149 protein-coding genes, 1 tRNA gene and 1 other RNA gene (1 of these 151 only partly in view) are annotated in these 230,686 nt (G+C 50.9%); 90 read left to right on the plus strand and 61 right to left on the minus strand.

Features of this window, described 5'->3' with window-relative positions; genetic code table 11:
- The 5 genes from AC6I7T_RS20075 to AC6I7T_RS20095 form a co-directional block, all read left to right on the plus strand.
- Positions 1 to 303, plus strand: the end of a protein-coding gene (locus AC6I7T_RS20075; protein WP_497789317.1) for an NAD-dependent epimerase/dehydratase family protein. 687 nt of this gene lie to the left of the window's left edge; only the last 303 of its 990 coding nucleotides appear in the window; its start codon lies off the left edge, out of view; its stop codon occupies positions 301 to 303.
- Positions 281 to 1,036: a nucleotidyltransferase family protein gene (locus AC6I7T_RS20080; protein WP_497789319.1), complete on the plus strand. Its 756-nt coding sequence runs from the start codon at positions 281 to 283 to the stop codon at positions 1,034 to 1,036. Before AC6I7T_RS20075 ends, AC6I7T_RS20080 begins: the two co-directional genes overlap by 23 nt.
- Positions 1,037 to 1,052: 16 nt before the next feature.
- A complete protein-coding gene (locus AC6I7T_RS20085) occupies positions 1,053 to 2,033 on the plus strand; it encodes a GHMP family kinase ATP-binding protein (protein WP_497789320.1) in 981 nt (326 codons plus the stop codon).
- A gap of 218 nt (positions 2,034 to 2,251) precedes the next feature.
- Positions 2,252 to 4,600: a GumC family protein gene (locus AC6I7T_RS20090; RefSeq protein ID WP_497789322.1), complete on the plus strand. Its 2,349-nt coding sequence runs from the start codon at positions 2,252 to 2,254 to the stop codon at positions 4,598 to 4,600.
- Entirely contained in the window at positions 4,584 to 5,603 is a 1,020-nt protein-coding gene (locus tag AC6I7T_RS20095; RefSeq protein WP_497789323.1) for a polysaccharide biosynthesis/export family protein, read from the plus strand. Before AC6I7T_RS20090 ends, AC6I7T_RS20095 begins: the two co-directional genes overlap by 17 nt.
- 138 nt (positions 5,604 to 5,741) lie before the next feature.
- Here AC6I7T_RS20095 and AC6I7T_RS20100 read toward each other — a convergent pair whose 3' ends face one another.
- Positions 5,742 to 6,245: a hypothetical protein gene (locus AC6I7T_RS20100; RefSeq protein WP_497789324.1), complete on the minus strand. Its 504-nt coding sequence runs from the start codon at positions 6,243 to 6,245 to the stop codon at positions 5,742 to 5,744.
- Positions 6,246 to 6,467: 222 nt separating this feature from the next.
- Between AC6I7T_RS20100 and AC6I7T_RS20105 the strand changes: the two genes are divergently transcribed.
- The 8 genes from AC6I7T_RS20105 to AC6I7T_RS20140 all read left to right on the plus strand — a co-directional run bounded on the left by AC6I7T_RS20105 (position 6,468) and on the right by AC6I7T_RS20140 (position 14,650).
- Positions 6,468 to 7,730, plus strand: a complete 1,263-nt coding sequence (locus AC6I7T_RS20105) for an efflux RND transporter periplasmic adaptor subunit (RefSeq protein WP_497794629.1) — start codon at positions 6,468 to 6,470, stop codon at positions 7,728 to 7,730.
- 15 nt (positions 7,731 to 7,745) lie between these two features.
- A complete protein-coding gene (locus AC6I7T_RS20110; RefSeq protein ID WP_497789326.1) occupies positions 7,746 to 8,474 on the plus strand; it encodes an ABC transporter ATP-binding protein in 729 nt (242 codons plus the stop codon).
- 123 nt (positions 8,475 to 8,597) lie between these two features.
- Positions 8,598 to 8,834, plus strand: coding sequence for an ABC transporter permease (locus AC6I7T_RS20115; RefSeq protein ID WP_497789327.1), 237 nt, complete (start codon positions 8,598 to 8,600; stop codon positions 8,832 to 8,834).
- 9 nt (positions 8,835 to 8,843) lie between these two features.
- Entirely contained in the window at positions 8,844 to 9,128 is a 285-nt protein-coding gene (locus AC6I7T_RS20120; protein WP_497789328.1) for a hypothetical protein, read from the plus strand.
- A gap of 66 nt (positions 9,129 to 9,194) precedes the next feature.
- Positions 9,195 to 9,902: an ABC transporter ATP-binding protein gene (locus AC6I7T_RS20125; protein WP_497789330.1), complete on the plus strand. Its 708-nt coding sequence runs from the start codon at positions 9,195 to 9,197 to the stop codon at positions 9,900 to 9,902.
- Positions 9,902 to 11,830 carry a TolC family protein gene (locus tag AC6I7T_RS20130; protein ID WP_497789332.1) on the plus strand — a complete coding sequence of 643 codons (1,929 nt, stop codon included), beginning with the start codon at positions 9,902 to 9,904 and terminating at the stop codon, positions 11,828 to 11,830. Before AC6I7T_RS20125 ends, AC6I7T_RS20130 begins: the two co-directional genes overlap by 1 nt.
- 5 nt (positions 11,831 to 11,835) lie before the next feature.
- Entirely contained in the window at positions 11,836 to 13,242 is a 1,407-nt protein-coding gene (locus tag AC6I7T_RS20135; protein ID WP_497789333.1) for a sigma-54-dependent transcriptional regulator, read from the plus strand.
- Complete coding sequence (locus tag AC6I7T_RS20140) at positions 13,232 to 14,650, plus strand: sensor histidine kinase (RefSeq protein WP_497794630.1); 1,419 nt, start codon at positions 13,232 to 13,234, stop codon at positions 14,648 to 14,650. Before AC6I7T_RS20135 ends, AC6I7T_RS20140 begins: the two co-directional genes overlap by 11 nt.
- A 56-nt stretch (positions 14,651 to 14,706) precedes the next feature.
- Here the strand turns inward: AC6I7T_RS20140 and AC6I7T_RS20145 are convergent, their stop codons facing one another.
- Positions 14,707 to 15,297: a sigma-70 family RNA polymerase sigma factor gene (locus AC6I7T_RS20145; protein ID WP_497789335.1), complete on the minus strand. Its 591-nt coding sequence runs from the start codon at positions 15,295 to 15,297 to the stop codon at positions 14,707 to 14,709.
- Positions 15,298 to 15,353: 56 nt separating this feature from the next.
- Between AC6I7T_RS20145 and AC6I7T_RS20150 the strand changes: the two genes are divergently transcribed.
- From AC6I7T_RS20150 to AC6I7T_RS20165, 4 genes are all read left to right on the plus strand, one after another.
- Entirely contained in the window at positions 15,354 to 17,447 is a 2,094-nt protein-coding gene (locus tag AC6I7T_RS20150) for a serine/threonine protein kinase (RefSeq protein WP_497789336.1), read from the plus strand.
- Between the two features lie 73 nt (positions 17,448 to 17,520).
- Complete coding sequence (locus AC6I7T_RS20155; RefSeq protein WP_497789338.1) at positions 17,521 to 18,081, plus strand: hypothetical protein; 561 nt, start codon at positions 17,521 to 17,523, stop codon at positions 18,079 to 18,081.
- A gap of 80 nt (positions 18,082 to 18,161) precedes the next feature.
- On the plus strand, positions 18,162 to 19,841 hold the full coding sequence (locus AC6I7T_RS20160) for a VWA domain-containing protein (protein ID WP_497789340.1): 1,680 nt from the start codon (positions 18,162 to 18,164) through the stop codon (positions 19,839 to 19,841).
- A 262-nt stretch (positions 19,842 to 20,103) separates the two neighbouring features.
- A complete protein-coding gene (locus tag AC6I7T_RS20165; protein WP_497789341.1) occupies positions 20,104 to 21,930 on the plus strand; it encodes a VWA domain-containing protein in 1,827 nt (608 codons plus the stop codon).
- Positions 21,931 to 22,099: 169 nt separating this feature from the next.
- Here the strand turns inward: AC6I7T_RS20165 and AC6I7T_RS20170 are convergent, their stop codons facing one another.
- Together AC6I7T_RS20170 and AC6I7T_RS20175 are read right to left on the minus strand one after the other, a co-directional pair.
- Positions 22,100 to 23,620 (minus strand): tagaturonate reductase, encoded by a 1,521-nt coding sequence (locus AC6I7T_RS20170; RefSeq protein WP_497789343.1) that lies wholly within the window; start codon positions 23,618 to 23,620, stop codon positions 22,100 to 22,102.
- Positions 23,620 to 25,134 (minus strand): UxaA family hydrolase, encoded by a 1,515-nt coding sequence (locus tag AC6I7T_RS20175; protein WP_497789344.1) that lies wholly within the window; start codon positions 25,132 to 25,134, stop codon positions 23,620 to 23,622. The genes AC6I7T_RS20170 and AC6I7T_RS20175 overlap by 1 nt, the downstream gene beginning before the upstream one ends.
- A 566-nt stretch (positions 25,135 to 25,700) precedes the next feature.
- On the opposite strand from AC6I7T_RS20175, the gene AC6I7T_RS20180 reads away from it, so the two are divergent.
- From AC6I7T_RS20180 to AC6I7T_RS20215, 8 genes are all read left to right on the plus strand, one after another.
- The gene (locus AC6I7T_RS20180; protein ID WP_497789346.1) at positions 25,701 to 28,748 is read left to right on the plus strand and encodes a proton-conducting transporter transmembrane domain-containing protein; all 3,048 of its coding nucleotides are present in this window, start codon (positions 25,701 to 25,703) and stop codon (positions 28,746 to 28,748) included.
- Positions 28,745 to 29,215 (plus strand): NADH-quinone oxidoreductase subunit B family protein, encoded by a 471-nt coding sequence (locus tag AC6I7T_RS20185; protein WP_497789348.1) that lies wholly within the window; start codon positions 28,745 to 28,747, stop codon positions 29,213 to 29,215. Before AC6I7T_RS20180 ends, AC6I7T_RS20185 begins: the two co-directional genes overlap by 4 nt.
- Complete coding sequence (locus tag AC6I7T_RS20190) at positions 29,212 to 30,126, plus strand: respiratory chain complex I subunit 1 family protein (RefSeq protein WP_497789349.1); 915 nt, start codon at positions 29,212 to 29,214, stop codon at positions 30,124 to 30,126. The genes AC6I7T_RS20185 and AC6I7T_RS20190 overlap by 4 nt, the downstream gene beginning before the upstream one ends.
- Positions 30,123 to 30,518 carry a 4Fe-4S dicluster domain-containing protein gene (locus AC6I7T_RS20195; protein WP_497789351.1) on the plus strand — a complete coding sequence of 132 codons (396 nt, stop codon included), beginning with the start codon at positions 30,123 to 30,125 and terminating at the stop codon, positions 30,516 to 30,518. Before AC6I7T_RS20190 ends, AC6I7T_RS20195 begins: the two co-directional genes overlap by 4 nt.
- Positions 30,519 to 30,609: 91 nt before the next feature.
- Entirely contained in the window at positions 30,610 to 31,023 is a 414-nt protein-coding gene (locus tag AC6I7T_RS20200; protein ID WP_497794631.1) for an NADH-quinone oxidoreductase subunit C, read from the plus strand.
- The gene (locus tag AC6I7T_RS20205; RefSeq protein WP_497789352.1) at positions 31,020 to 32,108 is read left to right on the plus strand and encodes a hydrogenase large subunit; all 1,089 of its coding nucleotides are present in this window, start codon (positions 31,020 to 31,022) and stop codon (positions 32,106 to 32,108) included. Before AC6I7T_RS20200 ends, AC6I7T_RS20205 begins: the two co-directional genes overlap by 4 nt.
- A gap of 119 nt (positions 32,109 to 32,227) precedes the next feature.
- On the plus strand, positions 32,228 to 33,589 hold the full coding sequence (locus tag AC6I7T_RS20210) for a glycoside hydrolase family 27 protein (protein ID WP_497789353.1): 1,362 nt from the start codon (positions 32,228 to 32,230) through the stop codon (positions 33,587 to 33,589).
- A 434-nt stretch (positions 33,590 to 34,023) separates the two neighbouring features.
- Complete coding sequence (locus AC6I7T_RS20215; RefSeq protein WP_497789354.1) at positions 34,024 to 35,046, plus strand: ROK family protein; 1,023 nt, start codon at positions 34,024 to 34,026, stop codon at positions 35,044 to 35,046.
- Positions 35,047 to 35,150: 104 nt separating this feature from the next.
- Here the strand turns inward: AC6I7T_RS20215 and AC6I7T_RS20220 are convergent, their stop codons facing one another.
- From AC6I7T_RS20220 to mutS, 4 genes are all read right to left on the minus strand, one after another.
- Entirely contained in the window at positions 35,151 to 36,686 is a 1,536-nt protein-coding gene (locus AC6I7T_RS20220) for an ABC transporter substrate-binding protein (protein ID WP_497789355.1), read from the minus strand.
- Positions 36,679 to 37,860: an anhydro-N-acetylmuramic acid kinase gene (locus tag AC6I7T_RS20225; protein WP_497789356.1), complete on the minus strand. Its 1,182-nt coding sequence runs from the start codon at positions 37,858 to 37,860 to the stop codon at positions 36,679 to 36,681. The genes AC6I7T_RS20220 and AC6I7T_RS20225 overlap by 8 nt, the downstream gene beginning before the upstream one ends.
- Positions 37,857 to 38,960 carry a beta-N-acetylhexosaminidase gene (nagZ, locus tag AC6I7T_RS20230; RefSeq protein ID WP_497789358.1) on the minus strand — a complete coding sequence of 368 codons (1,104 nt, stop codon included), beginning with the start codon at positions 38,958 to 38,960 and terminating at the stop codon, positions 37,857 to 37,859. The genes AC6I7T_RS20225 and nagZ overlap by 4 nt, the downstream gene beginning before the upstream one ends.
- A gap of 167 nt (positions 38,961 to 39,127) precedes the next feature.
- On the minus strand, positions 39,128 to 41,698 hold the full coding sequence (gene mutS, locus AC6I7T_RS20235; protein ID WP_497794632.1) for a DNA mismatch repair protein MutS: 2,571 nt from the start codon (positions 41,696 to 41,698) through the stop codon (positions 39,128 to 39,130).
- A gap of 376 nt (positions 41,699 to 42,074) precedes the next feature.
- Between mutS and AC6I7T_RS20240 the strand changes: the two genes are divergently transcribed.
- From AC6I7T_RS20240 to AC6I7T_RS20255, 4 genes are read left to right on the plus strand one after another with little or no spacing between them, the layout of a single operon-like run.
- Entirely contained in the window at positions 42,075 to 42,890 is an 816-nt protein-coding gene (locus AC6I7T_RS20240) for a cytochrome C assembly family protein (protein ID WP_497789359.1), read from the plus strand.
- A complete protein-coding gene (hemA, locus tag AC6I7T_RS20245) occupies positions 42,887 to 44,269 on the plus strand; it encodes a glutamyl-tRNA reductase (protein ID WP_497789360.1) in 1,383 nt (460 codons plus the stop codon). The genes AC6I7T_RS20240 and hemA overlap by 4 nt, the downstream gene beginning before the upstream one ends.
- Positions 44,266 to 45,180, plus strand: a complete 915-nt coding sequence (gene hemC / locus AC6I7T_RS20250) for a hydroxymethylbilane synthase (RefSeq protein ID WP_497789361.1) — start codon at positions 44,266 to 44,268, stop codon at positions 45,178 to 45,180. Before hemA ends, hemC begins: the two co-directional genes overlap by 4 nt.
- The gene (locus AC6I7T_RS20255) at positions 45,177 to 45,959 is read left to right on the plus strand and encodes a uroporphyrinogen-III synthase (RefSeq protein ID WP_497789363.1); all 783 of its coding nucleotides are present in this window, start codon (positions 45,177 to 45,179) and stop codon (positions 45,957 to 45,959) included. The genes hemC and AC6I7T_RS20255 overlap by 4 nt, the downstream gene beginning before the upstream one ends.
- Before the next feature lie 76 nt (positions 45,960 to 46,035).
- Here AC6I7T_RS20255 and nth read toward each other — a convergent pair whose 3' ends face one another.
- Positions 46,036 to 46,779 carry an endonuclease III gene (gene nth / locus AC6I7T_RS20260; protein ID WP_497789364.1) on the minus strand — a complete coding sequence of 248 codons (744 nt, stop codon included), beginning with the start codon at positions 46,777 to 46,779 and terminating at the stop codon, positions 46,036 to 46,038.
- Between the two features lie 143 nt (positions 46,780 to 46,922).
- Entirely contained in the window at positions 46,923 to 48,251 is a 1,329-nt protein-coding gene (fucP, locus tag AC6I7T_RS20265) for an L-fucose:H+ symporter permease (RefSeq protein WP_497789365.1), read from the minus strand.
- 521 nt (positions 48,252 to 48,772) lie between these two features.
- Between fucP and AC6I7T_RS20270 the strand changes: the two genes are divergently transcribed.
- Together AC6I7T_RS20270 and AC6I7T_RS20275 are read left to right on the plus strand one after the other, a co-directional pair.
- On the plus strand, positions 48,773 to 50,314 hold the full coding sequence (locus AC6I7T_RS20270) for a rhamnulokinase (protein WP_497789366.1): 1,542 nt from the start codon (positions 48,773 to 48,775) through the stop codon (positions 50,312 to 50,314).
- Between the two features lie 202 nt (positions 50,315 to 50,516).
- Positions 50,517 to 50,861: an L-rhamnose mutarotase gene (locus AC6I7T_RS20275; RefSeq protein ID WP_497789368.1), complete on the plus strand. Its 345-nt coding sequence runs from the start codon at positions 50,517 to 50,519 to the stop codon at positions 50,859 to 50,861.
- A 316-nt stretch (positions 50,862 to 51,177) separates the two neighbouring features.
- Here AC6I7T_RS20275 and AC6I7T_RS20280 read toward each other — a convergent pair whose 3' ends face one another.
- Both AC6I7T_RS20280 and AC6I7T_RS20285 read right to left on the minus strand, forming a co-directional pair.
- Positions 51,178 to 52,356, minus strand: a complete 1,179-nt coding sequence (locus tag AC6I7T_RS20280) for an iron-containing alcohol dehydrogenase (protein WP_497789369.1) — start codon at positions 52,354 to 52,356, stop codon at positions 51,178 to 51,180.
- Between the two features lie 41 nt (positions 52,357 to 52,397).
- Complete coding sequence (locus AC6I7T_RS20285) at positions 52,398 to 53,348, minus strand: class II aldolase/adducin family protein (RefSeq protein ID WP_497789370.1); 951 nt, start codon at positions 53,346 to 53,348, stop codon at positions 52,398 to 52,400.
- An 89-nt stretch (positions 53,349 to 53,437) separates the two neighbouring features.
- Here AC6I7T_RS20285 and AC6I7T_RS20290 point away from each other — a divergent pair, with 89 nt between their 5' ends.
- From AC6I7T_RS20290 to AC6I7T_RS20300, 3 genes are all read left to right on the plus strand, one after another.
- Positions 53,438 to 54,193 carry a DeoR/GlpR family DNA-binding transcription regulator gene (locus AC6I7T_RS20290; protein ID WP_497789372.1) on the plus strand — a complete coding sequence of 252 codons (756 nt, stop codon included), beginning with the start codon at positions 53,438 to 53,440 and terminating at the stop codon, positions 54,191 to 54,193.
- Between the two features lie 534 nt (positions 54,194 to 54,727).
- On the plus strand, positions 54,728 to 55,282 hold the full coding sequence (locus AC6I7T_RS20295) for a ClbS/DfsB family four-helix bundle protein (protein WP_497789373.1): 555 nt from the start codon (positions 54,728 to 54,730) through the stop codon (positions 55,280 to 55,282).
- Positions 55,283 to 55,407: 125 nt separating this feature from the next.
- Complete coding sequence (locus tag AC6I7T_RS20300) at positions 55,408 to 56,613, plus strand: serpin family protein (RefSeq protein WP_497789375.1); 1,206 nt, start codon at positions 55,408 to 55,410, stop codon at positions 56,611 to 56,613.
- 125 nt (positions 56,614 to 56,738) lie between these two features.
- On the opposite strand, the gene AC6I7T_RS20305 is transcribed toward AC6I7T_RS20300, so the two are convergent.
- From AC6I7T_RS20305 to AC6I7T_RS20330, 6 genes are all read right to left on the minus strand, one after another.
- Positions 56,739 to 57,392, minus strand: coding sequence for a LutC/YkgG family protein (locus tag AC6I7T_RS20305; RefSeq protein ID WP_497789376.1), 654 nt, complete (start codon positions 57,390 to 57,392; stop codon positions 56,739 to 56,741).
- A complete protein-coding gene (locus tag AC6I7T_RS20310; protein ID WP_497789378.1) occupies positions 57,389 to 58,849 on the minus strand; it encodes a LutB/LldF family L-lactate oxidation iron-sulfur protein in 1,461 nt (486 codons plus the stop codon). The genes AC6I7T_RS20305 and AC6I7T_RS20310 overlap by 4 nt, the downstream gene beginning before the upstream one ends.
- A complete protein-coding gene (locus AC6I7T_RS20315) occupies positions 58,846 to 59,589 on the minus strand; it encodes a (Fe-S)-binding protein (RefSeq protein WP_497794633.1) in 744 nt (247 codons plus the stop codon). The genes AC6I7T_RS20310 and AC6I7T_RS20315 overlap by 4 nt, the downstream gene beginning before the upstream one ends.
- A 376-nt stretch (positions 59,590 to 59,965) precedes the next feature.
- Complete coding sequence (aldA, locus tag AC6I7T_RS20320) at positions 59,966 to 61,420, minus strand: aldehyde dehydrogenase (RefSeq protein ID WP_497789379.1); 1,455 nt, start codon at positions 61,418 to 61,420, stop codon at positions 59,966 to 59,968.
- Between the two features lie 446 nt (positions 61,421 to 61,866).
- Complete coding sequence (locus AC6I7T_RS20325; protein WP_497789380.1) at positions 61,867 to 62,874, minus strand: NAD(P)-dependent alcohol dehydrogenase; 1,008 nt, start codon at positions 62,872 to 62,874, stop codon at positions 61,867 to 61,869.
- 97 nt (positions 62,875 to 62,971) lie between these two features.
- Positions 62,972 to 64,753 (minus strand): SpoIVB peptidase S55 domain-containing protein, encoded by a 1,782-nt coding sequence (locus AC6I7T_RS20330; protein WP_497789381.1) that lies wholly within the window; start codon positions 64,751 to 64,753, stop codon positions 62,972 to 62,974.
- Positions 64,754 to 64,850: 97 nt separating this feature from the next.
- Between AC6I7T_RS20330 and AC6I7T_RS20335 the strand changes: the two genes are divergently transcribed.
- Positions 64,851 to 66,056, plus strand: coding sequence for a VWA domain-containing protein (locus tag AC6I7T_RS20335; RefSeq protein WP_497789382.1), 1,206 nt, complete (start codon positions 64,851 to 64,853; stop codon positions 66,054 to 66,056).
- Positions 66,057 to 66,275: 219 nt separating this feature from the next.
- Here the strand turns inward: AC6I7T_RS20335 and xylB are convergent, their stop codons facing one another.
- Positions 66,276 to 67,757 (minus strand): xylulokinase, encoded by a 1,482-nt coding sequence (gene xylB / locus AC6I7T_RS20340; RefSeq protein WP_497789383.1) that lies wholly within the window; start codon positions 67,755 to 67,757, stop codon positions 66,276 to 66,278.
- A gap of 382 nt (positions 67,758 to 68,139) precedes the next feature.
- Between xylB and AC6I7T_RS20345 the strand changes: the two genes are divergently transcribed.
- The 4 genes from AC6I7T_RS20345 to AC6I7T_RS20360 all read left to right on the plus strand — a co-directional run bounded on the left by AC6I7T_RS20345 (position 68,140) and on the right by AC6I7T_RS20360 (position 70,974).
- Complete coding sequence (locus tag AC6I7T_RS20345; protein ID WP_497789385.1) at positions 68,140 to 69,021, plus strand: universal stress protein; 882 nt, start codon at positions 68,140 to 68,142, stop codon at positions 69,019 to 69,021.
- 44 nt (positions 69,022 to 69,065) lie between these two features.
- The gene (locus tag AC6I7T_RS20350) at positions 69,066 to 69,611 is read left to right on the plus strand and encodes a hypothetical protein (RefSeq protein WP_497789386.1); all 546 of its coding nucleotides are present in this window, start codon (positions 69,066 to 69,068) and stop codon (positions 69,609 to 69,611) included.
- A 12-nt stretch (positions 69,612 to 69,623) separates the two neighbouring features.
- The gene (locus AC6I7T_RS20355; RefSeq protein ID WP_497789387.1) at positions 69,624 to 70,118 is read left to right on the plus strand and encodes a cyclic nucleotide-binding domain-containing protein; all 495 of its coding nucleotides are present in this window, start codon (positions 69,624 to 69,626) and stop codon (positions 70,116 to 70,118) included.
- A gap of 142 nt (positions 70,119 to 70,260) precedes the next feature.
- Complete coding sequence (locus tag AC6I7T_RS20360) at positions 70,261 to 70,974, plus strand: Crp/Fnr family transcriptional regulator (RefSeq protein WP_497789388.1); 714 nt, start codon at positions 70,261 to 70,263, stop codon at positions 70,972 to 70,974.
- A gap of 111 nt (positions 70,975 to 71,085) precedes the next feature.
- Here the strand turns inward: AC6I7T_RS20360 and AC6I7T_RS20365 are convergent, their stop codons facing one another.
- A complete protein-coding gene (locus AC6I7T_RS20365; RefSeq protein ID WP_497789390.1) occupies positions 71,086 to 72,033 on the minus strand; it encodes a universal stress protein in 948 nt (315 codons plus the stop codon).
- 1,023 nt (positions 72,034 to 73,056) lie between these two features.
- Between AC6I7T_RS20365 and AC6I7T_RS20370 the strand changes: the two genes are divergently transcribed.
- Positions 73,057 to 76,323: a TonB-dependent receptor gene (locus AC6I7T_RS20370; RefSeq protein ID WP_497789391.1), complete on the plus strand. Its 3,267-nt coding sequence runs from the start codon at positions 73,057 to 73,059 to the stop codon at positions 76,321 to 76,323.
- Positions 76,324 to 76,460: 137 nt separating this feature from the next.
- On the opposite strand, the gene AC6I7T_RS20375 is transcribed toward AC6I7T_RS20370, so the two are convergent.
- The gene (locus AC6I7T_RS20375; protein ID WP_497789392.1) at positions 76,461 to 77,675 is read right to left on the minus strand and encodes a pyridoxal phosphate-dependent aminotransferase; all 1,215 of its coding nucleotides are present in this window, start codon (positions 77,673 to 77,675) and stop codon (positions 76,461 to 76,463) included.
- Positions 77,676 to 78,772: 1,097 nt separating this feature from the next.
- Here AC6I7T_RS20375 and AC6I7T_RS20380 point away from each other — a divergent pair.
- The 4 genes from AC6I7T_RS20380 (at position 78,773) to AC6I7T_RS20395 (ending at position 83,724) form a co-directional block, all read left to right on the plus strand.
- The gene (locus tag AC6I7T_RS20380; RefSeq protein ID WP_497789394.1) at positions 78,773 to 80,548 is read left to right on the plus strand and encodes a sodium:solute symporter family protein; all 1,776 of its coding nucleotides are present in this window, start codon (positions 78,773 to 78,775) and stop codon (positions 80,546 to 80,548) included.
- 24 nt (positions 80,549 to 80,572) lie between these two features.
- Entirely contained in the window at positions 80,573 to 80,788 is a 216-nt protein-coding gene (locus AC6I7T_RS20385; protein WP_497789395.1) for a hypothetical protein, read from the plus strand.
- 210 nt (positions 80,789 to 80,998) lie between these two features.
- Positions 80,999 to 82,438, plus strand: a complete 1,440-nt coding sequence (locus tag AC6I7T_RS20390) for an L-fucose/L-arabinose isomerase family protein (protein ID WP_497789397.1) — start codon at positions 80,999 to 81,001, stop codon at positions 82,436 to 82,438.
- A gap of 131 nt (positions 82,439 to 82,569) precedes the next feature.
- Entirely contained in the window at positions 82,570 to 83,724 is a 1,155-nt protein-coding gene (locus AC6I7T_RS20395; RefSeq protein ID WP_497789398.1) for a M24 family metallopeptidase, read from the plus strand.
- A 112-nt stretch (positions 83,725 to 83,836) separates the two neighbouring features.
- Here AC6I7T_RS20395 and AC6I7T_RS20400 read toward each other — a convergent pair whose 3' ends face one another.
- Positions 83,837 to 84,307, minus strand: a complete 471-nt coding sequence (locus tag AC6I7T_RS20400; RefSeq protein WP_497789399.1) for a hypothetical protein — start codon at positions 84,305 to 84,307, stop codon at positions 83,837 to 83,839.
- 56 nt (positions 84,308 to 84,363) lie between these two features.
- Positions 84,364 to 85,935: a hypothetical protein gene (locus AC6I7T_RS20405; RefSeq protein ID WP_497789400.1), complete on the minus strand. Its 1,572-nt coding sequence runs from the start codon at positions 85,933 to 85,935 to the stop codon at positions 84,364 to 84,366.
- A 346-nt stretch (positions 85,936 to 86,281) separates the two neighbouring features.
- On the opposite strand from AC6I7T_RS20405, the gene AC6I7T_RS20410 reads away from it, so the two are divergent.
- Positions 86,282 to 89,257, plus strand: a complete 2,976-nt coding sequence (locus tag AC6I7T_RS20410; RefSeq protein ID WP_497789401.1) for an RNA polymerase sigma factor — start codon at positions 86,282 to 86,284, stop codon at positions 89,255 to 89,257.
- Between the two features lie 160 nt (positions 89,258 to 89,417).
- Here AC6I7T_RS20410 and AC6I7T_RS20415 read toward each other — a convergent pair whose 3' ends face one another.
- The 3 genes from AC6I7T_RS20415 to AC6I7T_RS20425 form a co-directional block, all read right to left on the minus strand.
- On the minus strand, positions 89,418 to 90,455 hold the full coding sequence (locus AC6I7T_RS20415) for an O-methyltransferase (RefSeq protein WP_497789402.1): 1,038 nt from the start codon (positions 90,453 to 90,455) through the stop codon (positions 89,418 to 89,420).
- Positions 90,456 to 91,014: 559 nt separating this feature from the next.
- On the minus strand, positions 91,015 to 91,977 hold the full coding sequence (locus AC6I7T_RS20420; RefSeq protein WP_497789404.1) for a COX15/CtaA family protein: 963 nt from the start codon (positions 91,975 to 91,977) through the stop codon (positions 91,015 to 91,017).
- A 155-nt stretch (positions 91,978 to 92,132) separates the two neighbouring features.
- Complete coding sequence (locus AC6I7T_RS20425; protein WP_497789405.1) at positions 92,133 to 95,957, minus strand: outer membrane beta-barrel protein; 3,825 nt, start codon at positions 95,955 to 95,957, stop codon at positions 92,133 to 92,135.
- A 795-nt stretch (positions 95,958 to 96,752) separates the two neighbouring features.
- On the opposite strand from AC6I7T_RS20425, the gene AC6I7T_RS20430 reads away from it, so the two are divergent.
- Positions 96,753 to 97,994, plus strand: coding sequence for a hypothetical protein (locus AC6I7T_RS20430; RefSeq protein ID WP_497789406.1), 1,242 nt, complete (start codon positions 96,753 to 96,755; stop codon positions 97,992 to 97,994).
- A 116-nt stretch (positions 97,995 to 98,110) separates the two neighbouring features.
- On the opposite strand, the gene AC6I7T_RS20435 is transcribed toward AC6I7T_RS20430, so the two are convergent.
- The 8 genes from AC6I7T_RS20435 to AC6I7T_RS20470 all read right to left on the minus strand — a co-directional run bounded on the left by AC6I7T_RS20435 (position 98,111) and on the right by AC6I7T_RS20470 (position 109,544).
- The gene (locus AC6I7T_RS20435; RefSeq protein WP_497789407.1) at positions 98,111 to 99,289 is read right to left on the minus strand and encodes an acetate/propionate family kinase; all 1,179 of its coding nucleotides are present in this window, start codon (positions 99,287 to 99,289) and stop codon (positions 98,111 to 98,113) included.
- Positions 99,290 to 99,376: 87 nt separating this feature from the next.
- Entirely contained in the window at positions 99,377 to 101,761 is a 2,385-nt protein-coding gene (locus AC6I7T_RS20440; RefSeq protein ID WP_497789409.1) for a phosphoketolase family protein, read from the minus strand.
- A 410-nt stretch (positions 101,762 to 102,171) separates the two neighbouring features.
- Positions 102,172 to 103,011 carry a pyrroline-5-carboxylate reductase gene (gene proC, locus AC6I7T_RS20445; RefSeq protein WP_497789410.1) on the minus strand — a complete coding sequence of 280 codons (840 nt, stop codon included), beginning with the start codon at positions 103,009 to 103,011 and terminating at the stop codon, positions 102,172 to 102,174.
- A 136-nt stretch (positions 103,012 to 103,147) separates the two neighbouring features.
- A complete protein-coding gene (locus tag AC6I7T_RS20450; RefSeq protein WP_497789411.1) occupies positions 103,148 to 104,914 on the minus strand; it encodes a DUF885 domain-containing protein in 1,767 nt (588 codons plus the stop codon).
- Between the two features lie 86 nt (positions 104,915 to 105,000).
- The gene (locus AC6I7T_RS20455) at positions 105,001 to 105,795 is read right to left on the minus strand and encodes an SDR family NAD(P)-dependent oxidoreductase (protein WP_497789412.1); all 795 of its coding nucleotides are present in this window, start codon (positions 105,793 to 105,795) and stop codon (positions 105,001 to 105,003) included.
- Positions 105,796 to 105,993: 198 nt separating this feature from the next.
- On the minus strand, positions 105,994 to 106,941 hold the full coding sequence (locus tag AC6I7T_RS20460) for a sigma-54-dependent transcriptional regulator (RefSeq protein ID WP_497789413.1): 948 nt from the start codon (positions 106,939 to 106,941) through the stop codon (positions 105,994 to 105,996).
- Positions 106,942 to 107,236: 295 nt separating this feature from the next.
- Positions 107,237 to 107,998 (minus strand): ABC transporter ATP-binding protein, encoded by a 762-nt coding sequence (locus AC6I7T_RS20465; RefSeq protein WP_497789415.1) that lies wholly within the window; start codon positions 107,996 to 107,998, stop codon positions 107,237 to 107,239.
- A 166-nt stretch (positions 107,999 to 108,164) separates the two neighbouring features.
- The gene (locus AC6I7T_RS20470) at positions 108,165 to 109,544 is read right to left on the minus strand and encodes an efflux RND transporter periplasmic adaptor subunit (RefSeq protein WP_497789417.1); all 1,380 of its coding nucleotides are present in this window, start codon (positions 109,542 to 109,544) and stop codon (positions 108,165 to 108,167) included.
- Positions 109,545 to 109,808: 264 nt separating this feature from the next.
- Here AC6I7T_RS20470 and AC6I7T_RS20475 point away from each other — a divergent pair, with 264 nt between their 5' ends.
- The 3 genes from AC6I7T_RS20475 (at position 109,809) to AC6I7T_RS20485 (ending at position 113,677) form a co-directional block, all read left to right on the plus strand.
- Positions 109,809 to 111,518 (plus strand): GWxTD domain-containing protein, encoded by a 1,710-nt coding sequence (locus AC6I7T_RS20475; protein ID WP_497789418.1) that lies wholly within the window; start codon positions 109,809 to 109,811, stop codon positions 111,516 to 111,518.
- Between the two features lie 100 nt (positions 111,519 to 111,618).
- Positions 111,619 to 113,313 carry a carboxypeptidase-like regulatory domain-containing protein gene (locus AC6I7T_RS20480; protein WP_497789420.1) on the plus strand — a complete coding sequence of 565 codons (1,695 nt, stop codon included), beginning with the start codon at positions 111,619 to 111,621 and terminating at the stop codon, positions 113,311 to 113,313.
- 288 nt (positions 113,314 to 113,601) lie between these two features.
- Positions 113,602 to 113,677, plus strand: a tRNA-Lys gene (locus AC6I7T_RS20485).
- Positions 113,678 to 113,886: 209 nt separating this feature from the next.
- Here the strand turns inward: AC6I7T_RS20485 and AC6I7T_RS20490 are convergent.
- The 3 genes from AC6I7T_RS20490 to AC6I7T_RS20500 all read right to left on the minus strand — a co-directional run bounded on the left by AC6I7T_RS20490 (position 113,887) and on the right by AC6I7T_RS20500 (position 118,404).
- Positions 113,887 to 116,172: a GH92 family glycosyl hydrolase gene (locus tag AC6I7T_RS20490; protein ID WP_497789421.1), complete on the minus strand. Its 2,286-nt coding sequence runs from the start codon at positions 116,170 to 116,172 to the stop codon at positions 113,887 to 113,889.
- Positions 116,173 to 116,338: 166 nt separating this feature from the next.
- Entirely contained in the window at positions 116,339 to 117,733 is a 1,395-nt protein-coding gene (locus AC6I7T_RS20495) for a sensor histidine kinase (protein ID WP_497789423.1), read from the minus strand.
- Positions 117,730 to 118,404 carry a response regulator transcription factor gene (locus AC6I7T_RS20500; protein WP_497789424.1) on the minus strand — a complete coding sequence of 225 codons (675 nt, stop codon included), beginning with the start codon at positions 118,402 to 118,404 and terminating at the stop codon, positions 117,730 to 117,732. The genes AC6I7T_RS20495 and AC6I7T_RS20500 overlap by 4 nt, the downstream gene beginning before the upstream one ends.
- Before the next feature lie 153 nt (positions 118,405 to 118,557).
- Here AC6I7T_RS20500 and AC6I7T_RS20505 point away from each other — a divergent pair, with 153 nt between their 5' ends.
- From AC6I7T_RS20505 to AC6I7T_RS20540, 8 genes are all read left to right on the plus strand, one after another.
- Positions 118,558 to 121,536, plus strand: a complete 2,979-nt coding sequence (locus AC6I7T_RS20505; RefSeq protein ID WP_497789425.1) for a TonB-dependent receptor — start codon at positions 118,558 to 118,560, stop codon at positions 121,534 to 121,536.
- Between the two features lie 52 nt (positions 121,537 to 121,588).
- Positions 121,589 to 122,902, plus strand: coding sequence for a histidine-type phosphatase (locus AC6I7T_RS20510; RefSeq protein WP_497789427.1), 1,314 nt, complete (start codon positions 121,589 to 121,591; stop codon positions 122,900 to 122,902).
- Positions 122,903 to 123,030: 128 nt separating this feature from the next.
- Positions 123,031 to 123,474 (plus strand): MarR family winged helix-turn-helix transcriptional regulator, encoded by a 444-nt coding sequence (locus AC6I7T_RS20515; protein WP_497789428.1) that lies wholly within the window; start codon positions 123,031 to 123,033, stop codon positions 123,472 to 123,474.
- Positions 123,475 to 123,736: 262 nt separating this feature from the next.
- Positions 123,737 to 127,210: a carboxypeptidase-like regulatory domain-containing protein gene (locus AC6I7T_RS20520; protein ID WP_497789429.1), complete on the plus strand. Its 3,474-nt coding sequence runs from the start codon at positions 123,737 to 123,739 to the stop codon at positions 127,208 to 127,210.
- 74 nt (positions 127,211 to 127,284) lie between these two features.
- Complete coding sequence (locus AC6I7T_RS20525) at positions 127,285 to 129,546, plus strand: beta-galactosidase (protein ID WP_497789430.1); 2,262 nt, start codon at positions 127,285 to 127,287, stop codon at positions 129,544 to 129,546.
- 25 nt (positions 129,547 to 129,571) lie between these two features.
- A complete protein-coding gene (locus AC6I7T_RS20530; protein ID WP_497789431.1) occupies positions 129,572 to 130,321 on the plus strand; it encodes a sugar isomerase domain-containing protein in 750 nt (249 codons plus the stop codon).
- A 3-nt stretch (positions 130,322 to 130,324) separates the two neighbouring features.
- Entirely contained in the window at positions 130,325 to 131,515 is a 1,191-nt protein-coding gene (locus tag AC6I7T_RS20535; RefSeq protein ID WP_497789432.1) for an MFS transporter, read from the plus strand.
- Positions 131,516 to 131,653: 138 nt separating this feature from the next.
- On the plus strand, positions 131,654 to 132,604 hold the full coding sequence (locus AC6I7T_RS20540; RefSeq protein WP_497789434.1) for an ROK family protein: 951 nt from the start codon (positions 131,654 to 131,656) through the stop codon (positions 132,602 to 132,604).
- A gap of 111 nt (positions 132,605 to 132,715) precedes the next feature.
- Here AC6I7T_RS20540 and AC6I7T_RS20545 read toward each other — a convergent pair whose 3' ends face one another.
- Both AC6I7T_RS20545 and AC6I7T_RS20550 read right to left on the minus strand, forming a co-directional pair.
- Positions 132,716 to 135,526, minus strand: coding sequence for a DUF5695 domain-containing protein (locus tag AC6I7T_RS20545; RefSeq protein ID WP_497789435.1), 2,811 nt, complete (start codon positions 135,524 to 135,526; stop codon positions 132,716 to 132,718).
- A 42-nt stretch (positions 135,527 to 135,568) separates the two neighbouring features.
- Positions 135,569 to 136,762 (minus strand): glycoside hydrolase family 27 protein, encoded by a 1,194-nt coding sequence (locus AC6I7T_RS20550; protein WP_497789437.1) that lies wholly within the window; start codon positions 136,760 to 136,762, stop codon positions 135,569 to 135,571.
- A 245-nt stretch (positions 136,763 to 137,007) separates the two neighbouring features.
- On the opposite strand from AC6I7T_RS20550, the gene AC6I7T_RS20555 reads away from it, so the two are divergent.
- Together AC6I7T_RS20555 and AC6I7T_RS20560 are read left to right on the plus strand one after the other, a co-directional pair.
- Complete coding sequence (locus AC6I7T_RS20555) at positions 137,008 to 139,305, plus strand: S9 family peptidase (RefSeq protein ID WP_497789438.1); 2,298 nt, start codon at positions 137,008 to 137,010, stop codon at positions 139,303 to 139,305.
- Between the two features lie 461 nt (positions 139,306 to 139,766).
- Entirely contained in the window at positions 139,767 to 143,666 is a 3,900-nt protein-coding gene (locus AC6I7T_RS20560) for a TonB-dependent receptor (protein ID WP_497789440.1), read from the plus strand.
- Positions 143,667 to 143,846: 180 nt separating this feature from the next.
- Here the strand turns inward: AC6I7T_RS20560 and AC6I7T_RS20565 are convergent, their stop codons facing one another.
- Positions 143,847 to 145,628: a DUF885 domain-containing protein gene (locus AC6I7T_RS20565; RefSeq protein ID WP_497789441.1), complete on the minus strand. Its 1,782-nt coding sequence runs from the start codon at positions 145,626 to 145,628 to the stop codon at positions 143,847 to 143,849.
- A 195-nt stretch (positions 145,629 to 145,823) separates the two neighbouring features.
- On the opposite strand from AC6I7T_RS20565, the gene AC6I7T_RS20570 reads away from it, so the two are divergent.
- The 3 genes from AC6I7T_RS20570 (at position 145,824) to AC6I7T_RS20580 (ending at position 153,678) form a co-directional block, all read left to right on the plus strand.
- Positions 145,824 to 147,389, plus strand: coding sequence for an alpha-N-arabinofuranosidase (locus AC6I7T_RS20570; protein WP_497789442.1), 1,566 nt, complete (start codon positions 145,824 to 145,826; stop codon positions 147,387 to 147,389).
- Between the two features lie 515 nt (positions 147,390 to 147,904).
- Positions 147,905 to 151,807 carry a TonB-dependent receptor gene (locus tag AC6I7T_RS20575; RefSeq protein WP_497789443.1) on the plus strand — a complete coding sequence of 1,301 codons (3,903 nt, stop codon included), beginning with the start codon at positions 147,905 to 147,907 and terminating at the stop codon, positions 151,805 to 151,807.
- A 284-nt stretch (positions 151,808 to 152,091) separates the two neighbouring features.
- Positions 152,092 to 153,678, plus strand: coding sequence for an APC family permease (locus AC6I7T_RS20580; RefSeq protein ID WP_497789444.1), 1,587 nt, complete (start codon positions 152,092 to 152,094; stop codon positions 153,676 to 153,678).
- A gap of 70 nt (positions 153,679 to 153,748) precedes the next feature.
- On the opposite strand, the gene AC6I7T_RS20585 is transcribed toward AC6I7T_RS20580, so the two are convergent.
- The 6 genes from AC6I7T_RS20585 to AC6I7T_RS20610 form a co-directional block, all read right to left on the minus strand.
- A complete protein-coding gene (locus tag AC6I7T_RS20585) occupies positions 153,749 to 155,383 on the minus strand; it encodes an aldehyde dehydrogenase (NADP(+)) (protein ID WP_497789445.1) in 1,635 nt (544 codons plus the stop codon).
- A gap of 89 nt (positions 155,384 to 155,472) precedes the next feature.
- Positions 155,473 to 156,390, minus strand: coding sequence for a dihydrodipicolinate synthase family protein (locus AC6I7T_RS20590; RefSeq protein ID WP_497789447.1), 918 nt, complete (start codon positions 156,388 to 156,390; stop codon positions 155,473 to 155,475).
- On the minus strand, positions 156,387 to 157,706 hold the full coding sequence (locus tag AC6I7T_RS20595; protein WP_497789449.1) for an FAD-dependent oxidoreductase: 1,320 nt from the start codon (positions 157,704 to 157,706) through the stop codon (positions 156,387 to 156,389). The genes AC6I7T_RS20590 and AC6I7T_RS20595 overlap by 4 nt, the downstream gene beginning before the upstream one ends.
- Positions 157,703 to 157,948, minus strand: a complete 246-nt coding sequence (locus tag AC6I7T_RS20600) for a (2Fe-2S)-binding protein (protein WP_497789450.1) — start codon at positions 157,946 to 157,948, stop codon at positions 157,703 to 157,705. The genes AC6I7T_RS20595 and AC6I7T_RS20600 overlap by 4 nt, the downstream gene beginning before the upstream one ends.
- Positions 157,941 to 159,068 (minus strand): NAD(P)/FAD-dependent oxidoreductase, encoded by a 1,128-nt coding sequence (locus AC6I7T_RS20605; RefSeq protein ID WP_497789452.1) that lies wholly within the window; start codon positions 159,066 to 159,068, stop codon positions 157,941 to 157,943. The genes AC6I7T_RS20600 and AC6I7T_RS20605 overlap by 8 nt, the downstream gene beginning before the upstream one ends.
- Positions 159,065 to 160,021: a proline racemase family protein gene (locus tag AC6I7T_RS20610; RefSeq protein WP_497794634.1), complete on the minus strand. Its 957-nt coding sequence runs from the start codon at positions 160,019 to 160,021 to the stop codon at positions 159,065 to 159,067. Before AC6I7T_RS20610 ends, AC6I7T_RS20605 begins: the two co-directional genes overlap by 4 nt.
- Before the next feature lie 125 nt (positions 160,022 to 160,146).
- Between AC6I7T_RS20610 and AC6I7T_RS20615 the strand changes: the two genes are divergently transcribed.
- Positions 160,147 to 160,914 (plus strand): GntR family transcriptional regulator, encoded by a 768-nt coding sequence (locus AC6I7T_RS20615; RefSeq protein ID WP_497789454.1) that lies wholly within the window; start codon positions 160,147 to 160,149, stop codon positions 160,912 to 160,914.
- 21 nt (positions 160,915 to 160,935) lie between these two features.
- Positions 160,936 to 162,054: a creatininase family protein gene (locus tag AC6I7T_RS20620; RefSeq protein WP_497789455.1), complete on the plus strand. Its 1,119-nt coding sequence runs from the start codon at positions 160,936 to 160,938 to the stop codon at positions 162,052 to 162,054.
- Between the two features lie 68 nt (positions 162,055 to 162,122).
- Here the strand turns inward: AC6I7T_RS20620 and AC6I7T_RS20625 are convergent, their stop codons facing one another.
- A complete protein-coding gene (locus tag AC6I7T_RS20625; RefSeq protein ID WP_497789457.1) occupies positions 162,123 to 163,379 on the minus strand; it encodes an MFS transporter in 1,257 nt (418 codons plus the stop codon).
- A gap of 483 nt (positions 163,380 to 163,862) precedes the next feature.
- On the opposite strand from AC6I7T_RS20625, the gene AC6I7T_RS20630 reads away from it, so the two are divergent.
- From AC6I7T_RS20630 to AC6I7T_RS20650, 5 genes are all read left to right on the plus strand, one after another.
- Positions 163,863 to 164,891, plus strand: coding sequence for a DUF1338 domain-containing protein (locus tag AC6I7T_RS20630; protein WP_497789458.1), 1,029 nt, complete (start codon positions 163,863 to 163,865; stop codon positions 164,889 to 164,891).
- 46 nt (positions 164,892 to 164,937) lie between these two features.
- Complete coding sequence (locus tag AC6I7T_RS20635) at positions 164,938 to 167,895, plus strand: FAD-binding and (Fe-S)-binding domain-containing protein (protein WP_497789460.1); 2,958 nt, start codon at positions 164,938 to 164,940, stop codon at positions 167,893 to 167,895.
- 317 nt (positions 167,896 to 168,212) lie between these two features.
- On the plus strand, positions 168,213 to 169,784 hold the full coding sequence (locus AC6I7T_RS20640) for a carboxylesterase/lipase family protein (RefSeq protein WP_497789461.1): 1,572 nt from the start codon (positions 168,213 to 168,215) through the stop codon (positions 169,782 to 169,784).
- A gap of 365 nt (positions 169,785 to 170,149) precedes the next feature.
- Positions 170,150 to 171,547, plus strand: coding sequence for an arylsulfatase (locus AC6I7T_RS20645; protein ID WP_497789463.1), 1,398 nt, complete (start codon positions 170,150 to 170,152; stop codon positions 171,545 to 171,547).
- Between the two features lie 119 nt (positions 171,548 to 171,666).
- Positions 171,667 to 173,193, plus strand: a complete 1,527-nt coding sequence (locus tag AC6I7T_RS20650; RefSeq protein WP_497789464.1) for a sulfatase — start codon at positions 171,667 to 171,669, stop codon at positions 173,191 to 173,193.
- Between the two features lie 478 nt (positions 173,194 to 173,671).
- On the opposite strand, the gene AC6I7T_RS20655 is transcribed toward AC6I7T_RS20650, so the two are convergent.
- Positions 173,672 to 174,787 carry a 4Fe-4S binding protein gene (locus tag AC6I7T_RS20655; protein WP_497789465.1) on the minus strand — a complete coding sequence of 372 codons (1,116 nt, stop codon included), beginning with the start codon at positions 174,785 to 174,787 and terminating at the stop codon, positions 173,672 to 173,674.
- Positions 174,788 to 175,123: 336 nt separating this feature from the next.
- Here AC6I7T_RS20655 and AC6I7T_RS20660 point away from each other — a divergent pair, with 336 nt between their 5' ends.
- The gene (locus AC6I7T_RS20660; protein ID WP_497789466.1) at positions 175,124 to 175,294 is read left to right on the plus strand and encodes a hypothetical protein; all 171 of its coding nucleotides are present in this window, start codon (positions 175,124 to 175,126) and stop codon (positions 175,292 to 175,294) included.
- Between the two features lie 96 nt (positions 175,295 to 175,390).
- Here AC6I7T_RS20660 and AC6I7T_RS20665 read toward each other — a convergent pair whose 3' ends face one another.
- Both AC6I7T_RS20665 and AC6I7T_RS20670 read right to left on the minus strand, forming a co-directional pair.
- Positions 175,391 to 175,945 carry an AAA family ATPase gene (locus tag AC6I7T_RS20665; RefSeq protein ID WP_497789467.1) on the minus strand — a complete coding sequence of 185 codons (555 nt, stop codon included), beginning with the start codon at positions 175,943 to 175,945 and terminating at the stop codon, positions 175,391 to 175,393.
- A 39-nt stretch (positions 175,946 to 175,984) separates the two neighbouring features.
- Positions 175,985 to 177,421, minus strand: a complete 1,437-nt coding sequence (locus AC6I7T_RS20670; RefSeq protein ID WP_497789468.1) for a C45 family autoproteolytic acyltransferase/hydrolase — start codon at positions 177,419 to 177,421, stop codon at positions 175,985 to 175,987.
- 437 nt (positions 177,422 to 177,858) lie between these two features.
- On the opposite strand from AC6I7T_RS20670, the gene AC6I7T_RS20675 reads away from it, so the two are divergent.
- The 3 genes from AC6I7T_RS20675 to AC6I7T_RS20685 all read left to right on the plus strand — a co-directional run bounded on the left by AC6I7T_RS20675 (position 177,859) and on the right by AC6I7T_RS20685 (position 182,133).
- A complete protein-coding gene (locus AC6I7T_RS20675) occupies positions 177,859 to 179,649 on the plus strand; it encodes a CocE/NonD family hydrolase (protein WP_497789470.1) in 1,791 nt (596 codons plus the stop codon).
- Between the two features lie 1,097 nt (positions 179,650 to 180,746).
- Positions 180,747 to 181,028 carry a hypothetical protein gene (locus AC6I7T_RS20680; RefSeq protein WP_497789471.1) on the plus strand — a complete coding sequence of 94 codons (282 nt, stop codon included), beginning with the start codon at positions 180,747 to 180,749 and terminating at the stop codon, positions 181,026 to 181,028.
- Positions 181,029 to 181,194: 166 nt separating this feature from the next.
- Positions 181,195 to 182,133, plus strand: coding sequence for an ATP-binding protein (locus AC6I7T_RS20685; protein ID WP_497789472.1), 939 nt, complete (start codon positions 181,195 to 181,197; stop codon positions 182,131 to 182,133).
- Positions 182,134 to 182,170: 37 nt separating this feature from the next.
- Here AC6I7T_RS20685 and AC6I7T_RS20690 read toward each other — a convergent pair whose 3' ends face one another.
- The 5 genes from AC6I7T_RS20690 to AC6I7T_RS20710 form a co-directional block, all read right to left on the minus strand.
- Positions 182,171 to 183,598, minus strand: coding sequence for a M48 family metallopeptidase (locus AC6I7T_RS20690; protein ID WP_497789474.1), 1,428 nt, complete (start codon positions 183,596 to 183,598; stop codon positions 182,171 to 182,173).
- A 690-nt stretch (positions 183,599 to 184,288) separates the two neighbouring features.
- Positions 184,289 to 185,077: a hypothetical protein gene (locus tag AC6I7T_RS20695; protein WP_497789475.1), complete on the minus strand. Its 789-nt coding sequence runs from the start codon at positions 185,075 to 185,077 to the stop codon at positions 184,289 to 184,291.
- Positions 185,078 to 185,191: 114 nt separating this feature from the next.
- Positions 185,192 to 188,080, minus strand: coding sequence for a protein kinase domain-containing protein (locus AC6I7T_RS20700; RefSeq protein ID WP_497789476.1), 2,889 nt, complete (start codon positions 188,078 to 188,080; stop codon positions 185,192 to 185,194).
- Positions 188,037 to 188,642, minus strand: coding sequence for a sigma-70 family RNA polymerase sigma factor (locus AC6I7T_RS20705; protein ID WP_497789477.1), 606 nt, complete (start codon positions 188,640 to 188,642; stop codon positions 188,037 to 188,039). Before AC6I7T_RS20705 ends, AC6I7T_RS20700 begins: the two co-directional genes overlap by 44 nt.
- Before the next feature lie 467 nt (positions 188,643 to 189,109).
- Complete coding sequence (locus AC6I7T_RS20710; protein ID WP_497789478.1) at positions 189,110 to 190,351, minus strand: ISL3 family transposase; 1,242 nt, start codon at positions 190,349 to 190,351, stop codon at positions 189,110 to 189,112.
- A gap of 699 nt (positions 190,352 to 191,050) precedes the next feature.
- On the opposite strand from AC6I7T_RS20710, the gene AC6I7T_RS20715 reads away from it, so the two are divergent.
- Positions 191,051 to 191,218 (plus strand): hypothetical protein, encoded by a 168-nt coding sequence (locus AC6I7T_RS20715; RefSeq protein ID WP_497789479.1) that lies wholly within the window; start codon positions 191,051 to 191,053, stop codon positions 191,216 to 191,218.
- 177 nt (positions 191,219 to 191,395) lie between these two features.
- On the opposite strand, the gene AC6I7T_RS20720 is transcribed toward AC6I7T_RS20715, so the two are convergent.
- Entirely contained in the window at positions 191,396 to 192,100 is a 705-nt protein-coding gene (locus tag AC6I7T_RS20720) for a hypothetical protein (protein ID WP_497789480.1), read from the minus strand.
- Between the two features lie 422 nt (positions 192,101 to 192,522).
- Here AC6I7T_RS20720 and cbiM point away from each other — a divergent pair, with 422 nt between their 5' ends.
- The 4 genes from cbiM (at position 192,523) to AC6I7T_RS20740 (ending at position 199,393) form a co-directional block, all read left to right on the plus strand.
- On the plus strand, positions 192,523 to 193,605 hold the full coding sequence (cbiM, locus tag AC6I7T_RS20725; RefSeq protein WP_497789481.1) for a cobalt transporter CbiM: 1,083 nt from the start codon (positions 192,523 to 192,525) through the stop codon (positions 193,603 to 193,605).
- 16 nt (positions 193,606 to 193,621) lie between these two features.
- Positions 193,622 to 194,446 carry a cobalt ECF transporter T component CbiQ gene (gene cbiQ / locus AC6I7T_RS20730; RefSeq protein ID WP_497789482.1) on the plus strand — a complete coding sequence of 275 codons (825 nt, stop codon included), beginning with the start codon at positions 193,622 to 193,624 and terminating at the stop codon, positions 194,444 to 194,446.
- Positions 194,443 to 195,270, plus strand: coding sequence for an energy-coupling factor ABC transporter ATP-binding protein (locus tag AC6I7T_RS20735; RefSeq protein ID WP_497789483.1), 828 nt, complete (start codon positions 194,443 to 194,445; stop codon positions 195,268 to 195,270). The genes cbiQ and AC6I7T_RS20735 overlap by 4 nt, the downstream gene beginning before the upstream one ends.
- Positions 195,271 to 195,778: 508 nt before the next feature.
- Positions 195,779 to 199,393, plus strand: a complete 3,615-nt coding sequence (locus AC6I7T_RS20740; protein ID WP_497789484.1) for a carboxypeptidase-like regulatory domain-containing protein — start codon at positions 195,779 to 195,781, stop codon at positions 199,391 to 199,393.
- Positions 199,394 to 199,535: 142 nt separating this feature from the next.
- Here AC6I7T_RS20740 and AC6I7T_RS20745 read toward each other — a convergent pair whose 3' ends face one another.
- Positions 199,536 to 200,900 (minus strand): MATE family efflux transporter, encoded by a 1,365-nt coding sequence (locus tag AC6I7T_RS20745; protein ID WP_497789485.1) that lies wholly within the window; start codon positions 200,898 to 200,900, stop codon positions 199,536 to 199,538.
- A gap of 240 nt (positions 200,901 to 201,140) precedes the next feature.
- Here AC6I7T_RS20745 and AC6I7T_RS20750 point away from each other — a divergent pair, with 240 nt between their 5' ends.
- The 5 genes from AC6I7T_RS20750 (at position 201,141) to AC6I7T_RS20770 (ending at position 214,682) form a co-directional block, all read left to right on the plus strand.
- Positions 201,141 to 204,962 carry a TonB-dependent receptor gene (locus AC6I7T_RS20750; RefSeq protein WP_497789487.1) on the plus strand — a complete coding sequence of 1,274 codons (3,822 nt, stop codon included), beginning with the start codon at positions 201,141 to 201,143 and terminating at the stop codon, positions 204,960 to 204,962.
- A gap of 245 nt (positions 204,963 to 205,207) precedes the next feature.
- Positions 205,208 to 208,288 carry a sensor histidine kinase gene (locus AC6I7T_RS20755; RefSeq protein ID WP_497789488.1) on the plus strand — a complete coding sequence of 1,027 codons (3,081 nt, stop codon included), beginning with the start codon at positions 205,208 to 205,210 and terminating at the stop codon, positions 208,286 to 208,288.
- Positions 208,281 to 208,907, plus strand: a complete 627-nt coding sequence (locus AC6I7T_RS20760) for a response regulator (RefSeq protein WP_497789490.1) — start codon at positions 208,281 to 208,283, stop codon at positions 208,905 to 208,907. Before AC6I7T_RS20755 ends, AC6I7T_RS20760 begins: the two co-directional genes overlap by 8 nt.
- 303 nt (positions 208,908 to 209,210) lie before the next feature.
- Entirely contained in the window at positions 209,211 to 213,005 is a 3,795-nt protein-coding gene (locus AC6I7T_RS20765) for a TonB-dependent receptor (protein WP_497789491.1), read from the plus strand.
- Positions 213,006 to 213,716: 711 nt separating this feature from the next.
- Positions 213,717 to 214,682, plus strand: coding sequence for a LysR family transcriptional regulator (locus AC6I7T_RS20770; RefSeq protein ID WP_497789493.1), 966 nt, complete (start codon positions 213,717 to 213,719; stop codon positions 214,680 to 214,682).
- A gap of 97 nt (positions 214,683 to 214,779) precedes the next feature.
- On the opposite strand, the gene AC6I7T_RS20775 is transcribed toward AC6I7T_RS20770, so the two are convergent.
- Positions 214,780 to 215,322 (minus strand): RNA polymerase sigma factor, encoded by a 543-nt coding sequence (locus tag AC6I7T_RS20775; RefSeq protein ID WP_497789494.1) that lies wholly within the window; start codon positions 215,320 to 215,322, stop codon positions 214,780 to 214,782.
- 483 nt (positions 215,323 to 215,805) lie between these two features.
- Between AC6I7T_RS20775 and AC6I7T_RS20780 the strand changes: the two genes are divergently transcribed.
- The 4 genes from AC6I7T_RS20780 to AC6I7T_RS20795 all read left to right on the plus strand — a co-directional run bounded on the left by AC6I7T_RS20780 (position 215,806) and on the right by AC6I7T_RS20795 (position 218,557).
- Positions 215,806 to 216,087 (plus strand): 4a-hydroxytetrahydrobiopterin dehydratase, encoded by a 282-nt coding sequence (locus AC6I7T_RS20780; RefSeq protein ID WP_497789495.1) that lies wholly within the window; start codon positions 215,806 to 215,808, stop codon positions 216,085 to 216,087.
- A 637-nt stretch (positions 216,088 to 216,724) separates the two neighbouring features.
- On the plus strand, positions 216,725 to 217,168 hold the full coding sequence (locus AC6I7T_RS20785) for a CYCXC family (seleno)protein (protein WP_497789497.1): 444 nt from the start codon (positions 216,725 to 216,727) through the stop codon (positions 217,166 to 217,168).
- A 38-nt stretch (positions 217,169 to 217,206) separates the two neighbouring features.
- Positions 217,207 to 217,558: a transfer-messenger RNA gene (gene ssrA / locus AC6I7T_RS20790) on the plus strand.
- 357 nt (positions 217,559 to 217,915) lie between these two features.
- A complete protein-coding gene (locus AC6I7T_RS20795) occupies positions 217,916 to 218,557 on the plus strand; it encodes a hypothetical protein (protein WP_497789499.1) in 642 nt (213 codons plus the stop codon).
- 451 nt (positions 218,558 to 219,008) lie between these two features.
- Here AC6I7T_RS20795 and AC6I7T_RS20800 read toward each other — a convergent pair whose 3' ends face one another.
- Together AC6I7T_RS20800 and AC6I7T_RS20805 are read right to left on the minus strand one after the other, a co-directional pair.
- Positions 219,009 to 219,935: a TIGR03435 family protein gene (locus tag AC6I7T_RS20800; RefSeq protein ID WP_497794635.1), complete on the minus strand. Its 927-nt coding sequence runs from the start codon at positions 219,933 to 219,935 to the stop codon at positions 219,009 to 219,011.
- Between the two features lie 16 nt (positions 219,936 to 219,951).
- Positions 219,952 to 221,385 carry an aminotransferase-like domain-containing protein gene (locus AC6I7T_RS20805; protein WP_497789500.1) on the minus strand — a complete coding sequence of 478 codons (1,434 nt, stop codon included), beginning with the start codon at positions 221,383 to 221,385 and terminating at the stop codon, positions 219,952 to 219,954.
- 165 nt (positions 221,386 to 221,550) lie between these two features.
- Here AC6I7T_RS20805 and AC6I7T_RS20810 point away from each other — a divergent pair, with 165 nt between their 5' ends.
- From AC6I7T_RS20810 to AC6I7T_RS20820, 3 genes are all read left to right on the plus strand, one after another.
- Positions 221,551 to 223,200, plus strand: a complete 1,650-nt coding sequence (locus tag AC6I7T_RS20810; protein WP_497789502.1) for an acetolactate synthase large subunit — start codon at positions 221,551 to 221,553, stop codon at positions 223,198 to 223,200.
- Positions 223,201 to 224,577, plus strand: a complete 1,377-nt coding sequence (locus tag AC6I7T_RS20815) for an aldehyde dehydrogenase family protein (protein ID WP_497789503.1) — start codon at positions 223,201 to 223,203, stop codon at positions 224,575 to 224,577. It abuts the gene before it with no gap.
- A gap of 943 nt (positions 224,578 to 225,520) precedes the next feature.
- A complete protein-coding gene (locus AC6I7T_RS20820; RefSeq protein ID WP_497789504.1) occupies positions 225,521 to 229,225 on the plus strand; it encodes a carboxypeptidase-like regulatory domain-containing protein in 3,705 nt (1,234 codons plus the stop codon).
- A gap of 72 nt (positions 229,226 to 229,297) precedes the next feature.
- On the opposite strand, the gene AC6I7T_RS20825 is transcribed toward AC6I7T_RS20820, so the two are convergent.
- Entirely contained in the window at positions 229,298 to 230,674 is a 1,377-nt protein-coding gene (locus AC6I7T_RS20825; RefSeq protein ID WP_497789506.1) for an alkaline phosphatase family protein, read from the minus strand.
- Positions 230,675 to 230,686 lie beyond the last annotated feature (12 nt).

Consider the following 230,686-nt stretch of genomic DNA (forward strand, 5'->3'; position numbering starts at 1 on the left):
TCAGCGGTCTTACATGCAAATGAGCATTGCAAAAAGCCGTTTGAGGTCTTCAATGTTGCCACCGGAGATTACATTACGGTCACGGAAATCGCCGAATTGGCAGTGGAATGCATGAGCCTCAAAGAGAAGCCGGTATTTGAATACACAGGTGGCGATCGCGGATGGAAGGGCGATGTACCGGTAGTGAGATTGAATACCGATCGGATCAAAAGCTTAGGGTGGACCTGCAAGCACAGCGCGAAGGAAGCCTTGAGAAATTCTATTCAACAACTGATGAGCGATGAACGCACAAGCCGCATCTAATTCCATACCGAGGATTGCATTGTTGGCGGGGGGGCTGGCTACGCGCCTCCGTCCGATAACCACAACCATACCGAAATCGATGGTGCCGGTTGCCGACAAGCCCTTTATTGCACATCAAGTCGAAAACCTTGTAGGCCAAGGCATCACTGAGATTGTTGTTTGTTCCGGCTATTTAGGAGAGCAGATTCAGGAGTTTCTCGGCGACGGAGGGCAGTTTGGAGCCCATGTTCAATATTCCTTCGACGGGGAGAAGCTTCTGGGGACAGGGGGTGCTTTACAGAAGGCACTTCCGCTCTTGGGTGAAGAATTCCTGGTGATGTATGGCGACAGCTACTTGTCGGCTCCCCTACTTCCCGTTTGGAATGAATTTCTTCGCTCCGGGAAGCCCGCTCTTATGACTGTGTTTTGGAACGGAAACCAGTGGGATAAGAGCAATATTGAATTCCGCGACGGCTCGATTGTGAATTACGACAAGGCAGCGCCAACTGCAGCAATGGAATACATCGATTACGGGCTGGGTTGCATTCGCGCCAAAGTATTTGAGTCCTGGCCCAAGGACACCGCCTTCGATCTGGCGTCGGTCTATCACGATCTCGTAAAAAAACAGCAACTTGCTGGTTTTGAAGTGAAAGAACGCTTCTACGAGATAGGATCACCCGCTGGGTTGGCGGAGACAGACGCATTGCTAAGACAGATTGCTGAACAGAAGCAACCCCCAATTCTTCAAAACTGACGCGAGGGATGCACTCATGATCATTACCAGGACACCGTTACGCATTTCCATTGGAGGAGGAGGCACCGATCTCCCCTCGTACTATCGAGAGTTCGGTGGTTTTGTTATTTCCGCTGCCATCAATAAGCATGTTTATATCAGTATCAATAGAAGTTTCTTTCCGGGGTATTTCCTTAAGTATTCCGAAACCGAACATGCAGAGACCCGTGAGGCCATTCGTCATCCCCTGATCCGGGAAGCGCTCACCATGCATGATGTGCAAGGCCCGATCGAGATTGTGAGTATCGCCGATGTCCCTGCAGGTACCGGCTTGGGCTCTTCCGGAACCTTCCTGGTTGGTTTGCTCCATGCGCTTCATGCTCTGAAGCGGCAACCTGTCGGAGCCGAGGTTCTCGCTCAGGAGGCGGTTGAAATCGAAATGAACCGCTTGCAAGAACCGGTAGGGAAACAAGATCAGTACATCGCCGCTTACGGTGGCCTGCTCTGTCAGGAGTATCACGAAGACGATACGGTGACTGTTTCTCCATTACGTATGACTGAGTCGTGCGTCCATGAATTACGCGATTCTCTGATGCTGTTTTTTGTGGGATATACCCGTAGCGCTTCGTCCATCCTGGAAGACCAGAAGAAGAAGTCCGAGCAGCGGGATCAGAAGATGTTGGACGGGCTGCATTTTGTAAAACAACTCGGTCAGGAGATCAAGTGCGTCCTGGAGTCCGGAGACATTCCTTCCTTCGGCAAATTGATGCATGAGCACTGGTTGAGAAAACGTGGCCGTTCCACTGGCATGTCCAGCAACAGAGTCGACGAGTTATACGACTTAGCCATGACAAAGGGCGGGGCTACTGGCGGAAAGTTGGTCGGAGCGGGAGGCGCAGGTTTTCTACTCTTCCACACGACTGACCGAGGTCGTTTACGCAACGAAATGGTAAGTGCCGGCATAACGGAGATGGACTTCACCTTTGACTTCAATGGTTCGGTTGTAATGGCTCGCTAGATCGGCGAGATGTTTCCTGCGCGTGATGGACGGGATGGAAGAAAGGAATTGCTCAAGGTTCCCTTGTTGATGAATCTTTTCTTCCTCCTTTGTCGAGTGATAGGAGTTGCAGTTTCACTCAGCAAGCCGAGAGACGAATGAAGTAGCAAATCAGGGCTAGTCTATGTGCCCTTTTGAATTCTCTATAAATACGGAATACGTGAGAGAGGTTTAACACTGTGAACACTTTGGTCCCATCGATTGGCCCTTCAGGTGGTCGCGAAGTTGTATCCGACATGTTTACTTTAGGTGACTGGGGAAGACTGCTGAAGAGAAGGCAGAAGATTATTTATGGTTGCCTATTGGTGTTTTTAGCTCTCGCGACGATCCGTAGTATTACGGCAAAGCGACTTTACCAGGCTACCGGCGAGATTCAGGTTCAGAAGGAGAATTCCGGCGACTTTGGATTAGGCAATGGTGTTATGTCGGATGGAGGTGCAGGTGTTGATTCTCTCGACTATAACCTTACGCTGCAGACTCAGGCACAGATTCTTCAATCCGACACTATAGCTTTGCAGGTAATCAAGGAGATGAACCTTGAGAACACCGACTTCTATGCAAAGACAAGTGGTGAGGGTGGATTCTCGTTAGTCCCTTCATGGTTATTCTTCTGGCGGAAGCCTGTTGAACCCTTGACCGTACCGATTGACAACGCGCCGAACCGGCGTGCGACGTCGCTCAAGGTTTTTGCTTCCAGATTGAAAATTACCCCGGTTTCTGGAACTCGTTTGATCGATGTTGCCTATCTTGCTCCTAGTCCTTCGATGGCGGCAGATGTGGTCAATCATGTGATTTCCTCATTTACCCGGTACACCTTCGATTCCAGATTTGCTGCTACTCAGCAAGGTTCCGCATGGCTGACCAGCCAGCTTTCTCAGTTGAAGAAAGACGCGGAAGATGCTCAGACTAAAGCTGTAACTCTCCAACGTGAAACGGGAATGTTCGGACAGGATGATCAGCACAACATCGTTTTGTCGCGGCTGCAGGCCCTTAATGACAATCTGACTTCGGCGACGACCAACAGAATTCTGAAGCAAGCCATTTATGAAGCTGCCAAAAATGGAGATCCCGAATTGATCTCTAACTTGGGCGGTAACTCTACGGCAATGGGCAATTCGCCGAACTCTTCTTTCAATTTGTTGCAGAACCTGCGGAATGAAGAGGCGCAGGTGAAGTCTCAAATTGCACAGGACAAGGTGAAGTATGGCGAGAACTTCCCGAAGTTGATGTCTGAGAAATCACAGCTACAGAATATCGAGAACGCAATTCAGTCAGAGGTTAACCGAATCGCCGGACGTGCACGGAGCGACTACGAAATTGCGGCCCGAACCGAGTCGCAGAATCGTAATGTCTTCGAAGGCCAGAAACAGGTAGCGAATGAGCTTAACGACAAGGCGATTGCTTATTCTCTTGCCAAGCAAGAGGCCGATGAGAGCCGGAACCTTTATGAGAATCTGCTCGGAAAGCTGAAGCAGGCAGGCGTTCTCGAGGGTCTGAAGTCGAGCAACATCAGTGTCGTACGGACGGCTGTATTACCTCCTCCCAATTCTCCCAAGAAGCCGAACATTCCTCTCTATTATGCTGCGGCAATTGCGGGAGGCTTGTTCTTTGGAGTGATAGCAGCGATTGCTATCGACCTGTCGGATAACACCTTCCACTCTCTGGCCGAGATAGAACAGTTCCTTGGTCTTCCTATGCTTGGCATTCTGCCGCATTTCGATCGTGGCGGAGGCATGAAGAAGGGGCTCGGTGTCGGATACCGTAAAAGGCGTAGCGGACTGACCTTGAAAGATCCTGCTGCTGTAAGCGGTGGCTTGGTGATCCAGGCAGCCAGCCAGCCGGATTCGGTGTTTGTTGAGTCGCTGCGTACGCTCAGAACCTCGCTTCTTCTTTCCCGTGGAGGCACCGCGCCTCAAGTGATTCTCGTGACCAGCTCGCTGCCCGGAGAAGGGAAGAGCACTTTGAGTTTGAACCTTGCGGGCGTCTTTGCTCAGCAGGGAGGCAGGGTATTACTCATCGATGCAGATTTACGCACCTCGACCTTGCAACGTCGTTTGGGTGTCAATGAGAAGCAGGGATTGAGCGCAGCTCTGTCGGGTGAAGGTAACGGGATTCATCCTCGTAAGTTGGAACAGATTCCCAACTTGTCTGTGATGTTCGGCGGAGCGCTACCTCCATTCCCCTCGGAGCTATTGGGCTCGAAAAGAATGCGGGAGCTCATTGCGAAGTGGCGTAATGAGTATGACTTCATCTTTATCGATAGCCCGCCAGTGCTTCCTGTAACGGATGCGGTCGTGCTATCGCAGATTGCTGACGCAACGCTTCTTGTTGTGCGTCATGCCGTTACCGAGAAACAGGCTGTGCAGAGAAGCTTCCGTTCACTCAGTCGTCAAATGCCTTCCGACGCGATTCTGGGTGTTGTTCTTAATGCGGTTTCAAAGGATTCTGCTGAGGACTACGGATATTACGGATATCAGAGCTACGAATATTCCTCAAAGAGGACGGGTACATATGGCGCGACTCAATAAGCAGAAAGCAAGGCTTGGCGTCTCCCTGGTAACAGTTCTGCTGGGATTGTTCTGTATGCCAGGAAGCAGTGCCCATGCCCAAAACAATGGAAGTTCGAATTTTTCTGCAACTTCCGGAACAACGGCGGTAAACACTGTTAATAGCAACACAAATCCTAAGGTCCCTTCTGAGGACCCTGTGGCAGTAAAGGAGAGTTTGTTAATCGGTCCCGGCGATCTGGTCCATGTTTCGGTTTTCGATGAACCCGAGATGGAACAAAAAGTTCGAGTGAGCGACGCCGGCGATATCTCCTTGAATTTGATTGGGAAGATCAAGGTCTCCGGAATGAGCCCTTCGCAGGCAGCCGGTCTTATTCGGGATAAGTTCCAAGCTGGTTCGTTCCTGAACAATCCGCAGGTCTCTGTCTTCATCGAAGAGTATGCAGCACAGAGCATATCTCTTCTCGGGCAATTCCAGCGTCCCGGACCTGTAAATGTGACCACTCCGCGAAGTCTGCTGGATGTTGTTTCGATGGGAGGCGGTTTGACGGATGTTGCCGACCGTCATCTGGTCATTCAGCGTAAGACCGGTGAAAAGATCAACGTCTTTGTGCCTAACAAAGCAGAAACTGCGCTTGAGCAATCTTCCGTCATGGTCTATCCAGGGGATATTGTGGTTGCCCCAAAGGCTGGCATTGTCTATGTCCTGGGGGATGTACAGCGGCCAGGTGGCTATGTTATGACCAATGATTCCCAGTTGACGGTTCTGCAAGCTCTTGCGATGGCTTCCGGCACCAGCAGAACGGCGAAAGAGAATAATGCACGTTTGGTTAGAAAGGAAAATGACAAGTTAACCGAACAAAAGCTTCATCTCACCGCAATGCAAAAGGGCAAAGTTCCCGATATGCAGCTTCAGCCAAACGACATCATCTGGGTTCCCGCCAGCTGGGTTAAGACTATTGCGCAAGGAGCCTCTGGTATAGCTGCTTCGGCAACCTCTGCCATCATCTATACGCACCCTTAATAAAGGCGTCGGATCTGTTAATCGGAAATGAGGCATGCTTTTGTGCATGCCTCATTTCATTTGTGCGCTCAGATTCCATATCTGGCGAGATTCTGCGAGGACTGAACTCGAAGAATCTCTCCAGACATGGATAAGGCATCAAGCCGCTTTACGATCGGTGCGCCGTTTCTTCCACTTTGCATTCAGTGCCATGATCGGATCGGTAAAGAGCAGGATCAATCCGGGAAGCCATATTCGGACGCCGATCATTCCTGGCCACATGAGTTCGAAATCGGAGATCCAATCGACAAGGATTAAGATCAATCCGCCGAAAAGCAGGATGGCACCTAGCCATCTGCGGACGCGGGGTGAAAAATCGTGCTCTCCCTTATACAAAGTGCCCCGGATATCCGTGATGGGAGGACCAATTCGTCCACGATGGTCATAGACTGAGCACCGTAGAGTGGGTCTTTCTACGACAGCAATTTGTGAGTAAGCCGTTGCTTCCTGCAAATTGTCAAAGACCAGGCAGTATGGTCCGGCTTCCGTGATCTCTTCGAAATGGGAGAAGTGAACCGCATATTCTCCCGGCTGCATCCGCTCACTCCACGTTCCCAGACTCAAGCGTTCATCAAAGAGCGGTAGTGTGCGGGGGGAGGCCATTGGGGAAATTTTACCAAGCCCCTATCTTCTCCATTCAATCGTTGGGCTCCGATTCCGGAAACAACGGCCTGAATCCGGAGTGTCCATTAGTGGACATCTTCTTCTGCTTTCGAACAATTCTTCCCCCGTCCTCAGTTCGTCGCAGGTTCACATGTTTCATAGAATCAATGATTTAGTCCTATGGGCGACATTGGAAGGTGGGATGCTTATTATCTCGTCGGAATGGATATCGCACGCCCAGATTTGAAGAAGAAGCGAATTCGCCGGATGGTCACCATCTCCGGCGTCGTTGTGGTTTTGGTTGTCTTTGCTGCAATTGCAGTAGCGAGGCTAAAACCGGCGGCTCCCTCTGTGGATAGAAGCACGGTATGGACTGACACGGTGAAAAGAGGACCACTTCTCCGCCAGGTGCGGGGTCTTGGAACTCTGGTACCCCGTGAAGACCGTATCCGACTCATCCCGGCGGAAACGGAGGTTACAGTTGTGCGTATCCGGGTTCTACCTGGGGCTAAGGTTCAGCCGGATACGATTCTGATGGAGCTGGCTGATCCCAAGTTGCAGCAGGAGTTGCTTGATGCTCAGCTTCAGCTGAAGGCGGCGCAGGTGGACTATCAGAATATCCACGCCAAGTTGCAGAGTGATCTGATGAATCAGAAGGCCTCTGCCGCGACCGTGAGTGCCGATTTTAAGCAGGCACAACTTCAGGCGCAGACAGATAAGGCTCTTTTTGACCTCGGAGTAATCAGCGGTCTTGCCTACAGCAGCTCTAAGGGCAAGGCGGATGAGCTGACCACCCGCCACAATCTGGAAGGGCAGCGTCTGACGGTCAATGAGCAGGCGATCAAGACCCAGCTCGATGTGCAGCAGACAAAGGTTGAACAAGCCAAGGCTTTGTTGGGTCTCAAACAGCGGCAGTTGGATGCGCTCAGCGTGCGCGCAGGAATCGATGGGGTGCTTGTCGATCTTCCGCACCAGGTGGGTGAGCATGTAGCTCCGGGTACCACTCTGGCCAAGGTTATCCAACCCGATCAATTGAAAGCCAGCCTAAAGATTCCGGAGACTCAGGCCCGCGATATTCAGCTCGGACAACCGGCTCAGATCGACACGCACAATGGTGTAATTGCCGGCAAGGTAATGCGTATCGATCCTGCAGTGCAGAATGGTACCGTTACGGTTGATGTTGAGCTTGTGGGTGAGATTCCGCAAGGTTCAGCGCGTCCTGATTTGAGCGTAGACGGAACCATCGATCTGGAGCGGCTTGGAAATGTGCTTTATGTGGGCAGACCCGCATTCGGCAATGAAAACAGCACGATTACTTTATTTAGGCTGGGCGCTGATGGAAAGACGGCAGTACGTGTTCCGGTGAAGGTAGGTCGCGCCTCTGTGAATGCCATTCAGGTCCTGGAAGGTCTGAATGAGGGAGACACGGTCATCTTGTCCGATATGTCTCGGTGGGATAACACGGATCGTATCCGTCTTGAATAGGAGGGTGGAAAACCGATGTCGATTGACGCGCAAACGCTGATTCAGATTGAAGATCTAACTAAGGTCTTCTATACAGACGAAGTTGAAACGCATGCCCTCGCGGGTGTGCACCTGACAATCTCTCGTGGCGAATATGTCGCCATGGCCGGGCCTTCGGGATGCGGCAAATCCACTTTGCTTTCGATTATCGGGTTGCTGGACACGCCGACGGGCGGACGGTATCTATTGAACGGCAAAGAGGTGGCAAACCTGAATTTTGCCGAACGGTCTCGCATTCGCAACCAGGAGATTGGTTTCATCTTCCAGAGTTTTAATCTGATCGGCGATCTCACGGTATACGAGAATGTCGAGCTGCCTCTCACCTATCGTTCCGGAATGCCTTCGAGCGAGCGGAAGCGGAGAGTTCAGGAATCTCTTGAGCGCGTCAACATGGCGCATCGTATGCGTCACTATCCTGCACAGCTTTCCGGTGGTCAACAGCAGCGTGTAGCCGTAGCGCGTGCTCTTGCTGGCTCCCCCTCTATTCTCCTGGCTGACGAGCCTACCGGAAACTTGGACTCCAAGAACGGTGAGGCTGTTATGAGCTTGTTGCAGGAACTGCATCGTGATGGAGCGACGATCTGCATGGTGACACACGATCCCCGGTTTGCTGCACATGCCGAGCGCCAAATACATCTCTTTGACGGTAAGGTTGTCGCCGAGGGTGAGTTGAAACAGCTTCTAGCAGAGGTTGGCGGGGAATGAAAGTTCTCGTGCAAGATCTGGGTTACGCCTTTCGCCATTGCGTAAGGCCCCAGGCTTTTCCCTGACAGCAATTCTGACGCTTGCCCTATCTATAGGTGTGGCAACGGCAGTTTACATGTTCTTTTGAGGATTCTTCGGAATGTATCGCTTTTGATGCTCGGGGGTGTGGTAGTAGGCTGGGGTGTCGCAATGGGCCTGCAGAAGGTGATTGCTTCGGTCGTAGCTATCCATCTTCGTCACGATCTACCGATATTACTCATCCTAACCGCTTCGCTAGTCGGCATTGGACTTATTGCGAGTCTTCTACCAGCGAAAAAGGCTGCTTCAGTTGAGCCCATGGAAGCTCTACGAACGGAATGAGAGAAGTATATGTACGCCCTGATGCAGGATATTCGTGTCGGCATAGGCCTGTTGTATAGGTCTGCCAAGTCTTCTGCAAGCGTGGCCTTGATTGTTGTTTTATCCCTGGTGATTGATGCGGGATCAATTGCCAGGCTTGGCAGGCAAGTTAAATGCTACTCTGCTTGTCACAAAAGCCATAAGCTGCTTAAAGGCGCTACCGAGATGTACAGGTTTTACTTCCAGGTGCTGACTGAGAGGATTGACATACTACCTTCTATAAAGTTGCCAGGTGTCGGTCAACCAAAAGCATAGTGCTTCTGTTAATCTTTACCGAATTTTCCGAACGGACACGTGTTTGCGTGTGGAGCTATCGAGATCATGATTGATTTAAAAAGCGTTGAGAGAAGTTACAAAAACGGACATGTCGAAACCTGGGTGCTGCGTCGAATTAACCTTTCCATCCGCGAAGGTGAATTCCTTACCATCATGGGGCCATCCGGGGCAGGGAAATCCTCTTTGTTAAATGTTCTTGCTTTTCTCGATGATCAATGGCGCGGGGAGTACTATTTCGAAGGTCAACCTGTTCATCTCCTGAATCGCAAACAGCGTGCCGATTTGGCGCGGCGCAGGACAGGTATGGTTTTTCAAAGCTACCACCTGCTGGACGATCTCACTGTTGCAGAGAACATCGATCTGCCGCTTTCGTATAAAGATATGCCTCGTAAAGAACGGCAATCTCTGGTGGCCGATACCCTGGATCGCTTCAATATCGTTGCGAAGAAGGACCTCTTTCCCAGTCAGCTATCAGGCGGACAACAGCAGCTGGTTGGAATTGCACGTGCTGTAGTCCACCGTCCGTCGCTTCTCTTAGCGGACGAACCAACGGGAAATCTGCATTCTGCGCAAGCGAAGGAGATTATGGAGCTCTTTCGCGAACTGAATGAACAAGGCACGACTATCGTCCAGGTAACTCACTCAGAGGCCAATGCGGCGTATGGGTCGCGCACGATTGAACTGCGGGACGGCTGGTTGTATAGCGACTCTGCAAATCCGCAAATAGCTCAAAGCCCCGAGGTGTCGGCCTAATGAAGTTTTGTACGTCATATGCTGTTCGTACAGTTACGTCCGGAGTATTAACAGCTCTGCTTCTGCCGGGACCGGAGCTTGTTTGTGCTCAGAATGCGTCGCAGATCTCTGCTCCTACTTCCCAAGCAGTTATTCAACCTTCTGTTCGGCTGGATATTCCGCACTCTCATAATTGGATTCGCACTTATCAGCCGGCAACGGTTCCTCCTCCAAATTTGACAAATTCTTCGCGTATCGATTCGATGATTCGTGATGGAAAGTTATACCTGTCACTACAAGATGCGATATCTCTTAGTTTGGAGAATAACCTCGACCTGGTGATTGCTCGTTATAACCTTCCCATCGCTCAAGCCGATGTTATGCGTACAAGGGCAGGTGCATCTTTCCGAGGTGTCAACACCGGTATTGTGTCGAATACACCTGGAGGTACCACTTCTGCGGGAGCGGGTTCGGGAGGTGGTGCTGGTGGTACGACGGGAGGAGCTGGAGGTGCCGGTGCAGGTGCTTCGGGATTAGTGTCCTCTACATTAGGAAGCGGAACCAGTGTTTCCTCGTATGATCCTTCGATAAATGCTTCGGTGAGTATTACTCACTCTGCAGATCCGCTTTCAAACATTCAGATTTATGGCGTACCGGTTCACCGGGACAATAATATCTCACAGTACTTTAGTATTGGCCAGGCATTTCCGACTGGAACAGGGATGACCTTTTCTTTCCAAAGTACTAGGGACACTGACAATAGTATCTATACCTTCCTGAATCCTTCTTTAACGGCCAATTATAAATTTTCTGTTCAGCAACAGTTGTTAGCAGGATTTGGGTTTGGCCCTAATCTGCGTTTTTTGCGGATTGCCAAGAATAACCAGAAGATCTCCGACGAGGCCTTTAAGCTGCAGGTTGTCTCCACAGTTACTCAGATCGAAAATATGTATTGGGATCTGGTGAATGCTTATGATGACGAGCAAGTAAAAAAGCGCTCTCTGGATTTTGCGCAGAAGACTTTGGGCGATGGACGGAAGCAATTGGCTCTTCAGGCCATTCCAGAGATGGATGTATTAAAGGACGAGGCTGAAGTAGCGAATCGCGAGCAGGACTTGACCATTGCCAGGACAACACTTCGTTTTCAGGAATTGTTGATCAAGAATGCATTGACAAAAAATCTCGACGATCCGATTTTAGAAGCAATGCCGGTAATTCCGACAACAGCCAGCGATCTTCAAGCGGATAACACGAAGGAAGAAACAGACGATCTGATTGGTCAAGCTTTAAATGATCGTATTGAGCTGAGAGAATCCGGAATCGATCTCGTCAATCGCGCGATCAGCAAGAAAGCAACAGAGAATGCATTGCTCCCCTCGCTAACTCTGACTGGATTTTATGCCGGTCAAGGCTTAGCTGGTGTGAATAATCCGAAGAGGGGAAGCTCAACTGCGCCAGTAGATTTTTCCGGAGCTGTTACCAATGCATTCAATAATAGTGCTCCGAACTACCAAGTTGGATTGTCACTAGAAGTCCCAATCCGTAATCGAGTAGCGAAATCAGATCAATACCGTTCCGAGCTGGAATATCGTCAGGCGGAACTTCGTCTGCAACAGTTGAAGAAGCAAATCCGTATCGAAGTTCGCAATGCCCAGTTTGCTTTACAACAGAGCCGCGCTCGTGTGGAAGCGGCGAAGAAAGCAAGAGATCTGGCGCAGAAGACCTTCGAGATTATGAAGCAGGAGCTGAATTTGGGCGCTGGATCGAATTTCCAGACCTTAACTGCTCAACGCGATCTCTCCACGGCTGAATCGACGCTAGTCGCGGCTATGACTGCTTATCAGAAGGCTCGTGTAGAGGTAGAGCGCTCCGTTGGGTCAACTTTAGAAGCAAACAGCATCTCGATCGAAGCAGCCAAAACAGGTGTAGTTCAGGCACAAAGGCCGTAGTATTTATGTTGATGGAAGATGTAGCCAGAAAAGATGCAGCATCCCAGCAGGGCGACTCAGCTCCTAGGATACTGATAGCAGACGATCAGACCCACATCCTCGAGGCGTTGGAGCTGTTGTTGAAGCCTGCCGGTTTTCTGCTCGAGGCCTGTACTAGCCCTGGTGCTGTTCTGGAGGCTGTCTCTCGCGAGAATTTCGATGGGCTGTTGATCGATCTGAACTATACGCGCGATACGACCTCGGGCAATGAGGGACTCGATCTGTTGACGAGACTCCAATCCATCGATTCGCAGCTGCCTGTGATCGTTATGACTGCATGGGGAAGCATCGAGCTTGCTGTCGAAGCGATGCGCCGTGGGGCTCGGGACTTCATTCAAAAGCCATGGGAAAATGCCCGTCTATTGTCGATTCTGCGCACGCAGGTTGAACTCTATCGAGCACTAAAACGAGCTCAGTGGCTCGAGGCTGAAAATCGGGTTTTGCGGGCTGAGGGTGTTCCGGAATTCATTGCAACTGCTCCCTCCATGCAGCATGTACTGGAGACGATTGCCAGGATCGGACCTTCCGATGCCAATGTCCTGATTACCGGTGAGCATGGGACTGGGAAAGAGGTGGTAGCCCAGAGCCTCCATGCGGTCTCGTTGCGTTCGTCTCATCCTCTGGTCGCGGTGAATACCGGGGCCCTGCCGGAAGGCACCTTCGAAAGCGAGCTTTTTGGACATGTCAAAGGTGCATTTACCGATGCCCGTGCTGACCGCATAGGCCGTTTTGAGCTGGCAAATAAAGGGACCCTTTTTCTCGATGAAATTGCCAATGTCCCCTTGCGCCAGCAGGCCAAGCTGTTACGTGTTCTGGAGACGGGTGAGTCGGAGAGGGTTGGTTCTTCCAAGACGGTTCGGGTGGATGCCCGAGTACTCTCGGCCACGAATGCCGATCTGCACGCTGCTTGCGCCGCCGGGGACTTTCGTGAAGATCTTCTCTTTCGTCTGAATACGGTTGAAATCTCTCTTCCGCCTTTAAGGGACCGCCAGGAGGATATTCCGGTACTGGCTGCCCATTTCCTTTCCCGGTACGCGACCCGCTACCGGCGGCCTCTTCAAGGTTTCGAATCTGCGGCTCTACAGGCTATGCTGAAGTACCGTTGGCCAGGAAACGTGCGCGAACTCGACCATACGATGGAACGCGCCGTTCTGATGGCTCGTGGTACTAAGATTGAAGCAACCGATCTGGGGCTGACGACGGTGCAGAAGAGCACGACGTCAAACCTGGATGATATGAGTCTGGAGGCCGTAGAGAGCGTGCTTATTCGCAAGGCATTGGCCCGCGCCAAGGGAAATGTGAGTCATGCTGCGGAGGCTTTAGGGTTAAGCCGGGGAGCTCTGTACCGCCGTATTGAAAAATATGGTCTCTAGTGAAAGACGGCGCTTTCGCCGGGTTCCTCTGGGTAACTCGCGAGGGCGCCTAAGCTTTGAACGCCGTCTGCGTTTATGGCTTTGGCTTCTCGGACTTCCCACGTTTATTTTCGCCTTTCTGCATTTCCGGCAAGCAAATCTCTCTGTCAGTACCCTGATCTTCCTCTCTCTGGGAATCCTCCTTGGCTGGGCAATTGCGCTTTCGCTTGTAATGGAGGAAATCGTACGTCCACTCCAAACACTATCGAATGTGATCTCCGCCTTGCGGGAAGACGATTATTCCTTTCGCGCGCGAGGGGCGTTGCGGAACGATGCTTTAGGCGATCTGGCGCTGGAGATTAATGCTCTGGCGAATACCCTGCAATCCCAGCGTGGCAGAGCCTTGGAAGCGACAGCTCTCCTGGAACAAGTCATCAGGGAGATGCAATCGCCGGTCCTCGCTTTCGATCCGGGTGGACGATTGCAGCTCTTGAATACAGCCGGTGCACGGGCTCTCGAACTGGACCTGGATAAATCTCTGGGGCAAACTGCCGAAGAACTGAAATTGGAGCATCTTCTGGAGGTTGCCGATCAGGAGATGCTGTCTCTGACGGTCGGGCGTTTCCCTACAAGGTGGATAGTCCGGAAGACTTCGTTTCGCCTGCAAGGGATTCCTCATACGCTACTGGTGCTCTCAGACGTGAGCATGGCTCTGCGTGAAGAGCAGCGTCAGTCCTGGCAGCGTTTGATCCGAGTTCTTGGCCATGAGATCAATAACTCTCTGACTCCGATTAAGTCTATAGCCGGGAGTCTGCGTATGCGTCTGACCGGGGTTGAAGGAGAGAGTGCGAAAGATTTCGAACGCGGACTCTCGGTAATAGAAGACCGGTCTGAGTCGTTGAATCGCTTCCTGCAGGCTTATCGGCAGCTGTCCCGGCTCCCATCGCCAACACTAAAAGATGTCAAAGTCAGGCCCCTTATCGAGAAGGTCTCTCATATGGAGACTCGTCTGCCCGTTGGCGTAAAGGCTGGACCGGAAATTACTGTTCAGGCAGATAGCGATCAGATCGAACAAGTTTTGATTAACCTGGTCCGCAATGCCACCGAAGCGGCGATGAGCTCCGATGCAGCTAAATGTGGCAAGAAAGAAGATCCTGCCGTGGAGATTACATGGGGAATCGATGGCGGCGATCTTTGTATCCTGATTCGTGACAATGGTCCTGGACTGACAAATGAGAGTAATCTCTTTGTACCGTTCTATACGACCAAACCGGGAGGAAGCGGAATCGGTCTGACTCTTGCACGCCAGATAGCCGAAGGACACAAGGGAACCGTAATGCTCCGGAATAAGGTTGGGGTTCCAGGTTGCGAGGCCGAACTGCGTTTACCCCTCATTCCGGCAGCGAGCACATCAATTGTTGATGGGTGAAATAGGACGCGGAAACCACGATAGGGTACCGCTCTTAATTAGGTGTCTTGTTGTTTTCATTTTCTGCTGGCAAGGTGAGAGGCCAGCCAAGCCCGGGCAAAACGCCAGTCCCGTTTCACAGTAATTTCCGATATCTTCAGTTCCTGCGCAATCTCCTGTTCTGTTAAACCTGCGAAGAATCGTAACTCGGTAACTCGTGCTGCGCGGACGTCTGCCTTTTTTAACTCAGTTAATAATTCGTCCAGGATAACTAGATCGTCATAGCAGTAGCTTGTACCTATTTCTATTGAGTCAATAGGAATATGAGTATCTTTCCCTCCTCTTCGCTGTGCCAGGCGTGAACGGGCATGATCGATCAATAATCTCCGCATTGTAGTGGAAACGACAGCGAGAAAATGTGACCGGCTTGTCCACTGTGGAGGAGCGCTTGTTCGCAATCTCAGATAGAGTTCATTGATCAAGGCTGTGGGTTGTAACGTATGCCCATTACGTTCTGAAGTCAGAAGACAGGAGGCCATTCGATGCATTATGGGGAAGAGTTCTGTTACCACCTCGTCCATGCCACCTGGATCACCGGCATTCCATCGCTGTAAATGCTGCGTAACTGTAATTTCCATGCCGTCGTCGGGAGAGAGATTTTGTGACACGCCAGAATGATACTCAATATTCCAGATTTCCGCTTAAGAAGGTGAGGACGTAAATCGTGGCTAGGATTGAGTCACAAGCGATGAACGGCGAGCAGGTAAAAAAAGCGAGAGCTCTGTTTGAGCAAGCTGTTGCCGTGGCCGGTTCTGCGCGAAAGGAGCTTCTGGATTCCGGCTGCGGTGAGGACTACGAGCTTCGGGCTGCTCTTGAAGAAATGCTTCAGGCCGATGAGCAAGAGCATTCTTTACTGGACAAGCCGTTTCAGTGGGGGCTGGAGGCATTGTCTCCAGGAGCCCGAATTGGCTCCTATCGGATACTTCGGGAACTTGGTTCGGGAGGAATGGGAAGTGTCTATCTGGCCGAATTTTCAGACGATCCGTCCAAAGGTCCGTTTGCGCTGAAGGTAGTTCGCTGGATATCTCCTGATCTGCTTCGGCGTTTTCATCAGGAACAGAAGATTCTGCGCGGTCTTCATCATGCAAACATAGCTCGTTTCCTGGACGCTGGAATTACGAAACAGGGTTCTCCCTATCTGGTGATGGAGTATGTGGATGGCGAGCCCCTTCATACTTATTGCGACCGGCATCTGCTTTCCATCGACGCCCGTGTTGCGCTTTTTCGACAGGTCTGCACAGCTGTCCATTACATGCACCAGAATCTCATCGTCCATCGTGATTTGAAGCCAGCGAACATTCTCGTAACGGCTGATGGCAGAGTGAAGTTACTCGACTTTGGGGTAGCCAAGTTGCTACAACCAGCATCCGGGTTTACTGCAACGAATACCAGTTATCTGATGACTCCGGATTATGCCAGTCCTGAGCAGATCCGCGGCGAGGCCATTTCAACACTGACGGATGTTTATGCCTTGGGAGTCTTACTCTATGAGCTGCTTTCAGGTACAAGACCATTTTATGCACCACAACAAGACCTCCCAGAAATACTACGCCAGATCTGCGAAGACGAGCCTGTAAAGCCAAGCGCGGTAAAAGCTCTCTGCTCGTCAACGACTCGTACCCATTCCCGCGACACTGTTATAAGCGCCGATCTCGACAATATTGTCCTGAAGGCTCTCCAGAAGCAGCCACAGAGACGCTATGTATCGGTGGAGCAATTTGACGAAGACTTGCAGAGATGTCAGTCTGGACTGCCTGTAATAGCTCGGGGTGATTCTCTTTCCTACAGAACAGTAAAGTTTGTTCGAAGAAATAGGTGGCAGGTAGCGGCAGTAGTGGCAATAGCATTGATCCTGCTTGCTGGTGTTATTGCAACGTCGTTAGAAGCAAGAATTGCCAAACAGCAAGCTGTCCGGGCAGAGAAAGAAGCAAGAGAGGCAGAATATCAGCGAGGATTGGCGCAAGCTGGAATCAAAGTTGCCGAGCAGGCGCGGAGAGTGGCAGAGGAGCAGTTACACGAAGCTCAGAGGCAGAAACAAAACTCTGAGCGAAGACTAAGTGAATTGCAGCGTCTTACGAACGGTGCTGCCGATCTCTATCGCTCGTCGCAGACTCAGGACGCCTTTGCCGAAAAAGACACGGTAGCAACATTCCTGCAGAATTCGCTTTTAACGTTGCGGAGCGAAGTGGGCCTGCGTTCCGATCAGGCAGACTTGTTGGACAAAACCCAGGCTGAAGTGCAGAGTGCCGTCTTGGCTCGTGAACATGGCTGGAATCTTCCGTCTGGTTGGTATGGAACGGAGACACAAGCCAACGAATATCGAGTCGGGGTGGATAGAAACATTCGACATAGTGGCCACGGGAGCCTTTTTCTTCGTTCTCTGTCTTCAGCTCCACGTGGACGCGCCGTTGTCTGGCAGAGTTTTAGCGCCGCAAGTTATCGGATTAAGAGAGTTTGTCTTTCTGGCTTCTTCCGCGTGGAAAAAGTCCCCGATCAGGCTCTTTTTAGCGTAGTTGTGCTAGATACGAACGGTAAACTCTTGGATTCCGATCAGGCGAGTATCTTGGGAACATCGATCTGGAAACGGCTCTCAATTGTTCTTGATGTACCCGCCACAGCCAAGTCTATTCGTATTCAGATAGGCCTTTCGGGCAGAGGTACTGTCTGGGCTGACGATTTGAGCTTTCATGAAGTCTCTGCCGCGACACCTTTGAGTAAGCCACAGCAACCACAGAACCTCGACTTCAAGCTTCACTAACCGAGGAAAGACAACATCTATGTCAATTCTGAATAGGAAAAAATCGCTACTTTCCGTAATAGTGCTGTTACTCATGAGTTGCTCTTTTTCATATGCATCGGCACCCAAGGGTTGGGCATTGGCTGGCACCGCCCCTGACGCTTTTGACACGGGCATAGATGCTCAAATCCTTTATCAGGGAAACCCAAGTGCCTATTTGAAGTTTAGGAATCCCGAGCTATGCGTCAGGCATGGAGAAAATGTCGAAGCTCATTCCTGTAATAAGTTTGGTACTTTGATGCAGGTATTCAATGCCAGTCAGTATCGGGGCAGAAGAGTTCGCTTTAGTGCTTTTGTGAAGGCTGAGAGCGTTGATCATTGGGCCGGGTTGTGGATGCGGATAGATAAGGGCTCTGACGTTGTTGCTTTTGATAATATGCAAGATCGTGCGATTAGAGGAAAGGCAAACTGGAAGTCCTGTCAGGTCGTATTGGATGTTCCTGAGGATGCAACCGAAATTGCTTTTGGCATTCTCCTCTCTGGTTCCGGAGAGGTGTGGATGAACGGGGCAAATTTCGGAATTGTATCGACAGATATTCCTGTCACCAGTCTCGGGACTCAACGTGGTCCGACAGATTTAAATTTCGAGAAGTAACTCGCTGAGACTGATTCATATGCCTTATCGCTGTTACTTGTGGGTAGCAGGTTGTATGTGACACGGAGTTGTAGAGGATCATGAAAAATATCTTTTCCGCTCTCTTGCTTGCTGGACTTTATCTTTCCGTACAGCTTCCACCTTTGGCCTTGGGCGCAGACAAAAACGCCTCTTCGTCCGATACTAAAGTGCCGTTCCTGCGCAGCCAGACATCGGTGGTGGTGGTGGATGTGGTTGCGACGGATAAGAATAAGTCTGTGACCGGACTGGCGCGGGACCGCTTTCATGTTTTCGAGAATGGTCGCGAGCAGCGTATTACTTCCTTTGAGGAGCATCGTCCACTACCTTCCGGACCTCGGACTCCGCCACGCGTATTGCCCCCACACGTCTATACCAATATTCCCGATGCCCCTCCTCGAAGCACAGCCCTCAATGTTTTGGTTCTGGATGGCTTGAACACCTCGGGTGCCGATCTGGTAGAAGTGCAACGGCAGATGCTTGCGTATATGGCCAAACTGGAGCCAGGCACTACGATGGCAGTCTTCACTCTGACTTCCCAGCTAAGGATGGTTCAAGGCTTTACCTCCGATATTGGCCAGCTAACACATGTTATCCAAAATTCTTACAAACTAATTTCGCAAGTCTCTGCGGCACATGATCGTGATGGCGATATAGGGTGGGAAATAACGTTCTCCGCTTTCCGGGGACTCGCACAATATCTTCGGGCGTTTCCGGGACGGAAGAACCTGATCTGGATCTCCGACGCATTTCCCCTAGCGAGCGTGCCTTGCAGCCCTTTCAGGAACGAGGTGATTCTCCATGCACAAAGAGTACGGGAGCTCTTCCAAATGCTGGCTTCGGCACGTGTCGCTGTATTTCCTGTGGAGGCAAGGGGGCTGACAGGATTGCTTGTAGCAGATGCATCGATAGATGATGACCCCGATGTGCGACCAGTCTCCAAATCGATTCTGATACCGAACATGAATGCCACTGCGCAGGAGGTCTTTAACGAGGAGCTGCTTTTTTTGCAGAAAGCAATGGAGGATTGTGCCAAGGCTACCGGTGGTAAGGCCTATGTGGACGATAACAGCCTCAAAGATGCTGTTGCCGATGCCGTAGCCACAGGCGAGCACTACTATACCTTGACGTACACTCCGGAGAATCGGAAGTTTCATGGTGAGTTTCGCCACATTAAGATCAAGGTCGACGACACCGACGCAAAGTTGGTCTATCGGCCGGGCTATAAGGCCGATTCGTCGGAGAAGCCAGACAAGTACAGCCATGAGTCTGCCGATCCGTTAACTTCCAGTTCTCTTCGTGGCGCGCCACCGTCGACACAAATTATGTTTAAAGCTGTGGTTGCGTCCGCAGATGATGCCTCATTAAAAGAGGCTAAACTGAGCAACAACTCTGCAGGAGAGCTGGCTACCAAACTCAACGGCCCGGTGCGCCGCAAACTTGTAGACGTGACCATCGACCCTAACGGCTTATCGTTCGAGAAAGCAGAGGGCGGACGACGCAGTACCTCCATTCAATTTGCCCTCGTGGCCTATGACCGGGATGGCAATCGCGTCAATTATGTGGACAGAGCGTATCAGGTTGCGTTCACTCCCCAGCGGATGTCGGAGATCATGGCGAATGGTTATACCGCCCGGATCTTTATCGATGTGCCGAAGGAACCGGTTTCCCTGCGGCTGATGATATACAACACAAATTCTCAACACATAGGTTCGCTGGAGACTCCTCTCGGAGCGGAATAGGTGCGGGAAAAGTAACTTATTCTATGACTCATATGTCTGATCACTGTCATCTGTGATGCTCATAGGAGTCGAGTTAATTGGGCTTTTATAATTTGCTGTTTGCATCGACTGTTTTCGAGAACAGTATGTATTCTTTCTACGTTTGATATGATGTTGGATTCAAATTTCTTTTGAGTTGAACATGCTCGCCAGAGGCGAGATGTGTATGTCGATGGATATGTAGTGGTAGCAGGTTGTATGTGACACGGCGTTGTAGAGGATTATGAAAAAGTTCTTTCTCGCTCTCTTACTTGCTGGATTTTATCTGTTAGTACAGTTTCCACCTTCAGCTTCGGGCGCAGAGAAAAACGCCTCTTCCTCCGATACTGAAGTACCGTTCCTGCGCAGCCAGACATCGGTAGTGTTGGTGGATGTGGTTGCCACGGATAAGAATAAGTCTGTGACCGAACTGACTCGGGATCGCTTTCACATTTTTGAGAACGGTCGTGAGCAGCGTATTACTTCCTTTGAGGAGCATCGTTCACTACCTCTCGGACCACGGACCCCGCCACGTGTATTGCCCCCGCACGTCTATACCAATATTCCCGATGCCCCTCCTCGAGGTACGGCCCTCAATGTTTTGGTGTTGGATCGTTTGAATACCACGACCGCAGATCAACTGGAGGTGCAACGGCAGATGCTTGCGTATGTGGCCAAAGTCGAGCCGGGCACTACAATGGCAGTCTTTACGCTGACTTCCCAGTTACGGATGGTTCAGGGCTTTACCTCCGATATTGGCCAGCTGACACGTGTCATCCAAAATTCTTACAAACTGGTTTCACAGGCCTCTGCGGCACGCGATGACAATGTCCACATGTCGAGTGATATGGCCTTTGATACTCGAATTGAGGAAGCAGTCAAAGGCCAGGCACGATGGGATGTAACGTTCTCCGCTTTCCGGAGTCTCGCACAATATCTTCGGGCGTTTCCGGGACGTAAGAACCTGATCTGGATCTCCGGCACATTCCCCCTGGCGATTGGACCTCGTGGAGACAGGGATATTCTCTATTCACAAAGAGCACACGAGCTCTTCCAAATGCTGGCTTCGGCACGTGTCGCTGTATTTCCTGTGGGGGCAAAGGGGCTGACAGGATTACTCGTAGCAGATGCATCGATTGATAGTGACCCCGATGTGCGACCAGTCTCTAAGCTGGAGAGAGACCAACACCCGGTGCAGACCGGTTCGACTCAAGACCAGGGAGGGCATCAGTCCACTTCAGGTAGGGAGTCCTCTTCACCATCGAACAAACCCATGAATCTGCAACCGAACCTGGTCCCCACAGCGCAGGAGCAATTTACCGGGGAGCTGTCAGATTCGCAGGAAGCAATGGAGGATTGTGCCAAGGCTACCGGTGGTAAGGCCTATATGAACGGCAACGGCCTCAAAGAGGCTGTTGCCGATGCCGTGGCTACAGGCGAGCACTACTATACGCTTACGTACACTCCGGAGAATCGGAAGTTTCATGGTGAGTTTCGCCACATTAAGATCAAGATCGACGACACTGATGCGAAGTTGGTCTATCGACCGGGCTATTATGCCGATTCATCGGATAAGCCTGCCAAGCACAGCCATGAGCCTGCCGATCCGTTAACTTCCAGTTCTCTTCGTGGCGCGCCACCGTCGACACAAATAATGTTTAAAGCTGTGGTTGCCTCCGCAGACGATGCCTCATTGAAAGAGGCTAAGCTGAGCAACAGCTCTGCAGGAGAACCGGCTACTAAGCTCAAAGGTCCAGTGAGCCGCAAGCTCGTTGATGTGACAATCGATCCTCACGGCTTGTCGTTCGAGAAAGCGGGGGGCGGACGCCGCAGTACTTCCATTCAATTCGCCCTTGTGGTCTATGACAGGGATGGCAATCGCGTCAATTATGTGGACAGAGCGTATCAACTTGCGTTCACTCCTCAGCGGATGGCGGACATCATGGCGAGTGGCTATACCGCCCGGATTTTCATCGACATTCCGAAGGAGCCGGTTTCGCTGCGGCTGATGGTACACGACATGAATTCTCAACACACAGGTTCGCTGGAGGTGCCCCTCGGAGCGGAATAAGTGCGAAGGCAAAAGTAACTTATTCTGGGCGATTCCGGTGAGAGGGTGAGTAATGTGGCTCGAAGAGATTCAAGGCGAGAGTCGATGATTTTGGAAAGGCGCAATTACAAATAGGACTGGCCCCAAACAGCGGGGCCAGTCCTTGGTATCAATATTGACGTAGCCGATGTTACTTAACTGGGCTGACGTGTTCGAGGGCAGCTTTCATGCCTTTGTTCAAAATCAGATCCAGGTCGATGGCAATTGCATCGCCCAGGCCGGAAACAGTGCGAAGGTCTTTGCCCCACCATTCCGTCTGCTTTAGAACTGTATCGACAATCTTGGCAACTGCAGCTGTTGATCCATCAAATTCAGACCAGAGCTTTGCGAAGGTCTCAAGGATTGGCATGTCATCCTTGATGAGATATTCCTTGCCGTCACGCTTTCCGATCAAGGCTCCATCCTTGATCGTTGTTCCGCGATAGAAGGCAATCAAAGCTGCCAGACCGAAGGTCAGTCGAGCAGGGGCCTTGCCTTTGGTGGCGATGTATTCCTCAACAGAGGGAAGAACACGTGCTTTGTATTTCGAAACTGAATTCAGCGAAATGCTTAGCAGTGCGTGCTTGATGAAAGGATTGCTGAAGCGCTCGAAAACTGCTTCTGCAAATGCCTCCAATTCTTGCTTGGGCAAAGTAAGTGTTGGAATAACTTCTTCATGAATTGCTTTCTTCATGAAGCCGCCGATCAGAGCATCTTCCATGCACTCGCCAACAAAGTCTTTGCCTGCGAGATAAGCTGCCAAAACGCTGCTGGTGTGAGCTCCGTTCAGGATGCGGACCTTACGATCACGATAGGGCTTCATGCTCTCGGCAAAGATTACGTTGAAGCCTGCCTTCTGTAGCGGCAACTCCTCGGCCAGTGACTTGGGGCCTTCGATTACCCAAAGATGGAACACTTCAGAGGTATTAAAGAGCTCGTCTTTATAGCCAGCCTTCTGCCATAGAGCTTCGACCTCTTCGCGTGGATAGCCGGTGACGATGCGGTCGACCAGCGTGTTCGTGAAGATATTTGCCTTCTCGATCCACTCGATAAATGCCTTTTCGAGCTTCCAGTTTTCTGCAGTCTGCAGGACGGTCTTCTTGAGATTGTCGCCATTACGATCGATCAACTCACAGGGAAGGAGTACAAATCCCTTGGACACATCTCCCTTGAATGCCTTGTAACGTTCGAGAAGAAGCAGAGTCAGCTTCGCAGGGAAAGAAGATGGCGGTTGATCCGTCGGCTTGTCATCGGCATGGTAGGCGATACCGGCTTCCGTTGTATTGGAAACGATAAAGCGCAGATCGGGATTGTGTGCGCACTTCAGATATTCATCGAACTGCCCATAAGGATTCAGTCCCCGGCTGATCGAGGTGATGATCTCCTGATTCTCGACGACCTTTCCGTTCTGCATACCGCGCATGAGCAGCGTGTAAACACCATTCTGCTCATTGACCTTGCCTGCAAGGCCCTGTGCGATAGGCTGTACAACAACTACGCGCCCATTGAAGAGACCCTTCTGGTTCATTCCGTGAATCATCCAATCCACGAAGCCCCGAAGGAAGTTGCCTTCTCCAAATTGCAGCACCCTTTCCGGGAGTGGGTGCTGAGGTGCATTCTTCAGAAACCCCGCATCGAGGCGAGGTAAAGTCCCTGCGGCCGAAGTGTTCATTAGAGTGTTACTCCGTCTTTCCAGATAGAAATTTCTCTATAACCGTTGACCTCACTCTTTGTACGCTTGCGTCCGGAAGCGACATCCAGGACCAGAGTGAACAGCTCATTTGCCAGCTGATCCATGGTGGCTGTGCCGTCGGCGATAGCGCCTGCACCAAAGTCGATCCAACTCTTCTTTCGTTCTGCCAGTGGAGTGTTGGTGGCAATTTTGATGGTTGGAACAGGGAAGCCCATCGGATTGCCTCGACCAGTGGTGAATAAAACCATATGTGCTCCGGCAGCACTTAATGCCGATCCGGAAACACCATCGTTGCCCGGTCCGTTTAAGAGTGCAATGCCGCTTGCCTTCGGGCTGACTTGTTCTCCGTAGGCAAGTACTTGCTTGACGGATGAAGTACCACCCTTTTGTACGCAACCTAGAGACTTCTCCGCCAAGGTGGTGATGCCACCATCTTTATTTCCGGGTGAAGGATTCTCATCGATAGGTTCGTTATGGCGGCGGAAGTAATCGCGGAATTCGTTCACCATATTAATGGTGGAGTCATAGACTCCGGAGTCGCAGGCCCGATCCAGAAGAACCTTCTCCGCTCCGAACATCTCCGGAACTTCTGTCAGAATGCTGGTTCCACCGACTGCAGCCAACTTATCTGCGATGCGTCCAACAAGCGGATTGGCTGTGATGCCGGAGAGTCCGTCGGAGCCCCCGCACTTCATGCCAAGAACCAATTCTGCTGCCGGGATGGTCTGGCGCTTGAACTGGCTGGCATATTCAGCCAGCTCATGAACAAGACTCACGCCTGTGTCCAACTCGTCGTCTACGTCCTGAGCATTGAAGTAGCGGAAACTGTCTCCCTGTGCGCCACCCAGGAAATTGATGAAAGACTTCATCTGGTTGTTTTCGCAGCCCAAGCCCAAGATCAAAACGGCTGCAGCATTAGGGTGCTTTGCTAAACCGGAAAGAAGTTTCTGCGTGTAATGAAGATCGTCGCCGAGCTGTGAACAGCCGAAAGGATGATTAAAGGTGTGGATGCCTTCAATCGGTCCACCTTCCTTCACAATCTCTTTTGCTGCACGTTCTGCAATACGGGCAGCGGCATGGTTTACGCAGCCTACCGTATTAACGATCCAGATCTCGTTACGAATGCCAACAGTACCATTCGGACGACGATAACCCTCGAATGTGACGCGTCCCTGAGAACTAGAGGCATGCTCATGTCCGTTCTGGGTTTTATAGCCACCTTTTTCGAGTTTGCCAGCCAATGCGCTAGCCATGTTGTGTGAGTGAACGTGCTCGCCCGGCTGAATGTCGCGAGTGGCTACACCAATCGGATACCCATATTTCACTACGGGTTCTCCTTTGTGAATGGCTCGCAATGAGATCTTGTGGCCAGCCGGTACATCGCTGAGAGCAGAAATGCCCGGGTCGACAGATTGGCTCTTGCTCAGTGCGTGCAGGGCTACAGCGACATTGTCGGAGGGATGAATACGGAGAACAGTAGTTGGGTGATCCATGGTTTTAAAGATTGGAACTACTTGAGATTTGATCTCTATGTGAGATCTTTAGATGCTCTATGGTAGAACCAATTTCGGAAAATAACAATAAAGCGTTCGTTTATAGGTTGTAAAGAAAATAAAGAGATGGTTAGATTGGTTCTACCATTTTAGGAAAAAATATTTCTTGTGGTCTTTCCAACTCTCCATTCGGAGTGATACGCTCTATGCCGAATTCCCCTAAGTATCTGGATTGATTCGCACGGTCTGCTTCCATTCCCCGATTCAGCCGTTGAAGCGACTTCCTCCTTATCGTTCCGCCTCGTTTGATGGTGTCCGGGGCCCTTGCAGTAGGTGGGAGTTTCAAAAATTTGGAAAAACGGTGGTTGTGCAGTGTTTTTGCAGCTCGTTTACCAATTAATGGGATGCTCCTTCACATTTCAACGAGGCAAGTGATTCGAATCACAACCACCTGTATAGCAGCAGTTTCAGGATTGCAGAGCAATGAGGAGTATGACCTGTAGATCGATGCAGGCCCTGTGGCCGACAAACCGCAATGGGATCACAGCTCAAAGGAGAGGCCTCCGATGAATTTGACCCCTGGAGTCCTTATATTTAGTGCTCTTTGCCCCTTGCTGGCCGGAGTAGTTCTCCAACTACTCCTGTCCCGGCTGCTGACCTCGCGTGGGAAAGGCATTCTAGCCGTACTTTGCTGCCTGATGAGTCTGGTGGCCGTGGTTGGTGCCTATCCAACGGTTCTCGGCGGGGTACCTCTGGTTTTTCAAGCCGGGATATGGGATGGGCCACTTGCTCTGGCTTTTCACGTGGATGCACTAAGTCTGCTCTTTGCACTGATGGCCAGTGGACTCGGTCTGATCGTGCTGTTCTACTCCATCGATTACATGGCCGAAGACAAGTCCGCCACCCGCTTTTATGCGTTGATGCTGACTTTCATCGCCGCCCTGGTTGGGATGGTCTACAGCTCGAATCTCTTCCTCTTCTATCTGTGCTGGGAAGCAATGGGGCTGTGCTCCTTTAATCTAGTGGGCTTCTGGTACAAGGATCGGGAAGCTGTCACGGGATCGCGCAAGGTTCTGCTGATGACTCACCTGGCAGGTTATGGACTCCTGGCTGCAATCCTGATCATTACTAGTCGTACCCATAGTGCTCTGTGGACAGATCCAGCGGTTGCGCATGCCTTTACAGGTGGAATCTTCCTGCTGATGCTGATTTCGCTGATTGCCAAGTCAGTTCAATTTCCGCTGCACACCTGGATTCCCGATGCCATGGCAGCTCCTACTCCGGTAAGTGCGCTGCTGCATGCCGCCTGCTATGTCAAAGCAGGCGTTTACCTGGCGGCTCGTATGCACAGCTTTGGAGCGTGGCCACTCTCCTGGAGCGCGGCCATGATGTGGATTGGAACCATCTCCATGGTTGTCGGTGTGCTTTTTGCCATGGTGCAGCACGATTTGAAGCGCATGCTGGCTTTTCACACAGTCAGCCAGATTGGCTACATGATTACCGGCATCGGATTGGGCACTCCGCTTGGGATTACAGCCGGACTACTGCATTGCCTGAGTCATGGTTTCTTTAAAGGTGGTCTCTTCCTTACCGCCGGTGCGGTGCAACATGCCACCGGAACTCGGGATATGGATCAGCTGGGTGGCCTCATCCGACGCATGCCGAAGACAACTGTGATCTGGTTGATCAGCGTCGGCAGCATGATGGGCGTGCCGTTACTGAATGGCTTCACCAGCAAGTGGCTTCTCTATACGGCGGCACTACAGTCTGGGCAGATTATTCCTGCCTTGGCTGCGTGGGTGGTAAGCGTTGGCACCGTCTTTTCCTGTGTAAAGGCGACCAGCTCCGTTTTCCTGGGAGCGACAAATGAACGGACTGAGCATGCTCATGAAGCTCCCAAGTCCATGCTTTGGGGGTTGGGCTTTATTGGAGCGGGAAGTATAGTTCTGGGAGTCTTTCCACAGCTTGCCGTTCGCTACATCATTAATCCCATTCTTCCTGCCTTGGGACTCACTGCGAGTGTGCAGGTCTCTCCCTTTGGCCTCACGAGCACCAGCGGTAGTTGGTGGACGATGGGAGGTTTGATCCTTGTCGTGGTTTCTCTGGTCTTTGGAGGCGCTCTGGTTTATGCGCTTACCAGTACGACACGGACGGTTGTCGTAAGTGGGAGTGTTGCCATGGCTGGTGCTGGCGTTGCAGGTGGAGTCTTCACAGGTGGTGAGTCCATGCCGGGAACGGGCAGGATGTCCGCAACCGATTTTTCTGCCGTGCTGCGTCGGCAATGGGAACCCTTCTTTCGATGGGCGGATGTCGATCGCTATTATCGGGCAATCTGGGAGAGCCTGGATACGATGGCTGGCCTCATCCGCAACGTTGTTTGCTGGTTCGAGACTAGAGCCATAGAGTCGACAATTGGGTTATCGCTTGTTCTGCTGTTCGCTCTGAAATGGTTGGCTCCGCATATTGCGGCTACTGCAAGCGTTCACAGTACAGAAACTATACCTGCGATGATTCCGTTAGCCTGTTCGCTTGCCGGTTGCGGACTCGTCCTTAGTGCGTTGTCTTCTCACAAGTGGCGGCGTCTGGTTCCACTCATGATTCTGAGCGGAACTGCTGCAATTGCAGCTTTACTGGTAGCGGCTCCCGTTCTTCGCCTCACCTTACTTGAAATCGCAACGTTGTTATCTCTGGCTTTGGTCTGGCAATGCCTGAAAACTCGCCAAGCCTTCTGGTTGTATGCCCTGATCGCGGTAGGATCGGCCATTAGTATCATCTCCGGACAATTTCTATTGGTGCATGGCAATACCGAGTGGGCCCGCGCACTGCTGGTGTGCGGTTTCTTCTTGAAGCTGGCGATTGTTCCACTCCTATTCTGGTTGCCACGAGTGGCGGAAGAGCTGCCCTCATTGGTTGCAGGACTTGTAATTTCGGTTTTGGACATCGCCGCATTTGCAGAGCTATACGTTTTGTCTCAAGTCCATCCATGGCTTTTGACTCCACATGGGTTGTGGATTGGGGCCGCAGTTACTTCTTCGCTCCTGGGGTCGGTCCTGATGCTGACGCAGAAGAACTTGAAGCGGCTGCTGGCGCTATCGACGATCGAAGATATGGGCTTCCTGCTTCTCGGTCTGCTTGCTGCGACTCAGCTTGGGTTTGAAGGCGCTTTGATCGGAGCTGCGGTCCATGCACTCGCCAAGGGGCTGTTGTTTGTTTCTCTGAGCACTCCGGAAGCAGAAGGGAAGCTGGCAGACGGAAGCACCGGGCTTGCTACTCGTTATCCATTCAGTGCGGCGGGATTTCTTCTGGGAATGCTTACCGTGCTAGGTGTGCCCCCGACGTTTGGCTTTATTGGACGCTGGAGACTCTATGCAACGGCAGCGCAGGTAGCAGGACCTCACCTGTTGGCTCTCTTCATTTTGGCTTCCATGCTGGCTCTACTCGCCTATGTTCGTGCTTTGACATGTTTTTGGTGGGGGCCTGCTTCGGAAGAGAATTTCGATGTCTTAAGAGAACCATTCTTGTTACGAATTACAGTTTTCGTTCTCATGGTGGTTTTGCTTGCCGGGGGAATCTGGCCGCATGCAATTGCAACCTGGATCGGGGGGATGCAATGAATCTTCTGCGGACGTTGACAAATTTCTGCCGGAAAAAGAGTCCATGGATGTTTCACATGAACACCGGCAGTTGCAATGGTTGCGATATCGAGTTGGCTGCCTGTCTCTCTCCCCGATATGACGCCGAGCAGTTAGGTATTCATCATGAAGGCAGTCCCCGGCACGCGGATATTCTCTGCATTACCGGACCGGTAACTCGAAACGCTCTCAATGCGGTGAAGACGGTATACGGTCAGGTCTGTCATCCCAAGGCCGTGGTTGCCATAGGATCCTGTCCTGCCTCCTGCAATGTCTTTGCCGGGAGTCCGGTGATTGAAGGACCTCTGAATCGACACATCCCTGTCGATGTCTTTGTCCCGGGCTGCCCGCCGACTCCGGACGCCATTATTGAAGGGATCGATCGGGCTGCGAAGATACTTGCCGAGAGGTCGGAGCAACACGTATGCAATGAGGAGGTAAGCCAGTGAGATTGACGGCTAGCTTATTACACTTTCTGGTTTTTCCAGGTTTATGTTTTGCGATACCTGCAGCGTGGATCTTTATGTGGGCAGAACGAAAGGCTGTTGCCCTGATGCAGCGTCGCATTGGTCCTCCCATACTGCAGGCCTTCTACGATTTCATGAAGTTGATGGGGAAGTATCCTCCGACGCGCCGTGGATTAGATGGCAAGCTGATGAAACTCTGGCCCGGCCTTTCCGTGATCGCGATGCTTGCGGCTATCGGGCTTCTGCCTGTATTTCCCCAGAGTGGTGGTTTCCCGGGAGACTGGGTCTTGCTGGTGACTCTTCTGGAGCTGCCCTCCATCTTCATTGTTCTTGCAGGACTCACCTCCGGATCGCTCTATGCTCAGATCGGTTCGACACGTGAAGCGGTTTTGGGAGTTTCTACCAATCTGGTTTTCCTGATGTCGGTGGTGATGATTGCCGTTTCGAAGCACACCTTTCGAATCGCCGATCTGGCGGTACCGGTTGCCGATCCGGCGCATTGGCTCGGTGTTATGGGGATCTTGCTTTGCATCCCTGCCAAATTGCATTTGAATCCCTTCTCGACAACGAAAGCTGAGCAGGAGATTTATGCCGGTCCTCTGACGGAATATGCCGGTGTATGCCTGGCGCAATGGGAGCTTGCTCATGGACTGGAGTGGGTTGGGCTGACAGGGCTGGTCTCCTGTCTGATTCTGCCGCGCACCGAGGCCTGGTGGATGGATGCTCCGCTCTTTGTCCTTACATCGCTTGTGCTGGTCCTTCTGCTGGGAGTTGTTTCCGCAGGAACGGCTCGGCTTACCTTGAAGCGTTCTATCCAGTTCTATTGGCGCTGGGCTCTGGTTTTAGCCGTTCTGGCGGTATCTTCTGCGGCGTTGATGAGGTTCAGACCATGAACATCTTTCGTCTGCTTTTTGAGAATCTTCACAAGGGGACGATTACAGCGCGCTATCCCCAGAAGCAAACGCCAGCTGAGCATTTTCGAGGGATGGTAGAGAACGATGAGACCCGATGCGTCGGTTGTGCTCAATGTGCTTACGTCTGTCCTTCCGGAGCGATTGAGGTTCATCGGGAGGGTGAGACGTATACCTGGAGCTATGACCCCGGTAGATGTACCTTCTGTGCCCGCTGTATTGATCGCTGCAAGCCCCAGACCTTGACCATGCAGTCTACGCGGCCTCCTGTCTATGGATTCGAGGGAGAGCTGAAGAAGGTCCTGACAATGGTTCGTAAGCGTCCTGCTCCCAAGCCTGCTCCAGTTAAAGAAGCGGAGCAGGCCGGAGTCTGAACCCTCAGTCTGGACAATCGCAAGATTCTTGGAATTCTCGATAAGCTGCGTGCTCGAGCGCGAGAAACACGGAGACAGAAAAGTGTCAGAAATGGATACCGATTTCAAAAACACACTTCGACAGCTGGGCGTGGGCGATGAATGGGAACAGGCAAATGGCTCCTGGTGGATTGCGCCGGAAGAAAAGGACGTTCGCGCTGTTACACAGTTGATGCTCTCAAGCGGAGCTCGTTTTGTGACCATCACCGCAGTCGAGAATGCAGAGGACGAATTCAATCTGGACTATCACTGGGATTTTCATGGCGAGCTTCTGACCTTTCTTCTGTGCACCAAAGAGAAGCGCATTGCCAGCATTTATGATCTGGTTCCCGCTGCTGATTGGGCGGAACGGGAGATTCACGATTACTTCGCCATTGCTTTTTCCGGCAGGGGTTCTATTCAGCCTTTGATGCTGCGTGTTGGCGATATCCCCGGAGTTCATCTCGGAGGCGAAGCCGCGCAATGAGTTATCGCGTTCCCATCGGCCCTTATCATCCTGCGCTGGAGGAGCCCTATAAGCTGGAGCTGGCTTGCGATGGGGAGATTGTTCGTGAGGCCGAACTCTATGTAGGATTCAATTTCCGGGGCATTGAGTATCTGGCGGAACGCCGCAACTTCATCCAGGTGATCACCCTGGTTGAACGGGTTTGCGGTATCTGCTCCAATGTCCACTCACTCTCCTTTTGTCAGGCCGTTGAGCGACTATCAAACCTGATTCCTCCTGAGCGTGCTCTCTATATTCGCGTTGTCATGTCCGAATTGGAAAGGCTGCACTCTCATTTCCTATGGGCAGGCATTGCGGCAAAACTCATCGGTTTCAAGACGATGTTTATGACTTGCTTCGCTCTTCGCGAAAAGGTTCTGGATGCTTTGGAAGCGATCTCGGGGAATCGGGTTAACTATGGAATGAATTGCTTCGGTGGTGTCAATCGAGATATTACCGATCCGGAGTTGGTCCTGAACATCGTGGGGGAGATGGAGCGTGAGATAACCCGAAGTGTTATCCCCATCTTTACCCAGAATGCGACAATCAGTTCTCGCTGTACGGGAGTTGGCGTTCTGACAACGGAGCAGGCAAAAGCTTTGGCGTTAGTTGGACCGCTGGCAAGAGCTTCGGGGGTTCCACAAGACATTCGCAAAGATGTCCCTTATGCGGCCTACGATCAGCTGGAATTTCAAGTACCGGTCGAAACAGGTGGAGATGTGAGAGCAAGACTCGTCGTAAGAGCCTTGGAGATGATTGAGAGCTGCCGGATTCTTCTCCAGGCGCTCAAGAAGATGCCTGCCGGTCTGATACGAAATCCCGCACCAGTTGCCGCTCGTGCAAAAGTCCCAAGCGGAACAGCGGTTAGCCGAATCGAAGCTCCCCGCGGAGAGGTTTTTTATTTCGTAGCTTCGGATGGCTCCGATATCCCTCAGCGCGTAAGGGTAAGGACCCCGACTTTTATGAACATGCCAGCGGTAAAGCTGGCGGTGATAGGAGCGGAGTTGGCCGATTCGCCTTTGATTCAGGCCTCGATTGATCCTTGTTATTCCTGTACTGATCGATAAGCAATAAGAGCCGGGAGACCCAGCCCCGGAATTGCAGATTCAATACTTGTGAGGATTTCTGCGTTTGCATATCCTTCCTGCGAAGCTTTCTTTGAAAGGAATTGGGAGTGAAACGCGGAATGAGGCATCTTGCTCTTTCCCTCAGTGCATGGGGAATTTCTTCATTGTTGTTAGCGGGTATGGCCTTTGCTGAGGAAAAGAGCGTAGCTCCCTCTCCTCCCATGGGATGGAATAGCTGGGATTCTTACGGTACAGATGTTCGTGAAGAACAGGTCAAAGCCAATGCGGACGTGATGGCTCAAAAGCTGTCACGCTTTGGCTGGAAATACGTAGTGGTCGATATTGAGTGGTATGCTCCGAACGCCGCAGGACACGATTACAAAGAAGGTGCTTCTCTTTCCGTGGATTCTTATGGGCGGCTGATTCCTGCCGAGAATCGTTTCCCTTCGTCTGCAAAGGGTGCAGGATTTAAGCCATTGGCTGACTATGTACATGCCCGGGGACTGAAATTTGGTATTCACATCATGAGGGGAATTCCGCGACAAGCAGTAACGAATAACCTTCCCATTCTTGGTACTCAATACCATGCTGCCGATATCGCAGACAAGGTACATATCTGCCCCTGGAACCCGGATATGTATGGCATCGATATGTCCAAGCCCGGCGCACAGGAATATTACGATTCTATCGTTAAGATGTACGCCTCATGGGGCGTTGACTTTATTAAGGCCGATGATATGCGTCCTTATGATCAGCGTCAGCCTGAATATACGGCAATCGCGACTGCAATCCACAAAACGGGCCGCTCCATTGTATTGAGTTTGTCTCCAGGGCCTGCTCCAGTTCCTTTCGCTTCTGTCTTTGAGCAACAGGCGCAGATGTGGCGCATCTCGGATGACTTTTGGGATAACTGGAAGTTGCTTCTCCAGCAGTTCGATTACACTCGCGACTGGGCTCCGTACATAGGTAAGAACAACACCTGGCCGGATGCAGATATGCTTCCTTTAGGCAGCATTCGTGTTCATAGCACTCCCGATGCCGAAAAGCCGAATCACACACTCTTCACACCCGATGAACAGCGGACAATGATGACTCTGTGGAGTATCTTCCGTTCGCCATTGATCTTTGGTGGCGATCTGCTGACAACGGATGAAGCTACTTTTACTCTTCTGACGAATTCCGAGGTATTGGCTGTCAACCAACATAGCCGAAATAACAAGCAAGTCTTGGATAAAGATGGTGTCCGTATTTGGACAGCGGAATCGGAAGATGGTCGAGTTCATTATGTTGCGGTTTTTAACATCGGAGAAAAAGAGCAGCAGGCAGATTTCGCCTGGCAGGAGATTGGGCTTAAGTTATCTACTCCAACTGTACGGGATTTGTGGAATCGGCGTTCGTTGGGTACTGCCGAGAAGCTTAAGATAGGCCTGCAGCCGCATGCCTCTGTCTTTTATGCCGTTTCTGAGCGCAAAAAGAGCTAGGGCAAAACCAGCGTAGATGTATCCTGAGCCACAAATTCTTGTGCAGGTTTTCCGTAAAGAAAACCTGCACATCACCGTATTTTGTGAGGACACAGTAACGCTGGTTTCGCGCTCTAATGGGCGCCCCATTCGATTCGCATCTTTTCGCGAATCGTGTGGGGTTCCCGCTTTCTTTAAAGAGCATTAAATTTGTTCAGTCACGTGAACTAACCCTCTTCCGGGCTACTTACAACCGTAGGTTGAGTTATGAACGCCTCTCCGGGTGGATCAAGTTACCTTCAGGAGGCAAAATTTTTATTTTTGTCAGAGCCCAAGATCATTTATGGTAACGTTATCTATATCGGTACGCCTGAAGAGGTACCTTGCACTGCAGGAGGGCTTTATGGACGGATTTTCTGCAGATCTAGTTTGTTGAAGGGCAGGCATTTAGTTCCATGTATTCAATCGGTGTGGATCTCGGTGGTACCAATCTGAGGATTGGTGCATTTTTACAGGACGGAGAATGTCTTGGTTCCCGTTCCATCCGGACAGATGTTGCGGGCGGTCCCTCGGCTGTTATTCGGGATATGGCGCGAGTTGTCGCCGACCTGAAGGGCTCTTGCGCCAATGGGAAGAAGCTCGTCGGAATCGGTATCGGAACCCCGGGTCCACTGGAACTGCCAATTGGGATTCTGCGAAATCCTCCCAATCTGGAAGGCTGGAGCGGTTTCCCCCTTCTTGAGGAGTTCAAGAGAGCTCTGGGGCCCCAGGTCTACCTGGAAAATGATGCAAATCTTGCGGCACTTGCGGAATGGATCTTTGGTGCCGGTCAAAAGCAGGGCTTCAATAGCTCTCTGGCAATGCTCACTTTAGGAACCGGCGTTGGAAGCGGCATTATTCTTGATGGCAAGATCTGGCATGGCTTCTGCGGTATGGGGGGCGAGGCTGGACACATCATTGTTGTCGATGACGGCGCGCCCTGTGGATGCGGAGGAAAGGGCTGTCTGGAGAAATATGCGTCAGCGACAGCTGTCAGCCGTATAGCCGGTGAGCATGGACTGAAAACCCGTTCGGGTGAGACTCCGAGCTCCGCCGAAGTGGCCGAACTGGCCCGGGAGAAGAATACGACTGCGTTAGAGGTCTTCCGGATTGTCGGTCGTAGCCTGGGAATCTCGTTGACTGCCTTGATCAATACACTCAATCTGCCTCTTTACGTGATTGGCGGAGGTGTTTCTCAGTCATGGGATCTTTTTGCTCCGGCGATGTTTGAAGAGCTTAGAGACCGCAGTTATGTGTATCGGTTGACTCTTCCGAAGAACGAACGGGATGCAAACGATGGTGCAGAGGGCGAGACATTTATCGTACGTGCACAACGGGGATCGGAAGCTGGTCTGCTAGGTGCCGCGATGTTGCCCTTCCATTTGCAGGGATATTTATCCAAGGAAGAACAGACGAGCACTTCGAGTGTCGTCAGATAGCGCTGTTTCAGGTAAAGCATTTGTTTGATGGATGTAAACCGAAGTACGAAAATCGAACAGGCTTCGATGCTTCGGTCTACATCCTTCCGCGAAATACGAAATGCTCAGCGCAGTTCTGCGTCTTTGAGGAAGTTATAGTCTCCTGACAGGGGGACGTGGACATTCTTCAATCGCCGGCTGTGAACCAGGACCGTATCGAAGTACCAAAGGTTGATAGCAGGAAGATCGGTTGCCAGAATCTGCTGGATCTTACGGTAGTCTTCCTTGCGCTGTTGCTGGTCGGTAATTTCGGATGCGTTCTGTACTAGAGTATCCAGTGCCGGATTGAGATAACGGCCGCGATTAGCCCCTTTAGGCGGAACACGTCCCGAAGAGAAGGCATAGCCGAAGATATCCGGCTGCTCGTTTCCTCCAATCCATCGCAGCGTGAATACCTGGAAGGCTCCCCGGCTGATATCCGCATAGAATGTGGCAAATTCAAAGCTCCGGATATCGAGGGCGATACCGATTTGTCGGAGTTGCTGTTGCAGAATTACGGCAAGGAGTCTGGAACTCTCGTCTGTCGAAGTTTTCATGCCGAGATGAAAGCGCATGCCGTCAGCCTGTCGTTTGTAACCCGCTGCATCCAGGATTCGGTTTGCCTGCTCCGGATCGTAGGGATAATGGGCAGTATCTCCAGACCAGGCCCAGTGCTGTTCCGGCAACATGCTTTCGGCGATCTTGGCATGGCCTCTCCACAGAGACTGAATAATTAACGGACGATTGATCCCGAAGGCGATGGCCCGACGGATGTGGGCATCCTTCAATGTCGGATCCTGCACATTGAACCCGAGATAGCTAACGATGGTTCCCGGGCCGCTTTCGACGACCAGTTGCGAACGAGAACGCAAGGCCTCGACCATGTCTGCCGTTAGCGAGTTGATCGCAACGTCTGCGGAGCCCTTCTGTAACTCCAAGGCTCGAGTAATCGCATCAGGAACGACGGAAAAGGTGACGCGCTCGATATGTGGCTGCGTATTCCAGGAGTTCGGGTTCCTTTCCAGAACTACTTCTTTGTCTATCTCCTGCCTGACAAAACGGAAGGGGCCGCTACCGATGGGGTGTTTCCAAAAGTCGGGCCCACTACCTACGGGAACAATTCCGATTCCGGCGTCGGCCAGATTGGGCAACAGGAAGTTATCCGGCTTCTTGAGATGGAAGATGACGGTCTTCGGATCGGCTGCTTCCACGCTATCGATACTGACGTATGCTCCGGCTTTGGCCGTAACTATCTTGCCGGATCGAATTGAATCGAAGGTCCACTTCACATCTTGTGAAGTCAATGGTCTTCCATCATGGAAATGGACATCCGTTCGCAAATGGAAGGTAACTGTCTTCGGATCGGGAGATTCCCAACTGGTAGCCAGCGATGGCTGCATCGAAAAGTGCTCATCACGACGAACGAGCCCATCGAAGATCAACGCATCGATCCTCTCGGATTGCGCATCGGTGCCGATGCGCGGATCCAGGCTATTGGGGCTGCTTTCGATAAGAACAACTACAGCGTCGTTCTGCTGGCGTGAGTGCTTGCATCCTGAGAGAGATGCCAAAAGCCCTAAGGACATGGCCAGGAACGCACGGTGCGGAAATGCCCTAAACATACGTGATTTGCCCCAGAATTGCAGGACGTTCCGCGCCGGTTGCCGACGGTACATTCCCTGGCAGATGGTTCCATGTCTGCCAAGCCAGAAGAGCAAAGGCAACAGCCTCCTTTGCCTGAGTCGGCAGGCCAAAATCTTCGCTGGTGGCTACGCGACAACCAAGTGGTGAAAGCCTTTCTTCCAGCATGCGGAAGAGCGTAACGTTCTTTGCTCCTCCTCCTGAGAGGAGGTAATCGACGGCTGCTTTCTTCATATCCGCAGCTACGAATTGTTCATAGGCCATGCGAATGCTCTCTGCAGTGAAGGCTGTGGCCGTAGCAATCGCGTCTTCAGGGCGCTTGCTGGCTTTTTGGCAATCGCGAAGGAATTGTGCAGCATATTCTCTTCCGAACTCTTCACGCCCCGCTGTCTTGGGAGGCGCAGAGGAAAAGAAGCGATTGCGAAGAGCCTTCTTCAATGGTGTTTCCAGAATCTTTCCTTGAGATGCGATCTTGCCGCCTCGATCATACGAGCGATGAAAGAGTTCCTGCATCAGTGCATCGATGATCATGTTTCCCGGGCCCGTATCGAAGGCCCGAACGGAGCGGAGATTTGCCGAAGGAGGAATCGATGTCAGGTTCCCGATGCCGCCAATATTTTGCAGAATCCGGCCTCGCGTGGCATGGCGAAAGAATGCATAGTCCAGGAGCGGGACCAGCGGAGCTCCGAGTCCACCGGCCGCCATGTCCGCAGGGCGGAAGTTGGAAACTACCGGGACACTAGCCTGAGCAGCGATCAAAGAAGTTTCTCCAGCCTGCCAGGTGCAAGCAAAGGTACTTCCCGCGTAGCGGCTGGGTTCTGCCTGATGATAGAGCGTCTGGCCATGACATCCGACGAGGTTGAGGCGGACGGGATGCGTTGCAAGGGTTTCCTTAACCGCTTCGGCATAAGCCAATCCCAGGCGCCAGTTCAAACGGCCCAGTTCTGCTGTAGAGATGGAGCTTGCATTCATTGCAGCAAGCACTGCACGGCGCAGCGCGGCAGGAAAAGAAAATGCACAATGCTTTAGCAGACGAAGCCGTGGATAGCTTCCTTTTGCCTGAGGAGTTATTCGTACCAGGGCAACGTCGATTCCGTCGGCAGAGGTACCGCTCATAATACCGGCAACAACCATGGGCTTTGTTACAGATTTCATTTGCTCACCTTTCTGTCTGCTTTGGCCTTCTCTACCGTCTGGAAGAACTTGTTTACATCTCCACGGAGCTTCTGTAATCCCTTATCTGTGAGAGGAGATGTCTTGGCCTGGGTTAACAGCTTACGCTGGCATGCACGAATGTTTTTCGCGCGTGCCTCAACTTGTCTGGCAAAAGACGAGGATTGCTCCGCATGGGTTAGCAGTGCTTCGTAGGCGCGGAAGATGAGTTCCTGGCTGTGACAGATTTCAATCAAGTCAGTACCTGCACCGATTGCTGCAACGGCAGCCTCTTCCATTGGCATGTGCTTAAGGATGCCGCCCATCTCCATGTCATCGGAGAGGGCCAGTCCGCGATATCCGATCTGTTTGCGCAGAACATTATTGATCCAGAAGCTGGAGACCGATGCCGGAGTTTGCCCGCTCTTGGTTTGCGGATATGCCGCATGAGAAACCATCACAATCGGCAAATTGCGACGAAGTTTCCGGTATGGAAGCAGATCGTATTGCCACAGGTCCCGATAGGTGCGAGGGATTGATGGAGTGGCCTCGTGGGAATCGAGTGTGCCACCTCCAAGACCGGGAAAGTGTTTGCCACAGCCTAGAATTCCTTCGGAGTGGAGTCCGTCGAGAAACTCGGAGGCATAGCGGATAACTCCTTCCGGGGTTGGCGCGGCGACTCTGGTCTTCATTACCAAAGCCGATTCCGGCAACCCAAGATCGAGAACAGGTGCCAAGGTGGTATTGAATCCTAAGGCCCGCACCTCTCGACCGATGAGCTTTCCGTGTTCTCTCATGAGCCGGGGTTTTCCGTGTTTTGCTACCGCCTGCGCCGACGGGTTGGGGGCAATGACATCCCGCAGCCGATCAACCAATCCTCCCTCGACATCGACAAAGCGAAAGGCTGGCTGGGCACAAAGGGCTGTGGACTCTTCCAGCAGGCGACGGGTTTGTTCGACGGTTTCAATATTGCGACGGAAGAGGATGATGCCGGAAGGGCGAATCAGCTTGAGCCAGGCTCGCTCCGTTGCCGTCAACTCCGGGCCGGAGAGGCCGACAATAAGCAATTGACCAACGGAGTGGCGCAGCTGTGTTTTTGCCATGGATTGATTCTAGAGCAGATCTTGCGTTGCTATAGACGGTTCATGAATGGCGATATGAAGAGGGGCTGCGATTGGTTTATCAGAAAAATCAATTACTTCAGGAATCAGTCACCAAGGCCTCACACGATTTGACCAGCAAGCAGGTTAGATCGTGTGAGGCCCTGCTTTTATAACTTCTGTTGCTGAATCTCACTTTTTAGCTCATTCAGCAGATTCAGTGCTTCCAGAGGCGTCAGAGCATTAATGTCTGTTTCTGACAGGCGATCGACAACTCGCTGAGAGAGGGGGGTGAACATTGTCAGCTGGAGAGGCTGGTCTTTCTCTACTTCAACATTGCGCCGTTCCGCTTTCTCGTGTTGACGCAAGACCTGTCGGGCACGTTCGATAACTGCCGAGGGCAGTCCTGCCAGACGTGCAACATCGATACCGTAGCTCTTGCTTGCGGCTCCCGGTTCAATAGAGTGCAGAAAGACGATTCCCTTTGGGGTTTCCTTCACATTGACACGCAGATTTTCCAACCGTGGCAGCTGATCGGACAACATGGTCAGCTCGTGGTAGTGCGTAGCGAAGAGCGTTCGAGCTCCAACCTCTGCATGCAGATATTCCACGGTGGCCCAGGCCAGAGAAAGTCCATCGAAGGTTGCTGTTCCTCGTCCCATCTCGTCGAGCAAAATCAGTGACTGTGCCGTGGCGGTATTTAGGATGGTAGCTGTTTCGGTCATCTCTACCATGAAGGTGGAGCGCCCACGGGCTACGTTGTCGCTGGCACCAATGCGGGTGTAGACACGGTCGACCAATCCATAGCGAAAGCTTGCCGCAGGAACGAAGCAACCCATCTGCGCCATGATGATTAGAAGCGCCGCCTGCCGCAGATAGGTAGATTTACCACCCATATTGGGTCCGGTGATGAGCAGGAGACTAGGTCCCTTTGTGTCCAGATAGAGGTCGTTAGGTGTGAAATGGCCTTCGCTACTTTGTTCCAGCAGGCACTCGATCACAGGATGCCGTCCACCTTTGGCTTCAAGAACACTATCTGAGGTCAATTGAGGCCGGACATAGTTACGGGAAGCTGCGAGGTGAGCAAAGTTGGCCAGCAAGTCCATCTCCGCGACAATCGAACTTGATCGCCGGATGCGTCCGGCGGCTTCCAGTACACAACGCCGTAGTTCGGCGAAGATCCGCTTCTCGATTTCGATGCAGCGTTCGTGCGCTGTAAGGATGCGGGTTTCGTAATCCTTAAGTTCCGGAGTGGTGAAGCGCTCGGCATTGACGAGCGTCTGCTTGCGCTCGTAATCGTCGGGAACAGACTTCAAATTGGCCTTGGTGATTTCGATGTAGTAGCCAAAAACTGAATTGAAACGAACCTTAAGCGAGGAAATGCCGGTTCGAGTGCGTTCGCGCTCTTCAATGGCTGCAATGGCCTGTCGTCCGTTCTGACTGGCGTTGCGGAGATCGTCCAGTTCGGTATCGACCCCGGGTGCAATTGCTCCTCCTTCCGCTAAGGTGAGCGGGGGATTGGGAACCAGGCTGGTAAGAATGCGAGAAGTCAGCTCCTCCAACAGGTCTAGGCGCGAACTGAGATCCTGGCAGAGTGGTGCTGCGATCTTTTCTGCAGCGGACTTGACTGCAGGCAGCTTCTGTAGCGAGGTAGCGAGTGCAACCACATCGCGTGGTCCAGCGCTGTCTAGAGAGATCCGGGCCAGAAGGCGTTCCAGATCCATGACGCCTGAGAGAGCATTGCGTAAGCCCTCACGCAGTAACAAATCCCCAGTGGCGGCACTAACCGCTTCATAGCGATCTTCAATCGCTGGTGCGGAAAAGAGCGGACGCAGGATGGAGGAGCGCAACATGCGCTTGCCCATCGGGGTAAGGCAAAAGTCGAGTGTACGAAAGAGCGTGGCTTCCTCCGAGCTGTCGGAGAAGAGCGGGGAAATCAGCTCGAGATTGCGAACCGTTACATGGTCGAGTTGTAAAAACTCCGAGCGTTCAAAGAAACGGATGCTGTCTACGTGGGTAGCATCGAGTTGCTGGGTTGACCGGACATAATGGAGCACGGCTCCGGCGGCAACTGCCGCAGCTGTGTGTTCGGAGAGCCCGAAGCCATCCAGCGAATGAGCGTTCAACTGCCGTTCCAGCAAGGGAACGGCGTAATCGGAGGTAAAGACCCAGTCTTCAATGCGTGTCTTGGCTGGAATGCGATCCAGGGCTGGCATGTCCTCTGTGGAAAGACTATTGGCCAGCAAGACTTCTTGAGGTTGTGCCTTAAGCAACTCCTCAAAACATTGAGCGTCAGCACCGCTGCCGGTGAATTCGGCAGCGCGAAATTCTCCGGTAGAGAGATCGAGCAGTGCCAGGGCTGCGACATTGGTACTGAGGTGCAAGGCCGCCAGGAAATTATTCTGTTCCTGTCCCAGGGCTGGATCCATTGCCGTTCCCGGAGTTAAAACCCGGGTGACTTCTCGGCGAACGATCTTTTTAGTCAGCTTGGGATCTTCCATCTGCTCGCAGATGGCAATGCGGTATCCCTTGCGGAGCAGCCGGGTCATGTAGCCTTCGGCGGCATGATAGGGAACTCCGCACATTGGGACGTTTCGTTCCTTGTCGCGAGCCGTGAGCGTAATTTGCAGCTCCCGGGAGGCTACATGAGCGTCATCAAAGAAAAGCTCATAAAAGTCGCCCAATCGGAAAAACAGAAGGGTATCCGGATGTTGACGTTTGGCAGTCATGTACTGCCGCATCAGGGGGGTCTGCGCCGCAGCGGGCGCCTGAGTTGTTTGTTCTTCAGACACGAAAACGGTTTTCCTTCTACCCAGGTCGGAAAAGATCGGGATGAGCAGCTTGCCTTATCAGCAAGGTTGGTAAAGCCCAGAATATCGCGAACACGGGGGAGGGTGTAGCCCGGCAGCCCAAGGAACGGTGGAAAGCGAGTGCATCCAAGATCCCTTTTGTTTTCTGCGGATTGCTTCCTAGGCCTCTCTCCCTGCATCTCTCATAAGAAAATATAAGGAGTCGATATGCAACGGAGAGGCTTCTTAAAATGTGGTAGGAACTAGCCTTAAATGTGTGATTTAAATCACAGTATACTGAAAGGCTAGACCTTAAGGTAGGAGACGCATGTTTCTATTGTGGTTAAGAGTGGCGGCGGTGTTATATGCGATTGCAAGCGCAACGGCGCTGCCTGCCGTGCTCTACGGCCGTCCTCGTTGGTGGAGGATGTGCATTCCGGCAGCTCTTACCGCGTTCTTTTTTCATTTCGTTGCTGTCGTCGAGATGCTGGCAGCGGCACATCGGTGGATTCCGGTGGGAATGCATGAAGTCCATGCCTTACTGGGCCTGTTGATTTCTGCGACATTTCTCATTCTTTGGTTGCTCCGGCGTACCGTGTCGTTCGGAATCTTTGCCCTGCCGTTGACGTTCTTTCTGGTGCTTATTCCGTCCATGGGGCCTGACAAATATACCTTTGCTGCAACGGGGGTCCGGAGCGGCTGGCTTTTTGCGCACATCAGCACTCTTCTTGCTGCTTATGTGGCCTTGATCTTCAGTATGTTGGCCAGCTTCTTCTACCTGTTGCAGGAACGGCGTCTGAAGAGCAAGGTGCCTTCGCGATTGCTTACCTGGCTTCCTCCTCTAGATACCATGGACAAGATCGCCTACTCCACGCTGTTGATCGGCTTCCCCTGTATGACGGTAGGCCTGCTGGTGGGGTCGCTGGTGGCGCAGGAGAAGGTCGGGTCGGAATACTTCCACGATCCTAAAGTCATTGCCTCCTTTGGCATGTGGCTGCTTTATGTAGTTTTGTTGTTCATTCGACGTGTTCAGGGGCTGCGTGGCAGGAAAGCAGCCTATGTATCCAGTCTGTTTTTCTTAGTCATGCTCGGCGTCTGGGCTGCAAACCAGTTCAGCGCTGTTCATAGGTTTACGGCGCCATGAGTTTGATACTGCTGGGAGTCAATCACAAGACCGCGCCGATTGAATTGCGCGAACGCATTGCTATTCCGGCGCATCTTTTGCGCGAGGCCACCCAATCTTTGGCGGGAACACCCGGAGTGAAAGAGGCGATGATCGTCTCTACGTGCAATCGGGTAGAGCTTCTGGCTTGGACAGAGACCCCATCCGTCGATCTTCAGCAGTTCCTGAATCAGTATTTCTCCCTGGAATCGAATCTGTTGAAGCCTCACGTGTATGAGTATCGCGAGCGTGAAGCGGTGCGGCATGTCTTTCGTGTCGCTGCCAGTCTGGACTCCATGGTGGTTGGAGAGCCTCAGATTCTTGGGCAGGTGAAAGACGCCTATACTGCTGCGCGTGAGGCCGGTACCCTGAGTGGAAATCTCGAGAGGCTCCTGGGCAGCGCCTTTGCTACGGCTAAAAAGGTACGCACTGAGACGCAGATTGGGCAAACGTCAGTTTCTATCGCTTCTGTAGCTGTAGATCTGGCGCAGAAGATCTTTGGTTCGCTGGAAGGGAAAAAAGTATTCCTGGTTGGTGCCGGCAAGATGAGCGAATTGGCTGCCCGGCACTTGATCCAGCAGGGAGCCGGGACAATTCTGGTTTCGAATCGTACTCATGAGCGAGCGGTCCGTCTGGCGCAGCAGTTTCACGGACAGGTAATCCAGTACGAGGAATTGCACAGTACAGCCGACCAGGCGGATATCATCATTACCTCGACTGGCGCACCTCATCCCATCTTTACGAAGAAACACGGGCAGCTCTTCATGCAGAAGCGGCGGAACCGGCCCATGTTCTTCATCGATATTGCCGTTCCGAGAGACGTTGAGCCTGAGATGAACCGGCTGGAGGGGATCTTTGTCTATGACATTGACGATCTTCAGTCCGTTGCTGCCTCTCATCTTGCCGAAAGATCTCGCGAGGCTGAGCTTGCCGAACGGATTGTTGCGCAAGAGGTCGAAGGCTATCAGAAGAAGCTGCGGACAGTGGATGCAGCTCCGGCAATTGTGCAACTCCAGCAGTCTGCGGAGGCGATGCGCCGTGTTGAACTGGAGCGATTCGGCGGACGATTGCAGTCTCTTACTCCCGAGCAGTATGCAGCCGTAGAAGCGCTCACCCGCGGATTGATGAACAAGCTATTGCACCACCCGATGACGGCGATTAAAGCTGCCGCTAGGGAAGGCGATGGCGCAAGGCTGAATTATCTAGCCGACGTTTTTCAGCTGGAATCGAAGCCGGAAGAATCTCCAGCTTCCGAAGCCGATGTTGAACCTCTGCGGACGTGTAACGTGCCTCATGATCATGCTGAAGATGCCTCTCAGGCCGTTCCTGTGGGACAATCTCCTTCTGTAAGGAAGGGTTGAATTTGCTTAGAATCGGGTCGCGCGGCTCCCAGCTAGCGCTTTGGCAAGCCAATCATATTGCCGGTCTCCTGCGCCAGAATGGCCAGGAAGTAACGATCGAGATCATCAAAACCACAGGCGACAGGATGCAGAATGTTACCTTTGCCCAGGTTGGGTCCAAGGGGATGTTCACAAAAGAAATCGAAGAGGCACTGGCGGATGGCAGCATTGATCTGGCTGTCCATAGCCTTAAGGATCTTCCGACAGAGCTGCCTTCGTCATTTGTCTTGGCGGCAACGCCGAAACGTGTCGATCCTCGCGATGCCTTTGTTTCTGTGCGTCATGAGCGTTTCCTCGACCTCCCTTCGGGAGCGAAGGTCGGAACCAGCAGCCTGCGTCGTCAGGCACAGCTGAAGGCACTGAGAGCGGATCTCGAGTACGTCGAATTTCGCGGCAATGTGGATACTCGTTTACGCAAGCTGGAAGAAGGGCAGGTAGAGGCAATCATTCTTGCTTCGGCTGGACTCGATCGTTTGGAAAAGGCCGGATACATTCGTGAGCGCTTTGCAGTCGAAATCATCTGCCCGGCGGCCGGACAAGGTGCATTGGCGATAGAGGCTCGTCGTGGAGATGAGGCGACCCTAAGTGCGCTTTCGTTCCTGAACGATGAAGAGACAAGTTTTGCGATTACTGCCGAACGCACTGCCTTAGGTGCTCTGGGCGGAGGCTGTCAGGTTCCGATAGGAATCCATTGCCGCAAATCCACCTCCGATTATGAGATCTTCGGCGCTGTGGCGAAGCCCGATGGAAGCACGGTCTTGCGTGCTTTTCGTCAGGGCCTGGATGCTGAAGTCCTTGGCGTTGCAATCGCGAAGGAGTTGCTGCACGAAGGCGCGTCGCAGCTGCTGCAATCGGGAGAGGCTGCAAAGTGAATTCGGAAGTGGGCCCTCTTGCAGGCCGGCGTATTTTGGTGACACGTTCCGCAGAACAATCGGCGACTCTGACAAATGGCCTCAAGGATCTTGGTGCAACGGTGCTGGAGCTTCCCATGGTGGAGATTGTTCCTCCTTCCAGCTACGCTCCTCTTGATGAGGCTTTGCTCAATTTGAAGCGTTATCAGTGGGTCATCTTCACCAGTACAAATGCCGTTCGGGTTTTATCGGAACGGTTGACCGTGCTGGGGCTTTCTCCGAGTGTGCTGGTGCCGCTTCGTATCGCAACTGTGGGTGCAGCAACTGAGGAGGCGTTGCTGCGGTTGGGCGTAAAGCCGGAGGTTGTGCCGACAACCTATGTTTCAGAGGCTCTTATCGACTTGCTGCGTCCTAAGGTATGCGGTTCTCGCGTGCTTCTGATTCGTGCTGCCGCGGCCCGCGATGTTATTCCGCAGGAGCTTGAGGCTTGCGGGACAATCGTGGATATCGTTGTTGCCTATCAGACTGTACGTCCGAAGCAGGGCGCCGAGAAGCTTGCAGCAATACTTTCGGAAGGAGTTGATGCAATTCCTTTCTTGAGTTCGTCTGCGGTAAAGAACTTTCTCAGCTTTTTGGAAGAAGCGGGATTAACTTGTCCGCCCCAGGGCGTGCAGGCAATTTCCATTGGCCCAATCACAAGCAGCACTCTTCGTGAGGTAGGCTGGCCACCGGCAATCGAGGCCAACCCCTCGGATGTTCCCGGAATCATCAAGGCCGCTAGAGATCTTCTTGCCATGTAATGGCAGTAGATCTAGATGCAGACGCCTGGGTTGGACTGCCGATCTGATAAATGTAACTGTGAATGATCTATTATCTCTAGTGAGAGCTCCAGGTTTTATCTCCCGAGTTACAGAGCTTTTCTAAAGAACAATCCAGGCATTTGGGCTTGCGCGCAATACAGATTTGCCTGCCATGATGAATGATCTCGTGAGAGAAGGCTATCCAGCGGTCTGGCGGCAGTATCTTCATCAGGTCCTGCTCTATTTTTTCAGGAGTAGTTTCCTTTGTGAGCTCTAGACGCTGCGAAATACGTGATACGTGAGTATCTACCACTACTCCGACAGCTTTCTTATAAGCCACGCCTAACACTACATTAGCCGTTTTGCGGGCTACACCGGGAATCGTCAGGAGTTCTTCCATTGTCTGTGGGACTTTGCCCTTGTATTCCGCGATTATGCGCTTTGCGGCACCAGAGATCGATTTAGCTTTATTGTGGTAGAAGCCTGTAGAACGGATAGACTCTTCGATTGCGGGAAGAGATGTTTCTGCAAAGGCCTTCGGTGTAGGAAACTTGCGGAAGAGCTCTGGCGTCACCATGTTAACCCGGGCATCCGTGCATTGTGCGGAGAGAATCGTTGCAACCATCAGTTCCCACGGATTTGAGTGGTGCAAGGCACATTCCACGTTGGGGTAGGCCTTTGCCAGTTCTTTGAGGATCGCGTCAATGCGTTCCTGAGCGAGCGGGTTATAGCCAGATTGTTTTCCGTTACGTGAGGGGCTCTTGGCTTTTGGTGCAGGTGTGGCGACGGCTTTCTTAACTACGGATTTTTTCACTGGCATTGGCAATCATCCATTCGTTGAACGCTCTTCGTGAATCGGCAAGTAGTGGGTATACACTCCCTGCTACGTGTAAGGAATATTCACGCGGCTTAATCCTAGCAAAGCAGCGTTGCTACATATGACTGTACCTCATCGAAGGTGTCTTATGCCTCTGCCTGTCTTTCATCCTGCTGTCGGACTTTTGAGGCGGTCGCCAGGAAGGAGAAAGCCGCAATCGTGATGTATCCGATCAATGGAACCGAGTATGCTATGGCGATGTTTTGTGTCGTCTGAGAAATCCATCCCATAGCCGGGGTCAGAACTGCTCCGCCGATAATGGCCATGATTAAGGAAGAACTGCCAAGCTCCGTGTTTGAACCAAGACCGGAGATGCCAAGCGCAAAGATCGTGGGAAACATTGGAGCCATAAAGAAACTGGTCAGGAAGAGAGACCACAGTCCTGTCCAACTGGGATACAGAATAGCTACGGCCACTAATGCAATATTGATTACGCTGTAGAGTCCCATTAAGCGGCTGGGCGAAATATACCTCATGATCCAGGCGGAGGTGAATCGTCCGGCAGCAAAGGCTACAAGCGTTCCAGTAAGAAAGTATCCTGCCGTTTTCTCCGGCTGGTGTGTGCAATCCTGGACGTATTGAATAAAGTAGCTCCAGGTTCCAACCTGCGTACCGACGTACATGAACTGTGCGAAGACAGCGAACCAGAATCTCTTGTTTTCCAGCAGATCAAGGACATTCCCTCCATGTGCTCCTTTTACATCTTCCGTGTGTGCAAAGCGTGAAGGCAATTTTGAGAAGAGAATGAGAGCTGCCCAGCACAGAGCAACTGTTCCGAGCACGAGATAGGGCATGACAACCCGCATCGTTTCATGTTCTAGATAAGCCTGATACTGGTGTGCTGCTTGCAGTGCACGAATCTGTTCCGGCTTTAGCTCAATGCCGGAGAAGATAAAGATGGTTCCAACCAGAACTCCGGTAATTGCTCCCAAAGGATTAAAGGCTTGAGAAATGTTCAGCCGTCTTGCTGCAGTAGCAGGATCTCCTAATTGGGTGATGTAGGAGTTAGAAGCAGTTTCCAAAAAGGATAAACCACTGGCAATGACAAATAGCGCGAGAAGAAAGAGTGAGTAGCGGCCAACAATTGCTGCAGGCCAAAACAAATATGTTCCGCTGGCGAAGAGACATAGTCCGGTGACTATACCTGTTTTGTAACCAGCTCTTTTCATGACGAGAGCGGCGGGTATTGCTAGAAGAAAGTATCCGAAGTAGAAGGCAGATTGCACTAGTCCTGCTTGGAATCGGGAGATGGCGAAGGACTTCATGAATTGCCGGATCAGGACATCGTTGAGGTTGTTAGGTATGCCCCAAAGAAAGAACAACACTGTAACCAGAAGGAATGGCATCCAATTGCCTGGTGCGATCAGGCGATTTCCATCGGCCTTTGTCGATGTAGCATGCGAGTGGGCTAGCATATTGCCGTCCTGTCTTCGGTGAGGAATTAGTTGTGGTGTACGGGTTTCACATCCTCTGTATCTCTACGGATTCCATATTTCATAAAGCTGCGGTTTTGAAACGCTTGTAAATTTATGGAGAAGATCTCTGTGCTCCGCAGCGGGACATATACCTTCCACCCGTTTTTAGCGCATCTCTTCCTGACTGAGTTCCGTCTATCCCTGTGAGAAGCGCGAGGTGACGTCAGTACGCCAATATAGGCAAAGGACAAATGTTGTTCAAGAAAGATTCCAGATTTTGTAAGTCATCGTCCTCTGGCGCTTGCGGAAGTGCAAAAGGGGGCGGGAACATGCCCAAGCCCTCCCATTGAAAAAATCCGGTTACAACTCGAACAAATCGCTGTAGATTGGTACCCTCAGTTCCTGGTGGCATGAATAACGATTCAAGGGTGCACTGCTAACAAGTAATGCACACCGAAGATATCTGCTGACAAGGAGGGCGCGCGAGCCAATGCTGTAAGTGTGGGGCCCCGCGAGAAGGAATGAAGAGCACAGCGAATTTTCTCGCGATTGACTTAGGTGCCGCCAGCGGCAGGGTTGTGCTTGGGCGCTGGAACGATAAACAGTTTTATTTGAACGAACTGCATCGTTTTGGCAATGGAGGAATTTCAGCTCCCGGAGGACTCTATTGGGATGTCTTTCGCCTTTGGACTGAGATTAAAGCTGGAATTGCAAAGTATGCTGCGCATAACAAGCAGCCACTGGATGGCATAGGCGTCTCTGCCTGGGGGCTGGATTTTGGCCTTCTCGATACTTCCGGGGAACTTCTGGGGAATCCCCATCACTACAGGGATGCTCGTACAGACGGCGCCATTGAGCGCTTACAGGAGAAGATCTCGCTTCTCGACCTTTATCGCAGAACTGGTGTCTACCCTTCGCAGATAAATACTCTCTGCCAGCTAAACAGCATTCAGAATGCCGAGAGCAGTCAGCTCAAATCTGCCGCGTCACTTTTGATGATCCCGGATTTGTTCCACTACTTCCTCTCCGGAGAAAAGGGGACAGAGTATACACAGGCATCGACGACACAAGTGTTCTGCGCTTGGGAGCGAAGCTGGACAGCGGATGTCCTGGATCTCTTTTCTATACCCCAAGGGATTTTCTCCCCTGTCGTAGATTCCGGAACTGTATTAGGTTCATTGCTTCCCTCTGTTGCAGAAGAAACAGGGATGTCCGGAAGGTGTCCGGTGATTGCAGGCGCATCGCACGATACGGCAAGTGCTGTTGCCGCTATTCCTGGACTGGATAAAAACACGGCATTCCTCTGGAGTGGGACCTGGAGCATTCTCGGCGTGGAGTCCGCCGAGCCGGTTACCTCCGAGCAGTCATTTGCCTGGGGTTTTACTAATGAGGGCGGGGTTAACGGTTCCTCACTGCTGCTTAAGAACCTTCCGGGCTTGTGGCTACTGCAGGAATGCCAACGCTATTGGAGCAAAACCGATTGCGGTCCTACTTGGGAGGAATTGATACAGCTGGCGGAACAGAGCCAGCCATTCGCGTTCTTTCTGGATTCGGAGGCTAGATGCTTCCTGAATCCGGTGAATATGCCGGAGGCGATTCGCCGTTATTGTTCGGAAACGAATCAACAGGTTCCAGAGAACAATGTTGTTATCGCCAGAGGATGTCTGGAGAACGTGATTTTCAAATATCGTTCGGCCCTGGACCGCCTGGAACGGTTAGCGAGCCGCAAGCTAACAAAACTTCGACTGGTTGGGGAGGGCGTACAGAGCAAACTCTTCTGCCAGCTGACGGCAAATGCAACCGGTCGGGAGGTTATTGCAGGACCAGCAGAGGCTCCAGCCTTGGGAAACGTAATGTTACAGGCAATTGCCAGCGGACATTTACCTGACATCCATACAGCCCGGGAAAGTGTTGCAGCTTCGCGTGAGTATTCCGTCTATTACCCGGAGGACACGGTTCGCTGGAACGACGAGTATCACCGGTTCTTTTCTTTCATCTCTCCACGGGCCGATGAAGATGCTTTTGAGCTCAAGGCGGAGACCCGGGACCGCCTTCGACGGTAGTTCCCAAATGAGTATGCATCTGAGTGGCAGGTTTCCCTCTCCGGTCCTTCTCAACAGGTGGGATGTTCCAAATGCAAAAGTTACAAAGATGACCAAAGTGAGCGTCTCGTCGTATAGATAGGCGTTAAGCTAGCAGTGGAAAGTTCGTGACGAGAGAGATGCTTCATTCTGAATGAGCGTTTCGCTCTTGAAAGGAAATTTGATGCCGCGATATTGCCTCGCTATCGATTTACAGGAAGATCCGAAGCTGATCGAAGAATACAAGCGTTATCACCGCAATGTATGGCCGGAGGTAAAGCAGAGTCTTTACGATTCCGGCATTTTGGATATGGAGATCTACCTGGTTATGAATCGTCTCTTCATGATCATCGAGACGAAAGAGGGCTTCAGTTTTGAAGCCAAGGCTGCGGCGGATCTGGCTAATGCGAAGGTGCAGGAGTGGGAAGGTATCATGGGCAAGCTACAGAAGCCGTTACCGAATACCGATCCCAACAAAGAATGGAAGTGGCAGCTCGCCGAACAGGTCTTCAAGCTCAAAGAGAGCTAGCACATTTCTCGCTCATACCCATAGGTGGAGGGTTTCCAATACCCTCCACTCAAGAATTACTAACAAGTCTGCTTCTTATCCCCTCAGTTACCTATCCGTTCATGGTTCACTACGCTGGCCGCACGTACACTGCGTATGCTGGCACGAGACCTGACAACCTCCGGATCATTGAACGAATACTACCATCCGGATACGGGGAGTCCCCTGAGTCATAGCGGCTTTATGGACTGGAATCTGCTTGCGCTCGAGATGAATCAAGAAAAATGGAGATGTCAGCTGAATGCACTGACATCTCCATCTTGTTTCTAGATCATGTTTACTTCGCGTCGGCAGCCAGTGCGATGCGATACATCGCCATGACATCCTTCAGCGTAGCCGTACGCGGATTGGTCGTCATACAGCCGTCCTTCATGGCATTTTCTGCCATCTTCGGAACGTCTGCATCCTTGACGCCCAGTTGAGTCAGCCCAGCCGGGATACCTACGGAAACAGACAAACTGCGGATTCTATCGACTGCCTTCTTTGCTGCTTCGAAGGTAGAGAGTCCGTCGATCTTTTCACCAAGAGCTACGGCGACATCGGCAAACTTCTCGGGGCAGGCGATCAGGTTGAAGTCGCAGACGATAGGCAACAGAATAGCGTTGCAAACGCCGTGCGGCAGATTGTACAAGCCACCAAGTTGGTGAGCCATGGCGTGAACATAACCAAGTCCGGCACTGTTGAAGGACATGCCAGCCATGAATTCGCCATAAGCCATCAGGTCGCGAGCTTCAATGTTATTCCCGTTTGCCACTGCCTGAGGGAGTGCCTTGCCGATCAGCTTGATTGCGTGGATAGCACAACCATCGGTAATCGGTGTGGCACCGGTTGAAACATAAGCTTCAACCGCGTGAGTAAGAGCATCCATTCCTGTCGCAGCGGTCAAGGAAGGAGGCATTCCAACCATCAGCAGGGGATCATTGACTGCGATGGAAGGGATGGAGTGGCGATCTACGATGAGCATCTTGATGTGGCTCTCCGTATCAGTGATCACCAGGTTGCGAGTAACTTCGCTGGCCGTTCCTGCCGTGGTGTTAATTGCGATGAGTGGAGGAGTCGGCTTCTTCGACTTATCTACACCGACATAATCGAAGATACTTCCGCCGTTGGTGACCAGCAGTCCGATTGCTTTGGCGCAATCTAGCGAACTGCCGCCGCCCAGGCCTACGAGTCCGTCGCAGTTATTCTTGCGATAGATCTCTAGTCCGTCTTCTACATTCTTGCGCGTGGGATTAGGTTCCGCTCCGTCAAAAATGACAGCCTTGACTCCGGCTGCTTCAAATTGTTTTTTGATTTCTGCTGCCATACCGAGCTTGGACAGGAAAGCATCGGTGACAATCAGAACATTTGTGGCTCCCAGTTTTTTGGTTTGTTCTCCAGCTTTTTTCGAACAACCAACGCCCATTAAAGAGACACTGGGCACGAAGTATTCAAACGTCTGCTCAGCTAACGCCATTCTTACTTTTCTTTCTCTTTCTTCTGGTGCCTTTGGGGCACTTATTTCTTGAAAACAGCCAACACTTCCTCGGTAATGGAGGAAATCAATTTTTCAACCTCTTCCGGTTTCAGTTGAGGCAATTCCTTTGCAATAGACGCTGCTGCGGTGCTGACGGCTTCGGCAACAGCTTCTTCTTCCGGCTCCGGCAGACGTGCATCGGGTAAACCGAGCTTCTTCTTGATTTCCAAAATGTCCAGAATCTTGGCAGGTGGAATTTCGGGAGGATGGGGCGTCAATTGACGAGCAATGAAGACCGTCTTGCAATAGGTGTCCACAACTTCTGCATACCATTCGGCGTGGGTAACGGTGTCGGCCCAGCATACGATTCCATGGTTTCCCAGCAGGATCGTGTTGTGCTTCTTGACGTAAGGCAGGACTGTCTCTGCAAAGACCTGGGTGCCCGGAGTTTCGTAAGGGGAAATGGCAACCGGTCCAACGAAAACTTCTTGCTCCGGAATGAGATTCGGCTGGGGAACCACTCCGGCGACAGCATGCGCGGTGGCATAGGGTGGATGGCAATGAACCACAGCCTTTGCCTTGGGAACAGTCTTGTAGATCGACAAATGCAGCTTCAGTTCACTAGTCTGTGGCCGAGTGCCGAGAATCAGATTGTTGTTGAGATCGACTAGCCCGATGTCATCAACGGTAAGATCTCCCTTGCTGCACAGTGTCGGGGTGCAAAGAACATACTGTGGGCTAATGCGGTAGGAGATGTTTCCACCATTCCCATCGACATATTGACGGTCCCAAAGTTTCTTTCCAACACGTACAATCTCTTCCTTAATAGCCAAAGCTTCAGGAGAGTGAAAGAGTTCAAGAGGTTCAATCGCACCAGGTGTAGCGGCCCGCACCTGGAAAATGCACTCCGAGACTGCGCGGCGAACAATGCCTTTGACAGTCTCCTGGAGTTCCAGAGCTGTGGAATTGGAATTTTGTGAAGAAGTTTTCATGATATTGTGAACTATTTAGATACTATACGTCCGTGATGATCCAACTTCAATGAATATTCCGTAGCAGAACGAGGATTAAGATTACAAGCATGCGTCCCGCTGAGCGGCAGTTGAAAATACAGGACTTATTCACCAGGGAGGAGTTCGTAAACCTGGCAGACTTGTGTCAAAAGTTCAGAGCTTCCAAATCCAGCATCCGTCGGGATTTGATTGAACTTGAGGAAAAGGGAGTGCTGCGCCGGGTTCATGGTGGAGCGGTTTCCCTCCAGGCACGGGATGAAACGCTGGATTATGGGCGTCTGGCCGTCAGTCAACACGACGAGAAGGCCAGAATTGGCCGTGCTGCGGCCCAATTGATAGAAGATGGCCAGACTGTAATTATGGGGGGCGGTTCCACCGTAGTGGAAGTAGCTCGCCATTTGAATGATCGCCCCGTTCAGGTCATCACCAACTCTATTCCGGTAGCGCAGCTCTTTTGGGAGAGCAAACAGACCGAGGTGATCCTCACCGGCGGTTATCTCTATCCGAAGCTCGGAATTCAGCTTGGGCCGTTTTGTGAACGGATGCTGAATAGTGTTTCTGCCGATGTGCTGGTGATGGGAATTCGTGGAATCACACGCGCCGGATTGAGCGATTCCAATACGCTGGTGGTCGAATCAATTCGCGCCATGATTAAGGCAGCACGAAAGGTCGTCATCGTAGCAGACCACACCAAGTTTGGCCGCGATGGTCTGATGCACGTGGCAGAATTGAACGAAGTGGATCAGATCGTGACCGATTCCTCCATAGTCCCGGAATTCAAACAGATGCTGGCTGAAAATAAGATTGAGTGTCTGCTGGCCTAACACTTCTCTTCTGTTGGTAGCTTGATCGTCAGGCTTGCCCCTTTTTAACTGTCTGGTCTCCTCCATGAGAGAGACCAGACAGTTAAGGGAATAGTGATAGTCCGAAATATCTATAACATCCGATTAACTGTAGATTTGAGTCCATTCTCTACATGGATGGTGTATTCCTGTCTATTCAGGAGCATGTTACAAATGGTGATTCTGATGGCGTTGGAAGCCTAGACATCGTATATAGCAGCGCCTCCTACAGCGATGTTTTCCTCGGTGATCTTGTGAATTCAGGACATTTTCTTCAAGGCACAACAAATATGTTTGTCTTTAGCCAGCTGCCTCGTCGATCCGGGAAATTTCAATGACGACGATGTAGCGACAATTGATACTGACAATTACTTCCAGATCGTGGTTTTGCTTGCAACGTCGGGACATTCGGCAATATTTGGATGAGACTTATACTCCCTCGTCTACAGACCTTAGCTTTTCAGTTTTATTTGTCTTTGGTATGGTTTTCTGAACATTCAAGCAAAGAGATTTCAAATGCCAATCGCGAAAGACAAGAAAGAACTTATCGATAGCATTGAGGCGGAATATCAACTGCTCAAAGCATGCATTGAAGACATTTCCATCAGGGAGTTGGAGCTTCCAGGTGTTTGTCACAAATGGTCGGTTAAGGATGTGATTGCTCATCTGGTCGAATGGAAAAGAATGTTTCTCGGCTGGTATAGCGAGGGATTGCAGGGAGGAAATCCGCCGACGCCCACGCGCGATTTTAAGTGGAACCAGACGCCTGCTTTGAACGAGCAGATTTATCAGAAATGGCGCGATAAGAAATGGAGCGTGGTTCTCTCTGAATTCGAATCAACATACGCGCAGATGCTCGAACTGACGCGATCTATTTCACAAGAGAAGCTTTTCGAAAAAGGACTTTATCCCTGGATGCGCGTCTGGCCTTTGTCCAGGTGGATTGCGGCTGCGACCAGCAGTCATTATCGTTGGGCGAGGACACGTATCCGCAAATGGACAAAATTGCAGAAGCCAAAAATTGTGCCGGCAAAAAGTGCGAAGGCGAGAATACCTGCAAAGAGAAAATAGCTTATATCGATGAGCTGAGAGGAAAGAGATTCCCCTCAGCTCATCCACTGTCAATAAATGATTAGCAGCAACCGGAAGATCTGGCTTGCAAGAACTATTTGCTCGCTGTAGCGTCTTTTATTGTTATGAAGAGACGATTGGTTGCGATTCTCGCCTGTACTATCCTTGGGGGCGGTGCAATCACCGCGTCGACCAAGTCAACTGATCCCGGTATGCTGGTCCGTCCCTATACACAATTCGGTTTCGAATCGTTGCGAGAGCTGAGTGCCGCTCAACCGCGGGAAAATATTTTTCTCTCCCCCACGAGCATTGCTTTGGCTTTGGCCATGGCTTCCAATGGGGCTTCGGGAACAACACGTCAGGCAATCATGCACACGCTGCATGCCGACGGCCAGAGTACAGATGCTTTTAACCAGGCGAATCAGGCATTGGTGAAAGAGATTGCAGAGACAAAGGCCGTTCAACTTTCTACGGCAAATGCCATCTGGGTACAGCAACAATTTCCAGTGAATCCGGAATTGCCTCGTGCACTACAAACGTCTTATCTGGCAGAGATCCAGAATCTCGACTTCCGTAGCCCCTCTTCATCGCAGGTCATCAATTCCTGGGTAGCGAAGCACACCAATGACAGAATTCAGAAGATGATCGACAGTCTCGATCCATCAACTCTGATGATGATCACCAATGCCATTGCCTTTAAGGGGAAATGGACACTTCCTTTCGAGGTTAAGGAAACACAGCCTCACGATTTTCAACTCGCGGCCGGTTCTCCACGTAAAGTGCCGATGATGAGGCACATGGCAGAGTATGCTTACTCCAACAACGATGGTGTTGAAGCGATTCGTTTGCCTTATGCAGACCGGTCCTTTGCTATGTATGTTGTGCTTCCGAAAGATGCCGCACACTTGCAGCACTTCCTTGAGCAACTGACCCCCGACAGCTTTTCGGCATTGGTTACATCTCTACGTGCTCAAAAAGGAGTGATCGAACTGCCACGTTTCACGATCACCTACGAGACGAGCTTGAATGATGTTTTGAAGAAGCTCGGTATGGGAATTGCTTTTGGAGGCAATGCTAATTTCGATGCGATTCATAAAGCTCCTCCACGCTTAGCGATCAGTGAAGTGAAGCATGCATCCTTTCTAAAGGTAGATGAGGAAGGGACTGAAGCTGCAGCCGCGACCAGTATTGGTATTCGAGCTCTTGCTGTCCGAGTAGAGCCACCACCCTTCCACATGGTCGTCGATCATCCATTCTTCCTGGCAATTCGCGATGAACGAAGCGGGCAGATTCTATTCCTGGGAGTTATTGCCGATCCTGAAGGTAAATAAGCGAAGAAGGGCTATTCTGAAAGAAAATGTCACGAAGATACAGGAAATGCATTGATTCAGCTTCAGCTCCGAGGCTTGCAGCTAGTCTAGGCTGCAAGCCTGGAGAGATCGCGTGAAGCTGGCATTTATTTCTCGATAACAAGTACAACATCCAGGAAGCGTGGTCCGTGTACTCCTTTGATGCGTGTCATCTCTATATCTGCTGTAGCCGAGGGGCCGGAGATAAATGTAGTCGGTAAAGTTGCTGTAGCGTTGAGCCTGTCAAAGGACTCAGGCACCGTTTCGACTACTTGACTCGCGAAGACGATGCAACAGTGATAATCGGGAACAAGAGATAGCTTGCGCGGCCCTTGTGCTGCGGCGTTCTGCAGTACAAGACTCCCTGTTTCCGCAATTGCAACCGTACAACCGGTCAGAACTCCGTCGAGGCGATCTAGATCGACAGCCGGAGCCCCTTCAGCATCATGAAAGGCAAAGCCTTCGGGCAGCCAGGAGCCAGGGGTTTCTCTCGCTATCCCGACACGGTGAACCTTACGCTCCGTCAAGATGCCGGCAATGGTCTTCTTTAGATCGGCAGAAGAGGTGCGATAAACACCAGCGTCGTACTCGCGAAGACGCTCTTCCAGCATATTCAACTTATCGGCTTCACTTAGTTGTCCGGCGCGAATGTAGTCTCTCGGGATTCCGGCATACTCCTGTTCGCGATTTGCGGAGGATGGCTTAATTGCTCCACGAATGCGTTCCAGAATTGCAGTTTTTGCCTCAGACGCTCCGCTCATTTGCCGTCCTCCTTACCGTTCTGATTCTTTTCACGAGCGGCCCACCATTCTCGGAAGGATTGTGGCGGGAGCGGTCGGAGGTCACGCACCTGCGTCCATCCGCCCAGCATCCATGGCAGGCGCTCAATGAAGCCGCTACGTGCGACAAAGGGTATTTGACCAATGCGACCCAATTGCTGCATTAGATGAAAACGGGTGCTGTCGGAAAGGATTACCTTCGCTGCCTGCATCCCGATATTCCAGATTCCGAGTTGTCCTATCAGGCTTTCCTGGTCTTTGCGCACTACCTTGCCACGAAGATGAATCAGAACCTCTGGAATGTTGATTTTTACCGGGCAAACTTCGTAACAGGCTCCGCAAAGAGAGGAAGCATAGGGAAGAGATTTACCTTGTTCAAGCTTGTGCAGCTGCGGTGTAAGTATTGCACCGATCGGCCCTGCGTAGACGGAACCGTAAGCATGGCCCCCGGTCTGGCGATAGACCGGACAGGTATTCTGGCAGGCTCCACAGCGGATACACTTCAGCGTTTGCTTCGCTTCCTGATCGTAAAGAATCGAGCTGCGTCCGTTATCGAGAAGAATTACATGAAATTCTTCTGGGCCGTCTCCGGAATGTACGCCACTCCACAAAGAGTTATAGGGATTCATTCTCTCGCCGGTTGCGGAACGGGGGAGAGTCTGTAGAAACACTTCCAGATCCTGGAAGCGGGGAATGACCTTTTCTATTCCAGCAACAGAGATAAGAACCTTTGGCAAGGTCAGGCACATGCGTCCATTGCCTTCGGATTCAACGATGCAGACGCCGCCTGTATCCGCCACCAGGAAGTTAGCGCCGCAAACTGCAACTGGAATACGCAAGAACTTTTCACGGAGATATTTACGAGCTGCAGCCGTCAAATCTTCAGGCCTGTCGCCAAGATTTTCGAGGTGCATCTCGCGAGTGAAGATCTCATGTACCTGCTGACGGTTTTTATGTAGTGCAGGGACGACGATATGCGATGGCTTATCTTTGCCCAGCTGAATAATCAATTCAGCCAGATCGGTTTCATGCGCGTGAATGCCTGCGGCATCGAGTGCGTGATTCAAACCGATCTCTTCCGTCGTCATCGACTTGATCTTGATGATTTCCTTGACGGCCTGAGCCTGTATCAGTTCGAGCACGATACGATTGGCCTCTTCGCCATCGCGAGCCCAATGTACATGTCCGCCTGCACGAGTGCAGGCTTCTTCAAACTGAAGCAAATAGCTGTCTAGATTTGCGAGTACATGTTCACGGATGGCACTGCCGGAATCACGCAGTTTTTGCCAATCGGGCAGCTCCGCTACGACCTTAGCTCGTTTGTTAGTGATGACATTGGTTGCATGGCGGACATTTTTGCGCAATTGGGAATCGGCGAGCAGTTCCCGTGCAGCTTCCGGAAAGTCCTTCTGTCCCCACTCTTCGGGCTGTGGACTCATCGCGATCCTCCCAATGCTTCGGATGCCAATATTTCTGCGATATGTGCGGTACGCACAAAGGTTCGCTGGCGATGCAAAGAACCGAAGATATGCATGAGGCAAGAGTTGTCGACTGCCGTGCAAACCTCAGCGCCTGTATTTAGAACCGAGACAGCTTTGTCGGCCAACATTGCAGAGGAGACATCGGCATTCTTAATCGCAAAGGTTCCTCCGAAACCACAGCACTGGTCAGCACCTTGCATGGGAAGAAGTTCCAACCCACGAACTTGCTTCAGCAGACGATGAGGGATATCTCCTAAATGTAAGGACCGCATGGAATGGCAGCTTGCGTGGTAGGTGACCTTATGCGGGAAGGTTGCGCCAACATCCTCCACACCTAGTTTTTTGACCAGGAACTCGGAGAACTCAAAAATCCTCGGCAACAGTGCTTCGACATCTGCAATAAATCTGGCATCGCCAGTTTCCGCAGCTGCTTTGGGATAGTGATCCCGCATCATCGAAACGCAAGAAGATGATGGGATGCAAACAACATCGGCATCCCGATAGACTTCAACAAAATGCCGAATGATTGGCACGGCCTCTTGCAGGTAGCCAGTATTCCAGTGCATCTGGCCACAACAAGTTTGCTTTGGTCGAAACTCGATCTCATGGCCCAGACGTTCAAGGACTCTGACGACGGATTTTCCTGTTTCCGGGAAGAGGGTGTCGTTATAGCAGGTGATAAAGAGCGATACTCGCAGGGCGCACCTCCCTCATGATGGATGGACGACTTTCATGATACTTTTTCTTGTCTTTTGTAGCGTGACTTTCATCACACGGGTTTGTCTGGTCGAAAGATAATTCAGGCAGTTCATAAACTCATGAAAATGAAACTATAGGAGGGGCTTGAGGCGTTTCAGTAGAAACAGAAATCAGTGTCCCGTTCGATTCGATCTTTGGTTGCTTAAACCTTGTGGTCTTCAACTACTTCAATAAAGAGTAACTACACCGGGATATTCGGAATTCCCCTTCGATTCGCAATCCGCAAATCGGAGGGGAATTCTCAAGATTGGTGCCGCTGGTACTTGTACCCCTTTTCACCTATTCCCTTGTATTCACCTGGCTTATCGTAGTGCGCTACTGTTTGTTGGTGTCGTAGTTCAGATAGACAACATGAGTTTGTAAGTACTCTTCCAGCCCATGTTTGCCGTCTGCTCCGCCAATGCCGGATTTTCTCCAACCTGCGTGGAAGCCCTGCATTGCTTCGAAGTTTTCGCGATTGACATAGGTTTCTCCGAAGCGGAGTTCATTGCAGGCACGCATGATGGTGTCCATGTTCTTGGTGTAGATGGAGGAAGTCAGGCCGTACTCGCAGTCGTTTGCCATGTCGAGCGCTTCGTCCAGATCTTTGAAGGTTGTAATGGGAAGGACAGGGCCAAAGATCTCCTTTTGCATAATGTCACTCTTTTGGTTGCAATTGGTGAGAACGGTTGGCGGATAGTAATAGCCTGTTCTTCCGGAATACTTTTGCCCTCCGGTGAACAATTGACTGCCGTCTTGAATGGCTCTTTGCACTGCAGCGTCGACGAGTTCGAGCTGTTTCTGGCTGACGAGAGGTCCCATCTCCGTATTGGATTCGAAGGGATTCCCAACTACGGTTTGTTGCATGGCAGCAGTGATCTTTTCAATGAACTGCGATGCGATGGATTCGTGAACGTAAACACGCTCGGTGCAATTGCAGACCTGTCCGGTATTGATAATGCGCGAAGCACGAATGGCCTTCACTGCCAGATCAAGATCCGCATCGGGCATAACAATGGCAGGAGCTTTCCCTCCAAGTTCGAGCGAAACTTTTGTTACGTTTTCGGAAGCTGCACGCATGACGGCAACTCCACCTTCGACGCTGCCCGTCAAGCTGACCATGCCAACCTTGGGATGACTGGCAAGCGCCTTTCCGATTACCGATCCTGAACCGGAGATCAGATTAAAGACGCCCTTCGGAAGGGAAGACTTGGCGACGAGCTGAGCGAAGGCGAAGGCATTATTCGGAGTTTCGCTACTCGGTTTGATCACGATCGTGTTTCCCGTAACCAGTGCGGGAGCCATCTTTCTCACGATCAGGAAGAAAGGAAAGTTCCAGGGAAGTATTCCGGCGATCACGCCTATCGGCATTTTGTAGAGCAGGATGTTTTCGCCTGGGCGGTCGCTTTGAATGATCTCCCCTTCGTAACGCCGGGCAAACTCCGCCATGTAGTCAATGTAGTCGGCAGAGAAATCCACTTCTACTTTCGCGAGGGAGAGAATCTTTCCTTGTTCTTCTGTAATGATTTCAGCAAGACTGTCTTTGTTCTTTCGGATCTCGCTGGCGATTTCTCTTAAGTAGCCAGCGCGTTTGATGGCCGGTAATTTACACCACTCCTTCTGCGCTCGCTCGGAGGAGAGGATGGCTGCTTCTACATCGGCTTCGGTTCCATTGGGAACTTCGGAGATTACTTCCCCAGTGGCAGGATTTACTACGGGGATCATCCTGTCGCTAGCTACAAATTCTCCATCAATGTACATCTGATAGCGGCGTACTTGTGTTTCTTGCATGATGACTCCTCTATGGTTCGCTGCCGGCTTTGCCGTGCTCAGACATCTCGCTTGCCTTTATCCATAGGAGCGCGGTTAACAGTACGCTTTCTCGGAACAGGCCAAGAGCGAAAATGCGTTCGTTCTGCTATGCAAATTTCCATCTGTCCGCTGGTCATCTCTGCAGCAGATTTGCCATGCAGAGCTTGACGATTACACCTCCGGAACGGATCGTCCCAAAAGGTGCGACAGCAGCATGCGTAGGAGTGTACGCCACCACAATATGGTTTGCCGATACCCAAAACGGAAATAATTTCCGATCAAAACATTCTCGTGTTCTGGGACTCTCAAATGATTCAAGGAGTGAAAAAATTGGAAGCTTTGCGTCCGGAAGAGAAGAGAGGAGAGGCGGGAAAAGAGAAGAGGCGCAGCTCCTGAGGAAGGAACTGCGCCTCGATAAAAAATGATTAATTGGTGAGAACAGCGCGATACCGGATGGCGTTGCGCTTCACCTTGGCGATGGCCTCGTTGGCGCGATTCATCGCGAAGAGCTCTGTCTTCGCCTGCACATTGTGACGCGCTGCTACGTCCAGCATTTCGCGCAAGACAAGAGGACTGCCGATAGGGCTTCCTGTAATTGACTTGGTTGCTGCAATGAGAGAGAACGGAGTAATAGAGACTGGCTCAGGAGGAACACCCAGGAAGCAGAGGGTGCCGGTCGGGCGAAGTGCATTGACGTAGGCCATCCAGTCCTGATCGGCATTGATCGTTGACAGGATGACATCGAAAGAACCAGCCAACTGCTTCAGAGTTTTGCTTTCACGCGTGTTGACGAAGTTGTGAGCTCCCAACTCGAGAGCTTCTTCTTCTTTGGCCGGGGAACTGGAGAAGGCTGTAACTTCCGCTCCGAAGGCTCTGGCGAACTGCACGGCGATGTGGCCGAGCCCGCCGATTCCAATGATGCCTACACGTGAAGAAGGATTGACTCCGAGACTGCGCAACGGATTGTAGACAGTGACACCCGCGCAAAGCAGAGGCGCAGCATTATCGCTGTTGAGCTTCTCGGGAATAGGAATCACGAAACGGGCATTCACTCGTATTGCATTGGCGTAGCCGCCATTGCGATGAACGCAGGTGGCTTCACTTTCCGCGCAAAGATTTTCTTTTCCCTGAAGACACCACTCGCAAATTCCACAGGAATTCGATTGCCAGCCGACACCGACGCGCTGCTCGGGTTTGAGCGTCTTGACCGAATCGCCGACAGCCATAACCGTTCCGATGATTTCGTGTCCGGGAATGAACGGATACTGGCTTAAGCCCCAGTCGTTATCCACTAAATGAAGATCGCTGTGACAGATTCCGCAGTGGGAAATCGCGATTTCTACCTCATCCGGTTTCAAATCACCGGGATCATATTTGTAAGGCAGAAGTTCAGCGCCTGCGGCATGTGCCGCCAGTCCATGTATGAGAGCCATCGTAAGCCTCGTTCGAAAATGTGGCCACCGGGGAAGGCCACGAAAGAAAAAATATGAAATGAATTGCGGCGGCGCCCCCCGGCGCCTGCATCCGGTGCTACTGTACGTGCAACATGATTACCTGCTGGCCTGTCAGTACCGCATCCACTGGTATAGATGTTACCGGAATCCCGCTTTCACCGTTTAGCACTAAATCTTGTGCAGTTCTCAGCGGTTCCAAAACATTTGCCATCGACAATGGAAGTGAGGCGAGAGTTCTACCCTCCCATCCCGCCTGTGTAGATGGAAGCAGCAAGGTCACGTACAACCGGTCGCTGGCATGTATTGATTGTAGCTGCGCAATCGTGGCATTCATATCCAGTGAATGTGATCCAGGTCTCGCTGGCTGAAGAATTCTATCCAAAGTAGCGCCATCGCTGACTAAAAGCCTAATTGTTCCATCAGGTAAAGATGCCGGAAGCTGAATAGGGATGCGCAGATTTCTCGGTGCTCCCTGGTAAGGCTGCAGCGTTGCTTCCACCGTTACCGTGTCTCCGGCATGCACCGTATCAAATGGGACTTGAGCTGATTGTAGCTGTGTCTGTAGTCGCTCGGGAGACTCCTCTATTTCTAACTTGATACCCCTGATGTCGTTTTGCCGGGAGGGATTGGAGTAGAGTCTTCCAAATCGAGTGGCAATCGTCAGCGCTGCTTCCAGATTTCCGGGAAGCTGTTCGGTGGGAGCGACGAGCGCTTCCGAATGAATGGGAGCGAAGCCATCGATCTCGAATTTTGTTTTGACTCTGTAGCTGGAATCTGTTCCTCCCGCATTATTTTCCAGAAGGACTTGATAGACGCCGACGAGCAGTGCCTGGTTCGTGACTTGAGGATGATCCATTACCTGGAAGTGCAGTTCTCGAATGCCTTTAGGGCCACGGACGCTGAGACTGACCGGAATCATATGAGCCTTTTGGCCAAAGACGCCATGAATGGCTGAATAACGATCGTCGGTAAAGGCGCCAATCTCGTCCGCTGTATTGACGATCTTGAAGGCATTTAGAGGAGATGCCAATGTCGTCACGACCTCGGCTTTCGTCATCGGCATCGATACCGGACCAAACTGAGTGATCGGATGTCCGCAGGCGAGCAACTGCTTCGGGTCTATATAGGTAACAGTGCACGTAGCGGCGATTTGCAGATCTCCGCTGATGATCAGTGCACTGACCGCGGAGCCCGGTAACAGTGGATCGGATGACGGCTTGCTGCTTTGGCCGGCGATGCCACCAACAGCCGAGACGGTTGAAAGGCTTGTCCCTGCAAATTTTTCCTGCCACAGTCTTATGGCTTCCGGGCGAAAGCCAGCCATCATCAGAGGGGTCTCAATGGGGTGGATGTCTATTCCCGGAGAGTTCACTGGTTTGGAACCGCCGCCTGCCGCCTTTGCATTCTGGACTTCCAGCATCTGGCCAATGGGAGTAATCCCTGCGATCGGTTCCTTACTGAATTCTCCAATGCGGTAAGCGATGGCTCCGAGCAGTTTGCCATCAATGAAGACGGGACTTCCGCTCATGCCCGCAACGACACCGGTGTACTCGGGTTTTGGACCTTGAAGGCGTACCAGGATCATGTCCATATTCGGACCGAGAGCATTTTTCAGCCGGCCGAGAATCTCTACCTGCATCGGTTCCGGATGTGTACCCTCGAAGACGGTGTACGCTGTTGCTATCTGTCCACGATGTACTTGATCCAGGGGGTAAAATCCGTTTGTTGTAGCCGGAGGTTCAGTGAGAGGCAGAGTGTCTTTCGCAGCCGTGGCAGCAAGTGCATTGGGCAGCATAGAGGACAGACAACAGACAGCGGCTATTGCCAGTCGGGTGGTTTCCTTAAGGCGGTATGGCACGTCTACAAGAGTAGCGGTTGCCGCTCAAGACGCAAAGTGGGTAACCTCAACAGGGTCAAAGATGGTCGCTAAGACCATTAAACGAGGGGTCTTCTGGATGAATTGGATAAGAGGTATTTTTCACAGTTGTTTCGTGTCTGGCGCTGCTCTGGTCGGGTTTTCTTTGGTGGCGTCACCATATATTGCAGCCCAGCAGACCAAGACTCAACAACCATCGCAACAACAACCGGCCCAGCAGCAACCCGCCCCGGACCAGCCCGCACCTGAGTCTGGCGGTCCGGCTTCCGACACTAGCGGGATTGCTATCCCCAAGAAGAAAGAAAAGCCTGTCGAGGCGCCTGCTCCTGAAGAGCCTAAGGTAAAGAATCCTCAAGGCTTAGAAAATTTTTCCTTGCGTGTGGATGTTCCGGTCGTGACCGTGGACGTAGGCGTAGTGCTGCAGAAGACGCATCAGTTTGTTCCCAACTTGAAGCCCGAGAACTTCCGGGTATTTGAGGATGGGATTCCTCAGCAGGTTACCGGTTTTCAGCGCGTTCAGGCGCCGATCACAGCCTTACTACTATGCGAATTTGCGTCGACAAACTATTGGTTTGTCTATGACATGAAGAACGCGGCCTATGCTTTTGCTCAACAGCTGAAGCCGGAAGATTATATCGCGGTGATGACCTATGACATGCATACGCAAATCCTGACAGATTTCACTCAGGACAAGCGTGCCGTCTATGAGTCCATCAACTCTCTGGTGATTCCCGGTTTCAGCGAGAGGAATCTCTTCGACGCTCTTTACGAAGCACTGGATCGGCTGACTCGTATTGAAGGAAGAAAGTACATCATTCTGGTAGCTTCCGGACGGGACACCTTTTCCAAGATCACCCTGGACAAGACATTGGCGAAGATTAAGGCGACTCCGAATGTCACCATCTTTGCTATCAGCACCGGGCAGACAGCTCGCTTAATGGCAGAGGCTGGCGGTTATATGGGGCCGGTCAGAAATATGGATTATCTGCAGGCCGATAACCAGATGAACACCTTTGCCAGAATGACTGGAGGCCTGGCATTCTTCCCGCGTTTTGAAGCGGAGATGCCGGAGATCTTCCATACGATTAACGAATCGATTCGCAACCAATATCAATTGATATACAAGCCAACCAATACGAAGCAGGATGGCAGCTATCGTAAACTTCGCGTTGAGGTGGTAGACAACGAAGGACATCCCCTGCGTATGCAGGATGAGAAGCATCATCCGTTGAAGTACGACGTGATCGCCCGCGATGGCTATCGCGCAAAGCAGGAAGTGGACTAGAGCGGCTAAGAACCGGTCAGCGCAGAAAACTCTACTGCCGATATCGGTAGCCGGGCGAAGTTACGGTAGCAGATGGAAGGGGTGCCCCATCTTAGCGAGCGAAGCGAGATAAGGTGGGATGCGCCAAGGATTCGATATCGGTAACCGTACATAAGATCATTGAGAATAAGGAAAGGCTCCCGATGAAGGAGCCTTTCTTCATGATGTAACAAAGTTGTTTTAGTTCTCGCGCATGCTGCGTAGTGCGGGATAGAGCTTACGGAACATCTTGTAGCTCTCCTTGTAAGCTGCAACGCTTTCTGCATCTGGCGTAATTGTTTCTGCGACTGTAAGAGCTTTTGCACATGCTGTATCTGTATCGGGCCAGCAGCCAACACCTACGCCGGCGAGCAGTGCCGAACCGAAGGCGCCGCCTTCCTCTGCCGTAAGGATCTGGCAGGGATGGTTGTAGACGTTTGCCTGAATCTTCCGCCACAGAGGACCACGGGCTCCGCCTCCACCTAGACGAACTCCCTTGACTGGAATTCCCAATTCGCCGAAGAGCGTGAAGATATCCTGCAGCGAATATGCGACTCCCTCAAGGACGGCACGAGTGAAGTGGGGCAGGGTGTGCGTGATCGTGATACCAGTGAAAGCTGCGGTTGCCTTTACATCCAGATGCGGCGAACGTTCGCCCAAAAGGTATGGGGCCCAGAGCAAGCCATTGCTGCCTGCGGGAACCTTCTCTGCCGCTGCGGTCAGCTGATCGTAGCTGTTTCCGGGAGCAAAGGTTTCTTTCAGCCAGCGGAAGCTCAGACCCGCTGAGAGTGTTACGCCCATGACGTGCCAACGTCCTGGAACGGCATGGCAGAAGGTATGCAAGCGCCCTTTAGGATCCTTGACCGGATTGTCCGTTGCGGCGAAGACCACTCCCGAGGTACCGATGGTGGCGCTGACAGAGCCGGGCAACAGGATTCCCATGCCGACTGCTCCTGCAGCCTGGTCGCCTGCTCCGCCAACTACTGGCGTACCAGTTGTTAGCCCGGTGTTGCGAGCGGCTTCTTCCGAGATGTTTGCGCACACCTCCGGTGATTCAACAACCTTCGGCAGCCAGCTTTCCGGAATCCCGGAAACCTTTGCAACTTCTGCGGACCAGCGACGATTGGTTACGTCGAGCAGCAGTGTTCCGGAGGCTTCGTGAACATCGATGGCATACGTTCCGGTCAGCCGATAACGAACGTAGTCCTTCGGGCAGAGGATGTGAGCGATCTTTGCAAAGACCTCCGGTTCGTGCTTCTTCACCCAGAGCAGTTTCGTCAAAGTGAAGTTCGGCAGTGCCGGGTTGCAGGTCAGATCGATGAGATGTTTTTCGCCAAGCTCCTGGTGGAGCCAGTCGCATTCCGGTTGGGTGCGGGTATCGCACCAGATCAGCGACGGGCGCAGTACCTTACCGTCTTTGTCCAGCATGACGGCGCCATGCATCTGGCCTGTAAGGCCTACAGCTGAAATTTTCTGGTGAGGTTCCGGAGCCTGGGCGATGGCATTGCGGATCGCTTCCTGCGTTGCCCTCCACCAGTCTTCGGGATCCTGTTCAGCCCAACCGGGCTGCGGGGTACGAAAGGGTGCGTGCTCCGATGAGGCGGAGGCAACCACCTGACCGGTTTCGTCTACGAGGACGGCGCGTGTGCCGCCAGTGCCAACATCAATGCCAAGGAACCACACTTGAAGCTGCTCCTATGGCGTTTTCCTGTTTTGGCGGATCGGAGAGCGGCTGGAATCTCTTCCAGAAACCCTCTTTGAGTTTCCCGGTATCGGATCCTCCGCGCGTGGACGGGAAAGCGCCGTAAATCGGTTTAATTCACTGCGCAGTAAGCCTATCACCCCTGAGGTGTGTTTGAGCAAGGGAGAAATGAAGGCGATTTTGGGGGAGTGAGTTTTTGTGGAGTGCAAAGATAAATTCGGAGAACCATGACCGCGACGAAGTCGCAGAAGTTATTGGATTTGGACAGGTTGTTGTGACGAAAGTCACATTCCGGGGTGAATACTATCACTGCCCCTAATCATGATACCGACGGACACTCAAAAACCATGGAGGAGGACTGCAATGGGCTTTGAGACGATAGTCGTAGCGACAGATCTAACTGAGACCTCATGCGCTGCCGTGGAGTATGGACGTAAGCTTGCTGCTTCCTCTGGAGCGCGAATCGTACTCGCCCATGGCATTGACCCACTCGCCTATGCCGATATTAACGGATTGCCGTCATCCGCTCTCTCCGATTTGACGGAAAAGGCCAAGGCTGAGATTCAGAAGTTAAACGGCGAACTGTTGAGCGAAGGGATTCGCAGCCATTCCGAAATTCGCCAGGGAACGATTGTCGAGCTATTGCTGGATGTCGTTCGTCAGTACCGGGCAAGCCTGTTGATCATCGGGACCCATGGTGTTGCGGGGGCCGGTCCGGCTTTGCTGGGCAGTGTTGCCGAACAACTGGTTCGAGTCGCTCCGTGTCCTGTGCTGGCTGTTGCTGCCGATGCGTTGCCTGTAGGCGAGCTATCCAGCGGTGCAAACTGTGTAATTCCTGTTGAGCGAAATGATGTATCGCTGCATGCAATAGCAACGGCAAGAGAAGTTGCCGAGCAGTTTGGCCTAGGACTGCTACTGGTCCATGCGCGTACTGCAGCAGAGGCTTCTTTACAGCTGGATCCTTGCGCAGAGACATTCCAGCAAGTCCGTTTCCCGGCAGGGAAGACCCATGTGCCGGTGCGGTGTCTGGTTCGTGATGGTGAGCCGGCAGATGTCGTGAAAGAGATAGTGGCGCAGTATCCTACGGCGCTGATCGTGATCGGTGTCAATCGGGAGAGCCGGACCGGGCGTTCTCATGGAACTGCTTATGAAGTGATGGCAAAAGCGAAGGTACCGGTACTTTGCGTCCCCCCCGCGGTGATGCAAGGCATGCCTTCCGAGGTCGGGGAGGTAGCGCTTTGCTGAAGCACATTCTCGAGCATCGGTGGGTTTGCTGGGTCCAAGGGGGGATGACACTTCTCTTGGGCATCGCTTTATTGACCTTCGGACATTTGATGTCCGATTCCCTTATGAGTACTTTTCTTGTGGCCACAGCGTTGTTGTGTTCCGGTTTCGTTCTGTTGGCTGCAAGTTTGATGGATTTGGCTGTGGCAGTGGACGTGACTGCACATCAGCATTCTCTTCGACCGGCGTTGGTGTGGTGGATTCCTGGAGGAATCGGATTACTTGTGAGCACTACATTGTTGTTAACACCACATTTAACAGTGAGCCTGTTGGTCGTGATGGCGGCAATACATGCAATTTTGATTGCCGGAATGGATTTGTTAATTGTCCCCGCGTTGCGCGGACATGCTTTTCTCCATCACCTGTCGATGGTTTCAAGCTTCGGCTTTGCTCTATTTGCAGCGCTACTGTTAGTGGGTTCCTTGGGTTCCGAGATTTTAGCGACAAAGGCTCTTGGGTTCTACGCTATGTATTTCGGCGCTCGTTTTCTATGCCTGGGATGGGAGTCCTCCATCCTTCGACCTCTTGATCTCACTGCAGGGTCAAGGTAAGGAGGAAGTTCAATGCAAATCAATTCGGACAAATTGACTTCCCCTATGGCTGTTTCGCAACCATTAAATCTGTTGCTTTCCTGCCCAATTGAGATTGAGCAGAAGTTGGGAGCGGCCACTGTACGTAAGAACTACGCAGATGGGGAACTTCTGTTTGAGCAGAACAAGCCCTGTGATGGACTTTATCTGGTTTTGGCCGGAGAGTTTGCCCGGGCGATAGAGCGGTGGGAGACGCGGTTAACTCTTGCTCCTCTGCATGCCGGAGACTTGGTGGAATTGGCCGCTATTCTCGGAGAGGGAAGGCATACCTCTACCGTTGTTGCCTCAGGGCCTTCCGCGGCACTGGTTTTTCCGCGCTCTGCCCTTGAAGAGGCGTTTGCAGCGTATCCCCCTTTGCGGATGCATTTGCTTGAAGAACTGGGCCGGGAAGTTTCCCGCGCCTACACAATGCTGTCTTTCGGTAGAGGAGTGCGTACAAGGAAATCCCGTAAAAGTTCTATTGCCTAATCTGCTGAAAATAAACGGGGATCTGGACGGTTAACAGAAATTCTCTTTAGGAACTGGACGCGTACTCATTACGTAGAAGTGAAAAAGTTCGCTCTTGGGCAACTCGCTGGGCTATACTTGCATAGACCACCTGAGAACCTGTATGTCTTCTTTTCATGGGCATCACGCTCCGGAAGATTGCCTAAGCTGCGAACATCGCACGCTGCGTATGTTCTGTAATTTAACGCCTGACGCGCTGAAAGACTTCGATGCCATCGGCATTCAAATGAGCCATGCGCGCGGGGCAAAGCTGTTTTCGGAAGGGGACCCTGCTCGAACCGTCTGTGTTCTGTGTACGGGGCAGGCAAAGATCTCATCAACCTCTCGAGACGGCAAAACCATGATTTTAAAGATCGCAGGTCCTGGAGACGTCTTGGGGTTAAGTGCCGTTCTGGCGAATGTTCCCCACGAAGTTACTGCAGAAGCGATTGAGCCCTGCCAAGTAAAGACAATCCGGAAGCAAGAATTTATCGATTTTCTTTCAAAGCATGGCATCGCCAGCATGCATGCTGCACAATCCCTTTCCTCCGAATACATGACGGTTTTTCATGATGCCAAGCGCTTGGCTCTATCCGGCTCTGCCGCGGGTAGACTGGCCCGGCTTCTTTTGGATTGGGGGCGCGCAGTGGCCTGTGGCAAACCTGAGATCCGCTTTACCATGGCCCTGACTCATGAGGAAATCGCTAATATGGCTGGAACCTCTCGTGAGACGGTTACCCGCCTTCTAAATCAATTCCGTCGCGATCAGCTCATCAGTATCAAGGGAACTTCCTTGACGATCCTGAAACCGGATGAGCTGGAAAGAATGACGGCTTAAAGCCTTTCTGGATTTTTCAATAGTCTCGAACAGATAATCGTGCAGCTTTCTTTTAGGAAAGCTGCACGATTGCAATTTGAGCTTGCGCGTGTCTGTGCAAGAAATGCTTTGTCAGTTGGAATGCAGTGTTTCTTGAATGGGACTGCGGTCGCTTGCCTGTCCCTCCGAATCTTCATCCAGAATGGTCAGAACTGGGCAGGGTGCGTGGGCCAGGACCCGGTAGATGGTGCCGTCTTTTGCTAATTTTTGCAGGACGCTGGGTTTAGACGCTCCCAGGACGATCACGTCTACTTTCTGATCCACTGCTTCCGCGAGGATCTCGATCGCGGGATTTCCTATGACCACCTGAACATCGGCGGAACAGGCGCAGCTGGCCTCCGGTGGAATCAATCGGCGCAGCTCCCGTTCCGTACATCTCTGTAATTCCGAGGCGTCAGTCTTTTCGGAGTCGAAGGCCGACAGAACATGAAGCAAAATAAGTCTGGCATTGCTGCTTCGAGCTAGTTCGCAGGCAAGTGTTGCGCTCCTATGAGAGGTCTCTCGTAGCGTTGTGGCGTGAAGAACAGTGCGTTGCTGTCCTTGGGCTGCCGCACGCGGGTGGGCCTCGGGTCCGACAGTGAGTACGGGCACCGGAACGGACCGCAACACTTGTTCTGCGACAGAGCCTAACAGCAATTTCCCCAATCTGCTGCGGCTCTTTGTGCCGAGAACCAGGAGATCTACGTTCAGCTGGCGTGCTGCGGCTACGATTTGTTGCGCTGCAGCGCCCTCGCGGACCATGACGCTACAGTTAAGTCCTGCAGCTTGCGCTTGCATCCGATAGGAATCCAGGGATTTCTCGGCATAGCGAAGCGCTTCCGTCGGATCGTAGAACGGTAATCCATTAGGATCGAGCAGAATCGTATTGGTGGGAATCAGGACGTGGAGCAGAATAATTCGCGCTCCGGTTTCGGTCGCTCGATCCAGTGCCACGGGAAAGAGCCGGTCTGTATCCGCCAAGTCTGTAGAGACGAGGATGGAAGCGGGTTTGGTCCAACCATGTTTTTCCTGGTCAAACATGGGCTACCTCGCGATTCACAATTCTACACCCGAATTTAAGCTCCGGTGACAGGGCATTTCTCGCATAGGTATGCATTCGTCAAGGGGGGTAAAGTGCACTTCTCAAACCAGCATGCGGAAAGCCACCCAAGTCTTTGTGTTTCGGTGTACATCTGTGCGAAAAATGGGCTAGCCAAATAACTTCGCCGACGAACGTCTTAAGTCTCAATTTCAGAAGGAGCAAAGCCCGCTTGGTCACCAGAACGCTTTCGGGAGGCATGGCTGACCTCTGACATGTAAAGAGATTCTTGTCTGGCAGAGGCTCTTGTGCAGCCTGAAAAAGCATCCTTTTTAGGGCAAGCTAGATTTTGTTCTTGCAATTTTAGCCGGATTGTAACTAAGTTAGAGAATGTCGATCCTAACCGCGACATTCCACCCAGCAAAACATCCCAAAGAACGCTAGGTTTCCCGGCGCCGATCTATCTGTCTGTCCGATAGGCGTCGATGTATTTCTTTTATAGCTGTAGAAGAGAACTAAATCAGGCGTAGCCATTCCTAATCGATGGCAACGTGGAGTTACTTCTAGATCTCGCTGTAATCAAGGAAATTGCAGGGCCTTCTGTACTTGCATATAGAAGGAATATTCGTAGGGCCACATCATCTTAAAACGCAACTTTTGGAGGTCAGACACTATGTCGTTCCGAAGTGGCAGTTGTGTACCCGTTCTCAATGTTATGCAAGCCCGTTCTAGAGCTCATTCCTGTCTAGTACAGAATTCAATAATTGAATACAAAGCATATTTTGTCTATATGCCAAAGTCCAGGAAACGACTATGGGCGGGAGTGCCTCTCCGCCGGTCTTCTCCCGCATCAGACACGTCCTACCAGGCACTCTTCGTTCCCAAAGAACATAGAAATCAGTCCGTCGTTTATTCCCGAAACTAATCGATAACTTAATTCGATCTAATCCCTCTCCGCGTACATTCCCGTGGAGAGATCGAGAAACTATTCCCTAAATGTGCCCTTTTCTGGAGGTCCGATACAGATGTTTCCTTTAAGTGCTTTCAGCTTCTTGCGTCATTGGTGCCGAGGTCGGCTTCTTCTTGCTCTGCTGCTTATAACGCCCCTCAGCTATGCCCAAACCTATCGCGGTGGCATTAGCGGCACCGTTACCGATAATTCGGGTGCCTTTGTTCCCGGGGCTCGAATTACAGCTACAAATGATGAAACCAATGTTTCCCAGGTAACTGTCTCCTCTAGTGCTGGAGAGTTTACCTTTCAGGCGCTACCGCTTGGTACCTATACTGTCACGGCCTCTGCCAGCGAATTTCAGACAGTAAAGGTAAACAAAGTAACTGTCACAGCTGGTGTTATCTATTCACTTCCGCTCAAGCTCGCTGTTGCCCAAACCGCAACAACAGTTGAAGTCATGGCGGCTGGAATTGCCTTGGATACCACTACGCCGACACAAACCACGAATATTGCCAGCAAATCTGTTCAAGATATTCCACTGAACGGGCGTGATTTTACGCAGATGCTGGGCTTGGCTCCGGGATTCGCCGGGTACTCCCTTGGCGGATATGGTTCGGTGAATGGCACTCGTGCAAATCAGGTGAATTGGCAAATCGATGGTTCCGATAACAATGACCTCTGGCACAATATCCCGGCTGTCAATCAAGGTGGTGTCGAGAATATCGCCGGTATTGTTTATCCCATCGATGCAGTCGATGAGTTCTCGCTACAGACTGGTGCGAGTGCCGAGGTTGGCCGCAATCCTGGCGGTACAGTGAACGTAGTTACAAAATCCGGCACGAACAGCATTCACGGCAGTGGTTACTACTATGAACGTAATCAAGCCCTGGCTGCCCAATCTCCCTTTATCACTCCCTCTACAAGTTATCTGGCCAGTCAGCCTCTGACCAATATTCAATGGGGATCTTCGCTTGGTGGTCCGATCTGGAAAGACCGCACCTTCTTCTTTGCTGCCTTTGAAAAGCAGATGTTCAATATAGGGACCGGCAATCGCAGTTACGAACCCAATCAGGCATTTCAAGCTCAAGCCAAAGCTTTGATGTCTCAATATAATGTCCCGGTCAATCCAGCGATGCAGAATCTGTTGAATACACTCTGGCCGAGCGCGGCCTTGGCGGGAACGACAACATCGCTTTACGCTCCGAATTCTCCCGAGCACGGGTACAGTTATAACGGGTTGACTAAGCTCGATCACGCTATTAATGACCGTCAACATCTCTCTCTGCGTGGCTTTATGGGGCAAGGGAATCAGATTGCTCCTGTCTGTGGCGGGTGCGTAATCGACTACTACTTTGAAGTGGCGCCAATTCACGTTTACAACTATGAACTGGCTCATAGCTGGGCAATCACTCCTTCCGTCACCAATCTCTTTACTTTCGGTTTTAATTACTTCAATCAGGTTTTCAGCGATCAGAAGACGGGCTTCAACGTAGACTCGTTGGGTTTTGTTACCAGTTCGCCGTATACTCAGGCGCCCAATATCAAGATCTCGGGATTCGAGCCAATCGGACAGACGCCACCTGAAGGTAGAAATGATATGACCTCGGTGTTCAATGATGCTATGGCCTGGACTGTAGGGAAGCATCAGTTCAAGTTCACTGGGGAATTCCGTCGCGGTTCCGTGAATGAGTTTTATCAGCGGCGCTCCGTTGGTAGCTTTAGCTTTACCGGAGGCCGTGGCCCGTGGTGTTCCGGCGACGGCTCTGACTGCTCTAGCAACGCCTTTGCTCTGGCAGACTTCCTGGCTGGCTACTATTCAAAGGCGACTATCGTACGCGGTAATGGAGAGCGCACGGTCTATATTAATAACTTCGCTTTTTCCTTGCAGGACCAATGGCAGCTCTTGCCTAGCCTGAATGTCAACTACGGCCTTCGCTATGAATACATGGGGCCAATGCACAACGACAAAAAGAATATTTCAGTATTCCGTCCCGGTCTTACTGGGGCTACGGATGGGCTGGCCTTCCAAGGCAATCAAATCAACAGCATCTATCCGCAAGACTGGAATAACTTCAGTCCTCGAGTCGGCTTTAGCTATTCTCCAAAAGCTACGCCGGGAGTTGTGGTCCGCGGTGGCGTGGGTGTCTTCTTTGACACGCCAAACGCTAATCCTTTCCTCGACAATCGGCCTGGGAACTCTGCTCCAAATGGCGTAGAAGGAAATCCCGGAGGATCAAGTCCTGTCTATACTCTCTCTCAAAACAACGGCAACATTACCAATGGAGCAGCAATTTTCCCTGTCGATGCTTCCTGCTCGATAGCTCAATGTGCCGTGTTTACCGTCAGTCCTAAATTCCGCTCTTCCTACAACATCAACTTTAACCTGCAGATCGAGAAGACTCTGGGCAATCGTGGAATGATTCAATTGGGTTACGTCGGGAGCCAAGGCCGCAAGCTCCTGAGCCTGAGGAACATTAATCAGCCGTATCTGCCATCTCAAGCCGCTCAACTTGGAGTAGCTAGTCCCTATGCTGCCAGCTTCCCTCAATATGCTGATATCAATCAGATCGAGAGTATCGGCACTTCGAACTACAATTCCTTGCAGGCGGTCTTCCGTACAAATGCATGGAAGGGGCTCACCTCTCAGTTCAGCTATACCTGGGGACATAATCTCGACGAGCTGACTCAATACCGTGGTTATCTTCCACAAGATAGCTATAACTTCAAAGGAGACTATGGCAACAGTGACTTCGATACCCGCAACACCTTCGTGGGCTTCGTAAATTATGAAGTCCCTGGAATCAAGGGGCCTAAACTGCTTACTCATGGATGGGGCCTGAACGGCGTGTTTTCTTTCAAAGGTGGGCAGCCGATCACTGTCTATAATAACGACGACTCCTCCGGAACAAACGAATATACTCAGCGCGTGAATTTGGTTGGAAATCCTTTCAAAGGTGTAAGTCACAAGATCAATGCCGATGGTCTTGTTCAGTGGGTTAATCCCGATGCTTTTGCCCAGCCAGCAAGTGGGAGTTGGGGGACCATGGCCCGAAACAGTATCTTTGGTCCTGGTTTCGCTAATGTGGATTTTTCCGTCATAAAGAGCACTCAATTCAGTGTGAAGGATAAGCCAATCAACGCGCAGTTCCGTGCAGAAATGTATAACCTCTTTAATCGCATCAACCTTGCCAGCCCCTCTTGCAGCCAGCTATGCAACGCATATTATGGCTCGGATAGCTTTGGCCAGATTGGTTCAACGATTGGTGCCGGAAACTATTCTCCGGGTCTTGGACCTGGCGAACCATTCAATACACAGCTAGCAGTGAAGATTATCTTTTAGGAGTTTAGAGCCTGATCTTAGGAACACCTGCTACCCAGCAATGAATGCAGGTGTTCCGGATTTACTTAGGGAAGGAAAGGGCTGGCTGGAGTTTCTTCCAGCCAGCCCTTTCTGCTGATAATCGGCTATCAGAGCTTTTACGATAGATGCGTGAATGGCGTCTGTTTCAGGCGGGCTGGCAAGGGAGCAGGTCTTAATCCTGCGGTGGAGCTATTCATGACTTCATGAAATGCAGTTTTAAAAGCGTCCATGTCGCGCTGTGATCCGACAGTAATTCGAACATGTGTTGGCCACGCTGGCCATACGCGTCCAATAATGACTTTCTTTTTTGCCATTGCAGCCATGACTTCTGTTCCTGGCCGCTTCGTGTCGACCATAAAGCAATTGCTTTGTGAGGGAACATAACTGTAATGATTGGCTTCAAGCCATTCAAAGACATCGGAGCGGATCTCTGTATTGATCTTCTTACGCTTGGCAATCAGATCTTTATCGAGAAGGCTTGCTTTGGCCGCAACTACCCCGGTGATAGGCATTGCGTTCTGCCCATACGGAAGAAGCTTCTCCAGAAGATCGGGGCGAGCGATTGCAAAGCCGCAGCGAATTCCCGCCATGCCATAGATCTTGGAGAAGCTCCGTAAGACAATAAGGTCCTTTCCCGCTTTCACCAGATCGAGACATGGTTGGGCATCGGATAAGTGAATGTATGCCTCATCGACAAGGAGGATTGCTCCTTTTGGCTTGTTCGTTAGCGCGTATTCAATATCTGCTCGGCTGGTGGTGGTTCCCGTTGGATTGTTGGGATTGCAAATATAGATGATTCCTGCATTGGGATCGGCGTTGACCATGGCCTTTATATCGTGGCCATAACTGGCCGTGAGCGGAACCTTTGATATCTTGGCACCACTAATTGCCGCTGCTCTCATCCCTGCCTCGTAGCCGGGATCAGCCGTGACATAGCCTTTCTCTTTCGAGGTGAAAGCTAGAACCGAATAGTGAAGAGGTTCACTAGAGCCCGCATAGAGAAGTATGTGGTCAGGAGAAAGGCCCTCTTGCGCAGCAAAAGTGTTGATCAGTTCTTGGCTGAGTTGGTAGCCGTATCTACCGCCTTTGGGAAGGATGTCGACTATTGCCTGGCTGGCGGCTTCGCAAGGTCCTAGTGGATTCTCGTTAGCATTAATTAACACTGCATCGGGTGGAAGATTCGCGATGAAGCTGAGGCGTTGAGCATGCGCGAGGTGAGATTCGGTAAGGATAGGAATAGTTGCAAGGGCCGAACCTGCGGCTGCTAAGCGTAGAAAATAACGGCGGCTGAAATAGCTACAACCCGAGTCACTTGATGTATCTGGATGCATGGGTGCTCCTGATCAGGAAGGTGACATCACTGAATCTAGTTATGGAAGCGAGGCCGATAGAAAAGATGAATGATTTGCTATCCATATCTCAATTTAATCAGGAACTACACAGATCGCAAGAAGATTCGCAACTATTGAAGATCAATCCTGCTCAAAGCCGATAAGTCGATAAAGGAATCTGATTCTCTGAAAAGCAAGTTGGGTTGGGAGAGATATCTTGTCCAAGATTTATTGAGCTGGTGATTCGAATTATTTACTACATTTTTACTTTCTCGCAAAGTAGCGGTTTAAGGCAGGAGGAACGGAGATTTCAACATATACAACCAGACAAACTCAGGGTTTCGGTAATCATGCAACTATTGGTTCTCGGTCTCTCCAACTGGGGTGTACTTCCTGTGTTCCTGGGCCTAGAGAACTAGGATCTTTGCGATAGGGCCCCCGCGATATCCCGGTTGAAATGAAGCCATTTCAGATTTGAAATCCTGCTGGTAACGCATAAAACGTTTTCTGGCTTCCTTCGCCTGTGGCGAGGGACCATGGCGCGGGCCGCCGGGCAACTACAGTTCTCCCGGTCCGGGCGAGTCTGAACGGCGGAGGTAAGGGGGATACGAACTGGTTTCCTGGGACAGTAATAGCTATCTGCTGGGGGCGTGCTCGCTGGCGGTGCAGATTTCATGAAAAAACGGTTCCATTTGCTGAGATGGACTGCTATTTTGAGAGAGTTTAGGTAACGTTTTCTAGGCAGAATTTGTGCACTGTATGGCTTTTTACGATTCCATGCACGAATGTCTTGCAGAAAACCTTTCGCGAGAGGTAGGATGCCGGGTGTTAAATCTGCACTCAAAAGCAAGTCGCCAAAAATTGCAGGCTGTGCGGCTTGCCGGTAAGGCAGAGGGTTGGATGGAGGCAGTTTTGGCCTTGAAAGGGTGCAACCCGTTTGGAAACCGCCTGCAGGACTGTTGTTTGGAAGGGAAAATCTCTTGACAACCCTGCAGTAAATCAATTTACTTGTCTCGCGCCTTCACTATCGAGTGTGTGCGTAACAGAGTTTGGAGACAGAGCAGTTCGTTACTTTACTCCGTAAGGGGCTTCACCGTATGATCCCATTGCTTTCTTCGTCGGTCGGCCATGCTTCCGTGGCAGGGTTGGCCATGTTTGCCAGCGCTGGTGAATCGCTAGCGCATCTTTCTTTGCTTGATATTTCGGTTATCGTTATCTACTTCGCCATGGTCCTCTGGATCGGCTTCTACCTGAAACAGAAGTCGAACACCAGCGAAGAATTCTTCATGGCGGGCAGAGAAATGACGGCCTGGATTGCCGGGCTGAGCTTTGTTTCCGCTAATATGGGATCCCTTGAGTTGATGGGCTGGGCTGGCTCGGCGTATCAATACGGAATCCTGGCCACGCACTGGTACTGGGTCGGAGCGATTCCGGCCATGCTCTTCCTGGGCATGGTGATGATGCCCTTCTACTATGTTTCCAAAACTCACTCGGTACCGGGTTATCTGAAGTTGCGTTTCGGAGAGCACAGCCGCGTGCTCGCTGCCGTCTCGTTTGCCATTGAGATGATTTTGATGAGCGGCGTGAACATGTTCTCGATGGCCGTGGTTATGAAGGTTGTTCTGGGATGGAATATCACCTTCAGCATCCTGGTTTCTTCGGTAGCTGTTGCCGTTTATGTCGCCCTTGGGGGACTGCGTTCCGCCATCTTCAATGAGGTTCTACAGTTTGTTCTCATCTGGGCGGGCGCTTTGTTGGTCCCGATCCTGGGCATGATTCAAGCCGGTGGCTGGAGTGGTCTAGTTAACAAGATCATGAACAACCTGCATAACGACAGCTATCTGCACATGTGGCGTGACACCGCACATTTTGCGGCGAATCCGATGGGTGTTCACTGGACCGGTATTCTTCTTGGCCTGGGCTTCGTTATCAGCTTCGGGTATTGGACCACGGACTTCCTGGTTGTGCAGCGCGTTCTTGCTGCTCGTAATCTGCGGGCTGCGCGTATGGCTCCGATTATCGGCTCTTTCTTCAAGATGGCTGTCCCGTTTATCGTTATTCTGCCCGGTCTTCTTGGTCTGGTGGTGTTGACCGATCCCAGTGGCCATCTGATGCACCTGGTGGGTGAGGATGTCGTGAAGGCGAATCCTGGTGCCGGACTGCACAGCTACAACGAAGTGCTTCCGCTGATGTTGGTTCGCTATTGCAGCCCCGGGCTTTTGGGCCTGGGTATCACGGCTCTGATCGCAGGCTTTATGAGTGGCATGGCGGGAAACGTAAGCGCCTTTGCCACGGTCTGGACCTACGATATCTACCGGCCATTGATCAAGAAGGACGCTGTTGATAGCCACTACGTTTTGGTTGGCCGTTTGGCTACCGTGCTCGGTGTTGTGGTTTCGATTGGAGCTGCATATCTGGTCATGCACGCACACGGAATCATGGACTACGTGCAGGCATTGTTCAGCTTCTTCATTGCGCCGTTGCTGGGAGCAATTCTTCTGGGCATGTTCTGGAAGAGAGCCACGGCTGCAGGCGGTTTCTGTGGACTGCTGGGCGGTATTCTGACCTCAGTCAGCCTCTTTGTCTGGGTCAAGTTCAATCCTTCTGCATTGGCGACGGTGGCTATCTCTCCCGATGCCAAGCCGATGGCTGAAAACCTCTATCGTGCGTTGTGGGCATTTCTCACCAGTGTGATCATCATTGTGGTCGTCAGCCTCTTTACCAAACCTCGACCGGTGGAAGAGCTGGATGGTCTCGTCTATGGAGCAACCAAGCTGCCTGAGGAAGAACCGGTTCCTTTCTATCAGAAGGAATGGATCTGGGCTGTCGTGGTTGTGGTGATCTTTGCGGGCCTCAACATCTTGTTCTGGTAGCACGAAGGGAAAGGACAAACGTATATGCACGGTTCTGGTATTCCAATTTGGTTTTTCATCGGCGTGCTGCTGCTCATCTACGGCGTGATGATCTTTGGCTACGGCATTTATGAGTTCATCAGCGGCAATCTGGCAAATGTTCAATTGGCGGGCCTCCACACTCCGGTGTGGTGGGGTGGACTAATGACGGTGTTGGGAGTGTTCTATTCCGTCAAATTCCGTCCCAACGCAAAGAAATAGTTAACCAACCGCTTTTCATAAGGCGCTGACTTTAGGTTAGCGCCTCCGAAAAGCGGTCCTGCAGGTTTCATTGAAATCGCTTACTCCGCTGCAATTGCGAATCGCGGCGGAGTTCCTGCCACTCAAGAGCCAGGGATGCGAGAGCAGTCCGGTTTTTGCTTGGCGTTCGAATATCGTGTGAAGGCAACAAACGAAGGAGTAAGAGGAGTTATGGCAGAACAACGCAAACTGACTTATGGCGTGGTTGTAGGTAACCGCGGCTTTTTCCCGGACCATCTTGCAAAGTCCGGACGTGAAGAGATCATTTCTGTTTTGAAGGCTGCTGGGGCAAATGTTATTGTCCTGGGCCCCGAAGATTCGAAGTATGGGGCAGTCGAGACCTATGCTGAGGCACAGCGCTGCGCAGAGCTCTTCAAGAAGCACAGCGATGAGATCGATGGCATCATCGTCACCCTTCCGAACTTCGGTGACGAGCGTGGTATTGCCGATGCGATCCGCCTGTCGGGATTGCGGGTTCCTGTCCTTATCCAGGCAACACCGGATAAGGCAGATAACGAGAGCATGACAATTGCATTCCGTCGTGACAGCTTCTGCGGAAAGATGTCTGCCTGCAATAACCTCATGCAGTACGAGATTCCTTACTCGCTGACCACCCAGCACACCGAGAGCCTTACTTCTGATGTCTTCAAGAAGGATCTGGAATGGTTTGGTCAGGTTTGCCGCGTTGTTCGCGGATTGAAGAATGTTCGCATCGGTGCAATCGGTGCCCGTCCTGCAGCCTTCAATACTGTCCGCTATAGCGAGCGCATTCTGGAAGGAAGCGGAATTTCTGTCGAGCCGATCGATCTTTCCGAGATCATGGGCCGCATCAATCGCATGGGCGATAACGACGATACCGCCCAGGCAAAGCTGGCCGAGATCAAGAAGTATGTCTCAACCAGTGGAATTCCTGAAGCCGCGTTGTTGAAGATGGCCAAGTTGGGATCGGTCATCGATGGCTGGATGAAACAGACCAACGTTTCCGTTACCGCCATTCAGTGCTGGACTTCTCTTGAAGAGTTCTTTGGCGTTGTTCCTTGCACCATCATGAGCATGATGAGCAACAACGTGATTCCGAGCGCCTGTGAAGTCGATATCCCGGGTGTGTTGAGCATGCACATGTTGGCCCTGGCCTCCGGAACACCGAGTGCGCTGCTCGACTGGAACAACAACTACGGCAGTGATCCGAACAAGTGCGTCTGCTTCCACTGCTCGAACCTGCCGAAGCACTTCTTCAAGGGTGGCGAGACAAAGATGGATTACCAAGCCATCATTGCCGGAACCGTGGGCAAGGACAACACCTTTGGAACTTGCGTTGGACGCGTCAAGAGCGGAGCCATGAGCTATGCTCGTTTCTCGACCGATGACCGTTATGGCATTATCCGTGGCTACCTCGGCCATGGCAGCTTTACCGATGATCCTCTCGAGACCTTTGGTGGTGCAGGTGTAGTCGAGATCCCCGAACTGCAGAAGCTGTTGAAGTTCATCTGCCGCGAGGGCTTTGAGCATCACGTGGCGACCAGCTTCTCCGAAGTTGCTCCCGCTTTGCATGAAGCTGCGGAGCGCTATCTGGGATGGGAGAGCCACTATCATCCAGCTCTGGACGAGTAGTCGGCATCCAAATGCTGATAGGGGTGTTGATGCGATGGCATCAACACCCCTTTTCTTTGTTGTGGGATCATGAAGGTCACCGCGCGCAGCAGAAGAACCTGCTAGCTTGGAGAAGAGGAGATTGGCAGAGGATGTCGAAGTTAATCAACAAAGATCTGAAAATCGACGGAAAAACATTGGTATCCGAGCGCGATTGGAATGTGGAGCTCGAAGGGAAATATGCCAAGCTAGGCGAGCTGTTGAAGCAAAAGGGACTCAGCGCTGTTCTGGTGCGGAGAAGCGAGAACATTGCATGGTTGACCGGTGGCGCTGTTGAAATGCGCGTGGGAATCCCTTCCGAGACACAGGTTGGATCTCTTTTATTTACCGCAGAGGGAAAGCGCTATTACCTGACCTCCAAAAACGAAGGGCCGCGGCTTCACGAAGAAGAGTTTTCCGCTCTCGATTACGAACCGGTTCTTTATCCCTGGTACGACAATCAAATGCTTTCCGAAGCAAAACGCCTGGGCGGCGATGCGCTAGGGTCCGATACCTCTGAAGCTGGAACGACACATGTTGATTTCTTTCCTCTACGCGAGAGTCTCACTCAGACGGAAATTACTCGTTACCGCTGGCTAGCTGAGGAGACTGCGATGTCGACGGCAGCCGTGCTTGAGATGTTGACGCCCGGCATCACAGAGTTCGATATGGAGTCACGACTCGCCGGAATGCTGTTTGCCAAAGGCATTCTGCCTACAGTTCTACTCATGGGCGTTGATGATCGTATCTACAAGTTCAAGCATGCCGTCGCTCGTGGTGCAGTTTTGCAAAAATATGGAATGCTGAATCTCTGTTCCAGACGTTGGGGGCTAGTGGTTTCGGTGACCCGTTTTGTACATTTCGGTGCTCCCTCTCAGGAGCTGCAAGATCGCTTTGCGGCAGCTGCAGCAGCTAATGCGGCATTGTTGGATGCCACTCGCGAAGGTGCCACCTCTGCACATCTGTTCTCTGTCGTGAAGGAGTCCTATTCGAAGTCTGGATTCGCAGGAGAAGAGGAATTCCATCATCAAGGTGGGCCGACCGGTTATGCGGGCAGAGAGTGGGTTGCAACGCCAAAGGGACAGCAGAAGGTTGTGAACAATCAGGCCTTTGCCTGGAATCCGAGTGTTAAGGGCGGGAAGGTCGAAGATACTGTCATTCTCCGGAATGGAAAGATCGAGGTCATTACTGCCACGCCATCGTTGCCGGTGGTCTCAACTACGGTAAACGGGACTGCATATCAGTCTGCCGGATTGTTGGTGAAGTAATCTTTGAAGGATTTCGGTTTAAGCTCAGCCCTTCTGGGTTTGGCAAAAGTATGGCTGCGTCGTTATAACGCAGCCATACTTTGGAAGAATTGGCCGCTACACGGAAAATTCTTTAGATCCAGGAGAGGAAGTGCAGGGCAGACTTAAGCCACGGAGATCTATCTTGCCTTTGCGCCTTTGTTTCAAAGGAAGTTTTCTCCACCTCGAACTCCGCATTCTCCTTAGTGCTTTCTGACAGGTGTTCTATCGTGCGGCGTAATATGCTCCGAGAATACTCGGGATGAACCCATTCATCGTAGAGCGAATTCGCCAAAGTATTTATTTCCTTCGTGATAACTAGAATCTTTGCTTTCGGCCATTTCCGCCGTATATAGATACACGCGTCGTGAAGTTCTTCGCAAGAGAGCGTCTGATGAAGGACAGCGATTTCAAACGAATCTTCGTGCTGCTCCCGATAAAGCTCTTTGAGCGAGTTTGCAAGTGTTACGCAGTACTGCTGATGCTGCAAAAGAACGTCGAGCATGAGAATCCTATTGCTTGGTGCGGGCATGCCAACCGAAAGTATGTGAAGTGTTTCTCTCATTTTGTTCTTTACCATTAGATTGCGAATTGATATTTGCGTGTCGATTCCTGCTTGTTTTAGTCAACATGGCAGACAAAGAGCGCGTTGTTGTGCCAGGGGCACGCGAGTCCTTTGGATTGCTTGGAACTCACCAGCACCCAATCGATACCGAACTCCGATCGCAGACGCCTGAAGTCTTCTGCCTTGAAGTTTGTCCATCCGGCTTCTGCGGACACCTGTTTCTTCCACGCATTTCCCAACTCAGGGGCTTTCGTTACAACAGAAGTGTCTTTGATGTTGTCTGCAAGCATGCTGCGTTCGGCGAGTGCGCGAAAGCTGTGATAGTCCTCCCCCGGTGCCGCCATGTAGTTCGGATCGAGGGCGAAATAGGCATCTTGCGGCGTATGTGTCCTGATCCAGGCAAAGGCTTGGAGCCAGGGATTCGCTGAGTTCTGTCCCGGTAGTTCCAGGTGTTCTGTTGCGGGGAATAATTGCCTCTGTGCGTAGAGCATTCCTCCGTTTGTTAAAAGGAGGAATACAGTCCAACGCCACAAACGTGCTTTAAGAAAATACCTTCCTAGATAGGCGCCTCCAATCAATGTCAGAAACATGTAAACCAAATGCAGATAGCGCATCGGCTCCAGAGTGCTGAAGCATGCGGGAGTCCATGGACTCAGGATGACCATGGAGAAAATCTGAAAGAAGATTCCGTAGCCGAGCACTGCCTTGGCAAAGGGAAGCATGTTGGTATCACCTTGCTTGCGGGCAACATGAAGGATTATCCAGAACAGGACAAGTGGTCCGATAGCGCCGAGCCACTCATACCAGGTCCATTGATACAGGTGATAGAGATGTCTCGTCTGCATTGCCTCCAGCCAGGATGGTGATGGTGCGCTGAAGATCCAGCCAAATGGAATTACCGCAAAGGCTGGAGTAACGACGCGAGGAACCAGATTCTCGCGCAATGCTCCAAGGCTTACCTTCAGAGGGGCAAAGGAGGTCAAGGTCAATATGCAGCAGAAAGAGATGCCGAGTGCGCCCATCAGAGGATGAAGAATAAAAGCAATCGCTACCAGTGGGATTGCCTGAAGGACTTTGCCCGACATAATCCGGGATACTCCAAAAAGGAGGAGAGCCGTTGCGAGGCTTCGAGGATGCAGGTATTGGTCGACCAGGAAGAGCGCTGTTCCCGCAATGGGGAGAGTCAACATTGCACTTAGGGTGGCAATTCCTGCCCATCGTGCTGAAGCTTCCTGAAAGAGTTGACTGAGAATTGTCCAGCTTGCCAGAAGGATGGAGAAGATGGAAATGAATTGCCAAAGCAGTTCCGATCGTGCTGTAGAGATATTGGTTCTCTGCACGAAATCGGCCATCCATGTATCGAAGACAGAGGTCTTCATCTGCAGCTTAAAGAATTCCGAATCGTGGTGAAAGAGTGTTGGATTTAGCTCCGATTTGACTGCAGATAAATAAATGGCATCGTCCTCCGCTCCCGGGTGGTATCCCATGACGAGAAAACCAACTGCAGTAAAGAGGAAAAGAAGAAAGAAAACTAAAATATTGCTGTTTTTCCAATTCCAGGGACGATCATAAAGTTGAAACGTTTCGGTGGCACAGGAAGAAGTGTCATCCATTAATCGAGGTTGCAATACAAACTCCTGCAATTCTTGCTTGAGCACTTTGCCGTCTACCGCGGCTCTTGGTGCACATCGTCTTTTCGTTTTCGAAGAATCCTTAGCCGAACTGTGCGGCTAAGGCATTTCTGGCCCATCATTCGAACCGGACAAAGTTGACGCTGGAAAGCGATGCATCGTTCATACTCGATTTGTCCGGTCACCAATAAAGAGTGAGGAGCAGGGCAAATCTACCTTGCGATCGGAAAAAATCTTCCTGTCAGCGCGAGGAGCTGTTCTCAGGGCGCTGAAAATGCGGGGCACTAAAATAAAAGTTAGGACGGAGGGTAGATTCCGGCTAAAAGCTACTCTTTATTCGTAGATGGAAAGACTCGGCACAAAAGGGAACCGATCTGGCGGGACACTGGATCTTGAAGAGCTTCTGGAGAGCTATTACGGGCAGCTCTTGACGTGGGGCGAGCTGTTGACGCGTGGCGATAAGACTATGGCTCAAGACATCGTCCACGACCTTTGTCTCTACTTTGCTTTAGCCAAGCCCGATCTGAGTCAGGTCGCCAATCTGGACGGGTATCTTTACACGAGTCTCCGCAATATTTATCTCTCCACACTGACGCGTGTTTCTCGAGAGGCCCTTCAGGTTGTGAGTGTCGCAGAGTTCGATTCGATTCATTTTGCGCTTAATTCCAATTCTTCCGATAGCCTGCTCCAGCGGCAGAACGATCTGCGTCGCATCTGCCAATATTCTGTTTGGCGAAAGGAATCATCGAAAGCTGCAAGCTATTTCATCCTTCATTTCTTTCGAGGGTATGCCCGGCGTGAGATTGCAGAGATTGCCTGTCTTCCGGTAGCTGCGATTTATAACAAGCTCAAGACTGCTCGTAATGAAGTGAAGGCGTATCTTGAGGACTCCGGCAAGTTGCGAGTGATGAGCGCCAACACTCCGCCGGAAGCTGAATTACTGCTAAGCCCGATTTCGTCGGTGCAGCTATTCGAAGAGTTTCGTGAGACGATATCACGTGCCAGAAATACAGAGTGCCTTTCTGGAGAGTCGTTATTAGCTCTTTATCAGACGGCTGATCTGAAGCCTATTCCTTGCTCGTTGTTGTCTCATATTGTTAGTTGTGAACGTTGCCTGGAGCTTATCGGGCAACACTTTCAATGGCCAGATTCAGGGGACGGCATGTCTCCTGATGACTTTAACTCTTCTACAAACAAAACGAGCATGTACGAAACCAGCTACAAGGCTCTAATGCGCTCTGTACGGAAGCAGTGTGATCGGGTTTACGAACATCGCCCGAGGACTCTGTCGATTGCGGTAAATGGAAAAATCACCGCCTTCCACGATATTCAAGGCGAATACAGCACACTCTCTTCACGGATAGAGCATCCCGAAAGTACCAGTTTTGTTGAGGTCTTTACGGAGCAACAAGTTCGTTTGGCATTATTGTCCGTTGCGGAGCTTCCCCCTGCCGGTTCTCATGTCCAACGACAAAGAATTCAACTGAGCGACGAACGTTGGCTTGAGCTTACGCTCAGCTTCGATGGCTTGGGCTTAAATAGCGAAGTCTCCTATTTCGATCCGGCATTAGCTGTTGTTCTCCTGGAGGAGACTGAAGAGGAAGATCTTCCCGTCTTTGCACCACAAACAGCGGATGCTGAGCCTGTTACGTTACTGGATAGTCGATCAACGAGAGATTCTCTTTTTTCAAGAGCAGCAGGATATCTTCGCTCGTTCATGTCGCCCGTAGTTCTTGCCTGGGCTACTGCCATTATTTGTGTGGTCGTACTGGGAAGCTATCTGGCCTACCGTTACCGGCAGCCCTCACTGGATGCCAATCAACTACTGGGGCAGTCCATAAAAGCCGAGTTGTCGGATCTTCAGGGACAAACCGAGCATCAGGTTATCCATGTTCAAGTAGCTTCCGAAAAGGGACAGGTTCTTCAACAGGGGACGCTCGATCTGTGGAAGGATGGTAGCGGTGCCCGGTATTTGCGGCAGCTCTACGATGACCGGAATCATTTGGTAGCGGCGGAATGGCAGGCAGAGGGTGGCCAGCACGGCTCTTATTCCGCTGATAAAGCGCAAGATACATTGCTGGCAAATGATCTCTGGAAGCAGGATGTTTCGTCACGTTCCTTTAGCCAGTTCTCAGCTCGTGCCACCCAGGTTCGGGTAACGCAGGAAGGCTATGAGTTGATGGTGGCTGGTCCTACGGAAGGACGTCCGCAATTGGTTTCTGCGACGCTGGTATTGAATCGCGATCTTCGTCCGATTCGGGAATTGATGCGGATACGTCAAGGTGCCGATATCCAGGAAGTTCGCTTCGTCCAGACCAGCTATCAACGCAAGCCCTCCACTTCGGTTCCCAGCTCGACTTTCATCCCTGAAGGTCAGAGCCATACGTCTGTGGACGAAAGGGTGCATCACTCTCTTCTGGATGGTGTGTATCTTGACCAGGAGGAGAACACGCGGAATACGCAGTTGGCGCGGTTGCATGTAGCGGTTCTCTATCAGCTGAATCAACTCGGTGCGGATAAGGGCGATCCAATTGAGATTGTCAGAACGGGAGAGGGGCGCATCCGCATTTCGGGCAGTATTTCGGATGAGAGCCGAAGGCAGCAGATCCGTTCTCGCCTTGAGGCTTTAGCCGATCATCAGCTTCTGGATATAAAGATAATCTCGTCGCACGCGGCAGGAATGCAAAATGTGCGGTCGTTCCGTGAATTGTCAGGGGCTACGAAAGTCTACGATGTAGCATCTGCAAGGCCGCCTGCCGATCCGATCTTGCGCAGATATTTTGTTGCGAAGGGACTCTCCGGCTCTCGTCTCGATGCTGCTATGGTGAAGTATTCCAACCAGATGCTGGAGACCGCTCAGCATGCGTTGCAGAGTGCGTATGCTTTGCACCGTTTGGGTACTGCTCTTTCACCCTCAGAGTTCAGCTCGATTGATCTGGTTTCGCAACAACAATGGGCTGCAATGGTTGAAAAGCATTCTTCAGATTTGCAAAATCAGCTGCACCTTCTCAATAGTCAACTCGCGCTGATTTCCCCTCAGGAAGGACAGGCAGCTGAAGCTAGATCTGGCATTGCTTCAATCTCAAATCCGGTACAGTTTGCACAGACATCGAGCCTTCTCTTGAGGCAGATGCAGGAAGTGAATCGCAATATTGGCAAGACATTTACTTCGAGTCCATCGGCAGGAGAAGAACAAACTGCGGAATCGCTGTTAGCTTCCACCATGAAGATGATTCCAGAGCGAGAAACGCAAGAGATCAGTTATTTTGCCGAGCAAATGGCTGCTTCGGAGAAAACCCGAATTGCTCATCGGCAGTAACGCCGTTCAGCGGTTGTTCTGACGACAAATTGTTATTTGAAGCATTTCCCTCACAGGGATAGGCCAAGGATATGAATTGCAGATGTATGGTTCTGCCTATCTCTTGAGGGAAATGTTTCCGTTACAATTGACAGCTCATTACTTTGCTAAATGACGATCTTTATACTCTGCCTTCACGTTTCTGTGCTATTACCAAACCGCGAGGAGTGGGCAGTAGCACGACGGAGAGCAAACCTTCTTGTTCCAATTGCAAAGCAGCATTGCGTACGATCTGAAAAGACGAACTTGCGTCATGAATTAGCACCAGTCCTCCCGGACGGACCTGGGGAAGGAATTTTCTAATCTCCGCTTCGCAGATTTTGAGATCGCTATCGCAATACAGAATGTCTATGGTTCCGTTCACCTCGAGATTGAGGCTGGAATCGCAATAAGCATCGATCCACTTTGGCAGGCCGTGTTCTTCGATTTGCTTCGTAGCCTTTGCAAAAACTGTTGGATCGCGTTCTACGGTTATGAGCTTTCCATAGCCATTCGCTCTAAGCCCTTCGGCCATTTTGATGGAGCTTCGTCCGAGGAAGGTTCCCGTTTCCAAAATCAAGTGGGGTTTTACCGAGACTATGAGAGCTTTTAGAAGTTCCAAAACTTCCAGCTCAGCGCTTTGAGCATCGAACATCTTCCATTCGTTTGGGAAAGGACATTCCTGTGTTGGTTTTGTCCATTCTTGTTGAACGAACTCCCCTTGAGTTGCGAGTTGTCGCAGAATACGATGCTTTTCCTGTGCCTGCAGGAAGGTTGGCAACAGTAAACCCAATAGTGTTGCACCTGCGACCATGGGAGCGAGTTTGAGCGGTGGAGCTGACGTAGTGTGGGTGGAAACGACGAAATAGAAACCGGCAAGCAGGCACCATTCTGCAAATACAACTCCAGCCGGACGCTGTAACTGTATCTGCCGCTTGCCCTCTTTCCACAGGAAGACGAGAACAAAGATGCAATAGCTGACGCGGAGGAAGACTGTGCTTTGTCCAATCAGCAGTGTAGCGAATGCAATTGTGCAGGCAACGGAGATGACGTCGAGGGCGGTGAGAAATCTCCAGCCCTCAGTGCGAGTAAGACAAAGCCGACGGCGACGTGTATCCAGTTCGAATGCAAGGGTAACCGTCGCAAACATTAAAATGACAACTGCAAAGAATGAATTCATAGGCTAACTTTTCCAACGAGCTGCTATGGAATGAATGAGAGAAAGATGCTGGACTAAACGAAATACCAGTATCAGGACCGTTGGCCGGTGCAGGAAAGTTGGGCCCGTGATCGGCGAGACCTTGACCTGTGTTTATTTCTCTCGTTCATTCTCGGTGTCGAAAGTAGGGGCAGTCTGATTTCTGCTCAGCTGTCGCATACAAACCATTTCCTATGCCTGATTGGTTACGGCATTTCCTTTGTCTGATGGCCGGACTCGGGTTCGAGCCAGTGAGGATGGATACATCCACTTTCGAATAATCTACGGCGATATCTGAAGATCGACTGCATTGGTAGGAGTAGGCCGACGGTTGAAATCAGAAGCATGAGTACATCGAGATAAAGAAGCGTAGGAATCTCCTCTCATTTCCTGTAAAGACCCGTTCACTGATAAAGAGAAAGAAATGGACGGAATCTACCCTGGAGGGCGTATTTTTTTGTGGAGTATCCTTCGGCCCTTGAAGGCGCAGCACTGCTGATAGCGGAAAGCCGCTAAAGAGTTTTGCGCTTTGGGAAAGGCTCTAGCTCTCTTGTGCGATTGGTTCGAGGCACAATCTTGCAGTCAGGATGACTAAAGCTGTCCAGAGCAAGTCGGCCCCGAGCAGGTGGACAATCTGCATCCACGTTGGAGCGAGCAGGACAACATCGGCAACGCCCAGACCATATTGCAGCAGGAGCAGACCTCCCACGAGCCATGCCAATCGTCCATTTTGAAAATATCCACGATAGGTGATGGCACGATAGAGGAGCCAGATGAGAAAGGCTCCGGCGATGATTGCAAGAGCGGGATGCAGCCAACGCAGCCGCAGCAGCCATGCCGCGGTAGACGAGAAGTCCTGCGCAAGGGCCGATCGGAGCGAAGTGGCCGGGAAGAGGGTGTCCCCTAAGGCCGCAATGGAGCCCGAGACTCCGACGAACAGTGTGGCGGTTAGTCCAAGGGCTGATACTCCCAGATATGCGGAGGAGATATTTTGGCGGAAGTATCCGGATTTTCTGCCCAGGAAATGAGCCGTGAGGGCCAGTGCTGCAATCAGCAGCAGTGTATTTGTCAGATGAAGCGCGAGATAAACTCCGCGAGACGCCGATTCATCTTTGGCCACTTTGCCCAAAATCACGAGTAAAGCACCCAAAAGAGCTTCATTCAGCGTCAGGATTACAGAAGCAATGGCCGCAACCCGGGCCAGGTGCTTCTTTGGAGTTGCGATCCATGCCCATGCTGCTAATGCCACTACCAGAATCAGGCTGATGCCGCTTGTAAGGCGGTGCGTGAGCTCAATTATGGTCTCCATTTGCGGGGAGTGTTGTACTACCGTCCCATTACAGAGTGGCCAATGCTCACCACAACCCGCTCCCGATCCTGTTGCCCTGACCAGGCCGCCCCAAAGGATAACGGCAATGAAATAGCCCAATACTATCCAGGCAAACTGAATGAGGGCTGGGGATGCGCTTTTCGTGGGAGTCGGGGCAAGATGGGTGGGGTTCATGGGGGTCTGAGCTCCGTGCTCAAACTATTTTAGCTGGATCGTGAGAATAACTTATTTTTTTGCAATTTTGAGGGATTAAGAGGAGTTGTCAGTCCGGCTTCTTGCTTTCCTGGAAAGACGGATCGAGCAGAATTGCTGCTCGACCCGGTAAGAGGTTAGAAATTTATGCGTAGTGAAACCTGCTGGATGCGTGGAGAGTTGGCCTGCCAAGTAAGAGCCCCAAAGTTGGAACCCTGCGCCGAGCCTAGAATCTTGCCATTGGCGTCGAACGAAGGCGAGCCATTGGGTGCTCCATACTGCACGTGGTTGAAGAGGTTATAGCTTTCCCACCGGAATTTGAATTCCATCCCTTCACGTAGCGTAATGGGAAATCTTTTATCGATGGCCAAGTCCATGTTGTTGCCGCCCGGAGCGTTGGTGCTGGGCAGTACGCGAGGTGCTGAACCGTCTGTATAGTCTGCCGGCTTAGTGAGAGCGCTGGGGTTCTTGAAGTAGTTGCCCCGCATGACTCCGTTGACCATCACTCCCTGATTTCCGGAATTCTTCTTGAGCGTTCCGGTCAGATTGGGACGGCTACCGTAACCAGGCAGTGTGGGCTGGCCACCACCACCAAGGAGGATGGGTTGGCCACTATCCCAGCGATAACCGCCGCTGGCTTGCCAGTTGCTCAGCAGGATGTTGAGGGGACCGCTGCTGGAGCTAAATCTCTGGCCTTTGCCGAAGGGCAGTTGATAGACGAAGGTGATTTGTGCGATCTGGCCCATGTTGAAGGCAGAGTGAGCATACTCCGCTTTCAGATCATTGGGATCCTGTACCCCGTTCGGGTTGGATGGGTTAATCCACTCATTGGAGCCTTGACTGGAAGCGTTGTCCAGGCTTCGCTGCGCGGTGTAATTGCCCAGAAATTGGAGCCCCTTGAGCATAGGCCGTGAAACAGATAGAGCAATGGCACGGTAGTTGGAGCGGCCAATGGGTGGGTCCACATTCTGGATACCGGAATTTCCCCACACTCCGTAAGCGAACTGAGGGAATGGCAAGAAGCCGTTCCATGCATACCAGGAGCCACCGCCTGAAGTTTTCGGACCAAGGGGATTGTTCCACTCCCCTTGCTCGGGAACGGTGGCATTGCCGATAGCTTCGGAAAGTGCGGCGGGAACGGGGACCGGTGTGTTGATTTGCGTTGGGTTCGCACGCAGGTTCGCTGCTTCCGAGGCGGGAATGTGATCCAAGTAGTTCACGAATCCACCCATATATAGGTGCTGCGCATGTTTACCGATATAGTTCACGTCAAGCAAGGTATGACCAGCGAATTCGTGCTCGACGCCGATGCTCCAGCTGAATTCGCGGGGCAGCGTGTTGAGGTTATTAATAGGAACGCCCAGGAGACTCTGGCCGAGCTGGGTACCGTTTCCGAACGACTTGCCGTAAGGCATGCGATAGGGCGCATTCTGGCCAATGATTGACTGATAGTTGGGGGTGATATTGTCGTCGCTGGAGTAGGATGTCCAGGTGCTCTGCGTAGCGTAGCCTTGGAAGCCGGCAGCTCCACTGCCTGTACCCGCTGCGCCCGACTTACCTGGATCGTAATAGATACCGACGCCGCCGCGGATAGCTGTAGAGGGCTGAAGCGCGTAGGCAAAGCCTAGGCGTGGACCCACAGCATTTTTGTATACGTTGAAGGGATAGCGGGAGTTGTGGCCGCCGGCGTACTCCAGTGCGCCCATCAGATGGGCGCAGGCCGGACACTCGCTGGCGCTGACTCCGGAAACCTGCTCGGCGATCGGTGATGGCTTGGTGGGATCGAAATAGCTCATGCGATCATGTCGCTCGGTGCGCGGCATATCCAGATCGTAACGAAAGCCCAGATTTACCGTCAGTTTGGAGTTAACCTTCCAGTTGTCCTGGACATAGACGGCATACTGCAGGTTCTGTGTGGCCGGGGAGGCTGGAACCTGTTGCGCGTTCCAGCCAGTGGCAAAGCCGATCATGTAGCTTGCATAGGCATCGCCGCCGGAAGAACTGAGGTTATTGTCGCCCGAGGTGGCAACACTCTGGTACTCATAGCGGCCGTTCGGAATACCCCACTGGGTGAAGTTGATGCGATGGATTCGGATTTCTCCTCCGACCTTCAGATCATGCCTGCCTATCGAATGGGAGAGACTCGCCGAAGTGTGGCCCATATCCTGCCCGTACATCATGACGCTCCAACCCTGGGCGCCAAAGTTGGCTGTGCCGCTCTCGCCGGCGTATCCATTGACCACAATCGACGGAGTTTGTGCGACACCACCAGCGGGGTTTGTAGCCAAGGAAGCTGGCATGCCGATCTTCGTATCGTCGAAGGGATTACCCCGGGTATGACCCCAGCTGTGTGTTGCACCTGCGGTAACCGTCAGCAGTGTTTTGGGACTGAAAGTATGTACGTAGTTGAGTGATCCTTCGTAAACAACGCTCTGGACGGGCCCTTGGGTATGGGCGTCGAAAGCATTGCCAAAGAGGTTGCCTGCCTCGGAATGTCCCCAACCGGTTGACCAGCGGGTACTCAGGTTGTTATTGGAGTTGATCTGATAATCCACTTTGGCATCGTACTGATTCCAATTACTGATATTTTTGGCGTTGCCGATGTAGTTGCTATGGATAACGTTCTGGTTTTGTGCGTGCGGAATGTAATTCAGAATGGCTCGTGAAACGGGATTGATCAGATTTCCAACCCCGCCGCCCACCTGAACCTTGGCATTGGACGAGTTCTCATAGACACCCTGACTGCTATAGGTCGCCAGGTTGTTATAAGGGATAAATCGCGTGCTGATGTGTTGGTAAGATGCTCCGTGTGCAGCAGCATAGGGATCCCATATCTGTCCGTTGCTGGCTGAACATCTTCCAGTATTGTCAAAGGAGCCTCCAGCGTTGGAGCAGATTTGTCCGAAATCCCCAGCACGTTCGCGGTCCGTAGGCAAATCCAAGGTTAGAGTAGCCGGGGTGACTTGGCGGGTAGCTTCAAAGTCGAAGAAACCGAAAATTTTGTCCTTCTTGATAGGGAAGCTGGCGGTACCACCGAAGTCGTTCCAATGATAAGACGGGTTGGGCGTTCCCGATTTTTTGGCGAAGTAATTCTCGCTGTTCAGGACCGTGTTGCGCATGTACTCATAGAGACTGCCATGATAAGCATTTGATCCGGAGCGGGTGACCATGTTGATTACTGTCGCGCCTGTAAAGCCGAATTCGGCGCTGAAGTTGGTTTGCTGGATCTTGAACTCCTGCACTGCGTCCACGCTGGGTTGATAAAGGGGCTGTACCCAACCGGAGTTCTGTTCGTAGTTGGTGGTGGAGACACCGTCAATCACAATGTCAGCCTGAGCATTGCGAGACCCCTGAGAAACAAAGTTGTTCGTAGAAGCTCCAGGAGTGAAGGTGCCACCCGAAGCAGGCGAAACGCCGGGAGCAAGATATGCCAAGTCAAAGACCGCGCGACCAACCATAGGAAGATTGGCGATCAGATTCTGATCCACGACTTGGCCATTTGAACCATCCTCAGTTTGCACACCTTCTGCCAGCCCCGACTTCACCACTACGGTTAAGCTGGTTGCGCCGATCTTCAAAACCACATTCGCCGTGGCATTTTTATTGATGTTGATCGTAATATCCGGAATCGACGCATTTTCGAAGCCTGTTGCCGAAACCACCTCTGAATAAACGGCAGGCAAAAGAGAACTGAAGAGATAGCGGCCTGTTGCATCGGTAATTGTTGTACGTTGGATTCCTCTGGCTACATCTGTCAGCGTTACCGTGGCGTTGGCAACAACCGCTCCGCTGGAATCGGTGACGGACCCCGAAAGCGTACCAGCGTATAGCTGCGCCGCAGCCTTCTGAGGCGTAATACTCAACGCCGTAAGAAGAATAAAGGCGATAATAGCTGGTAAGGCTCTGCCTCTCCCCGCAAGCTGAGGTTCCAACTTGCTAAATCCATACTGCTTGAACTTCATAGGACCACCCTTTCAAAGCCCTTCTAGAGGCCATCCTGTTCTTTTCTGCGTGACAGGATGAACGTAGTTTTCATTGCTCTAAAAGTCCTGCGCCGACGGTGCACTCAGGTTTTCCTGTATGTGGCCCATCGGTTCTTCGAAAACCGAGTTGTGAGATTTAGCTTGGATCCCACCTTCGGTCCGGTTGCAGCTTCTAGATGCCCATCGCTAGCGGTCATCCTTTCCGAAACCAGAAGGATGATCCGTGTCTTCTGCAATCGTTCGCGTGTCTGATAAACGCTTGCCCAAAGACTGCATAAAATTACGCGTGGACTGGAATGGCGGGGGAGTTCAATACGGTATGACCGGAGAACATCGTCAATAACTTATGACTCTGTCATGGCTGCGTCGCTTGACTTGAGCGACAACGCATACAGCAGTCTTTGTTCTGAGAAAGTGACCAAGGCGAGGCTCAGATGCAGCTTCTTGTCACACGGGCTTGTGTCCGGAGTGGCGTATCTTCATATGGAACTTGCGACTTGCGTTCCTGCGTCGATGTAAGGCGAAGAACTGGCGAAGTTTTGCGGTTCCCAGAGGTGCTACTCCATGCCAATCTCCATTCAAGAACACAGAAAGGCCGAATTCTTGAAACTGCAGCACCGTAAGAAAAATGGGGGCATAGGAAGTCCCCGTCTAGTGTGTTCTTTTGGGCCAATTAACTCGTCTTGGACCTGAAAAATGACAGTATGATACCTTACAAACCGACGATCTTGAGGCTTCATTGTTCTCCCGCCCTTGGAGCACGCGGACATTTGTATGGCGAGTAATTCTCAATCCACGTCCACCATCTCCCCTGAACTCGTCGAGGCGCACTTGCAGCAGCTTCTGACCAGTGCCCAATTCGCACACGGTCGTCGTTGCCCTACATTTTTGAAATATGTCGTAGAAAGAACTCTTGAAGGTAGAGCCGAGTATTTGAAAGAACGTACCATCGGCATCGAGGCCTTCGGTCGTTCGCCCGAATACGACATGAATCTCGATCCCATTGTGAGGGTCACTGCCGGAGAAGTCCGCAAACGTCTGTCGCAGTACTATTACGAAACTGCGTCACAGACCGGGTTGCGCATCGAATTGCGCTCCGGCACCTATGTGCCTGATTTCAAGTTTATTGCCAGCCCCGACATGGAGTGTCGAGATTCTCTGGCTTGTGAATCTTCTCAGATTCCCGAAAACGGTGCCGAAGTAGCTTCAGCCCGCATCGAACCTATCGCGCATAGCTTCCTCCGTCCCCTAACGATCTGGATAGCTTCTGGCTGTGCATTGGCCATTATCATCGCAATCGCAGTTTCCACGTGGCTGCGCGCCGACTCGGCCTTTGATACGTTCTGGAAGCCAGTGGTTAAGAGTGCCAACCCAATCTTGATCTGTATCGGTTCCTTGGGGTTGCCAAACATTCAGCAGAGTGCCAATCTGCCGCCGCGGGAATCGACTGTTACCGAGCATCCTCGTTCAACTGATCCCTTGGCTACAACCGATGTTGCGGCCATGAGCGGCATCCAGCGGGTTCTTTTCGCCAATTCCAAACAGGCCAATATACAGTCTTCTCCGATTACTACCTTTTCCGATTTGCAAAAGGGGCCTGTAGTCCTAATCGCCGGGTTGGATAACTCCTGGACGATGCGATTGAGTGCCGGTTTGCGCTACCATTTCGTACAAACCAGTCCCGATGTTATTGACATTCAGGATCGAACCGACCCAGAACACAAACATTGGTCGGTCAATATCAGAGCACCCTTTGTAGGGATCAACCACGATTATGGATTGGTGGCTCGTTTTTACGACTCTACCATTGACCAGACCGTGGTGTTAGCAGCTGGAATTGCTGAGAATGGAACACTGGCAGCAAGCGAATTTCTCTCCGATAGAAAATATCTGGAATCCGCTCAGCATGACGGCATACTTCCGCGACACTATAAAAATATGGAAGCTGTGATTGAAACGGAAACTATAGAGGGAAGGGGAGGTCCACCGCGCATTCTCGCTGTGTACACATGGTAGTTTTCAAGAGAAGTCACGCGTCGTTCTATGCTAAGTTTTCCGAAGGATTAGTTGACGAATAAGTTAGGTAAAGTCCCTTTCCATTCAAAAATCAGAACGGAAAGGGACTTATTATTTTACTTCTCGTTCAGCAGGCGATAGACGTGATTGACGATCATCAAGTCTTCTGCAGGCGGAATGACGCGAACAGTGACGGGAGAGCCGTCCTTGCTGATCAGCGCTTCGCCGCGGCAGTCGTTGCGCTTGGGATCGATCACGATGCCCAGGGCTTCCAGGCCGGTGCAGATGTCCAAACGGGCTTGAATGTCGTTTTCTCCGATACCACCGGTGAAGACCAACATATCCAATCCGCCGAGGATGGCCATGAAACCGCCAATCCACTTCTTGATGGTGTGAGCGAATTTGTCCACTGCCAGCTTGGCACGTGGGTCACCCTTTTCAACTGCTTCGCGAAGCCCGCGCATGTCGTTGGTCAATCCTGACATGCCCAACAGACCGGACTGTTTTGAAGCAATCTTCTCCAGCTTGTCGGCATCGCCGCCGATGTCACGCAGGATATAAATCAGGACACCAGGATCGATGTCACCCGTGCGGGTACCGGAGATGATGCCGCCGGTGGGCGTGAGGCCCATGGAGGTATCGATACACTTTCCGTCCTTGATTGCACTGATGCTGGCCCCGTTACCGAGGTGAGCGACGATCAGGCGGGATGGGACCTTGGGCTGGAGCTGATGAACGATGGATTCGTAGGAGATGCCGTGTGCGCCGTAACGCTTGATTCCCTGCTTTACATACTCTTCCGGAATCGGCATGTGCGACGCAACTTCCGGCATCGTGCGATGGAAGTAAGTGTCGTAACAGACAAAATTCGGAATACCGGGGAAGAGCTCTTCCGCTTCACGCATGATGAAGACGGCAATCGGCGTGTGTAACGGTGCAAAAGCCGTGCAGCGCTCCATCTCGTCGATGATCTCGTGCGTGATGCGCTGGTTGATCATCAGGTTCGGACCACCGGAAACCATGCGGTGCCCGATTGCTGCTGGGTAGGGGAACGGCGGCTGCTTGAGAGCATCTGCTACCAGGCGAAATGCGACATCGCGGTTAGGAAGAGCCGGCTCTTCGTCGCGAAGCTTCTTGCCTGTCGCGTCCTTGATCCAGAACTTGCCAAGATCCGTGCCAATGCCGTCAACGGCACCCTCAAAGAGCTTGGTCCGCTCTGTATCGGAAGCCATATAAAGAGAAAATTTGATCGATGAAGATCCGCTATTCAGTACAAGTACAGGTATTTGTTGCATCAGTCCTCTAGCTATGCCGCTTATTCAAGATAGATTTCCATAGAAGCGGTGCAGCTCAAGACCGCACCGCTTCTATGGGGCAAATCGTTAGAAATTCCACTTCCAATCTCTGACTTCAGGCATATCTTCACCGTGTTCAGAGACGTAGAGCTTATGGCGTTGAATTGCTTCAGAGAAGCGCTGTTGCGCCTCGTCCATTAGATTGCGGAGGCGTGGTACGCGCCGAATGACGTCGAGAGAAAGCTGGAATCTGTCGATGTTGTTTAGCACGCACATATCGAACGGAGTTGTTGTTGTGCCCTCTTCCTTATAACCACGGATGTGCAGATTGCTGTGATTGCGACGCCGATACGTGAACCGGTGAATGAGCATCGGGTAACCGTGGAAGGCAAAGATAACAGGCTTATTGGTCGTGAACAGTTCGTCGAACTCTTCGTCCGGCAATCCGTGTGGATGCTCGGCAATCGGTTGCAACGTCATGAGGTCGACTACATTGATTACGCGGATGCGAAGGTCCGGCACCTGCTCTCTCAGCAGAGAGACGGCAGCCAGAGTTTCCAGAGTCGGAATATCGCCGCAGCATGCCATGACTACATCGGGATCTTCTCCGTCGTAGGTTGATGCCCATTTCCAGATTCCCAGACCGGCAGCACAGTGCTTTTCCGCTTCATCCATGTTCATCCACACCTGTTGCGGCTGTTTCCCGGCAATGATGAGGTTGATATAGTTGCGGCTGCGCAGGCAGTGGTCGGTTACGCACAATAGCGAGTTAGCATCGGGTGGCAGATAGATGCGAACAACATCGGCTTTCTTGTTGGCCAGATGATCGATGAATCCGGGATCCTGGTGCGAGAAGCCATTGTGGTCCTGACGCCATACGTGAGAAGTGAGCAGGTAGTTCAACGAGGAGATCGGCTTCCGCCATGGAATCTCACGGGTTGTCTTCAGCCACTTTGCATGCTGGTTGACCATAGAATCCACAATGTGGATGAACGCCTCATAGCAGGAGAAGAGTCCATGGCGTCCAGTGAGCAGGTAGCCTTCCATCCATCCCTGACACATGTGCTCGCTGAGCACTTCCATGACGCGGCCTTTGGGAGAAAGATCCTCATCGACAGGAAGAACCTTGTCCAGCCATGTTTTACCAGTCACATCGATAACCGAAGCAATGCGGTTGGAGGCTGTTTCATCAGGTCCGACGATGCGGAAGTTCTTATCTTCGAGATTGGACTTCATCACATCGCGCAGGAAGCTGCCCATAACGCGGGTTGCTTCTGCGAAGACCTGCCCTGGTCCCGGGATTTCGATCTGATATTTGCGGAAGTCAGGCATCTTGAGCGGCTGCCATAGCAGACCACCGTTTGCATGGGGATTCATACCCATACGACGACGGCCTTTGGGTGCCAGTGCTGCAAGATCGGGGCGGAACTTACCCTTTTCGTCAAAGAATTCTTCCGGATGATAGCTCTTCATCCAGTCTTCCAGAACGTGAAGATGCTCAGGCTTTTCGTGCAGCTCTGCAAAGGGAACCTGGTGCGAACGCCATGTCCCTTCTACCTGTTTGCCGTCAACAATCTTCGGTCCGGTCCATCCCTTAGGTGTCCGGAGAATCAGCATCGGCCAACGTGGACGGGACTCGTCGTTTCCTTCCCGTGCCTTCTTCTGAATCTGGGCGATGCGATCCATCATGGTATCCATAACAGCGGCCATCTTCTGATGCATGGTCGTTGGATCGTCACCTTCAAGGATGAAGGGTTCATATCCGTAGCCGCGGAAGAGGTCAATCAGTTCTTCTTCCGGAATACGTGCAAGGACTGTGGGATTGGCGATTTTATACCCATTCAGATGGAGGATGGGTAGGACGGCTCCATCCGTCTTGGGATTCAGGAACTTGTTGGAGTGCCAGCTTGTTGCCAACGGACCTGTTTCCGCTTCGCCGTCGCCTACGATACAGGCGACAACCAGATCCGGATTATCAAAGGCCGCTCCATAAGCATGAAGAAGAGAGTATCCCAGTTCTCCACCTTCATGTATGGATCCCGGAGTTTCCGGTGCTACGTGGCTGGGGACGCCGTAAGGCCAGGAGAATTGGCGGAAGAGCCGCTTGATGCCATCGCGATTCTGTTCGATGTGCGGATAAATTTCGCTGTAGGAGCCTTCCAGATAGGTGTGGGCAACAAGGCCTGGACCGCCGTGGCCGGGACCGATGATGTAAATCATATTCAGGTCGCGATCGGTAATCAGGCGGTTGAGATGAACATAAATAAAGTTCAGACCGGAAGTTGTTCCCCAGTGACCAAGGAGGCGGGGTTTTACGTCCTCAATTGTAAGGGGCCGATCCAGTAACGGATTATCTTTCAAGTAGATCTGGCCGACGGAAAGATAGTTGGACGCACGCCAATAGGCGTCCATCTTTTCCAGCAATTCTTGGCTCAATGGAGTAGTGCTCTGGCTTTCAAGTGCAGTGCTCATAGGGGTTTTCCTCGTCATGAGTGTCGTAAGGGCCGTGTTTAGCCTAGTCTTCGCGTTATACGGGTAGCCGTGACATTGATCACATAGTGGCCGCGCTCATCTTACGAGATGAGAAGAGCCGCTTGAATATACGGATGCTACGGCATTTCGAATGATGAAAAGATTAAGAAACAATTGGAAGTCAGCTGGTCTAGACAATCGTTTCGATAGCTGAGACAAACAGCGGAGAATGGCTCTGTCCTGTGCTTTTTCAATGAACCACAATGTGTGACGATTTGAGTCTACCTTGTTCATCGGCAAGATACTTGGAATAAGAAAGCGTACGATTCACCTCGAACCGCACGCTCCTTTTGGTGTCACAAAAATTAAATATTTGAAAAGCGAACAAATAGAGCAAATCCGATGTGTCTTTAGCTCGATGCCAGCTCGCGTGCTCGTTCTGTTGCGCGCATAACGGCTTTGATGAGGGTAACGCGGAGTCCGCCTTCCTCAATTTCAAGCAAACCATCGACGGTGCAGCCTGCAGGAGTTGTGACGGCATCCTTTAACAATGCCGGATGATATCCGGTCTCCAATACCATCTTTGCAGCTCCGTAGGTTGTTTGAGCGGCCAGGAGAGTGGCCACATCGCGAGGCAGCCCGACCTTCACACCTGCTTCAGCCAATGCTTCCAAGATGATGTAAATATAGGCAGGTCCCGAACCTGAGAGCCCTGTTACGGCATCCATATGCTTCTCATCTACAACAACGGATTTGCCAACAGTTTCGAAGATGCGGGATGCCAGCTGCATCTGCTGATCTGTTACATAACGTCCCCGGCAGAGTGCTGCAACTCCGGCTCCTAGCATGGAAGGAGTATTGGGCATGGCACGGATCACAGGAATAGAAATACCTGCAGCTTCTTCGATGGCATTCGTTTTTACCGAGGCGGCAAAGGAGATCAATGTTTTCTTTGTCGTTAAGGCTGGACGAATAGTTTCGATGAGCGTGGGAACCTGGTAAGGTTTCACTCCCAAAAGAATGACATCGGCAGTTTCGGCGCTTGCCAAATTGTTCGTACTTACCTGGATACCCCATTGCGAGGAGAGCGCTTGAGCACGTTCCTCGTGGGCCACAGTAGCCGATAGCTGATGGGGTGCGAACAATTGCTGTTTCAAGAAAGCCTGCAGCAAAATTCCACCCATCTTCCCCGCACCTAATACGGAAACACGGAGTTTGCCGATATTCGTAACTGCATCTGTATCACTCATGAAAGAATTTTTCCTTTGCCCTGCACTTTCTAGACTAGTACGTTTGCGATCTTCGCAATGGAGCCGGATCTGTATTCTCATCGATATACAACAAAGGAATGCAGATCCGGATTCTCAAAAACGAACCATTAATAGTTTAGTGTGCGGGCTGTTGTTGCGAAATCCATTGATTGATTCGCTGCTCAAGAATATCCAGAGGCAGAGCTCCGGAATCGAGAACCTGATCGTGGAAGGAGCGAATATCGAACTTTGGGCCAAGAGCTTTTTGTGCCCGATCCCGTAATTCGAGGAGCTTCAACTGTCCGATCTTATAGCCGAGAGCTTGTCCGGGCCATGCAATGTAGCGGTCGACCTCAGATTGCACGTTGGTGTCGTCAATGGAGGAGTGTTCATGGAAGAAATCCACCATCTGCTGTCGCGACCAGTGTTTGGCATGTACGCCCGTGTCAACGACGAGGCGGATAGCACGCCAAATATCGGCTTCGAGCCGGCCATAGTCCGAGTACGGATCTTGATAAAAGCCGACATCCTTCCCCAAGCGTTCTGAGTAGAGGCCCCAACCTTCGGTGTACGCAGTGTAATAGGTATAGTTGCGGAAGGCCGGCAGACCATTAATCTCCTGCGCGATGGAAATCTGGAGGTGGTGGCCCGGGATGCCTTCGTGATAAGCGATGGCTTCTGCTGATACCAGGGAGCGTTGCGTCACGTTATAGGTGTTGATATTGATGCGGCCGGGGCGTGAACCATCTGCTGTTCCGCGTTCATAGTAGGCTGCCGCCTGATCTTTTTCCATATACGCAGGAACAGCCACAACTTCCAGCGGAGCTTTCGGCAAGCGTCCAAATAATTCGGGCAACTTGGGCTTCATTCCATCCACGTAGTGTTGATATGTCGAGAGTAGTTGTTCCTTCGACTGACCATGCAGCTTGGGGTTTTGAGCAATTGCTGCCTGCATGGCTTTCAAATCCTTGAAGCCTAGCTTTTGGGCGATAGCAAGCATTTCTGCTTCGTCTTTGCGAACTTCATCGAGTCCGATCTGATGTATCTGGTCGGGTGTGAGATCGGTTGTGGTGCTCTGCTTTGCTCGAAATGCGTAATAGGTATTCCCATCGGAGAGGGCCCAAACGCCAGGTTCGGTGCGTCCTGCCGGAATGTATTGTGCAGAAAGGAAACGCGCAAATCGCTGGTAGGCAGGCAAGACCAGCTTTCCGATGGCATCCAGTGTTTGTTTGCGAATTCGCTCCTGTTCAGCGCTGGAGATCGACGATGGGAATTTTCGTAGCGGCTGCGCAAAGGGTGTGTCTTCAGGCTTCTGCGCGGCTATGGCAGTTGTCTGTGCCAGTACCTTTTCCAGAAGATACTTCGGAGGTACACGCTTGTCATCGATACCAATCGACATGTTGTAGGAGATCTGAGAGAAGGCCGTGGGTATCTTCTTCAAGCGTTCGATCCAATCGTCGTAGTCCTTGACCGTATCGAAACTTAGCTGATTTACGAGTTGCGGCATTTCAAGATGGAATCCGGTGAATTGATTAACCGGCATCTCCCAGGGCTTAAACTGCGCTTCCTTCTGTTGTTCCGCCAAATCCCGAACCATCAGCTCCTTACTGAGCTGTTCCTGTTCGGTCAGGTCTGAGGTATCGATCGATCCCAGACGAATCAGGAAAGCGCGACCACGCTGCAGATCGTCGTTATAAGCCTGCACCGAGTAGTCGCTGAGCTGGTCGTTATAGCGCTTATCTCCGATGGACGAAGCGAATTCCGGAGAATGTTTCAGCCGGTCCTGCCAGATGTCGTTCAGAACCGTATTAAGACTCTTGCGGCGCTCCTCCACCGTTTGCGCGAAGCCGATAGAGGAGGTGGCCAAGGTGGCGGCGAGTACAAAAGCAGCGAATTTTCTCATGATCGTTATTCAAGGAGAGTTTACAGGAGGGAAGGCTGAGATGTGTTGAGCCACCTCCTTCTGCGGAGATGGCCCAGTATCCCTTGTTAGAGAATCGAACGAGTTACGCCACCGTCGACGCGTAACGCTGCACCATTTGTTGCCGAGCTACGCGGACTGGCCACATAAGCAACCAGGTTGGCTACCTCCTCTGTTGTGGCAAAGCGCTTCAGCAGGGAAGAAGGGCGGGCTGTGCGGAAGAACTCTGTCTCCATCTCTTCGGGAGTCTTCTTCTCCTGTTTCGCCATTGATTCGACAAAGGTCTCCACTCCTTCCGATTTGGTAGGTCCCGGAAGAATGCTGTTGACGGTGACTCCGGTTCCTGCAACAGATTCGGCGATACCGCGAGCGACAGATAATTGCGCGGTTTTTGTCATGCCGTAGTGAACCATCTCTACCGGAATCTGCACGGCCGACTCACTGGATATGAACAGAATGCGTCCCCAATTCTGTTTGAGCATCGCTGGAAGATAGAGCCGGGAGAGCCTGATACCGGAGAGGACATTGATATTGAAGAAACGGAGCCATTCTTCGTCATCAATCTCGAGAAATGACTTGATTTCAAAGATACCGAGATTGTTCACCAGAATATCTACGGTTGGAAGCTGTTGAACGAGTTGTGCCGCTCCTTCAGCGGAAGCTAAATCGAGGGCGTATCCCTCTACTTTGGCACCGGGCAGCTCGTTTTTGATCTTCTCGATGGCTTGTTGTACCCGGCCTTGCGTACGGCCGTTAACGAAGACTTGGGCTCCCTCCGCTGCGAGGGCCTTTGCGATTGCAAAGCCGATGCCCGCGGTAGATCCGGTTACAAGGGCTCTTTTTCCAGAAAGCTGTAAATCCATGGACACTCCAGGGAAAGAAATAGTGTTCCACTCGCACTTTTATATGCAGGCTGCGCCAACAGTGAGAAGCACGAGTGACTTACCTTTGGATTCGGTCGATCAGGATGGGATGCAAGCTCTCTTGGAAGCACAAGGTCGCAAATACGAAAGCCCCTCCGCAAAGGGAAGGGCTTTCGCGATCAAACGCTTTAGATCTGGCTAGAAGTGGAGAGTAGAATCTCCCGCCAGCATCCGATAGAGAGTCGAACGGCTGATTCCCAATAAGCTGGCAGCACGGAGCTTGTTTCCCCTGGTCAGGGCCAGAACCCGGGCAACATGGCGGCGTACGGCTCCTTCCAGTGAAAGGTCCTCTGCCGGTTGAGGTTTCTCTGCCTGGATCGTTGCTGCAGCCGCAGGCGTAAGCGGAAGGTCTATTGCGCGAATCCACTGCCCTTCAATCTCCAGACAGGCTGCTTCCAGAACACTGGAAAGCTCGCGGATATTGCCTGGCCACGGGTGCGTCAGAAGGCGCGAGAGAGCGCCCGGACCTAAACCGCGTACTTGCTTGGAATACTTCTGCGAGAACTGTCCGACAAATAACTGCGACAGCGGACCAATCTCTTCCCGGCGTTCCCGTAATGGAGGAATGGCGAATCGAACTGCCGTCAAGCGGTATGCCAGATCGGGCAAGAAACTTCCTTGTGCAACCAAGCGCCGTAACGGACGATTGCTGGCAACGATCAATTGGATAGCCTGATTGGTTCCAGACTCCATGATTCGTTTCGTTGCACGCAACAGAAGGTGTTGCTCTTCTACTGAGAGGAGGTCGATACCTTCCAGGTAGAGCATTCCCGCCTGGATGTTATCTGTTTCAGCAGCTGTTTCCATCAGCCATTCGCGAGCATCCCTCTTGACCATGGAATGTGCGGAAGCAGGTCCCCGCTGGTGTAACAAAGACGCCAATAGTGTTTTCCCAGTACCAGGTTCTCCTTCCATGGTTGCAATGCGAAGATGCGGAGCCGCGCACTCAACTTGGACCAGGAGCCGCCGCATGGCATGGCTAATGGCTATGACACCCGCCGGAGGTGGATCTAGCGACGCAGGGGGAATGGCAGGTGTGCCAAATCGTTCGGGATAAGTTATCTGTTCCTGAGAGCCATGGACCACTGGAAGCTATGCCTCACTCAGATTCGATCACGGAGCTTGTATACAGACCACTCCTTAAGCAGGAGTATCGGCAGAAGGATGTAAAGCTTTAAAAAGCTTTAAAGAAAGGAACCGTGTTTGCCACGATTGTTAAGAAATATCAAAATCCCGGACTCTTTTCCCGGCTAGATGCGGGCAGAATGCCAAAGTTATTTTTCACTTTTTGGCTAAAGGGACGAAAGCAAGAGAGGCCATCCCGTTCGGGAATGGCCTCATGAATTGCTAGTCCAATTACTTTGACTGGTACAAATCCTCTCTAGATGGTTGGACGAACACGTCCGGAAGCCTGATCGGAGGCAATTGCTCCGTCCCTAATGTGGACGATCCGATGGGCAAATTCGGCGATGTCGGGTTCGTGAGTTACCAGGACAATTGTGTTTCCCTTTGCATGCAGCTCATCGAAGAGACTCATGATTTCGTCTCCAGTCTTGGAGTCGAGGTTGCCGGTAGGCTCGTCAGCCAGAATGATTGACGGACGATTAATGAGGGCTCGAGCAATGGCAACACGCTGGCGCTGTCCTCCGGAAAGCTCGTTGGGCTTATGGTGCATGCGGTCTTCCAGATTTACATTGCGCAATGCAAGCTTGGCCCGCTCGATTCTTTCCTCAGCTGGGGTTCCGTTGTAGATCAAAGGCAACTCGACATTGTGCAGTGCTGTGGCACGAGCAAGCAGGTTAAAGGTCTGGAAAACGAAGCCAATCTCTTTATTACGAATGCGGGCTAGCTCATCGTCGTCGAGATCGCTCACCAGATGGCCATTCAGCCAATACTTACCCTTGCTGGGGGTGTCGAGGCAGCCAATCAGATTCATTAATGTCGACTTGCCCGAGCCAGAAGGTCCCATGATGGCGACGTACTCATTGTGCCGGATGTGCAGAGAGACGCCACGCAAAGCGTGAACCTGCTGTTCGGAGCCCATGTCATAAGTCTTCCAAAGGTCTTCGACGACGATCACTTCATCTTGCGATGGTGCAGCAGTCTCATTAAGCAGGGCGGTTGTAGTCATTTCAGATGCCATCAGGGTACTCCCGTTCAACTCTCATGATGAAGCATGAAGAGTTCTTTATTGAAAGGTGGGGTTTTAACGAAAACGCCACACCTCTCAAAATACGTATTTTTTACCTTTTTAGTTCCGGGCCATTTAGAGGGTCCTGAAATCTGGATTTCAGAGGACCCTACCGACTCTAGCTGGCATTCGCTGGCGGAGTAACCGGAGTCGTATCTCGTTTGACGCGAGATCCGGCTTTTAGTGTTCGCAGTGTCTTGAAGGGACCGGTTACAAGTTCGTCTCCTTCTTTGAGGCCGCTGGTTACTTCGATGTCGGTTGCTCCGGTAATGCCGGTCGTGACCGGTACAAATGTTGTAACCAGTTTGCTCTTTTCCGAGCGGACTACAAATACACCCTGCACCTTCTGTTCGGAAGCTTTTGTTCCAGTTGTGGTAGCAGAGGCTTGCTTCAATTGTGCTTTTTTATCGCCACCGGCATCCGGAGCCTGCATCGTTAGTGCCTGAATCGGAATCGTCAGCACGCTATCTTTGTGCGCTGTCGTGATCTTTGCAGTGGTAGAAAGCCCAGGGCGCAGAGCATCGTCGGGATTGTCCAGGGTAATCTCCACTTTGAAGTCCTTGGCTTCCTCTGTTCCTGTTGTGCTCTGGCTGGTAGCGATACCGGTTGAACGTAGAATCGCTTGATCACCGACCAGTGTGACGTGGCCTTTAAAGACTCGACCGGGCAACGCATCGACTGTGACATCCGCCGATTGACCCAGCTTGATGTTGACGATATCGGTTTCGTCTACCTTTACCTCGGCGGTAATGACCGACATGTCCGCCAGAGTCATCAAGGTAGAACCCTGAGCGTTCTGAATGCCGGTAACGACGGTTTCACCCTCACGAACCGGAAGGTTGGTTACGATTCCGTCGAAGGGGGCATTGGAGACGGTCTTGTTAAGAGAATCGACATTGCTGCGCAGGTTGGCCACTGCGGAATCAAGATGGCCGTGTGCCGACGCCGTATTTGCTTTTGACTGGGCCAATGCTGCATCAGTTTGTTGCAGTGTAGCCACAGCTAAGTCATAGGCGGCTTTCTTAGCGTCGTAATCCTGCTTGGAGATCAATTTTTCGGTATAGAGTCCCTTTGCACGCTGGAAGTCGAGCTGTTTCTGCTCAAGATCTGCTTTGGAATGTTGCACATTGGCAGCAGCAGTCTTTTCTGCAGCGATATAGGAGCTGATATCTGTTTTGGAAGCCGCAATGGTGGCCTTCTGGGCTGCGACGTTTGCCTGTGCCTGCACATTTTCCACTGTGGCAACGACTTCACCCTTCTTTACCTTGTCTCCCTCTTTGACGTAGAGGTGCGTAATACGGCCGAAAGCCGTAGCTCCAAGGTTGACGTAGGTCTTCGGCTTGATCTGACCTGTGCCGCTCACAACGGACGTAACGTCCTGGCGAACTACCTTTCCAGTCAATACCTTCGTGTAACCAGACTGCGCGCGAACAATCGAAATTACGACAATCAGGGCGAGAACAAGAACGACGCCTGAGCCAATCAGAATTTTTTTCATGCGTATCGTGTAGCCTTTGAAGAACTCATGGGCCAGTGTACGCAAAGATTGCTTTCAGAGTTCCCAAAAAGCAGTTTTGCATGAGAAATTATCGATTTAGTCACGTCTAAGGGTTGGTGGGTTTCATTGGCTGCGGGCAGAAAGAGTCTTTCGTCCTGGACAGAGTCGGGAATTACGATTGTGAAATAGGTAAAACCGCTGCTTGCTTCCCCTCTGGACAGACCGTAGAATCTTTAAGAATTGTTAAGGGGTATCCGGAAATTTATGTCAAACGGTCGTCTTTCCTTATTACTTGCGATCGGTATGGGGTTAATCGCTGCCTCTGTGCCCTGTGTATCAGCGTGGGCGCAAGCTGCCCCTGCTGAGAATCAGGAGGTCGATCCGTTAAAGCGCGAGATTAGTGATCAAGAGAAATTCAAGCGCAACAAGGAACTCCGCCAAGAGTTGAAGGGTGCTTATAAGACCTGGCTCGATCAGGATGTCCATTGGATCATCACCGATCAAGAGGCCAAAGCCTTCAAAAGCTTGAGCAACGATGAAGAGCGTGATGCCTTTATCGAAGCCTTCTGGCAGCGTAGAAATCCGAATCCCGACTCACCCGAAAACGAATATCGGGAAGAGCACTATCGCCGCATCGCCTATGCGAACGAGCACTATGCTGCGGGCAAACCGGGTTGGAAGACCGACCGCGGTCATATTTATATTTCCTTCGGAAAACCGGATAGCATCGATTCCCATCCGAGTGGTGGCAGCTATCAGCGCCCCATGGAAGAAGGCGGCGGCGAGACAGCAACCTTCCCATTTGAAACTTGGCACTACCGGTATCTGGAAGGCATCGGCGACAACATCGACATCGAATTTGTGGATAGCTGCATGTGCGGCGACTACCACATGACCCTTGACCGTTCTGAAAAGGATGCTCTGCTCCACGTTCCAAATGCTGGACTCACCATGTATGAGCAGATGGGGCAGGCCAGCAAGGCAGATCGTTTCAAAGGTGGACTGGAAGCTCTGGGTACCGGCCCGATGGCAACTCAGCAGCAGAGCAAGCAGTTCGACCGCTTAGAACAATACGCTAAGCTGCAGGCTCCTCCGGTCATCAAGTTTAAGGATCTTCAGCTGGAATCTTTCCTGTCGGAGCATAAGCTCCTCACCGGCCCAATCTTCCCATTCGACGTTCGAACCGATTATGTGAAGGTCACGGATGACACAGTGCTGGTGCCGATCACAATCCAGATCCGTAATCGCGATGTCACCTTCAATACCAAGGATGGTGTATCGAAGGGCGTGGTGAACCTCATCGGGCGTGTTGCTACCATCACCGGCAAAGTCGTACAGACTTTTGAGGACACGGTTCAGGTTCAGCAGCCGGCAGAGCTTCTGCCTAAAGTTCTCGATGGCCAGAATGTCTATTGGAAGGCATTGCCGCTTCGTCCCGGCCGGTACCGTGTGGATATTGGCATTAAGGACGTCAACAATCCCGATCACGTTGGCCGTTGGGGACAGGGAATCATGGTTCCCAAGTATGATGACGAGAAGCTTTCGGCCTCATCTTTGATTTTGGCCGACAAAATGGAGCGGGTCCCCTCGAAAGAGATTGGAACTGGTAACTTCATCATAGGAAATACCTTTATCCGTCCTCGGGTGGGTACAAATGCCCTGACGCCGGTAATCTTCCATCGCAATCAGAACCTCAATTTCTGGATGCAGATATACAATTTGGGTATCGACGAGAAGACGAAGACCAATTCTGCGACTGTGACGTACCAGATCGTAGATGAGGGCTCGAATAAAATGATTCTCGACACAGCGGAAGACAGCAAGAAGTTGGGTGCTAATTCCGATCAGCTGACGCTGGAAAAGAGCCTCCCGTTAGCAGGTTTGCAACCGGGCAAGTACAAGGTAACGATTAAGGTGAGCGACGCCATCACAAAACAAGAAATAGGCCAGTCGGCACCTTTCGTAGTAGATTAGACAGTCCGGGGAAGGCCAGCAGCCGTAGAGTTGTATTGCCTGAAGGTTTGGTTGTTGCATTAGTAAGCCTAGCCAGTGAACATAATGGGCAAGTTGGGCAGTGAGTAATTTTTTCCCAAAACTCGGATCGGCGTTCGTTCTTTGTGTTGTAGTCGGTGTTGTGTCCGCGCATGCGGTGACGGTGACTTCCGTCTCCGGCGTGGTGAAGGACACGCACGGCACCCCTCAGGTAGGTGCTCTAGTAGAGTTATTGCGCGGCGATTCAAGGGTCGTTGCCAGCGTCTTTACTGACGGAACCGGTCACTACACCATTGCTCACATCCAACCAGGAGTTTACGGATTGAAGGCTGCAGGAGCGGCCTTCTTGCCGTCGTTACGGCGAAATCTTGCGATCAAGAGCCGTACGGTAGTCAATGTCACATTGACCACGATCTTTGAAGCGGCACAATGGCTGCCCGCTCAAAAGCGCTCCTCTGATGAATCGGCGGATGACTGGACCTGGACCCTGCGTTCTGCTTCGAACAGACCTCTCCTGCGCATGCTGGAAGACGGTCCTGTACTGATCACGGCGGATGGCGGCAATAAGCAGGATCAACCAGTAAAGGTTCGTTTGACCTCGGCAACCGGCTCTCGCCAGTTCGGAAAAGGCTCGCTTCACAATACGTTTGAAGTTGGCCATGCGAGTTCCGATAGCAAGCGTGCTACTGTTTTTCGCGGAGACCTTTATCAGGGTGGAAATACAGCATTCCAGGCTGCGTTGGGATATCGCCAGGACTTGACTCCCGATCAGACACTTCGAACGGTTGTAGCCGCAGCCGATCATCCACAAATTCGTGGTACAGATTCTCAAACGCAGTTGAGCACGCTGGTGATGCGCAGCTCTGAGATGCTGAAGCTGATGAATCGGATAACGGCCGAGGCCGGAAGCGAGTTCGATGCGATCCGCTCCGATAATGCCCGTATCGAAAGTCATCCTTTTGCTTCTGTTTCCTGGCAAGCAGGGCGTCAGCAGATCAGTTACCGGTTCTCGACTCTAAGAAACTTCAAGCGTGCCCAAGATGCCTCAAGCGGAGATGGTGGACTGCTATCTCAGATGGCTGAACGGGATGGCCGACTGACCATCGAGCACGGGCTGCATCAGGAAGTTGGTGTTTCCCGGCAAACAGACCGTGGCGGAATTGAGGTTGTGGTTTATAAAGACCATCTCCTGAATCCAGTCGTAAACGGCACCGGTAAACTTTCGGCAGATGTCTTGAACGAAGGAAATGCTCTTTACGATAGCGCGAATGGGATGTTCCGGATTACCGGCCCCAGCTACGATTCCACCGGCGTGGTTCTGAATGCGCAGTATCGTTTGAGCCGGGATACCTGGATTGCCTTTAACTTGGCCGAAGGAAATGCTTTAGCTTTCTCGGCGGATGGCAAACAGATCAGTCTGCAAGAGGCAGCAAAAGAGATTCGGGCGAACAGATCGCAGATGTATGCCGTTTCTGTGAATGGCAAGATGGCCTCTACTGGAACCGCATGGCGGGCCAGCTATCGTTGGCAGCCCGATGACACGGTGACAGCGGTTGCTGCTTTTAACGGTAGCGATTTCACCAGCCCATTCCTCACTCTGTATATTCGGCAGCCATTGCGTTGCATCCACATCCTGCCGAATGGCATTGAGGCACAGGTTGATGTCCGTAACCTGCTGGCTGAGGGATATCGTCCCTTCCGAAGTGCACAAGACGGCAGTCTCTACTTTGCTCAGGCCGAACGCTCTATTCAGGGCGGTTTATCCTTCACCTTCTAGTCTTCTTTTGCTGTCCTGAGGAAATGATTCGGGCAGCGTTTTCACGTCTCGCTATTTCCATAAGAGGGAAGGTAGTACGCCTATTGAGCTGATTTGCAGCACATTCCGATCAGAAGCAGAGCCATAGCCGTGGCTGCAATCCGCGGTACCTCTAGGTTCGAGGAGAAACCTGCGCCGATTGAACACTTCTGCGGGATTTGTGTTATATTTTTGAAAGAGCGAGAGAGGATCTCCTCTTGTGCTGATCAGCGGTTTTCTGCAGGTCGCACCCGCAATACAAATCTTCCTGGACGCGTAGCTCAACTGGCAGAGCATTCGACTCTTAATCGACAGGTTGTAGGTTCGATTCCTACCGCGTCCACCAATGATCCAACCCATTTTTAATACTTCTCTAGCGTGCAATAGCGGCCCATGCTTGAATGCACGAATACGGTGGGTTTCACCTCATAGGATGTTTGCGCATACAGAGGTTTCGAAACTCTCACCCTCCTGTCTATTCCACCGTTCAATACAACGTTTTAGCGACCAGTTCCTTATGGAACAACCGTTACCTGCTAATTATGATTTGTGAATTTAGGGTTGAGCGCCACATAAGGATGCGTCGGTGTCTGACATCGATGGCGGCGGATTCTCCGTTCCCCAACCGGTGGGTTCAGAGCCCATGGTGAAGATGAGTGTACCGCCATCGATGATTTGGCTATGCCGAAACCACGAGTTTTGTAACGGAGTACCATTCAGGATTGCAGATTGAATGTAGTGGTTAATGTGCTCGCTATCCAGGTTGCGAGCGATAATGCGGAGAGTTTTTCCGGAGGAGAGCTTAATGTCTGCTTCTGGAAAACTCGGCGTCCCGATCAGATAGAAGTCTTGTCCAGCATTCGGATAGAAGCCAAGAGAATGGAAGATGAACCAACTTGACATGGCTCCTGAGTCGTCGTTTCCCGGAATGCCGCTACGCTGATCGGTAAAGGCCTTTTCCAGAAGCGCATTGATCACATCGGCTGTTTTGTCCGGTCTTCCCGCCCAATTGTAGAGAACCGGTATCAGAAATCCAGGTTCATTGGTAACGTCGAAATGCTGACGATAAAAGATATTATCCAGACGGCGTATGAAGGTTTCTTTGCCGCCAGATAGAGCAATCAGTTTGCGAACATCCTGTGGGGCATAGAAGGAATAGGTCCAGAGGTCGCCTTCATAGAAAAAGTCTGGCCATGTACCGCGTACCAGCATGTTAGGTGGTGCCCAGCTGCCATCGGGATTACGCGGGCGGAGAAAGCCTTTGAAGCCTTCAACACTGAGATCCTTATCCCACAAGTTCTCCCAGTTGTGTGCGCGTTTGGCAAAGAGTTTTGCTTCTTCAGGACGTTTCAGTCCGCAGGCTACTTCTGCAATTGCATAGTCGTTATAGGCATATTCAACTGTTCGCGAGCCGGAACGTTCATCCGCCAGGGTTACATAGCCTTTGGCGTTGTAGTCAAGAATGCCGCCACGGCCTTCCTTTTGAGTATCGGTGGGAGGAACAGATGCATCTTTCAACATTGCGCCGAAGGCCGTCGGATAATCGATTCCGGCAAGTCCTTTGACAAAGGCATCTGCGACCAGGATGTTTGCATTACTGCCGCCCTGCGTTCTGCCATTGTCGTTACCGCTGCGCGCATCGGGCATGTATCCCGTATGCCTGTAGATATCGATAAGCGAACGGATCATATCGCGCTGACGATCAGGTGCTATCAAAGTCAGCAGCGGACCCGAGCTACGAAACGTATCCCAGATGGCATAGTAGTCGTCGTAATAAGGTTCGTTTGATTTCCAAAGAGGATTCTCACCTGTGCGATCAGAGGGCATCAGCATGGTGTGATACATCGCTGTATAGAACTGAATGCGCTTTGATTTCGTTTCTCCATGAATGTCAATCTTTGACAGTGCCTGATTCCATAGATGTTCCGAAGCTTGGCGGATTGTCTCCAGATTCCATGCCGGGGCTTCCTGTTCTACGTTGTTTTTAGCCTGCTGTGTGCTTAGGAACGAAATTCCAACCTTTGCCTGAATGACCTGATTAGCGTGAGTCTGGAAATTAAAAGAGAGGCCAAGAGGGCGATATGTATCTACCGCAGCTACTTTCTCCGATGTAGGTGTGCTCCCTGCCCACGTAGATGTACTCGTAGCTGGAGTGTCAAGGGTAATATAGAAGAAGATCTTGTATTCTCCGCCTCTATTCCAGCCGCCTGTATAGCGTCCTACTCCTTCAGCTTCGTGATCAGAGAGTATACGAACCTCTCCTCCAAGAAAACGCTGGGCCTCCCACCCCGTTCCTTTATTCAGGCAGTGATCGATGTCTACTGTGAGGTGTGACTGTGGCGAGGCGGGAAAGGTGTAGCGGTGGAACCCTACTCGACGTGTCGAGGTTAACTCGGCTTTGACGTTGTATCGAGTCAATTGCGCTGCATAGTAGCCAGGATGATTTATTTCCCCGGTTCGCGATGACTTAATGTCGGTAACATCGATGCTCCCAGTTACAGGAGAGACCAGAATGTTGCCGTATTTCCCGGCAGCGCCGCTGAGGTGCAGGTGACTGAAGCCGAGGATTCGACCACCGCTCATATATCCGAATTTGGAGGGAACTGAATCGAAGTTCTCCATGTCAGGACCCAGTTTGACAGTGGCAAAGGGAATTGCCGCGCCAACAAAGGTGTTTCCGCCCCAATCCACGCCAAGAAAGGGATAGACACTATCTACATAATTCGTGACCTTATTGTTTTCCTGCGAAGCAACTGCTTCTGCTTGCATCCTGCCCAATACGAACGCGAAACTAATAAATACAAAGAAAAATCGATGGACTTGCCGAAGCTTGAATTGCACAGCCGTCTGTCTCCTTCCGGGCTTTCCGCATAGCTATGCGGGGATTCACGGAGAGAATGCACTCTCGGGAGTTTAATATTCAAAATCGATCTCGGAACAGATATTTAGAACAATTGGGGTACCATTGGGATTACTCCGAATACAGCTGCGACCACACTTGGCGTTTCTAGCTCATTGTGATCCTCGGAAACACTAAACGGAAGGTGGTGCCCGCATTGGTATCACTGGACACCGTGAGGCTTGCTCGGTGTAAGTCTGCAATCCATTTGGCAATGGCCAGTCCCAAACCGCTTCCGTCCACCTGACTGCGCGAAGGATCGGCGCGGAAAAAGCGATTGAAAATCCGTGGTAAGTCGTCTTTCGGAATTCCGATGCCGTTGTCCCTTACGATGACAGTGGTCTGGTCATCGTTGTTTTCAAGCAAGAGTTCTATATTGCCGTTGATGGGAGTGTATTTAATGGCATTGTCCAAAAGAATCCAGGCCAGTCTGCGAAGGCTTGCGATATCTCCCAGAATCGTGTTGTCTTTGTTGCCGTGAATCGACAACGAAAGTATATGGTTCCTTTCTCGTGCAATGGGAAGTGCGTGTTCGTAGGATTCGCGAACAACCTGAGAAAGATCAATCGGAACCATAGTCATATCGAACCGTTCTGCATCGGCGCGTGCCAGCGTCAACAGATCGGTAAGAACGATAGAAGCGCTAGATACTTCTTCAACAATGTCAGTAAACGCCTGGCGGCTGTCGTCATCGATTTGCGGGTTGCGCAACGCAACTTCAGAAACTGTTCTGGCAAATGAGAGCGGACCACGTAGCTCATGCGAGGCGTCAGCCGTGAACTGCTTGATCTGGTTCACTGAAGTTTCAAGTCTATCGAGCATTTGATTACATGTTTCTGCTAATCGCTGCAGCTCGTCACCAGTATTGGAAACAGGTAGACGCTCCGACAGGTTACGGATGCTGATAGCATGTGCCGCCGCTGTTATACGATCAACAGGTCGAAGCGCCTTCCGACTTAAGAAATATCCACCGAGAGATGCAGTCAGTAAAAGAAGCGGTACAGAGGCCATCAGCCCGGAGAGAAATCGCTGCAGGACTAATTCGTTTCCAGCAGATGGTGCTGCTAAGAACAAGAGGAGAGAATCTCCTCTGATTGTGACAGGTCTTATTAGAACCCAATATCCCAGGCCTGAAGCACGAATGTGAAGAAACTGCTCTTTCCCATCTTGTGAAATTGCAGGCCAGGGAAACTTCCTCGCTGCTGAGGATGGAGAGGGGTAAACACGTTTACCGTCGGCATAAAACACCTCAGCTAATCCGTTTCCCGTGGCATTTGCAAAATCGGCAAAGTCTTCTACTTGTTCTGCAGCGCTTTCGGTTTGAGCCTTATTGAGTAATTCCTGCAGGCGATTTATGCGGCGTGAAAGTGTTTGGTAGCGTTCCTGCGTAAGCGTATTTTTCAGGTTGAGCCACATTGCGGCTCCAAAGAGCAGCCATCCGGCAAAGAACATGCACCCGAACCAGAAGGTCATGCGCAGGGAGATAGAAGCATGCTTCATCATGCTTCCGTCCGGAGGCTATAGCCAACACCACGGATCGTATGGAGGAGTTCGCATTCTCCCGGATGGGTGATCTTTGCACGAAGAGAGCGGATAAAGACATACAGACTGTCAAAGCTCACTTCCGCATCAGAACCCCATCCTTCTTCGATCAACGAGCTATGGGAGACAATTGTTCCCGCCCGGCGAATGAGTGTCTCCAGTAGTGCATATTCAGTGCGCGTTAGCGATTCGACGCGCTCACCCCGTTTTAGCTCAAGAGTCTGCGGTAACAGGATGAGATCTTGAAATTCAAGACCTGTAGGCGGACATTCCGGCACTCGCCGACAGGCTGCTCGCACTCGTGCAAGCAGTACATCGAGTGCAAAAGGCTTAGTTACATAATCGTCGGCACCCTCGTCCAGACCTTGGACGATATCTTTCATCGAGTCGCGTGCCGTAAGCATGATGGTTTGCGTACGCAGTCGTGCTTCGCGAAGCTGGCGCAGAACCGTGAAGCCATCCATGCGTGGGAGCATGACGTCGAGGATAATCAGGTCGAATTTTCCGGTTTTACCAAATGCCAATGCCTCTACGCCGTCATAAGCACAAGTTACATCAAGGCCCTCCGATTCAAGAGCTTTGCTGAGATGAGCGGCGAGGCTCCGTTTGTCTTCGACTAAAAGTACTCGCATCTGGGATGAGTGTATCTTCGAATTTTGAAATTTCGATGAAATTCACTCACCTTACACTTTCCCTAAGATTCACTTTAGACAGGGCTGACATACTCCGCACATATTTCATTTCCACGCGCCGCGCTGGGATCTTGAGGCTAGAGAGGAATCTGTATGTTTGTAAGTGTGAGGGTTTTGAGGAGACTGACGGTCGCTCTTCTGCTGGTTCTCGGCATCTGGAGTATTTCTGTTCGGGCAAATGCCCAAGCTGCTAGAGCCATAATCAGGGGAGTTGTCGAGGATAGTTCTGGAGCGGCCCTGAAGGGAGCCGAGATTAAGCTCTTGCCTCTGGGACTATCGACTACGTCAAATGAACTTGGCGAGTTCTCGTATTTCGATGTTCCTTCCGGAAAATACGGCCTCTCTGTTTCATACGTAGGCTTTCGCACCTTTCAAACCGAAGTGATGCTCACTGCCGGTCAAAGTAGTCGCATTCCCGTGGTATTGGAGCTTGCCTCGAAAAATGATGAAGTAATTGTTACGGCAGATCGCGCCCACGGTGAAGCAGACGCCATCAATCAGACTCGCACAGCCGACAATATTATCCAGGTTCTTCCCGCCGAGGTGATTACAAGTTTGCCAAACGCAAATGTTGCGGATGCACTTGGTCGCTTGCCTTCGGTCACCTTGGAGAGGATTGAGGGTGAGGGCGTTTACATCCAAGTACGTGGTACTGAGCCAAGGTTGACAAATGTAACAGTAGACGGAACTACAATTCCTTCCCCGGAGCCTGCAGTACGCCAGGTAAGACTAGATGTTATTCCGGCTGATCTGGTAGAAGCTGTCGAAATCAATAAAACTCTCTCTGCCAATCAGGATGGAGATGGCATAGGTGGTTCTGTAAACCTGCGTACCAAGTCTGCGGGAGAACGGCCTTATTTCAATGTTTATGGAAACGGCGGTTATACTCCAATCCTGAATTCTCGCGGATCTTCAGCTGTTGGCGGTACATTGGGTAAACGGTTTGGGAAAGAGCGGAAATTCGGGTTATTGATTGCCGGGACCTATGACTATAACGGTCGGGGAATCGACAATATTCAACCGGCACTTGATCCTCTATCGACCTTTGCTCATCCTTTTTATGACAACAACACGATCCGCGAATACAGGTATTACCGTCACAGATACGGATTTACCGGGAGTGCCGATTACAAATTTAACGACTCGAACAGCCTCTATGCTCACGGTATCTACTCCGATCTGAAGGATTGGGGCGATAAATGGTATTACAGCCCGATATCCACAGCAATTAGTGCAAATGGCACTCTGCCCAGTACATCTGCGGCATCGCCCGGACCGAAATTCTATACTTCGAGCAAAAGGCCGGAAGCCTCCGTAGCAAGCCTCTCTTTAGGCGGACGACATATTATGAGCAGCTCCTGGCTGACCTGGGAACTTGCTGCTGCACGAGCTTATGAGAATGATTCGGCAGGCAATCCGAAAGCGGATTTCTCCTGGATTGGCCCTGCTGTTTATTGCAATTACAGTCCTCAAGGACAAAGTGCTCTCTATCGTCCACACTTTGGAAATTGCGATGGTCCGAATTCTCCTTTGCTGAATGCTTCCTATTGGGCGCTAAAGGACGTAACTACCTCTACCGGTCTTACCTCGCAATTAAACCTGACTGCAGCAGTATCTTTTGCAAAGAACTACACAGCCGACGGTCATTTCGGGACCTTCGAGATGGGCTTTAAGATCCGCAATAATCACAAGACTCAGAACGCAACTGAGACTGTATATGATGGCTGGTCTACCAAGGGATCGTCTGCAATTCCGATGACTGTTCTGGAAGACAACTTTAAGAACTCAGATTTTTACAATGGATCGTATTTCGGCGGAAAATACGGACCAGTGTCTGACTTCAACAAGGTTGTGAAATATCTGGACAAGAATCTTTCGGGATACGTGGATGGAGTCAAGACAGCGTCCAATACCTATCCCAATATCTTCCATACCGTCGAACGGATCACAGCCGGGTACCTTATGAATACAATCGCCCTCGGGCGATTGCATGTTCAAACGGGAGTCCGCTTCGAAGGGACACAGATGGATACGTCCGGCTATAACGTGACACTTTATAAGGCCGGAAGCAAAAATTGCGGCAGCACTTCGAACACGGGTTGTGGTGTTCCTGTACCGGTGACTAACAATCCTTCCTATCTGGATATCCTGCCAAGTGTGCAGCTTCATTATCGTTTGACTCAAGACTCTGCTGCACGCGCTGTCTATGCGCGTGGTGTCTCTCGCCCGGAGGCGTACCAGCTTGTTCCTTATGTTACGGAAGATACAGCCGCTAGCCCTATTGCCGTAACGATTGGAAATCCTTCTCTCCGGCCGGAGCATGCAAACAACTTTGACTTACTCTATGAACACTTTCTTCATGCACTGGGAATGATTCAGGCGGGTGTCTTTTTTAAACAACTGAAAGCGCCGGAGGTAGTTGCTACCATTCCTGGCAATCTTGATCTGGCAAGCTTGCCTGCAGGTTCGATTCCTTCTTCGATGCAATCTGTGATTGCGCAATATCCTGGGGATTCTGTGACGCAATATATCAATGGTCAGAATGCCTATATTTATGGATTCGAATTGAGTTTTCAGCAACACTTCACCTACTTGCCTGGAATACTTTCCGGTACCGGAGTCCTGGCGAACTATAGCTATACGGCTTCGGAGGAAAAAGGATTACCTCTGCGGACAGATCAACCGTCCTTACAACGTCAGGCACCAAATTCGTGGAATGTAAGCCCGACCTATGACAACAAACATCTCTCCGTGCGTATGGGCCTAACCTATAACGGTCCGAGCATCTATCAGTACTATTGGGTTTCTCCCAAGCTGGTTTCCGGGGCGGATCCTAGCAACCTGGGACCAAAGGGGCCGTCTGGGGACGTCTATACCCTTCCCCATATGCAGATCGATGCTCAGGCTAGTTATAGAATCGGACATGGTTTGACCGCCATGGTCTCGGGACTGAATCTGAATAACGAAGTATTTGGCTACTATACCGGGAGCACTCAATTCGTGAATCAGCGTGAGTATTACAAGCCGACATATACCTTCGGGATGCGTTATACGTTCAGCCATGAGCGATAACGACTAGAGATTTCGGGTATTACATCGTCGCTTGGAAACGATGAGGAGCTAGATGCTACGTCTTATTGTTGTATGTCTTTTTTCCATTTTCTTTGTGTCGAAAGCATTTTCGCAAACGGAGGATGTGACGAATGGTGGCAAAGATGCAGAGCTAAAGTTTGTTGTTTATGTAATCCGGCATGGCGTTCGCTCGCCTACGGCAAATCCTAACCAATACAACATCTATTCGGCGGCATCGTGGCCTTTGTGGGATGTTCCTCCCGGTCATCTCACTGATCACGGCTATTTGCTGATGAAAATGGTTGGACAGTACGACCGGATGCAACTTTCCAGTCAGGGCCTGATCAGTGCTTCCGGTTGTGCCAATGCGTCCAAGGTTTCAATTCACGCCGATTCCGATCAGCGTACGCGAGAAACGGGAAGAGCTCTTGCCGAAGGATTGTTTCCTGGATGCCCGGTTCCTGTACACTCCCTGGCGGAGGGAACTCCGGATGTGCTGTTCCATCCAATCGAAGCCGGAATTACTCGCCCAGACTCGGCTTCATCCTTATCTGCTGTAGCTGGACGAATCGGCGGATCTTCGGACAAATTAACCGCTGCATACAGAACACAAATCGCAGAACTCGATCAGTTACTTTCTACTTGTGGGATTTCCAATACGGCCGCATCGGAACGAACATCTCTATTGAAGATTCCCGCAACCCTTGGTCCCGGCAAGGGGGACCATCTGGTGGAACTTCGAGGACCGCTTTATACGGCTTCAACTCTCAGTGAAAATCTGCTGCTGGAATATACAGAAGGGATGAAGGACGTGGGATGGGGCTGCATCGATGGTGCGAAGCTGCGTTCCCTTATCAATCTGCACAGTAGCGCAGTTGATTTTACGCAACGCACCCCGCTTATTGCTCAAGCTCAGGTATCGTATCTCCTTAATGCAGTTCATCGCTCGCTTGAGCAGGCTGTTACAGGGAAGAAAATCGCGGGTGCCATAGGGGATCCCGAGAATAAAGTCCTTTTCCTGGTCGGGCATGATACGAATATCATTAATCTTGCTGGAATTCTAAAGCTCACCTGGATCATCGATGGACGTCGGGACGATACACCTCCAGGTGGCGAGCTGATCTTTGAACTATGGAAGAATCGGCGGGATGGTGGTTATTCGCTAAAGCTCTTTTACAGTGCGCAGACTTTGGAGCAAATGCGCGATGCTTCTCCTCTAGGTCTGAAGAATCCCCTCGAACGTGTCCCGCTCTTTGTTCCTGGGTGCAGCGTTCAAGATTTTTCCTGCTCCTGGGAATCCCTCTCCCGCCTGGTCGATTCGGCCATCGATCAGAAGTACCTGAAGATACCGCTGGAGCGGCATTGAACGTTGGAGAGTGTATTCTTGAGTCCAGTACGATCAGGTAGCTCTTTCCGGGAGAACGGGTAGTATTCGTTCTTGGTTGCTCGTGAAGAACTGCGTCGGTACGGTCCACGCTATAGGGGAGAATGAACGTGCTCGGGAAAAACTATCAGGTACCAGAACAGTTTCGAGATGATCTGGTTTTCCTCCTCCGGGTAGCAGCAGAGAAGGCCGGAGAAATTATGGACGATGAGATGCGTCCTCTCAACATTCATTCCCGTGCGGCACATATCCTCTTTGCGGTGGAGGAAATGACTGTCAATCAAAATACCCTGGCTGAGAAGACCAAGACCCACCCCAATGCAATTACCGCTCTGCTGAATGGCCTGGAGAACAAGAAACTGATTGCGCGAGAACTCAATCCTGAAAATCGGCGTGAGTATCGTGTGAAGGTAACCCCTTCGGGAACAAAGCTGCTCGGCGAGCTTCGTCAGGCAGAAAAACAAGGACAGGGAAGAATTCTGGAGAAGTTGACTCCCTCCGAGAAGAAGGAGTTCACCAGACTATTGCTGAAACTAATTGAAGCCTGGTCTTGAAAACGAGGCTGGGTCGCCAGGCGTCCTTAGCTCTTTTTGAAACAATGAATTAGCCGTACCGAAAGCTCTTCGGAAATTTGCTCCATGAATACTACTTTCGGTTTATAAAAAGAAAAAGCTTGTAGGCCGATTCTCGATCATGGTACAAAGATCGCGTTTTTAGCATCTCTATTAATCATATTAAATGATTATCACATAATATGACGATAAAATTATAGTGTTTGTATTGCACGGGCCTAGAGATGCTGGAAAGGAGCTGGCTGTGAAGACGAAATTGACAGTACTTGCCGTTATGGTTTGGATGTCCTCGGGCCTTCATGCGCAGACGGTGTCCAGTTCAGTGAAAGGCCTACTTGTTGACCCCAGTGGAGCCGTGATCACGGATGCCGTTTGTTCCCTTACCAATCAGTCCACAACAACGACCTTGGAAGTTCAGTCAGACAACAACGGAGCCTGTACTTTTCCCAGCGTACTTGCAGGCAAATATTCATTGCGTATTACGAAGCAGGGTTTTGCTACAAAACTAATCTCAGATATTCCAATCGAAGCAAGTCAGATTCGTACTCTCGGAAATATTGTATTGACCGTAGGATCGTCGTCCGAACAGGTGACAGTGACCGGGAACGTTGCCTCTATTGAGCTGGCCAGTGCAGAGAGATCCGGTTCTGTTACCGGTGATCAACTGGAGCAATTGGCGATCAAAGGGAGGGATGTTTTTGCATTGCTTGTTACGTTGCCTGGCATCGTCGATACCGGGGCATCGTCGCGCACTATTGCGAATCCTGATTCCATTGCAGGCACCAGCATCAACGGTGGACGCGATTCCTCAAAGAACTTCTCTGTAGACGGTATTACGGACATCGATACGGGATCGAACCAGACCGTACACTACAACCCCAGTGTGGATTCCATTCAAGAAGTTCGAGTTCTCACCTCGAACTATCAGGCGGAATATGGCCGTAGCAGTGGTGGCGCCATTACCGTAATTACCAAGGGCGGAACACGGGATTTTCGTGGTACGGTCTATGACTTCTATAGGCATGAAAATCTCAACGCTACGGACTGGGAGATCAAACGCGAAAACGGAAAGAAAGCTCCATATCGTTTGCGGACAACGGGCTTTTCTCTCGGTGGTCCCGCAATGATTCCCGGGAAGTTCAACACCAGCCGCGATAAGCTCTTTTTCTTCTGGTCGGAAGAATTTACTGCATGGAAAAGAGATTGGGGCTCGAAGCTGGTAAATGTCCCGACGGAACTTGAACGCAACGGGGACTTCTCCCAGAGCCGGAAGAGCAATGGGACTTTGATCTATCTGAAAGACCCGCAACTTACCGGCACCTGTAGTGCCAGCGATCAGCGTGCTTGTTTTCCAGGGAATGTAATTCCTTCGGGGCGCATCAGCACCTTAGGTCAGAATATTCTGAAGTTTTTTCCTCTCCCGAACTACACCGATCCCGATCCCGACAGAAAGTACTATTACAACTACAAATCCACCTACAGCGGAAACTATGATCGCCGGCAGGATATGGTGAGAATTGATGCAAACATCACTCCCACGCTGAGTGCGTATTTCCGCTTCTCGAATGACAAAGATCAGCAGGTTCAGCCCTGGGATACCTGGATTACCTCGATGAACTGGCTGCTATCTCCTATCAGTTATGATCAGCCGGGCCACGGATTTGCAGCTCACGTTACCAAGATCTTTTCCCCGACGTTGGTAAACGAGTTCAATTTTGGAAAGAGCTTCAATCGTCTGCAGGCAGATGCAAAAAACGAAGCGGCCTTCAAGAGATCGAGCCTCGGAATTCCATCCTGGTTTAGCAATTCCGATGTTCTACCCAATATGTCCTTCTCCGGCGGTCATGCGAATCCGGTAAAGGTTGGCTTCATCGGGAATTTCCCCTATACCAATCACAACGACATCTATAGCATTGTCGATAATCTCAGCAAAACCCACGGCTCCCATAACTTCAAGACCGGTATCTATGTCGAGAGAACCGGAAAGCTCTCTCCTGTTTGGGGCACGCCGCGTGGATCGCTGAGCTTTGGACATTCCATCTATAATCCACGGACGACTACCGATGGTTTCGCCAACGCGCTGATTGGAACGGTCAATTCGTACACGGAAAGTTCCAAGAAGTTAAACGGCGACTGGTGGTTTACGAACTGGGAGTGGTATGTCCAGGACAATTGGAGAGTCACTCCGAGGCTCACGCTCGATCTTGGCATCCGCTTCTACCACTTCTCTCCGGTAACGGACGGCAATCAGACAATGGCGACCTTCGATCCGCGCTATTACGATTCCAGCAAGGCCGTTCGTCTCTATAAGCCAACTGCAAGCGGAACGCAGGGGTACGATGCAGTGACAGGAACATATGTTCCTGCGGCACTGGTTGGCTACATTGTTCCGGATAGCGGCGATCTGAATAATGGTGCTAGAGCTGCGGGGAAGGACGGCTATCCGGAAGGACTGGCGAGCTTTTCCAACATCGATTTCGGTCCGCGCGTTGGCTTTGCTTATGATCTCTTCGGGAATGGCAAGACCGCGTTGCGGGGCGGTTTCGGAATATTCAAAGATCGTGGTGCAATTCTTCCATCGGTGTATGCTGCCGGTGGCCCTCCGGTAGCGTACTCTCAACAGACGGTGTATTCGACACTGACGGATATCTTCGCTGGGAATGCCTCCAGCTATCGGTCTCCAAGTGGTGGCGCCTATAATCCAGGAGGTTCGGCCCTTTATGGAGATCAGAAGACTGCTGCTACATACAGCTGGAGCTTTGGCGTTCAGCAGGAACTGGCCTCTAAAACTGTTCTCGATGTAGCATACGTGGGCAACACGTCGCGCCATCTGTGGGTGAATCAGAATATCAATCCTGTTCCTATTGGCGCTCACTTCCAGGCCAGCAGCGTCGGTGCCGATGGCAATGTTCTGTCTGACAATTTCCTTCGTCCTTATGTCGGCTGGGGCGATGTAACTCGTCAGGAATATAGTGGTTCCGCGAACTATCACTCATTGCAGGCTTCACTGAATCGCCGCTTCACAAAGAATCTACAGTTCGGTGGTTCTTATACCTGGTCGAAGTCGTTGGGCGTAGAAAGTACCGAGTACGATTCGATCAGCTCTTTCTTCAATGCCCGGAAGTGGAACTATGGACCGCTCAGCTTCGACCGGAACCATATGCTCGTGCTGAACTATGTGTATTCTCTTCCTGAGCTGGGCAAGCACTATAACAACCACTGGCTGGGGTTAGCTACCGACCGGTGGACAATCAGCGGAATTACCAACTTCAGCAAAGGTGGGCCGGTAACGCCGACTGTTGACCGCAATGACTATCCTGACTACACAGGTACGTCTACCGAAGGGAGCCGCGGTCTGATGATCAGTGCTCCCCACGCGAATATCCCTGTCGGTAGAAAATTCAATCCTTATGCCTTCAAGCCGGTGGAGCCAGGCTCTATGAATTTCGGCAATGTTCCTCTTGGGATATTGCGGCAGCCCGGCATCAATAATTGGGACTTGACTCTCAGTAAACAGATTCCTCTTGGATCGGAGCAACGGTACATCCGTTTAAGAGGAGAGTTTTTCAACGCCTTCAACCATACGCAATATTCAACGATTGATACTTACGTTGAGTATGATCCGACAACCTGGACCCTATCGAATCCCACTGCAGGAAAATATTCCGCAGCATTCGATAAGCGAAAGATACAGCTCTCAGCAAAGATATTTTTCTAGATGCTTCTATATCCTGCAGCGGTATAGATTTGTATCCGCTGCAGGATATACAGAGCGTGGAAGCAAGGAAGGGAATGAAATTGTTTATCCGAGCGATGTTCTTGACGGGGCTGTTCCTCTCCCTGGGATTGGGTGCCGAGGCGAGATCAGCTACTGCGACTGAAACTGGAGCTAATGCCACCACTGTCGAGAGCCAGACTGCGAACGGCTTCTTCCCCATTTCGGTCTGGTACAGCGGAGGAAAAGCTCGGGCTCCTATGCTCGATCCAGTGACAGCTGATTCACCACGTTTGTGGATGGAAGATCTCAAGAAGATCAAAGGACTTGGCTTCAATACCGTTCGTACCTGGGTGGAGTGGAACGTGGGCGAGCCGTATCCGGGTGAGTATCATCTGGAGAATCTCGATTTGCTGTTGCGATTGGCTCATGAGGTTGGGCTAAAGGTTATCGTTCAGGTTTATGTGGACTCGGCACCGGAGTGGGTTGGAAATAAATATCCGGATGGTCGATATGCGGCGCAGGATGGTCAGCCGATTCCTTCACAAGCGGCTCCTGGCTACTGCTTTGACAATCGAGGAGTACGGAAGGCGGTATTAGATTTCTTCCAGGAGGTTGGACGTCATGTGAATAATGCTCCAGCTTTTTACGCCTGGGATTTATGGAGCGAGCCTGCAGCGTTGAATTGGGCACGCGTCGGATATAAGGCCGAACCGATGTTTTGTTATTGCCCCAGCAGCATGGAGCGCTTTCGTCAATGGCTGAAGGCCAAATATGGAAGTCTCGATAGTCTGAACAAAGCATGGCATAGAACCTTCACCGACTGGAATCAGGTTGAACCACCCCGCTACGGTACGATTCTTACCTATACCGATTTCATGGATTGGCGCATCTACTATGGCAATAAACTTGCCGAAGATCTCAAGATGCGCAATGAAGCAGTAAAAGCTATAGATCCGAAGCACCTTACAACAAGTCACGCTCCGAACCCTTCTCCGCTGGTCCGCACGTTGGCAGATCCCTATGATCCTACCGACGATTTTCAGATGAAGAACTCGGTGGATTTCTTTGGAACGAGCTTCTATCCCAAACTCACCTCAGTACAAAACAACTGGAGCCTGAATCGTCGCGTATTGGCGATGGATCTGACGAATGCGATTACCGGTGGTCGTGGCTTTTATGTCGGGGAGCTACAGAGTGGATACGGAGTTCATGGCACCACCATAGGTTCCGAAGTCACTCCTAGTGACTTGGAGATGTGGGCGTGGGGAATGGTGTCACGCGGAGCCCGGGCAATTAACTATTACGCCTTCTACCCCATGAATGCGGGCTACGAGTCTGGTGGCTACGGAATGATCAATCTCGACGGGACATTAACCGATCGTAGTCATCGCGCCGGAGAAACAGCCAAAAGAATTGATAGTAACTCCGATCTACTGTTGAAGGCGCATCCTCAGCCTGCGGAAGCGGCCATCATATTCAGCCCCTTAGTTCCTCTTCTTGGTGGCTATGATGAGGAGCAGAGCCGGAATTCGATACACAGAGCCTTGGCGGGTTATCACCGGATGTTCTTCGAACGGAATATCCCGCTGGATATCCTCAGCTCCAACGAATTGGCAATAGACCAGCTTAAACAATACAAGCTAGTCATTCTCCCGTATCCGTTAATGATGACTGAGAGCGAAGCTCATGTACTGCAGCAATATGTAAAAGAGGGCGGAAAGCTTTTCGTGGAGGCTCGCGCTGGGTGGGTTGATGAGCGTGGACACGCCGAACCGATAGTCCCGGGATTTGGCTGGCAGGAGATGCTTGGCGTTCGGGAGACGTCGATAGATCCCAGTCCTGAAGTTCCTATACGTTGGGGAAGCGCCGAATTTTCGGGGATCCGTTTCCTTGAGCATTTTCAAGTTCTCGATCCCTCTGCTCGCGTGCTAGCGAGCACTCAGGATGGGACGCCAGCTGCTTATGAGCATGCTTATGGAAAAGGCAGTGCCATCATTTTAGGAACCTTTGCCGGTGAGAGTAACGAGCGGAAGGTCGCAAGTATGAATCCGCTCGGAGGATTGCTGGCAGATTGGGCCGGGCTCAAGAAGGCGGACCTAAAGGCTCCCTCTTTAGTAGAGTTGCGGCAGATGACTTCCCCGAATGGCCGGATGATCTTTCTCTTTAATCATGACGAGAAGCAGGCTCATGTCGAGTTCAATACTCAACTCGATAAACCGGCAAAAGGAATTCATGAACTTATTACGAGCGACATGATCCAGATCAATGGCGCTCATTTCCATGTCGATGCGGAGATTCCGGGCCGAGCTCTGCGAATCTATCGCATCGACTACTAACTACAAACAATCCACTGGAGGAATAGTGAGTATCTTTAAGTATCGCGATCGTATCACTGAAGTTATGAATAGAATCTGGTCCACTCAGACAGAGAATATCCAAAAGGCCGCTGTTGTTATGGCTGACACCATCGCCAAGGGTGGTCTTGTTCACATGTTTGGCAGCGGACACTCTGTTCTTCCTGTGCAGGACATGTTTCCTCGCTACGGTGCGTATCCTGGATTCCACCCGCTGATGGACATGCGTCTTATGTGGACCAATGTGATTGGTTCCGGTGGGGCTAAGGGTTTGCTCTGGCTGGAGCGCAGAGAAGGCTACGCAGAGGTTCTGTTCGAGAACGAGCCTATTCGTGAAGGGGATGTGATGCTGGCGTTCTCTCATGGTGGGCTGAATGCCGCTCCGATCGAAGTGCTATTGGGGGCAAAGAAAAGGGGCTTGACCACGGTTGCCGTTACGTCAATGGACAACTATGAGAAGTGGAATGCCACCCACTCTTCCGGCAAGAAGCTGGCCGATGCCGCCGATATCGTTATCGACAACTGTGCTCCAGCAGAGGACGCTCTGGTAAAAATCGAGGGTTGGAAGGCTCCGGTGGCGGCTAGCTCTACGGTAGCGACAGTAACGATTGCAATGTCTATCATGGCTCAAGTCGCTGAAGAGTTGCGGGCGAGGGGGATTAATCCTCCGGTCTTCGTCTCTCCGAATGTTCCGGATATTCCAGCCGACAACACTCAGCGGGTTTACGAGCAGTACGAAAGTTCTTTGAAAAGGTGATTCTTGATCTACCCCGCTCGTCGTAGTCTATTGTTCGCTTCTGCAGCTACGGGAATGGTCGTCGTCGGTATCGTGATGGCCATTCTCGGGACTGTCTTCGGATTGGCAGAGATGCAGGTCCGTCTACATGTGGATTTCGCACAGCGGGGAAGCATCTTCACCCTTCTCTATCTGGGGATCTTTCTCTGCACGTTTGCAGTAGGGCCGCTGATTGACACAGTAGGAAACAAGTTCGTCCTGATTGTTTCCTCACTGCTTGTCTTTCTGGCAATGGTGGGCTTCTCCGTAGTCCATTCTTTTCAGGGGGCAGCTATTAGTGCCGTCTTGCTTGGGCTTGGCGGAGGCGGGTTGAACATTGCGACGAATGCATTAGTCTCCGATCTCTTCGACGAGAATCGGGGACAGATGCTGAATCTTCTAGGCATCTTTTATGGCGTGGGCGCTCTTTTCATTCCACTGCTGGCGACAGTGATTGCCGGACATCTTACTATCGTACAAATGCTGCTAACTTGTGCAGGACTGGCGGCCTTCTGTGTGGCGTTATTCACGGTAGTGCCATTTCCAGCTCTGAGCACAAGCTCCAGCATCTCTCTTAGGGAAACTTTAAAAGTTGCTTGCCAGCCGGGTGTTTGGCTCCTGGCCTTCGTGTTGTTTTGCCAGTGCGGAGATGAAGCTGCCGTGAACGGTTGGACTTCCACCTATGTCGGTTCAAGAGGGCTCGATCAGCGAACCGCCACCTTTGTCTTGTCCGTCTATTGGGCTGCCGTAATGGTAGGCCGGTTATTAGCGACTCGAATCTTAAATAAAATTGAAAAAGCCCCATTCATTATGTTCTCCGCTCTTGCTGCTGCTCTTGGATCGGGAATGTTGTTGTTGGCTCATTCCCTCTCCTCTCTGATGATTGGAGTGGCAATCGTGGGGATTTCCTATGCAGGTATCTTCCCGACTGTTTTGGCAATTGCCGGGGACTCCTATCGCAAAATGGCGGGAACGGTGTTTAGCTTTCTCTTTGCGGTTGGGATGACTGGAGGGATGTCATTTCCTTGGGTTGTGGGTCAGTTGTCGCAACGGTTGAGTGTACGGTCGGGAATGTTGGTGCCGATGATAGGCGCACTAGCAATGAGCTTTCTGGCCGCAGCAATCTGGTCACGGCCAAGAGGGCGTGCTCTTACGGCTCGTGGCACGCTGTCATGAATTAGGTGAGGTTTTATCTTTTGCTTGCTATGCTGCTGCAGAAAGACTTCAGCAGTTCAAATCTAGACCGCTATAGGAGTTGCTGCACAGTTTCAGTTTCGGCGAGAATCGCGGTCTGGAAGTTTGAAAGGATGAACGGTGTCTTATTACGTATTTGTTGCTGATCTCGGTGGAACCAAACTTTCGGCCGCTATTGTCGATCAAAAGGGAAAGATTGCCAGCCGAAAGACCGTACCTGTTGATGTCAGTTCGCCTCTGATGCCGGTTACGCAAATCAAGAATCTGGCGAAAGAACTTGCCGGTACCCGGGCTCCGCGAGACATCTTTGCTGCTGCTGCAGTTGCTGTACCGGGTCTTGTCCGTCAATCGGGTACCGTCTGGGCTCCGAATCTTCCCGGTTGGGAGAAGATGCCTCTGGCTAGCAGACTCAAGCGCTCCCTGGGAATTCCCGTTCTGGTTGAGAGTGATCGCAACGCTGCGATCTTAGGTGAGGCATGGCGAGGTGCGGCCCGCGGAAAGTCGGATGCGGTGGTAGTTATCATCGGGACAGGGATTGGAGCAGGCGTTCTAAGCGGGGGCCGTTTGATTCGAGGAGCACATGAGTTGTCCGGCTGTGCAGGCTGGCTGACGGTTGTAGGCAAGAACGGAAAAGACGCACAACGTCTTGGAGAGCTTGAATCTCTTACTGCGGGACCTGCAATCGCCAGCGCGACCCGTCGCCGACTCTCCGACGGTGAGCGTAGCGTTTTGCAGGAGATGGATATTTCCAAGGTCACTGCTTACGATGTGGCCGCTGCTGCAAGACGTGGAGACAAGTTAGCAATGGATGTCTTCCATGAAGCTGGAAAGCTTTTGGGGTATGGAATTGCCAACTTGGTAAGTTTGCTGGATCCAGAAATCGTTGTAATCGCAGGTGGGATGGCAGGCGCGGCGGATCTGTTCTTGCCACCACTTAAGCAGACAATGATGGAGCGTACCCAGCCGATTGCCGCCAAACAAGTGCGGATTGAAGTAAGTAGGCTTGGTGGCGATGCTAATTTGCTCGGATGTGCTCGCTTGGCATGGAAAGAAGCAGGAAGTCCGCAATAGGTAGCATTCTCTACAAATATGTAGATCGAAACCAGAAAAGCTTGTGCAGCCTCCCGTAAGGAAGGCCGCACTCTACTTTGCCGGAGCGTATGTTGTTGAAAGTATTCCCGGCTATTTTCTCTTCACCAAAACAGTAGTCGATGCAGCTCCAAGCTGGATTTGGTATGCACCAGCTTCTATTGGAGCATGTGAATCGATCTGCCATTGCATCGATTTACCAGCTTCGGTTGTACCTTCAAAGTGAAGGCGTGCTATTTTGACATTTTCTGTTGCCGGGGCTAAATGCAACCGCACGGTCTTCTTGTCTTGATCAAAATCTACAGACTCAATCTGTCCGGCGTCGAGAGTGATCCATAATCCCAACGGTGCAAGGAAGGCACGGCTTCTGGAGGAGTCAAGGATGGAGAAGTGTATTGTCCTGCCTTGCTCTTCTATATTTCCTCCGAAACATAGCCATCCCAGAACTTCATCGTGAATCAGGTAGGTTCCAGTATTGAGTGCATGGCCAAGGAAGTTAGGACCATAGTCACCACTATAGGGATCGAAACTCATCTTGTCAGGGAAAGAGTGAAATGCAGCCGAGGCAAAACCCTTCTCATCGATGTTGGTGAGTGGTCCCATCACACCACCATAGCCGGCCCGCAACAGATATAGGTCGTCTGGATGCGAACGGTACTCTGTTAGCAAGGGGATTGCATTGAGCCCCGAGCCGTAGTGGTGCAACTGGCGCTCAATCCGAGGATACTTTCCGCCGTAGAGGAAATCCCAATAACGCCGCGCACTTCCGTTATAGCCCCAACTTGGGATAACCGGAGTATAGGCAACTATAGCGTTCAGCGTAACGTCCGTTTTTTCCTGATAGCCAAAGTAACGGGTCCAGGCGTAGACCTCTTCCTGCCCTGTTGAGTCCCAAGGCATTTCGCTTCCGAAGGGGTATGCTTCGTTCTTCCACTCTGCCGCACGGTCACGCATTACACCCTCAAGCTTGGCCGACTTTTCCGTCCATCCTTCGGCTTTCATATCGTCCAACAGCCGGAGGAAGATAGTTCCTTCCATATGGCCAAAGCGAGTGTAGTAAGGTGCCTGCGTACGCATGGCAATTGTGGTCTCATAGGCCTGGTTGAGATACCACTGCCACGGATGTTTTGTTACCAAGCTGGTGGAGTTGCGTGCTACGCGATAAAGAGACCAATACGTTGCAACTACATGTGGATAATTGAAGGACCTCCCAATGTCGTCCGCGCCTTCCTTGTTCCAGCTTGTCCAACTCTTCCAATTGAATTCGGGATTGTAAGGGAACTTGGGCATTAAGTCAGGCTGATAGAAGAAGAGGCTCTTGTGTACTCCGTATTTGTGCTCTCCTTCGCTTACCTGAAGATGACCCCAGAGTACGCCATCGATAAAACTTTCCAGCTTTGCAATTTCCTCGGCATTGGGTTGCAAAGATTCTTTCATTGCCGCAGCCAGCCAGGAGCCTGCTCCACCTTCATCGCTCAATCCGGCGATCCAAACGCGCGGATCCTGTAAGACCTGTTTGCCTGCTTCATTGTCATAGCTGATTATGGAAGGAGAACGATGGAAGGGATCGTTGGGATCATCGAACCACTGTTCATGAAAGAGGAACCGGCCCATATCTGCGACCGCCTGGATTTCCGACTTGATCGTGCGATAACCAATGCTTTGCACTGTGCCATCAGTGTATGTAATCACAAGTCGAGCGCGTCCCCACTGTTTGCCCTTCAAGGTGTATGTGCGCAGCCCGTTGGCTAGCTGCCCTTTATCTTGAATAGCGATTGCATCGGCAGGTTCACTGACAATTGTCTTTACTGGAGAGCCATAGCGAAGGAAGAGCTTCGCTTCCATATCCTGAGGAAGGATGTAGCCAGGAATACCGATTGCTACCGGTCGCTTATGTTCGGCTAAAGTTGATTCCACCTTGCGTAATTCCGATGCGACAAGTAATCGGACTCCAAAGGTTATGCTCTTGTTTGGGGCAAGAGTTTCGGACGTCGAGGGATTCCATTCCTGCACTCCCTTCCATTCGGTTTCGGCAAAGGCTGCAGAGTGCACCATCCAATCATAAGAACCTTCAAAGGTTGTGCCGCGCGGTGTAGGATCATTGCCCAGTTCTCCCAGATGAGATTCGCGGGAGCGTCGGTCAAGTATCGGCTTCCAGGCTTCGAAGGGAGTATGTCCATCTGGTACAAGCAACAATACCGGCCCCTGGCCCTTTAGTGGGGAGACCTGAACGTATCCGGCATCTTCACCGATATAAGGATCGTAGAAAGAGCATCTGCTGTACGACTCTTCGAGAGTGCGGCCATTCATGATGTTATTGAAAACCATGGCCATACCTACCCCTCCAACTTCAATCGGGGTATTCGACGTATTGGTCAAAGTAAATCGCAGGACCAAGTCGCCGCCATCTACTTGCCAGGTGCGTATTACTTTTATCGGGGTAGCTGCAGGAAGGGACGAAGTGATATCGCTTGAGAATTCTGTTGTGTTTGAGACAAGTACCGTGACTGGTTTGCGCTGGAATGCTGTGGATAAGGTGCTCCACTCTTTGGTACCTGCAGGACGCAAGCGGAGATCCAAATCCCCGAGATGGTAAAAGGTATCTGCCGATCGATGCTTGAGGATATCTCCGGGAGTGTAATCCCAATTGCTATTCGCTTTGGGAGAGAGTCTGGCAGCAGTACCGGAATACTTCAGCAATTCCAATGTCAATGAGGGCGATTGTAGCGTTATTCGCCCACCATCGAGCATCGGTCCTGGAGGAGGTCCCTGTTTCTCTTGTTGTGCCTGTGCAGTACTGGCCGCTAAGGGGGCAACGAGAAGGGCCGTGACTACGAGGCCCCACCGCAGCGGGGCGGTCTTCTCAAGAAACCGCTGCATAGATCGACAAGAGAAAAGCTGCACAGAGAACCTCCACTCCAGAAATCGAGATTGTCCAGTTCGGTACTATTGATGGATACGCAGCAGAACCACACCGTGTGGTGGTACAGCAGCATGCCATGTATCGTTCAGGCTGGGTATGTCTTCATGTTTCCAGAGATCGCGTGCATGTACGCTGCCCTTGAACCCGAGCCGTTCGAGAGGCGCATCGAGCTTCAGCGGCATTGTCCAACGATTGAACACGGCTACTGCTTTGCTTCCATCGGCTAATGGCCTTGACCATACTTCAAGCGGCCCTTCCGTATAGACACGGTCCCCTTGTTTCCCGAGGGAGTCCTGGTCGATGGCGATCACTTCGCGATTCATCAGGATATCTTTTGTCTCCTGCGTCATTGCAGAAAGGTCGTTGCCTGCAAGCAGTGGAGCCGCGAGGATGGCCCACAGACTCATGTGAGTCTGGTATTCGTTGGGCTTCATGCCGCCATTGCCGATTTCCAGCATGTCTGGATCGTTCCATTCGCCGGGCTTTGCAAATGGACTCAATCCTGCCTGTCCGAAGCCGATCTTTGACATGGAATCGTAGTTGTCTTCAATATCACCGGTTGTGCGCCATAGATTTCCGCCTGCTTGTCCTCCCCAGCGCCATACCGCTTCCCATCCGTACTGGCAAAGGCTCAGGACAATTGGTCTCCCGGTTTTGGCCAAGGCTTCGTGCATTTGGCTGTAAATCTCGATCATGACTTCACGGGCTTTGTCGTGATCATTGCCTGCCCGCTCTTTGAGTTCTTTGGTGTACGAGCAGAGATCGTACTTCAGGTAATCGACACCCCATGCGGCATAGGTACTGGCATCCTGTTGTTCGTGGCCCATGGAGCCCTCGAATCCGGCACAGGTCTTTGCTCCCGGGGAGGAATAGATGCCGAACTTCAACCCTTTTGAATGGACGTAGTCTGCAAGGGCCTTCATGTCAGGGAATTTTTCGTTAGGCTGAATGTGACCTTGTGCGTCGCGCTTGCCTTGCCATCCGTCATCAATGTTGACGTAAATATATCCAGCGTCGCGCATTCCGGAGCTGACCATCATATCCACGGTGTCGCGAATGGTTTTGTCGTCTACCTTTTCTGCGAAGTGGTTCCAGCTATTCCATCCCATGGGAGGCGTCTGCGCAACAGTTTCAGCTTTTGTTATTCCAGAAGCAGTGATGATCGAGAGGAGTATAAGAGGCAAAAGACGCCCTGAACGAGGGGTAAAGGCTTTCATGCGCGATCTCCGGATTGGTTTACGGAACGGCGGAATTGTATACGAATAGTATCGCCACATTGTATACAATTTACCGGCATTCTCCGCTAAAATTCAGCAAGTATTATTCACTTTTCATAGCGAGAGCGAAACTGGCGCGAGCGGATCCACCACCAGACAGGAGATTTTTTCTTCCCGACTTGATGTATCCGGGATTCTAGGATGTCCGCGTTAGGTTTCCTCGTTGAGGAATAGAGGAACTGACTATGCCGAAGATCTTGTTGGTGCTGGGTATGGTGCTGGGGTGTGCGGGGTTGCCGGCACAGGGAGTCTCTCAAGTTACCACCGCCGATTATGAGCGAGCGGAACACTTGGCCGAGAAGTACCGTGGAGTGGCCCTGAACATTCCAGGCAAGGCTGTGTGGATCGAGGGGGAGAACCGCTTCTGGTATCGAAAATCTACTGCAGCGGGCGGGCACGTCTTCGTCCTGGTCGACGTACAAAAAGTGGAGAAGCGACCTGCCTTCGATCATGCTCGCCTGGCGGCATCTCTGTCTCCTCTCTTAGGCGATAGCATCGCAGCAGAAAAACTGCCATTTTCTACGTTCAACTTTGTAGAGAAGGGAACTGCCCTTGAGTTTGCTGCAAACGGTGCACGCTGGAACTGCCTCCTGAGCGATTACAAGTGCACACGGCTAGGCCCCGTAAAGCCCTGGTGGCAGGAGGAGGAAGAAGAGCAGGAGCACCTTCAGGATGTAAATCGTAAGGATCGCAGTCGCACATCCCCGGATGGCAAGTGGGAGGCGCTAGTTCTTAATTACAACCTCTATATACGCAAAGCTGGTTCGAAAGAGGCCCCAACAGCTCTGAGTACCGACGGCTCGGAAGGGAATTACTACAGCTTCTCCTCTCTTGAATGGTCGCCGGATTCCAAGCATCTTGCGGCCTATCGTATCCGTCCGGGCTTCCATCGCGAAGTTCATTACATCGAATCTTCTCCTGAGGATCAGCTTCAGCCGAAGTATTTCTCATACGACTACACGAAGCCAGGGGATGTTCTCGATTTACAGCAGCCGGTTCTCTTCGATCTGGAATCGAAAAAACAAATCGCGATTGATAGTCAGCTTTTTCCTAATCCCTTTGACCTAGGCCATCCCGAGTGGCACAAGGACAGCCGTGGATTCACGTTTGAATATAACCAACGTGGGCATCAGGTCTATCGGCTGATTGAAGTGAATGCAGCTACGGGAACTCCGCGGAGCCTGATTTCAGAGGAGAGCAAGACCTTTGTCGATTATCGTCGGATTGTTCCCGACCAGTATGACACTGGAAAGATCTATCGCTATGACGTAGAAGATGGCAAAGAGATCATATGGATGTCCGAAGGAGACGGTTGGGCTCACCTCTATCTCTACGACGGAATCGTCGGCAAGCTTAAGAACCAGATTACAAAAGGCAATTGGGTCGTACGTAGTGTGGACCACGTGGACGAGAAGACCCGACAGATATGGTTTGAAGCCAGCGGTATGAACGCCGGCATGGATCCATACTTTGTGCAGGCCTATCGTATTAATTTCGATGGGACAGGACTAACTCCGCTTACTAATACGGATGCGAATCATACCTTTGCTTATTCTCCGGATGGCAAGTTTTATGTCGATACCTGGTCTCGTATCGATCTTGCACCGAAGATGGAGCTACGCTCAGCGGCTGACAATCGAACTTTGATGGAACTCGAACAGGGTAGTCTGGAGAAACTGGTCGAGGCTGGCTGGCATGCTCCTGAATCCTTCCATGCAGTCGGGCGGGATGGCAAAACTGAGATCTGGGGAATCATTCATCGTCCTGCGAATTTCGATCCGAAGAAGAAATATCCGGTAGTCGAAGATATATACGCAGGACCACAGGGATCTTTTGTTCCAAAGTCCTTTACCGAACGTATTGAAGCTCTGACGGAACTAGGATTCGTTGTCGTTCAGATTGACGGAATGGGAACGAATAACCGTTCGAAGGCCTTCCATGATGTCACCTGGCAGAATCTGAAGGACAGCGGTTTCGAGGATCGGATTCTCTGGCATAAAGCGGTCGCTGCGAAATATCCGTGGTACGACATTTCGCGAGTAGGTATCTTTGGTACTTCCTCTGGAGGCCAGAGTGCTATGGCTGCAGTGTTATTCCATCCGGAATTTTATAAGGCCGCAGTAGCGAATAGTGGATGCCATGACAATCGTATGGACAAGATCTGGTGGAACGAACAATGGATGGGATGGCCAATAGGCCCTCAGTATGCCGCCTCTTCAAATGTTGAGAATGCATATCGTCTGCAGGGTAAGTTGTTACTGGTTGTCGGAGAACTCGACCGCAATGTAGATCCCTCGTCGACCTTTCAGGTCGTGAACGCTCTCATGAAGGCCAATAAGAAATTCGATCTTCTTTATGTTCCGGGAGGAGAGCATGGTGCGGGAGGTGCATATGGGCAGCGTGTCCTCTTCGACTTCTTTGTCCACAATTTGATGAACATTGAGCCGCCAGCCTGGAATTCGAGCACGGGCAAAGGTCAGTAAATTCAAAGGACTATCGCGCTCTCGGATTTCATTGCGACCGGAGTAACAGTAGCGAATTTGTTTCTCTGGAGCCTGTTCTTGAATTGATATCTGAGTGGCCATTCACCGGAGAGTGGCCACTCTTTGCTCATCTGGTCTGATCTCTCCAAAAGAAAAAACATTCATGACTGCCGCTTGCGGTGATTTTGAAAGTCATTTCCGTCTTCCCGTCCGTCCACATCTGTCCTAAAACCCAAGAATACAAATTTATAGCTTGTAAAAAATACAATCAAGAATACATAATCTGATTCACCCTGGAGTCCATTTCCAGGGAATTTTGCCGTAAGCCAGATTGGGCAGCCCTTTATCCGCTGAGACCGCCTTTCCTTTGGCTTACTTGGTTCCCGAATCCGTGGTCAGGGAAACAGGCCCCAGCTCTACTAGTTCTGTTCGTAAGCAAATTAAGCAATTTGGAGAGGTCTATGTGCCGTCAATTCAAGCAGTTGATGAGAGCCGCAGCCATTCTTGGCTGTTTGCTCAGCTGGGCTGATTCATCTACATATGCACAAAGCGGTTCGCAGGGAAGTGTCGTTGTCTCCGTGGTGGATACGAGTGGCGGCGTGGTGCCACGAACTTCGCTGGAACTGGTGGATCAGGCTACGAATGATAAGCGAATTGCCACAACAAAAGAACAGGGAACCTATACCTTTGTGAACCTGTCGATTGGAACCTATCGTCTTACCGCATCCAAGGCTGGGTATTCCACTACTGTTCTCGACACGATCATTGTTCATGCTTCGCAGGTCACCGAAGCAACTGTAACTTTGAAGGTTGGACAGACCAACGAGACAGTAAAGGTCGATGCAACTGCGACGCCACTGCTGGAATCCAGTTCTAACGCGATTGGAACTGTGGTCGATCTGAAGCAGATTGAGGACCTCCCCATGCAGGATCGTAACCTGACGGCTTTGGCCAAAATGACTCCAGGTTATACGGGGGACGTGACCGAAGGGCATGGGGTGTGGAACGGACAACCCTTTAGCAATCAGGGGAGCAATATCGACGGCGTGGTTGGCAGTGCCTCGCGTGGCAAGTATGAGGGCAATGTAACCCCTGCGGCAACACCTCGAATTGAAAACATCGAAGAGATGAGTGTACAGACAGATCAACTGGATCTCGATCAGGGCTTCGGTCAATCAACGATGCAGCTCAATTTTGTGACTCGTCGAGGTACGAACAAGTTCCACGGACGCCTCTATGCCGATTTTCGCAACTCAGGTCTCAATGCAAATACCTGGTACAACAATGCCGTCAACCAGCGGAAGGCCAAGCTGATTTATAACGACTTTGGAGCAACGCTTGGCGGTCCGATTCTGCATGACAAGTTATTTTTCTTTGGCGGTTTTTCAACCCGGCGTGTACCCCAGACGATTCAGGCTACAAATCTATATCTTCCAGCATCTGCTCAAGCTGGGAATTTCACCTACCAGGGAACAGATAACAAGATCTACACCAAGAACCTGTTTAGCTTGGCCACGAGTTACAACGCAAGTTTACCGGGAACCTTGAATGCATCGATTTCCAAGAGCCTTGCTTCAATCAATAAATCACTAGCTTCCGGATCTACGGCGGCAACATCCGACCCGAACATCAACAGATTGACCTGGAATTCTTCTGCGCCGCTGATTTATTACTATCCGACCGTGAGGCTTGACTACACCCTTTCGCAGAAGTTGCGTATGAGTCTGGCTTGGAATATGACGCAGGAGACGCAGGATGGGGCGTATCCTGCAAACTTTCCTGGGGCAGAGTTTAGTGATCAGGTCTCTGGATACAAGACACGCAGATACACCGCTTCTTATGGTCTTGATTGGCAGATCTCTCCAGTTTTGATCAATCAATTCAAGGCGGGATTTCTCTACAGCTCCAATCAATATTCAAACGGAGTAAAGCCTCTCTATGCGAGTAATCCCATGGTGGATTGGAACATGGAGTCTTTTCTCGGTTATAACTCCTACACCATGTCGGGGCAGCAATATCCTCTCCCTGTATCCAATTACTACCCGGTTTTCAACGCCTCCGATTCATTCAGCTGGCAAAAGGGAACACACTCGATCAAGTTTGGATTCTCCTGGTATCGCGAGCAAGATCACTATTGGAATCCACCGGCAGGTTTTCCCAACTATTATCTAGGTCTTGCTTCAGGCGATCCGGCATTGAATGCTTTTTCGAATGGAACCTCGGGTAGTTTGCCAAATGCGAGCAGTACCAAGTTGTCGGAGGCTCAGCAGATCTATGCCATTCTGGCGGGACGTATTCAGAGCGTATCGGGCAGCTATCCCTATTCTTCGTCGTCAGGAGGTTATCAACATCAGATTGGTGCATACAATCTGAATGAGTTGCAAGCCGCATGGGGCTTATTTATCCAGGACTCCTGGAAAGTCAAGCCCACACTGACGATTAACTACGGCTTGCGTTGGGACTTCACGGGAGACGATCACGATCTGACCAAGGCCTACCACTCCGCACTTCCTTCCGGGATCTACGGTCCCTCGGGAGTTGGGAATCTCTTCAAGCCGGGGAGCCTGTTAGGCGATCAGAATCCTGTCATCACTTCCCGCTCTCATGTGTACGATCCCTGGAATGTTTCGCCGCAACCAGCTATTGGGTTGGCCTGGAATCCACAGAAACATGATGGGCTTTTAGGTAAACTGCTCGGCGATGAGAAGACCGTAATAAGAGCTGGATTTAGCCTTCGCCGGTATACCATGCCTCAGCAGTATTTCTGGAATGGAGCTTCCGATTACGGTGCATTTTTCTATCAAGGCTTTTATTTAAATGCGAATACTACTGGAACCTCAGGAACATTCTCTCCAGGCTCTCTTTCTCTCGGTAACAGTCTGCCCGCATATGGATATTCGCCAACAAGCTATCAGGCTACTTCGCCGGAATCTGATTTCACGTTCTTGAATTCTGTTGGGATCAACGGCATTGATCCGCATATTAAACAGCCCTACAACGAGAGCTGGAACTTCGGCATTCAGCGCCAATTCGGCAGCCGGGTTCTTGAGATTCGGTATAGTGGTAATCGTTCCCTGCATCAATGGCTAACGATCAATCCCAACGAAGTAAATATCTTTGAGAACGGATTTCTATCCGAGTTTCAAAATGCTCAAGCCAACTACGCGGCCAATCATGCTGCAGGTATAGAGTCGTTCGCTTATAACGGGCTGGCAGGTCAGAAAAAGCTTCCTATCTTCGACGCAGCATTTGCCGGCGAAAGTTCCGGCGGTACCGGCATAGGGCTGCAGGATTATGGGAATAGTTCCTATCTGAATTACGTTCAGACTGGCCAAGCAGGTGCTATGGCGAATGTACTTACCGGGGTGGGTGGGGCTGCAGTCTATTTCTGTAATCTAGTCGGAGCGTCTTTTGTTCCCTGCGTAAACAATGCCGGTTATACGGGTGGAGGGGCTGGTTATCCAATCAACTTCTTCCAAGCGAATCCTTATGCTTCGGGAACCAGCAGTTCTCCTTCCAGCACAGGATATGTAACTGCGGCAGGTTATTCCAACTACCATGCTCTGCAGATCGATCTCCGGCAGCAGTCCTGGAAGGGGCTGCAACTCGACGGGAATTATACTTTCGGCAAAACTCTCGGTCTTTCATCGACCCGTTGCTGGACGGGGTGCGCCGATAATCTGATGACCTTACGTAATCTTCATCGTGGGTACGGTCCAACCCCCTACGATATTCGGCAAGTTCTGCACATTACCGGAACATACGATCTCCCTATTGGGCGCAACAAGACGTTCCTGAGTAGCGGAGGTTTGGCCAGCCGCATCCTCGGAGATTGGACAATTGGTTCCATCCTGACGTTTCAATCCGGAGCCCCGGAACAGATCACCGGAGGGAACAAAACCTATAACGATTATGCGGATGGAGGCATTGTTCTTACAGGTGTTACCCGTAAGCAATTGCAACAGTCTGTAGGCGTTCATCGCATTCCCGGTCAAACATACGCGGCTTTAATTGATCCTAAGTATCTAGCCAGTTCTACCGGAAATGGGGCGAATAGTACCTACATCAACCCTAATACCACGGCTGGGACGATTGGAGATGTGCTATATCTCTATGGACCTCATGCCTTTTACCATGATGTCTCGTTATCGAAGGCCTTTCCCATCCGAGAAGATCTGAGGTTCCGCTTCCAAGGAGAGTTCCTCAATATCTGGAATCATCCGGTCTTCGGCAGTACTCCATATTCGTTTGGAAATGTAGACCAAACTTTCCAGAACTCGGTACAGTCCAGCAATTTCGGAATTGGTTCTGTCTCGAATAGACCGCGCGTCATCGAGCTTCGAGCCAATATCGAGTTCTAGAGCGGAATCAGGGTTACTGTGTTCGATCGAGCAAGGGATAAGTGCAGCTTTTCTTGACGGAAAAGCTGCGCAGTCCTCTGTGGCTTGCGGATACATCTACCCTGATTCCGCTCTGAAAAAGAAAACCGTGCAGAAGAGTGAAATCTTCTGCACGGTTTGGATGTTTTTAGCAATTGACGGTCAGCGATTTGTGGCAAGCTTCTTCTGCGTTTCGATCCAATGGACCATGTGCTTTTCAAATACATCCAGTGGCAGAGGGCCTTCTGCAAGAGCAGCATCATGGAAGTTCTTGATGTCGAACTTGTCTCCTAATTCTGTCTTGGCACGCTCGCGCATCTCGAGAATTTTCATCTGCCCAAGCTTGTAGGCCAAAGCTTGTCCTGGCCAAGCGATATAGCGGTCAACCTCAGACTGGATATTCGGATCGTCCATCGCTGTGTGGGCACGGAAGAAATCAACCATCTGCTGCCGAGTCCAGTGCTTATAGTGGACTCCCGTATCTACCACCAGGCGAACGGAGCGCCACATCTCATTTTCGAGTCTTCCATATTCGCTGTAAGGATCCTGGTAGAAGCCTACTTCCTTTCCCAGACGTTCAGCGTAAAATGCCCATCCTTCGCTGTAGGCGTTATAGTCTCCGAATCTACGGAAGGGCGGGAGATCCGGCAATTCCTGTGCTATCGAGAACTGCAGATGATGGCCGGGAATTCCTTCGTGGTAGGCGATAGCTTCGACGTTTAATAACAATCTGCTTTCGGGTGCATATTCATTGACATTGATGCGTCCGGGGCGAGAGCCATTCGCAGCACCAGGAGAATAGTCGGCTGGCACAGCGGCAGGAGCACGGTAAGCTTCCATGGGAACAACCTCCAGTTTGTTTTTCGGGAGATGTCCAAAGAGCTGAGGTAGTTTGGCATACATCTGGTCGGTGTAGTGCTGATAGAGATCGAAGATCTGCTTGCCCGATGTTCCACGAAATCTAGGATCCTTGCGGATATGCTCGTTAAAGGTTTCCAGATCGGAAAATCCTTGTTGCTTCGCAAGAGCCAGCATCTGCTCATCGATTTGCTGAACTTGCTTCAGCCCCATTTGGTGAATCTCTTCCGGAGAGAAGTTTGTGGTCGTCATTAGCCGGGCTGCTAGACGGTAGCGTGCTTCTCCATCGGGTAATGACCAGACTCCATATTCAGTTCTCCCTTTTGGGGCATAGTCCTTGCGAACAAAATCCGCGAAGCCTGTATATGCGGGCAGAACTTCTGTTTCGATTGCTTTGCGAATCTCCTGAGTGAGTCGCTGCCGGTCCTTCTGCGCAATACTGTCCGGGAATTGTTGGCATGGCTGAAAGAAGGGGCTCTGTTCCGGAGCTTGATGCGCGAGACCATCGGTTTGCGCGACGACTTTCTCTAGAAGATATTTCGGCGGCATCAGATGGTCCGCTAATCCGAGGCGCATGTTAACTGTTGTCTGCTGTATAACTCGAGGGATTTGGTGCAACCGTGCAATATAGTTTTCGTAGTCGCGAAGATTTTCAAAGGGCATTTGCGAAGGCATTGCTGCCAGATCGAGATGAACACCGTTCATCTGATCTACGGGCATCTCCCATCCCTTCAGTGCGGCAGCGTCAATGCTGCTCTGCAGACCTTGCAGCATCAATTCCAGATTTAACTTCTCTTCCTCTGGAAAGCCTGATGTGTCTATGGTCTTGAACTTTTGAAGCGTTTGCTTGGCATGGTCTAGTGCTTGAAGATGTGCTGCGGCCGAATAATCGCTGAGCCGATTGTTAAAGCGCTTGTCCCCAACATAGGTGGCAAACTCCGGATTTGTTTCGAGCTGATATTCCCATTCTGCTGCCAGCGCTTTCTTGAGCTCAGTGCGACGGGATTCTAGGGATTGCGACAGAGACGTGGGACACGAAGTGCCAAAAATCAAGGCTGCTGCAAGAACAGCGACTACTCGCTGCATGAAGGTCCTCCTGGACAGTGAAGCGGCATTTGCGACTGAGTTGTCGCTAGACTGAGAATGCCCTAATTGGGGTAGTACACCCTATCAGTGTAGTCGCAGAGAATGACGCAAGCTGTCGTAATTTGTATACAAAAAATGCAAATTTGATGTATACATACTGCAAACTACAAAGTCCCTCGATGGCAAGGAAACAAGATGAGCAAGCGGATCTCCCGTCGTGATTTTTTCGCTGCCTCTGCGGCGGCTTCTTTAGCAATGGGGGCTCCCCGTTGGCTTACTGCTGCTACCTCACCCGGTAAAACGCAGCATATTTTGGTGCGCACTGATGTGGAAATTGGAACCATTCGTCCGGAACTGCACGGCCAATTTGCCGAACATCTGGGTTCCTGCGTTTATGGTGGGATCTGGGTTGGCAAGGATTCTTCTATTCCCAACATCAATGGTTTTCGAAAAGATGCGGTGCAATATCTGCGTGAATTGGGGGTTCCGGTTCTACGTTGGCCTGGTGGATGCTTTGCCGATGACTATCACTGGCGCGAAGGCATTGGACCGGTAAAGCAGCGTTCCAAACGAGTGAATATCCACTGGGGCGGATACCTGGAAGACAACAGTTTCGGGACTCATGAATTTATCGAACTGTGCCGCATGATTGGGGCCGAGCCGTATCTCGCCGGAAATGTGGGTAGTGGCACACCGAACGAACTGCGGGATTGGATGGAGTACTGTAATTACCCTGCCGGAAGTACCTTGTCGGATCTTCGCGCGGCAAACGGATCAAAGGAACCTTTCCGTGTGAAGTACTGGGGTGTTGGTAATGAGAGCTGGGGATGCGGTGGAAACATGCGTCCGGAGCGCTATGGGGATCTCTATCGTCAATTCGCTGTCTATTTGAAAGATTTTGGTACAGAGCCATTTCTTATTGCCAGCGGCCCTTCCGGAGACGATGTTCGCTGGACGCGCGGTCTCCTGGACACGCTACAAGGCGGACTTCCCGATGGACTGAGTATGCACTACTACTCAGGTGGTAGCCAGGTTGCTACTAAATTCGATGGGACTCACAGTGATGAGCAGCTTGCGATTTTCAAAAAGGTCGAAGAAGCTATTGTCCATCAACGCGACGTGCTCAATGGCTATCATCACGGAGATAAAGTAGCTCTCATTCTCGATGAGTGGGGAGTCTGGGACACGATCCCGGAAGAGGATGAGAAGCGCAGAGGGAAACTTTGGCAACAGAGCACGATGCGTAGTGGCGTTGCCGCCGGATTAGGATTGAATCTCTTTAATCGTCAGGCAGACAAGCTGTACATGTGTAATATCGCCCAGGTGATGAATGTTCTGCAATCGTTGTTGGTGACCGATGGCCCGGACGGGAAACAGTCGGTTCGTACGACTACGTATCATGCATTTGCCCTTTTTAAAGATCATCGTGCAAAGACGGCCGTGCGTGTGGAAACAGAAGACACCTCTGCTTTAGGTGTGTCAGCTTCGGCTTCGAAGGATAAGGATGAGCATTCTGTTCGAATCAGTTTGGTTAATCCCTCCCGCGAGGCTGAATTGCACATCGATTGCGAGCTGCATGATGCAGTTCCTCGACAGGCAACCGCAATGATTCTGCATGATAGCGACATTAACGCTTATAACAGTTTCGATATGCCGGATCGGGTCATTCCCAAGGCGCATCCTGTGCGGGTAGAGAATGCGAGAATCAAGCTCGACCTTCCGCCATTTTCGGTTGTAACCATAAACGTGAAAACTGCGTAGAGCCTGTCAGGCTCTAGTCTTGTCTCCAAAGTATCCGGGGAGCAGGGGCCCTTCTTCGACGGAATGGCCTCGCAGACATCCGTTTTCCGTCATTACTTTTCTTGATCTTTCTTTCAAAGGTCGAAAACGCAGAAGTTGAGAAAGTGCCACTTCGCCCAAGCTATGCATGGCAAAGGGCTTAGCTGTATTTAAGGGAATCGAATTTCCTGGAAGGGAGCAAATTTCCAACTTTAAGAAAAGGATTTCTCAACAAAATAAAACGCTTTAGGTAGGAAAATACCAAGGTTCAAGTTGTTCATTATTTTCAGGTTGCAAATATACAACAATGAATACATAATTTTATGCCATTACGGATTCGAGAAGATGTTTTCTCACGAATACAACCTGGCAATCCTTACGAATGCCAGGTCAAGAAAGACGCCAAAGGCAGTCTAGGGCGGCAGGATCCGGAAACTGCAAGAACTGGTAGTACTGCGGGTGTGCAGGGGAATGAATAAGGAAGGGAAGAATTGTTGATGCTAAAAATAAATACAATATTGTGCACATTCTCGGCATTTCTTCTGCTGGGATTGTTTTGTGGAGAAGCGCGGGCGCAGAGTGGGTCGCAGGGAGCGGTTGCTGTCACGGTTACGGACGCAACTGGTGGTTTAATCCCACAAGCTCATTTGGAACTCGTAGATCCTTCCACAAATGCTGTTCGCACTGCGAAGACCCAGGAGAAGGCCGGCTATACCTTTGTCAATGTGAATATCGGTACCTATCGCTTGACGGTAACCAAGGCTGGTTATGCGAACACGGTATTGGAAAGTATTCTTGTGCATTCGGCACAAACAACGGATGTCGCAGTTACCCTACAAGTTGGCAAAGCATCCGATACGGTAACGGTAAGCGCGAGTATGACGCCCTTGTTGGACGTTAGTACTACTTCAATTGGCAGCGTTATCGATCTCAAATGGATCGAGGACCTTCCCATGCTTGGCCGTGATTTAACCGCTTTGGCCAGGTTGACACCGGGCTATACCGGCAATGTGACTGGTTCCAACGGAACTGGCTACGGGGTTTGGAATGGCCAGCCCTTCAGCAATCAAAGCAGTAGTGTTGATGGTGCCGTTGGTGGTGCTTCCCGCGGGAAGTATAACGGCAATGTCAATCCCTCCGCTTCCCCTCGCGTTGAGAATATTGCGGAGATGTCGGTTGTCACAGATCAACTCGATCTTGACCAAGGCTTTGGTCAAGCGACAATGCAAGTCAACTTCGTTACGCGGGCAGGTACGAATGAATATCACGGTCGTATCTATGTTGATTCGCGAAATTCAGGATTGTGGGCTAATACTTATGCTCACAATGTGAACAAGCAGCGTCGTACCAAGGTGATTTTCACGGACTTTGGCGGTAGTGTAGGTGGACCTATTCTTCGGGACAAACTGTTCTTCTTCGGTGGGCTCTCTTCGCGCCGCATCCCTCAACAGAAGGACACCAAGAACAACTATCTGACCTCTGCAGTACAGTCAGGAAGTTTTACCTATGTCGGAAATACCGAGACGGACAAAACTACTCATACCGTAAACCTGCTGTCATTGGCGCAGTCGTACAACACTGCAAATGGCACGTCATTGCCTACCACCGTTAACTCCAAAATTGCCAGCGAACTCTCAGCCATTAATTCATCTCTTTCATCGGGTACGACACTGTCCACAACCGATCCCAATGTTAATGAGCTAAACTGGACAACTCATAGTCCCGACACCTACTACTACCCAACCATGCGTCTGGACTACAATCTCTCCTCCCGGGTTCGTATGAATCTGGCCTGGAATGTTACAAATCGCACCACTGATAACTCGTATGCACCGACGTTTCCTGGGGCGGGTTTTTCAGGCCAGGGTGGCTCTTATCACATGCGTAGCTATACCGCGAGCTATGGTGTGGATTGGGATGTAACCCCAATGATGATCAATCAGTTCAAGGTTGGTTATCTCTATAACTCTACCCAGAACGCAAAAGACGCGAAACCTCTTTACGCCTCGAACCCGACTGTATATTGGGGGATGGATAACTATGGGTTCAATGGCTCTATGTCTGGCCAGGTTTATACAATGCCGACATCGAACTTCTATCCCGTTCTTAATGCCTCGGATACCTTAAGCTGGCAAAAGGGTGCCCATTCATTCAAGATGGGTTTCTCCTGGTATCGGGAGCAGGACCACTATTGGAACGATCCTCAAGGTTTTCCGAAATATTCTTTGGGATTGGCTACTGGCGATCCGGCAATCAACGCGTTTTCTCCGGCAACTCTGCCAAATGCAAGCAGTACAAAACGGAGCGAGGCTCAACAGCTTTACGCCATCCTTACAGGGCGGCTTTCCTCCGTTAGCGGATCGAACACCTATAACCAAGCAACGAATAGTTATTCTTCGCCAGGAACCATCAGCGCCTATAACCTCGATGAGCGTCAGACCGCATGGGGTCTGTTTTTCCAGGACTCTTGGCGTGTATCTCCCAGCTTCACTTTTAACTATGGTTTGCGTTGGGATTTCACCGGCGACAACTATGATTTGACTGGTGCATACCACTCTACTGCGAAGGAGTCGATCTATGGTCCTTCGGGGGTGGACAATCTATTCAATCCTGGTTCTTTCAAGGGCGTAAGCAACCCAACGGTAGATGCTCGTCCGCACAGCTACGATCCGTGGAATGTTTCTCCTCAGCCTGCCGTTGGTCTTGCTTGGAATCCAAAAGGAAAGACTGGATTGTTCGGCAGAATCGTAGGAGATGGCGAGACGGTGGTACGTGCCGGGTTTAACCTGCGCAGGTTTACAGTTCCCCAGCAGTATATTTGGGATAACGCCTCATCGTATGGTGCATTTTTCTACCAGAAGTTCTATTTAAATGCCAATACCACAGGGGAGAGCGGTACCTTCACTCCTGGATCTTTATCGCTCGGTAATACTATGCCTGCATATGGTTTGTCGCCTTCTTCGTATTTGAAGTCGGAGCCGCTTGCAGACTTTACCTTCATTAATTCCATTGCAGTTTCAGGTATCGACCAGCACATCAAACAGCCTTACACCGAGAGCTGGAACTTGGGAATCGAACGGCAGTTTGGGCATGGTGCTCTTGAAGTCCGCTATAACGGAAATCGTACACTTCGTCAGTGGATTGCTATCAATCCCAATGAAGTTAACGTATTCGAAAATGGATTCTTGGAGGAATTTAAGAAGGCACAGGCGAACCTCAAGGCATATATGGCTGCCCATCCTGATTGTGGTCAAGAAGGATCTGCACCTTGCAGCTTTGCAAATAATGGCTTGGCAGGGCAATCTGCGCTGCCAATCATCAACGCCGCGTTTGCAGGCTCCACTGACTACACAAATACTGACTTCGTTAACTATTTGCAGACCGGACAAGTTGGTACGTTTGCTAATACCTTGAGCGGTGTGGGCGGAGCGACCACCTACTTCTGTAACCTAGTTGGTTCGAATTTCACTCCATGTGCGACTAATGCTGGATATAGTGGCGGAGGCGCCGGATATCCTACGAATTTCTTCCAGGCTAATCCGTATGCTGCTGGGACGAGTACCAGCTTGATGGTTTCCAAGGGGTATTCCTCTTACCATGCGTTACAGGTCGATTATCGCCAGCAAATGTGGAGAGGTCTGTCTTTCGATGCTAACTATACTTTCGGTAAAACTCTGGGCTTAGGATCGACTCGTAATTGGACAGCAGGGGGAGACAGTATTTATACCTTGCGCAATATGCGTAGGGGATATGGTCCTACTCCTTTTGATATTCGCCACGTCCTGCATATCAGTGGTACATACGATCTACCGGTTGGACCTGGAAAGGCATTTCTCGGTTCCAATCATTGGTACAATCGCGTGCTTGGTAACTGGACGGTAGGTTCGCTTCTCACCTTCCAATCTGGTGCCGCACAGCAGATTACCGGTGGAAACTATACCTATAACGACTATGCCGATGGCGGAGTCAGGCTGAATGGTGTAACCCGTAAGCAGTTGCAAAGTGCTGTCGGGGTACACCGTGTACAGGGAACTTCTTACGCAACGTTAATTGATTCGAAGTATCTGCAAAACAAAACCGGTGGTGGTGCGAATAGTTCCTATATCAGCGCGAACACCACACCGGGAACGATTGGAGACAACGTTTATCTCTACGGTCCGCATGCCTTTTATCACGACGTTTCTGTGTCAAAGGCATTCCCCATTCGTGAAAAGATAAACTTCAAAATCCAGGGTGAGTTCCTGAACGTGTGGAACCATCCAGTCTTTGGAAGCGTCCCCGGTTCTTTCGGTGGCGGCGACAATGTATATACCACCAGTGTGCAGTCATCCAGCTTTGCGACGGGTTATGTAACCAATAATCCTCGCTGGGTTGAACTGCGCGCCAACCTATCCTTCTAGAAGACTTCTCCCAAATCGGAGGAAGTTGACGAACATCGCTCCAGGGGACCTGCCAGGCGGCAGGTCCCCTGGAGCTTTTGTGGTCTATAAAACAGCGGCTAGGAAGAACGTGCTGTATTCGGCGGTAGAAATGCTTTAAACTCAAGGGGCATCCGAGCCGTTCGGCTCCAAGGTAGATCGAGTCAGGATCACCGGTAAAGATAAAGTATTCAGACAATTTGCAGCAGCAGGACCACGTAGTTCGAAAACGACTGTAAATCAATTCCCAAGGCTACGTACAACCTATGCACACTGGACTTACCCCGCCAGAGGAGGAGTCACGGGATGGTTTTACCCGTGAACTAGGTCTGTTCGATTCGGTCATGATCGTGGTCGGCATCATGGTTGGATCGGGCATCTTCATCGTTTCCGGTTCTATGTCCCGCGAGATTGGCAGTGCGGGCTGGCTGCTTGCTGCCTGGGGTATTACCGGAATCCTTACTGTAGTCGGCGCACTCTCCTACGGAGAATTAGCTGCAATGATGCCTCATGCGGGTGGCATGTATATCTACTTGCGAGAGGCCTTCTCTCCCTTACTCGGTTTTTTGTATGGCTGGACATTGTGGACGGTTATACAAACGGGGACTATTGCCGCTGTTGCAATCGCTTTTGCACGCTATACAGGAGTTCTTCTACCTGCAATTGCGGAAGATCGTTATCTGATTGCACCTCTTCACCTCTCTTCGCATTATGCTGTTTCCCTTTCTACCTCTCAGCTATTGGCTATCGGAATCATCCTGTGTTTGGCGGGTGTGAATAGCCTGGGAGTACGTCTAGGCAAAGTTGTACAGAACCTTTTTACTGCCGCAAAGCTTGGAGCGTTGGGCGGAGTCATTCTTCTGGGATTTATCCTGGGGGCAAATAGCGAAGCGATTCGATCGAATTTTTCTCATCCTTTATCGGCACAAGGTGTATCGATTCTCTCGGATGGCTTAACCGCGGCAACATCTTTTGGACTGTTTGTGGCGATCTGTCTTTCGCAAACCGGTTCGCTCTTTGCTGCCGACTCCTGGCATGACATTACCTTTGTTGCTGCAGAAGTGAAGCATCCAAAGAAGAATCTGCCTGTAGCCCTGTTCCTGGGAACCAGTATGGTGGTTGTGCTTTATCTGCTCTGCAACACAGCATATCTTGTCACACTTCCTCTCAGCGTCATGCAGAACACCCCCAGCGATCGAATCGCAGCGGCAATGTTAGAGAAGATCTTTCCAGGATTCGGTGCTTCTCTTCTTGCTGCCGCGATTATGGTTTCTACCTTTGGAACCGTGAATGCTCTGACGTTGGCTGGTGCAAGAGCATGCTTCGCTATTGCCAAGGATGGACTATTCTTCTCAGCTGCAAAACAGCTGAATCGTGCACGGGTGCCTGGCATGGGGCTTCTGTTGCAAGGTCTTTGGGCCTCTTTACTTGTTCTCCCTCGTACCTATAATCCTGTGACGCATCAATATGGAAATCTCTATAGCGATCTTTTGGATTACGTTATCTCTGCAGCTCTCTTGTTCTATATCTTGACGATGGTTGGGCTGATTCGTCTACGCAAGACGCGTCCGTTTGCAGCGAGGCCCTATCGAGTATGGGGATATCCCTTTACTCCGTTACTTTATATCGTGGGAGCAAGCATTATCCTGGTAGTACTTTTCCGCTATAGTCCTGGAACCACTTGGCCTGGCTTAGGCATTGTGGCCATAGGGATTCCTATTTACATTCTTCTCAAGAAACGGAATAGGGCCAAGAGACAGGAAGTGGACAGTTCTCCTTTGAGCTCCGGATCTGTGATCGATGCATTTCCTGTTGTGAACGAACTCGACGAAGATGTTTCTGCTGCGGGATAATTTTGTACAAGCTTAGGTTTCTGGGCTTCATCTGTCTTTAGTATGAGACTGATGATGAAGCCCAAGGACGCTACTTCTCTGCGAGAGTAGCAACTGGTTCTCTGGTGTATGTTCCATCGACCATGCGAAGGATTGCGATTGGATTTTCATCCTTTAGTTCTTCAGGCAAAAGCTCTTGCAGAAAGTTTTGGTAACAGACAGGGCGAGCGAAACGAAAGATAGCTTGTGTTCCCACTGAAGTAGATCGGCTATCGGAAGTTGCAGGATAAGGGCCTCCATGCACCATGGCATGGCAGACCTCTACTCCGGTTGGATATTGATTGAAGATCAGGCGTCCTACTTTTCGTTCGAGAATTGAGATCAAATCTGCGAATTCGAGAAAGTCTTTCTCTGTTCCGAAAAGTGTCGCTGTCAGATGTCCACGAAGGTCTTCTGCTGCTTTGAGAGTCTCTGCTTTCTGGTCGTAGCGTAACACCAGCGTTGTGGGCCCAAAGACCTCGTCGCTGTATTCTGGCTGGTCGTTGAGCAGCTGAATGTCTGCTTCCAGAAGAGTAACTGGAATTGTACAGAATGCTTCTTGTTTGGTTGAACTTGTAATCGTGATCTGGTCTTGTTCTCGTGCTTCCAGAAGCTTCCGATAGTGGGAAGCAATTCCGGGCGTGAGCATCGTCGGTGGTGTGGATTGTTCCGTTAGTTCACGAAGCTGTTTGAGAAATGGATCGGCCGGTTCTGTTCGTTGCAAGAAAACTAATCCAGGCTTGGTACAAAATTGTCCAGCCCCTAAGGTGAAGGAACCATGAAGTCCTGCGGCGATTTCTGAACCGCGAGTTTTTAATGCTTCGGGAAGAATGAAGAGTGGATTTGTACTGCTCATTTCGGTGAAGCATGGGATCGGCTCTGGACGTGCTGCTGCCAAATCCATCAGAGCGCGCCCACCGGCAAGCGATCCGGTAAAGGCCACGGCTTTGACTTTGGGATGCTGCACCAATTGCGTACCGACTTCGATTCCGGAGTCGAAGAGTAAAGAGAAGACGCCGGCCGGAAGTCCACAGGCAGCCACACTTTGGCAGATGATTTCTCCCGCCAATTCGCTGGTTCCAGGATGAGCGGGATGGGCCTTTACGATGACGGGATTTCCTGCTGCCAACGCCGAGGCTGTATCTCCTCCTGCTACTGAAAAGGCGAGCGGAAAGTTGCTGGCCCCAAAAACAACTACAGGACCTATGGGACGAAGCATGGATCGAAGATCCGGCTTAGGGAGGGGTGCCCGATCGGGATTCGCCCGGTCAATCCTGGCATTCACCCAGGAGCCCTCTTCGATGAGATCGGCAAAGAGACGAAGCTGATTGCTTGTTCGAGCGACTTCCCCTTTCAGTCTAGGGTGGGGTAAGGCCGTTTCCTGATTGGCGCGCGCAATCAATTGATCGACGGCAGAATCGAAGCCATCTGCAATCTTCCGCAAAAAGGCAGCCCTTTGTCGTCCGGAGATCTTGCTATAAACAGGAAATGCTGCGGTACTCAAAGATACCGCCTGTTCGACTTCATCTTTTCCTGCTGAGTAATAAGCAGGTTGGAGCGTTTCACCTGTGGCCGGGTTAAACGCAGCAAAAGTTTGACCGTGGCGTGTTCCACGGTCTGCTCCCAGAAACGATTGTCCGGTCAGAGTCACTTCTTCTTCTCCGTAGGTTTTAGGCTCGATCTGCATGCACAAGGTTATGGCCTTATCTGGAGCCTAGGGTAACTTTATGCTCGCTCACAGACAAGGCCTGGGATTTTTGCATGAATACTTGAAAACTAGCTCCTGGAACCCGCGAGTTCCGTAACGGCAGGACGATTTTTGAGAGCCAGCTGAACTTGCCCCTTAACTTCTTCCAGTTCCGCACCAACCAATTCGAGTCTGGGTGCGCGGACTCTGGCGCTACCCATTCCTATTTCCTGCTGCACTTGCTTAATCAACTGAACAAACTTGGGAACGGTATCCATGCGAAGTAAAGGCAAAAACCAGCGGTATAGATCGAAAGCTTGTGCGGTTTGTTGTTCGATCGCATAGCGAAAGAGCGCAACCGATTCATGTGGAAAGGCATTAACCAAGCCTGCGACCCATCCGGTTGCTCCTGCCGCAATCCCTTCGACGATTGAGTCATCGACACCGACACAGATATGAAGCCGGTCTCCAACGAGTGCACGGATAGCAGTTATGCGACGAACATCAGTGCTCGACTCCTTCACGGCTCGGAGGTTGTCATACTCCGTGGCCAATTCCTGGATCTGCGCTGGTTTGAAATCTGTCCCATAAGCGACGGGGTTGTTGTATAGCATGCACGGGAGCTTCGTGGCGTTGAAGATTGCGCCCACATGAGCTTTAGTTTCCCGCCAATCGCCAAGGTACACGTAGGGAGGAAGAACCATCAGCCCGGAGCAGCCAATTTCTTCTGCTGCGCGGGCCAGTGCAACCGATTCCTCAGTGGACAACGATGAGATGGCTGCTACGACTGGAGCCCGTCCTTTGAGAGCGTTCACCATGTTCTTCAAAATGGATTTCTTCTCTTCAAATTGCAGAGTCGCGGCTTCTCCCAGAGATCCCAGGGAGATGATTCCTGTACAACCGGCATCTATCATCCATGCTGCATGCTTTGCCATGAAAGCATGATCGATCTGCATTTTGTCATCGAAACTTGTTGTCATTGCGGGCATTACGCCATACCAATTCATCGTGCCTCCTGGGGTTGCGAAGCATCGGCTTCGGTGTGAGATGGAGTATCAGCCAGACTAGAAAGTCGGACGGGAAAGACCGGGGGGCGAATGGGAAAATTCTTCCACTCGAGAAGATGTTCTGCGGCAGCTCCACAAATGCGTCCTTGGCACGGACCCATGCCGCAACGGGTGTGGAGTTTTGCTGAGCGCCATGAAGAATGTTCTTTTACTGCGCCAAAGGGAACATCTTCACAGCGGCAGAAGATCGTATCGTTCCTGACCAGATTCTTCAGCTCTGGCCGTAGGCGAAAGCTCTGCTGTAACCGAAGAGCAAAGAGCCTCATCTTGTCGCGATGTGCAAAAAGACGCTTCGCATGAAACGGCTTTTCCGCTGCGGCAAATCCTGCTATTTCTCCCTCGATGAGAGAGAGCTCCAATCCTCCGATGCCTGTTGGTTCTCCGGCGCAATAAATATTCGGAACAGATGTTTGCTGCCATTCATCGACCCAGACTTGATTGCCTTCCATACGGGATTCGATTTTGCAGCCAAGCATCGATGCCAGCTCATGATTAGGCACGAAGTTGAAGGCGCACGCCAGATAGTCGCAAGGGATCTGCCAACGTTTGTTCCCGTTAGTCAGGCGAACAAATTCCACTCGTTCCCGGCCAAAGGCTTCAACCGGCCAGCATCCGGAGTGATAGGGTACTCCGAGAGTTTCCATCCGGTATTTGGCTGCCTGGAGAACTTTTGCGGAGTGAGCCAGGATGGAAACCGCGAACTTCGCTAATTGCGGCATCGAGGCTTGTTCAAAGATGCCGACAACTTTGGCTCCATGTTGTTTCGCATAGGCAGCAACAGCAAGTAGCAAGGGTCCGCTGCCTGCAATTACGACTTGTTTGTCTTCTAGTGGAAGACCGGACTTAACCAGATTCTGCAGGCCTCCAACGCCCATGACATTCGGTAAGGTCCATCCGGGAAAAGGAAGAAAGCGTTCGCGAGCTCCGGTGGCAAGGATCAGCCTGTCATAAGTAATGTCGAGAGTTTGCCGATATCCCTCCGCACGAAGAACATTGGGCATAGGCTGAGCGAAAACTCGATATCCCTGTATGTGCGTAACTGCATAATCTCGGACCTGCTGCAGATACTTTTGTGTAGAGGGATGGAGTGAGCCTTCTGCATTGCCGGAATCAGTCCGGCTATGCCATATCTGCCCTCCTGCGTGGAAATTTTCATCGATCAGGGCAACACGTTTCCCTGACGACGCAGCGGCCACGGCTGCTGCTAAGCCTGCCGGTCCTGCGCCGACGACGAGGATGTCGAAGATATCCATCATTGTGTCCGCACATCCATTCCGTCTTTACACAGAATTTGGCAGCTGCGTTGGTGCGGCTCTCCGTCGATGATGGTTCTGCATTCAAAACAGATGCCCATTCCACAAAGAGGAGAGCGTGCTGCCTGCTGAGTGGTCGAGGTGCGGGCAGGAGCTTCGGCAAAGATAAGTGCAGCGGCTACTGAACTACCTTTCTGAACCTGGACTAACTTGCCATTAATCGTCAACTGAACCATCTCAGGCATGAATTTCCTCCCTGGAGAAACGTTTCGGGAGATAAGGTTCAATGGGAATCTTTGATTGACGGCCTACGAGATAGTCTGTAAGTAACTGTGCCGTTGCCAGAGAAGTAGTTATGCCCAATCCTTCATGGCCTGTAGCCAGGAAAAGGCTTTCATCTTCAGGATGCGGCCCTATCAGGGGTAGCTTATCCGGTGTTGCTGCCCTGAAACCTGTCCAAACTCGAATGGAAGATAGCTTTCCCGCCGAAGGAAGATATTCCATCGTCCTCTTGAGCATCGCCGTCAGAATTTTGTGATCGACTCCATTGTCTTCCGCTCCGTACTGACGGGAAGAACCAATTAAGAGCTGTCCTGTACTGCGGGGCTGAACATTGAAGGCAACTGAATCCGATGCAACGGAGTGAGCGCTTTTCAGGTATCCGAGCTCGACGAGCTGATGGTGAACGAAGCCCGGGTAGCGATCGGTGATAACCAGATGTCCCTTCCGCTTCTTTACCGGGAGCCCCTTTGTGATACACGGCGAGTCCGCTCCCGTGGCGTTGATGATGCGGGGGGAGCGAATGGTCTCACCACTTTCGAGCTGTGTGATTCTATCTCCGGCTTTGACGACTGTACTGCCGATCTGGACAACTGTTCCCAGCTTCTCTGCTTCTTTCAAGAAGAAGTAGGCCGCGCTCGGTGGGTAGATTACTCCATCGGAGGGTACAAGAAGCCCTCCAGCCAAGGGCTTGCGCAGATTCGGTTCGGTCGTTGCCAGTGCTGACGGATTCAGGACATTGGTGGAGATACCTGCTTCCAGATAAACTCCGCATTTTCTGAAAACCTCCTGCATCTCTTCCTCATCAGCTGCGACCCAGAGTGTCCCTCGATTTTCGAATTCGACGCTCTTGGGAAGATATGGCGCCAGCGTATTCCAGAGAGACTGAGAGTATTGTGTGAGGGCAAGTTGTGCGGGCGAGTCGTCCATTACAACTACATGCCCCATTCCAGCAGCAGTAGCTCCGCTGCCGATTACGTCGCGCTCGACAACGAGTACCTTCATCCCTTCGCGCGCGCAAGCAAGTGCACAGGCGGACCCTACGATGCCTGCTCCAAGGACAACGGCATCGTAAGTCGTCGTCATCGCGGAATACCCATGCAGAAAGGATCTTTGGGATCGAGTAGCAACGTGCATTCCGCAGTGACGTAAGCGGAACCGGTGATGCTGGGTAGGATATGTCCGTTTTCTACCTGAAAGCTTCCGTGGAAAACTGTGCCCAGGATACCTTCCTGGTGCCAAATCTCTCCCGGAGCAAGCTTCTTTTCTGCATACAGACAGGCAAGCTTGGCACTGGTTCCTGTTCCGCAGGGAGAGCGGTCGTAGGCCTTGCCCGGACAGAGAACGAAATTTTTACTGTGAATGCCCTCTGCCGGTGAGGGGGCAAAGAGTTCTACGTGGTCGATGATGCTACCGTTGCGTCCGGTGATCTTTCTTTCATCGAGGCTGCGGCGGATAGACCAGGTAAATTCGGTCAAGGTATCGACGTTATGCAGCGAGATATCGAATTCGTGGTCTTCGACCATGAAGAACCAATTCCCGCCCCATGCAATGTTTCCCTTAACTTTACCGTAGGAGGGCACGTCGACCGTAACATCGGATTCCGCAAGATAGCTAGGAACGTTATCGACGGTTACCTCTCCACCGGAGGTAAGAGTGGCGTGGACGATACCGACGGGAGTCTCTATCTTGTGTCTGCCCGGGCCTATCTTCCCCATGTGCGCCAGGGTGACAACAACCCCCATCGTGCCGTGACCGCACATGCCAAGATAACCAACGTTATTAAAGAAGATGATTCCAGCGGCGCAAGAGGGATCTGTTGGCGGACAAAGAAGAGCTCCCACCAAAACATCCGAACCGCGAGGTTCGTTGACTACAGCGCTGCGGAAGTTGTCGTACTTCTTTTGTAAGATGTGAAGCCGCTCGGAAAGCGGTCCATTTCCCAGATCGGGGCCTCCGTCGATGATCAGACGTGTTGGTTCTCCGGCGGTATGGGAGTCTATTGCTTGAACCCTGCGGGTTGTATTTATTTGATGCATCACAAAATGTAGACAACTTTGAATACATCGATGACTCGTATACTATCAGCACATGGTCCGGACTGGGCCAGCTTTTTCCCCCGGTAGCTGAATCTCTTTGAAATTAAGGGGAAAAACGTGCATTCTTGTTTGATAATCTCTGTCATGGTGGCGGCATGATCGGTGTTTCGGATGGAACAAAGCGGCGTTCAAAAAAATCGCGGGTAGAGCATGGAGCGAGCCTTCGGACTGCTTTTAAGGAAATCCGCGAACTGATTGTTCATGGAAAGCTCTCTCCTGGTACCTGGATTGTTGAAGGCGATTTAGCCAAGCATCTTGGCATGAGTCGTACCCCGGTGCGTGGCGCCATTCACTGGCTGCAACGCGAAGGCTACGTGATCGAGCATACCAGCGTGAGCAAGTCACGAATGGTTGTTGCTCCCTTAACTAAGGAAGATGCATCTGAGCTGTATTCGATTATCGGAATTGTAGAAGGGCTTGCCGGACGCCGGACCGCGATGCTTCCCAAGGCAGAGCGCAATACAATGGCGGCAAAACTGAAGCAGCTCAATCAGCAGTTGAATAATATCGTTCAAAATCGTCCAGCTCAGGCTGGAGACATCTTCGATCTGGATCGGGACTTTCATCGGACAATCGTGGAATCCGGAGCCGGAGCGCGTTTGATGGCTATCCATAAGGCCATAGAACCGCAGGCGGAGCGCTACTGGCGTCTTTATGCAAGTTCGATCATCAATGATCTCCACCTCTCAGTTTCCGAACACGAGGTCATCATCAAGGGCATTATTAGTGGGGATGCCGAGAAGGTGGAAAACGGTTTACGTGCAAATTGGGAAAATGGCGCGATCCGCCTAGCCAAAGTAATAGAGGTTTTCGGTGAGCGTGGCAGCTGGTAAGCTGCTCTGCCAAGCATCAGATTGAATCTACAATGCAAAAAGATCCGCATCGACCATGCGGATCTTTTTGCGTTTTTGTGGGCCGCTGCGGTCTTCCTTCAAGCACCATTCCCGGCCATGGAATTGGATCGATCCGGCGAAAGTCGTGCGAATCCGGAGCCGTTGCAGATAAATGGCACTATCATGGTGACGTTTATTATTCCTGCGGAATGGGAGACGTTCATGAAGCAAAGCAAAACTTTGGCTTGTGTCGCCACGATGGCGATGTTGTTTCTCTTCACTCCAGTATGGGCACAAACAGCCTCCACTCAGGCAAAGCTGCCCACAAAATACGAGGAGCTCTCTGCTATTCAGTTTCCAACCGCATTGGAGGCCTCCAATGCGGTTGCCATTATTCCGATGGGAATCCTGGAGAAGCACGGCCCCCATCTTCCGCTGGCAGTCGATCTGTTCGATGTTCGTGAAGTATCTTTGCGTGCCGTTACGAAGGAATACGCAATAGTGTTTCCTCCTTATTACTTTGGCCAGATTTTCGAGGCGAAACATCAGCCGGGGACGATTGCGTACAGTCCTGAACTTATCTGGAAACTATTGCAAGAGACCTGCGATGAGTTGGGCCGAAATGGTATTCGCAAGATCATCCTTGTGAATGGTCATGGCGGGAACAACTACTTTGTACGGTTCTTCGCTCAGTCTCAGCTCCAAAAGAAGCATAACTATGCTGTATTCGTGATCGAACCCGGTCCCGATTCCGCAGACGAAGCCAAGCTAAAGGCCCTGCGTAAGACAACGCTCGACGGTCATGCTGGAGAGGAGGAGACCTCTACGACGCTGGTGCATCACCCCGAACTCGTTCATCCGGAATTGGCTAAAACTCAATCTGGCGAAGATCAAAAACGATTGGAGAACCTGCAGGGGCTGTATACGCCAATCTGGTGGTATGCCCAATTCCCAAATCACTACGCGGGGAAGGGAAGCATCAACAGCAAAGAGCTTGGAGAGGCTGTTTTGAATGCCTATGCCGCTAATCTTGCAAAATACATTGCCTTAGTCAAAGACGATAAGAAGGTGTTGGAACTGCAAGATCAGTTCTATAGGGAATCGGAGAATCCGTTAGCGACCGGCGACCTGAGTCATTAATTCGCGATTTCGACTTCTTCTCTGGAGGATGGTAGCACCGGCAAACGGTCCATCCTCCAAGAAAAGCCTTAGTCCATCTGAACAGGACTTTCTATCGGTGCGGGCAAAGTGCTCAAGTCGCCCTTAGCCATCAAAAAATAAAGTGATACCGCGACGAGCATCATTCCTGTTCCCGCCAGCGTATAGGACACCCCGAAGATAGGTATCAGCTTCCCGAGTGCCAGACTACCCACCGGCATCCCTGCCCGGAAGGCCAGATTGTAGACACTCATAACTCGTCCGCGCATTTCGTCTGTGACGATCAGCTGTACGAGAGAGAGCATGAGTGACGCCGAGGCCATGACTGCTGCGCCTCCCACGAAGAGCAGGAGACAGGAGAGTGGAAGCCAGTGCGAAAGCGAGAAGGTTGCAATGACGGCTCCCAGGGCAATCAGGATCAGCAGTGCCAGACGTCCCTGTTGTTTCAGCTTCTCCATTGCGGCGACGATCAGGCCTCCGCAGATAGAGCCCGCACCGGAAAAAACGAGCAAAAGCGTATAGGTTTCTGGCCCCTTTTTGAAGACGTTCTGAACAAAGACGGGAAGAAAACCGTTTAGTGAGAAGCCGAACAAGGTGGTACAGAAGGCAAGGATGACGAGTGCTACCATCCCTTCGCGGTTTCGGATGAAGCGAATGCCATTCTTCATGCTGCTTAGGATCGGCTCGTGCGATTTAGCCGGAATGAATTTCACCTGGACCATGAAGAGGGAAGTAATCACCGCGAGGAACGAAAGTCCATTCAGTGTGAAGCACCAGGTGGCGCCAAATGCCGTGTAAGCCAGCCCCCCAATGGTTGGGCCAAGGATTCTCGCGAGATTGAACTGGATGGAGTTCATCGCGATTGCATTTGCCAGATCCTCGGAATCGACCAACGTAGGCAGCAATGCGGCATATGCCGGTCCGCCAAAAGACTGTCCGCACCCAACGACGAAGGAGAGGGTGAGGATATGCCAAATCTCCACCTTGTGTGTAAAGAAAAGGATCGCCAGCAGAAAGGCGCAAGCCATCTGGATGTACTGCGAAGCCAGAAGCATTTTCCGCCGGTCCATCCGGTCGGCAAACACACCTCCAACCAAAGTGAACAGGATGATGGGCAACTGCCCTAAGAACAAGTCCAGGCCGAGATAAAAAGGATCTTTGGTGAGATCGTAGACCAGCCAGCTTTGTGCAAACTGTTGCACAAAGGTTCCGATGGTGGAGGCACAGGCTCCAAACCACATCAGGCGGAAATCGCGATACCGAAAGGCCCGAAAGATCCGATTTAGAAAGGGGAAGAGTACGTTCACTACTGCAACAACTCCTTCCCTTGACTGGCGGGAACCAGAAGACAAGCTTGATCAGGAAGAAAGGCGATGGTACATCGGGCGGGGTCTTGAGCAGGGTGCTTCATCCGACAATTGATCATCTTTCCTTTGGGAATCCGCACGTTCTGGATGGCGGAAAGCGTATCTTCAAAAACTACCAAAATTATGTCGGTCGTGCGATCTACCAGATAGGCCGGTGCACGAATTTCTTGCTGCCGTCTGAATAGATGAATCGCCAGCCTCGAAAGTCGCGGAGAAAACTCCGTGGAAGGTTTCGGGGTCTGTAAGTTGCAGAAAATAAATCCGGTTTTTGATTCGGACGTTGGGAACCCTCAACGCACCGGTTTTCTCGATGGGGAAGATTTGACGAGTGAAATCCGGCAGTCCCAATCCGTTTAGCGTTTGGCAGACTTGACGAACGCTAGAGCACCTTGTAACAGTACCGCACTGAGACGGAGGCGGATTATGAAAGCAAATGAAGCTGTTTTGCAAGAAACAGTGGAAAAGGTAATTGGTCCTGAACGTACCCAGCGGCTCTTTCAGGTCCTGACGATTCATCCCGACCTGACCCGCGAGAGTGGGACTCACATCTCTCAAGCCGGGCTCTCCCAAGCCCTGAATATGCTTCTGTTTGAGGATTTGGTCGAGCGTGTACCCGATGCAAAGCAGTATGTTTTGGATTGTCTTCGTGACGGTAAAAAGGTTATGCACGATCATGGCGCGGTTCGCACGGTAGCCATGGATGGCATGGGGGATCTTCCTGTCGGACAGGAAGCGATTACCAGGATATTGCGGCCTTTGGGCTATGCCCTCAATGGAACCTATCCCCTGGAAAAACTAAAGATGACTGGCCGGTCCTACGCGCAAATGGATTATCCCGAAGAGATTGCGCAGTTCTTTATCAGTGAGTTACATCCCGATCGATTTTCCAGTCAATTTCAGTCTGCTGTCCGACGAGTTGTCTCGAGCTCTGTCGATCCGCTGAATGCGGATGCCAAGAGCATGTTGGAGGAGTTGGAGGTTACCCGATGCCTGCTCATCGAAAGGGCTGCGGTATTGCTTCCGGTACTCGTAGGCTGTTTCAGTCGTCAGCATAGCGAACCAAGTCTGGCGGATTACGAGATTTTGCTTGCGGAATCTCCGGAGATGGCGTGGATCTCGACCGAAGGAAATGCTTTCAATCATGCTACCGATCGAGTTCCCGATGTCGATCAGCTGTCTGATGAGCAAAAGCATCTTGGCAGGGCGATGAAGGCGACGGTAGAGACCTCTCAATCCGGCAGGGTCCGGCAGACAGCATATATAGCAGCTCGTGTCATACGACGGTTCCGCGCGGAAGATGGCAGCACGATTGAAAAAGAGGTCCCGGGTTCGTTCTATGAGTTCATCACTCGGTCGCCACTGCCGGCGAAGGATGGGAAAACATCATTGGATCTCAGTTTTGACAGCTCCAATGCTCAAGCAATCTTCAAGGTGACTGCGAAGGCATCCTAAAGACTTGTAAGGTGCAGTCATCAATTTGGCAAGAAGAAGCAAGCGAATGTCCAAAACCCCTTTTGTTCTTCTTCCTAGTTCTCACGCGCGCTCGCGGGAAAGCTTTCCGGGAGCGCGCGATCTGGAACAAAAGCTTCGTCAAAAAATCCGTGGAGAAGTTCGTTTCGATGATGCATCGCGTGCCTTGTACGCGACGGATGCTTCGAACTACCGCCATATCCCTATTGGCTTGGTTATTCCTCGCGATGAAGAAGATGTCATTGCCACGGTTGAGCTCTGTCGCGAATTCGGCGCGCCGATTCTCTCCCGAGGCGCAGGAACGAGTCTTGCGGGGCAGGGATGCAATGTTGCCGTTGTACTGGATTTTTCCAAATGCATGCACCGCATCGGAGACGTCGATGTTGAGAACAAAACCGTGTGGGTGCAGCCAGGAGCGGTGCTGGACCGCGTGCGCGATGTTGCTGAAGGATATGGGTTAACTTTCGCTCCCGATCCGGCAACGCATAGCCGATGTACCCTTGGCGGGATGATTGGGAATAATTCTTGCGGGGTCCACGGATTGATGGGCGGCAAGACCGTAGACAATATTGTCTCCCTGGATTTGCTGCTTTATGACGGGACCCGGATGCGGGTTGGTGCGACCTCCGATGCGGAGCTCGAATCGATTATCTCTGCCGGAGGTAGGACCGGTGCGATCTATGCGGGACTCCGGCAGCTTCGCGATGCGTATGCGGATAAAGTGAGGAATGGCTTTCCGCAGATCCCGCGACGCGTTTCCGGATTCAATCTGGACGAGTTGCTTCCCGAGCGCGGCTTCCATGTTGCTCGTGCGCTGGTTGGCAGTGAGGGAACCTGTGCGATCATTCTGGGCGCGACGTTACGTCTGGTTCAGAGCCCTCAATATCGGACCCTTGTGGGGGTGGGTTTCGCGGATATCTTCCTTGCGGCTGATGCGGTACCGGAGATTCTGACTCATCCTCTGATAGGGCTGGAAGGCATCGATGGAGATCTTCTGGATGCGTTACGCCGGAAACAAAAGTCTCTGGACGACTTGGAATTACTGCCCAAGGGAAACGGATTTCTGCTTGCTGAATTCGGAGCCTCCAGCCAATCGGAGGCCGATAGGCAGGCAGTACAGTTCTTGTCGTTTCTAAGAGATCTGCCAACCAGACCCTCCACTCGAATCTATAGCAGCGAAGAGGCCCGTCGCGTCTGGAACATCCGGGAATCGGGGCTGGGGGCAACGGCTTTTGTCCCGGGAAGAGGAACCGGATGGGAGGGTTGGGAAGATGCAGCCGTCGAACCGTCGAAGCTTGGTTCCTATCTGCGTGCGATTTCCAAACTCATGCAGGAGTTCGGCTACCACAGCCCCATGTATGGCCACTTCGGTCAAGGTTGCGTACACATGCGCCACAACTTTGATCTGGAAACCAAGGCCGGAATTCTGCGCTTCCGGGAATTTATGGAGCGGGCAGCCGATATCGCTCTTGCACACGGTGGCTCTCTATCCGGCGAACATGGCGACGGGCAATCGCGCGGCGCTCTCCTGCCAAAGATGTTCGGTCCGGAGTTGATGGAAGCTTTTCGTTCTTTTAAGAGATTGTGGGATCCCGACAATCGACTGAATCCCGGGAAACTGATCGATGCGAATGAGCCGCATGAAGACCTTCGCCTAGGTGCAGACTATAGACCGTGGCAGCCCAAGACACACTTTGCACTAATAGAGGATGGTGGTTCTTTGGCATCGGCTGCGTTGCGTTGTGTCGGTGTGGGAGCTTGCCGTAAACGGGATGCCGGTACTATGTGCCCCAGTTTTATGGCTACCGGGGAGGAGTTGTACTCTACCCGTGGCCGAGCTCACCTCCTCTGGGAGCTCATGCAGAATGAAGTGCTTCCGGGGCAATGGAAAAACGACCAGGTCAAGGAATCTCTCGATCTCTGCCTCTCCTGCAAGGCATGCAAAAGTGAGTGTCCTGTCAGCGTTGATATGGCGACTTATAAGTCGGAGTTTCTGGCCCATCACTATGAAGGGCGACTGAGACCTTTGGCTCACTACGCTTTCGCCCGAATCGATCGCTGGGCTAGGATCGCCTCGACAGCACCCAGTATCGCGAATGCCTTGGCAAGGCTTCCCCTGTTTAGCCATGCAATCAAGGCTGCGCTGCATATTCATCCTCAAAGGGAATTACCACGATTCGCCAGCTCGTTTCTGAGTAAGCAGCGCGAGAGAATGTCGTCCAGCGGACAGGAGGTCTTTCTTTGGGCGGATACCTTTAATAACTACTTCCATCCAACCACAATGTCGGCAGCTTATGAGGTATTAACGTCAGCAGGCTTTCGTGTCTCCTTGCCGCAAGGACATCTCTGTTGTGGACGGCCTCTCTATGACTTTGGGATGTTGGATACTGCCAAGCGATATCTCCTGAAGGTTATGTGTGCGCTTGAACCGCAGCTCTCCGCAGGAACTCCGATTGTTGTTCTGGAGCCAAGTTGCGCATCGGTCTTCCGCGATGAGCTGACGAATCTATTTCCTCATGATCCCCGCGCTCAAAGATTGCGCGATCAGACCCTGCTTTTAAGTGAATTTCTGGTGAGATACGCCCCCGATTATCAACCTCCTGCAATTAACGGGAAGATGATTGTGCATGGACATTGCCATCACCGAGCGTTAATGGGAATGCAGGATGAGATCAAAATCCTTCAGGCGACTGGCGCAAAAGTTGAGTTGCTCGATTCAGGATGTTGCGGCATGGCCGGTCCCTTTGGCTTTGAAGAAGCAAATTTTGAGATCTCGCAGAAGTTAGCTGAACGAGTGTTGCTTCCTGCTGTCAGAGGAGCGGAGACGGGAACCGTCATTGTGAGTGACGGATTTAGCTGCTGTGAACAAGTCTCCCAGAATACTGGAGTGCGGCCTCTGCACCTTGCCGAGGTTCTACTCCTGAATCGGACGGGGTCAACTAGGACAGATCAAAGGCCTGTATCGGCCATTTCTTCAGATCTCTAAACTGCGGACAAGCGTTTGTCTCGATGAGCATTGCAGCTGTAGACTGTCAGATAAATTTGCAAGCACTAGAGCATTTCCCGAAAAGATATAGACCGAAGCAATAGAAGTTGGCGCGGCTTTCCGCCAAAGGCCGGGGCCCCCAGCAAATCTATCTTTGGTTTGCTGGGGTGGAATGAAAGCCGCTCTTCACCTGATTTGGAAAGTTCACAGTATTTCGGGAAATGCTTTAAGAACAAAGCTGCGAGTGTCGGCTGAGAGTACGTAGAGCCGATGCCTGCCATTTTATGGGGACAAGAACGTTGTTCAGAGATGTGTTGATGGGTACACAGAAATTATCGCGTCGCTCATTCTTGCAGTATGCCGCTAAGGCTTCCGCACTGCCTTTTGCCTTCACTTTGCCATTCTCCTCCGTAAAAGCAAGCCGCTTGGATTCGATCAAGGTTCTTACTGAAAACGGAGCTCTTCAAGGGACGGCAACAGATAAGGTTGCGGCATTCCGCGGCATTCCTTTTGCGCGTCCCCCGATTGGAGATCTTCGCTTTCACGCTCCTGTTCCCGTATCGAATTGGTCGGGAGTTCACAGTGCGACGCAATTTGGTGCGGCTCCAATGCAGAAGCCGATAACTGGAGTTGCCCTTAACGAGGACTGCCTTTATCTGAATATCTGGGCGCCGAAGAAGAAGGGATCCTATCCGGTTTTTGTCTGGATTCACGGAGGAGGTTTTCTTGGGGGGCGTGCTACGGAGCCGATGTATGATGGCAGCATTTTTGCCCAAGAAGACATTGTGCTTGTAACCGTCGCCTATCGCCTTGGGGTTCTGGGCTTTCTAGATGTCTCGCCATTATTGGGACAGGAGTTTGCCGGTAGTGCGAATAATGGATTGCGCGATTTGCTGATGGCCTTGCGTTGGGTACATCGGAATATCGAGGCTTTTGGCGGAGACCCAACGCGTGTGACGATTGGGGGGCAATCCGCAGGTGGCAAACTTACCGATCTGCTGCTCGCCAGTGAAGAGGCTCAGCCGCTGTTCAATCAAGCTGTCTGTGTCAGCGGTGGAGCTGACCGCTTCTTCAACCTGGAGACCTCCTTGAAAGTCGGAAGAGGCTTTGGAAATCTGTGGCAGAAGGAGACCGGCGGGGCTGGCATGAGTCTGCGCACAGCTCCTGCGGAACAGCTAATCGAAGTACAAAACAAATTCCTCAAATCATGGCCCATACACTTTCCAATTCGCTCACAAGCTGACGGTGTTTTCCTTCCTCGTAATCCGCTCTCCGGAGTTGCCAGTCATGCCAAAAACAAGAAGTTGCTGATCGGCACAAATCGAGATGAGAGTGCTTTCTTTCTCGGACCGAAGCCTCAGGAGGACCCTGGTCCAGCAGACTTGGGAAATGTGCCACTAAGTAGCTTTACCCGAGTCTTGGCAAAGTACCCGGATGTCTATCCTCAGATGTCTCCGCCAGAGCGTCGGGTCCGAGCCGTTACTGCGGAAGAGTATTGGATCCCCTCTGTTAGAGTTGCCGAATCCTTTGCTCAAGGTGGAGGCGAAGTATGGATGTATCGGATTGACTATGGCAAAAGCAGCGGCCGTTTCCATGGGCAGGCAATTCATGCCGGGGATGTGCACCTGATCTGGAATAGACCCGAACAACAGGGGCCGGATGTTTCGACGGACGCAGCTCTCGCCTCCCAGATACATAGCGCTTTTGTTGCCTTTCTTCGCGGAGAGGCCCCGTCGGCAAATGGACTGCCCTCTTGGGGAAGATATACACCGGCTCGTCGTTCGACCATGATTCTCAATACGAAGAGCCACATGGAAGATCTCCCCCAGGACGCCGAGCGACGGCTTTGGGACGGGATGTTGCTCGGGCCCTCGGAGTGGGAAGTTTAAAGAATCTCTGCCCGTGTGCAGTTGCTTAAGATTGCACACGGGCAATGGCAGAACCTCTTCCCTGTCCCTATAAAGAGTCTTGGTCTTCTTCCTCTATTGAAATATTTTCAAAAATTGTTGACTATGAAAGATCTCCCGTGAGAATCTTCCATGTGTGAATTTAGCTACTCTTATTCCTGCGCTGCATGTTTGCGGGGCGGATAACGGAGTGGAGCGTCTTTGCCTTGAGTAGGCACAGGTCCTCAAATCAAGCGATATGCGCCCCGCTTCTTGTAGGCGGGTTTTTCGTTTTCGGATGATTCCGGAGTTATTAGTAACTTGCCACTTTCTGAAAGAATGGCAGAAAGAGAATTTGGTAATCGCAGATGTCTACAGTATTGTCTCGGCGAAGATTTCTTTGGTCGGCAGCTGCCACGGCAGCAATTGGAGCTCTGGAGGTACAAGGTCGTTCGACTAAGCGTCCACCGAATATCATTTTCATCTTGGCTGACGATATGGGGATCAATGATCCTGCGATCTATGGGCAGAAGAAATTTCGCACTCCTAACATCGATCGTTTGGCCAAAGAGGGTTTGCTCTTTCAAGAGGCTTATGCCGGAGCACCCGTTTGTGCTCCTTCCAGAAGTTCACTAATGACCGGTCTGCACACTGGACATACCCGCGTTCGCGACAATTTTGCTCTTGCCGGTGGGCATATCGGCAACAAGGGAAAGCATAAGATACGGCGCGCGAATCTTACGAATGCCGATCGAACGGTAGCAGATTATCTCCATCAGCGCGGATATCACACTGGTCTGGTAGGGAAGTGGCACCTTGATGGTTATGATCCCGAAGCTATTCCTACACGTCATGGTTTCGATGAGTTCCGTGGTTGGCTAACGCAAACTGAGAGCACGCAAGGGTACTATCCCTCGCAACGCTATGAGAATGAGACTCTCCGCGACATTCCCGAAAACCAGGATGGGAAACGCGGGAGTTATGAAACTTTCATGGTGACGGATGATGCCAAGGACTTTATCCAGAGGAATAAGCAGAATCCCTTCTTCCTCTATGTTGCCTATTCCAGTCCGCATAGTCCCTACACGGCTCCGGATTTCGGTTCTTACGCCAAGGAGTCTTGGAGCGACGATGAAAAGACTTACGCTGCCATGATCGAATACATGGATCGCGGCGTTGGGCAAATCATTGAGAGCCTCAAGAGCAACGGCATCGATCAAGATACGGTTGTTTTCTTTGCCTCAGACAATGGTCCCCGTTCGGAACCGACACCTCAGCAGACAGAGGTAGTCGACTTCTTCGACTCCAATGGAATCTTTAAGGGCTATAAGCGCGATGTATACGAGGGCGGAATTCATGATCCCTTGATTGTGCGTTGGCCCCATCACATCGCAGCTGGCACGACCTCGACCACTCCGGTATATTTCCCGGACTTTCTCCCCACGGCGCTCGAACTTGCGGGCGCAAAGCAGGAGAAGACCGACGGCATCAGCTTGGTACCGTTTTTCTTCCAGCCAAAGAAAAAGACTCCGGATCGTTTCTTGTACTGGGAGTTTTACGAACCGGTCTTTGAGCAAGCTGTTCGCTGGGGACGCTGGAAGGCAATTCGGCACAAACGTACAGGCCCCTTTGAGCTTTACGACTTACAGACCGATCCCTCGGAGACGAAGAATATTGCTTCACAGCATCCGGATGTTCTTGCTCATGTCGAGCAGTATGTAGCAAGCGCGCACGTGCCTTCGGAGGAATATCCCGATCCCTCATAGCTTGTACGAGGGGCAACAATTTTGCCGGTAATAACATCGAGAAGCAGGGAACGAATTACTCTTTCCTGCTTCTCGATCATAACTAGAAGCTCAATTGCGAAATAGGAGGAATATAGCCTATGGGACAGGAAGATAACCTCACACCCTCCCGTCGTTCCTTTCTTATTCAGGCTGCTACTGCCGCAGTTGCTACGACGGTTTCCAGCTCTGTTCCTGCTTCAGCAATGCTTCCGGAAAAGGCGCCTGCTGCACAGGTGCGCAAGCGTCCGCTGAATGTCCTCTTCTTTATGTCGGATGATATGCGTCCGGAACTGGCCTCTTATGGAAGCCGTTTCAATGTTTCCAGTCCCAATCTCGATAAGCTTGGTGCCAGCGGAGTCCGCTTCGACCGCAACTATTGTCAGTTTCCGTTGTGCAATCCGTCTCGGGCTTCGTTGTTTACGGGACGCCCGCCACTTGCTACAAGAGTTCTGGGAAATCGCGATGGTGTACGCAATCTTCATCCTGACTGGATCACCTTACCTCAGTTATTCCGAGAACATGGGTATACAACTCTCCGCAGCGGCAAGCTCTTCCATGGGGGACTGGATGACCCGAAGGCTTGGACGGATTTTGACGGAGAGACTGAGTCGTTACACCCCACCCAAACGGGTAAGAGACTCGAGATTCCCAGAGTGCAAATTCCCCAGCCGAATGGTGTGCTTCCCGTTTTGTCTGGAGATAATCAACGGGCCGCACATTCCGATCAAATTCTCGTTTTAGATGGGAATGGAGAGGGTGCGGGAGATTATCTCGTTGCCGATCGTGCGATCAAGTATCTTCGCCAATGTAAAGACAAGCCCTTCTTTATTGGATGTGGCTTTTCAAAGCCACACAGTCCGCCGACGGCTCCGAAGCGGTTTTTCGATCTTTACGATCCGGCGAAGATTCAATTGCCTGTTGATTTTGCTGCTTGGCCCACAGTTCCTGAAGGCTTTCCACCGGCGGCTATTCGCATGCGCAACGCAGATCTCTTTATCGGGCGAGGCGCTTCCGAGTATGAGGCGAGGGAAGTGATCCGAGCCTACCTGGCTTCAATTTCCTGGGTAGACTGGAACCTTGGACGAGTGCTTGCGGAATTAGATTCTCTGGGACTACGCGAGAATACGGTAATCGTTTTTGTTGCCGATCATGGATATCAGCTTGGAGAAAAAGGGAAATGGTCAAAGGCCGGATCTCTTTTCGAAAACGGAACCCGGATTCCTCTTATTATTCATGCACCCAATGCTCAGGGGAACAGCCGTCCCTGCCTCAGGATCGTGCAATCGCTCGATGTCTATCGAACCATAGCCGAGCTTTGTGGGCTCGATGTTCCAACGGAAGTTGAAGGACACAGTATGGTTCCGTTGCTTAACGATCCACGCTCCGATTGGGATCATCCCGCTTACAGCATCTGGAGCGAAGATGGATCGAATGTTCACGGAACAGCGATTCGTACCGAGCGCTGGCGTTATGCGGAGTTTGGCAAAGACGCAGTCAATGGCGCCATGCTCTTCGATGTTTATGCAGATCCGATGGAACTTAAAAACCTGGCAGAGGATGCAAAGTATCAACAGATTCGTCGTGAGTTATCCAGACAGATTTCTGCATACAGCTATTCCGTCTGATATACGGAAGGATCGTGTGCGCTATCTTCGCTGAGCGGGAACGAATATTGCTCTTCTTTTTTACAATGGTGGGGGATTTCAATTCGAGATATCAAGCAAAGTTTCGATGGTTCACGGAGTTTGCAGCCATTACTTTGAAGGCATCCTGGAGGGATGCCAAGAGAATAGCCGCGGGTGAAGCGTAGCGGAACCCGGGGAGCGCAAAACAAACAGGACCTCCGCGCCGTAGGTGCGGAACGAATTTTATTTTGCAGGATGGGGCGAGATTTCGTGCCGCACCCATACGGGGCGGCAAAATATTCTCTTTGTCCGTTACCCCGGGTTTCGCTACGCTACGCCCGGGGCTGCTATCGTAGCATCCCTCTGGGATGCTCTGGCGCTGTAGGAACAACGCGAGTAGAAATGGAGACTGCCCCTATCCAGTATTTGCACAATTCAGCTTGTAGGCAATTGTCCGGTCACCGACGCGGAAAATCCTCTAATGCGAAAATTCGTTGGCGCGTGGGACTAGCTGCATGTACATATCTCGCGAGACATTTGTCTTCCAATGACCGGTAAGTTGGGCTATGCCGATCAACCCGAAGAAAAGGAATGCCAAGACGGCGGCAACTACGCGAGGCGTGAGCGAACGTCCTGCCCAGCGTGCTGACGTAATTTCTTTCGAACGGGGCGGTAACGCAAATTGAAGTGCATTTTCCGCCGGGCAACTGGCGACACATTCCATGCAGGCTGTGCATTCGACAGAGCGGATTTGGACCAGCTTATCGACAGGTAAATGGGAAGGACATGCTTTGGAGCATTTCGCGCAATCGATACAGGCATCGGCGTCACGGCGAATCTTTACCGGGCTCAGACTGGATGCGATTCCCATCAGCGCTCCGTAAGGACAGAGGAAACGGCACCAGAAATTTTGAATAAAGACCGACAATGAAACGAAAATCGTTATAACGAAAATTCCGATGGCGCTCATATTCCGGAAGAAATTGAGCATCTTGACATCGGCAATGATTCCGAAAGGCGTCAGCATGAAAGCATTGAGTGCTTCGGCTGACATGCTGACGACGATAAATAGGAAGAACGCCAGCAGCAGATACTTCAGCCCACGAAGTGGAATATCGAGCCAGCGAGGTACTAAGAAATTGCGTCGGAAAAGCTTGCGACCAAATTTCCAAAGATATTCTGAGACGGTTCCAACCGGACAGAGCCATGAACAGAAGGTCTTCTTCAGTAGAAGGCTAGAGAGCAGAAACACTATTGTCAGGACCATGGCCGCCGGGTGAATCACCGGGGCATGATGGGTAGCCAGAAAATACTTCAGGTTCATGAGTCCTGCAATCGGCAACCAGCCATCGACTCCCGTAGGGCGATCAACATAGAGAGTTGTTCCCTGACTTTCAAAAAAGCGAGTCCACAAGAGGAATTCAATCGCAATCCAGAGATTAAGAGCCAGGAAAGCAAATTGCACGATATGCCGGATTTGCTGTGAGCGGTCGGGCTGAGAGCGACGAACGAGTGGTTTTTTGTGTTCGCGCAGAGTACCGGGTTCGGTCCGGTCCGTAGTGAGTGTGGCGGCTTCTTTCGATGTCTCGGACACGAGAGTTCTCCATTGGGTAAGGTAGATACTCCTCGGTCACATCGGATAGGACTTAGGTCACACGTGAGTCCGGTTTTTCTGAAAGAGTGAAGAATCAGAAAGATACCACCTCACGAATGGGTCCCGCATTGCTCCTTCCCATGGACGAATTGAACATTTTTGTTCCGACTCTTTCTAAACGGACTATGCTTAAGACATAGCTAATTTGCCCAGGCATTTTAGCCATAAGCCATCGGAGCTGGTTTCCGATTGGCAGGCCTCCCGCTATTGGAAGATAGCGTTGCACTTCCGTCCAGACCCGCTGCAATCCATTCCAGCTCAACAGAGGGAGGAAATATGGCCGTAGCGCCAATATCAAACAGTTCTCCAACTAGCGATGTTCTGCACAGTGAAAACCACAGTCAACTTTCGGCAGAGGCGATAGCCAAAGCTGTCGCTCGTCATCAGCGTGAACATCCGGCAAAATCCGGAAAGAATGTTCCGGGGAAGACACCGAAAAAGGGTTAGCTCTACTGTTGAATTGAGACGTGAGTTTAGGAAGGGCACGGCATTTAGCCGTGCCCCTTGTACATTGACTCATATAAGGGCCTGAAAAGTTTCTGACTAGTTGGCTTGGATAACATTACGGATGTAGTTCTTGATTTCGTCTGCTCTCTTGCGGACTGTGCCTGGCTCTATTGCGACGATTTCAAACCCAAGATCCCGATAGATTCTTTCGTGTATCTGTTCGAACCGGAGAGACTCTTCGAAGCTAATCCTTCGAGCTTCCGTATTGGTCATAAAACCCAGATTCCGGATAAAGAAGACTTCTCGTTCGAAGACCCTCTCGGTTCTAATACGCATCAATTCTTGGGATAAAAGCTCCGAGGTCGGATACTCAAGATAAGCAGCCAAAGCAGCGGTGCAGGCCGGAGAACGATCATGGAACTGCACCTTGCTGCTTGAAGAGGAAGCTTGACGGTATCGTTGGCTTTGTAGCTGGAGAATATTGTCGATGAAGGATGGTTGTTTCCACGGTTCATCGATGCCCTTTGCCTGCTCTAGTGCAATCAGATCTGTAGCCGCCTCTTCAACTACGCTGTAGCCGTCGAATTCGAGCTGCCGAAGGATTGCAGTTTTGCCAGAGCCCGGAGCTCCCGTTAAGATGTACCTCTTCATTAATTGTTATTCCGTTCTCTCCCTCTTTGCCCGGGATGTTTACTTCCTGTCTCCCGCCTTGAACTCTGCCCAGGGATTTCCCTTCATATCCGGAAGGATAGGACGCTGCCATTCAAATTCGGGATGGGCTTTCAGAAATGTGTCGGCGATAAAATCTTCACCGCATGGATGTCCTGTGCGTGCTCGGAATGACATCTGCTTTGCCAGACTGTAGTCGGCAGCTTTTGCATTTACTGCTCCGGCAGGATCGTAGGGCGGCCATTCCCATTCGGGCACTCCATGGGCGGCGACATCGATATGTCCACAGAGACCTCGTTCTCCTCTGTTCTCACGGTTCTCATAGGTGTCCCAATGATCGGCGAGAAACTTCTGGGCGAGTTCTGCATCGATCTTTCCCTTATTTTGTGTAAGCAGCTGTTCCCAACGCTTCTTTCGCGCATTGGGGGAATTGGCGGAATCGTTGGGATCGAAATTAGTTTCGTCCTTTATCAAATCCGGATCGCTGGGAAAGTTCGATCCTTCGAAATAGCCATCTTTGGTTCTCCATACCCGATGATGTTTCAATCCCAGTTCGAAGCGGGCGACTTCGCCAGTCTTGTTGTCGGCCAGCAGCCAGTCGTTTGCGTAACCGCCATTGTTCTCTTCAAGCATGATCTTGACGTATTCATCTATGGAGCTTGCGTACTGCAGCGCTTTACGTGCCCGCATGAACTCAGGTTTCCCGTTAGGATCGAATCCGGAAAAACCGGTGATGGTTGTTTCCGTCACCATAAGACCTGCTGCATTGATACCGAAATCGTCGTCACTGGCGATGATGCCCGGAAAGCCATCCATCAAAAGATGCTGGCCATGTTCCGGAACAATGTCAAAGACGATCCTCCACCTTGCTCCGTTCACGATGCTTGTCCAGTTATTGTGAGCAATCACAGGCTTGTGATCCTTGGTCCAGCTTCCGGTGGCTACAAACGCACTGCAATTGCCGGGAGCCGCCAGCTTGGGAGCACTTTCCGATTGTTGCTGCTTGTTTAATGTAGGAAGGTAGTAGTCGGAAACCTCTTCCATGCCGTTCAACGCCACAACATCCCACAAGTCGGCCTTGATTCCGCGGGCTTGCAACCCATCGGCAATGCCTTGTAACTCTTGCTGATATTCAGCATCCATATGAGGCCATAAAACCTCTTGGGCAGTCTTGCGGAAGAAGCTCCAGTCTTGTTTGGTGCGATGCGTATCTTCCAGTCGGAAGGCTTTCAGTGCATCTTCGATTTCGGGTGCAAGTTGCCATCCATGCTGGTATCCGATGTTGGCCGGAGTTCCTTCTAGATGCACGTAGATCCAGTGAGCACGTTCGAAGCGGTAAGACTTACCTAAACGTGCCGCTTGGTCGCTCGTGGATTTCTCTGCCGAGAGGACACCCCAGGCGTTTAGAAGCAATAGAACAACAACAAGAGGGAAGAGAGATCGAAAACGTAAGGTCATTTTTTCTTCTCCGACAGATTGGAAGACGTCAAAACGAAGATTGAAGGTGACGGAGTTTCGAAATGCTGTCACCCCTAGAGCATTTTTCGCAAAGAAGTAGACCAAGTCACAACAGCTTATGCGGCTTTCCGCTAAAGAAAGCCGCTCTTCGCTATCGCCAGCAAGTCTGTACCTATGCGAAAAATGCTCTAAAGCGTTCAGAGGCTCTGGTACTACAGTTATGTGCAGCGAAAACCGAGGGACGGGCGCGGCTTCAACCGCAGCCTGGAGTTTCTACACATTGTAAGGCCAGAGGGGAATAGAAACCCGGAGAAATCGCAGGTTTTGCTCTCTCAGGCCACTGGTGTTCTATGTCTAGGCGGGAAATGCTCTAGGCTGCACCAGCCTCTGCCCCTTCGGTGTACACCGTAACAAGAAATGCTCTAGGATTCTTGATCATGAAAAGAACTCTGGTGAGGCCACCTTTTTTATTGGCTCTGCTGATTTGGCTGGGAACAATTCATTCCTGGGCGCAACAATCTTATGAGATCACGGTAGAGCGCGGTGTAGCCGTTCCTATGCGGGATGGCACGATTCTGCATGCCGATATCTATCGCCCGACGGCCACGGGGAAATTTCCCGTTCTGCTGCAACGAACTCCCTATAGTAAGGACAATGGCGTTCCGTTCGGGGTGAGAGCGGCAGCAAAAGGATATGTGGTCATCTTCCAGGATGTGCGCGGCCGGTTCTCCTCCGAAGGGGATTGGTATCCCTTTTTGCACGAATCGCAGGACGGATTCGATACAGTGGAGTGGGCAGGCAGTCTGCCGTACTCCAATGGCAAGGTAGGGATGTTTGGAGGCTCTTATGTTGGGGCCACGCAGATGCTTGCTGCTATCGCTCATCCAGCGCATCTGGCTGGAATCTGCCCGGTAGTTACGGCCAGTAATTATCACGACGGCTGGACGTACCAAGGCGGTGCCTTCGAGCAGTGGTTCGATGAGTCGTGGACCTCAGGTCTGGCGATCAATACCGTGGATCGCTTCTTGCAGACAGCAAGCAATGCGATGGAGGGAAGCCGGGTCCTTCCTCTAACCGAGTACCCTCTCTATAACTTCAACGGTACTCCTAGCTCCTCTGAGTTGGCTGGGCAGTTTGCACCATACTTCCTCGACTGGCTTGCTCATCCTCAATATGACGAGTATTGGAAGCGCTGGTCGATTGAAGAGCATTATGGCGATATTCAGGTTCCGTCACTCACCGTTGCCGCCTGGTATGACATCTTCCAGGGCGGCTCAATCCGCAATTATCTGGGAATGAAGGCTGGTGCGGGTAGTCCTGCAGCCCGCCAGAATCAACGTCTGCTGGTTACAATTGGCGGCCACGCTGGGGCTGGTCGAAAGATCGGAGAAGTGGATTTCGGCCAAGCTGCTAAAGAATATGACGAAGAATCCGTGGTCCTCCGCTGGTATGACTATCTTTTCAAGGGAATCCAGAATGAGCTTGCTACCGAGAAACCGGTGAAGCTTTTCGTCATGGGAAACAATGTGTGGAGAGATGAGCCGGAATGGCCGCTCGCCAACGCTCATGAGACAAAGTATTTCCTACATTCTGGAGGGAAAGCCAATACGGCGGCGGGTGATGGGACACTTTCGATAAGCACTCCGAAGTCCGAAGCGCTTGATCAATACACTTACGATCCCATGAATCCGGTGCCAACCACTGGAGGTCCGCTCTGCTGCGATGCCCGCCATCTGGCTCCAGGGCCTCGGGATCAACGCAAAGTAGAAGAGCGAGAGGATGTCCTGGTTTATTCGACAGAAGCCTTCGATAAGGACACAGAGGTTACTGGCCCAGTAAGCCTCGATCTGTATGCCAAGTCTTCTGCCGTGGATACGGATTTCACCGCAAAGCTGGTAGATGTATGGCCGAACGGATTTGTCCAGAATCTGACAGAAGGCATTCTTCGTGCAAAGTATCGTGATTCGCAGGAAAAGCCTGCCAATCTGGTGCCTGGACAGATCTATCACTTCAAGATCGATCTATGGTCGACAAGCAATGTTTTCTTGAAGGGACACCAGCTGCGGGTTGAGATCAGCAGCAGCAACTTCCCGCGTTTCGATCGCAATCTGAATACCGGAGAAGATGCTAAGTCGGGGACCAGGTCGGTTAAGGCCACCAATGCCATTTATCACGATGCGCAACACCCCTCGGCGTTAATCCTTCCTATCGTTGCATCCTCTAAGTAATAACAAACAAACCCGGGTATCCAATTCAAACCAGAATCGGATACCCGAAAACATACAAGCGTGAACAGCTCCAGACCTAACAATTACCCACAAATGGTGCGAGGTATGGGGGATTGCCAATTGAAGAGCAAAAACTTTTGGTGCTTTGCTATTTTGCTGTGTGTCAGGGCTGGCCTTTAGGCCTGCCGCAAAGTTTTTCTCCCAGAAAGGATTTAGACATTCTCGGTAACCCAAGCGAATCGGACAGCCACAGCTTTGGAGTTAAGCACATGGTTTGGGGCTCCAATTTATGGTTAGTGCTTCGAACTTCTTGTCCCATGCTTTTCTTGTCACATTCTTCTTATTTACGATTTGTGGAGGATTTCATTCCGCCACCATACGGGGCGGAGATTTGGGGGTAAGCTAACCCAGCGCTCCCGTTCGCAAAGCGGACTCCGCGCTGGGCAATTGTCGATTTGCCCCTCCGGGGCGATGTGCTGAGTTGGAGCATAGAAGCTCTATTCTGTACTTTCACAATTCATCTTGTGGACAATTGTTAGGCCTCCAGGCCAGCTGTCGTGTGGGCGTTCTCACTCCTTCGGTTCATAAATGCCTGCCTCTTTGAGTACTGATGTAACCCGTGACATCGGCAAATAAATCTGCTAACTCGATCTGCCAGAGATGTTATGATAAGCGCATCTTAGTAACCGGACTCTACGTTTCACGACGGAATCCGGCCCTAGGAAACTTTATTGAAGCGGGACGCGCAGGTGCTAGAACACCATACGCGACCCTGGCCACACAAGCCCCTAACACAGAGGAGCTCATCATGGTTGTCTACCACTTTAAATACTCTCTACCCCGGCTACAAGCCGAGCGGCTGTTTCAATCTATTCCAACCCCATTCCCACGCCAGTTTTCCCCCTACGTACGAGGCCGTTCTTCTCCTAAAGAGCGGTAAAATTCGCCCATTTTGCGACTACTAGGGCTCCCGTCAGAGTCCGAGGATTCGTGTTTCCGGAAATCGGGCCGGGCAGTTGTTCTCTTCTGTAGGAGAAGCTGGGACAGGTGCGTCTTCCTCCCGGCTTGCAGCTTTGTTGTAGGAGGAGCAGGTTTTAATGGAAAAGAATCTGGTGTGTTTGAATCATGCCATCTTCCCTAGGGGCAAGGTCTACAAGATCTATAAGTTCAGGATGAGATATTATCCGGAGATATCTTCAGACATTGAGCCGGAAATACGTAAGAGGTGGAGGACTCATTTCTGTGTCGCCACTAGGGATGTCGACGAGGCCTTGGCCTATATTCGTCGTGAACACCCCGGATCTCTAATCACTCTTACCAAGTATCTTGGGGAGCTTTTGCTAATCCCGGAAGCTCAAGCCGAGCAGGGAAACCTATAGAGCATTTCTCGTTCAGATCCCCGGCAAACCTGTTTTGGGTTTGCTGGGGGAGAAGGCTGCACTTCGCCATTCTTCGTGAGTGTATATCTATGCAAGCAATGCCCTGGGGTGCTGTTGGCGCAGACTCTTTTAACAAACGCGTATTTGGGGTTTGCTATCCTTCCTTATGTTTAATCCGTTCGGGAGTGACAGCGGCGAATCGGCTCTTCTGATCACGGAACAGTTGCTCGTCTTTGCTACGGTGGTTGGATCGGTAGCGGCCTTACCTGCATTTATCGAATTTGTTTCCGAATATCGGGGCCGCAAAGAACGCATCAGCCTGAGTCTGGAGGATCAGCCTGTCAGTAGCCTGCATCCACGGCTTGCAGGTGTGGGGAAGTTGCTCGATTCCATTGCGGACCTTGTTGATCGTGCCCGCAATCCGGATGTTTATCAGGAACGGAAGATCGGTAATGAGGTTCTCATCATCGGTCCCAGCCAGAGCGGGAAAAAGAGTCTGGCTCAACGGATTGCTCAATTGGCAGGGATGGAAAGAATCATTACCGTCTATAACCCGCGCGATTCGGATGTTTTAGCAAAAGCGAAGAGTCTTGTCCGTGGCTACAAACGGCAAAAGGTGATGCTATTGCTGCCTCGCATTGATCTGGCCTACAAGGAAGGCGATCCGGAGCTTTTGTCGGAGTTGGATGCGGTGATTGAAACCACCTCCGAGCGGCAAAACGTACTGGTGATTGCGACGGCCGTTGCCTTCGAAGCGGATAGCGACCTCGACAATATGTTCGGCATTAAGCTTACCTTGCCGGGGGCGGACGTTGTCCATGTGAATCGCCGCGAAATTCATGAAGATGCACAGCGTGTTCTTGCTGAGGTGGTGCGTTTTTACCTGACTGAATCTCAGAAGCGCGGATTTCAGCTGCAGGGATTATCGGAGGATCAGTTCTGTGCGCGGATTCTTGAAGAAGTAATGAACCCCGCAGAAATAGAAGATATCGTGGTTCTCTGTGAGACGGCGGCACTTTATCGACGCCGTAGTAATCAAGCCAAGGATCTTTACTTTACGAACGAGATTCTGGAGACTGCTATCGACCGGGTAGTTGTGGGCTAGGGCAGCATTTTCGATACTGCCCTAGCCCACTGTCCTACTATTTGTGTTTTTTGTTTTTAGATGCATCGTTGACGATAGTGGCAATGCGATGAAACTCGTCGCTATCCTTCTTTAGTGTCGAATAATCAAGATCGGAATAGTTGTTCCGAATTTCGGCCATCAGATAAGAACGGCGCGTCGTGTTGTTGTCATGATTGTCCCAGAAGACTCTTGTCGGTCGATCCCCGTATTTCTTGGAGACTGCTTTCCAAGCCTGCGGAGCTTCGCGAATGTCATAGCCTGAAGTTAGCATCCATGCCATTCCGACCCGGTCTGCCTGGTTTTCCAGTGATCGAGAGTATCCGTTTCGGAATCCCGACTCAACCATCTTGGTCATATCGCCGACAGATCTTCCGCCGTAATAGGAACCAATCATTCCTCCAATGCGGAGAGCTGTAAATGCCCCTTTGTGATATTCCTGCTCTCTCCACGAATGTTTTTCAATGGCATGGCTGATTTCATGGGAGAGGACGAATGCCAGCTGAGCCTCATTTTCAGCAACATCGAATACCCCAGTGTTCACTACTACGACTCCGTTGGGAAAAGCCGATGCGTTGTAGCTATCGTCCTCAATCAGGTAGAACTTGAAAGGTATCTTCAGCGGGCTTTCGTTCGGAAGTTCACGCTGATGAGCTGGAATCAGGCTTTGGCCGAATTTCTCGATATAATCTTGAGCATCTTTATTGGGGAAGAGTTTGTATTTGGAGTTAGATACATTCAGCTGTCCCGGTTTAAACGATTGGTAGTTTGCCTCCTTGACCTGAGGAGTAAGATGCTTCCACATTTTGGCTTCACCGTCCGCCAGTTCGGCATGCTGGAATTCTGCCTTAGTTGCCAGGATACTTCCGTCCTTTTGGCGCGTACCTTCATAGTGAACAAAGGTGTCGAGGTTCAGGACCTCTACTGAAGGAAGTGCATTTCCGTCGGAATCGTTGTTCTCTTTCTTGGCTGCTTTCTTTTCTTCTTTGCTCGGTTTGAACGTGACGACCGTAGTTTCGGCGATGCTTACTTTCTGCCCATCTGCGAAAAGCATTCCTTTCCAAGCTGTACCTGATTTTTCCAGCTTAGGAGCTTTTTCCAATAGAGCGGTTCTCTTTACCTTTCTTGTATCTTCCAGAAAGACTTTGAGTGAGGTTGCCTTTAGGGCTTTAGTCGATTCATTGAATTCTCCTTTAACCTCCAGCTCTGTTCCGACGCGAATATCTTCCAGCTTGAATACCTCTGGGGAGTCTTTTGCATCTGCGGAATTGTCCTTCTCTACGTCAAACGAAAGACTGATGTCACTTGTTATTGCATAATCGTCAATTTGGAAGTTTGTAGGTGAATTTACGGAAGTTACGAAGCCATGAATCTTCACTTCTTTTGCTGCACAGAAAGTAGAGGTGAAAAGTAGAAGTAGATATACCCAAGGAGATAAATGCCGCATCAAAAGCCTCATTAGCTCAAAAAATAACTACAACTAGTGCAGTCTGTCCTTGGTGTCGACCTTGAGAACGAAGGGGGGATAATAGGCTGTTCCTGCATGGACGGCTTCTATTCGTTGTTGTTGTCGAGTAGAAGGCAGCACAGCAGGAATTCGGCTGATCGTGATCGGCTCCGGAAAGACTAAGTTGCTCTAGATAGACAAATCATAGCAAAGTACGACAAATTAGTGCACTTTCGAGAGGGGGTATTGGGCAAATAAATAAGTTATTTGAGACGAATTACGAGAATTGTTCTCTTGTAGGACAGTATTAAAGATTACGTTATTGATGACGATTAAATAGTAGAAAAGCTAACATAGGCCATTTGTATCTGTATTAAGATTGCCGGAGGCGGGAAGATATTACGCATCAGTAGTCGGAGGAATTTACCTTACGGAGAGCGAGGTGCTCTGTCTTCGCGAACGGAGCGGTATAAAAGTATAAATTTTCAATTTCAGTATTAGCGCAAAGCTAAATTCCGAAGTGTAGTTCGGTTGCAGATATGGCTCTTCGTGTCTATACCATGAGGAGAATGCTGCTGAAGAGCGGCAGGTTTGACCACTTGATTGCTGAAGGAATTTGGAGAGAGGAGCTTCCGATTAAGAAGGTCCTCTCTCAAGATGATTTCTTGGGGGAGATAGGTTGGCACTGATTTAGTTGTTGCGCTTGCCGATAATAACCGACTGAATCTTATTGAGGTCGTGTTCGCTCTTGGTTACTACCCGCAAATAATTCTGTAGTGCAAAATGCAACGCTGCTTCCTTAGCTGCTTCGTCGTCGAATCCAACCGTAATTTTGGCTCCAACTCCATGCTCATGGAAGGAAGTCATATGTGTTTCAAAAACAACCTGGTCGTCACCCGCGAGAACCTGAACAGCAAATGCTGAGGGCAGCTTTTGGTCTGCTTTTGCTTGAATCTGAAAAGCCAATTGCTTCGCACTACGAATGCCACCCATTGCCATGATCTGACCGATCGTAAGACTTGGAAGTGTAATAGCAGCTAGGCTTGGTCCTGGCAGAGTGGGCGTGCCGTGCCCTGTGCTCCCATTAGGGCGTGCTTGATCCGAGTTATCCTGCGTTGCCGAGATGCTAGGGCCCGGTAGTGTCGGGGTTCCATGTCCCGTACTACCATTCGGACGTGCTAAGTTTCGAGCTTCAGGCATCGTTGAAATGCTAGGGCCGGGCAGCGTTGGAGTACCATGGCCAGTGCTGCCATTCGGGTGTACGGTGCCGGTTGCGCCACTGGGCCCCGGTAAAGTGGGTGTGCCATGTCCGGTGGAACCATCATCGTTGGCGGCAAAGCCATGAGTTGGAGCATAAGCAGTGCCCGTTGCGATAGCCACTCCAGTTTCTGAGAGGATAGGTTCAAATACATTTGCCGTGCCGAGTTGAACCAAGCTACCGCTGCAAATTGACTGTAAGGTAGAAGTGGGTGTTGCCATCAAATTCTCTCCATATCTTGATTTGGAACTTCTATAGTCCATGAGTTCAGGATTTCTAATGTCATCGATACCACCAGAGATTCTTTATTGAATAATCACGATTTCACAGTTAATTCATTTCGATCCGTGAAGCAAAATCGCATCTATGAGTTCTCCACCGCGTATGCATGCGATTGTTTTTCTGTCTGGCGATAAAGCGAACGCAAAAATCCGCTCTTCCTCAAAATGCGTCAATTGATGTGGATGTCCACCATGAATCGACTGCTCCCAAAAATTCGAAACCCCATCCTGCGTGACGACATAGATAAGACTGCCACCTTCCGGTGACCAACGGACTGGATGTGCTCGTAGAGTTGAGGGGATGGGAATTGAAGGAAAAGTAGCCATCAGTTTTCCACTAGAAGCCTCTAGTACTGCTACTTTCCATGCTTCCTTGCCATTTTCGGCGTATACGCAGGCAATCCACTTTCCATCGGGTGAGATATCCGGAAAATGGCTGAGAAATGGAGTCAGCCTAATAGGCTTACCTCCTTCGACTGATACTTTCCACAGACTCCATTGGCCATTTCTACTAGAACCGAAAACCACTGAGCGTCCGTCAGGAGCAAAAGCTGGTGCGGATTCTTCTGCGTCTTCAGACGTTAATCTACGAGGTTCACTGCCGTCCTTAAGCGAACGCCAGATTCTATATGAACCACTACGATTGGAAACAAAGACTAAATAGGGGCTATGAGGATTGCTGATTGGTGGCTCATCTGTACCGGAGCCCTCTGGGGAGGTTTCGACAGATCCTGACTTCGTATTAAATCGCCAGAGATTAGATAAGCCATTTGACTCGGTTTGCGCGATTACACCTTCGTCCTTTGACCAAGCTATGCTAAAAAACCTGCCGTTTGAGTGTGTTAATTTTTTTGCGAGGATGTTGCCCCTTATAGGGAAAAGCCATACTCCTGCCGAACGCTCGACTTGAGTAGTAATAAAGGCCTTATTATCAGCTGATGAGACTAGGTCTCTGTACCACGTCCCTTGTGTCAGTAGGTGTGAATTTCCCGTGTGCCAGTTGAGCTCGTAGATCTGGCGCTGAATTGATTTAGTGTCTTGAGCTGCAATTAAGACCTGGTTGGAGGTCAACATGATTGGACGGCTGGTATTAACCCAGGAAAGTGGATGCCCGTACTCAATATGATTGTCACGTAGTCGGACAGCCCAAAAACAGAGTTTTTGAGCTGTCTGAATGGAACCGTCATAGATTGAAAAAAGGATAGAACCTCCGTCAGGGGAATAAGCAGGAGGAGAATCAACATAACGCGGAGCAATAACGGTTATGACGGTTTTTTCCGTATTGTCTTCTGTTGAATGGATAATTACTTTGTCTTGGCCATGACTTGGGTCGAACCTTATGAATGCAAATTGCTGGCCATTGGGGGAAAATGCGATAGGTGAATCCACATCGGTGGCCACAACCTGCGGTGGACCTGCGAGCATCGGCATTCGATAAAGAGTGCCGAATCCACCTTCTTGCCTCACAAAATAGAGAAATCGGCCATCAGGTGAAAAGGCCATTCCCGAATACTGACCAGATATAGACGACAGTCGTTCGGTATCGGCATTTGTGCCAATCTGAAGGATATGCAAAGATTGTTTGGAGCTATCACCCACTGAATAAGCCGCATATGCGCCGTCTCCTGAGATGGCGGCATAGGTGACATCTCCCAGAGTAGTAAGCCGCGTGATACTGTCTACGTGGTACGGCTTATCTCGCATGCCTTCATACAAGCGGAATACTCCAACCCCGGCGAGCGTCAGCATAATTACTAGTCCAGTCCAAATCAGCCATTGCATCAGAATGGCGCTTTTGTTCGGACGTGCCAGGGATGCAGGGGAATGCCTCTGTGGCAATTGTCCCGGTCGCGGCTGGAGAGTGGTTTTGTTGTGCCTGACCTGGGTCAGGTCATCGACTACTTGATGTATGTTTTCATAGCGCTCTTCAGGCTTCTTCGCTAAGGCGCAGGAGAGGATGGAATTGATCTTTTTGTCGTTGCAAGGTGGTTCCGGGCTGCCCTCGAGAATGCGAACCATGACGTCCGAGGTTGTATCCGCTGAGAAGGCGCTACGGCCCGCAAGCATCTCATAAAAGACAACTCCCCAACTCCAAATATCGGTTCGGGCATCGAGCTTTTGTCCCCTCAACTGCTCCGGAGACATGTAACTGATGGTTCCCATCAGGAGTCCTGGAGTTGTGTTCTGGGCGGCTGAGCTGATGCGTTCATGAAGAGTATTTCCCTGATTCGGGAGTTCTCCCACAAACTTTGCCAGACCAAAGTCAAGGACCTTGATATAGCCGTCGGGGCGAACCATGATATTTTCCGGCTTGATATCACGGTGAATAATGCCAACCGAGTGCGCTGCATCGAGTGCATGGGCAATCTGTGCGGCGTAGTTAACTGCGGTGTTCTTGTCAAGAGTGCCGATCAATTCCCGAAGTTGAGTGCCTTCTACATATTCGCTGACGATATATTGCAGCCCGTCTGTCTGGCCGAAGGCGAAGATGGTCAGGATGTTGGGATGATTGAGGGCCGAAGCTGTCTGTGCCTCGGTTTTCAATCGTTGTAACAGATCCACGTCCTTGGAATAGAGGTTGGACAGGATCTTGATCGCTACCTTACGGCCCAAACGGGTATCCCGTGCCAGATAGACCTCACCCATTCCTCCCGCACCGAGCAGGCGGAGGATGATGTAGTCGTCCAGTTGAGCGCCTTCCGCAAAGCGTGGCCGTTTGCCTGCGACAGCTTCGCGGGCCTCGTCCATGTCAATTGAGGGTATGAGTGGCTGGTCTGGCGAATAGTTTTCAAGGAGCGATAGGACTTCTTGCTCCAGGTCTGGATTTTCGGCACAAGCCTTGGAAAGAAAAGCCCGACGTTCTTCCTGGGGAAGTTCTAATGCTGCATGAAAAAGATCTTCAACTTGCTTCCATCGCTTTGTGGCCTGCTGCATGTTCGTCATTGCTGATCTCTCTTTTTAGCCAGGCCTTGGCCATATTCCAATCGCGAAGAATGGTATTGGGGGAAAGCTGAAGCACGTCAGCTGTTTCTTCGACAGTGAGGCCACCGAAGAAACGAAGCTCTACAACCCGGGCTTTACGAGGGTCCAACTGGCCAAGGCGATCTAATGCGTCGTTCAATGCAAGCAGGTCGGAGGAAGCTTCTGGGGCGAAGACAAAAACTTCGTCGATGGGCAGAAGAGTCACACCGCCTCCACGCTTGGCACGTTGATGGAAGCGGGCATAATCGACCAGAATGTGGCGCATGACGCGTGCTGCCACGGCAAAAAAATGATTGCGGTTTTGCCAGGGAGTTTTGTTGTCAATGGCAAGCCGCAGGTAGGCCTCATTTACCAGTGCTGTAGGCTGCAGAGTGTGTTGTGGCCGTTCTCCACGGAGCAGATAGGAGGCTAAACGCCTTAAATCCTTATAGATAAGAGGCGTGAGCTCGTCAAGAGCATGCTCGTCGCCCTGACTCCATTGCATTAATAGGGCAGTAATCTGTTGTGGGGTTGTGGCGCTCATGAGCGATTTTTCTCCTGGAGGCCCCTGCTGACACTGGTGTTGCATTTTAGAGACCACAATTGTGGGAAGTCCAGCAATTTCGATTGTTCTTCTCGGCAATGCGAAGATTGTCGATTCTTTTCACTTTCGAAGATCAGGGAAACCTCCAAAAGTGTGCTCTACCTGAGCATAGACCCGCAAAATCGTGCAGAGAAAATTTCAGACTCTACTTTACTGCGGATCGAGGAAAAATTCTCCCTCAAAATAGAGAAATTTATTGTTACAAATTTCTTGCCAGAAGGTGGATCGGGATAGATCCACCTTCTCTCGTGATGTGTGACTAATCGAGACCAGTCGGGCCTGGAGTCGGAGAACTCGGATGGCCAGTGGATCCCATGGGGGTAACGCTACCGCTGATTCCGAGCAAGAAGCTGAGAATGCTAAAAATCATATTTGGCTCTGAGCAGGAAAGTGTAAAAGATCAATCATCATGCGGCTTTCCGAAAATCTGAAAATTGAGCATTGGTAACAGCAATACGCTGAGCCTTAAGGAGCAGATAGCGGAGATTGGTATAGCCGCGACCGCGACGAAGAAGCGCTTTGATGTTGCCGTTGATAGCTTCTACGACGCCTAACGGAGGTTTGATCCTGCAGTAGTTCAAGATTCCATCCACATGGTCCAGGATCATATTGGACAACTTGGTAAAGGGAGCTAGCTCCAACTCATCCATTTGATCAGTCCACCCTTTCAGATAATTCAGCATTGCGCCTTGGGAACGATACAGCCAAAGCTGCTCTAAGCTTTCTTTCAAGAGATAGGCTTTAAAGAGCCTTTCATTGATGGCAAACAACGCTTGCAGACTCTTCTGTTTGTCGCATTTTAGATTGCCCCAACGAGAAAGCAGCAGCCAACGCTTGCCCTTTACCAGCTCCCGCATCTGTTTGCCCTGGCGGAAAAACTCTGCTCGCCGTACTTCATCAAGGGCTTGATTGGCGTGCTGCAAAATATGAAATTTGTCGTATACGATTGCGCAATCAGGAGCATTTTCTTCGATGCTCAACCGAAATGGCGTCCACATATCGACGCAGGCTACTTGAATATGCTGACGCTGAAATACGCTCAAATGCTCCTGAAAAAAGCTATCTAAGGTTTCCTTCTTGCGTTCCCGGCCAAACCATACTGGCTCCCCTGTTTCCAGGTTGCACACTACCGTAAGGAACTTCTGCCTCTTGCCCAAATAGATTTCGTCGACGCCCATCTGTCGCAATGCTGGTCGCACCCGATTCTTGGCCCACCGTTCCAGATATCGTTGGTCGATCGCTCGAACCGTACTTTCGGCCAAGCCAAATTGCCGGGCCACCTGACGCGCGGAACTGGATTCGCAAGCTCGCCCTACGATATCTTCAAACCGCTTACTAAACGGAGCTTTGCTCGGCAAATGCGGCAACCGTTCCGCCTTCACTCCACAGTCTGGACATCTGACCCGATAGGTCTCCACCACTACCGTCGTGGTGTACTCAAAGCAAGGTAGATCCCGCACCTCTCGTTGTTGCACATCATGGATGGCTGGATGCCGTAATTTTCCTCCGCAGCCACTGCATGTCAGATGGAGATTTGTCTTCTTGCGTCGAACCCATAGCCGCAACCGTTTTGCCTCTTCCTTGATCTCCGCCCGATATACCTGATAGCCAGGCCAGCCTAACAATTTCGTCCACGATTGCTCTTGCATCCCTCTACACTATCAATTTTCAGATTTTCGGAAAGCCGCATAATGATTGATCTTTTACGCTTTCCTGCTCAGAGCCTCATATTTCTCCTAGAAAAGGTAGATTAGAAACTCTGCACCTGGGGCATGACGTATCAATTAATGAATCGTCAAATACTGATCGTGCCCCACTTGACTACATTGCTATCGTCACAGAATTGAGCCGACCTTAAAGGTATTGACATCTTAATTAGTTGTTGAAGGTTAGTCCAGCCAATACCAATTAAGTTTTTATGGTGTATTTTCCCTCTCGTTGTCGCTTAGTTAATTAACACTTCTCGTGCTCGCAATTGCTCACGGGAAGCGTAAGTGGAGTACTAAGAGATGGTTTTGGCTTGAAGGTAGAATCAGTGCTTCGACTGTGTTTGCATTAAAGTTGTAGGTTGTTTCCTGTAGTAGTTGATTATCTTTTGCAGTTATTTCCCCGCAGTAGATCTGGTTGTCTCGTTTTGTTCCTTGTGCGGTGAATAGATGCAGCACTAAAGCAGTTTCAGCGTAGATGTACTCAGGTAGGAAAACGCAGATGAGGTTTCCTTCGAACACGGGTCTTGTCACACCTGTTTCAGGAATGCCGGGACGGAAGAAAACCCGCATATCGCGATATTCCAAAAGGGTTCAGCAACGTTGGAATTGTTCTAAAGAGTGGAAAGAGAGACCAGTGTAATGTCAAATGTTCTAGGACTCTTGGTAGGAGTTGTCTTCATTATTTTGGGCGGAACCCGCGTAGGAATGGCGGGAAAGAAATCGCCCTATGTTTCCCTGATCTTGATTGGCGGATTGTTTGTAGTATTTTCTGTCTTGCGGATAAGTGGTGTGCCTGTCTGGCAATAAGCCTCGTTGCAGAGTTTATTTATCAAACAATGCATGCACACTCGCCGCTGTACCCATCGGTGTTCTGGAGGGGTGCAGCGGCGATGCAAACAAGAGAACCAGCGCAGATGAGAATGAACTGCAGGTTTGAGCAGGTGAAACGCTGTGGATTCTCGCAATCAGTAGCTGGGCGAAAAGCTAGATCGATGTGACCGAGACTCCATCTTTGGGAGCATATTGCTGTGTCTGGCGTGCATGAGCCCAGAGCTCAAAAGGAGTGGCATAGCAGATCCATCCAAAGAATCCTTTTGGGGAGAATGTGGCCGGGGGACAAAGATAGACTATCTGTCGTACTTTGCATAGATAAAGTGCGAGGCCGATTGTGCTGCACCAAAGAAGTTGCAGAATTGCCGTAACAAGATAAGAGGCAGCAAAAATAGGCAGAAAAAAAGGACCGAAAAGTCTTGCCTGGAAGACGTGGATTCGCTCGTGGAGTCCTTCGCCTCCAAGATTGACAATGCCTAGGGTTTGCATGGCGCCTTCCTGATCTTTGGCATAGGCGATCCAATTTTTCCCCTCACTCAGTTCCCGGGAGAGACTCCCGAAGAAGGGGTAAAAGAGATTTCCCAGAACCAATCCAAAGATGGTGTTCGGATAGCTCCAGGTAAGGTCGCAAACCAGAAGAAGCCAGCCGGAAAGCCTGTCCAGCCGATAGCTAAGCAGGAATCCTGACTCCAAACCGTAGAGGAGACCGCAGAGAGCTCCCGCAATCAATGCTGAGTTGAGCGGAAGCGGGGGAAGGGGAAGCACAGAAAACAGGATATTGGTATATACCAGGAAGGCTGCTGTAGAGCCGGCTATGGATAAAACGATAGTGAGCAGCGCTTTCAAAATATTGGACATATCGGCGGTCCATCCGGCTGGGCGCGTAATGGCCGACCTTCCTTTCTAAAGAGGGTCTAGATGTCTCATTTCAGAAGGCGACTTTTTGAGTGGATAGGCACCATCGATTTTCGAAGAAAACGTGATTATTGAGGGTGATGGCCAGGCAGTAAGAAATATCCGGCTTGGGGGACAGGGGAAGGCCTTCCACGGAATTCTCTATAGGTAATAATGAGAACAGAAAATCTGTAAGAAGGTTTTCATTATCAGGGCAGTAGCTCATCTGGATTGGCAAGGTGATCAGTGTCACCGGATGACGCTGAAATCGAGGAATACCAGGAAATGGCAGGGGTCGAATCCTCTCTAGTTTTTAGCCGGGGCAATCGGGAAGTATGGACAGGCGATCTGGAGCCTGTTTATCTCAATGAGGTTGGAAGGCGCTGATGCATATTCCCGATGGATATCTAAGCCCGGCAACCTGCGCAACTCTGTATGCGGGATCGGCTCCCTTCTGGTACTACTCGTTGAAGCGGATGCAACGCATGTTGCATACCCGCACGATTCCTCTTCTCTCTGTCTTCGCCGCGTTTTCCTTTCTGATCATGATGTTCAACCTCCCGCTTCCCGGGGGGACTACTGGGCATGCCGTAGGCGTTACGATAGCAACGATTGTTCTTGGCCCTTGGGCTGCGATCCTTACGGTTTCTACCGCATTGCTGATCCAGGCGATTTTTTTTGGAGACGGAGGGATTACCGCTCTTGGAGCGAACTGCTTCAACATGGCGATCCTGGGAGCTCTGGTCAGCTTCGTTCTCTATCGCCTCATTGCAGGCCATACAGCCACAAGTTCTGCAAGGCGTGTGATTGCTGCGGCTATCGCCGGATATTGCTCGATCAATATTGCAGCCTTGGCGGCGGCTTTTGAGCTTGGTCTTCAGCCTCTTCTTTATCACGATGCTGCCGGGACCCCTCTCTATGCTCCCTATCCTCTAAAGATTGCCATTCCTGCGATGATGATTGGCCATATGACGATCGCCGGAATGGCGGAGATGGTTGTTTCCGCTGGCGTTGTGGCTTACCTGCAGCGTTCGGAACCATCTCTTCTTCGCGGTTCCACAGCTTCGGTTCTTGGAACTGACATTGAAACAAGCGGCAACTGGAAAAGTACCCGGCCTTTATGGCTAATTGTGGCGATTCTGCTGGTCGCTACCCCTCTCGGTATTTTGGCGGCAGGAACGGCCTGGAGCGAATGGTCTGCCAAGGATCTGATGGATCCCGAAGTACGCCAGCAGATTGCGGCAGCATCAGGAAATCATGCTCTTCCATCCCATGTTCCTTCGGGGTTGCAGCGCTTGTCTTCTATATGGACCGCACCTATGCCGGCATATTCTCCTGCCTTCCTAAAAAGTGCCAGTTTCGGATATCTGTTGTCGGCCATGATGGGGACAGGTTTGATCCTTCTGATCGTCTTTGTGGGAGGATGGATCATGCGCAAGATGCGTGGACATCAAGAAGGAAGAGTCTAAAGGTCGCCAATAGACAATGAGCTGGTTACCGCGAAAAGGCGATTTTATCGAGAAGACGCTTTCCGCACTTCTGAAAGCTTCTGAACACGCGTCTTCAGCCGATCGGCTCTCCTCTGCTCACGGGCTGCTTCAGCAAATTGATCCTCGCGTGAAGCTTCCCGGCCTGTTGTTGTTGATCCTGGCTGTTGCCTCTTCCCATCGGCTCTCGGTTATCGGACTCGTCTTTGCCTGCGCAGTAGTGCTGGCACTCCTTTCGGGGATCGGCCTCGGGCGTCTGCTGCTTTGGGTGTGGACTCCGGTGCTTCTTTTTACTGGAACGATTGCTGCTCCAGCAATTTTTCTTACACCGGGAAAGATCCTCTGGTCGTATGGGTTCCTTGCCATTACACAAACCGGCATTCGTAGTGCCGCATTTCTTATCTCCAGAGCCGGAACTGCTGCAACACTCTCGGCATTGCTGATTTTGAGTACACCGTGGATGTGGGTTCTCAAGTCGCTAAGGGTATTTCGCTGCCCGGTGGTTCTGGTGACTATTCTGGGCATGACCTATCGATACATCTTTGTCCTGCTGGGAACGGCATGGGAGATGCTTGAGTCGAGAAAGAGCCGGACAGTGGGACGGCTACCTAATGAAGAGGCACGTCGGCTGGCGGCCTCCTCTATCGGTGTCCTGTTGAGCAAGAGTTTGCAGCTAAGCGGTGATGTTCACCTCTCTATGCAAGCCAGGGGCTTTCGAGGAGAGGTCTATCTTTTGGAAGACTTTCGCGCGAAGGTTTCTGACTGGCTCTGGCTGGGAGGATTTCTTGTCGCTGCAATCATGGCATTCTGGTATGGACGATGACCGAAAACCAGAAAGTATTTGAACTAGATTCTGTCTGCTATCGCTATGAGAAGCTGGCCGCGCTGGATGGTCTGACCTTAAACATTCAAAGTGGTACCCGAGTCGCTCTACTGGGAGCAAATGGTTCGGGGAAGTCGACGCTCTTACGATTGTTGGATGGGCTTTATTTCCCGACGAGCGGCAGCATATCTTTTTTCGGGCAGAAACTTCATCCCGACCTCTTTGTCGAGGATAGCTTTGCCTTTTCCTTTCGTCGTCGCGTAGGGCTGGTTTTTCAGAATTCAGATGCACAGTTGTTTAATCCAACAGTCCTGGACGAAGTAGCATTTGGCCCGTTGCAATTGCATTGGCCAAAGGACGAGATTCTGGATCGTGTTCATCGCGTTCTGGAGTGGATGGAAATTACGCACTTGAAGGATCGTCCTCCTCATCGGCTTTCGGGTGGAGAAAAGAAACGGGTCGCTTTGGCTTCTGTGCTGGTGCTGGATCCAGAGATTCTGCTGCTCGATGAACCGACAGCCGCACTCGATCCTCGCAGCGAAAGTCAGATTATTGATTTACTGATCGGCTGGGGGGACGGCACCAAAACGGTTGTGACGGCAACCCACGATCTTGGTCTGGTCGAGGATATTGCAGATTCCTGCTTCTTGCTTCAATCGGGAAAGGTAATTGCGGAAGGTACTCCTTCCAACATCCTCGGAGATATTTCTCTGCTTGAAAAAGCAAGCCTCGTGCATGCGCACCGGCACCGGCATTCGCACGGGCAAACTATTGTGCATACACATCCCCACGTTCACCCTCATAGACATGAGGATGAGTTCTAAAGCAAATTCAGCGTTGCTAGACCAATCCAATATTTGGTGCAGTGCCGCCCTTCTTCGACGGGAAGCGGTGCAAGCTTTCGTGGGTTCCAGGATTCAGCTAAGCTGGAATTGCTCCGAAGCGCTTCTCGCATAGGTGCACATTCGCGGAGACCGATATTTCGATACCCGCGATGTAAGGTCAAGTCCCTCTACATTTCGATTTTTATCTGGGCTGTTCATAATGTAACTGTCTCTTTTACGCGACACATTGCTAACTACAGTTAGATCTTCAGCTTTCCAGTAAATAAGGCACATCGTTGCAGTAAACGATTTTTTCAAGGGATTTTGCGATCCCATATATTGGGAAATCGTATCATCACGTTGACAACTTAATGGTCCGACCTCTATAAAGTTAGCCGCATGTAAATATGTAAATTATTCCGCTATTGGAATTCATGCTAGAGGACGAATAAAAATGGATGGTAAGAACAGAATCCATTCCCGACACCGGAACATACTCGAGTTTCTTGTGGGGATTTTAGCGCTACAAATTTTCTCGACATTTCTGCTGGCTCAAACGGGTGGTGGGGGAACGATTCAAGGAACTGTTATTGATCCTTCACGCGCTGTGATCGCTGGAGCAAAGATTACTGTGACCAACGTGGCTACAGGCGTAATCACAGAAACGGTAACAACTTCTGCAGGCTATTATTTTGTTCCATCCCTGATTCCCGGAAAATACACGGTTACGGTTGAAAAAGATGGCTTCGAGGTATTTCATCAGGAAAACCTTCAGGTTAATGCTTCTGAAGTAGTCGGCCTCAATCCAAAGCTCACAGTCGGCAGCAAGTCGGAATCCGTTACTGTTACTTCCGCGCCGCCACCATTGCAGACCGAAAATGCAAGTATGACGGCCAGCATCGAGAATGAAACTTTTACAGCTTTGCCACTGAATATGGGCGGGCAACAAAGAGATCCAACAAGCTTTGCCTCCTTGACTCCAGGGTATTCGGGCGGTGGACGTTCCGGGACCTATAACGGTGCAGGTGGTGCTAGCAACGGTTCATCCAGTTCTGGCGCAGTAACTTATATTGACGGTATACCCATTTCACAAGGTGATAATCGGCAGATATCGTTAGCAGTCTCTGTTGATGCAATCGATCAATTTCAGGTGACGAGCAGCGGTGCAAATGCCAGCCAGAGCGGCATGGGTTCTCAGAACTATAACGTAAAGCATGGTACGAACACGTTTCATGGAAGTCTTTACGACTATATTCGTAACACGGCATTCGATTCTTGGAACTTCTTTTCCAAGGCGCAAACCATTGACACTCCAGACGGAGGAACAAAGAAAGCTCCTAAACCATCTGAACATCAAACTGAGCTGGGCTTGACCCTCGGCGGCCCAATTCAGAAGAACAAGATGTTTCTATTCCTGTCCGGTGAAATCTTTCGTTACACGGCATATGTAAATCCCACGTTGATGACAATTCCGAGTAATGACATCAGGAAGGGTGATTTCAGCGCTCTTCCCTATAAGATATACGACCCCACCACACTCAAAGTTTCAGGCGGTACCTATACGGTTTCGCAATTCGCAGGCAATAAGATTCCGGATTCTCGTATATCCCAAATCTCCAAAAACATGCAGCAGTTTTTGCCGAGTACGTCGAATAACGATCTGACCGACAATTACTTGTCGTCCCATCAGACCGGCAACTCCAACTATGAGATAACGGAGCGTTTCGATTATGTGCTTACGCCGCGCCACAGGATATCGATCCTTGGCAATGTAGGCAAAAGAGGATTTGTCGGCTATGACTACAACAAGGATGCTGTTCTTCCGGTCCCATATCTAAACGGTGTACTTGTTACGCAATTCATGGACTCCGGCATTTTTGAGCACACCTTTATTGTTACTCCGAATCTGGTAAATCAGTTGAAATTTGGCTATGTGCGGATGGATGCACCTGTTACGAATCCGAGCTATGGCAATTCCAAATTCAAAGCCTCGACCATGGGAATCGGGAACATTCCTTCCGGACAAGCATCAGATGCTTTCCCATCTGTGACTTTTGACGGTGGACGTTATGGCTACAGTGCCTGGTCCAGTCCGAATGGTTACAAGAGCACCAATAATCAGGTTGTTGTTCATGACGATCTTTCCTGGGTACACGGAAAGCATTTGATCACTGCTGGATTTGATTTTCAGGCAATTGAGAAGAATGCTTCCAGCTATTCTACATATTCAGCGCCATTGGGCCTCACCTATAGCAGTTCTGCAACAAAGACTTTTTCCGGTTCGGGAACTAATTTAAGCTCTACCTCCGGAGATTCTTACGCTACCTTCCTGCTTGGTGGTGTGACCTCAACCAATATCACTGTCGCCAATTTCTCCTCGCTTGGCTACCGTGCTAAGCCGTTCTCTCCATATATTCAAGACGATTGGAAGATCAGGCCAAATCTGACACTCAATCTCGGACTTCGTTGGGATCTCTTCCGTCCTCTGTTAGAGGTGAAGGATCGAGGTTCGTTCATGAATCCCAACATCATCAACCCTGCAACCGGAACCTACGGTGCAATGATGTACTTGGGCAATGGAGCAGGAAGCTGCAATTGTCGTACTCCTGCGCACACATACTTTGCCAACTTTGGACCGCGTCTTGGTTTCGCCTATTCTCCAACCAGTAATACGGTCTTTCGCGGTGGCTTTACGATTAGCTACAGCCGCCACGGTGCGGCGAATGCCATGCTTGGACAGTCTGGTTTATCCAAGAAGACTACCTATGTGACTACCGTCAATGGAGAGCAGCCGGCATTCTATCTGAATCCGTCGATGGGGAATTCCAATTTTCCTGCCTGGGCTAGCGCAATTACTAAGTCCGTGACGGAAAATGCTGGAAACTATCTGGATCCTGCCACGAATACCTATCCCAACGCCACCAGCGTGAGTATGGCGAATCCATATCGTGGCTCCAGAGTTCCAACTGTTTATAACTGGAACTTCGGAGTTCAGCGTGCTCTCACCCGCGATCTGACATTTTCTGCAACCTATGCCGGATCTTCTTCTCACTTCCTGTCCAGTGATAAATCGGGAAAGATCAATGGACTCGATCCGAAATATAACGTTATTGGTAAATATCTAAGCCAATTGCCTGGAGCCGTCGATAAAGCTACAGGCAAGACGAACCTGCAGGCTGCGCAGGCTCGATATCCCGGAATTGCACTTCCCTATAGCAACTATGGCGGCAGCAACGCATACATTAATACGATGTTGGTCCGTTTCCCGCAGTATGGGTCCGTATCCGATTCCTGGGCTTCTACAGCAAACGCCGATTACCACGCTCTGCAGATGTCAATAAATCAGAGAGCTTGGCATAACCTCTCCTATACCGCCAACTTTACGTACAGCAAAGCGATGGATAATACCGGAAGTTATCGCTCCAGCGGAGAGATAATTCCGGCAAATGTCTTCGATGGTGGAAAAGCAGTCGATGTAGATGAGCTTGAGCACTCGGTTACAACCTATGATCAGCCATTCGTGTTTAAGTTCTACGGGCAATACAAACTGCCTTTCGGAAAGAACGGGATTGGTAGTAACAACACCTTCACCCGGCAGGTAGGCCAGGGATGGCAGGTTTCTTGGATATACTCACTTGCATCCGGACGTCCGCTTACATTTGGATCTCCTTCTTATAACCCTAACTTTAGTGGCAAGGTCCGCATCAACGGGAAATATGGACATGGATATCGTGCTGGCATGAAGAATGCTCCGCGTTATATCAACTCCGATGCCTTTAAGCTTCCGGCCAAATACATGATCGGAAATATCGCACGTACTGCGCCGTATAATTTGCGGTATCCGCATAGCTCCGATATTGATCTGGCAATTATGAGAACTTTCGACATTTGGAATAGTCATAACGTGAAATTCACCTTCCGAGCCGAGGTCTTCAATCTGACCAACCATACCGAGTTCAGCGGAATTGGAACGAGTTATCCATGTACCTATGCCGCTGATCAGATCGACTTTGGGCAGGGAGGTGGGACCTGTGCTCTTAGCGATAATGACAAATTCGGACGAGTTTCCAGTCAGTCGAACGATGCACGTGACTGGCAGTTCTCCGGGAAATTTCACTTCTAGAGCTTCTGTGACGAAGAAGACGTTTAGGCAATAGATAAAAATAGCCTGAACGAATGCGTTTACTCCATTGAGGAGTCTTCCATTTCGGGGACTCCTCTTTTTTATTACTATGGCGAATGGCAGCCAGTGCGGCTGCCAGATATCAGTCCGAATTTGTATGCCGTAAGCTTCGTCGAATGCCTGGCAGGCAGAGCGTGAGCGTCACGCCACGAAGAGCCATAAAAAGAGTGAAGGCACACCACAGTCCATCATTCCCCCAATGGTGTTGAAAAATTGTGGAGCAGAGCAGGAATCCCGCACAGGAAATCAACATGCTATTCCTCAGGTCGCGTGTGCGTGTTGCTCCAATAAAGATTCCGTCCAATTGAAATCCCCAGAAAGAAATAACCGGCAAAGCTGCTTCCCAGGGGAGGTATCTCATTGCAAAGGCCCGAGTGGTTGGCTGGTTGGTCAATATTGCAATCAGCTCTTTCCCGTATAGGAAGTAGATTACGGATACTATTGCTGCGACCAGGAACGCCAGACTTGTCGAGGCTTTTACGATAGCTCGAAAATCCGATTCTTTCCGGGCTCCTACTGCGGCTCCTACAAGAGCTTCGGTTGCATTGGCAAATCCGTCAAGACCGTATGCCGCAAACGTCTGGAGATTCAGCAATACCGCATTTGCAGCGAGAATGATATCTCCCGCGACGGCACCCGAATGTGTGAACCAGGCAAAGGCAGCAACCAGCGATATTGTGCGGAGAAAGATGTCTCCATTAAGAGCACATAGGCGAATCAGCTCTTGGCGGTCAAACAGGTGAAGGCCAGCTACTTTTGTAAAGGTGTCGGGGTAGGCGTACTTGATGACTGCAAGTCCAGCGACAAGCCCTGAATAGTCGGCTAGTGCCGTGGCAGCACCCACACCGGCAATGCCCCAACCAAGCTGATAAACAAACACCAAAGCAGCGCCCATATTGACGCAGTTGATGATGACCTGCAGTAACAACGCCAGCTTTGCTCTCTGTCGTCCGAGAAGATAACCAAGAAGAACGTAGTTCCCTAAAGCTGCAGGTGCAGACCAGATGCGGCTACTGCAGTAGGTCACTGCATTTTGTCGAACTTCGGCGCTTCCTCCAAGCAACGTCGTTGCAAGGTGGATCAGAGGAAATTGAAGCAGTAAAACAAGCGTTCCAAAGAGGAATGCCAGCAGGAGTGCGCGATCGAAATGTGCTCGCAATCCTCTCCAGTCCTGAGCTCCAGATGCTTGTGCCACTAGTCCTGTCGTTCCCATCCGAAGGAATCCAAAAGCCCAAAAGACCATATTGAAGAAGATTCCGCCCATGGCCACACCGCCTAATGCTGCGGGACTAGGAAGATGCCCGGAAACCATGGTGTCCACCATGGAAAGTAAAGGCTGGGTCAGATTGGAAAGAATTAAGGGAAGTGCAAGATGGAGAACTGTCCGATACCAATGAGAGAACTTGCGGCTATCGGTAGTCGGGTTTGTGAGGGCGGGTAATTCCATTTTTTGTATCTTGTGCCGCAGCCTGTCTGCTAAAACGTTCAAGTTGTGAACATTCGCTTGTGACTCTTTTCTCCTTCTAGTCTAGCTTGCGGGGAACCGCATCATTCTTTGTTTTTACAGCGTCAGGGAAATTCCCGTTTAAATTTCTTGACAGAAACTATTTCACAACCGTATAACATTTCCTTCTGAAATTATTTCTAACCAGAACTATTCAGAAATTGCAGTCATTTGGGGAGGAAAATGTTGGACCAACAACTTACAAAAAAGTGGAGGGCCCTGGATTCCAGCGGTACTTTCCACCGGAAGCTTTACCTTGTCTGGGCTTTGCTCTGCTTTGTGCTGGTAGGTATGGCGTCAGTTCCGGTTCGGGCTCAATTGAGTGGTCAAGGCCAGATTCAGGGTACGATCACCGATCAGAGCGGGGCAGCGGTTGCCAAAGCAGAAGTATCGGCGACCAATATTCAAACTGGAGTTGTCACGACAAGGCAATCCAGTGATGCTGGCTATTACGTGTTATCTGCATTGCAACCTGGCGTCTATGTTGTAAACGTTTCCGCACAGGGTTTTCTGTCGTATAAACAGGAAAATATCACCGTCGATGCTCTTCAGGTACTAGGACTGAACATTGCTCTGAAGGTCGGTTCCACGCAAGAAACGGTTACGGTCACTTCTGCTCCGCCTGCACTCGAGACTGAGAATGCAACGCTGGGTGCAACCATGGAGCACGAAACCTATTCGGCATTGCCTATCAACATGGGCAGTGGTGCACAGCGCGATCCAACCGCTTTCGTTTATTTGATGCCAGGTGTTTCTGGCGGTGGCCGTTCAGGAATCTTCAATGGTGCTGGTGGTGCCAGCGGATATCTCGACGAGATGTATGTCGAAGGTATGCCTATTACCTCAGGATCCCAACAAGGTGACAACCGCGGCGTGTCATTGGCGGTTTCTCTTGAAGCTGTTGATCAATTCCAGGTACAGACCAGCGGATCGAATGCCGGATTCTCAGGCATGGGTGCGCAGAACTACTCTATTAAGTCTGGTACGAACAAAATCCACGGCAGTTTGTATGACTACGTAAGAAACACCGCTTTTGACTCCTGGGGATTTTTTGCTAAGGCTGCGACAATTCCGACCGCCTCAGGCGGGACAGTTCGGGCTCCTAAGCCATCCGAACATCAGCAGGAGATGGGCTTTACGCTTAGTGGACCTCTCATGAAGAACAAGATGTTCTTATTCCTTTCTGCGGGCCATTTCCGGTATACCTACGGAGGTACTCCGGGCTTGGTGACTGTTCCGACTGCGGATATGCGTAAGGGAGACTTTAGCGTTGGTAACGATTACAGCATCAGTAATCCTGATCCTAAGAAGAAGTTCTGGCCTATTTATGATCCGACAACGCTGAGCTCATGCACTGGGAGTTCTGGCAGTTATTGTGTATCCACGTTCAAAGGGCTCAAGAATGGCGTGCCTACAGACAATGTCATTCCTGCGAGTCGCATCTCAACTATTGCGCAAAACATGCAGAAATGGCTGCCGAACCTCAGCAATACAGATCCAACAAACAATGCGCTTGTTTCTCACGGCGGTGGAAATACAAATTGGGAGCTCACCGAGAGATTTGACTACGATATCACCCCGTCACAGCGGATATCTATTATAGGAAATGCCGGACGTAGAGGGTTTATTGGTTATAACTATGCAGCCACCAATGTTCTCCCCGTACCGTATATGAATGCAGGTACCAATAATCAGCTTAATGCTAATGGTATTTTTGAGCATTTGTGGACCATTACCCCAACTTTAATTAATCAACTCAAATTCGGTTATGTCCGGCAATGGGGCCCCTATGGTAACCCGAGCTATGGTATTGATCAATATAAAGCGACTACCATGGGTATCGGGAATCTTCCGATCGGGCAAGCTTCTGACACCTTCCCTGCTGTGACTTTTAACGGCGGGCAATTCGGTTACGCCAGCTGGTCCAGTCCAAACGGCTATGATCAAGTAAATAATACTTATAGTCTGAAAGAACAGGTACAGTGGATTCATGGGCGTCACAATATTACTGCGGGATTTGATTTGCAGTGGCTGCAGATCAATCAAAGTGAATACGCTACCTCCTCAAAACCGCTAACCCTGACCTTCGATCAGAAGTCGACCTCCGGATTCAAAGATAATACTTCTTTAATTACTCAGTCTGGAGATCCATACGCCAGCTTCCTGCTCGGTGCTGTATATTCGACAGGGCTGAGCTATAAACCTTTTGATAAGTTAGGTGCGCGTTATCGTCCATTCTCTCCGTATGTCTCAGATGATTTTAAAGTTAACTCTCGCTTGACTGTTAACTTGGGACTTCGCTGGGATATGTTCCCCCCTTATCACGAGGTGCAGAATCGTTGGTCTTTCTTCAATCCATTGTTGACGAATGTGATCACGGGAACGGCAGGAGCCATTCAATATGTGGGGAATGGTGATAATAGCTGCCACTGCACAACTCCGGTTCATACGAACTACAAAAATTTCGGTCCACGCGTGGGATTCGCCTATGCGGTCGATAATAAAACTGTTGTGCGCGGTGCCTTCGGAATCATGTATTCGCATGGCGGTGGTGTCGGCGGCAGAATGGGTGCGAATTATGGAACTGGTCAGGTAGGCCTAAACGCCTCTACTTCGTACGTCAGCTCAGTGGTGTTCGAGCAACCCGCATTCTATCTCAATCCTGCGTTGGGAAATTCGGCCTTTCCAGCCTACAATCTTGTTCCCACTCACTCCTCGACTGCTAACTCCGGGAACTATGTCGGAGCTACGGGCAATCCTCAGGGCGTGAGCTATGCAGATCCGAATTTATCCGGAAGAGCTCCCTATGCCGAGAACTGGAACATCGGAATTCAACGTGCATTGACGGATAATGTGGTTGTCAGCGTTAATTACTCCGCAAGTGCATCACACTTTCTTGCCAGCAGTAATAGCAATAAACGTGGAGCAATCAATAATAAGCTAGATCCAAAGTATTTGGTGATTGGTCGCTTACTTAATGCTGTTGCTAATGATTCCGACATCCCGGCGAAGAAAACATATTTTCAGGAAGCTCAGCAAAGATATCCTGGCATTGCCTTGCCGTACAGCAATTTTGGTACTTCAACTGGCACAGTTGCAGCGGCGCTGTTACCGTATTCTCAATATGGCACTGTGGCGGATACCTGGGGCAATGTTTCCAATGCCAATTACAATTCGTTTCAGTTAACACTAAGTCAAAAAACGCATAAAGGGCTTTCCTATACTGTCAACTATACTTATAGCAAGACGATAGATGATGCCGGTACTTTCCGTAGCGGCTACGACATTCCCGCTTCTGCCATGGACGATGGATCCAGCTGGAAGGTCGGCCAAATCGATCGCGCGCTAAGTACTTCTGATTATCCCCAGCGTTTAAGTGTGTATGGCGTTTATCAATTGCCCTTCGGAACAGGACAATTTGGAGCCAATAACAGGGTGGTCAAAACACTGGCAGGAGGTTGGGCGGTATCGGCAATTTACTCCTATAGCTCAGGTGGCCCTCTAGCCATCACTGGAAGCGGTTGTTCAGCATCCGGTACGGTTGTCGCACCGGTAACATGTATGCCGAGCTATAACCCTAACTTCACAGGGAAGGTTCGTACGAAGGGTAGTTGGGGACACGGATACTTAGCAAACATGAAGGGAGCTCCTTCTTATATCGACTACAGCGCCTTTAAGGCTCCGGACGGATATAAGATTGGAAACCTGGCTCGTACTGCTCCTTTAGGTTTGCGCGGTCCCAATACGAACAATGCAGATGCCAGCCTGCGTCGTACTTTCGAGGTTTGGAAGGATCGGAATGTTAAGTTTGCATTCCAGGCAGACGTTTTCAACCTCACGAACCACACTCGGCTGGGAGGTATTGGCGTGAGCTATACCTGCCAGTCTGGGAACGATTACGGGGTTGCCCCAGCTGCGTGCACCAGTTCCGGTTCACTGGGACAGGTCTCGAAGCAGGATAATGCTCCTCGTGATTGGCAGTTCTCGGGGAAATTCAGCTTCTAGCAAATTGTCTATAAAACGCCTCATATCTCAACCTAAAGTCCCGGGGATTTACCCGGGACTTTGGCATTTATGAGGGAATATCGTTTTTTAGAGTTTGGGTGTTTCCTTTGTATGGATTATTGTCTTTGGATTCTCAAGCAAACCTATCTTTGCGGGAATGCTCTAATTGCTGCTGGAAAGTTCGCCGTATTGCCGGAACTACGCTGTGGGAGCTATACAATGGTCAGTCTCAGGAAGACGAATCAATGAGTAGGCTATGGGCGCTGCTGCCACGAAAATGTCTCTCTCCGTCCGCGTTGCTGGGAGTCCCTGGAACCGTAGCTCCAGTGGTATTATTCCTGCTTTTACTCACGACATTCTCTTCTTGGGCTCATGCCTCAACGCTCTACTCTTCCACTTCTCCTCTTGAGGGGATGACACGCCGAGTCTGGCGTATGCAAGATGGCCTTCCTGACCAGACAATTAGTGCGTTAGCGGAGACCCCCGATCACTATCTTTGGTTAGGGGCGCCACGAAATCTAATACGGTTTGATGGCTGGCATTTTGTGGATGTCAGCGCTGAGCTGGGACCGGAAATCCACGATTTTGGCGTGACATGTCTCTTCGTTGCCCGCGATGGATCTCTTTGGATTGGGACTGGAGGTGCCAAAGTTCTGCACATAGTTAAAGGCGTCGTACATGAGTATGGGGCAGAAAGCGGCTTGAGCTCCTTTAATGTACGTGTCTTGCAAGAAGATGCCTCTGGAACTCTTTGGGCGGGTACCGACCATGGCATATATCGTCTCATCTCTGGACTCTTCCATCGCATAGGTCATATTGGAGACCCTAGTGTCCATGCCATGATTCCAGACGGTAATGGTGGTTTCTGGATTGGTGGTCATCGACTCATCCACTATGCCAATGGAGCATTCCAGGATATTGCAATGCCTAAACAGAGAGTGCCCCTTCGTGTGGAATCATTGGCTCGTACTTCCGATGGAACTCTTTGGGTAGGCACCTTAGGCGGGTTGCTTCGTTTGGACCAAGGTGGTTCAGGTTCACTGAAGAGCGTGCTTCCTTATGCGGTGAAAACTCTTGTAACGGATAAGAACCACAGACTATGGATAGGAACGGCTGGAAAGGGACTGTTTGTACAGCAGGCAAACAGCACATTCACGCGCCTTTCCGAATCTACCGAGACGGTTAGCGAAACCATAGTGACCCTATTAAGCGATGATACCAATGACATTTGGTTGGGCACTCGCTCCGGACTTGTGCGGTTGAGCGACACGGGGATGCACCTTACCTCTATCCCAGAGGTTCGCAGGGCTGAGCACGTCAGTCTCACGCGCGATAACGACGGAAGCGTGTGGATATGTGCCGGACGAGTGATTCATATCGTAAAAGGTAGAATTGAAAACTCAAAGCTAACAATGTTAGGGGGAGTTCCAGTTCGCGCGATGTTGCGAGATCTCAATGGAGGCTTATGGATTGGTACTGCAGGTAAGGGAGCTATTCGGATCTCGGATAAGGGACATACGGAAAGATATTCCTCTAAAGTTGGCACAAGCTATATCTCAGGCTTTTTGCAGGGAAGCAACAATGATGTCTGGATTGCTTCGGAGAGTGGTGTAGCTCTTTGGCGTGACGGTTCGGTGGTGAGCTTCCAACATGCGGAAGGGGCGCCGCATCAGCAGGTTCTTAGCCTAGCGAATGCTTCGAATGGGGTATGGGTGGGAACCGCTCACGGCCTATTGCGGCTGAAGAACGGGAAGTTTGTTCCCGATGCAGCAATTACCAAATTAGGTTCTCACGCCGTACGTGCACTCCATACAAGCGCTGACGGGACATTGTGGATAGGGACTGAGCAGGGGCTGTTTCGGTGGAAGAATGGCAACATAGCACGAGTACATCTGGGGACCTACGACAACAGACCAGCTGTGCTGGCAATCTTTGAAGATGAACAGGAGCGGCTTTGGTTAAGCGGCTCGGACAGAGTTGGTCGTGTGCAGCGGTCTGCAATTGATCATGTTCTGGAGTCTCCAAAACAGCAAACTGCTACTAGAGACAATGGTGTTTCTCTCAATCCTAAAATGGACTCTCTTGAGGTATTCAGTGTGTTGAGAGAAACCGGTGCCGGGCTCGAGGGTGGGATGCAGGCTGCTGCATCTGATGGCCACGGCGGTGCCTGGTATATCAGTGATACCGGACTGCTTCATATTACCGGAAACACCAAACATGTTTTCGGTAGCGCTCCACCCGTTGTTTTGGAGAGGGCATTCGTCGATGGGGTACAGGTTCCGACAGATAGAGATCTTGTATTGTCACCTTCTGCCAAGACGCTGGAAATAAAAGCGACTCCGGTGGTGCTTGGTGCTAGAACAGGGCTTCAAATTCGCCGCAAGCTAATCGGGTTCGACCAGAATTGGAACTCACTTCCAAATTCCCAAACAGTTACATATACAAATCTTCCACCAGGACATTACATCTATCGGTTGGAAGCGCAGTGGTCAGACTCAAACGACATTTCAGCGGTCGAGTTTCATATCGTTCAACAGACGCATATATACCTTCGTACATGGTTCTTGCTATTGTGTGTTGCAATAGTTTGTCTCTTGGCGTGGCTATTTCACTACATGAAGATACGTCGTGTTGCTGCCCAGTTTCGTGCTGTCACAGAGGAGCGGAATAGGGTAGCTCGTGAAATGCATGATACGCTCCTGCAGGGATGCATCGGGATCTCATCCCTTCTTGAAGGAATAGCAAGTACGCAGCAAATGCAGGAACAAAAGGATTCTTTTCCTGGACGATCTCGGCAGAAATGGCTTCCAGCGCTAAATCTTGCTCGACTAGAACTGGAACGAACGATCAGAGAGGCTCGCACCGCTATTTGGGATTTACGCCGTAGAGAGGTCGAGGGACACCTGGACCGGGCACTTCGAGAACTGTTTGAAAAAATGACGACTACTTTGCCTGTAATCGCTACATTCCGGACAAGCGGGCCTTCGCTATGTATCTCACCAGATCAACAGAGAGAACTCCTCATGGCGACACGAGAGGCATTACAGAATTCCATCAAGCATGCCATTGCAAAAAAGATTTCTTTGAATGTTCGGTATAGTGCAAAGCTTGTTGTTATTGAAATTGCAGACGATGGACGTGGTATATCTCGCAACTTGAAAAATTCCAGAGAAGAAGGCCATTTTGGAGTTGTAGGAATGGACGAGCGGATGACTAGAATTGGAGGCAGGTGCCGGATTGACACCGGCAAAGAAGCTGGCACGATCGTTACATTGGAACTTCCTCTAGCGATACATCAGGATCGAGGAGCAATTCGGCATGAGTAACACATCAAACATCAGAGTATTGCTGGTGGACGATCATCCGATTGTTCGAGCAGGACTGGAAACAATTCTCAATTCTCAACCTGATATTGAAATCATTGCGCAGGCGGATGACGGTGAGGTTGCTGTAGAAAAGGCCTGTCTCCTGCGACCCGATGTTGTTTTGATGGATCTGCGGTTACCTGGAATGAGCGGAGTCGAGGCAATTCGCAGGATTCGTGCCGCATGTCCCGACATGAAGATTCTGGTCCTCACAACTTATGAGGGAGACGAGGATATCCACCAGGCATTACAGGCGGGAGCGGCTTCTTATATTGTCAAAGGCATGCAATATGAGGTGCTGCTACGAGCAATCCGCCGCGTTTATGCGGGAAACGTATTTTTACCGCAGGGGGTATCAGCTCTACTTGACGAGCGTACACCTGACGACTTGAGCGCCCGTGAGCGCGAAGTTCTAACTCTAATAGCCGATGGAATGAGCAATCGAGCTATTGCGGAACGACTCGGAGTCACGGAGAGAACCGTAAAATGCCACGTGAGTGCAATCCTCTCTTATCTAGGTGTTACGGATCGCACACAAGCTGTTCTTGTTGCTCTACGTCGTGGATATGTTCACTTGTAAGGAATGTGTGCTGGGTCGCATTGGCGGCCCATCCTATCTCCTTCATGGGAGATAGCTCACATTCTCTTTTCTGCATTGCATGTGCAAGTTTTTCAAAGATTTAACTCGGCTTCCGGTTCCTTTATGAGCCTTGTATTCGCTCTCCTCAGATAAGATGAACCCTTCTGTCCAAATTACACAGATGAATTTTCGGTACCTGTACCTAAGTACGATTACAACCGTTCTTTCAAGCTCATAAAATCTCTCCGCGGTCGAAATTGTTTCTAGTTTGAATTATATGAGACATAAGAGCTTGGGGGAGAAATGCCAGACCTTAAAGGGAAGCCTGTAGAGGGATCAAAAAGGCGCATCTTTATTGATTATTTGCACTGGAAGACGTACATATCGTGTTTTCTGCTTCTGATTGTTGTTGGTCTTTTGAGTTCCACAATGATTCATGCCCAACTAAGCGGACAAGGGCAAATACAGGGTGTAGTCACTGATCAGAGTGGAGCTGCAGTGCCTAACGTGAATGTGACTGCAACGAATGTTCAAACCGGAGTGGAGATAACGCGGCAAGCCAGCGAAGCTGGGTATTACGTGTTGTCTGGATTGCAACCTGGTCTTTATACGCTAAAAATTTCTGCTCCTGGTTTTTTGTCATTCAGACAGGAAAACCTCAGAATCGATGCTCTCCAGGTGTTAGGTTTGAACATCTCTCTAAAGGTGGGATCGACACAGGAAACTGTAACCGTGACCTCTGCGCCTCCTGCACTTGAGACTGAGAATGCCTCTTTAGGCGCAACCATGGAGAACGAAACCTATTCTGCGTTGCCGATCAATATGGGCAGCGGAGCTCAGCGAGATCCTACTGCATTTGTTTATCTAATGCCGGGTGTTACGGGTGGCGGTCGTTCTGGAATCTTTAATGGCGCGGGCGGAAGCAACGGATACCTCAATGAAATGTATGTCGAGGGAATGCCAATTACATCGGGATCTCAGCAAGGAGATAACAGAGGAGTTTCATTAGCAGTCTCGCTCGAGGCCGTAGAGCAGTTCCAGGTACAAACGAGTGGTTCAAATCCTAATCTCTCGGGCATGGGCGCACAAAACTACACTATTAAATCCGGTACAAACAAGATTCATGGAAGCGCCTATGATTTTGTTCGGAATACGGCATTTGATTCTTGGGATTTCTTTGCGAAAGCTGCTACCAAGCAGACTGCTTCGGGTGCCACGGTAAAAGCTGACAAGCCCTCAGAGCATATGCATGAGATGGGCTTTACTCTCAGCGGCCCAATCATGAAGAATAAGATGTTTCTGTTTTTGTCTGCAGGTCACTACAAATACACCTATGGTCCGAGTCCTGGGCTGATGACTGTACCGACTAAAGAAGAACGTAACGGAGATTTTAGCGCTTCAGGACTCTGGCCTATCTATGATCCTACGACACAGGTAGCCTGCACCTCGGCACAGAAGAAAAACTGTGCTTACCAGTTTGCTGGCCTCAAGAATGGTGTATCGACGCCTAATGTGATCCCTGCAAGTCGTATTTCCTCTATTGCTCAGTATATGCAGCAATGGTTACCAAGCCCGACGAATAAAGATAATGTGAACAATCTTCTCGCTGGACACTCTGGCGGAAACTCGAACTGGGAGTTGACGGAGAGATTCGACTACGACATTACGGCTTCGCAGAGAATTTCTCTCATTGGAAGCGCCGGCCGTCGTGGATTTATCGGATACAACTATGGTGGTGATGCTGTGCTGCCTCTTCCTTATATGCAGGGAAGAACAAATAATCAGCTAAATGCAAACGGCATATTCGAACATCTGTGGACAATCTCTCCTTCCTTAATCAATCAGTTCAAGTTCGGTTATGTACGGCAGTGGGGGCCTACTGGCAATCCGACTTCCGGAATTGCCAAATATGCGGCTGCGTCTGCTGTCGGTATAGGGAATCTTCCTGCAGGGGAAGCCTCAAACACCTTCCCTGGAGCGAGTTTCAGTGGTGGGCAGTATGGATATAACACCTGGTATAGTCAAAATGGATACGATCAAGTTAATAACACCTTCAGTCTAAAAGATCAGGTTCAATGGATCCATGGTCGACACAATGTAACTATGGGGTTTGATCTTCAGTGGTTGCAAATTAACCAGAGTAATTGGGATTCGGAGACGAAACCTCTTTCGCTGACATTTAGTCGCAGTTCTACTGCAAATTTCCAAACCAATTCGTCACTGGTTGCACAGTCTGGAGATCCTTATGCAAGTTTCCTGATCGGTGCAGTACATTCAACCAGCCTGAGCTTCAAACCCTTTGATAAGGTGGGAGCGAGATACCGCCCATTTTCGCCATATATCTCGGACGATTTCAAAGTGAATCCTCGTTTGACGGTTAATCTTGGACTTCGCTGGGATCTCTTCCCTCCATATCATGAGGCAGCGAATAGGTGGTCTTTCTTCAATCCCTCTTTGACCAATTCGCTTACTGGAACTGCTGGTGCTATGCAGTATGCCGGCTCCGGAGCTGATAGTTGCCATTGCACGACTCCTGTAAATACCTACTATAGAAACTTTGGACCACGCGTTGGTTTTGCGTATGCCTTGGATAACAAAACCGTAGTAAGAGGATCCTATGGCATTATGTACTCCCATGGAGGCGGCGTTGGCGGTAGGTCGGGTGCAAACTATGGTACAGGCCAAACAGGTTTGACCTCGTCTGCCTCGTTCACAAATTCGCTCAATGGTGAGCAGCCTGCGTTTTATCTCAATCCGGGATCGGGGAATTCGTCTTTTCCCTCCTATAATCTGACTCCAACCCACTCTTCAACCGTGAATACCGGTAACTATGTAGACAGCGCTGGGAAGACCTATACTACGCAGGGTGTTAGCTTCGCCGATCCGGTTATTTCGGGAAGGGCTCCTTACGCCGAGAATTGGAACATTGGGTTTCAGCGTGCTCTAACGGAAAAGATGGTAATAAGTGTCAATTATTCTGCGAGTGCGTCACATTTCCTTTCCAGCAGCGATAATAATAAGCGTGGAAAGATCAGTAACGCCCTTGATCCTAAATACTTAGTGATCGGTCAATACTTAGGGAGTGTCGCAAACAGCGTCGATAAAGCAACAGGAAAAACCTATCTGCAAGATGCTCAGGTTCGGTACCCTGGAATTGCTTTACCATACAGCAATTTCGGTACAGCCTCGACAGCTACTGTCGCTGCAGCTTTGAAACCCTATTCTCAATATGGTTCCATCTCCGATACGTGGGGAAATGTCTCAAATGCTAACTACAATTCACTGCAGCTGACATTAAGCCAACGAACCTATAAAGGTCTTTCCTTTACAGTCAACTACACTTATAGCAAAAGCCTTGATGATGCTGGAACCTTCAGGAGTGGTTACGATATCCCGTCCTCCATTATGGATGATGGATCCACCTGGAAGGTCGGCCGTATTGATCGCTCTCGTAGCACTTCGGATTATCCGCAGCGGTTAAGTATTTTCGGTGTGTATCAACTGCCTTTCGGAACGGGACAATTGGGTGGAAATAGTCGGCTAGTCAAAACTCTAGCTGGAGGTTGGTCTGTGTCCGGAATCTATTCGTATAGTTCAGGAGGCCCGCTAGCCATCACTGGTAGTGGATGCGTAAGCCAAGGGCAGGGAACCTGTATGCCGAGCTATAATGCCAGTTTCACCGGAAAAGTTAGAAAGAACGGGAGTTGGGGACACGGCTATTTAGCGAATATGTCTGGTGCTCCTTCTTATATTGATTACAACGCCTTTAAAGCTCCAGCAGGATATAAGATCGGCAATTTGGCGCGTACTGTTCCATATGATCTCAGGAGTCCTAATACGAATAATGCGGATGCCAGTATTCGGCGGACTTTTGATATCTGGAAAGATCGCAGTGTCAAATTTTTGTTCCAGGCTGACGTGTTCAATGTTGCGAATCATACTCGTTTCGGTGGAATTGGAGATAGCTTCACTTGTTCTTCCGGAAACGACTATGGAGTTGCCGCAGGTGCATGCTCTGGCTCGGGAAGCCTCGGCCAGGTAACGGGGGTTGATAATCATCCCCGTGATTGGCAGTTCTCCGGGAAAATTACTTTTTAGAATTTCCGGACCATAAGGGTGGCCAATTTGTGAATCCAATGGCCACCCTTTGTAGTAACCCTTTGCTATTAACTAAAGACAGGTTGGTCGAAGGCCTGATTTGGCGGAAAGCCACTCGAGATTTTTCTTCTTCTGTCTGCACTCTTGCGAAAAATGCTTTGGCCTCTGAAGCATGGTTTCCTTTTGCTCTCCGAAGCAAGGCTGTAATGCTACATTTCCGCAGAATCCTAAATCTGCGTCCCTTCGTTTGGGTTGCTTTTCGTTGCGGCTAAAAATTAGCCTTCCCTCTCTGCAATCCATTTCCCGAGTTCAGCGTATCTGGTCGCCCCTGCGTAGAAGTTAATTGTTATGAAGTACATAAAGACAGACTGATCGTAGATGTCGAAGATTCGTTATTGCCTTCTCAACTGGGTTCGTCGTTGACGGTCTGATCGGTACAAGTGCTGTCGCTAGGCTCTTAGAGCAACATTGGTTTGTGTGGCGACCCAATTCTCCTCGGATTGGGCTGCTTTTTCACAAACGTCTGTTGACAAAAGAATTATTAGTAAATAGCGTAACAAGCAGAACGCAGAACGACGTGCTCAATTAGGACAGGGCTTCCTTCCCACAGGCATTACCTGGACAGCAATTAGGGTATTGCAACGTGCAAGCAGTGTAGTTCTCTTGCTTATCTAGTCGACACGAAAATTCATGGAACATCGGAGGGCAGAGATGGACTTGCGCCTCAGACAGTTAGAATGCTTTTTAACACTAACTGAGACACTGAACTACGGCCGAGCTGCAAAGCGGCTCTATATGACACAGCCAACGCTGAGCTTTCAAATCAAGGCGTTAGAGACGGCACTGAGTGTACAGCTCTTTCGCCGAAACCGTAGGAGGGTAGAGGTAACAGAGGAAGGAAAGCTCCTTGTAGACTCTGCCAAACGAGTATTAGGGGAGATTCAGTCGTTTCAGGAGCAAGTGCGCTCCATGCCTTCTAAAAGGTACCTCCGTGTATGTTGCGGGCCAGTTGGAGAGTGCATCATGCTGCCCGCGATCTTAAGAAAGTTATCGGAGTCGGATCCGGATTTTCATGTCGAATTGCGGAGCCTCACCCCTTCGCAACATCTGGAGGCTCTTCAGAAGAAAGAAGTGGATGTCATTCTAATGGTGCAGCCTTTTGAACATCCGGCAATTTCTTTTCAACAAATTGCAGAGGAGTCATTGATCGCAGTACTTCCAGAGAGCATGCGGGAGTCTGCTACGAAAGGAATCTCTGTTTACGAATTCTGCAAGATGCCGATTCTCGCTGTAGATCAGCATCGGTCCTTGCAATCCCGGGAGTTTATTACCGGACTGGTAGAACGCTTTGGGCTTTCGCCTCAGTTGGTCGATGCTCCAGCGAGTTACTTGGGAATGTTTTCTTTGGTTGCTGCAGGCAAAGGTGCTTTGTTAACAACAGAATCTTTCCTGGATCTTTCTTTTCCCGGTGTGACAATGGCGGAATTCCGAGAGCCCTTACCCAAAGTTCCACTGGGAATTGCCTGGCGAAGTGAGGCAGATTCTTCCTCTCTCCGGTATTTTTTGAGAGTAGCCGCACGTGTTGCTACGCAACGGACAGCGGTTCGCGCCGCAGATTCCCGGTTCTTGCCAGGAAATCGGGGCCAGTCTGCGCTTTTGACGGGAGTAGGTCGGTAGTGAATCGTGCTTTGGCCGACAAGTAAAATTGCTGCAACATGCAAAGGGAGCAGATTCAGTGAGAATCTGCTCCCTTTTTGTATCTAGATCTAGTTCTTTACGCTGCTTTTTGACGTTGAGTGGCGATCTCCGCCAATCTCTGTCTCATGCGTAAACGGGCATTCATCAGCAGAGGCAGGATCTCTCCCGACGGGAGATTCACGAGGCTCGAGATCCGGTCTACTGCATATCCTTCGACATCGCGTAATAAGAAGATAAGCTTCTCAATCGGAGGCAGCTCCTGGAGTGCTTCTTCCATATCCGTACGACGAACATTTACTTGCGCAAGTCCATCCTCTGTACACGGAGAGACAGCCTCTCCCCTGGTTCGGAAACAGAGTTTTTCACGGAGTTCTGCGATTAAGGCCAAATCCACGATCTGACCATCGGGTTCGGGGGTGGTAGAAAATGCCCTGATAAAGCTGGAGCCCAGAATCTTTTCTGCTTCCAACTCATTGCCCGTCATATAAAAGGCAAGAGCAAAGATCCGATGATAGTGGCTTTGATAGATGTCGCGTTGACGTTGCTCAACTGAGCGCTCAGCTTTCAATCGGACTAGCGTGGCTGGCTTGGCTAAAAGTTGCCGTTCTATATCGAACAAAAGGAACCTCGCTATCGGAAGTACGTTTCCTTTGTTTATTGTGATGCAGTTTAGGGCACAACGTGCCGAACAAGCACATGAATTCGGGGAATCATTCCCAAATTGCAATGGCAATCGGTTACGGTTGGTCTTCTTCTTGGAAACAAGCAGATAAATGCAGCAGTGGAAGGAGTTGCAGTGGGGAGCCACTCGTTTCAGATGGGGAATCCATCTGGGTAGCTCTCATCTATAGTCAAATCTAACATTGTTCGCAGTGTTTTCGTGCCTAAAGTTCCCGGTGAGCTGTCTTCCTCTGCCCGGAGATCCAGACTGTCGCGGAAAATCTTCCAATGCTCTGCCGCTTCTTTACCCCTCTAAGTTTTTGAAAAACAGATATTTCCGGCGGGCATCCTGACCTCAGGTGTTCAGCATCGGAAACCAAAGATCCGAAGGCAGGATTCCCCTGAAAAAACATCATTGCTGCCTTTGGAGGGAGAGAAAAAGATGGAATTACTGAGCGCATCCGACGTAGGGCACCAACTGGCGTCCAGACCAGCCTGGAAAATGGAGCGCGGAAGTCTTGTACGACAAGTGGAGCTTGCGGATTTTGCCAAAGCTTTGGAGTTTGTAAATAAGGTAGGGGCTGAGGCCGAGGCGATGGGGCACCATCCCGACATTGAAATCAAGTACAACAAGGTTCGGCTGTCCTTAATTTCTCATGATGCTGGAGGACTTACGGACACCGATTTCGAATTGGCTGCGGCGATCGACGATCTTCTTGCCTAAAGAAGTGCTTCGGCCTGCCAGCTAGATCTCGTCCTCTGGTTTTTGTGGGTAGGGTGAATTGGGGGTATGGCCGTCCTGCCGGATGCTCTCGATGCCCTTTCTGTTGAAAATTGCAACAGCTAAGCCTCCGAGAAGCGCAGACCCTCCCATAAGGAGAGCAGCACGGAGGATTTGTTTGGACTTTTTGGGTTTTTGTTCTGGCTCAGATTGATCCATATTGCTATTAGAATTCATAGATTGAAGATCGGCTCAGATCGTTTCTTCATAAATAAGGATGAGAGATTCTGGAAATGGAAGCAACTTTCGACGAGCAAATGTGTCAAAGATAGTATGAATGGCCCGAAATTGGTGAAAAACGGGAGATTCAGAGGGTTTTCGAACTCAAGAAATATTAAAAAAGAAATTTTTGAGTTCATTGCATTTTTTGTATTGAAGATTTCAATATTTGTAGTATTCTTAAATCACTTCGAAGCTACTTGAGCAAAGAGCTCGTAGTCGAAGGAAAGTTTATAAGTTGCGTCACTGGCCTCCCGGCACGGACAAAATAACGTTCGTGCCGTCTTTTTTTGTCTTCTACGAAACTATCGACCAAAGATTGCCGGGCAGCTTAGGATAAAGCTGCGATGGAGGTCGCCTGATGCTGCAAAAGAAGATTCTGTTAACAGCGCTTGCCGTAATGGCAACCGTTGCGAGCTATGCCCAGTGGTCGAGTCCCGCCGACGAGATCCCCGCGTACCATGCGCAAGCTCCAACAGTGGGAGCGAAACTGGCTCCTATTCTCTCGGGAAAGCAGTACACCTATCCCTGGCAGAAAGAGGTTTACCGGGAGGCGGCCAGGATCCCGGGTGTGATTTACCAGCTGCCCTGCTATTGCCGGTGTGATCGTGCCTTAGGACATCAAAGTCTGCGAAGTTGCTTCGAAACCAATCATGGAGCAGAATGTTCGACCTGTGCAAAAGAGGCAGCGTATGCCTATCGGATGACAAAACAAGGGAAGAATCCGAAGCAGATCCGAGAGGGTATTGAACATAAAGAGTACGAAAGCATTAACCTCGAAGCGCTCGGCACTTCAGCGAACTGAGAAAGGGTAAAATAGAAATTGAGAAGTACCCCTCTACTGGGGGCGTCACGGTTTCGACGGGATTGCTTGCGGTAGAAGAGGCATGCCGGGGTGTGGGCACCCGTAATCGCTTACAAAACAAACAATTGCCAACAATGAACTGGCACTTGCTGCTTAATTAAATAAGTAGCCGTCCCCTACGGCTTTGCCTGTGGGCTGTAAAGGGACGTCGCACAGCAGGCTGGCGTTGGTGGCTGGGTCTGGGCCACCGAGGCGAGATCTTCGGACTAGTGTTGCAAGCATCTTGTCGGTTCTGAGCTTGCAATGCGAAACCTTCGGAACCGACTGAGCATGGAGTCTCTTCACTGACTACGATTTCGGACGCGGGTTCGACTCCCGCCGCCTCCACCAAACACAAGTTGTTGAGAGTAAAGGTCCCAGAGATGGGGCCTAAATTTTTGCGCTAAATTTACGTTTCTAGCGTTTCTGATTTTGCCTTGACGAAAGACGGACTGTGTCCTGTTACCAGCTACGCGAAGGAACCGGGAGGAGTTGGCAAGCATACAAAGAATTTGTGGAAGACAAGGAGCTCCGGACAATTTGATAGGGAATGAAGCCTCTGTCCGGCGAATCTGGGCAGCAGTTTCGCGGCGATAGGCAAGAACCTCAAAAAATATTTAAAACTTCATACTTTTTGGCTAGCATGACGGCAATCTAGGTTGACTTCCGTGAAAATCGCACAGGTGGTCTACCTAGCGGTGACAATTAGTGATGAATCAAGGAGCCACAAAAGTGCCGGAGTCTTCAACTAAGCGGTCTGTTAACCGGCTTGGAGACAAAGTTACAGACCAGCTCATCGTGTCGATTTTTTCTGGTGGTGCTGTGTCGGCTTTTGCGTTGATTGCCACCCAGTGGGGAAGAATCACCGCTTTTGCTTGGGGCATAAAAGTCCCGCTAGTGTTTTTAATGATCTTGGCCCTTCCGGCTTGTTTTGGACTTTATGGATTCTATCGTTTGCTAAGGTATCATTTTCGGACTCCGCTGTATTTTACGATTGATCCGGCCCAAACCCACATAAGTGAAGGCACAGATGACGCAACGGGACAACGCCTCATTACCCTTCAGATGTTTGTCACTATTGCTAATCCAACCCGGGATCGGACGCAAATTTTATATGCACACCTCAAGGGCACAGAGCTAACCATGTTCTTTCCTGAAGCAATTGAGGTCAAGCCATTTTCTGCCATGTTTAATCAGCATATGCTTTCCACTATGACAGCACCCAAGAAGCTGAAAGCAGGGGAGTTTAAGAGCGTCGTATACTTCGTTGATGTTGGAGGCAATCGCTATAAACAAAAGCTTAAAACCAGATTTACTCCTCCTCCTCCACGAATGACATCAATGAAGTGATTTGTGCTAACACTCTAGACGTGGTGGAGATCATGAACATCTTCGGCAATGAAAAATCTGTAACTTATTTTTGTATTGGCCAATGAAGATGTAGTCCGTGTTCAGCTTGTTGAAATTCTCAAAGGGGTGGTCAATGAACACCTAAGAAAAACTCAGTGAAATCCGGATCTGGGCACGCGTTTGGTCAAGCGCATCTGTAGCTTTTTGTCCGTCAAGTCTGGTTGTTACTGTATGTCGCCCGACTTCGGTGTGAATAGAGCGTTGCAACGAGGACACCGCACCTTGTCCTTACTAACGAACGTAATCATATTAGGGTGGATTGCGGCGCCGCAGGCCGTGCACTCTACCGAAGTGTCGTAATCATTTTCTGCGGTAAATTTTTTAGGCTCTGGCACGCTCCTAGCGTAACAGCCTTCAGTGGGTAACACCTCTGAGCTGCAGGCTATTTTTCTCAGTTCTTGTCGGGCCGCTCAATATGGTCGATGACCATCGTAAATGAAGTACTCTTATCTGGTTTCAATGCTAGACCTAGGTGGCTAATTGGCCACTTATTAAGTAGTCCGCCAGGATCGTTGGATTGGTCATTATCACTTCGTTGCTGAAGTGAAAAATCGTATCGTCCGAAAAGTCCCGTTTTATCCTGCACTGGGCGAGACGGAGACAACGATGTCAGAATCGCAGCTAGTGATTGCATCGTTGCAGCGTGAAAGGTTCTTACTTGAAGCCCATCATGCTTTGTAACAGTCATGACACCGCCAAAAGGAAGTACGACACCCTGCTTTGGTACCTGCGCACCTGGAACAGACGCGCTTAGTTTCGCCCCTTGCTTCCCAACAACGATGCTAAAGGATGGAGTTTCATCGGGAATCATGTGAATTGTCAATTTGCAGCGGTCCTTCAGGGCAGACCTCATTGCTGCTTTGAGCAGATCAACGTGATTATCGTTTTGCCCCTTCCATGCTGGGATATCTTTACTCGCAACTCTGGCATCCACATCGTAATACTCGGTGCCCGTCCAGCCCGGGAAATTCTGCGTCTTGGTACGAGACCAGTACATCGCCGTTTGGGGGTTATATGCCAGCATTATTAATTCCCATAAGGGCTGACCTATTGCACGATAACCATTGGGCAGAAGCTCCGCCGACCCTGGCATGCTAATAGATGTGTTTCTTTTAATTGAGAAGGTTTCGAATTTGATGTGAGGTGCGGTAGTACTCGGAAGTTTAGCCGGTTCTCTTCTATGGGGGCTTTGGGCTACCATCGGGATTGCTGCAAGTAGCAGTGTCCCGATCATGGGCAACAGAAGCTTAACAACAATTCCACAGTTATCAACCTTATTTGCGGGCGTCATTAGTACGAATTGATTCCTTCTAAGCATCGTGTAGCAAGCCGATTTATTTCCGCGAAGCTTGTTCAATGATTTTCCCTAACAGCTTGAGCCTCGACTGTATGGTGCTGCTTAGTGTAATCCCGCCATTGAGCCGGATGTAGTTGCAGTATTGATCCCGTGCGCTGAAAATCTGGCCGGGAGCAATCATGAATCCATGTTCGCGACATCGGTGGTAAAGCTTCATTGAATCGCATTTCTTATCCAACTCCACCCAGAGAACATAACCTGCACTTGGGTCGCTCACCTTTACGGAGGCCGGAAAGGCCTCAATTACTGCGGCTCGAAATCGCCTTATTTGGCGTGCTATCTCGAAGTGAAGGTGCCGGAGGTGTCGTACATATCCGCCAGAGTGAAACATAGCAGTTGCGGCAAGCTCCGATGCGAGGGATTGAGCACCTCCCATGTACCATTTCAAATTTGCAATTTTTTCGGCGTGGCGTTCGCTTGCAACCCATCCGAGACGGATTCCCGGAGCCAGGGTCTTATTCAGAGAAGTACAAATCAGCACATTGCCATTTCTATCGAAGTGCTTGGCGGCAATGTTTTCTCCTTGAAAGTGCAGATCCCCATAAACAAAATCCTCGATTAACGGAACACGATGCCGCTCCAGGATCCGAACCAAACGCTCTTTGTTGTTTAAATTCAAAGAGGCTCCGCTCGGATTACTCCCGGTTGTCATGACCACGCATGCTGCGGGACGAGGGTCGTGTTTTAGTAGTCGCTCCAAAGCATCCAGGTCCATTCCTCCACTGGAGACGACAGGCACTTCTAGTGCCTTCAGACCAAGAGTTTCCAATATCTGCAAGAGAACGTAATAAGTAGGCGATTCCACTGCAACCACGTCTCCCGATTTGCAGATGGAAGAAAGTGCCAGGAGAATTGACTCGTGTCCGCCGGTCGTAACCACGATTTGTTCGGGCTGAAGAGTGCAGCCCCAGCGAAGCATATGATGGGCGATTTCCTTACGAAGATCGAGAGCTCCAGGTACAGGACTGAGTTGTCCTAGCGGATTGGGCGATTGTCGCACGACTCGTGCCATTTCCCGTCGCAAGCGATCGAGAGGGAACCACTCTGTAGATGGATAGGCTCCGGCAAGGCTAATCATCTCATCGGCTTGGGAACTTCGCATTGCTTCGCGAATCAGAGCTGCACGCTGAACGGCTCGGCTTTGTTTCAGGTACCGCCCGGAGGCCGGAACGTCTGTATTCGATGGTTTTCGCACATAGTAACCAGAGCGGTTATGTGCCTCGACCAATCCTGTATCCTCCAGCCTCGCCAATGCCTGCTGAACTGTAAAGATACTGAGTCCCCGCATACGTGCTAAATCGCGGATGGAAGGCAGACGAGATCCTGTAGCCAGTGTCCCGGAGGTAATCATTTCCTGAATCTGCGCCGTTAACTGTTCGTATTTGAGGAGAGAAGTCCTGTCATTTGCCATTTCCATCTGTACCAGTCAATATTGGAAAATTCTGTATCTGTACTGTTATCGAGAATCATTCTATCGTGATATGGGTGGAAGTTTGCCCGAAGAACAAGGTTCGCAGGTTTTCGATTCGGACACGGATATTCACAACGTTTAGTAAAGAAGTGAAAGGTTGTAACAATGAAGGGTGCTGAACTGCTCGTCGCTGCTCTGGAAAACGAGGGCGTGGAATGGGTCTTTGGCGTACCGGGAGAAGAAAATCTCGATGTAGTGGAGAGTCTTCGTTGCTCCAGAATCAAATTGATCGTCACCCGGCACGAGCAGGCAGCTGCCTTTATGGCCGCCACTCATGGCCGCCTAACGGGAAAACCTGGGGTTTGTCTCGCCACACTTGGCCCGGGGGCATTGAATCTCACAACCGGAGCAGCCTATGCCCTGCTTGGCGCCATGCCTATGGTGATGATTACAGGACAGAAGGGAATCCTGAGCCGTAAACAGGCGGGCTTTCAGGTGATAGACATTGTTTCGGCGATGGCACCTCTTACCAAGATGGCGAGACAAATCGTCAGTTCTGCTACGATTCCCTCTATCGTAAGAGAAGCATTTCGTGTCGCGCAGGAAGAACGTCCTGGTCCTGTACACCTGGAGCTTCCAGAAGACATTGCGGGTGAATCCGGAGCAGATGTTCCTCTGGTAAAACCCCATCCTATTGAGATTCCCGTTGCTCATCCAACTGCTTTGGATCGAGCAGCTGAGTTAATCCGCAAAGCCAAGCGACCGCTGATAATGTTGGGAGCAGCCGCAAACCGGCCGCATCTGGCGGGAGCGCTATCGGAATTTGTTCATCGTGTAAAGATTCCCTTCTTCAATACGCAGATGGGGAAGGGGGCTGTCGCAGGAGAATCGGATCTCTACATGGGAACGGCGGCGCTTACGGAACGCGATTACATCCACCGTGCTGTCGATCGTGCAGACCTGATCATCTCCATCGGACACGATACGGTGGAGAAGCCTCCTTTCCTCATGGGTGCCGGAGGGCCCACCGTTTTACACATAGGTTATTTGCCCGCTACCGTAGAGGAGGTTTTCTTCCCCCACGCTGAAGTTATAGGAGATGTGGGACCAAGCCTCACACTGCTAGCCGACCGGCTCGGAGGCGCATTACCAAATGCCAGCGCTCTTCTCCCTTTAAGGGAGGAAATTCTTGCCCATATTGCCGAGCGTGCAGAGGAAAGCCGCTTTCCGCTAACGCCGCAAAGAATCGTTCACGATGTTCGTCAAGTTATGCCGGAGCAGGGAATTGTCTGCCTCGATAACGGCATGTACAAAATCTGGTTCGCACGAAACTATCGCACCCGTATAGCGAATACGCTACTTCTCGATAATGCACTCGCGACTATGGGCGCGGGTTTGCCCTCGGCGATTACTGCGGCATTGCTCTATCCGAATCGCCGCGTTTTGGCTGTCTGTGGAGACGGTGGCTTTCTGATGAATTCCCAGGAAATGGAAACAGCCGTGCGTCTCAAACTAAATCTTGTCGTTCTGATTCTTCAGGACAATGCCTTCGGGATGATTCGCTGGAAACAGGCGGCCAGTCATTTTGCCGATTACGGCATGACCTTTGGAAATCCCGACTTTGTTGCCTATGCAAAGGCCTATGGGGCAACAGGCAGCAGCGTGGAAGATGCCGAGGGGCTAATTCCTGCGCTCGAAGCGGCATTTCAGGAGGGTGGTGTCCACGTCGTCAGCGTGCCACTCGATTACTCCGAAAATATTCGTGTCCTGATCGACGAATTGCGTAAGAACACACCAGAACCACTAGGAGCCTAAATGAAGGTCTTTCAGGTTTTTGATCGTACGCTATTGACCGATGTAAATGAAGATAACGAAGCTACCCTGAATCGCAAACTCGATCTGGCTACCTCTGCATTTGCTTCTCGGGATTCCTGGTTGAAGCCATTTCAACGGATCGCGATCCTCCGCAAACTGACGACGCTCATAGAAGGCAAGCGCGAACACCTCAGTTACCAAATCGCACGCGAAGGAGGAAAACCTCTGACCGATGCGTTTGTCGAAGTGGATCGTGCTATTGATGGAGTGCGCAATGCCATCGAGGTTCTGCGCAATGATGGTGGCCGCGAAGTCCCCATGGGCATTACTCCGGCAAGCGATGGACGTTGGGCCTTTACCACTCGCGAACCACTGGGAGTTGTTGCGGCTATTTCCGCATTTAATCACCCCGTCAATTTGATCGTTCACCAGGTTATTCCGGCAATCGCTACGGGATGTCCTGTAATCGTCAAGCCCTCTCCTGCCACTCCACTCTCCTGTATTGATCTTGTGGCCCTTATTTACGAAGCCGGACTTCCCGAACCCTGGTGCCAGATTCTTTTGACAGAGAGCAATGAACTGGCACAAAAACTGGTGACAGATCCGCGCATTGCATTTCTCAGTTTCATCGGTTCCAGCAAAGTTGGATGGCATCTTCGCAGTATCTTGTCTCCGGGAACTCGTTGTGCTCTGGAACATGGAGGAGCCGCCCCGGCAATCATCGATCGCTCGGCCAATCTGGACCGCGTGATTGAACCACTGGTAAAAGGTGGATACTACCATGCAGGGCAGGTTTGCGTTTCGACACAGCGCATCTTTGTGCATGCGGATATCGAGCAGGATTTCCTTGATCGCTTCTCAGCCAGAGTTGCAGCGCTTAAAGCTGGCGACCCGCTCCTTCCCGAGACAGAAGTTGGTCCTCTGATTCATCCCCGCGAAGCCAAGCGGGTCACTGCCTGGATCGATGAGGCCGTTGCAGGAGGATCGAAGAAGATTGGCGGTGGATCTCTTTCTGAAACCACTTTGCTTCCAACCATCCTTGTCCACCCGCCTGCCGATTCCAAGGTTGCAACACAAGAGATCTTTGGTCCTGTAACCTGCGTGAGCTCGTTCACCAAACTGGAAGACGCTATCGGTACTGCTAACTCCTTACCTGTCGCCTTTCAGGCAAGTATCTTTACCGAAGATTTGCAGAACGCACTGCACGCTGCAGAGCGCCTGGATGCCTCGGCGGTCATGATCAACGACCACACGGCTTTCCGCACAGATTGGATGCCTTTCGCCGGACGACGGCAATCCGGCTATAGCATCGGCGGCATCCCCCCCACCATGCACGACATGACACAAGAGAAGATGATTGTTTTTCGCAAAGGATAACGCTTGACCAAGTTGCGGCAATCCTGTTCGTGAATTATCGATTATAAGGATACCGGGGAGACTGATTCAAAACATCGCGATTTCAATACTCCTAGCTCACGTTGATGGCCATCTGGTCGAAGCCCGAGATCGCGGACGAAAATACGTGACTGTTACAAATATCTAACGAGCAGAATCACAAATCGAAGAAAACTCCCCTGGTCCGGGCAGCTTACAGTGCTGTGAGCCGTCCGGCATTGCATAATGTGGGCTAAACGTCCCTGCCGTGTTACCTAAAGGGAAAGTTTAGGTAACGTTGCCCATCCCAAACTTGCCTGGATGCCAACTCTACGTATGCGCTTGTCATTATTGGAGTATTCGCTAATCTTCGTTTTCACCTACCGACAGAAACACTGATTGATCTCGACCCATAGGGCCGCTAATTGGCCGAGCCCATAGAATGGACAGGAGCAAACCTCTTGACTATGCATTCTTGTGGGAGCTACTATGCGTTTCCGTAAAAACATCATTTCAATAGAAGGAGTATTTTATTAGGAACTCCTCATTTTGGCAGATTGTCAGTTACAGATGTTCTTAACGGCAATGAGCTCCGATACAGGGAGTGGAGTGATTGAAACAGGGAAGGACTAGGTTTTTCGCTAAAACTGGCAACGTTGCCGAATGGTTATCGTACTTAATTCGAAGAGAATTCCGCCAAAAACAGAAAGGCCGAGACATGCAGCGTTGACGGCCGTGTACACATTTGTGCATGAGACTTTTCTGAATTGTGAAGCTTCTTCGGATGGTTGATGTGTGCAAACTGCGTTGCTTCTTTACTTGAGGCTCAAATTCCATCCTGTACTTTGCGGTTACAGGATCATTGCAACGTGGACATCGCTTGACCGGTATCAGCATCTACATGCCAAGTTTGTCCCCTCACTTATGACTTGAAAGAGGAAAGGTCATGAAAAAGGTATTGGTCGCCATTGTGGCAATTGTCGTCATGGCATCCTTGGGCGCAAACGCACAATCCGGCGGCTCGGGTGCTATCCAAGGCATGATCAAGGATGGTACCGGCGCATATATTCCCGATGCCACTGTTACCGCCCGCAATGTGGCGACCGGCGTCACGGTTACGCGTCAAACATCGAAAGAAGGATTCTTCATGCTCCCGTCGCTCAATGCGGGAACATACACGGTTACAGTTACGGCGGCTGGTTTTGAAAGCCTGCAGCAGCAAAATATTCGGTTGGACGCCATGCAGGTGTTGGGACTGGATCTCACGTTACAGGTTGGAGCGGCTAGCCAGACTGTCACTGTTACTGAAGCTCCGCCAGTCTTGCATACGGAAGATGCAATGCTCGGCTCCACTGTCGAGCAGGAGATGTACTCTAGTCTGCCTGTTCTGCAAACCAGCTTTCAGCGTCGTGCCACCGACTTTATTCAGTTAATGCCCGGCGTAAATGCTCAACCCACGAATGGCGATGCCAGCACGAACGTGGGTTCTGTCAACGGTTCCAGCCCTCGCGGTGCAGTTTCGTCGATCTACATCAATGGAGTCCCAATCACGTCTGTAGCTGGTGAAGGCGACCCACGTTTCATCTGGACGGCGATGCCTCTGGATTCCATTAATCAGTTTCAGGTCTATACGGCTGCTTATCCTGCTGCGTACGAAGGGCAGGGTGTCATCAACTACGATGTAAAGGGCGGAACAAACAAGATTCACGGAAACGTATTTGAATACTTCCGTAACACTGCTCTGGACACGTGGGGATATCTTGCTCCTGCGGCAATCAATCCAAAAACCGGAACCGCTACGAAACCAGTCGAGCATCAGAACGAATACGGATTCACGCTGGGTTTCCCTATACTCAAAGATAAGCTCTTCATCTTTGGCAGCTACTCAGGCTATCGATACGTTGCTGGCGCTAACTATCAGTATCAGGTCGGACCGACTCTCGCGAACTTGCAGGGCGACTTTACCAAAACCGGGTTTGATATTTACGATCCCACCACAACGGTCTGTTCCGGAAAAGCTTGCAAACGCACGCAATTCGTCGGCGACAACGGCACCAAGAATATTCTTCCTTCGAGCAGAATTTCCGCACAAGCCAAGGCGATGCAGGCGTTTTTGCAGAAGCTTTATCCTAACGGGCCCACCTCTGTCGATGCGAGTGTAGATCCGCAGACTGGTGCCACAATTGAAAGCGGAAAATATTTGACAGGACTGCCGACGGGCAAGAGAACCTGGTCGACCGCGAACCGCGTGGACTATCACATTTCGCCTCAGCATAATTTTTCTGCTGTGATTGCCTTTGGACGTTTGGCCTCATCGGGTGCAGGCGGCGGAATTTCCGGAACAGTCCCGAGTTCCAAGAATCAGATGGCGCCTCCCTTCATCTCGTATCAGCAGTATTTCGACAAAACCAAGGTCTTCCTTTTCGAAGATGACTACACCTTTACACCGCATATCCTCAACCAGCTCAAATATGGATATGGGCGGTACGACGATTCGGCTACGAATCAGGATCAAGGGGGCAACTATTCCGCTTCCGCATTAGGTATTACCGGACTGCCAAATGGGCAGGCGAGCGACTCCTTTCCCAAGGTGAGTTGGAGTGGTAACGGCAACAACTTCAATCAATGGGCTGGATACTCGGGCAACCGCAATGTAGCTAGTGGATATGTCTTGATTGACAACCTGCTGTTGAACATAGGCAGGCACAACATTGTAGTAGGCGGTGAGATTGCCTGGATGCAGTACAACTTTCTCAATAACAAGACGGGCGTCAATCCTCTTCAGCTGACCTTCAGTTCGAGTGAGACCTCGAACTTCAAAGCAAATAGTACTTCAGTGAATTCTGCGGCCGGCTATTCCTATGCCAGCTTCCTTCTTGGTGCAACCGACTCGGCCAGCTTTACCTTGAGTGCAGCTCCCGAAACTGGAGCTCGCTTCCGTCCGGTTTCGCCATATATCCAGGATGACTGGAAGATTACTCCGAAGCTGGCAATTAACCTCGGACTTCGCTGGGATTACTATCCGAGTTACAGAGAAGTCAAGGATCGCCTTTCCTGGATGGATCCTAATGTAACCAACACGCTGGTCAACTACCCCGGGGCTCTGGTCTTTGCCGGCTCAGGATCAGGAAGGTGCAACTGTCACAATAACGTGAACAATTATCTTAAGAACTTCGGGCCACGTTTGGGAATTGCCTATCAGATCGCGCCCAAGACCGTCTTGAGAGCGAGCTATGGTGTGTTTTATACACACGGAAACAATATCGGAGGTAGCGCAACTTCCAGACAAGGCACAGGTCTGGTTGGCTATAGCGTTTCGCCTAAGGCTGCAGTTGCGAATGGGCAGACCTACACCAACGATACAGGTGCGACAGGTGCGAGCTACTGGAGTCTGGGGCGGCCATTTCCGTCATACACCTTGCCTCCAACGCTAGATTCGACATTGGGAACCTATTACACAACCGCAAGTTCGGCTGCATCCCAGTCTGTGTCCTACGCAGATCCATACTATGGTGGTAGAGCTCCGCAATACATTAACTGGAGCTTCGGGATTGAACGTCAGCTGACGGTCGATTCCACGTTCTCCATGACCTATGTCGGTTCTGAAGGCCACTTTGTTTATCTGGATTCCAACAACGGACGTGGCAAGTGGAGTAACCAGCTTGATCCTAAGTACTTGTACCTGGGAAACGCGTTAAGCCAGACTGCAACTTCGGCAGCTTTGAGTGCTGCAGGAATTTCGGCTCCGTTTTCAACATTCAGCTCTAGTACAGGGACAATAGCTCAGGCGCTCAAGCCCTTCCCTCAATACAGCGGTGTGAGCGATAGCTACGGTGCTGTGGGCAATACCTCTTATCACTCCCTGCAGCTTGTATTCAATCATCGGTTGAGTAAAGGCTTGAGTGCGATGGCCAATTACACCTGGTCCAGATCTATCGATAGTACGGGCAGCTTCCGCTCCGGATACGATATTCCTGCGGCTTATGCGACGGACGGGAAATTCTACAAGGCCCGCTCACTTGATCGCAGTCTCTCGATGGGCAATCAGCCGCATAAGTTCGTCGTAACGGCCGTTTATGATTTGCCCTTTGGCAAAGGTCACATGGGCGGCAACAACTTCTGGGTCCGCAATCTGGCCGGAGGTTGGCATCTATCCGGCATCTACCGGATTTGGGCGGGCTCTCCATTGAGCGTTACGATGAGTTCGTGTAATACCAATCCTGCTCAGTCGGTTTGCTATCCCATTCTGAATTCATCTTTTGGCGGTCCGGTTCGTATCAACGGCGAATACGGACATGCACGTGGGGCAAATGCCAGCAATATGACCAGCTTTGCGTATATCGATGGGAAAGCATTTGCAAAGACAGGCGACTATGTGTTCAGCACGCTGGCACGCTCGGCTCCTCTCAACTTGCGCAACTCAGGTAGCTATACAGCAGATATGAGCGTCCGGCGTTCCTTCGATATTCGGGAACGTGCAAAATTCGAATTCAAGGTGGATGCCTTTAACATCACAAACCATACATGGTTCGGCTATGGAACCAGTGGTTCTTCTATTGGTTGGAATCCTACGACTTCAACCATGTCCGCAACTCTGGGTGTGGAGAATGCTTCGCGTGACTTCCAGCTCTCAGGAAATATTCGGTTTTGAGATAGAAGTTATTCTCACTAAGAAAGAAGGCCTCCGATTTCTGGGGGCCTTCTTTCTTCAGACATCATTTCTCTATTGGAGAGCTTCGGTGAGTGGTGGCGCCTCAGCTTCCGGCAGCGATACGCCCAGTATTTTGGCGAGCGTTGGGGCAATCCTCAGATTTTCTACTTCTCCGAGGTTTACTCCAGGGCGGATATGCGCACCGGACAATATTAACAATGCGTCCATATCGCGGTTGATGTTGTTATAGCCGTGAGTTCCCCTTGCCGGATTTACGTCCTCTATCTCCGGTCCTTCCACTCCATCTGTAAAGGCATAGCCTGGAGCTGCGGTCAGATAAAGATCCGGGCCCTGATCAGTATTACTGGGAGAAGGAATACCTAATTGTCCAACTTCCGCTTTGGTGTAGACACCGGAGACTCCGGGCATCGCGGAGAAGTACTTTCCCATTTCCTGTGTCAGCTTCTCGCGCCGGACCTCATTGCGGATATAAAGAGCCGTCTCTCCGCCTTCAGGAAGAAACCATGCGTCACCCACATAAGTTTTGTCCTGTGGACGGAGGATGCCTTTGTGCGCCAGTACCGCATTGGGGTGGATTGCATGTGAGTAGCCCGCAAATCCATGGTCGGAAGCTAATACAAAGGTAATGCGATCGAGAAGACCAGAGAGACGTGCAGCTTCGATGAGCCTGGCTATGCAATGATCGGCATAAGCGTAGGCTGCATATGCAGCTGGTGTGAGTGGTGCGTATTGGTGCTGCAACGTGTCGGTATCGAGCAGATGAAAGAGCAGAAGATTCGGTGTGTGATGGGTCAGAATATCGACGGCGGCATCGGTCCAGATCTCATCCAACCAGGCCGGGCTGCCTGCTCCGAAATGGGATACCTGCTCTGCAGTTATCAGCTTCTGATCGATCAGATCCTGCACGATAGGGCTGTCCAACGATGGCCGCTCGGCAAATTCCCAGCGGACATTTTTAGCTTTGTGGATTGCTACCCAATCAACCTGGCCTGTCGTCATGCCCTTGGCTGCTGCAGCATCGTAGAGTGTTGTGCCGTGAACCAAGACATCCTTAGGTGCTTCCTGCCGCACCTCGAGGGGCTCACCGCTTGCGGGCAGTTCAATCCGTCCATTGGCCATTACATGATGGTGATCAGCATTTACTCCGGTAATCAGGGTGGTGTGATTGGGCCAAGTAATAGTCGGATTTATGGGGCGTAGCGCTTCGGCATGAGCTCCGTTATTCTCCAGCATGCGCAACGTGGGCATTGGGAGGCGCGGGTCTTTGAGTGCACGGGCCGGAAAACCGTCGATTGTGATCAAAACAACGATGGGGCCTTGCGTGGCAGCAGATCCATCATTCGCTGCATAAGCAAGCGGGGAGAGGACGAGTGAAAGCGTAAAAAGGCCTGTAAGCAGCAGAGATCTGTATTGGGAGAACCTCAACACCTTGCTCCATTT

The sequence above is a fragment of the Humiphilus diazotrophicus genome (assembly GCF_059726315.1).

Coding starts and splice junctions, on each gene's coding strand:
- AC6I7T_RS20780 (WP_497789495.1), top strand. CDS start 215,806: ATGGAATTACTGAGCGCATCCGACGTAGGGCACCAACTGGCGTCCAGA.
- AC6I7T_RS20810 (WP_497789502.1), top strand. CDS start 221,551: ATGAAGGGTGCTGAACTGCTCGTCGCTGCTCTGGAAAACGAGGGCGTG.
- AC6I7T_RS20585 (WP_497789445.1), bottom strand. CDS start 155,383: ATGCAGATCGAGCCTAAAACCTACGGAGAAGAAGAAGTGACTCTGACC.
- AC6I7T_RS20590 (WP_497789447.1), bottom strand. CDS start 156,390: ATGAATTGGTATGGCGTAATGCCCGCAATGACAACAAGTTTCGATGAC.
- AC6I7T_RS20305 (WP_497789376.1), bottom strand. CDS start 57,392: ATGAGCGGAGCGTCTGAGGCAAAAACTGCAATTCTGGAACGCATTCGT.
- AC6I7T_RS20360 (WP_497789388.1), top strand. CDS start 70,261: ATGTCTTCTTTTCATGGGCATCACGCTCCGGAAGATTGCCTAAGCTGC.
- AC6I7T_RS20355 (WP_497789387.1), top strand. CDS start 69,624: ATGCAAATCAATTCGGACAAATTGACTTCCCCTATGGCTGTTTCGCAA.
- AC6I7T_RS20205 (WP_497789352.1), top strand. CDS start 31,020: ATGAGTTATCGCGTTCCCATCGGCCCTTATCATCCTGCGCTGGAGGAG.
- AC6I7T_RS20155 (WP_497789338.1), top strand. CDS start 17,521: ATGAGTTGCTCTTTTTCATATGCATCGGCACCCAAGGGTTGGGCATTG.
- AC6I7T_RS20760 (WP_497789490.1), top strand. CDS start 208,281: ATGAGTAACACATCAAACATCAGAGTATTGCTGGTGGACGATCATCCG.
- AC6I7T_RS20550 (WP_497789437.1), bottom strand. CDS start 136,762: ATGAAAGCCTTTACCCCTCGTTCAGGGCGTCTTTTGCCTCTTATACTC.
- AC6I7T_RS20670 (WP_497789468.1), bottom strand. CDS start 177,421: ATGACCTTACGTTTTCGATCTCTCTTCCCTCTTGTTGTTGTTCTATTG.
- AC6I7T_RS20350 (WP_497789386.1), top strand. CDS start 69,066: ATGACACTTCTCTTGGGCATCGCTTTATTGACCTTCGGACATTTGATG.
- AC6I7T_RS20690 (WP_497789474.1), bottom strand. CDS start 183,598: ATGCGGCATTTATCTCCTTGGGTATATCTACTTCTACTTTTCACCTCT.
- AC6I7T_RS20380 (WP_497789394.1), top strand. CDS start 78,773: ATGATCCCATTGCTTTCTTCGTCGGTCGGCCATGCTTCCGTGGCAGGG.
- AC6I7T_RS20580 (WP_497789444.1), top strand. CDS start 152,092: ATGCACACTGGACTTACCCCGCCAGAGGAGGAGTCACGGGATGGTTTT.
- AC6I7T_RS20575 (WP_497789443.1), top strand. CDS start 147,905: ATGCTAAAAATAAATACAATATTGTGCACATTCTCGGCATTTCTTCTG.
- AC6I7T_RS20120 (WP_497789328.1), top strand. CDS start 8,844: ATGTACGCCCTGATGCAGGATATTCGTGTCGGCATAGGCCTGTTGTAT.
- AC6I7T_RS20200 (WP_497794631.1), top strand. CDS start 30,610: ATGGATACCGATTTCAAAAACACACTTCGACAGCTGGGCGTGGGCGAT.
- AC6I7T_RS20425 (WP_497789405.1), bottom strand. CDS start 95,957: ATGAAGTTCAAGCAGTATGGATTTAGCAAGTTGGAACCTCAGCTTGCG.
- AC6I7T_RS20455 (WP_497789412.1), bottom strand. CDS start 105,795: ATGGATTTACAGCTTTCTGGAAAAAGAGCCCTTGTAACCGGATCTACC.
- AC6I7T_RS20735 (WP_497789483.1), top strand. CDS start 194,443: ATGACCGAAAACCAGAAAGTATTTGAACTAGATTCTGTCTGCTATCGC.
- AC6I7T_RS20325 (WP_497789380.1), bottom strand. CDS start 62,874: ATGGCTCTCATACATGGACTGGCGGCACATGCCGCAGGCGCTGAACTT.
- AC6I7T_RS20285 (WP_497789370.1), bottom strand. CDS start 53,348: ATGAAAACTTCTTCACAAAATTCCAATTCCACAGCTCTGGAACTCCAG.
- AC6I7T_RS20635 (WP_497789460.1), top strand. CDS start 164,938: ATGTCCAAAACCCCTTTTGTTCTTCTTCCTAGTTCTCACGCGCGCTCG.
- AC6I7T_RS20765 (WP_497789491.1), top strand. CDS start 209,211: ATGCCAGACCTTAAAGGGAAGCCTGTAGAGGGATCAAAAAGGCGCATC.
- AC6I7T_RS20225 (WP_497789356.1), bottom strand. CDS start 37,860: ATGAAATCTGTAACAAAGCCCATGGTTGTTGCCGGTATTATGAGCGGT.
- AC6I7T_RS20395 (WP_497789398.1), top strand. CDS start 82,570: ATGTCGAAGTTAATCAACAAAGATCTGAAAATCGACGGAAAAACATTG.
- AC6I7T_RS20420 (WP_497789404.1), bottom strand. CDS start 91,977: ATGAACCCCACCCATCTTGCCCCGACTCCCACGAAAAGCGCATCCCCA.
- AC6I7T_RS20720 (WP_497789480.1), bottom strand. CDS start 192,100: ATGTCCAATATTTTGAAAGCGCTGCTCACTATCGTTTTATCCATAGCC.
- hemA (WP_497789360.1), top strand. CDS start 42,887: ATGAGTTTGATACTGCTGGGAGTCAATCACAAGACCGCGCCGATTGAA.
- AC6I7T_RS20385 (WP_497789395.1), top strand. CDS start 80,573: ATGCACGGTTCTGGTATTCCAATTTGGTTTTTCATCGGCGTGCTGCTG.
- AC6I7T_RS20400 (WP_497789399.1), bottom strand. CDS start 84,307: ATGAGAGAAACACTTCACATACTTTCGGTTGGCATGCCCGCACCAAGC.
- AC6I7T_RS20475 (WP_497789418.1), top strand. CDS start 109,809: ATGTCAAACGGTCGTCTTTCCTTATTACTTGCGATCGGTATGGGGTTA.
- AC6I7T_RS20390 (WP_497789397.1), top strand. CDS start 80,999: ATGGCAGAACAACGCAAACTGACTTATGGCGTGGTTGTAGGTAACCGC.
- AC6I7T_RS20130 (WP_497789332.1), top strand. CDS start 9,902: ATGAAGTTTTGTACGTCATATGCTGTTCGTACAGTTACGTCCGGAGTA.
- AC6I7T_RS20415 (WP_497789402.1), bottom strand. CDS start 90,455: ATGAATTCATTCTTTGCAGTTGTCATTTTAATGTTTGCGACGGTTACC.
- AC6I7T_RS20610 (WP_497794634.1), bottom strand. CDS start 160,021: ATGCATCAAATAAATACAACCCGCAGGGTTCAAGCAATAGACTCCCAT.
- AC6I7T_RS20375 (WP_497789392.1), bottom strand. CDS start 77,675: ATGCATCCAGATACATCAAGTGACTCGGGTTGTAGCTATTTCAGCCGC.
- AC6I7T_RS20180 (WP_497789346.1), top strand. CDS start 25,701: ATGAATTTGACCCCTGGAGTCCTTATATTTAGTGCTCTTTGCCCCTTG.
- AC6I7T_RS20270 (WP_497789366.1), top strand. CDS start 48,773: ATGAAGAGCACAGCGAATTTTCTCGCGATTGACTTAGGTGCCGCCAGC.
- AC6I7T_RS20135 (WP_497789333.1), top strand. CDS start 11,836: ATGTTGATGGAAGATGTAGCCAGAAAAGATGCAGCATCCCAGCAGGGC.
- AC6I7T_RS20085 (WP_497789320.1), top strand. CDS start 1,053: ATGATCATTACCAGGACACCGTTACGCATTTCCATTGGAGGAGGAGGC.
- AC6I7T_RS20505 (WP_497789425.1), top strand. CDS start 118,558: ATGTTTGTAAGTGTGAGGGTTTTGAGGAGACTGACGGTCGCTCTTCTG.
- AC6I7T_RS20275 (WP_497789368.1), top strand. CDS start 50,517: ATGCCGCGATATTGCCTCGCTATCGATTTACAGGAAGATCCGAAGCTG.
- AC6I7T_RS20370 (WP_497789391.1), top strand. CDS start 73,057: ATGTTTCCTTTAAGTGCTTTCAGCTTCTTGCGTCATTGGTGCCGAGGT.
- AC6I7T_RS20165 (WP_497789341.1), top strand. CDS start 20,104: ATGAAAAAGTTCTTTCTCGCTCTCTTACTTGCTGGATTTTATCTGTTA.
- AC6I7T_RS20345 (WP_497789385.1), top strand. CDS start 68,140: ATGGGCTTTGAGACGATAGTCGTAGCGACAGATCTAACTGAGACCTCA.
- AC6I7T_RS20755 (WP_497789488.1), top strand. CDS start 205,208: ATGAGTAGGCTATGGGCGCTGCTGCCACGAAAATGTCTCTCTCCGTCC.
- fucP (WP_497789365.1), bottom strand. CDS start 48,251: ATGCTAGCCCACTCGCATGCTACATCGACAAAGGCCGATGGAAATCGC.
- AC6I7T_RS20665 (WP_497789467.1), bottom strand. CDS start 175,945: ATGAAGAGGTACATCTTAACGGGAGCTCCGGGCTCTGGCAAAACTGCA.
- AC6I7T_RS20630 (WP_497789458.1), top strand. CDS start 163,863: ATGAAAGCAAATGAAGCTGTTTTGCAAGAAACAGTGGAAAAGGTAATT.
- AC6I7T_RS20650 (WP_497789464.1), top strand. CDS start 171,667: ATGGGACAGGAAGATAACCTCACACCCTCCCGTCGTTCCTTTCTTATT.
- cbiM (WP_497789481.1), top strand. CDS start 192,523: ATGCATATTCCCGATGGATATCTAAGCCCGGCAACCTGCGCAACTCTG.
- AC6I7T_RS20140 (WP_497794630.1), top strand. CDS start 13,232: ATGGTCTCTAGTGAAAGACGGCGCTTTCGCCGGGTTCCTCTGGGTAAC.
- AC6I7T_RS20785 (WP_497789497.1), top strand. CDS start 216,725: ATGCTGCAAAAGAAGATTCTGTTAACAGCGCTTGCCGTAATGGCAACC.
- AC6I7T_RS20595 (WP_497789449.1), bottom strand. CDS start 157,706: ATGATGGATATCTTCGACATCCTCGTCGTCGGCGCAGGACCGGCAGGC.
- AC6I7T_RS20700 (WP_497789476.1), bottom strand. CDS start 188,080: ATGACGAACATGCAGCAGGCCACAAAGCGATGGAAGCAAGTTGAAGAT.
- AC6I7T_RS20290 (WP_497789372.1), top strand. CDS start 53,438: ATGCGTCCCGCTGAGCGGCAGTTGAAAATACAGGACTTATTCACCAGG.
- AC6I7T_RS20365 (WP_497789390.1), bottom strand. CDS start 72,033: ATGTTTGACCAGGAAAAACATGGTTGGACCAAACCCGCTTCCATCCTC.
- AC6I7T_RS20160 (WP_497789340.1), top strand. CDS start 18,162: ATGAAAAATATCTTTTCCGCTCTCTTGCTTGCTGGACTTTATCTTTCC.
- AC6I7T_RS20465 (WP_497789415.1), bottom strand. CDS start 107,998: ATGGCATCTGAAATGACTACAACCGCCCTGCTTAATGAGACTGCTGCA.
- AC6I7T_RS20645 (WP_497789463.1), top strand. CDS start 170,150: ATGTCTACAGTATTGTCTCGGCGAAGATTTCTTTGGTCGGCAGCTGCC.
- AC6I7T_RS20100 (WP_497789324.1), bottom strand. CDS start 6,245: ATGGCCTCCCCCCGCACACTACCGCTCTTTGATGAACGCTTGAGTCTG.
- AC6I7T_RS20525 (WP_497789430.1), top strand. CDS start 127,285: ATGAAATTGTTTATCCGAGCGATGTTCTTGACGGGGCTGTTCCTCTCC.
- AC6I7T_RS20240 (WP_497789359.1), top strand. CDS start 42,075: ATGTTTCTATTGTGGTTAAGAGTGGCGGCGGTGTTATATGCGATTGCA.
- AC6I7T_RS20295 (WP_497789373.1), top strand. CDS start 54,728: ATGCCAATCGCGAAAGACAAGAAAGAACTTATCGATAGCATTGAGGCG.
- AC6I7T_RS20095 (WP_497789323.1), top strand. CDS start 4,584: ATGGCGCGACTCAATAAGCAGAAAGCAAGGCTTGGCGTCTCCCTGGTA.
- AC6I7T_RS20195 (WP_497789351.1), top strand. CDS start 30,123: ATGAACATCTTTCGTCTGCTTTTTGAGAATCTTCACAAGGGGACGATT.
- AC6I7T_RS20500 (WP_497789424.1), bottom strand. CDS start 118,404: ATGCGAGTACTTTTAGTCGAAGACAAACGGAGCCTCGCCGCTCATCTC.
- AC6I7T_RS20805 (WP_497789500.1), bottom strand. CDS start 221,385: ATGGCAAATGACAGGACTTCTCTCCTCAAATACGAACAGTTAACGGCG.
- AC6I7T_RS20710 (WP_497789478.1), bottom strand. CDS start 190,351: ATGCAAGAGCAATCGTGGACGAAATTGTTAGGCTGGCCTGGCTATCAG.
- AC6I7T_RS20815 (WP_497789503.1), top strand. CDS start 223,201: ATGAAGGTCTTTCAGGTTTTTGATCGTACGCTATTGACCGATGTAAAT.
- AC6I7T_RS20605 (WP_497789452.1), bottom strand. CDS start 159,068: ATGACGACGACTTACGATGCCGTTGTCCTTGGAGCAGGCATCGTAGGG.
- AC6I7T_RS20430 (WP_497789406.1), top strand. CDS start 96,753: ATGGCGAGTAATTCTCAATCCACGTCCACCATCTCCCCTGAACTCGTC.
- AC6I7T_RS20565 (WP_497789441.1), bottom strand. CDS start 145,628: ATGCAGCGAGTAGTCGCTGTTCTTGCAGCAGCCTTGATTTTTGGCACT.
- AC6I7T_RS20680 (WP_497789471.1), top strand. CDS start 180,747: ATGGAAAAGAATCTGGTGTGTTTGAATCATGCCATCTTCCCTAGGGGC.
- AC6I7T_RS20745 (WP_497789485.1), bottom strand. CDS start 200,900: ATGGAATTACCCGCCCTCACAAACCCGACTACCGATAGCCGCAAGTTC.
- AC6I7T_RS20440 (WP_497789409.1), bottom strand. CDS start 101,761: ATGAGCACTGCACTTGAAAGCCAGAGCACTACTCCATTGAGCCAAGAA.
- AC6I7T_RS20435 (WP_497789407.1), bottom strand. CDS start 99,289: ATGCAACAAATACCTGTACTTGTACTGAATAGCGGATCTTCATCGATC.
- mutS (WP_497794632.1), bottom strand. CDS start 41,698: ATGCGGCAGTACATGACTGCCAAACGTCAACATCCGGATACCCTTCTG.
- AC6I7T_RS20685 (WP_497789472.1), top strand. CDS start 181,195: ATGTTTAATCCGTTCGGGAGTGACAGCGGCGAATCGGCTCTTCTGATC.
- AC6I7T_RS20750 (WP_497789487.1), top strand. CDS start 201,141: ATGTTGGACCAACAACTTACAAAAAAGTGGAGGGCCCTGGATTCCAGC.
- AC6I7T_RS20105 (WP_497794629.1), top strand. CDS start 6,468: ATGGATATCGCACGCCCAGATTTGAAGAAGAAGCGAATTCGCCGGATG.
- AC6I7T_RS20695 (WP_497789475.1), bottom strand. CDS start 185,077: ATGGCAACACCCACTTCTACCTTACAGTCAATTTGCAGCGGTAGCTTG.
- AC6I7T_RS20300 (WP_497789375.1), top strand. CDS start 55,408: ATGAAGAGACGATTGGTTGCGATTCTCGCCTGTACTATCCTTGGGGGC.
- AC6I7T_RS20185 (WP_497789348.1), top strand. CDS start 28,745: ATGAATCTTCTGCGGACGTTGACAAATTTCTGCCGGAAAAAGAGTCCA.
- cbiQ (WP_497789482.1), top strand. CDS start 193,622: ATGAGCTGGTTACCGCGAAAAGGCGATTTTATCGAGAAGACGCTTTCC.
- AC6I7T_RS20570 (WP_497789442.1), top strand. CDS start 145,824: ATGAGCAAGCGGATCTCCCGTCGTGATTTTTTCGCTGCCTCTGCGGCG.
- AC6I7T_RS20510 (WP_497789427.1), top strand. CDS start 121,589: ATGCTACGTCTTATTGTTGTATGTCTTTTTTCCATTTTCTTTGTGTCG.
- AC6I7T_RS20820 (WP_497789504.1), top strand. CDS start 225,521: ATGAAAAAGGTATTGGTCGCCATTGTGGCAATTGTCGTCATGGCATCC.
- aldA (WP_497789379.1), bottom strand. CDS start 61,420: ATGCAAGAAACACAAGTACGCCGCTATCAGATGTACATTGATGGAGAA.
- AC6I7T_RS20175 (WP_497789344.1), bottom strand. CDS start 25,134: ATGGATCACCCAACTACTGTTCTCCGTATTCATCCCTCCGACAATGTC.
- AC6I7T_RS20170 (WP_497789343.1), bottom strand. CDS start 23,620: ATGAACACTTCGGCCGCAGGGACTTTACCTCGCCTCGATGCGGGGTTT.
- AC6I7T_RS20770 (WP_497789493.1), top strand. CDS start 213,717: ATGGACTTGCGCCTCAGACAGTTAGAATGCTTTTTAACACTAACTGAG.
- AC6I7T_RS20495 (WP_497789423.1), bottom strand. CDS start 117,733: ATGATGAAGCATGCTTCTATCTCCCTGCGCATGACCTTCTGGTTCGGG.
- AC6I7T_RS20210 (WP_497789353.1), top strand. CDS start 32,228: ATGAGGCATCTTGCTCTTTCCCTCAGTGCATGGGGAATTTCTTCATTG.
- AC6I7T_RS20675 (WP_497789470.1), top strand. CDS start 177,859: ATGAAAAGAACTCTGGTGAGGCCACCTTTTTTATTGGCTCTGCTGATT.
- AC6I7T_RS20600 (WP_497789450.1), bottom strand. CDS start 157,948: ATGCCTGAGATGGTTCAGTTGACGATTAATGGCAAGTTAGTCCAGGTT.
- AC6I7T_RS20125 (WP_497789330.1), top strand. CDS start 9,195: ATGATTGATTTAAAAAGCGTTGAGAGAAGTTACAAAAACGGACATGTC.
- AC6I7T_RS20715 (WP_497789479.1), top strand. CDS start 191,051: ATGTCAAATGTTCTAGGACTCTTGGTAGGAGTTGTCTTCATTATTTTG.
- AC6I7T_RS20660 (WP_497789466.1), top strand. CDS start 175,124: ATGGCCGTAGCGCCAATATCAAACAGTTCTCCAACTAGCGATGTTCTG.
- AC6I7T_RS20450 (WP_497789411.1), bottom strand. CDS start 104,914: ATGAGAAAATTCGCTGCTTTTGTACTCGCCGCCACCTTGGCCACCTCC.
- AC6I7T_RS20220 (WP_497789355.1), bottom strand. CDS start 36,686: ATGTTTAGGGCATTTCCGCACCGTGCGTTCCTGGCCATGTCCTTAGGG.
- AC6I7T_RS20080 (WP_497789319.1), top strand. CDS start 281: ATGAACGCACAAGCCGCATCTAATTCCATACCGAGGATTGCATTGTTG.
- proC (WP_497789410.1), bottom strand. CDS start 103,011: ATGAGTGATACAGATGCAGTTACGAATATCGGCAAACTCCGTGTTTCC.
- nth (WP_497789364.1), bottom strand. CDS start 46,779: ATGCCAGTGAAAAAATCCGTAGTTAAGAAAGCCGTCGCCACACCTGCA.
- AC6I7T_RS20555 (WP_497789438.1), top strand. CDS start 137,008: ATGCCGAAGATCTTGTTGGTGCTGGGTATGGTGCTGGGGTGTGCGGGG.
- AC6I7T_RS20470 (WP_497789417.1), bottom strand. CDS start 109,544: ATGAAAAAAATTCTGATTGGCTCAGGCGTCGTTCTTGTTCTCGCCCTG.
- nagZ (WP_497789358.1), bottom strand. CDS start 38,960: ATGGCAAAAACACAGCTGCGCCACTCCGTTGGTCAATTGCTTATTGTC.
- AC6I7T_RS20280 (WP_497789369.1), bottom strand. CDS start 52,356: ATGGCGTTAGCTGAGCAGACGTTTGAATACTTCGTGCCCAGTGTCTCT.
- AC6I7T_RS20640 (WP_497789461.1), top strand. CDS start 168,213: ATGGGTACACAGAAATTATCGCGTCGCTCATTCTTGCAGTATGCCGCT.
- AC6I7T_RS20335 (WP_497789382.1), top strand. CDS start 64,851: ATGAATTGGATAAGAGGTATTTTTCACAGTTGTTTCGTGTCTGGCGCT.
- AC6I7T_RS20215 (WP_497789354.1), top strand. CDS start 34,024: ATGTATTCAATCGGTGTGGATCTCGGTGGTACCAATCTGAGGATTGGT.
- AC6I7T_RS20560 (WP_497789440.1), top strand. CDS start 139,767: ATGTGCCGTCAATTCAAGCAGTTGATGAGAGCCGCAGCCATTCTTGGC.
- AC6I7T_RS20800 (WP_497794635.1), bottom strand. CDS start 219,935: ATGCTTAGAAGGAATCAATTCGTACTAATGACGCCCGCAAATAAGGTT.
- AC6I7T_RS20705 (WP_497789477.1), bottom strand. CDS start 188,642: ATGAGCGCCACAACCCCACAACAGATTACTGCCCTATTAATGCAATGG.
- AC6I7T_RS20310 (WP_497789378.1), bottom strand. CDS start 58,849: ATGAGTCCACAGCCCGAAGAGTGGGGACAGAAGGACTTTCCGGAAGCT.
- AC6I7T_RS20110 (WP_497789326.1), top strand. CDS start 7,746: ATGTCGATTGACGCGCAAACGCTGATTCAGATTGAAGATCTAACTAAG.
- AC6I7T_RS20410 (WP_497789401.1), top strand. CDS start 86,282: ATGGAAAGACTCGGCACAAAAGGGAACCGATCTGGCGGGACACTGGAT.